Consider the following 229,675-nt stretch of genomic DNA (forward strand, 5'->3'; position numbering starts at 1 on the left):
CTCGCTCAAGCACGCCGGTGGGCCTTGGGAGTTGGGCCTCGCCGAGACCCAACAGACCTTGCTGCTCAACGGACTTCGCGACCGGATCGTCGTCCAGACCGACGGCCAGCTCAAGACCGGCCGTGACGTCGTCATCGCCGCGCTGCTCGGCGCCGAGGAGTTCGGTTTCGCGACCGCGCCGCTCGTCGTCTCCGGCTGCGTCATGATGCGCGTCTGCCACCTCGACACCTGCCCGGTCGGCATCGCCACGCAGAACCCGGTGCTGCGCGACCGGTTCGCCGGCAAGGCCGAATACGTCGTGAACTTCTTCCGGTTCATCGCCGAAGAGGTTCGCGAGATCCTCGCCGAGCTGGGCTTCCGCACCATCGAGGAAGCCGTCGGCAAGGCCGGAACGCTCGACGTCGAGCGGGCCGTGGACCACTGGAAGGCACAGGGCCTGGATCTGGCCCCCCTCTTCTACGTCCCCGAACTCCCGGACGGCGCGGCCCTCCACCAGGTCATCAAGCAGGACCACGGTCTGGAGAAGGCGCTCGACAACGAGCTGATCAAGCTCGCCGCCGACGCCCTCGCCGCGTCCAGCGCCACCGACGCCCAGCCGGTCCGCGCGCAGGTCGCGATCCGCAACATCAACCGCACGGTCGGCACGATGCTCGGCCACGAGGTGACGAAGAAGTTCGGCGGCGCGGGTCTGCCCGACGACACCATCGACATCACCTTCACCGGCTCGGCGGGCCAGTCCTTCGGCGCCTTCCTCCCGCGCGGTGTCACGCTGCGCCTGGAGGGCGACGCCAACGACTATGTGGGCAAGGGCCTTTCGGGCGGCCGGGTCATCGTCCGCCCCGACCGGGGCGCCGACCACCTCGCCGAGTTCTCCACCATCGCGGGCAACACCATCGCCTACGGCGCGACCGGCGGCGAACTGTTCCTGCGCGGCCGTACCGGTGAGCGGTTCTGTGTCCGCAACTCCGGTGCCACGGTGGTCTCCGAGGGCGTGGGCGACCACGGCTGCGAGTACATGACCGGCGGCCGGGCGGTCGTCCTGGGCGAGACCGGCCGCAACTTCGCGGCGGGCATGTCCGGCGGCATCGCCTACGTCATCGACCTGAACCCCGACAACGTCAACGTCGGAAACGCGGGCGCCGTAGGGGAGTTGGACGAGGACGACAAGCAGTGGCTGCACGACGTGGTGCGCCGGCACGCCGAGGAGACCGCTTCCACGGTCGCCGGGAAGCTGCTCGCCGAGTGGGCCGTGTCCGTGGAGCGCTTCAGCAAGATCATCCCCAGTGCCTACAAGGCAGTGCTCGCCGCCAAGGACGCCGCCGAGCGAGCGGGTCTCTCCGAGACCGAGATCACCGAGAAGATGATGGAGGCGGCGATCAATGGCTGACCCGAAGGGCTTTCTGAACCACGGGCGCGAGGTCGCCAAGTCCCGCCCGGTGGACGTCCGTCTCAAGGACTGGAACGAGGTCTACGTCCCCGGTTCGCTGCTGCCGATCATCGGCAAGCAGGCCGGCCGGTGCATGGACTGCGGCATCCCGTTCTGCCACAACGGCTGTCCGCTGGGGAACCTGATCCCCGAGTGGAACGACTACGCCTACCGCGAGGACTGGACGGCCGCGTCGGAGCGGCTGCACGCGACGAACAACTTCCCCGAGTTCACCGGGCGGTTGTGCCCCGCGCCGTGCGAGGCGGCCTGTGTGCTGGGCATCAACCAGCCGCCGGTCACCATCAAGAACGTCGAGGTCTCCATCATCGACAAGGCGTGGGAGACCGGCGACGTCGCCCCGCAGGCCCCCGAGCGCCTCTCCGGCAAGACCGTCGCGGTCGTCGGCTCGGGCCCGGCGGGCCTCGCCGCCGCCCAGCAGCTCACGCGGGCGGGCCACACCGTCGCCGTCTACGAGCGCGCGGACCGCATCGGGGGCCTTCTCCGGTACGGCATCCCCGAGTTCAAGATGGAGAAGCGGCACATCAACCGCCGTATCGAGCAGATGCGCGCGGAGGGCACCCGCTTCCGCACCGGCATCGAGATCGGCCGCGACCTCAAGGCCACCGACCTGCGCAAGCGCTACGACGCGGTCGTCATCGCCGCCGGCTCCACCACCGCCCGTGATCTCCCCGTCCCCGGACGGGAGTTGACCGGCGTCTACCAGGCGATGGAGTACCTGCCCCTCTCGAACAAGGTCCAGGAGGGCGACTACGTCACCGCCCCGATCTCGGCCGAGGGCAAGCACGTCGTCGTCATCGGCGGCGGCGACACCGGCGCGGACTGCGTCGGTACGGCGCACCGCCAAGGGGCCGCGTCCGTCACGCAGTTGGAGATCATGCCCCGACCGGGCGACGAGCGGAACGCGGTCGCGCAGCCCTGGCCGACCTTCCCGATGCTCTACAAGGTGACCTCCGCGCACGAGGAGGGCGGTGAGCGGGTCTACTCCGTCAACACCACCCACTTCGAGGGCGACGAGGACGGCAACGTCCAGTGGCTGCACCTCGTCGAGGTCGAGTTCGTCGAGGGCAAGCTGACCCAGAAGCCGGGCACGGAGCGCAAGATCCCCGCCCAACTGGTCACGCTGGCCATGGGGTTCACCGGCCCCGACCGCGAGAACGGCCTCGTCGACCAGTTCGCCCTGGGCCTCGACGAGCGCGGCAACATCGCCCGCGACGCCGACTTCCAGACCAACGTCCCCGGCGTCTTCGTCGCCGGTGACGCGGGCCGCGGCCAGTCCCTCATCGTGTGGGCGATCGCGGAGGGCCGCTCGGCCGCACGCGGAGTCGACCGCTTCCTGACCGGCGCCAGCGAACTGCCGGCACCGATCCGGCCGACGGACCGGGCGCTGATGGTCTGACGGTTCGTCAAAAGACGTCCGCACAAAGGCGTGCGGAGCACGAGACGGCGCCTGCCTTGTCCCCGACCGGACCCGGCAGGCGCCGCCGTATGTCCGGGCCCGACTCCCCCTCTTCTACGGCACCTTGTACGTCTCCCCGTACACCTTCCACACCAACGGCGTCCGCAGCTCCAGGTTCCCCTCCTCCAGGAACTTCCGCTGGGCCGTGTCGATACGGGTGGTGTCGATGCCGGGGTGCTTGGCGCGCATGGTGGCGCGGCGGACGTCGAGGAAGGCGCTGAGGTACGCCTTCTCGGAGCCGCCCTCCGCCGGGGGCTTCGCCTGCCGCATCGCGCGCTCCCGGATGCCGTAGAAGCCGTCCGTGCCCGGGCCGTGGAAGACGATCGCGTCGTAGTAGATGAACTGGCCGAGCGGGCCCAGGCCGTCGCGCTTGGCGGTGCTGACCGCCGGGTCGAAGTAGATGCGGTCGCGCTCCGCGTCCTGCGCCGCCTGGAAGGCCGGGACCTTCGCCTCGGCGCGCCAGGCGGCCTGGAAGCCGGGGTCCAGGCCCTCGTGGGAGGCCGTGCCGTCCACCTTGCGCAGGGCGGGGAGGTAGCGGGCGAGGCCGTTGTCCGGGTGGGCCGCGGTGTAGCGCTCGACCAGGACGAGCAGGTCGTGGGTGCCGGTGCAGAAGCCGATGATGCCCGCGGTGTAGCCCTGTCCGTCGCCGATGTCCTGGATGTAGGCGTACGCGCTGCGCCAGTCGAGGGTGGAGTTCTCGGCGCTGGCCACCAGCTCCTGGGCGAGGTTCTTCATGGCCGGCGCGGCCAGGCCCTCGGGTGCTCCGCGTTCGGTCGCGGCGGACGGTTGCGTGGGCCGCGGGTCGGTGTGGGTGCTGGGTGAGAGGCCGTAGGCCGTCGCGGCTATGGCGACGGGCACGGCGGCGAGCATCAGGACGCCGGCGCGTTTCATGGGCCCAGCGTAAGTGCGGTTACGTCCCTTATTCCGGGGGTTGGGGGGACATTGCGAATGCCTGACCTCCGTGGCGTAACCTCGATCCTTTCGCAGTGATCCGAAGGGAGCCCCCGTGGCCGCGATCTCGCTCAGCAAGGTCGAGGAGACCGCGCCCGCGCTGGTCAGCCTGTACAAGAGCGCCGGAGTGTCGCTGCGCGAGCACGGCCTGGACGGGCAGCGGGCCGCCGTGTATCTCGTGGTCGACTACTCGGGCTCCATGAAGCCGTACTACAAGGACGGCAGCGTGCAGGCGCTCGCCGACCGGGTGTTGGGCCTGTCGGCCCACCTCGACGACGACGGGACCGTGCCGGTCATATTCTTCTCGACCGACGTCGACGCCGTCACGGACATCGCCCTCGCCGACCATCAGGGGCGTATCGAACGGATCGTGGCCGGGCTCGGGCACATGGGCAGGACCAGCTACCACCTCGCCATGGACGCCGTCATCGACCACTACCTCGACAGCGGCGCCAAGGACCCGGCCCTCGTCGTCTTCCAGACCGACGGCGGACCCATCAACAAGCTTGCCGCGGAACGGTACTTGTGCAAGGCGGCGAAGCTCCCGATGTTCTGGCAGTTCGTCGGGTTCGGCGACGCGAAGAGCAAGCAGTTCGAATTCCTGCGCAAACTGGACGAGTTGGCGGTGCCGCAGAAGCGGGAGGTCGACAACGCGGGCTTCTTCCACGCCGGTTCGGATCCGCTGAGGATGTCCGACGCGGAGCTCTACGACCGGCTGGTGGGCGAGTTCCCGCAGTGGCTGGCGGCGGCACGGGAGCGGGGGTTCGTCCAGTGATCCGCGCCCTGCCCGCCTCGGCCCGAACCGCCGTGCCCTGGAAGAACGGTGGCGGTGTCACGCGCGAGATCGCCGCCTGGCCCGAGGGTGCGGGCATGGACGCCTTCGCGTGCCGGGTGAGCCTCGCCGAGGTCGCGGCGGACGGCCCGTTCTCGGCCTTCCCGGAGGTCGACCGCACCCTGACCGTCGTCGAGGGCGCGGGCATGGATCTGACGGTGGGTGGCGAACGGTGGCTGGTCAACACCCGTTACGAACCACGGGACTTCAGAGGCGACGTACCGACCGACTGCCGACTGCTGGACGGTCCGGTCGTCAACCTCAACGTCATGTGGCGCAGAGGCGCGGACCCCGCGGCGACTTCTACGCCGGGTTCTACGACCCCCACGGTCGCCGTCGTCCGGGGGCGGCTGCGTGTGGGCGCGGGCGCTCTGGTCGTGGCGCTCGACGGAACCGCCGAGGTGGCCGGGCTGGCCCTCGGGCCTTACGACGCCGTGCAGTTGGGCGACGAGGGGGCGGTGCTGCACGCCCGGGGTCGTACCGCCGTGATCGGGCTGTGATTGACCGCTGACGCACCGTTGGCTTAGCCGGGACCTCGTGGCACCCTGTGGGGTGATCCGACGGGGAGGGCGGCCAACGTATGGACGGCGCACGATCGGTGAACGGAGCGGTGGGTGCCGGACGGCCCGACGCGGCCGGAAAAGGGGAGAAGCTCGCCGACTGGGCCGACGGGCGGCTCGGGCTGTACGCGATCGCCAAGTCCAATATGCGCAAGGTCTTCCCGGACCACTGGTCCTTCATGCTGGGCGAGATCTGCCTCTACAGCTTCCTCATCCTGATCCTCACCGGCATCTACCTCACCCTGTTCTTCGAACCCAGCGGCGTCGAGGTCATCTACCACGGCTCGTACGCGCCGTTGAACGGCATCCCGATGACCCGGGCCTTCGAGTCCACGCTCGACATCAGCTTCGACGTGCGCGGCGGGCTGCTGATCCGGCAGATCCACCACTGGGCGGCCGTGGTGTTCATCGCCGGCATGCTCGTCCACATGATGCGGGTGTTCTTCACCGGCGCGTTCCGCAAGCCGCGTGAGATCAACTGGGTGTTCGGCTGGACCCTGTTGTTCCTCGGCATCATCACCGGGCTGACCGGCTACTCGCTCCCCGACGACCTGCTGTCCGGCACCGGCATCCGCTTCGCGGACGGCGCGATCCTGTCCGTGCCCATCGTCGGCACGTACATGTCGATGTTCCTGTTCGGCGGGGAGTTCCCGGGGCACGACATCATCTCGCGGCTCTTCCCGGTCCATGTCCTGCTGCTGCCGGGGATCATGCTGGGCCTGGTGGTCGCGCACCTGATCCTGGTCTTCTACCACAAGCACACCATGTATCCCGGGCCCGGACACAACCAGAAGTCCGTGGTCGGCATGCCGTTCCTGCCGGTCTACATGGCCAAGGCGGGCGGCTTCTTCTTCCTCGTCTTCGGTGTCCTCGCGATCATGGGCGGGATCGCCAGCATCAACCCCGTGTGGGCGTTCGGGCCGTACCGGCCGGACCTGGTGACGACCGGCGCCCAGCCCGACTGGTACCTCGGTTTCTCCGAGGGGCTGATCCGGGTGATGCCGGGATGGGAGATCGACGCCTGGGGCCACACACTGGAGTTGGGCGTCTTCATCCCCTTCACGCTCTTCCCGCTGATCCTCGCCGCCATCGGCGCCTACCCGTTCATCGAGGCCTGGATCACCGGCGACAGACGCGAACACCACATCCTGGACCGGCCGCGCAACATGCCCGTGCGCACCGGGCTCGGGGTCGCCTGGCTGAGCCTGTACGCGGTGCTGCTGATCGGCGGCGGCAACGACGTCGTGGCCACGCATCTGAATCTCTCCATCAACGCGATCACCTGGTTCGTGCGGGTCTCCTTCTTCGTCATGCCGGTGGCCGCGTTCCTGATCACCAAACGGGTCTGCCTCGGGCTCCAACGCCGGGACCGGGACAAGGTGTTGCACGGCCGTGAGTCCGGGCTCATCAAGATGCTGCCGCACGGCGAGTACGTCGAGGTCCACGAACCCCTCACCCCGGACGAGCGGTTCAGGCTCACCCAGCACGAACAGGAACCGCCGTACGCGATCGGCTCGCTCGTCGACGCGAACGGCGTCGAGCGGCAGGTCAAGGGCGGTCATCGGGTACGGGCCCGGCTCGCCAAGGCGATGTTCGGACCCGAGGCCCGCATCCCGAAGCCGACGGCGGAGGAGTACAAGGAACTCACGAGCGGCGACCATCACCACTGACGTCACCCGGAACACCGAGTACGGCGGCCCGGCACTCGCCCGGGCTGCCCCAACTCGTGCGCAGGGCACGGGCCTTGGTCAGCCACAGCGACAGGTCGTACTCGGCGGTGTAACCGATCGCGCCGTGCAGCTGAAGCGCCGTACGGGCGGTCCTGTACGCCGCCTCGCACGCCGTGACCTTGGCCGCGGCCACGTCCGACTCCGTCATGCTGAGCGCGGCGCCGAAGAGCAGCGGGCGCGCGAACTCCAACGCGATCTTCGCATCGGCCAGTTGATGCTTGACCGCCTGGAACGAGCCGATGGGGACCCCGAATTGGGTGCGCTGCCTGACGTAGGCCACGGTCCTGTCGAGCAACGCGAGCCCGACACCGAGAGCTTGGGCGGCGGTGGCGAGCCGGGCCCAGGTGAGGGCGTGGGCGACGGCGGCGGTCACGTGCGGGCCGACGGCGAGGAGTTCACCCCCGCTAGGGGTGGGGAAGAGCCGGCGGGCGGGGTCGAGAGACGCGTGCGGCCCGGCCGTCGAGGGCGCACGGCCGAGCGGAGGAGCGAGCCGCAACTCGACCGCCGGGGGTGCGTCACGGGGCGGGGGTGTGTCACCGGGCGGGGGTGCGTCACGGGGCGGGGGTGCGTCACGGGACGAGAGTGCGTCACGGGACGGGAAGGCGAGCCGCGACTCAGCCGCCGACCCGCCTGCCCCGGACGCCGATCTGCCTGCCTCAGCCGCCGGCCTGCCTGCCCCGGGCGCCGGCCTGCCTGCCCCGGGCGCCGACCCGCCTGCCTCGGACGCCGACGCACCTGCCTCAGCCGCCGACCTGCCTGCCCCGGATGCCGACCTGCCTGCCTCAGCCGCCGGCCTGCCTGCCTCGGATGCCGGCCTGCCTGCCTCAGCCGCCGGCCTGCCTGCCTCGGATGCCGGCCTGCCTGCCCCGGGCGCCGGCCTGCCTGCCTCGGATGCCGACCTGCCTGCCTCGGACGCCGACCCGCCTGCCTCAGCCGCCGACCCGCCCGCCTCGGACGCCGACGCACCTGCCCCGGATATCGACGCGCCTTCTCTGGACGCCGACCTGCCTCCTCCGGACGCCGATTGGTCCGCCGCCTCTGCTTCTACGACCGTCTCTGCCGCGGCCTGGTCCATCGGGCCCCGCGCCGCCCTCGCCGCCCGGGCTGTCAGCCGTACATCCGCGATGTCCGCGTCCAGCGCGTACCGCCCCGTCGCCAGTGTGGCCGTCGACTCGCCGGAGGCCAGCGCGGGCAACAGCCGCTTGGCCGGCGCCGAGTCGTCCAGGGCGGTCAGCAACGCCGCCGCCGCGACCGTCTCCACCAACGGTCCCGGAACCGCGTGCCGCCCCAACTCCACGAACGCCACGGCGAGTTCGACCGGCCGGGGCCCCAACCCCTCGTACGCCTCCGGCACCGCCAGCGCGAACACCCCCGCCCCGGCGATACGGCGCCACAGCGCCCGCCCGCTCGCATGCTCGCCGCGACTCCAGGACCGTACGACCGCCGGAGTGTCCGCCGCCGTCAGCATCGCGTTCAACGAGTCGGCGAACGCCCGCTGTTCGGGGTCGAGGAGGAAGCGCATCAGCGGCGGCCCTTCGGCAGGCCGAGCAGGCGCTCGGCGATGATGTCGCGCTGGATCTCGTTCGTACCGGCGTAGATGGGGCCCGCGAGGGAGAAGACATAGCCCTCGGCCCAGTCGGTGTCCGCCAACTCGCCTTCCTCGCCGAGCAGTTCGAGGGCCGTCTCGTGCAGCGCGATGTCGTACTCGGACCAGAAGACCTTGTTCAGGCTGGACTCCGGGCCGATGGACTCGCCGTCGAGGAAACGGGAGGCGTTGGCGTAGGTGAAGAGCTGGTAGGCGCGGGCGCCGATCACGGCGTCGGCCACCTGGTCAAGTGCGGCCCGTGAACTCCCTTGCGCACGCCAGAGGTTGAGGAGGCGGTCGGCGGCGGCGAGGAAACGGCCGGGGGAGCGGAGGGTGAGCCCGCGTTCGTTGCCCGCCGTCGACATGGCGACCCGCCAGCCCTGGCCCGGCTCGCCGATGACGTCCTCGTCGGGGACGAACACCTCGTCCAGGAAGAGTTCCGCGAAGGCCGGTTTCCCGTCCAGGCGGCCGATCGGGCGGACCGTGACGCCGGGCGCGCGCAGGTCGAACATCAGGTAGGTCAGGCCCTGGTGGGGTTTCGGGGTGTCCAACTCGCTGCGGAACAGGCCGAACGCGCGGTCCGCGAAGGCCGCCCGCGACGACCACGTCTTCTGGCCGCTCAGCAGCCAGCCCCCGCCCGTGCGCACCGCGCGCGAGGTGAGCGAGGCCAGGTCGGATCCCGCCTCCGGCTCCGACCACGCCTGCGCCCACACCACCTCGCCGGTCGCCATCGACGGCAGCACGCGCGCGCGTTGCTCCCGCGTGCCGTGGTCGAAGAGGGTCGGAGCGAGGAGGTTGATGCCGTTCTGGCCGACCCGGCCCGGCGCGCCCGCCGCGTAGTACTCCTCCTCGAAGACCAGCCACCGCACGATGTCCACGCCCCGGCCGCCGTACTCCTCCGGCCAGGACACCACCGACCAACGGTCCGCGGCGAGTTGGGCCTCCCAGGCGCGGTGCGCGGCGAAGCCCTCGGCCGTTTCCAGGGAGGGGAGCGGGACGGCCGGCACGTGTGCGCGCAGCCAGGCGCGGGCCTCGGTGCGGAACGCCTCCTGGTCGGGCGTGAAGTCCAGGTCCATTGACGGCCCATCCTTCCCTAACAAGTGTTTGGTAGGTTAGCGTGGCGGTATGACAGGCGTCGAGAGTCCGGCATACGTCCCCGGGCACGGGCTGCTGAAGGGGCGCACCGCCGTCGTCACCGCCGCCGCCGGCGCGGGCATCGGCGGGGCCACCGCGCGCCGCTTCCTCCAGGAGGGTGCGCGGGTGCTGATCAGCGATGCGCACACGCGGCGGCTGAAGGAGTACGAGGCCGAGCTGGCCGGGGAGTTCGGGTCGGAGTCGGTCGCCGCGCTGCCGTGCGATGTGACCGACGAGGCCCAGGTGCAAGCCCTGTTCGACGCGGCCGTCGCCGCGCACGGGCGGCTGGACGTCGTCGTCAACAACGCCGGCCTGGGCGGGACTTCGGACATCGTCGACATGACCGACGAGCAGTGGTCGAAGGTGCTGGACGTGACCTTGAACGGCACGTTCCGGTGCACCCGGGCGGCCCTGCGCGCGATGCGCGAGAGCGGCGGCGGGGTGATCGTCAACAACGCCTCCGTCGTCGGCTGGCGCGCCCAGGCCGGGCAGGCGCACTACGCGGCGGCCAAGGCGGGCGTGATGGCGCTGACCCGGTGCGCGGCGATCGAGGCCGCCGCTTACGGGGTGCGGATCAACGCGGTCTCCCCGAGCCTCGCCATGCACCCGCACCTGGTGAAGGTGACGACACCCGAGCTGCTGGCCGAACTCACCGCGCGCGAGGCCTTCGGGCGGTACGCGGAGCCCTGGGAGGTGGCCAACGTGATCGTGTTCCTGGCCTCGGACTACTCCTCGTACATGACCGGCGAGGTCGTCTCCGTGAGCAGTCAGCATGCGTAGCGGCGCGAGGGTGTGGGCGAGGGCGTGGGTGAGGGGCCGCACGGGAGGCCGGGGCGGGGGCACGACAATGGGTCCGTGCCGACCAAGAAGAAACCCCCGGTGACCGCCGCTCCGGCCCGCCGTCGCGAACTCCTCGACACGGCGGCCGAGGTCTTCGCCGAGCAGGGGTACAACGCCACCACCGTACGGAAGATCGCCGACCACGCGGGCATGCTCGCGGGCAGCCTCTACTACCACTTCGACTCCAAGGAATCGATGCTGGAGGAGATCCTGCGGACCTTCCTCGACGAGCTCTGGGGCGGCTACGACACCGTCCTGGACGCCGAGTTGAGCCCGCGCGAGACGCTGGAGGCCCTGGTCACCGAGTCGTTCCGGGAGATCGACCGGCACCGCGCCGCCGTCGCGATCTACCAGAAGGAGAGCAAGCACCTGGTCGCGCAGGAGCGGTTCGCGTTCCTCGCCGAGTCGCAGCGCAAGTTCGAGAAGGCGTGGCTGTCCACGCTGGAGCGCGGGGTCGCCGCCCAGGTCTTCCGGGCCGACCTCGACGTCCGGCTCACCTACCGGTTCGTCCGGGACACGGTGTGGGTCGCCGCGTCCTGGTACCGGCCGGGCGGCCAGCACAGCGCGGAGGAGATCGCCCGGCAGTACCTGTCGATGGTGCTGGACGGGATCGCCGTACGCACATAACTCACAGGTCTGGATGGGGAGTTGACATGGCCGAGGCCTATATCGTCGAAGCGGTCCGTACGCCGGTCGGGCGGCGCCGGGGAGGGCTGAGCGGGGTGCATCCGGCCGACCTCGGGGCGCATGTGCTCAAGGAACTGGTTCTGCGCTCGGGGATCGATCCCGCCGCCGTCGAGGACGTCGTCTTCGGATGTCTGGACGCGGTCGGGCCGCAGGCCGGGGACATCGCGCGGACCTCCTGGCTGGCGGCCGGGCTGCCCGAGGAGGTGCCGGGCGTGACGGTGGACCGGCAGTGCGGGTCCTCGCAGCAGGCCGTGCACTTCGCGGCGCAGGGCGTGCTGTCCGGCACCCAGGACCTCGTCGTCGCGGGCGGCGTCCAGAACATGTCCCTCATCCCCATCGCCTTCGCCTCCCGCCAGGCCGCCGAACCGCTCGGCCTCACCGACGGCCCCTTCGCGGGCAGCGAGGGCTGGCGCGCGCGGTACGGGACGCGGCCCGTCAACCAGTTCGCCGGGGCCGAGATGATCGCCGCGAAGTGGGGCATCAGCAGGCAGGACCAGGAGGAGTTCGCCCTCCGCTCGCACCGGCGTGCCCTGCGCGCGATCGACGAGGGCCGCTTCGAACGCGAGACGGTCGCCTACGGCGCGGTCGCGGTCGACGAGGGCCCGCGCCGGGACACCTCCCTGGAGAAGATGGCCGGCCTGAAACCCGTCGTCGACGGCGGCACCATCACCGCCGCGTGCTCCTCCCAGGTCTCCGACGGCGCGGCGGCGATGCTGCTCGCCTCGGAACGGGCGGTACGCGAACACGGGTTGACGCCCCGCGCCCGCGTCCACCACCTCTCCGTCCGGGGCGAGGACCCCATCCGCATGCTCTCGGCCCCCATCCCGGCCACCGCCCACGCCCTGAAGAAGACCGGCCTCTCCATCGGCGCCATCGACCTCGTGGAGATCAACGAGGCCTTCGCACCTGTCGTTCTCGCCTGGCTGAAGGAGACGGGCGCGGACCCGGAGAAGGTCAACGTCAACGGCGGCGCGATCGCCCTCGGCCACCCCCTCGGCGCGACCGGCGTCAAGCTCATGACCACCCTCCTGCACGAACTGGAGCGCACCGGCGGCCGGTTCGGCCTCCAGACCATGTGCGAGGGCGGCGGCCAGGCCAACGTGACGATCATCGAACGGCTGTGAGGCGCCGAGCAGTTGGGGGGCGGTTCAGGAGTCGGCCCGGACCAGCGTCCACAGCACCTCGTCGGCCTGCTTCATCACCCGTGCCACCAGCTCCGCGCACGACGGCAGATCCTCGATCACCCCGGCGACCTGCCCGGAGGCCATCACCCCGAGGTCCGTGCGCCCGTCCACCATCGACGCCTTGAGCAGCATCGGCGTGTTCGCGGCGAGCAGCACCTGGCTCCAGGTAAGGTCCTTGCCGTGTTTCATGGCGAGGCCGTCGCGGATCATGCGGCGCCAGGTCAGGCCGGACAGGCGGCGGAAGCCGGCTGCCCGGTGTATCGCCTGGAGCAGGGTTCTCGTGCGGCCGGAGTTCTCCAGGGCGTCGACCAGTTCGGTGCGGAGCATGCGGTGGGGGAGGCCGTCGACCGCTCTCGTGACCGTGACGTCCTTGACCGTCGCCGCCAGATAGGCCGCCTTCACCTCGTCCGGGACCGTCGAGTCCGAGGTGAGGAGGAAGCGGGTGCCCATGGCGACGCCCGCCGCTCCGTAGGCGAGGGCCGCGACCAGGCCCCGACCGTCGAAGAAGCCGCCGGCCGCGATGACCGGTATGTCCACCGCGTCCACGACCTGCGGCAACAACACCGTCGTCGCCACCTCCCCGGTGTGCCCGCCGCCCTCCCCGCCCTGCACGATCACCGCGTCCGCGCCCCACGCCGCGACCTTCTCCGCGTGCCGCCGTGCCCCGATCGACGGGATCACGACGACCCCCGCCTCCTTCAGCTCGGCGATCAGCTCGGCGGACGGCGCGAGCGCGAAGGACGCGACCCGTACGCCCTCCTCGATGATGATCCGCACCCGGTCCCCGGCGTCGGTCGCGTCCGCGCGCAGATTCACCCCGAACGGCTCCCGCGTACGGGACCTGACCTCGCGGACCGCGTCCCGGAGCCGGTCGGTGGTCATGGTCGCGGAGGCGAGGATGCCCAGCGCACCGGCGTTCGCCGTGGCCGACACCAGGCGCGGTCCCGCCACCCACCCCATGCCCGTCTGCACGATCGGATGCCGGACCCCGACCAGCCGGGTCAGCGCGGTCTCCATCACGAACTCACTTCTCTGAGCCGGGTGTCGGCCGGGTCGATCACTTCACGGATCAGCCGCAACTCGTCCGGGGTGGGTTCGCGGGTCGACTCCACCTCGTCCGGGACGGCGAGTTCGAAGCCCGTCGCCTCTCTGACCTGTGCCACAGTGACCCCCGGATGCAGCGAGGCCAGCCGCATCGAGTGGTCGGGGGTCGCGAAGTCGAAGACGCCGAGGTCGGAGACGACCCGGGGGACGCGGTGGAAGCGGGCCGTCCCCGGGTGCTCGGCGACCCGGTCGTACCCCACCCCGCACACCATGTCGACCTTCTCCACGAACACCCGGGGTGAGTGCCGGGGTATCCAGTAACTGGTCGGATTGTTCAGCGTGTTGATCGGCGCCCCGCGCACCCCGAGCAACTGCCGCTTCGGCCGCGCCCAGTCGCCGACGCACGAGATGTTCTGGTTGCCGTACCGGTCGATCTGGCTCGCGCCCATCATCACGTGCCGCCGCCCGCCGGACACCAGGGCCAGATGCTGCCGGTACGGCAACCAGCCCTCCGGTGTCCCGTCCGGGCGGACGAGCATCGCCTCGCCGTCGGTGAGCAGGAGATCCGGCGCGAAGGTGAGCCGGGCCAGCCGGGCCCCGACGGACGGGATGAACCCCATCGGGCTGGCCAGGATCTCCCCGGCGTCACGCCACGCCTCCGCACAGGCGATCACGCAGTACTCGGCACGCCGTACGTCCGTACGCGGTACGTCCCTACGCGATACGTCCATCACCCTTGCTCCTCCTGCCAGTTCCGCACCGCCGACTGGTAGCTCTGTTCGTCACCGGCGAGGAAGCGCTCGGCGAACTCCGCCCAGGGTGTCGTCGCGTACAGCCGCTGGAAGGCCTCGTCCCTGCCGTGATCGGGAGCGCACGAGGTGAAGTGGGCGCCGCCCGGGGCCTCGACGACTCCGGTCACGTTCAGCCGCTTGACGAGCAGGGACTGGGGCGGGGCCTCCTTCGTCAACTCGGCGGTGTCCACGATCCGTTCGCAGGAGAGGTAGGCGGAGTCCGCCGCCTCGCAGAACAGGTCGTCGAAGTACGGGTCAGGGCCCAGGTACTGCCCGTTGCCCAGCCGGTCGGCGCGGTTGACGTGCACCAGGGCCGCGTCCAGCCGCAGGGCCGGCATCGCGACGAACGTCTCCCCGTCGTCGTACGGCGAAGTGACCGTCCGCAGGCCGGGGTTGACCCGCATGACGTCCGAGCCGATGCCCGCGCGCACCGGCAGGAACGGCAGCCGGTTCGCGGCGGCGCGCAGGCCCCACATGAACATGCCCTCGTCGACCTCCATCAGCTCGAACGCCCCGCTCTCGCGTGCCGCGCGGTAGTGCGGTTCGAGGGGGATCGAGTCGAGGGTGACGAACGCGGCCACCAGCTTGCGGACGCGGCCGGCCGCCGCGAGCATGCCGACGTCCGGGCCGCCGTAGGAGACGACGGTGAGGTCGGTGATGTCCGAGCGGAGCAACGCCCGTACCAGGGCCATGGGTTTGCGGCGGGAACCCCAGCCGCCGATGCCGAGGGTCATGCCGCTCGCCAGCCGGGAGACGACCTCGTCGGCGGTCATCGTCTTGTCGGTCACTGCTCACCACCTTCTTTTCCGAACGTGTCACGCACCCGGTCGGCCACGCCGCTGACGTTGGCCTCGAAGGTGAAACCCTGTTCGAAGCGGTAGCTGCGGCGGACGTCGACGGGGTCGATGCCGTTGATCGCGGACTTGGCGAGGCGGATCAGCTCGCCGTCCTTGGTGGCTATCTCGGCCGCCAACTCCAGTGCGGCGGGCAGGAGTCCGGCGCGCGGTACGACCCGCCACACCGAGCCGTGCGCGTGCAGCTCGGCCGCCGTCGCCGTGCGCGAGGTGTAGTACAGGGCGCGCATCAGGTGCTGGGGGACCAGCCGGGCCAGATGCGTGGCGGCGCCCAGGGCACCCCGGTCCAGCTCCGGCAGGCCGAAGGTGGCGTCCTCGCTCGCCACGATCACGTCCGCGTTGCCGACCAGGCCGATGCCCCCGCCCAGACAGAACCCCTGCACCGCCGCGACGACCGGCACCTCGCACTCGTACACCGCCGCGAACGCCTCGAAGCAGCCCCGGTTCACCCCGACCAGGGCCGACCGCCCCCGCGCCTGTATCTCCTTGATGTCCACGCCCGCGTTGAAGCCCCGCCCCTCGGCCGCCAGCACCACACAGCGCACATCGGGGTCGCGCCCGGCCGCGCGCACGGCGTCGGCCAGGGCGAACCAGCCGTCCACCGGCAGGGCGTTCACCGGCGGGTAGTCGACCGTGACGACGGCGACGCCTTTTTTATCGGGCCCCTTTGTCGAGGCTGAGGTGGAGACACCCATGGACGCATCAGCTACCTTTCCACCAAACATTTGTTAGGTGCGAGACTTCGAAGCTAGCAGCCGGAGAATCCGAGCGGGAGGCCCTGTGGACAACTCGCGCGACCAGTCACTCGTCGGCAGAACCGTCCTCGTCACCGGCGGCACCCGAGGTGTCGGCGCCGGTATCGCACGGGCCTTCGTCGAGGCCGGTGCCGAGGTGCTGACCTGTGCCCGCAGACCGCCCGAAGACCCGGTCGAGGGAACGGAGTTCAGGCCCCTCGACCTGCGCGACCCGGACGCCGTACGGGAGTTCTTCGCCGCGCTGCCCCGACTCGACGTACTCGTCAACAACGCGGGCGGCGCGCCGTACCGCCCACTCGTCGACGCGGAGGCCGAACGCCACGCGCGGATCATCGAGTTGAACCTCCTAGCCCCGCTCACCGCGTCCCTCGCCGCGTACGAACACCTTCAGCGGGCCAAGGGCTCGGTCGTGATGATCGGGAGCGTCAGCGGCAGCCGGCCCTCGCCCGGTTCGGCGGCGTACGGGGCGGCCAAGGCCGGCCTTGAGAACCTGGCCCGTTCGATGGCGGTGGAGTGGGCGCCGGACATCCGCGTCAACACCCTCGTCGTCGGCATGGTCCGCACGGAGCTGTCCCATCTCCACTACGGCGGCGAGGACGCCATCGAGGCCGTCTCCCGGACTGTCCCGCTCGGCCGCCTCGCCGACCCCTCCGACGTCGGCGCGGCGGCGGTCTTCCTGGCCTCACCCTCCGCCGCCTACATCAGCGGGGCGAGCCTTCTGGTCCATGGGGGCGGGGAACGACCGGCGTTCCTGGACGCGGCAACTGCCAACAAAGGGAAGCGAGTTGAAGGGTGATCGAGATGAGCGGAATCTGTGACGGGCGGGTCGTCGTCGTCACCGGCGCGGGGCGGGGGCTCGGCCGTGCCCACGCCCTCGCCTTCGCCGCCGAGGGCGCCCGGGTCGTCGTCAACGACCTCGGCGTCGGCCTCGACGGCACCCCGGACTCCGACAGCCCGGCCGCGCAGGTCGTCGCCGAGATCCGCACGGCGGGCGGCGAGGCGGTGGCCCACGGCGGCGACATCGCCACGGCCGCCGGTGCCGCGTCCCTGGTCGCGACCGCACTGGAGACCTACGGCCGGCTCGACACCCTGGTGAACAACGCGGGTTACCTGCGCGACCGGATGCTCGTCAACCTCGACGAGGACGACTGGGACGCGGTGATGCGGGTCCATCTGAAGGGACACTTCCTGCCCCTGAAACACGCGGCGGCGCACTGGCGTACGGAGGCGAAAGCGGGCCGAACCCCGGTCGCCCGGATCATCAACACCAGTAGCGGGGCAGGCTTGTTGGGCTCGGTCGGGCAGGGCAACTACAGCGCCGCCAAGGCCGGCATCATCGGCCTGACCCTGGTCGCGGCGGCCGAACTCGCCCGCTACGGAGTCCAGGTCAACGCGATCGCCCCCGCGGCGCGGACCCGCATGACGGAACACACCTTCGCGGAGACCATGGCCGCGCCCGGCTCCGGGTTCGATGTGATGGCGCCGGAGAATGTGTCGCCGTTGGTGGTGTGGCTGGGGTCCGGGGCCAGTGCTGGGGTTACCGGGCGGGTTTTTGAGGCTGAGGGTGGACGGATCACTGTCATGGAGGGGTGGCGGGTGGGGCCGAGTGTGGACAAGGGGGAGCGGTGGGGTGTGGGGGAGGTGGGGGAGGTGATGTTGAAGCTGCTGGGGGAGGCGGAGATTCCGGGGGCGGTTTACGGGGCGTAAGCGAAGGGGGCGGTTCTTGGTCCACTGCTCAGCCGACCCGCACGGGCGGTGGGTGGGCGTAGGTCCGGGGGTCTGGGGGCGGAGCCCTCAGGACGCTCGCTCCAACACCGTTCACCTGAAAGGGACTTATGTGTCGCACTCCAACACCGTCCGGCACAGGGAGCACCTCGCCCGTACCCGCCCTCGTACCGGCACCCGGATGCGCTGATGACACGTGGGGCACGGGAAGGACACCCGAAGGCTGCCACCCCGGTCCCCGCTGAAGGCGTACGGCACGCCTGACTGAGAACCAGGCCCGGGTGCGTGCCGGCGGTCATGGGCGTACCGGCGCCGCCCCGCCCACCCCGCCGCGGTCAACGGAGGCTGCTGCTCGTCACGTCGCGCCTGGGCCATGCCCTTGACGTACGCCGTGTAGGCCTGCGGGCTGGTGAACCACACGGAGGGATCCTCGCCGAAGACCAGGGCCCGCTTCGCGAGGACGTACCCGAACTCCTCCGGCGTGAGATAGCCGAGCTTCTGCGAGGACGCCGAGTCCTCCCGGTACGCGTCCAGCAGCAGCCACCCCGCGCCCAGATACGTCGCCGCCGTGTCCGTGAGGATCTCGTTCTCACGGGTGCCGGGGAAGGACAGGTCGAGGCGGTGCAGATAGACGTGCATCACCTCGTGCGCGAGAGCCGCGCCGATGTCCCGCCGATGCGTGCGGAACCGGTCGTTCAACTCGATGAAGTACTCGGGCCCCGCGGCGAGTTCGACGTTCGCCGCATGGGTCATCTCACGGAAGCTGATGATCGGCCGGGCGTCGGGGAGCCGGTAGTGCCGGACCATCTCGCGGGCCACCCGCTGCGCGCCCAGGTGCAGGTCGTCCGTGTCGCCGAACGCCACGTCGACGGGGGCCACGCTGGTCGCGAACGTCTGGACGGTGTCGTAGGACAACCGCTTGTAGAGCGCGGTGATGGCGTCCCGCACCGTATCGAGGTGCGGGTAGCCGTGCTCGACCGGTCCGTCGTCCGCCACGTCCACAACCCCCAGAGACGCCCTGAACCCGCATCCACTCTATGCCGGTGCCCGCCGAAGCACGCCCCCGTATTTCCCTGGCAGATCGCGGACGGGGCGGTTATGCTCCCCGCGATGACCACTCACTCCGTTCACAGAACGGGGGTCCCGTCCGCTCAAGGTGAGTGCTGATGCACCTTCACCCCGCGAACGAGGATTCCCCGCGTTCCTTCTGGCCGCGCGTGCGCGAGTTCGCCGTGCCGCCCTCCATGATCGAGACGGCCACGGCCCGCCGTGCTGCCGGCGACTGGGCGGGCGCCTGCGCCGCCGCCCGTGTCGACGTCGATCTCGACCTGCGCTCCGTAGCGCGCGCCCACGGCCGGGAAGTCGCCGCCCGGGTCCGCGCCGACCTCCGCGGCCTCGCCCCCGACCTGCTCCGCTGGCACCTCCCGAGGATCGCCCCGGACGGCCTGCTGCGCCCGGGACTCACCCTCACGCTGGCCCGCTACGGCGGCGACGCCACCGGCCCGCCGCACCTCGTGGTCCGGACGCCACCGGCCTGGGCGGACGGCGGCCAGCGGATCAGCCTCGCCCTGTGGGACGGCACCCGCCGCGACGCCGACGCCCGCCGGCATCCGCATCCCCGGCCCAGCCGCTCGTTCCGCCTCGACCTGCACCGGCATCTGTGGGACGCGGGGAGAAGCGGTGAGCTGCGGGCCCGGTCCGGGGCCGAACGGCCGGAAACACCGGACCAGTCGGAGGTTCCGGAGCCGGTGCCGGAGGGTCTCCGCTGCGCCGTCGACCGGTGGGCGGCCGAGGCGGCGATCCTGCTCCGCGCGGAGGGGCGGGCGGCCGGTCCCGTCGTCGTACGGCTCGGTTCCCGGCACCGGCTGGCGCTGACCCCGGATCCGGCCGGGGACACCCTGCGGCTCGACCCCGCGCCCACGGACGGCAGTGCCGCCGCGCTACCCGTCCTGCCCGACGCGGCGACCTGGGTGCTGCCCGACCTGGAGCTGCTCCGCACCGGCGAGATCGACGCCGGTCAGTTGCATCCGCTGGTCGCCGCCGCGCTCGTACCGGGCCGTCCGCCGCCGGAGGATTCCGCGCCGGTGCCGGACCGGGCGGTTCAGCCGCACCTGGTCGAATGCCGGGGCGCCCTGCACCGGATCGGTCTGGTGGACGGCGTCCTGGCGCCCCTGGACCACGATCCGGTCGAGGTCGGGCGCGAGGAGCTGCTGGTCGCGCTGACCGGTACGCCGTTGCCCTGTCTGCAGGCCATCGACGACGCCCATCGCCGCCCTGACTGCCTCACCGGCGTCAGCGAACGGCTCGTCCACGGCGACACCGCCGGTGCGCTGGCCGTCGTAGAAGGGCTGCTCGGGCCCGAGGCCGTGCTGCGCGGTGGCGCGTTGCGGGACGAACTGCGGGCGGCGGCCGAACGGCGGCTCGCGTACGGGCTGTTCAGGGCGGGCCTGGCCGATCCCGGACCGCGAACCGGCCACTTCGGCCCGCAGTCCCCGAATGTCCGGCGCCTTTCCGCCTGGCGCCCTCGCCACACCATCGCCCGCTGACCGCACCGGGCGCGCAGCCGACCGCTGAGCTCGCCCTCACCCATGTTCCGCCTCGACCCCAAAGGTGATCCGCCATGCCCACACGCACCCTGTACGCCGCCCTCAACCCCGCCGACCCCATCCCCTCACCCGCCCAACTCGACGTCGCCGGGGACCTGTTGACCCTCCTGCGCGACACCACCACCGAACCGCGCCCCGACACCCAGCTGGAGGCCCTGACCCTGTCCGTGGCCGCCGACCTGCCCGTGCTGCTGTGGGGCGAGCCGGGGATCGGGAAGACGGCCGCGCTGACGCAGCTCGCCGACGCGCTGGATCTGCCGTTGACGACGGTGATCGCCAGCGTGCACGAGCCGTCCGACTTCTCCGGGCTGCCCGTCATCGGCGACGACCCCGCCGAGCAGGGCGTCCCGATGGCGCCGCCGGACTGGGCCGTACGGCTCGTGCGGGCGGGGCGGGGGCTGTTGTTCCTGGACGAGTTGTCGACCGCGCCGCCCGCCGTGCAGGCCGCGTTGCTGCGGCTGGTGCTGGAGCGGCGGATCGGGGCGCTGCGGCTGCCGCCCGGGGTGCGGATCGTGGCCGCCGCCAACCCGCGGTCCTCGGCGGCCGACGGCTGGGAGTTGAGCCCGCCGCTCGCGAACCGGTTCGTGCACCTTCAGTGGACCCACGACCACGAGGTCGTCGTACGCGGACTCGGCGGCACCTGGCCGCGGGCGACCCTGCCCCGGCTCGACCCGGAGAAACTGCCCGAGGCCGTGGACTTCGCGCGCCGCGCGGTGTGCGGGCTGCTCACCGGGCGGCCCAAACTGGTCCACCAACTGCCCAGCAGCGAGACGCGGCGCGGCGGCGCCTGGCCCTCGCCCCGGAGCTGGGAGATGGCGATGAGCCTGATCGCGTTCGCGACCGCGGCCGGTTCCTCGCGGGAGGTGCTGTCCCAGCTGGTCAGGGGCACGGTGGGGGACGGTCCCGGGCTGGAACTGCTGGCCTGTGTGGACCGGATGGACCTTCCCGACCCCGAGATCTTCCTCGCCGACCCGACGGCCGGTGAACTGCCCGCGCGCGGGGATCTGCGCCAGGCCGTGCTCGACGGTGTGGTGGCCGCGGTCCGCAACCGTCCCGACCGGGCCCGCTGGGACGCGGCCTGGGCGGTGCTGGTGCGGGCGTTGGAGACCGGCGCCCCGGATCTGGTCGTCGTGCCCGCGACCACCCTCGCCTCGCTGCGCCGCGACGACTGGGACGTGCCCGCGTCCATCGAGCGACTCGCCGGAGTGGTCGCCCTGTCGCAGCGGGCGGACCGCGCCGCCACGGCCGTGAAGGGCGGCCGGTGAACCCGTCCGCGGCCCATGGGGCGGGCGCTCTCGACCTCGACAAGCTCTTCGCCGCCCGCCTCTACGCGGCCCGCGTCCGCCCCTACCTCGCCACCGCCCTCTTCGCCCTCCACACGGTCGAGTCGCGGCACGTGCCGACGATGGCCGTCGACCGGCACTGGCGCTGCTACGTCTCGCCCGGTTTCGTGGACCGGATGTCCGTCGAGGACCTGGCCGGCGTCTGGGTCCACGAGGTCTCGCACCTCCTCCGCGACCACCACGGGCGCAGCGACCGTCTCGCCCGCGAGCGCGGACTGACCGGCCCGGGGGAGCGGTTGCGGATGAACATCGCCGCCGACATGGAGATCAACGACGACGCGTACGGCGACGGCCTCGTCACCCCCGAAGGCGCGGTCCGGCCGGGGACGCTGGGGCTGCCCACCGGGAACCTGATGGAGGACTACCTGCGCTGGTTCCAACTCGGCCCGCGCACAACGGAGTTGGCGTGGCTGGACTGCGGCAGCGGCGCCGACGGGCTCGACCGGGAGTGGGAACTGGGCGCGGCCGGCGCGCACGGGCTCAGCGAGCAGCAGCGCGACGCGGTCCGCTTCCGGGTGGCACAGGGCATCACCGGCCGCCCCGGCACCGCCCCCGACGGGTGGCGGCGGTGGGCGGAGGAGGCGTTCCATCCGCCGCAGCCCTGGCGGGAGTTGCTCGGGGCGGCGGTCCGCTCGGCGGTCTCCGCTCCGGGCGCGGGCGAGGACTACATCTACGGGAGACCCTCGCGCCGCTCGGCGTCGCTGCCCGGCATCGTGCTGCCGAGCCTGCGCCGCCGGCCGCCCCGGGTGTGCGTGGTCATCGACACCTCCAGGTCGGTCAGCGACGCCGAGCTGGGCAGCGCGCTCCTCGAAGTCGCCGCGATCTCACGGGCCGTGGGCGGGCGCCGCGACCTGGTCACCGTGGTGTCCTGCGACGCGGCCGCCCAGGTCGCGCAACCGCTGTGCCGCGCCGAGGGCATCGAGCTGCTGGGCGGCGGCGGTACGGATCTGCGCACCGGCTTCGCCAAGGCGCTGCGTGGCCGCCCCGACGTCGTCGTCGTCCTCACCGACGGCCAGACACCCTGGCCGGAGTCGCGACCGCCCTGCCGGACGGTGGTGGGCCTGTTCCCGCGCCGGCACGAGGGCGGGGCGTCCTACGACGAGGACGACCCCGACTACGTGCCGGACACGCCGCCCGACTGGGCGCGGGTGGTCGAGATCGGGTCCGTATCCGTCGCCCGGTGAGCCCTCGGCCCGCTACAGACCCTTCAGAGCCCGCTACGGACTCTTGAGCGCGAGGGCGAACCCCGAAGGGACCGGCGCCTCTTGAAGCTCCAACAGCCACACCTCGTTCACGCCCTCCCGCAGCACGGCACCGGGGACGTACAACTCCCGTTGCGGCCCGGCCGACCAGTACCGTCCCAGATTGAACCCGTTGATCCATACGAACCCCCTTGTCCAGCCCGGCAGTTCGAGCAGGGCGTCCCCGGCGCCGCGCACCTCGACGGTGCCCCGGTACAGCCCGGGGGAGCCGTCCGCGGGCAGCTCCCGCAGCGGCACCCCCTCGACGTCGTCCAGCGAGTCCAGCGCGTCCAACCGCAGCCCACGCGCGCGTACGTCGTGCAGATACTGCCGCTCGTGCAACAGCCCCCCGGTGATCCCCTTCGCCTCCCCGAGCCGAGGCCCGTAATTGACCCTCCCCAGGGACTCCACCCACACCTGCACACGCGCGTGCCCGGCGACGGGCTCCTTGAGCTGCTCGTCGCCCTCCACGAGGACCCCGGCCCGCTCTCCGTCGACGTACACCACCGCGAGGTCGCGCAGCCCGCGCGCGGTCAGCGGATACGGTGCGCGCGGTCCCGGAACGGTCACCTCGTAGCGGACGATCCCCCGGTCCACGTCCAGTTCCTCGAAGGTAGGCGGCACGGGTCCCTCGGTCTCCGGCCCGCCGCGTGCCTCCAGTACGTCGGTCAGGGGAGCCCAGCCGGTCAAGTCCACCTCGGCCGGACGGCCCAACGCCGCCGGGGCGGGCGGGAGTTCGGGCAGCGGGCCGTCCGCGTACGCGGCCAGCACCTCGCGGAAGCGCCAGAACTTGTCCGTGGGGCGCCCGTACTCGTCGATCGGCGCGTCATAGTCGTACGACGTCACGTCGGGCTCCAGCGGGCCCTCGTGCAGCGCGCCGCCGCCCCGGTTGGCGCCCGCCCAGCCGGCGAAGTTGGTGCCGCCGTGCGCCATGTAGAGGTTGACCGAAGCGCCGCACTCCAGGATCTCGCGCAGCGCGTCCGCCGCGTCCCCGGCATCGCGGACGACGTGCTCGCCGCCCCAGTGGTCGAACCAGCCGCACCAGAACTCCATGCACATCAACGGCCCTTCGGGCTGGTGCCGCCGCAGCGTCTCGAAGGCCACGCGCGCGTGGGACCCGAAGTTCACCGTCGCGAGGACACCGGGGACCGACCCGCCGCTCAGCATGAAGTCCTCGGGACCGTCCGAGGTGAACAGCGGAACCGTGACCCCCTGGTCCCGCAACAACTCCTCCACGCGGCGCAGATACACCGCGTCGGAGCCGTAACTCCCGTACTCGTTCTCGATCTGCACCATGATCACCGGGCCGCCGCGGTCGAGTTGGCGGGACACGACCTCGGGCAGCAACTGCCGGAACCAGCGCTCCAGGTGACCCAGGAAGCGTGCGTCACGCGTACGCGCGCGTGCCCCCAGTTCGCCGGTCAGCCAGTGCGGCAGCCCGCCGTTCTCCCACTCCGCGCAGATGTACGGCCCCGGGCGCACGATCGCCCACAGGCCCGCCTCCCGGGCCGCGTCCAGGAACCGGCCCAGCGCCTGGACGTCCCGGAAGTCGCCCGGCGCCGGCTCGTGCAGGTTCCACGGGACGTACGTCTCCACGCAGTTGAGGCCCATCGCCCGCAGCATCGCCAGCCGGTGCCCCCAGCTCGCCTCGTGCACCCGGAAGTAGTGCAGTGCCCCGGACAGCAGCCGCACCGGCCGCCCGTCCAGCAGAAAGTCCCTGTCGCCCACGGTGAACTCACTCATGCCGACGACTCTCTCCTCTTGGCGCCGATCACGTCCATGGACAAAGATCACCGCTACTTGGACCGAGCGGACCGAGCACCGTGTGAGGGGGCGCCGATGTACCACACCTGGATGCGTTTCTTCACGCCCACACCCGCCCACCACCGCCTCGGCCTCGCCTGCCTCGGCGTGGGCCTCCAGTACGGCGCCCTGCCCACCGTCGGCCCGCGCACCCTCGACCACCACGTCGCCGTCGTGATCAGCGCGGGCGGCGGCTGGTACCTGAGCCCCGACGGCCGCCGTGCGACCGTCACCGCGCCCGCGCTGCTGTGGCTCACCCCCGGAGTGCCGCACCACTACGCGCCCGACCCCGGCGGCGGCTGGGACGAGGGGTTCGTCGACTTCACCGGGCCCGCGACGACGACGTACACCGAACTCGGCTACATCGAGCCGGAACGGCCCGTGGTGCCCCTCTCGGACGCGGCCGGACCCCGTGCGGTCATCGGGCGCATGGCCCGAGCCGCACGCCGCGGCAACCCCCTCCTGGAGGTGGAGACCGGCGCCGCCGTCCACGAACTCCTGGTCGCCCTGCGCCGCGCCCGCGCCGACCTCGCCCCCGACGGCGACCCGGTCCTCCAGGCCCTCGCCCGGGACGCCTGCCTGCCGCTCACCGTCGCCGACCACGCGGCCCGGCACGGCATGAGCCCCGCCGCCCTGCGCACCGCCGTCCGCCAGGGCGCCGGATGCAGCCCCAAGGACTACCTCCTCGGCATCCGCCTGGGCCGCGCCAAGGAGCTGCTCGCCGCCACCGAACTCCCGGTCGCCGCCGTCGCCCGCCGCGTCGGCTACGACGACCCCGCCTATTTCAGCCGCCTGTTCACCCGCCGCGTCGGCATGCCCCCCGTCCGCTTCCGCGCCCAGCAGGGCCGCACCGTCCCCGGCGGCTGGAGCGACCAGGTGCCCGACCCGGCCGATCCACCGATCATCGAGTGGCCGCACGCCACATAGGCGCACACCACACAGGGGCCGATCATCGAGTGGTCGCACGCCACGTAGGGTGGTCGCCCATGACCACCAGCACCAACGGAACCGGTGACGTCGACCCCGCCGTGCGCGAGGAGCTCGCCCGGCTGCGCGACAGCATCGACAACATCGACGCGGCCGTCGTCCACATGCTCGCCGAACGCTTCAAGGCCACCCAGCAGGTCGGTGTCCTCAAGGCCACCCACCGGCTGCCGCCCGCCGACCCGGCCCGCGAGGCCCGCCAGATCGAACGCCTCCGCGCGCTGGCCGAAAGCGCCAAGCTGGACCCGGCGTTCGCCGAGAAGTTCCTGAATTTCATCATCGGCGAGGTGATCCGCCACCACGAGCGCATCGCGGAGGACGCCGTGAACGGCGGTTCACCCACGGCGAACTGACCTCGCACGTCCGGTAAGGGGCGTGACAGCGGGGCGAGTTCGGGGCCATGCTGCGCTGTGCGCTCCTTGCGCACTCCATGTCAGTCGACGGGCACACCCCGTCAACACCTGCGTCATAAGCTGGTTGTCCCACGCGGGAGGGACGTCGGGTCATGCCGTCGGATGCCGAGATCCTCATCGTCGACGACCATGAGGACACGCTGTACGCGCTGGAGAGCGCCCTGGCCCCGCTGGGCTACCGGCTCGCCCGCGCCACCAGCGGCGACGAGGCGCTCAAGCAGGTGCTCCGCGGCAGGGTCGGCCTCCTCGTGCTGGACGTGCGCATGCCCGGCGTCAGCGGCCTGGACGTCGTCCGCTACCTGCGCCGCCTGGAACAGACCCAGCACATTCCGGTCCTGCTCCTCACCGGCTTCGGCCCCGACCCCGAGACGACCGCCGCCGCCTTCACCCTCGGCGTCGCCGACCTCGTCATGAAACCCGTCGACCCCTGGACCCTGCGCACCAAGGTCCGCTACCTCTACGACACCCACCAGCGCCACCAGGCCCTCGAACGCGAGGTCCGCGAACTCCGCGCCCTCCTCAAGGACCCGCACGAACCCCGCCCCGCGCTGCCCCACCCGGACGCGCTCGTGCCCTACCGGCGCGACGCCCGGAACACCGCGCCCGCGCCCGCCGCCACGCCCGCGCCCGACCGGACATAAGCCGCGTACGGAACCACCCCTGTGCCATGTCAGTGCCATCAGGCAGCATGTCCTGCATGTCCGTACTGACGCGCGACGAAGCGCAGACCCGTGCCAGGCTCCTCGACGTCCACCGCTACACGATCGAACTCGATCTGACGACGGGCGAGGACACCTTCGACTCCCGCACCGTCATCGCGTTCACCGCTCGTGCCGACGCGGACACCTTCGTCGAACTCAAGCCCGCCGAGCTGCGCTCCGTCACCCTCGACGGCCGCCCCCTCGACCCCGAGCACCTCGTCGAGAACCGGCTCCCGCTGCCCGCCCTCACCGCGGGCGAGCACGAACTGCGCGTCGACGCGAGCATGCGCTACTCCCGCACCGGCGAGGGCATGCACCGCTTCACCGACCCCACCGACAGCGAGACCTACGTCTACACCCAGCTCTTCATGGAGGACGTCCAGCGCGTCTTCGCCGCCTTCGACCAGCCCGACCTCAAGTCCGTCTTCGACCTCTCCGTCAAGGCCCCCGAAGGCTGGACCGTCCTCGCCAACGGCATCACCGAGCACCTCGGCGAAGGCCGCTGGCAGGCCGCCCCCACCCCCCTCGTCTCCACCTACCTCGTCGCCGTCGCCGCCGGCCCCTGGCACTCGGTGCGCACCGAACACCGCGGCCTGCCCTTCGGCATCCACTGCCGCCGCTCGCTGGCCCCCCACCTCGACGCGGACGCCGACGAGATCCTCGACATCACCCGGCAGTGCTACGACCGCTACCACGAGAAGTTCGAGGAGCCCTACCCCTTCGACTCCTACGACCAGGCCTTCGTCCCCGAGTTCAACGCGGGCGCCATGGAGAACCCCGGCCTGGTCACCTTCCGCGACGAGTTCATCTACCGCTCCGCCGTCACCGACACCGAGCGGCAGACCCGCGGCATGGTCATCGCCCACGAGATGGCCCACATGTGGTTCGGCGACCTCGTCACCCTGCAGTGGTGGGACGACATCTGGCTGAACGAGTCCTTCGCCGAGTACATGGGCTACCAGACCCTCACCGAGGCCACCCGCTTCACCGACACCTGGACCGACTTCGGCGTCGTCCGCAAGGCCTGGGGCTACGACGCCGACCAGCGCCCCTCCACCCACCCCGTGGCCCCCGAGAACGTCGACGACACGGCCTCCGCCCTCCTCAACTTCGACGGCATCTCGTACGCCAAGGGCGCCTCCGCGCTACGGCAGTTGGTGGCCTGGCTCGGCGAGAAGGACTTCCTCGCCGGCATCAACACCCACTTCGCCCGCCACAAGTTCGGCAACGCCACCCTCGCCGACTTCATCGACTCCCTGGCGTCGGGCACCGAACGCGACGTCCACGCGTGGGCCGACGCATGGCTGAGCACGACGGGCGTGGACACCCTCACGCCCACCGTCACCCGGGCCGACGACGGCACGTACACCCTGACCGTCGACCGCGCGGGCAGCCGCCCGCACCACATCGCCGTCGGCCTGTACGACCAGGACCCCGGCGACACCGGCCGCCTCACCCTGCGCGAGCGCATCGACCTCGACGTGCCCCAGACCGAGCCCCAACCCCTCGGCAAACGCCCGGCGTTGCTCCTCCTCAACGACGGCGACCTCACCTACGCCAAGGTCCGCTTCGACCCCGACTCCTTCGAGACCGTCCGCACCAGCCTCTCCGGCCTCCCCGACCCCCTCACCCGCGCGGTCGTCTGGAACGCCCTGCGTGACAGCGTCCGCGACGGCCAACTCCCCGCCTCCGCCTACCTGGACGCCGCCCGCGCCCACCTCCCGCACGAGACGGACCTCGCCCTCGTCCAGGGCGTCCTCGCCTTCGCCTCCGCCCAGGTCACCGACCGCTACCTCACCCCCGAGGCCCGCCCGGTCGCCCTCGCGACCCTCACCGCCCTGTGCCGCGACCTCATCCGCCGCACCGAGGACGGCTCCAACCCCGGCCTGCGCCTCATCGCCGTACGCCACTTCATCGACGTCGCCGCCCACCCCGACACCATCGCCGCCTGGCTCACCGAAGGCACCGTCCCCGGCGGCCCCGAGCTGGACCCCGAGCTGCGCTGGCGCGTCCTGGCCCGCCTCGCCGTCCTCGGCGCCACCGACGAGCCCGCGATCGCCGCCGAGCTGGAGCGCGACCCGTCCGCCACCGGCCAGGAAGGCGCCGCCCGCTGCCGCGCCGCCCTCCCCGACCCCGAGGCCAAGCGCACGGCCTGGGAGGCGATGTTCACCACGGACGACCTCTCCAACTACCTCTTCACCGCCACCGCCCAGGGCTTCTGGCAGCCCGAACAGGCCGACCTGGTACGGGACTACGTGCCCCGCTTCTTCACGGACGCGGTGGCCCTCGCCACCCGCCGGGGTCCCGCCATCGCCGACGCCGCCGGCCGCTGGGCCTTCCCCGCCCACGCCGTCGACCCCGAAACCCTCCGCCTCGGCGAGGAATGCCTCCGCGACGCCGACCTCACCCCGTCCCTCCGCCGCAAACTGGTCGACCAACTCGACGACCTGGGGCGGGCGTCGCGGGTACGGGGGGTGCGATCCAGCCCGTCCGGCGTTTGAGGACGAGGCCCCTTCAGGGCCGAAGAGAGGTCTGGGGGCGCAACTCCCAGCAACGCCGGCACCCACACCACGCCGGGTGTTGAACAACACCCTTTCGGGTTCCGATCGTTGTTCTCCCCGGGCGCGTCGACTCATCGGGGTTCAAGCTGGAACCCCCGCCCCGCGCCCCGGAGGACAGCATGAGCAGCGCACCCCTCGCCTCAGGCCCCGAAGGACCCGACGCCCTGCGTCCGTTGCTCGACACCGTCCTCGACGCACTCGGCACCGGACGCAGGGCCCGCGGCGGCCCGTTCCCCGCGGGCGGCCCCGACGCGGTCGCCGCCCGCATGCGGGACGCCGTAGGGGACGTACTTCCCGACGACGGCGACCCCGACGCCCTGCGCACCCTCGTGCACGCGCTCGCGGAAGGCGCCGCCGACCCCGCCGACCCGCTGTGCGCGGCGCACCTGCACTGCCCGCCGCTCGCCGTCGCCACCGCGGCCGACCTCGCCGTCAGCGCGCTGAACCCCTCGCTGGACTCCTGGGACCAGGCCCCCGCCGCCTCCGCCCTCGAAGCCCTCGTCACCCGGACCCTCGCGCACGAGATCGGCCTCGCCGACGCCCTCGTCACCACCGGCGGCACCGAAGCCAACCAACTCGCCCTGCTGCTCGCCCGCGAGGCCAACGGCGGCAGCGTGCGGCTGGTCTGCGGAAGCAACGCCCACCACTCCCTGCCCCGCGCCGCCTGGCTCCTCGGCCTGCCCGACCCCGTCGTCGTCCCCACCCCCACCGGCACCCTCGACCCCGCCGCGCTCGACGAGGCCCTCACCGCAATGCCCGGCCCCCGCGGCTCCATCCTGGTCGCCGCCACCGCGGGCACCACCGACGCCGGCCTCATCGACCCGCTGCCCGAGATCGCCGGCCTGTGCGCGGCCCACGGCGCCCGCCTCCACATCGACGCCGCCTACGGCGGGGGCCTCACCTTCAGCGACCGCCACCGCGACAAACTCGCCGGCCTCGACCGCGCCCACACCGTCACCCTCGACCTGCACAAACTCGGCTGGCAGCCCGTCGCCGCCGGCCTCCTCGCCGTACGCCGGCCCCGCGACCTCGCCGCCCTCACCCAGCGCGCCGACTACCTCAACGCCGACGACGACACCGAAGCGGGCCTGCCCGACCTCCTCGGCCGCTCGATGCGCACCACCCGCAGGCCTGACGTCCTCAAGCTCGCCGTCACCCTGAAGACCCTCGGCCGCACCGGACTCGGCACCCTCGTCGACCAAGTCTGCGCCCGTGCACGGGAGTTCGCCGCCCTCATCCGCGACCACCCCGGCTTCGAGCTGTACCACCCGCCCGTCATCAGCACCGTCCTGTTCCGGCCCACCGACGCCACCGACGACGCCGTGGCCGCCGTACGCCGCCAACTCCTCACCGACGGACGGGCCGTCCTCGGCCGGGCCGCACTCGACGGCCGGCTCTGGCTCAAGGTCACCCTCCTCAACCCCCACACCCGGCCCGACGACCTGGCCGCCCTCCTGAAACTGGTGGAAGGAAACACCCCCCGATGAGCCACCCCCCGACGGGTCACCCCCAGACCCCCAACCCCCCACACCCCGAACCGGAAGCACCCCGCGACCTGGTCGGCATCGGCATCGGACCGTCCAACCTCTCGCTGGCCGCCCTCGCCCACCCCCTCACCGAACTCGACACCGTCTTCTACGAACAGCGCCCCGGCTTCGACTGGCACCCCGGCCTGCTCATCGACGGCGCCACCGTCCAAGTCCCCTTCCTGGCCGACCTGGTGACCCTCGCCGACCCCGCCAGCCCCTGGTCCTTCCTCAACTACCTCAAGGACCGCGACCGGCTCTTCCCCTTCTACTTCGCCGAGCGCTTCCACATCCAGCGCGCCGAGTACGACGCCTACTGCCGCTGGGTCGCCGAGAGCCTCCCCGGACTCCACTTCGGCCACCAGGTCGACGCCGTCCGCTTCAACCCCGAACGCGACGTGTTCGAGGTCGACTTCACCCAGCTCGACAGCGACGGGGAAGCCGAAGCCCTCGGCCGGACGTACACCAAGAACATCGTCCTCGGCGTCGGCACCGCCCCCTACGTCCCCGACCCGCTCAAGCCCCTCGTCGAAGCCCCGGGCGTTCCCGTCATCCACGCCGCCGACTACCTCGCCCACCGCGAAACGTTTCTCGCCGCCGACCACATCACCGTCATCGGCTCAGGACAGACCGGCGCCGAGGTCTTCCTCGACCTGCTCCGCCACCGCCCCGCGGGACACGAGAAGCTCCACTGGATCGGCCGCAGCGAGGCCTTCGCCCCCATGGAGTACTCCAAGCTCGGCCTGGAGCACTTCACTCCGGACTACACCCGCTACTTCCACGCCCTCGCCGAAGGAGTCCGCGACCGCCTCGTCACCTCGCAGTGGCAACTCCACAAGGGCATCGACGCCGGCACCATCGCCGCCATCCACGACGAGCTCTACCGCCGTACCCTGCACGGCGGTTGGCCCGACGCCGTCCTCACCCCCGGCGTCCGCGTCCGCACCGCGGGACGCATCGCGACCACCAAGGTCGAGCTCCACCTGGAACACCTCCAGCAGAACACCCGCTCCCGCCTCACCACCGACGCCGTCGTCCTCGCCACCGGCTACCGCGAACGCCCCCTCGACCGCATCCTCGCCGGACTCGACCCCTACCTGCGCCGCGACAGCGCCGAACGCCCGCGCGTCGACGACCAGTTCAGGCTCGTGCTCGATCCGTCCGTCACCGGCTCCGGCTGCCAGGTCTACGTCCAGAACGCCGAACGCCACACCCACGGCGTCGGCGCCCCCGACCTCGGCCTCGCCGCCTGGCGCAGCGCCACCATCCTCAACTCCCTGACGGGCAAGGAGCCTTACTCCCTCCCCGGCCGAACGGCCTTCACCACGTTCGGTCTCGACCCCCAGGTCCAGATCCCCACGGCCCGCCAGGCCGCCCGCATCCTCACCCCCCTCGTTGAAGGACGCTGAGAAGGGGCCCGGCGGCAACCAGAACCGCCGGACCCCCACCCGGGAAAACACGAGCCCCTAGAACACCGGCGTCCCGTTCCGCGTCAACTTCCAGTCCACCGAGGCGAAGTCGGCCGGATTCAGCACACCCTTCGCGGTCACCCACTCCGCGATCCGCGTCCGGATCTCCGTCGACTCCGACCACACCTCGGTCGCCGACGCCACGTGCGGGAACGCACCGCCGCCGTTCGCCCGGTAGTTGTTCACCGCCAGCACGAACTGTTGCGTGTCGTCGAGCGCCGCACCGTTGTAGGTGAGGTTCTTGATCCGTGAGCCCGCAGCCTGCGCGACGTCGATCTCGTACGAGAACCCGGACACGTAGTCGTAGTTGTAGTCCGGGCGGCCGTTCGCGTTCGTCAGCTTCTCCGTGTCGACGACCGCGTCGGCGGCCGTCTGTACGAAGTACTCCGCCGAGTACTCCAGGTACGCCCGCACCTGAGCACCCGTCAGCAACTTCGCGACCAGCGTGTTGTCGTACACGTACAGACCCGACAGATCCCGGATCGTCACCTCGCCCGCCGGGATCTCCGAGGTCCGCGAGAAGGGCGACGCCTGCGCGATCACCGGCAGCGACGCGTAGGCCGTCCCCGCCAACGCGGCCTTCACCACGTCCTCTTGGACCTTGGTGATCAGGTCGATGATCGGCGCGTCCTTGTACCGCGCGTCGACCGTCGTCAGCGTCGCCGTCGCCGTACCGACCACCTGGTTGACGTACTCCACGACCAGCGCGTGCTCGTCCTTCAGCAGCCGCGTGATCTTCGGGTCGTCCGCGACCGTCTTCGCGTCCCGCAGCGACGCCGCGACCGACTCGACGGTCCAACGCCCCTTCTCGAAGACCAACTCGACGTCGAACACGCTCAACCGCTCGGCGTAGCACAGCGGTTCGGACAGCACGACGGTCCTGCCCGTCGCCGTGTTCGTGACCTTCAACTCCGGTATCTCCACGTGCGCGTGGCCCACGAGGATCGCGTCGATCCCCGGCACCTGCTGCGCGACGAGCGCCGCCGAGTTCTCCACGTACGGCAGTTGATCACCGTACGACGACGTCCCCGACGACCCGGAGTGAGCCGACACGACGACGACATCCGCCCCCATCGACCGCAGCTTCGGCACCCACTTCGCCGCCTGCTCCTCCAGCCCCGGGAACACCAACTTCCCCTGCACATAGGCCTTGTCCCAGATCGCGATACCGGGATTGGTCAGCCCGAGCACCGCGACCCTGACCGGCGGAGCGCCCGGCACCTGGAACTTCTTGATGAAGTACGGCGGGAACGCCGGCTTCAGCGTCTTCGCGTCCAGCGCGTTCGCGCCGAGCAGCGGGAAACGGCACTGGTCCTCGAACTTCCGCAGTGTCTCGATGCCGTAGTTGAACTCGTGGTTGCCCAGCGCCGCCGCGTCGTACCCGATCGCGTTCATCGCCTGCGCCATCGGGTGCACCGGCCCGCCCTTGGCGGTGATCGGGTCCACCTTCGCGAAGTAGTACGTCAGCGGGGTGCCCTGGATCGTGTCGCCCGCGTCCAGCAGCAGGGTGTTGCGCCGCCCCTTCTCCTGGCGGATCTGGTTCACCAGGGTCGAGACCCGCGCCAGACCCATCGCGTTGCCCTTGGCGTCCGCGTACTCCGCGTCCTTGAAGTAGTCCCAGTTGAAGACATGCCCGTGCAGATCCGTCGTGCCCATGACGGTCAGCGAATACCGCTTCGCGTGCCGACCCGGCTTCTTCCTCTCCGCGGCCTGCGCCGCCGGAGCCGCCGCCGCACCGGCCAGCGCGACCCCCGCGCCCGTCACGGCGGACTTCTTCAGGAACTTCCGGCGGTTCAAGGGCATGTCTCGATCTCCTCGGGAAACGGTCAACAACGCGCGTAGATTCTGACCTGTTTCTTACCTGGCGCAACAGTCCCCGCAGGTTTCGATCTGGTGACCACCACACGCTGTGACCCACCGGTGAATGACACAGTGGGACGCATGACCACGCCCACAGACGAACCCCAACCCCCCGTCCCCTACGGCACCCCCGACGCCCCCCGCATCGCCGTCCGCGGCGAGGCCCGCCTCGAAGTCGACCCCGAGATCGCCCGCATCGGCATCACCGTCGCCGCGCGCGGGACCGACCGCCGCACCGCCCTCGACGACCTCACCCGCCGCAACGCCACCGTCCTCGACCTGGTCAAGAGCTACGGCGAAGCGGTCGAACGCCTGGAGACCGGCGGCTTCTCCATCACCCCCGAACTCACCAAACACGGCCGCGGTGAACGCGTCCACCGCTACCACGGCAGGGTCAACATCACCGCCGAACTCGTCGACTTCACCGCCCTCGGCGAACTCACCACCCGCCTCGCCGACCTCGACCTCACCCGCGTCGACGGCCCCTGGTGGGCCCTGCGCCCCGACTCGCCCGTCCACCGCCAGGCCCGCCAGCAAGCCGTCCGCGAAGCCGTCCAACGCGCCCGCGAATACGCCGAAGCGCTGGGGACGACGCTGGCCGCACTGGTGGAGCTGGCCGACATCGGCGCCGAGAACGCCCAGACCTACGGCGCTCCCCAGGGCCGTATGCGCTCCATGTCCTTCGCCGGCGGTGGAGGCGAGGACACGGCCGCCGCACCCCTCGACCTCGAACCCCAACGGCAGCACGTCTACGCCCAGGTCAACGCGCGCTTCACGATGGCACCCCCGCGCCTGTGAGCCCATCCTTTAATTCGACTATGCGAACGCTCATTGGAGCAGCCCGCCGCACATTCAAGCCTTGTCAATAACCCTTCACCCAAAGGTTGTTGAGTAGTCATGCGCGGCCAATTCCCTACCCGCCGGTAAGGCCTAGGCTCAAACCATGCGCCGAGTAAAAATCGTCTGTACATTGGGCCCCGCCACCGACTCGTACGACCAGATCAAAGCCCTGGTCGAGGCTGGAATGGACGTAGCCCGCTTCAACCTCAGTCACGGCAGCCACGCCGAACACGAGGAGCGCTACCAACGCGTGCGAAAGGCCTCCGAGGAAACCGGCCGCAGTGTCGGAATGCTCGCCGACCTTCAAGGCCCGAAGATCCGACTCGGCCGCTTCACCGAAGGACCCGTACTCCTTGAACGCGGGGACACCTTCACCATCACCGTCGAGGAAGGCGCCGAAGGCGACCGCCAGTCCTGCGGGACGACCTACGCCGGCCTCGCCACCGACGTGACGCCCGGCGAACGCGTCCTCGTCGACGACGGCAAGGTCTGCCTCGAAGTCACCTCCGTCGACGGCCCCCGCGTCCACACCAAGGTCGTCGAAGGCGGCATGGTCTCCGACCACAAGGGCCTGAACCTCCCCGGAGTCGCCGTGTCCGTCCCGGCCCTCTCCGACAAGGACGAGGCCGACCTCCGCTGGGCCCTGCGCACGGGCTTCGACGTGATCGCGTTGTCCTTCGTCCGCAGCGGCAAGGACATCGACGACGTCCACCGCATCATGGACGAGGAGGGCCACCGCCTCCCCGTCATCGCCAAGGTCGAGAAACCCCAGGCGGTCGAGGCCATCGACGACATCGTCGCCGCCTTCGACGGCATCATGGTCGCCCGTGGCGACCTCGGCGTCGAGATGCCCCTCGAACAGGTCCCGATCGTCCAGAAGCGCGCCGTCAAACTGGCCAAGCGCAACGCCAAGCCGGTCATCGTCGCCACCCAGATGCTCGACTCGATGATCGAGAACTCCCGCCCCACGCGCGCGGAGGCGAGCGATGTGGCGAACGCCGTGATCGACGGCACGGACGCGGTGATGCTGTCCGGCGAGACCAGCGTCGGCAAGTACTCCATCGCCACCGTCACCACCATGGCCCGCATCATCGAGGCCGCCGAGGAGGACATCCTCGCCAAGGGCCTGCCCCCGCTGACCGAACGCAACAAGCCCCGCACCCAGGGCGGAGCCGTCGCCCGAGCCGCCGCCGAGATGGGCGACTTCCTCGGCGCGAAGTTCCTCGTCGCCTTCACCCAGTCCGGCGACACGGTCCGCCGCCTGTCCCGCTACCGTTCGCCGATCCCGGTCATGGCCTTCACCCCGGACCCGGCCACCCGCGCCCAACTCACCCTCACCTGGGGCGTGGAGACCATCCTCGGCCCGCACGTCGACTCCACCGACGCGATGGTCGACCAGGTCGACGAACTCCTCCTCAAGCACGGCCGCTGCCAGAAGGGCGACATCGTCGTCATCACGGCGGGATCGCCTCCCGGAGTGGCCGGCTCGACGAACCTCGTCCGCGTCCACCACGTGGGCGAGGACGACAGCCCGAAGTAGCGCGAGAGCGGCGCGGTGAGCCATGTGGCGTCCCTGGGCACCTGAATCGCCCTCAATGCTTTCCCGGCCGCCGAGAAGAGCGGCGGCGAACAGGAGAACGCCCTCGCGGACGAATGCGCGGGGTCAGTGTTCGGGCGCCGGCTTGCGTGTGTCGATGGCGTACGTGTGGACACCCCGCGAGAGTGATCGTCGCGACACGCAGCGAAGAGCGGGGGCTCACGCGAACGTGAACCCCCGCCTCAAATGTTCGCCTTCGATGTGAAGGAAAAGTGCCCCGAGTCGGATTCGAACCGACGCTGGATGGGTTTTGAATCCATGGCCTCTACCGCTGGGCTACCGGGGCCCCTTTGAAACGAAGGTCAGCAGTCTCCCGCTGTGCCCCTACCTTATCGCAGCTGGGTAGGCTCTTGTCAGCACTACCCCCGTGCCCTGAACGAGGAGCCCCCGTGACCGCCCCCGAGTCGCCCCAGCCCGTAGACGCGCCCGACGACGACAAGTCGCACGTGCCTCCGCTGACGACCCGTGTCGTCATCGCCGAGGACGAGGCCCTGATCCGGCTCGATCTCAAAGAGATGCTGGAGGAGGAGGGGTACACCGTCGTAGGTGAGGCCGGTGATGGTGAGCAGGCCGTCGAGCTGGCCCGTGAGCACAAGCCCGACCTGGTGATCCTCGACGTGAAGATGCCCAAGCTGGACGGTATCTCCGCCGCCGAGAAGATCGCCGAAGAGGGCATCGCGCCCGTGCTGATGCTCACCGCTTTCTCGCAGCGCGACCTCGTCGAGCGGGCGAGGGACGCGGGTGCGATGGCGTACCTCGTGAAGCCCTTCAGCAAGAGTGACGTAGTGCCCGCGATCGAGATGGCCGTCTCGCGCTTCACGGAGTTGAAGCAGCTGGAGCAGGAGGTCGCCGACCTCACGCTGCGTCTGGAGACCCGCAAGCTGGTCGACCGTGCGAAGTCGATCCTGCAGACCGAGTACGGGCTGTCCGAGCCGGCCGCGTTCCGGTGGATCCAGAAGACGTCGATGGACCGCCGCATGTCCATGCAGCAGGTCGCCGAGGCGGTCATCCAGGACGCCGACGAGAAGAAGTCCTCGAAGGGCTGACGCCCACCCGCGGCAGTACGCACGACGAGGCCCGCGCCCCGAAACAGGGGGCGCGGGCCTCGTCGTGGAAAAGCGACCGGAAGCGACCGGCAGGCGAAGACTCAGTCCTCGCCGAGGTACGCCTTCCGTACCGACTCGTCGTGCAGGAGGTCCTGGCCCGTGCCGGAGAGGACGATGTTGCCGACCTCCATGACGTGGCCCTGGTCCGCGAGGGAGAGCGCCGCTTGGGCGTTCTGCTCGACCAGGAGGATCGTCGTGCCCGATGCCTTGAGCTCGACGATCGTCGCCAGGATCTTCTGCATCATGATGGGCGAGAGGCCCATGGACGGTTCGTCCAGCATGAGGAGCTTCGGCTGGGACATGAGGGCGCGGCCCATCGCCAGCATCTGCTGCTCGCCGCCGGACAGTGTGCCCGCCGCCTGCTTCTGACGTTCTCCGAGGATGGGGAAGAGGTCGTAGGCGCGCTGGATGTCCTTCTCGATGCCTTCTTTGTCCTTGCGGAGGAAGGCGCCGAGCTGGAGGTTCTCCGCGATGGTGAGGCGGGGGAAGATGTGCCGGCCTTCGGGGGAGTGGGCCAGGCCGAGGGCGACGATCTTGTGGGCGGGGACGCTGTTGAGCGGTTTGCCGTCGAAGGTGATCTTGCCGCCCGAGGGCTGGAGCAGGCCCGAGAGGGTGCGCAGGGTCGTGGTCTTGCCGGCGCCGTTGGTGCCGATGAGGGTGACGACCTGGCCGGCTTCGACGCTGAAGGAGATGCCCTTGACGGCTTCGATCTTGCCGTAGGAGACCCTGAGGTCCTCGACCTCTAGCAGTGCGGTCACTGGGCTTCTCCCTTGGTGCTGGTGGTGCTCTCCGCTTCTGGGTCCGCCGTTTCCGCCGCTTCCGGAGTCTCCGGGGTTTCCGCCGGGGTTTCCTCGGGGGCGCCTTCGAAGGGTTCGCCGAGGTAGGCGGCCACGACGCGTTCGTCGGCCTGGACGACGTCGGAGGTGCCTTCGACGAGTTTCTCGCCCTGGACGAGGACGGCGACGCGGTCGCAGAGGTTGAAGATGAAGCGCATGTCGTGCTCGATGACGAGGACGGCGATGCCCTTGTCGCGGATCGCGAAGACCAACTCTTCGGTGGCGCGCGTCTCTTGGGGGTTCATGCCGGCCGTCGGCTCGTCCAGCAGGAGCAGGCCCGGCTCGCTCGCCAGGGCGCGTGCGATCTCCAGCTTGCGCTGCTCGCCGTAGGGGAGGTTCCTCGCCAGGTGGTCGCGCTTGTGGGCGAGACCGATGAACTCCAGGAGTTCCATGGCGCGTTCTTCGCTCGCCTTTTCGGCCTTCTTGAAGCCGGGGCCGCGCAGGAGGGCCGACCAGAGGCCTTCCTTGGTGCGGGTGTGGCGGCCGACCAGCACGTTCTCCAGGACCGTCATGTTGGCGAACAGGCGGATGTTCTGGAAGGTGCGGGCGATGCCGGCCTTGGTGACCAGGTGGGGCTTCGGCGGGAGCACCGTGCCCTGGTAGGAGACCGTGCCCTCGGTGGGGACGTAGAGGCCGGTGAGGCAGTTGAAGAAGGTGGTCTTGCCGGCGCCGTTGGGGCCGATGAGGCCTACGATCTCGCCGGCGTTGACGGTGAAGTCGACGGAGCGGACGGCGGTGAGGCCACCGAAGCGCATGGTGACGTCACGGGCTTCGAGTACAGGTGTCGTCATGGCTCTCTACGCCCCTGCCTTGGTGATGGCCGGTTCGTCGGTCAGGGTCGTGGTGTCCGGTACGTCGAGTTGGCCGGTCTCGTGGAATTCGAGTTGGCGCCGACGGTTGGGGATGATCCCCTCGGGACGGAAGCGCATCAGGAGGATGAGCGCGATGCCGAAGGCGAGGAGCGACTTGTCCTGGAGGGCGACGAGCTTCTCCGGGAGCAGGTAGAGCAGGGCGGCGCCGAGGAAGGGTCCGGAGACGGTGCCCATGCCGCCGAGGACGACGGCGGCCAGCAGGAACGCGGAGTTGGGCGGGGCCGCTCCGGCGAACTGGTACGGGTTCGGCACCACGCTGTAGGTGACGTGGGCGCTGACCGTGCCGGCCAGGCCGGCGAGGGTGGCGCCGAGCGCGAAGGCGATGAGCTTGACGCGGAAGCCGTTGATGCCCATGGCGGTGGCGGCGGTCTCGTCCTCGCGGATGGCGATCCAGGACCGGCCGATGCGGGAGTCCGAGGCGCGGCGGTAGATCGTGACGACGAGGGCGCTGATCAGGACCATGAGCAGGTAGTAGTTGGCGAACCGGCCGATGGTGAATCCGGCGATGTCGTGGTTCTGGCCGAAGTCGAAGCCGAAGAACGACAGGTCGGGGATGGACGGGATGCCGTTGGGGCCGTTGGTGATGTCGGGGCCGGAGACGCCGTCCATGTTGTTGACGGCGATGCGGAAGATCTCTCCGAAGCCGAGGGTCACGATGGCGAGGTAGTCGCCGCGCAGGCGCAGGGTGGGGGCGCCGATGAGGACGCCGAAGACCAGGCTGGCGGCGGCGCCGGTGAGGGCGGCGGCCCAGAAGGGGAACTGGACGCCGGAGAACTTGGAGAACTCGGAGCCGGAGACCAGGGCGGCGGTGTAGGCGCCGACGCCGAGGAAGGCGACGTAGCCGAGGTCGAGGAGTCCGGCGAGGCCGACGACGATGTTGAGGCCGAGGGCGACGGTGCCGAAGATCAGGATGTTGACGCCGAGGTTGGCGTAGTGGTCGTTGGTCTGGGTGAAGGGGAAGCCGATCGCGGCGACGAAGCCCATGGCGAGGGCGAAGCTGCGGTTCTGGGCCGTGAGGTGGCTGAAGCGGTCGAAGAGACCCGCGGTCTGCAGGGCCCAGGCGGTGAAGACGACCACGATGAGGAAGCCGACGAAGAGTTCGTCCTCGGCGTCGATGCCGTAGGCGAAGACGGTGAGGGCGAGGGCGGCGACGATCGTGATGGTCAGTCGCTGGATCCAGGGAGCCGTGTCCTGGGGTGCCGGGACCTGGTCGGCCTTGGCGATGTACGCCTTGAGCGTTTCCGCGGTGCTGGCGGTGGCCTTCTGCGGGAGGGCGAGGGCGCCGATCACGGGGAGCAGGGAGGCGACGGCGGCGATGTAGGTGCCGGGTTCCCAGTTGACGATGCCGCCGAGTTCGGCGGCGATCGAGATCACCGTGTACCAGGTGACGGCGAAGCCGCCGAGGGCGACGAGGACGAGCGGCGCGTTGTTGCGGGCGGGCAGGAGCCAGCCGAGTCCGCGGACGCCGTAGGCGGCGAGGGCGAACAGCGCGGTGAGGAGACCCGCGATGAGGGTGAGGACCTGGAGGCCGCCGGGGTAGCCGTTGACGGTGAGGTCGCCGGGGAAGTCGGAGGTCCAGGTCCAGCGGAGGAACGTGGAGGCGGTGGTGAGGATGCCGCCGCCCAGGAGGAGGGCGCGGGCGGCCGCGAGGGGCAGCGGGATGAGGCCGCGCTGTTCCGCGGGGGCGGTGGCCGGCGTCTGAGGGGTCTCGGTCGTCTCGGTCATGTGATCACGCCCTGTCCGCGACGCGTTCGCCGAGCAGACCTTGTGGCCTGAACAGCAGTACGAGGATGAGGAGACAGAAGGCCCACACGTTGGCCCAGCTGGAGCCGCCGAGCTGTTCCATGCCGGGGATGTGGCTGATGTACGCGGAGGCGAGGGTCTCGGCGACGCCGAGGACGACTCCGCCGAGCATGGCGCCGTAGATGTTGCCGATGCCGCCCATGACGGCCGCGGTGAAGGCCTTGAGGCCCATCAGGAAGCCCATGCGGTAGTCGATGTTGCCGTACTTCAGGCCGTAGGAGACGGCTGCTACGGCGGCGAAGAAGCCACCGATGGCGAAGGCTATGACGATGATGCGGTTGGTGTCGATGCCCATGAGCTGGGCGGTGTCCGGGTCCTGCGCGGTGGCCTGCATGGCGCGGCCGGTGCGGCTCTTGCGGACGAACCAGGCGAGGCCGGACATGCACACGATGGCGGCGATGACCAGGAAGATGTCGGCGTCCGAGATGGTGACGGAGCCGATGTCGTGGTTGCCGTCGAGGCTGGGGAAGGAGCGGGCCTTGTCGGCGCCCGGGTAGAAGTTCCGGACGAGTTCCTGGAGTGACAGGGAGAGGCCGATGGCGGTGATCAGGGGCGCCAGCCGTGGTGCTTGCCGCAGGGGGCGGTAGGCGAATCGTTCGGCGCCCACCGCGACGAGGACGGAGACGATTCCGCCGCCGATCAGCATGAGTGGTACGGCGACCACCATGGAGGTGCCGCTGGGCAGGATGTAGGCGTAGACCGTGAGGGCGCCGAAGGCGCCGGTCATGAAGATCTCGCCGTGCGCGAAGTTGATGAGCTGGACGATGCCGTACACCATCGTGTAGCCGATGGCGATCAGCCCGTACATCGAGCCTAGGAGCAGCCCGTTGGCCAGCTGCTGCGGCAGGGTGTTCACCGCGTGGCCTCCATTGTCGCTGGTGGTCGTGTGCACAGATCGCGTGCCTGGGGGTGGGGGTGTGACAACGGGCCGCGCGGTCGGGATCCTCCTTCCGCGCGGCCCGTGGTGCGGTGGTGCTGGAGCTGTTGAGGTCAGCTGCCGTTGAAGGTGCCGGTCTTCACGGCCTTCCAGGCGCCGTTGGTGACCTGGTAGACGGTGAGCTGCTTGTTGGTGGTGTCGCCGTACTGGTCGAAGGCGACCTTGCCGGAGATGCCTTCGAAGTCGGACTTCTGTACGGCGTCGACGACCTTGGAGCGGAGGTCGTTGCCCGAGGGCAGCTTGTCGCTGTTGCCGTCCTTGACCGCCTTCACTGCCTTGATGATGGCGGTGGCGGCGTCGTAGGCGTAGGCACCGTAGGCGCCGTAGTCACCCTTGTAGCCCTTGGCCTTGTAGGTCGCGATGAACTGCTTGGCGGCGGGCAGGGTGTCGGCGGGGACACCCACGGAGGTGGCGAGGTCGCCCTCGGCCGCCTTGCCCGCGGTCTGGATGTAGGTGGTGGCGAACATGCCGTCACCGCCGAAGAGCGGGATCTTGACGCCGGCGCCCTTGAGCTGCTTGGTGATCTTCTCCGACTCGTCGTACTGGCCGCCGTAGTAGAGCAGGTCGGCGCCGGAGTTCTTGATCTTGGTGACGAGCGAGCTGAAGTCGGTGTCGCCGGTGTTGACGTGGTCGGTGCCCGCGATGGAGCCGCCGAGCTTCTTGAAGGCGCCGTTGAAGATCCCGGCCAGGCCGGCGCCGTAGGTCTGCTTGTCGTCGACGACGAAGGCCTTCTTCTTCTTGAGGCCGTTGTACGCGTAGTCGGCGGCGAAGGCACCCTGCAGGGCGTCGGTGGTGGCGGTGCGGAAGTACGTCTTGTACGGCCGCGTCTTGGTGGTCGTCCAGTCCTTGCCCTGGGTCAGGGCGGGGTTGGTGTTCGACGGGGAGATCTCGACCATGTTGGCCGAGGCGAACACCTGCTGCATCGACTGGGCCACGCCGGAGTTCAGCGGGCCGACGGCGCCGACCACGTTGCTGTCGCCGGTGAAGGCGGTGGCGTTGGACTGGCCGGTGGCGGGCTGGGCCTTGTCGTCCAGGGCCTTGACCTTGAACTTGACGCCGGGGACCCAGTTGTTCTTGTTGGCGTCGTCGACGGCGATCTGGACGCCGTACTGGATGCCGAGGCCGGTGGTGGAGTTCTCACCGGACAGCGGGGCGTCGACGCCGATGGTCAGGGTGGTGGACCCGCTGTCGCTCTTGCTGTCGCTGTCCCGGGAGCCGCAGGCGGTGAGGGTCAGAGCTCCGGTCGTGAGAACGGAGGTCAGTATCACCAAAGAACGCTGTCGCACAATCAGTCCTTTCCGCAGGCACAGTCGCTCCGGTGTGGAGCGGCAAGGTGCTGCGCTGGTACCCAACTCCCGATGGAGCGGTGACTGGCCGTGACTCTAAGCCCGGTCTGTGGGCATGGGCATCGTCGTGCGCTGGCTTGTGACTTTCTTGTTATGACGTGCAGGTTGGCGGGGATCGCGGAGGGTGGGTCTCGGCCGGTTTGGCGGAATTCAGCCGCGGTCCACATTTTGAGAACCTGCACTTCCGCTTGGCCGTGGGCCTGGCCTGGCTTTTGTCGTGCCGCAGGCCCTGTGGAGGAGCTGGGAAAGGTCCTTGGAGTAGGCGCTGCCGAAGATGAAACTGTGGTGTTGTATTGCGCGCGTGTTACGCAGCGTTACGTCCAGAAAGGCGAGGTCCGCATTCAGGGGCAGTCCGGAACAGTCGGAAACCGAGATCTCCACGGTGACGCGGCGGGTCGTGCCGGTGCGGACGGTGAAGGAGGGGGCCGGGACGGCCTGGGCGGTGAGCCCGTCGAAGGCGGCGCCGATGACGCGGATGGCGACGGGGGGTCCGCTGTCCACCGTGACGGCGAAGCGGAAGAAGCCGGTCGTGGTGGGGGTGTCGGTGGTCTGGGCGAGCCCGGTGTAGCGCCATTCGGTGATGTTCGCGGGCCACGGGACCGGCGGGGTCGGGTCGTCCTGCCGCCCGTCGTGGAAGGGCGGCAGGAGGACGGCTCCGACGGCCACTGCGGCGACCGTGCCCGCCGCGAGCACGGCCGTGCGGGAACGCCGCGGCAGGGTGTGCCAATGGTCGCTCAGGCGGGGCGAGTCACCCCCGATGACTTCGTAACTCCCGTCCCTCTCCGGTGAGTCGACGGATTCGACGGGCCCGATACCGCTCATGCCGGCAGCCTCATGGGGAAACGGTAGGGGAGCGGACGGGGGTGCGGAAGACGGGGTCAAGATCCTCCGGTCCGGGGCCGGTTCGCGGCCTGCGCGTGGACCCGGCCGCGAACGGCTCGCGCGGGGACGTCAGTTCGCGGTGGGTGCGGGGACCGGGTCGCCCGGCCTGATGTCCCGCAGCATGCAGGTCAGCCGCGCGGTGCACACCCGTCGCCCGTCCTCGTCACTGATCACGATCTCGTACGTCGCCGTCGAGCGGCCCCGGTGCACGGGGGTGGCGACGCCGGTGACGAGGCCGGAGCGGGCGCCTCGGTGGTGGGTGCAGTTCAGGTCGACGCCGACGGCGAGCTTCGTGCTGCCGCCGTGCAGCATGGACCCGAGCGAGCCGAGGGTCTCGGCCAGGACGGCGGAGGCGCCGCCGTGCAGCAGTCCGTACGGCTGGGTGTTCCCCTCGACCGGCATGGTGCCGACGACGCGCTCGGCGGACGCCTCGACGATCTCCACGCCCATCCGGGTCCCGAGGTGCCCCGCGGAGAAGAGGGCGACCAGGTCGACGCCGAGGGCCGAGTACTCGTCGATGACGTCCTGCGGGAACTTCCCGTGCTGCTGCTCGCCCATGGGGCCGACTCCGTTCGTCCTGCGTCCGGCTGGTGCACCTGACCGACGACTGAGCAAACGCTCAGTCGGTGACCGATTGTTCCAGACGTACGACGACGGACTTGCTGGCCGGGGTGTTGCTGGTGTCGGCGGTGGCGTCCAGGGGGACCAGGACGTTGGTCTCCGGGTAGTAGGCGGCCGCACAGCCCCGGGCCGTCGGATAGTGCACGACGCGGAAACCGGGCGCCCGCCGCTCGATGCCGTCCTTCCACTCGCCGACCAGATCGACGTACGACCCGTCGGCGATCCCGAGCCGGGCGGCGTCGTCGGGGTGGACCATGACGACCCGCCGGCCGTTCTTGATGCCCCGGTAGCGGTCGTCGAGGCCGTAGATCGTGGTGTTGTACTGGTCGTGCGAGCGCAGCGTCTGCAACAGCAGGCGCCCTTCGGGGAGTTCGGGGTACTCGACGGGCGCGGCGGTGAAGTTGGCCTTGCCGGTCGCGGTCGGGAAACGGCGTTCGTCGCGCGGGGCGTGCGGGAGGGCGAAGCCGCCGGGGTGCGCCACGCGCGCGTTGAAGTCGGTGAAGCCGGGGATCACGCGGGCGATGCGGTCGCGGATCGTCGCGTAGTCCTTCTCGAACTCCTCCCAGGGCGTGCGGGATTCGGCGCCGAGGACGCGACGGGCCAGGCGGCACACGATGGCCGGCTCGGACAACAGGTGCTTGCTCGCGGGCGCCAGGCGGCCGTGCGAGGCGTGCACCATGCCCATGGAGTCCTCGACGGTCACGAACTGCTCGCCGCCGCCCTGGAGATCGCGCTCGGTGCGGCCCAGGCAGGGCAGGATCAGGGCACGCGCGCCCGTGACGGCGTGCGAGCGGTTCAGCTTCGTCGACACGTGCACGGTGAGGCTGGCGCGCCGCATGGCGGCTTCGGTGACCTCGGTGTCGGGGGACGCGGACACGAAGTTGCCGCCCATGGCGAAGAAGACCTTCGCGTCGCCGTCGCGCAGGGCGCGGATCGCGGCGACGACGTCGTAGCCGTGCTCGCGCGGCGGGGCGAAGCCGAACTCCTTCTCCAGGGCGTCCAGGAAGGCGGGTGCGGGGCGCTCGAAGATGCCCATCGTGCGGTCGCCCTGCACGTTGCTGTGGCCGCGCACCGGGCACACGCCGGCGCCGGGGCGGCCGATGTCGCCGCGCAGCAGAAGGAAGTTGACGACCTCGCGGATGGTCGGGACGGCGTGCTTGTGCTGGGTGAGGCCCATCGCCCAGCACACGATGGTGCGCTCGGAGGCGAGGACCATCTCCAGGGCCTTCTCGATCTCCGGGCGGGTCAGCCCGGTGGCGAGGAGCGTCTCGTCCCAGTCGGCGTCCCGCGCGGTGGCGGCGAACTCCTCGTAGCCGTGCGTGTGTTCGTCGATGAAGGGCTGGTCGACCGCACCCTCCGTCTCGAGGATGAGCTTGTTCAGGAGGCGGAAGAGGGCCTGGTCGCCGCCGATGCGGATCTGCAGGAACAGGTCGGTGAGGGCGGCGCCCTTGAGCATGCCCTGCGGGGTCTGCGGGTTCTTGAACTTCTCCAGGCCCGCCTCGGGCAGCGGGTTGACGCTGATGATCTTCGCGCCGTTGGCCTTGGCCTTCTCCAGGGCGGAGAGCATGCGCGGGTGGTTGGTCCCCGGGTTCTGGCCGGCGACGACGATCAGGTCGGCCTGGTAGATGTCCTCCAGCAGGACGCTGCCCTTGCCGATGCCGATCGTCTCGTTCAGGGCCGAACCGCTGGACTCGTGGCACATGTTGGAGCAGTCGGGCAGGTTGTTGGTGCCCAGCTCCCGCGCGAACAACTGGTACAGGAACGCTGCCTCGTTGCTGGTCCGGCCCGAGGTGTAGAACAGCGCCTCGTCGGGGGAGCCGAGGGCGGCGATCTCCTCGGCGACGATGTCGAAGGCACGCTCCCAGGAGACCGGTTCGTAGTGCTCGGCCCCTTCGGGGAGATACATGGGATGCGTCAGACGCCCCTGCTGGCCGAGCCAATACCCGCTGCGGGTCGCGAGATCGGCCACCGGATGGGCCGCGAAGAACTCGGGGGTGACCCGGCGCAGGGTGGCCTCCTCGGCGACCGCCTTCGCGCCGTTCTCACAGAACTCCGCCGCGTGCCGGTGGTCCGGCTCCGGCCAGGCGCAGCCCGGGCAGTCGAAGCCGTCCTTCTGATTGACCCGCAGCAGCGTCAACGCGGTGCGCCTGACCCCCATCTGCTGCTGGGCGATGCGCAACGTGTGCCCGATCGCCGGAAGTCCGGCCGCGGCGTGCTTGGGCTCGGTGACCTGCGGGGCGTCCTGGACCGGATCACCCTTGGGCGGCTTCGTGGCCATCGCGGGCCCTCCTTCGCTGGCACATGTGCGCTACGTCTCCGATCCTCGCACGGGGCAGTGACAACGCCGAGGTCGGTTCGCGGGATCTATGGGTTCGGGGGTGGGACGGGGGCGGCGGGTGTGTAAGGAGGGGTGGTGGGGGGCGGCGGGTGTGTGGGGTGGGGTGGGGCGAGGGGCGGTGCGGGGCGGCGGGTGTGCAGGGTGGGGTGGGCGAGGCGTGGTGCGGGGCAGCGGGTGTGTGAGGCGGTGCGGGGCGAGGAGTGGGGCGGGCTTGTCCGGCTCCTCGCCACTGTGGGGCCGCTGGTCCGGCGGCCTTCGCCGCTGTGCGTGCCGCCGTCCGTCCGGCCTGTGCTGCGGCGGGCTGTGCCGGTCCGTCCGACCTTCACGGCGGCGGGGCGGGGTGGGACGCGTCCGCCCGGGTCCGCTGCGGCGACGGGGACCCCGCTCATGCGCGGCGACGGTGCCCTCTTCGCGCGCGCGGGGTCGATTCGGCGTCCGTCCGGCCCGGGAGCATCAGGGACGGTGCCCTCTTCACGCGCGGGGTCGATGCTGACACCCTCGCTCACCCCCAACCGCAGCTTGTGCCCTCTTCACGCGCGCGGGGTCGATCGCCTCGGTACCTCGCGGCGGAAGGACCTCGTTCACGTTTCACGCGCGCGTGGCCACGCGGTCAGCTGGAGACCGGTTCTCCTACGGCCGTTGCCGCGAGGCGACCGGGCCCACCGCCTTCGCCTTCCGTGGGGACTGCCTTCGCCCCGGCCCCCTCCGTCTCCGCATGTGCCTCCGCGTCGAGGGCCACGACGTTTTCGGCCGCCGTTCCCGCCGTTCCCGCCGTCGCGACAACCGCTTCCGCCGCCGCCGACGCGAGCCCGCCGTCGCGACCGTGACCTCCGACGCGGTGACCGTGACTCCGACTGTCAGTGGGGCGTGGCAGGATCGGGGTCGTGGCAGAGACAGCATCGAAGAAGACCGACAAGACCTCCGGGAACACCTCCGGCGGAGACCGTCCACGGCTGATGCTGATGGACGGGCACTCGCTGGCCTACCGCGCGTTCTTCGCGTTGCCCGCGGAGAACTTCACCACCGCGACGGGCCAGCCGACGAACGCGATCTACGGCTTCGCGTCGATGCTGGCCAACACCCTGCGCGACGAGGCGCCCACGCACTTCGCGGTGGCCTTCGACGTGTCCCGCAAGACCTGGCGCTCCGAGGAGTTCACCGAGTACAAGGCGAACCGCTCCAAGACCCCGGACGAGTTCAAGGGCCAGGTCGAGCTGATCGGCGAGCTGCTCGACACGATGCACGTGTCCCGGTTCGCGGTCGACGGCTTCGAGGCCGACGACGTCATCGCCACGCTCGCCACCCAGGCCGAGGCCGCGGGCTTCGACGTGCTGATCGTCACCGGCGACCGCGACTCGTTCCAGCTGGTGTCCGACCACACCACGGTCCTGTACCCGACGAAGGGCGTCTCCGAGCTGACCCGGTTCACTCCGGAGAAGGTCGTCGAGAAGTACGGGTTGACGCCGGCCCAGTACCCGGACTTCGCGGCACTGCGCGGCGACCCGTCCGACAACCTCCCGGGCATCCCCGGCGTCGGCGAGAAGACCGCCGCGAAGTGGATCAACCAGTTCGGTTCGTTCAAGGAGTTGGTGGAGCGCGTCGACGAGGTCAAGGGCAAGGCCGGGCAGAACCTCCGCGACCACCTGGACGCCGTCAAGCTCAACCGCCGCCTCACCGAGATGGTCAAGGACGTCGAACTGCCCAAGACGGTCGTCGACCTGGAGCGCGCTCCGTACGACCGCACGGCCCTCGCGATGGTTCTCGACACCCTGGAGATCCGCAACCCCTCCCTGCGCGAGCGCCTGTTGGCCGTCGACCCGGGCAATGAGGAGGCCGACGCGACCCCGCCCGCCGAGAGCGGTGTGGCGGTCGACGGCTCGGTCCTCGGCACCGGCGAACTGACCGGCTGGCTCGCCGACTACGGCACCGAGCCGCTCGGTGTCGCCACCGTCGACACCTGGGCGCTCGGCTCCGGTTCGGTGACCGAGGTCGCGCTCGCCACCGCCGGGGGAGCGGCCGCCTGGTTCGACCCCGCCGAACTGGACGAGAGCGACGAGAACGCGTTCTCGGCCTGGCTGTCCGACGCCGACCGCCCCAAGGTGTTCCACAACGCCAAGGGCGCGATGCGGGTCTTCGCCGAGCACGGCTGGACGATCGCCGGCATCTCCATGGACACCGCGCTCGCCGCCTACCTGGTCAAGCCCGGCCGTCGCTCGTTCGACCTGGACGCGCTGTCTCTGGAGTACCTCGGCCGCGAGCTGGCCCCCGCCGCCACGGCAGACGGTCAGCTGGCCTTCGGTGCGGACGACGGCGCCGAGGCGGACGCCCTGATGGTGCAGGCCCGCGCGATCCTCGACCTGGGGGGTGCCTTCGGCGAACGCCTCCAGGAGGTCGGCGCGGCGGACCTGCTCCGTGACATGGAGCTGCCCACCTCGATCCTGCTGGCCCGCCTGGAGCGGTCCGGCATCGCGGCCGACAAGGCACACCTCGAAGCGATGGAGCAGATGTTCGCCGGCGCCGTGCAGCAGGCGGTGAAGGAGGCGCACGCGGCGGCCGGGCACGAGTTCAACCTCGGCTCGCCCAAGCAGCTCCAGGAAGTCCTCTTCGGTGAACTCGGCCTGCCCAAGACGAAGAAGACGAAGACCGGCTACACGACGGACGCGGACGCCCTCGCCTGGCTGGCCAACCAGACCGAGAACGAACTGCCGGTCATCATGCTCCGCCACCGCGAACAGGCGAAGCTGCGCGTCACCGTAGAGGGCCTGATCAAGACGATCGCTACGGACGGCCGCATCCACACCACGTTCAACCAGACGGTGGCCGCGACGGGCCGCCTCTCCTCGACGGACCCGAACCTGCAGAACATCCCGGTCCGCACGGACGAGGGCAGGGCGATCCGCAGGGGCTTCGTGGTGGGCGAAGGCTACGAATCGCTCATGACCGCGGACTACAGCCAGATCGAACTCCGAGTGATGGCCCATCTCTCCGAGGACGAGGGCCTGTTGGAGGCGTTCACCTCGGGAGAGGACCTGCACACCACGGTCGCCTCGCAGGTGTTCTCGGTCGAGGGTTCCGCGGTCGACGCGGAGATGCGCCGCAAGATCAAGGCGATGTCGTACGGCCTCGCCTACGGCCTGTCCGCCTTCGGCCTCTCCCAGCAGCTGAACATCGACGCGGGCGAGGCGCGGGTCCTGATGGACACGTACTTCGAGCGCTTCGGCGGCGTACGGGACTATCTGCGCCGCGCGGTCGACGAGGCGAGGGCGACGGGCTACACGGCGACCCTCTTCGGCCGCCGCCGCTACCTCCCCGACCTCAACAGCGACAACCGCCAGCGCCGCGAGGCCGCCGAGCGCATGGCTCTCAACGCCCCGATCCAGGGCACCGCGGCGGACATCGTCAAGATGGCCATGCTCAAGGTCGACACCGCCCTGCGCGAGGCCGACCTCAAGTCCCGCATGCTCCTCCAGGTCCACGACGAAATCGTCCTGGAGATCGCCCCCGGCGAACGAACGGCCACAGAGGAACTCGTCCGCCACGCGATGGCCGGCGCGGTACACCTCCGGGCACCGCTGGACGTCTCGGTGGGCGTGGGCCCGGACTGGGAGTCGGCCGCGCACTAGCCTCCGGCGGTCGGGCGGGGGTGTGCGGGGGGTTTCCCCGGCCGGGGGTGGGTGTGTGCCGGCCGGGATGGGACGCGGCGCCGCGCGGGCGCCCTGGGAGGGACCTGTGGTGCCCACCCCCGCAACGCACCCCGCCCCGCCTGCGGAGACCCGCCTGCGCGGTCCACCCGCACGAAAATCCCGCCGTGACACCGTGAACGCTCTCCGTGGCGCGCCTGCCGGTATGGCACTGCCTCTCGGGGGTTGTTTGACCTGGCCCGCGCGAAGACTCCGCCGTGACACCGTGAACGCTCACCGCCGTGCGTCTCACCCGTGCCGAACCCCCGCTCCTGGACCCGGCCCGCAAGAGATTCCCGTCGCAACGGCGAGCACCCACCACAGCCCATCCCGGCGGTGCCGAACCCACCTCAACCTGTCTCGTGCCGCCCGCAGGGCACTCGGCACCGCTTCCCTCCCCAGCCCGCGCGCCCCCACCTCTCCCGGGCCGCCCGCAACCCACCCCGCCCGGCACAAACACCCACCCCGGCCACAGAAACCCCCCGCACAACCACCGCCCAACCCCCGGAGGGCCCGTCACCCGCGTGGCCCCGCCGGAAGCGCCCCTCGCCCCCGGCGACCGTAAGGATGCGGGCATGGGTATACGCATGCTCCATCGCCGGACAGGTCGGGTGCGGACTCAGATACAGGCAGCGGGTGCCGCCGGCGCGAAGGGTGCGCCTCGACCGCCGGCTCCGGCCTTCGCCGCCAGGGCAAGCACCGCGCGCATCCCCGCCGACCTCGCGATGGCCGTCCAGCACACGGCCGCAGGACTCCGGCAGCGCCTCACGTTCCGGGACGACACGGACGTGGACCCCCGGGAACAGGTCAGACACCCCCAGGGACCCGCCATCACCCCCACCGGCACCCCCGTCTGGCGGCTCTGGGCCGAACTGGGGCGCGGCTACCTGGACCTCGTCCTCAGCCGGCTCCCGAGGTCACCCGCCGCGCACACCATGACGGTGTTCATCGTGACCCCGCCGGACGGCTCCGCCCCGCGCTGACCCCGTCCAGGTCACCAGGCCGCACGGCCGCGGCCGGCCGCCACACCCGGACACCGATCGCGTACAGCAGCACCCCCAGCGCCAGTCCCGCCCCCGCTCCGAAGCACACGGTCGGGATCAGGTCCCAGGGGGTTGCCGTCGAGCCCCAGTAGGCCCACCAGGTCGACGCCCGTTCCGCCGCCGCGATCAGGGCGCAGGCGGCCAGGACGATCCCGGCCGCCCACCGGTCCCGTACCGACAGCACGGGTACACCCACCGGCTCGGTGGCCGGAACCCGTCGTAGCGCACGCACCACGAACGCGGTGATCAGGAGCGCGCCGAGCGCCGAACTGCCGTACTGCAGGGCCGAGAAGAGGGGCCTGCCGCCCAACTCCCGGTCCAGGACGGGGAACAGGCGTACGCCCCACCGGTCGTGGTGGGTGAACGCGTCCCACACGACGTGGGTCAGGCCGCCGATGACCGCGGAGACGTACCACCACGCGGCCAGTGACGGGGTCGCACGCGCGCGTGGAGCGCCGCAGCGCAACAGGGTCGCCGTCGGGGGCCGGCGGGCGCGCGGGAGCAAGGCCACCAGGGGTTCGCGCAGGAGCAGCCAGAGGCCGACCGTCGCCCAGGTGATCGCGACGTCGACCGTGAGGACGCCCGGGAAGGAGTGCGTGACCGTCCCGAACTCCATCGCTCCGGGGACCGCACTCGCCGCGTAGTACGTCATGTCGGGGGCGAAGGAACCCGCCACCAGCACCGCCGGTACGAGACGGCCGCGCCCCCTTCCGTCGCCGCGCACGGCGGGCAGTACGGCGGCGGCATGACTCAAAGTGAACGGCAACAGGGCTCCCCGTAGGAGACATCGGCATATGGCCAGGCGGTGAATAACGGTCACGAACGGGTGCCCGTGCAAAGCAAGTTGTCGTAGGGTCGCCTGGGTCCCCGCGCAGGGGAGCACGGGCGGGCGGAGGCACCGGAACAGAAGTACACACCATCCGAAAAGCACCACGAGGGCAACCTACGAGGCGGGTCGACCGTCACAACAGGCGCAGAGGCAACAGACAAGGACGGGCGCTCGGGCGTCCCTGGGAGGGGTTCACTCCATGACGGCGCATTTCGGCAGGCGGCTGCGCAAGGGTGCGGCGACGACGGCGGTGGCCGCGGCAGCGGTCGCGGCACTGTCCGCGTCCCAGGCTCCGGCGGTGACCGGCGGCCACAGAACGCTCGCCACCGGCCAGGCGACGCCCGACGGGACCACCGACCACAGCGCCACCGGAGACTCCCCGTACTACACGGACCTCCCGCCCCTGAGCAGCCCCATCCCGAGCCCGAGCACCAGCCAGCCGCCGTCCATAGGGACCCCGGTCTCGGTGGGCGAGGCCGAGGCCGGCATCCCGGCGACCGTCCTCGACGCCTACAAGAAGGCCGAGACCGAACTCGCCTCCTCCAAGCCCGGCTGCAACCTGCCCTGGCAACTCCTCGCCGCCATCGGCAAGGTGGAGTCCGGCCAGGCGCGCGGCGGCCAGGTCGACGCGAACGGCACCACGACCTCCAAGATCCTGGGCCCCGCGCTCGACGGCAACGGCTTCGCGCTCATCAAGGACACCGACCACGGTCTGTACGACGGCAACAGCACGTACGACCAGGCCGTCGGGCCCATGCAGTTCATCCCGTCCACCTGGGCCTGGGCGGGCCGCGACGGCAACGGCGACGGGGTCAAGGACCCCAACAACGTCTACGACGCCGCCCTCGCCGCCGGCCACTACCTGTGCCGCAACGACTGGAACCTGTCGACGGACGCGGGCCTGCGCAGCGCGATCCTCAGCTACAACAACTCGACGGACTACCTGAACACGGTCCTGTCCTGGCTGGAGTACTACCGCAAGGGCACCCACTCGGTCCCGGACGGCACGGGCACCGTGCCGTCGGGCCGCAGCGACGACAACTCCCCGTCCAGTCCTACGACTCCGCCCTCGTCGTCGACTCCGAGCACCCCGTCGAACCCCTCCACGCCGGGCACCCCGTCGAACCCTTCGACGCCGGGTACCCCGACGCAGACGCCCACCCCGACGCCCACGCCCACGCCGACCCCCACCGACACGGTGGCCAAGCTGGCGGACGCGGGTACGGCGAAGCTCACCGCGGTGGCGGGCGACCAGTTCAGCAAGAAGATCAGCACCAGCGCCAAGACCTCGGCCGGCAAGGCTGTCGGCAAGGTCAGGATCCGGTTCACGATCGTCGGGACCACCGACGCCACGTTCGTCGGCGGCGAGAAGGTCGCGACGGTCGTCACCAACGCCTCCGGTGTGGCCGTCGCCCCGGCCCTCCAAGCCGGCGAGACCACCGGTGACTTCACCGTCCGCGCGACCGTCGTCGGCCGTACGATCGCCGGTCTCGACTACACGGCCAGCGTCACGCCCCGCGTCGCCGACACCCTGGTCCGCACCAGCACCACGGCGCTGACCTGCACCTCGGGCGGCGAGTTCGCCGACCAGGTCGAGGTGAAGGCCACGGAGAACGGCGCGGTCGCCGACAAGGTCGCCGCCACCGCGACCCTGATCAAGGCCGCCGACGACGCCACCGAGAACGACAAGGGCCCCTACTTCAAGGACGCGGACGGCAAGACCGTCCGCACCCTCACGGGCCTGGCCACGGACGCCGACGGCCTCCTGAAGCTGCCGAAGCTGTACGCCGACGACACCACCGGCACCTTCCTGCTCCGGATCACCACCACGGGCGGCGCGACCCTCACGGTCGAACTGACCGTGGCGGCGGCCGACACCTCGTCGTCCAGTCCGAGCGCGAGCCCGAGCCCGTCCGTGTCACCGAGCGCGTAGTCCGGCCGCACGACCGTAGGACGAGGGCGCCCCTCCGCTTCGGCGGGCGGGCGCTTTTGTCGTGTGTGCAACGTGTTCTCATCTCGCCCGTGCGTTGCTACGGTGCCGGACCTGACGACCTATCAGTTCCTGGATCCATTCGGTTTCTGTCTGTCGGGAGGCCCGGTATGCGCGCTCTGATCGCCGCCGCGACCGGACTCGTGCTCGCGTTCGCGCTGGTCCTGACCATCACCGCGATGGGCTCACCGATGGGCAAGACCTCCCCGAAACCGCTGCTGACGACGGTTCCCGCGCACCCGTAAACGCTTGCGCAAGCGTTTACGCGAGCCCTTTACGGGTGCGCTCAACCGCCAGGGAAGGAGGCCGAGATGCGCCGCAAGGCCAGCCTGATCCTGCTCGCCCTCGCCGTGTTCTTCACGGCGCTGTCCCCGCTGCTGCGCTGGTACGCCTTCCCGCGGCTGGCCAAGATCCCGGCGAACCAGTACCAGGACATGGTCCTGGAGGCGAAGAACGCCACCCTCCTCGACTACGGCACCATGCAGGCCAAGACGGTCCCCAAGGTCACCATCGTGCAGACCCTCAAGGGCGACGTGGAGGCGGCCAAGAAGATCGACAAGACGACCGGCCGGGACGTCGTCGTCTGGGACGGCCTGTCCTACGTCCAGGGCCCCGACGGCAAGATGGTGTCGTCCATCCCCGAGCGCTACATCTTCGACGCGCACACCCAGGACCCCGTCCACGCCACCGGCGAGATGGTCGACGGCGACCCGGTGAAACGGGACGGCATCGAGTTCAAGTGGCCGTTCCTGACGCAGAAACGGGACTACGAGTACTTCGACGCGCAGACCCGCACCACCAACCCCATCCACTACAAGGACACCGAGAACTTCCGCGGCGTCAAGGTCTACTACTTCGAGCAGACCATCCCCTGGACCAAGGTCCCCTTCCCCAGGACCATGCCCGTGAAGGGCATCACCCCGGAGTCCGTCGCCAAGACGGGAACCACCCGCTGGTACACCACGGTCCGCAGGTTCTGGGTCGAACCCGTCACCGGAGCACCGGTCTACGGCGAGGAGATCCACAAGGAGGAGCTGCGCGGCGGCACCCTCCTGGGGGGCCGGGTCAAGGTGACGGCGTTCGCCGGTGACGTGAAGATGCGCGAGGACTACATCAAGCACACCGTCGCCCTGGTGAAGTCCAACCGCACCCTCGTCCTCCTGATGGTCTCCTACCTCCCCTGGGGCTTCCTGACCCTCGGCCTCCTCCTGCTGGCCCTCTCCCTCTACCTGGAGGCCCGCAGCAGGCGCCCCGGAGACCCCGCCCCCACCGAGGTCCACGAACCGGAACCGGTCACCGCCTGAGCCGCGCGTTGGTGAACCGGGTGGCCGCGGCGGCAGCCGGATCCTCCGGCCACGGATGCTTCGGATACCGCCCCCGCAACTCGGCCCGCACGCCCTTGTAGCCGTCCTTCCAGAAGGAAGCGAGGTCGGCCGTGACGGCGGCGGGCCGCCCGGCGGGGGACAGCAGATGCACGAGTACGGGCACCCCGGCGACGGTCGGCGACTCGTGAAGCCCGAACATCTCCTGCAACTTCACGGCCAGCACGGGCTGTTCGGGATTCCCGTAGTCGATCCGGATCCTGGACCCGCTCGGCACGAGGAACCGCTCCGGAGCCAACTCGTCCAACCGCCCCGCGTCCCCCGAGGCCCACGGCAACAACCGCCGCAACCCCTGCCCCGCCTCGATCCGCCCCAGATCCCCCCGCCGCCGAGCCCGCCCCAACTCCGGCTCCAACCACTCGTCCACACGCGTGTGCAGGGCATCGTCGGACACATCGGGCCAGGGCTCCCCGACAGCCGAGTACAGGAACGCCAGCCGCTGCCGCAGGACTTGAGCATCGGCGGACCACCGCAACAGCCCGAACCCCTCCTGCCGCAGCCCTTCAACAAGCGCATCCCGTACGGCAACGGGATCGGCGTTCTTCAGAGGCCGCACCGCCAACTCGACCGCCCCGAGCCGCTCGACGCGCCGGGCCACGACATCGCCGCCGGCCCAGTGGACCTCGTCCACCTCGCTGAGCAGCGCCCCGGCCGCGAACCGGGCGGCCTCCTCGTCGACCACGGCTCCGAGCTGCACGCGTGCGTGCCCCTTGCCGATCGGCCGGTCCGCCACGGCGACCGCGATCCAGGGTGCCCCGCGAAGAGCGCTGGCGTCACCGACTTCGGCACGGGTGCCGGAGACGAGGAGGTAGGAACCGCCGTCGGCTTTGGCAACGCGTTCGGGGTAGGCGAGGGCGGCGACGAGTCCGACGAGCGCGTCGTCATGTGCGGCACCCGCCGAAGCCTCGACATTCACCTTTGTCGGCGCGGGGTTTCGGGTGGGTCGGTGGGAAATCTCCGCCCCCACGGCCCGCAGTCGCCGAACCTCGGCACGCCACCGCCCGGCATAGGTGTCCCCTCCACGCCGGGCACTCCGCAAAGCCCCGGCGAGATCGTCACCGTAGGCCCGCGGCGCCTCCTCACTGAGCAGCGCGACAACCTCGGCGCCGGCCGGACCCGAGTCCAACAAGGCCCGCCCCAGCCGGGGATGGAGCCCCAGCCGAGCCAACTGCACACCCCGAGACGTGGCCCGCCCACCCGAGTCGACGGCACCCACGGCCGCCAGAACATCCCGCGCCGCAGCCATCGCCCCGGAGGGAGGCGCATCGAGCAACGCCAGCCCCGACGCCCCAGGATCCCCCCAGCACGCCGCCTGAAGCGCGAACGCCGTCAGGTCGGCCACCTTGATCTCCGGCGCCGGAAAACGCGGCAGACGGGAATCCTCGGCCTCGCCCCAGCACCGGTACACCGCTCCCGGTGCCTCACGCCCTGCTCGCCCCGCCCGCTGCCGCCCCGCCGCGTGCGACGCCCGTACCGTCGCCAACGCGCTCAGCCCGCGCGCGTGATCGACCCGCGGCTCCCGCGCCAACCCCGAGTCGACGACCACCCGTACACCAGGAATCGTCAGCGAGGACTCCGCCACGGACGTCGCGAGCACCACCCGCCGCCGCGCCCCCGGCGACAGCACCGCGTCCTGTACGGCGGCCGGTGCCCGCCCGTGCACCTGGAGCACCTCGGCCCCGCCCAGGTCGCCCAACTGCCCGGCCACGCGCGCGATCTCCCCGACCCCGGGCAGAAAACACAGCACGTCCCCGTCCCGCTCACCCAGCGCCCGCCGTACCGTCGACGCCACGTGCGTGAGTAGCGCCGGGTCCACGCGCATGCCGTGCGGCGGTCGTACGGGACGTGGTGCGGGCGTCCAGACGACCTCCACCGGGTACGCGACACCCTCCGCCTCGATCACCGGCGCATCGCCCAACAGCCGGGCCCAGCCCTGCGCGTCGGTGGTCGCGGACGCCGCGACGAGCCGCAACTCGGGCCGCAGGGCCTCCCGTACGTCGACCAGGAAGGCGGCCACCGTGTCCGCGTCGAGGTGGCGTTCGTGGCACTCGTCCAGGACCACGGCGTCGACGCCGGTCAACTCCTGGTCGCGTTGGAGCCGTTGGAGCAGCACTCCGGTCGTGACGACCTCCACGCGTGCGTGCCGTCCGACGACCCGCTCGCCGCGCACGGTGTAGCCGATGCTCTCGCCGACCTTCTCGCCCAGCAGCCACGCCATGCGCCGGGCCGCCGCCCGCGCCGCGATCCGCCGCGGCTCGGCGACGACCACCCGCCGCGCGGGGCCCTCGCCGAGCAGCCCGGCCAGCGCGAGCGGCACCAGCGTCGTCTTGCCGGTGCCGGGCGGCGCGACGAGCACGGCCGCACCGCCCGCCTCCAGGGCGGCGTCGAGTCCGGGCAGGGCACTGCGGACGGGCAGCGCGTCGAGGGCGTCGTAGCGGATCACGACCCCAGTGTCGTACGCGGTGCGAAACGACCTCTACGCGTGCGTGCCCGCTTTCAGTTCAGCCCCTCCGTTGTTCCGGCCCTTCAGGTGTTCTCGCGGTCGCGTTCGCACACGAAGATCGTCGTCCCGGGGATGAGGTTGCCGCGCAGGGGAGACCAGCCGCCCCACTCGGCCGTGTTCCAGGAGGGCCACTCCGGCTCGACCAGGTCCACCAGGCGCAGGTCCGCCGCCACGATGTCCCGGACGCGGTCACCGATCGTCCGGTGGTGCTCCACATAGACCGCGCTGCCGTCGTCGGCCTGCTCGACGTACGGCGTGCGGTCGAAGTACGAGGCGGAGACCGTCAGGCCTTCGGGGCCCGGCTCGTCGGGGAACGCCCAGCGGAACGGGTGGGTGGTCGAGAAGACGAACCGGCCACCGGGCCGCAGCACCCGGCGCACCTCGCGCAGCACCAGCACCGGGTCGGCGACGAACGGCAGCGCCCCGTACGCCGAGCAGGCCAGGTCGAAGGAGGCGTCCGCGAAGGGCAGCGCGCCGGCGTCGGCGCACACCAGGGGGAACGATCCGCCGATCCGCAGCGCGTGCTGGAGCTGGCGGTGGGAGAGGTCCAGGGCGACCGGGCGGGCACCCTGGGCGGTCAGCCAGCGCGAGCACTGGGCCGCGCCGGCGCCGATCTCCAGGACGTCCTTGCCCTTCAGCTCCTCGGGCGGGCCGAGGAGTTCGGCCTCCACCTCGTCGAGACCCTCGGGGCCCCACACGAAGCGGTCGTCGCCGAGAAACGTGCCGTGCTCGACCTGGTAGTCGTCCGCGTTCCGGTCCCACCAGCCCCGGTTGGCCCGGGAACTCTCGGTGACGTCGGCGTCACGTCGGGTGGCTTCCGGCTCGAACGCATCGGGCTCTTGGATGATCGGCTCCCTCGTCGTACTCTTCCGTCACCTCTACGGTGCGGCTGTCCCCGGTGGCGTCACTGAAGGGGTGGTTCAGGCCTGCGTGGCCTCGCGGGACACGTTTTGTGCCGGGTATGCGGCGATCCGCCCCGGGTGTGCGCCTTCGCGCATTGACCCTGCCTGGCTGCCCCCGTATGCTACAAGTTGCGCTACGGGCCTGCGCACCTCAGACGTAGCAGGTTGCGCTCGCATCTGTATGTACGACCCCTCGGTTTTCGAGGCGCCACCGGACACCTGGTGTTCCGGATCGGCGCTTCCTTGGCTGTCCGGCCGTCTGCGGAGCGAAGCGAAAACGGCTCTCGGCGTGAGCAGTACCTACGACTTCAATGTCCGTACCGGAGCCCTTTCCCACATGACGAGCAGCACCGAGACCACCGCCACCACCCCGCAGGTTGCGGTCAACGACATCGGTGACGAGGAAGCATTCCTCGCCGCTATCGATGAGACGATCAAGTACTTCAACGATGGTGACATCGTCGATGGCGTCATCGTCAAGGTTGACCGGGACGAGGTTCTCCTCGACATCGGTTACAAGACCGAAGGTGTCATCCCGAGCCGCGAGCTCTCGATCAAGCACGACGTCGACCCGAACGAGGTCGTCAAGGTCGGCGACGAGATCGAAGCCCTTGTTCTCCAGAAGGAGGACAAGGAAGGCCGCCTGATCCTCTCGAAGAAGCGCGCGCAGTACGAGCGTGCGTGGGGCACCATCGAGAAGATCAAGGAAGAGGACGGCATCGTCACCGGTACCGTCATCGAGGTCGTCAAGGGTGGTCTCATCCTCGACATCGGCCTCCGTGGCTTCCTGCCGGCTTCTCTCGTCGAGATGCGCCGTGTCCGCGACCTCCAGCCCTACGTGGGCAAGGAGCTCGAAGCCAAGATCATCGAGCTGGACAAGAACCGCAACAACGTGGTCCTGTCCCGCCGTGCCTGGCTGGAGCAGACCCAGTCCGAGGTGCGCCAGACGTTCCTCACGACCCTCCAGAAGGGTCAGGTCCGCTCCGGTGTGGTCTCCTCGATCGTCAACTTCGGTGCCTTCGTGGACCTGGGTGGCGTCGACGGTCTGGTCCACGTCTCCGAGCTGTCCTGGAAGCACATCGACCACCCCTCCGAGGTTGTCGAGGTCGGCCAGGAAGTCACCGTCGAGGTCCTCGACGTCGACATGGACCGCGAGCGCGTCTCCCTGTCGCTGAAGGCGACCCAGGAAGACCCGTGGCAGCAGTTCGCCCGCACCCACCAGATCGGCCAGGTCGTGCCCGGCAAGGTCACGAAGCTGGTTCCGTTCGGTGCGTTCGTCCGCGTGGACGAGGGCATCGAGGGTCTGGTGCACATCTCCGAGCTGGCCGAGCGCCACGTGGAGATCCCGGAGCAGGTCGTCCAGGTCAACGACGAGATCTTCGTCAAGGTCATCGACATCGACCTTGAGCGCCGTCGCATCAGCCTCTCGCTGAAGCAGGCCAACGAGGCCTTCGGTGCCGACCCGGCCACGGTCGACTTCGACCCGACGCTGTACGGCATGGCCGCGTCGTACGACGACCAGGGCAACTACATCTACCCCGAGGGCTTCGACCCCGAGACCAACGACTGGCTCGAAGGTTTCGAATCCCAGCGCGAGGTGTGGGAGACCCAGTACGCCGAGGCGCAGCAGCGCTTCGAGCAGCACCAGGCGCAGGTCATCAAGTCCCGCGAGGCCGACGCCCAGGCGGCGGCCGAGGGCGTCGACACGGCGGGTGCGGCTCCGGCCGCGGCCGGTGGTGGCGGCGGTGGCGGTTCGTACTCCTCCGAGGGTGCGGACACCTCCGGTGCGCTGGCGTCGGACGAGGCGCTCGCTGCCCTGCGTGAGAAGCTGGCCGGCGGCCAGAGCTGATCACTGAGCAGTAGCTCTTGAACTGAGGGGCCGTACCTTTCGGGGTGCGGTCCCTCAGTCGTGTGCGCGGCCGATCGTGATGCGACTGCGGGCCGGTGGGGGCTGAGCGCCCACGCGGCGGAGCCGCACATCGATACAGCCCCGCGCCCCTGCCAGGGTTTCCCTCGACTTTGTGGAAACGTGCGGGATACATCAGTAACTGCCTTGGCGTAACGGGTCGTTGGGACGCTTCCTCGGTCATTCGTGATCGGAGAGGGGAGCCGGACCTTGGCAGGGAACCAGAGCCGACGTGCTTTTCTACGGAACGTGGGTCTCACCGGCGGCGCGGGCACGATGTTCGCCACCATGGGGGCCCTCGGGCTCGCCCCCACCGCGCAGGCCGCCCAGCGGGAACAGCCCTTCCGCGCCCTGAGCGCCGGCGACTTCCATCTCACCGGACGCGGCGCGGCCAAGGTCGTCATCGTCGGCGGTGGCATCGCCGGACTGACCACGGCGTACGAACTGGGCAAGGCCGGCTACGACTGTACGATCCTGGAGGCCAGGGACCGTACCGGCGGCCGCAACTTCACCGTCCGCGGCGGCGACACCACGACCGACCTCCACGGCAACCGGCAGACCGCCCGTTTCGCCGACGGCCACTACATGAACTGCGGCCCCGCGCGGATCCCGCAGTGGATGGTCACCCTCGACTACTGCCGTGAACTCGGCGTCCCCATCGAGGTGTTCACCAACGTCAACGCGGACGCGTACATCTACAACGAGTCCACCGGCATGACCGGGCCCCAGCGCTACCGCACCGCCAAGGCCGATGTCTACGGCCATGTCTCGGAGTTGCTCGCCAAGGCCACCGACAAGGGCGCCCTGGACAGGGAGTTGACCGCCACCGACCAGGAGAAGCTCGTCGAGTTCCTCAAGGGGTGGGGAGAACTCGGGGACAAACTGACCTATGAAGGCGGTGACTTCCGCGGCTACTCGACCATTCCGGCCGCCGCGGGCACTCCTGGTGTGCTGCTCGGGGACGTGCCCTCCGCCTCCGAGGTCTTCGCCAGCGGTGTCGGCCGCTACTTCTCCTTCGAATTCGGCTTCGACCAGGCCATGTTGATGTTCCAGCCGGTCGGCGGCATGGACCGGATACCGAAGGCCCTCACCCGGGTGATCGGCGCGCATCGCATCCGTACCGGAGCGGTCGTCTCGAAAATCACCGACAAGGGGAGTGGTGTTTCGGTCACCTACACCCAGGGCGGCCGTACGAAGGTCGTCCAGGCCGACTACTGCGTCGGCGCCCTGCCGCCCAACATCCTCGCCAAGATCCCGCACAACCTCGGCACCGGCGTCCAGACCGCACTGGAGGCGATCACCCCGTCGTCCGCAGCGAAGATCGGCCTGGAGTACAAGTCCCGTTGGTGGGAACTGGATCACCGGATCTACGGCGGTATCACCGAGACCGACCAGGACGTCACCCACATCTGGCACCCTTCTTACGGCTTCCACGGTGAGCGAGGGGTTCTGATCGGGTACTACAACTACGACGACAACGCGGACTCCTACGCGAAGCTCACCCCCAAGGGGCGGGAAGAGCGTGCGGTGGCCGCGGGCGTGAAGATCTACGGGGAGAAGTACCGCAGCGAACTGGCATCGTCCTTCTCCCATCACTGGCGTCAGACGCCCCACCTGGAGGCCGCATGGCACGACACCCCGGGTGGCCCCGACGACGTCCGCTACAAGCCGCTCAACGACCCCACCGGACGCGTCTACTTCGCCGGCGACTGGCTCAGCTACACCGACGCCTGGCAGCACGGCGCGTTCTCCTCCGCCCGCAAGGCCGTGACCGCACTCCACGCGCGCGTGCTGTCCTCGTGACGTGGACAGCCTCCCGGTGACACAGGGGAGCGGCGCGTGAAAAGCCCGTAAGAGGTGCCTGATCAGGGGCATGGGCGGGAATGCCCATGCCCTGGAGGGCGTTGTGCAGTACGAACACGAGGAGGAGCGGTCACTGTGCTTGATCCGCAGGGTTTGTACGCATGGGAGCCGAAGGGCCTGGCAGTCGTCGACATGGCGCTCGCACAGGAGTCGGCCGGTCTTGTCATGCTCTACCACTTCGACGGATACATCGACGCGGGCGAGACAGGCGACCAGATCGTCGAACGTCTGCTCGATACGTTGCCCCACCAGCTCGTGGCCAGCTTCGACCACGACCGGCTCGTCGACTACCGGGCCCGCCGCCCGCTGCTCACCTTCAAGCGGGACCGCTGGACCGACTACGAAGAGCCCACCTTGGACGTACGACTCGTCCAGGACGCCACCGGAGCTCCCTTCCTGCTCCTCTCCGGGCCCGAGCCGGACGTGGAGTGGGAGCGCTTCGCCGCGGCCGTCCAGCAGATCGTGGAGCGGCTCGGCGTCCGGCTGTCCGTGAACTTCCACGGCATCCCCATGGGCGTCCCGCACACCCGCCCCGTGGGCGTCACCCCGCACGGCAACCGCAACGACCTCGTCCCCGGCCACCGCAGCCCCTTCGACGAGGCGCAGGTCCCCGGCAGCGCCGAGGCGCTCGTCGAGTACCGCCTCATGGAGTCCGGTCACGACGTCCTGGGTGTCGCCGCGCACGTCCCGCACTACATCGCACGGTCCCCGTACCCGGACGCGGCCCTGACCGTCCTGGAGGCCATCACGGCCGGCACCGGACTGGTCCTCCCGGGCATCGCGCACTCCCTGCGCACCGAGGCCCACCGCACCCAGACCGAGATCGACCGCCAGATCCAGGAGGGCGACGAGGAACTCGTGGCGCTCGTCCAGGGCCTGGAGCACCAGTACGACGCCGCCGCGGGCGCCGAGAGCCGCGGCAACATGCTCGCCGAGCCGGTCGAGATCCCGTCGGCGGACGAGATCGGGCAGGAGTTCGAGCGCTTCCTGGCGGAGCGCGAGGGCGACAACTAGGGCCTGTCTGCGGGACGGGTCCTGGGTGGTCGCCGACGATCACCGGGTGACTGCCGGTCGCCGTGTGCCCTGTCAGTGACAGGCCGTAGGCTTCGGTTCATGCTGAAGGTCGGCCTCACCGGGGGCATCGGTGCCGGTAAGAGTGAAGTGTCGCGGCTGCTCGTGGGGTACGGCGCCGTGCTGATCGACGCCGACCGCATCGCGCGCGAGGTCGTCGCGCCCGGAACTCCCGGGCTCGCGGCGGTCGTCGAGGCCTTCGGAGAGGACGTGCTCGGCGTGGACGGCGGCCTGGACCGGCCGAAGCTGGGCTCCATCGTCTTCGCCGACCCCGAGAAGCTGGCCGTCCTCAACGAGATCGTCCACCCCCTGGTCGGCAGGCGCTCCCGCGAGCTCGAAACCGCCGCGGCCGACGACTCCGTAGTGATCCACGACGTCCCCCTCCTCGCCGAGAACGCCCTCGCCGCGCTGTACGACCTGGTGATCGTCGTCGACGCGAGCCCCGAGACCCAGCTCGACCGGCTGGTCCGGCTGCGGGGGATGACCGAGGACGACGCACGCGCGCGTATGGCCGCCCAGGCGACGCGCGAGAAGCGGCTCGCCATCGCGGACATCGTCATCGACAACGACGTACCCCTGGAGGCACTGGAGCGGCGCGTACGGGACGTATGGGCCGAACTCGTACGCAGGGCGCACGCGCCCCAGCAGCCACCCCAGGAATAGCGGCCCTTTCTGCGGGCGTTGAAACGTCCGAGTGAGGGAAGGACTTCGCCGTGCCCGAGAACAGCGGAACGACCGGACGTACTCCGGAGACGCATGTCATCGACTTCCGTGCCGCCGAGCAGTTGCTCGACGCGCGGGACCCGCGGGGCGCGGTGAAGCTGCTCGACCGCGTCATCGACGCGCACCCGGAGAACACGGCCGCGCGTCTGCTGCGCGCGCGTGCCTTCTTCGCGGCCGCGCAACTGCGGCCGGCCGAGCTGGAGTTCACCATCGTCCTGGAGCGCGAGCCGGACAACGCCTTCGCGCACTTCGCGCTCGCCCGCACCTACGAGCGACAGGGCCGCGCCGACCAGGCCAAGCGCCATTTCCGGCTGGCCGCCGCGCTCGATCCGCAACCGGAGTACCTGAAGGCGGCCCGGTTCGAGGAGTAGGGGCATCGCGGTAGATCGCGCCCCGGTAGGTCACGGGTGGCGGTGTTCCGGCGGCCGGTACGGCGGGACGTCCGGGCCCGGCTGGTAGTGCGGGCCCTGGCGCATGTGTCTGAGGATCATGGCCATGTCGATCGTGACGATCAGCCACAGCGCCGCGCAGGCCGCCGCCCACCCGGGGCGGCCGGCGAGCGCGAAGGCGACCGTGCCGAAGATCGTCCAGACCAGCCCCCAGACGCTCAGCCAGAACCGCGTCCGGAGCGGACTGCGCGCTGTCGTCGGCTCACTGCCTGTACGCATCAGGATCACTACTCCTCCTAGCAACGTACTCTTCGGCTCGGACGTTCTCCACAAGGCTCCACAGGGAGGGGAAGCGCACCGTGCTGCCGGACGCCGACGAACTGCCCGAGGTCCTGCTCGACCTCGCCGTACCCCATGAGGACATCAACGAACTGGTGCGACTGCGCCGGGTGTTGACGCGGGACACCGACGCGACACGGCTCCTGGAGGAGTGCGTCGGCGAGCTGGTGAAGGACATCGGAGAGCACGGCCACTGGACCAGGCTCACTGAGCTGCTCCTGGCCCGGCTGCCCGAGGCCCCGCCCGAGATCGGCGCCTACTTCCCCGTGTACGTGTTCGTCGCCGCGCTGCCCTACACGCGCGCGTACCACCGCGAACGCGACATCCCCGCCGACGTGTCCCGGCGCACCCTCGCCGACCTGGGACGCAACATCGCGGTGCACCACAGACGGTTCGGCGGGGCAGGGCTGCCGTTCCCGCAGTGGCTCGTCCCGCACTTCCGCGGCGAGCTGTACCAGCTGGGGCGGCTGCAGTTCGAGCGGGCGCGGCTCGGCGAGCGCAGTGGGCAGGCGCTCACGGAGGCAGGCCTGGACGTGACGCCGGGGACGCCCTGCCTGAACCTGCACATCCCCGACTTCTCCGGGCCGCTCACCCCGGCCGCGTGCGAGCGCTCGCTGGAACTGGCCCGCGCGTTCTTCGCCCGGCACTACCCCGAGGAGCGTCACGAGGTCGCGACCTGCCATTCCTGGCTGCTCGACCCGCAGTTGAAGCGGTACCTCTCCGCCGACTCCAACATCGTCCGCTTCCAGGAACGGTTCCGAATGATCCGCGAGGACACGGAGCCGGCCGACACCGAGCCCGTCCAGTTCGTCTTCGGGCATCCCGATCTGGCGGTGGAGAGCCTGCCGCGGGGTACGTCCGTGGAGCGGGCCGTCGGGGACCATCTGCGGGCGGGCGGGCACTGGTACCTCGGGCACGGATGGTTTCCGCTCTGAATTCCGGTTTGGCTCCGACCCCCAACAGTTGCCTCTCTGAAGGGAATTGACTCGTACGGGTGAACCAGTGCGAGTCGGGAACGGACGTGCGGACGCGGGCCGTTGGACGGGCATGCGAATCGAAATGCGTGAGGGGTACGAGGGGACAGGACCCGGGGCGATCACCCCGGACGGCTGCGCGGTGGAGTTCTACTCACGGCTGCCGATCGGTCAGGAGCCGGACATCATCGCCGCGGCCGTGCCGGCGGGAGCGCGCATCCTGGAGCTGGGCAGCGGGGTGGGGCGGATGACCCGTCCCCTCCTGGAGCGCGGGTTCACGGTCACCGCGGTCGACGAGTCCGCCGAGATGCTGGAGCGGGTGCAGGGGGCACGCACGATATGCGCCCAGATCGAGAACCTCGATCTGGGTGAGACCTTCGACGTGGTGCTGCTCGCGTCGTTCCTCGTGCACGCCGGGGATGTCGAGGTACGGCGCGGACTGCTGCGGACCTGTGTGCGTCATGTCGCGGCGGGCGGCAGCGTGTTGATCCAGCGGGAAGGCGAGGACTTCCACACGAATGTGCCGCGTGAGCGGGTCGATCCCAGTGGCTTCACGGCCCGGGTCGTGTCGGCGGACCCGGTTGGGGACGGGGTGAACTCGGTTCATGTGGAGTACGTGTTCCCGGACCTGGTCTGGACCCAGACGATCCTCTCCCGGCCGCTGGACTCGGCCCAGTTCGAGGAGGCGCTCGCGGAGGCGGGACTGAAGGTGGACAGCTATCTGACACCGGACCGGATGTGGGTGAGGGCGGTGGCGGCGACGGGGTCGGAGGCGGAGGCGAAGTCGGTGACAGAGGCGGCGGCTGCGGATTAGCGGAGAAAATCGCGTGCGGCGGCGATGAGTTCGAGGGCGAGGGGCGGTCTACCCCTATGACAGCAACACGGACCGCTTGCCAGCGCTCCACCGCTTCCCACAGGAGAACCTCATGTCCGAGACCACCGCTTCCGTAGCCTCCGCCGCTTCCGCCAACTCCCTGGCCCCCGCGTCCTCGACGTCCTCGGAGACCTCGGCGGCTTCGACGAAGTCCCGCAGCGTCGTCGCCGAGTCCGCGACCACCCGCGGTCGCCGGGCCCGGATCGCGCTGCGCGCCCTCCAGGTGCTGCTCGCCCTGTTCTACGGCCTCGCGAGTGCGCTGCCCAAGCTGATCGCGAACTCGGCGGCCGTGGAGTCCTTCGACAAGATCGGCTGGGGGAGCGGGGCGATGTACACCATCGGCGCGCTCGAACTGGCCGGTGCGGTAGGGCTGTTGGTCCCGCTGCTGCAGTCGGTGGCGGCGACGGCGCTCAGTGCGCTGATGGTGGGCGCGTTCGTCGTGCAGATGACCGCGTTCCACGGTGAGAACGCGGCGACACCGTTGATCCTCATCATCCCGCTGGCTCTGATCGCCTGGGCACGGCGGGGGCAGAACGCGGAGTTGCTGCGAGTGGTGCGACGACGGGCGTGATCCGTGCGGTACGGCTACGGCTAACGGCCACAGCTACGGCTGTGGCCGTGGCTATTGCTGAGCACGGGTGACGGTGGCGTCCGGTGGGCCGAGGGGCCCGGGCCGGATGTCATCGTTGCGTGTCGTGGTGGGTGTCGCGGTCCCGGGGGCTATCGGGAGCGGCGGTGGGGCTGGGGCCGGTTGTCACCGCTGCGGGTCGCGTCGGGTACCGCGGCGTGCGTCGCGGCGGGTGTCCCGGTCCCGGTGGGGATCGGGAGCGGCGGCGGGGTCGAGGCCGGCGCCGGGGGTGCCGCGCAGGCGTTCCATGTCGCGGCGGTCGCGTTTGGTGGGGCGGCCGGTGCCGCGGTCGCGGATGCCGGCCGGGGCGACGGCCTCGCGGGGCGGGGGCGGCGGGGAGTTGTCCACGTAGCACTGGGCGGCGACCGGAGGGCCGACCCGCTTGCGGATGACCTGCTTCACGATGACGACACGCTCGCGGCCCTCGTGACGGAGCCGCACCTCGTCGCCGACGTGGACGGAGTGGGCGGGCTTCACCCGCTCACCGTTGACCCGGACATGGCCGCCCTTGCAGGCGGCGGCGCCCATGGAACGGGTCTTCACCAGGCGGACGGACCAGATCCAGCTGTCGACGCGGACGCCCGCACCGTTGGCGGGACCGGCGGCCTTGGCCGCGGCCACGGCGTCGCTGTGCAGCTCGGCCGCGGGGCTCTGGGGCGCGTCGGTGTTCCGGCTCACCGTGGTCGCGCCGGTTCCGTTGTCGCCGTCGGTCTCGTCCGCACCTTCGGAAGCCATGCCTCGACTTTAGTACCCCGAGAAGGACGGCTCCGGCGGGTATCGGCCGCCGACCTGAACACGGAGGCTCGTTGTTACGCCGGGCCTGCCGGCTCTGACCTCGGCCCTGGCTCCGGCGCGTGGCCACGGCAGCGGCAGCGGTAACGGCAGGGATTCCGGCGTGTGGCCACGGACAGGCTGTTCCCCACGATCAGCTCCCCCCCGACACACAGCGCCGCCAGGCTGCCGAGGCTCCCTGATCCCCACTCCCCGTCCAACCTCCCGTGAAGCCCCCCGGTCGCGCCCCCGCCCGGCACCCCCCTGGCCCACCCCGGATGCACCCCCACCCCGTACCGCAGAGGCTGTTTCCCAAGGTCGCAGAGGTCACAGAGACCGCAGTGGGCGTAGAGACGAGGGGGCGGACGTGCACGACATGGCAGCGAAGGTCGACGCGCTGATGGCCGAGGTGGAGTTGCGGAACACGGTCGTCGCGATGTGCGCGTTCGTCGAGCGATACGCGACCGACTTCCGGAGCCGGAGCCGGAGCCGGAGTCAGGGTGGGGCGGCGGCCGTATGAGTACCACCGACGACCTGCGGACCACCGAACAGCCGCCGCACAAACCGAAGTTCACCTTCCCCAGCGCGCTGACCGTCCTCGCGGTCGTCACGATCGCCGTGTGGCTGCTGGCGTTTCTCATTCCGTCCGGGCAGTACGACCGCAACGCCTCGGGCGCCCCGATCCAAGGCACTTACCACCGTGTCGACTCCGGGCAGAGCTTCGCCGACCGCCTCGACGACCTGTTCCTCGCGCCCGTCAACGGCCTCTACGGCGTCCAGGACGAGAAGACGGGTCAGGTCGGACCCGATCTGGCCGGTGAACTGTACGGCAGCGCGGGCGTGTTCCTGTTCGTGCTCGCCATCGGGGCGTTCATCACCGTGGTGTTCGCGACCGGCGCCCTCGACCGGGGTATCGGCCGGCTCGCCCACCGGCTGCGCGAGCGCGGCGCGTTGCTCATCGCCGGGATCATGGTGGTCTTCTCGATCCTCGGCACGGTCGAGGGCTTCGCCGAGGAGACCCTCGGTTTCTACGGCCTGATCGTGCCGCTGATGCTGGCACTCGGCTACGACCGGATGGTCGCCGTCGGCACGATCATCCTCGGCGCCGGGATCGGCGTGCTCTGCTCGACGGTGAACCCCTTCGCGACCGGCGTCGCTTCCTCCGCCGCGGACATCTCGCTCGGCGACGGCATCGTGCTGCGGTTCGTGATGTGGGTGGTGCTGACGGCGGTGACGGTGGCGTACGTCATCCGCTACGCGCGCCGCGTGCGGCAAAACCCTGAGCGGTCGATCACCGGGTTCCTGCCCGGCGACCGGGACAACAACCAGGAGGCCACCGCCGACTCCGGTTCCGCCTCCGCAGAGGAACCCCAACTCACAGGGCTCCACAAGGCGGTTCTGGTCACCATGGGCCTGGTCTTCGCCTTCATGATCTTCTCGGTGGTGCCCTGGGCGAGCGCGCTCACCGGCGACGCGGACGCGAAACCGTACGGCTTTGAACTCGGCTGGTCCTTCCCGCAGTTGGCGGCGCTGTTCCTGTGCGCGGCGGTGCTGATCGGGCTGGTGGCGCGGATGGGGGAGCAGAAGCTCAGCTCGATGATCATCCAGGGTGCCGCCGACTTCATCTCGCCGGCGCTGGTGATCGTGCTGGCGCGCGGGGTCACCGTGATCATGAACAACTCGAAGATCACGGACACGGTCCTGCACTCCATCGAGGGCATCGTGAAGGGCACCTCGTCCGGCGTCTTCGCGATCATCGTCTTCGTCGTGAACCTGCCGCTCGCCTTTCTGATCCCGTCCACCTCCGGCCACGCGACCCTCGCCATGCCGATCCTCGCCCCGCTAGCCGACTTCGCCGGCGTCTCCCGCGCGGTCGTCGTCACCGCCTGGCAGGCCGCCAGCGGCTGGATGAACCTGTGGGTGCCGACGACCGCCGTCACCATCGGCGGGGTGGCGCTGGCGAAGGTCGGCTACGACAAGTACTTGCGGTTCGTATGGCCGTTGCTGGCGCTGCTGTTCCTGATGATCTGCGGGTTCGTGGCGTTCGGTGCGATGCTCACCTGAGCCGTCGGGATCCTCACCGGAACTGTCGCGAGCCGCACCTGAGCCCGAACGGAGAGGGACGCATACGGTGGCGGCATGAACCTGTCCGACCTCGACCACCGGATCACCGGCTGCCGGGCCTGCCCCCGCCTGGTCGCCTGGCGCGAGGAGGTCGCCCGCACCAAACGCGCCGCCTTCGCCGACTGGACGTACTGGGGCCGCCCGGTACCCGGCTTCGGTCCCGCCGACGCGTCGCTCCTGATCATCGGCCTCGCCCCGGCCGCGCACGGCGCCAACCGCACCGGCCGCATGTTCACCGGCGACCGTTCCGGGGACGTCCTGTACGAGGCCCTGTACGACATCGGGCTCGCCTCGCAGCCGACTGCCGTGAGCGCCGACGACGGCCTGGAGCTGTCCGGCGTGCGCATCACCTCACCGGTGCGCTGCGCCCCGCCCGCCAACAAGCCCACCCCGGAAGAACGCGACACCTGCCGTTCCTGGCTCGTCGAGGAACTCACCCTGCTGCGGCCGACGTTGAGGGCCGTCGTCGTCCTCGGCGCCTTCGGCTGGCAGGCGGCGCTGCCCGCGTTCGCGGCGGCGGGGTGGCAAGTCCCGCGCCCACGGCCCGCGTTCGGGCACGGAACACAGGTCTCCCTCGACGGCCTCGACCTCTTCGGCTGCTTCCACGTCAGTCAGCGCAACACCTTCACCGGCAAACTCACCCCCGCGATGCTGCGGGACGTCCTGCGCACGGCGGCCGCGGCGGCGGGGCTGCCGACCACGCCGTAACGAGTCGGAGTCGCGGGCACCGTAACGAGGTTAGGGTCGAAGGATGGGCCTGTATCCGGAGATCGAACCGTACGACCACGGCATGCTCGACGTCGGCGACGGCAACCACGTCTACTGGGAGACCTGCGGAAACCCGGACGGCAAGCCCGCCGTCGTGCTGCACGGTGGCCCGGGGTCGGGCTGTTCCCCTTACTCCCGGCGGTACTTCGACCCCGCCGCCTATCGGATCGTGCTGCTCGACCAGCGCGGGTGCGGACGTTCCACGCCGCACGCGAGCGCGTACGACACCGACATGAGCGTGAACACGACGGCCCACCTCATCGCCGATCTGGAGCTGCTGCGGCGGGAGTTGGGGATCGAACGGTGGCTGGTGTGGGGCGCGTCGTGGGGGTCGGTGCTCGGGCTGCGGTACGCGCAGACGCATCCGGGTGTGGTGTCGGAGCTGGTGCTGACCTGCGTCGCCACCGGGTCGGATCCCGAAGTGGCCTTGCTGACCAGGGGACTTGGGAAGCTCTTCCCCGAGGCGTTCGAGGCGTTCGTCTCCGAACTCCCCGTCGCGGAACGGGAAGGGAACCTCGCCGCCGCCTACAACCGGCTCATCGAGTCGCCCGACCGGGCGGTGCGGGAGCGGGCCGCCCGCGCCTGGACGGACTGGGAGACCGCGATCGTCCCCGCCCCGCCGCGCTCCGAAAAGCGGTACGAGGACCCGGAGTTCAGGATGTGCTTCGCCCGGACCGTCACGCGCTACTTCGGCAGCGACCACTTCCTGGGAGAGGGAAACGAGGAGGGAGTCGTACTGCGGGACGCGCCCCTCCTCAAGGACATCCCAGGCACCCTCGTCCAGGGCAGCCTCGACCTCGGGAATCTCCTCGGTGTCGCCTGGCGACTCCATCACGCCTGGCCCGGCAGCGAGTTGGTGGTCGTGGAGGAGGCCGGGCACAACGCGAGCGCGCCGGGTGTCGCGGAGGCGCTGGTGGCGGCGACGGACAAGTACGCCCGCCGTCAGCGCCGTTGATCCCCTTGGCCTTGTCACTCAGCCGACTCGCGCAGCCGCCACCGGTTGTGCCGTCACGCTGTAAGTCTCTTTGCTCTGCGCGGAGTTGACGCTCCACCGGTATCGCGAGAGCTGGCCCGTGGTGTCGGAGGAGTAGAACATCACGTGGCCGATGCCGACGACCTGGAGGTTCTCGCCGGGTCGGTGAGGAGGCCCCGAGTGAGCGTCGCTGTCGAGCCCCGTCTGCCGACCGTGTTCGCTCCCTCTGCCTACGGCTGCGCGTCGTCCTCGAACAGGTGCCGGACCGTGGAACGGTAGTTGGTCCGCACGTGGGCCAGTGCGTGCGCGCGGGCGCGGTCCGGGTCGCCGGATGCGATCGCCTCGTACAACTCGCGGTGTTCCAGGAGGAGTTGGGGCCACTCCTCGTTCCGTCGGGTCATCCAGCGCAGTCGGCCGGCGACCGGCTCCAGGGCGGCGGTGAGCAGCGTGTTGCCCGCGATCGCCACGATGCTGTCGTGCAGGCGGCTGTTGATGTCCGTGATCACCTCGGCGTCCCCCGCCTCGGTCGCGGCGGCCGCACGGTCGAGGAGGTCCCGCACCTCGGCCAGTTCCTCCGGTGTAGCGCGGGACGCGGCGAGCCCGGCGGCGTAGACCTCCAGGGCCTCGCGCAGTTCGAAGAGTTCCCGCACGTCGTTCGGGGTGAGACGGCGGACGACCGTGCGACGCGGGGTCTCGAAGTGGACGAACCCCTCGGCGACCAGCGCGCGGATCGCCTCGCGGACCGGCACCCGGGAGATGCCGAAGCGCTCGGCCAGCTCGCGCTCCACCAGCCGGTCACCGGGACGGAGGCGACCGGCGATGATGTCCTGCCGCAGGGTGGCCAGGACGCGCTCGCGCACCGCTCCGAGGGGTTCGATCTTCGCTGTCGTGGAGCTCATGGGGCCATCTTCGCCGACTCCGAGGGTCTTTTACGGAGCGTTAACAACGGAGACATCGGTCGGAACTGTTGACGGGAGGACCATGACGGCAGTTTGGTATACCAAACGACACCGGAAGCCGTCCTGCCCGCCCCTCCCGTCCCCTCGCCCTGGAGGCCCCGTGTCCCTCGCCGACCGTGCCGAAGTCACCGGCACACCAGCGTTCGTCCCCGACCCACGGCTCACCAACGAAGACCTCGCTCCCGCCGACAAGCGCAACTGGAAGGTCTTCGACCTCTTCGCCATGTGGATGTCGGACGTCCACAACCTCGGCAACTACACGTTCGCCGCGGGCCTGTTGGTCCTCGGTATGAACGTCTGGCAGGTCTTCACCGCCCTGCTCGTCGGCTTCGTGCTCATCTACGTCGGCATGAACTGGATGGGGAGGATCGGGCAGGCGCACGGCGTCCCGTTCCCGGTCGTCAGCCGCATCAGCTTCGGCGTGTGGGGCGCGAACATCCCGGCGCTCATCCGGGCCGTGATCGCCATCATGTGGTACGGCATCCAGACCTACCTCGCCTCCGTCGCCGTCAACGTGATGCTGCTGGCCGCGTGGCCGGGCCTGGAGTCCTGGACTCACCACTCCTTCCTGGGACTTGACGCCCTGGGCTGGGTCTCCTTCGTGTCCCTCTGGCTGATCCAGGCGGTGATCATCAGTCAGGGCATGGAATCCGTACGGAAGTTCCAGGACTTCTGCGGCCCCGCGATCTGGCTGGTGATGATCGCGCTGGCAATCTGGGTACTGGCGAAGGCCGGTTGGTCGATCTCCCTCACCTCGACCCCGCACCCGGTCTCGTTCGGCGAGCAGTGGCGGCAGTGGTTCGGCGCGATCGGCCTGATCCTCGCCACCTACGGCACGCTGATGCTCAACTTCTGCGACTTCTCCCGCTTCGCACCGGACTACAAGACCGTCCGCCGTGGCAACTTCTGGGGCCTGCCCATCAACTCCACGGCGTTCGTGGTCGTTTCGGTGATCGTCACGGCCGGCTCGCTGGAGGTCTGGGGCCAAGCCATCACGGATCCGGCCGAGTTGGTGGCCAAGGTCGGCAACACCTGGGTGATGGTGCTGGGCGCGCTGACGTTCGCCGTCGCCACCATGGGCGTCAACATCGTCGCCAACTTCGTCTCACCGGCGTACGACCTGGCCAACGTCTGGCCGCAGAAGATCACCTTCAGGATCGGCGGCATGATCAGCACGGTCGCCGCGCTGGTCGTGACCCCGTGGAACCTCTTCTCCAACCCCACGGTCGTCAACTACTTCCTCGGCGGCCTCGGCGCCTTCCTGGGCCCGCTGTTCGGCGTGATCATGGTCGACTACTACTGGGTGAAGCGCGGCCGGGTCGATATGCGGGCGTTGTTCGACGCGACTCCCGGCTCCCGCTACTACTACCGGGGCGGCGTCAACCCCAAGGCCCTCGCGGCGTTCCTGCCCGCGGCGGCGGTCGCGGCGGTGCTCGCGCTGGTGAAGACGTTCAGCGACGTGGCCCCGTACTCGTGGTTCATCGGTACGGCGCTGGGCGCGGGCCTGTACCTACTGATCTGCCGCACCGATCGAGCCGCCGCCGAGCCCGCTCCCGAGCCCCTGGAGGTCTGACCAGCGTGCGCATCGTCGTCACCAACTGCAACACCACGCAGGCGATGACCGAGGAGATCGTACGAGGTGCCCGGGCCGCAGCAGGCCCGGGCACCACCGTGACCGGCCTGACCCCGGAGTGGGGCCCCGAGTCGGCGGAGGGCTGGCTGGACAGCTACCTCTCGGCGGCGGCCGTCATGGACCTCCTCCGGACATACGAGGGCCCTGCCTACGACGCCGTCGTCATGGCCGGCTTCGGGGAGCACGGGCGGGAAGGTGTCCGGGAGTTGGTGGACGTACCGGTCGTCGACATCACCGAGGCGGCCGCCCACCTGGCCTGTCTGCTCGGCCGACGCTACGGCGTCGTCACCACGCTCGAACGCTCCTGCGGGCAGATCGAGGACAGCCTGGAGTTGGCGGGGGTCGGCCGGAACTGCGCGGGGGTGGTGGGGACGGGGCTGAGCGTCCTCGATCTGAGCGGCGACGAGGCCCGCACGGAGGCGGCGTTTCTCGCGGCGGCGGAACGGGTGTGTGCGGCTGGGGCGGAGGTGTTGGTGCTGGGGTGTGCCGGGATGACGGGGTTGCAGCGGGTGGTGGGGGAGAAGTTGGGGTTGCCTGTGGTGGATGGGGTGGGAGCGGGGGTGAAGCTGGCCGAGTCGTTGGTGGGGTTGGGGTTGAGGACGAGTCGGGTGGGGAGTTTTGGTCGGCCGGTGGTGAAGAGGAGGGGGTGGGGGCGCTGAGGGGGCTGGGTTGAGTTCGGAGTGCGGGTGTGTGTGTGTGTGTGGGGGGGCAGGGTTTCTGAGGGCGCGGTTGGTCGGGCTGTTGGGTTGAGTTCAGAGTGCGGGTGCGTGGGGGGTGCTCGCGCAGTTCCCCGCGCCCCTTGAAAGCGCCTCGGCTGGTCCGGCCTTCAGGCGCGCGGGTCGACCGGGGGTGCGGGGCAGAGTCCCTGAAGGGCCCGCGGGTGATCGCGGGTGCGGGGGCAACGCCGTTGAAGGGGAGCGGGTTTGGTCGCGCGTGCGAGGGCAACGCCCTAAAGGGGCGCGAGGTGGTGGCTCTTAGGGGCGCGGGGCTGTATCGATACGCGGCTCCGCCGCACGGGTGCGACCAGCCGCGACGGCGCAGCACCCGCGCGACGACAGATCCCGGCACCCCCTATCGCGCCGCAATCCCCGCCCCGCCGCACCGCACCCCTCGTCGCACCGCACCCCTCGTCGCACCGCACCCCCGCCACGCTGCACTCTCGCCGCACCCCACCCCCCGTCGGGGTGATCTTCCCCCGCCCTGCCAAGTCACGCACCGGACCAACCCCGAGCGCCCCGCACACTCCGGGAGGAACAAGCCGCCGCCCAGTCACCCCGCGCGGCAGAACGGAGCCACCTTGCCCACCCCGGTACGCCGAGCCCTCCTCGCCACCCTCCTCGCAGGACTCTGCTGCGCCGGGGCGACCCGTGACGTACCGGAACCGTTCTGGACCGCCCCCGACTCCCGAGCCGCACAACAGGCGGCCACATGGCGCGCGGCCGGCCGAACAGCCGACGCCACGCTGATGGACCGCATCGCCGCCAGACCCGAAGCCGAGTGGCTCAACGGCCCCGACCCCGGCCCACTCGTCCGCGCCCGCACCACCGCCGCCGCCCAGGCCGGCCGCACCGCCGTACTCGTCGCGTACTACATCCCGAACCGGGACTGCGGCCAGTACTCCCAGGGCGGCGCCCCCACCGCAGCCGCCTACCGCACCTGGATCGACGAGTTCGCGACCGCCCTCGGCGACCGGGGCGCCTACGTGATCGTCGAACCGGACGCGGTCGCCCAGGTGGTCGCCGGCTGCACCCGGGTCACCGCGAGCGAACGCTACGCACTGCTCGCCTACGCCGTGGACCACCTCAAACGCCAATCGCACACGCACGTCTACGTCGACGCGGGCAACTCCAGCTGGATCCCGGAGGCTTGGAGACTGGTCGCCGCGCTCAAGGCGTCCGGGGTCGCTCAAGCCGACGGCGTAGCCCTGAACGTCTCCAACTACCAAACAAACCAGGCGAGTTCGACGTACGGCGACCAACTCTCCAAGGGCCTCGCCGGCAAGCACTACGTCATCGACACCAGCCGCAACGGCAACGGCCCCTACGCCGGCACCGACGCGTGGTGCAATCCCCCCGGCCGAGCCCTCGGCACCCCGCCGACCACCCGCACGGACAACCCCCTCCTCGACGCCTACCTGTGGATCAAACGCCCCGGCGAGTCCGACGGCACCTGCCGAGGCGGCCCGGCGGCAGGCCGGTGGTGGCCGTCGAACGCCCTCGAACTGGCCCGCAACGCCCGCCCCTGACCCATGACTTGGCGACTCGGTTAGGCGGTGCCCCGGCGGCTTACGGCTTGGGCTCCCACACGTACCGCACATCCGGCTCCTGCTCCTCGTTGCCGCTCCCGTCCGTGAACTCGACGGCGACGAAGCCGTGCCGCTCGTAGAACCGGTGGGCGGGTTTGTTCACCTGGAACGTCCACAGTTCCAGGCCCCCCGGACTCCGCTCCTTCGCCAGTTCGACGAACCGGTCCCCGAGCCCCCGCCCGCGCCAGTCCGGATCGAGATACAGCTGCGACAACTCATCCCCGTTGATCACCATCAGCCCCACGACCCCACCGCCGTCGTCTCCCGCATCGGCCACCCAGATCTCCCGCAACGGCACGACGACGTTCCGGAAGTGGTCCCGCACGTCGTCGGCGGACCGTGGACTGACGACAGTCGGCAGCGCGGCGGCGAACGAACGCAGCCACACATCGGCGGCGGGCCGCGCATCGGGAGCGGTGGCCCGCCGCAGCGTGACGACGACCTCGGAGTCGGGAATCACGACTGCGCCCCCTCTTCCTCTGCCGGCACTCCTTCCGGTACGACGGCTGTCGCCGTGATCTCCACGAGCTGCCCGGTGTACCCGAGACAGGCCACGCCGACGAGCGTGGACGAATGCGGCCCCGCACTGAGCCCGGACGCCTCGACCACCTCCCACACGGCGGACAACACCGAGGGCTCGCTACTCACGACGTACACGTCCGTCGCGACGACATGCCCCAAGTCGCTCCCGACCGACCGCAGTTGCTCCCCGAGATTCATCACCACCTGCTCGGCCTGCCGCACCGCGTCCCCCACCCCGACCACCTTGCCGTCGCCGTCGAGCGGCACCGCCCCGGCGAGAAAGGCGAGCTTCGTACCGGCTTCGACGACGGTCGCGTGGGAGTAGGTGGGCGGCGGGAAGAGCGTGGGGACGGTGACACGTTCGAGCACGGGGTCTCCCAGAAATCGGTCGATCGGTCACCGGCGGCCGGTAGTTGGCGGTCGGCGGTCGGCGCAGTGCGGGCGTCAGCCGATCACATGGACGAGGCGCCCGCATCCGATTTTCCGCCGGACAGTCGGCGTTCACACTCCTGCGCAAGGAGCGGGTACGCCTCGGTGATGGCCGCGTAGACCCGCCGCCAGAGCAACTCCTCCGCCGCGACCCGCCCCGCACCCCCGTACAGCCCGTTCAGCAACTTGTCGTAGCGGGCCAGCCGGTGCAGCAGATAGTCGACCTTCCACCGGTCGAGCACGACGACACCCTCTGGCGGCGGCACCAGCTGCTCGTACGCCCGCTCCCCGTCCCGTCGATCGCGGTGCTCGACCGCAAGCGCCGCCAACTTCTGCGGAGCCAACCGCGGTACGTCGATCGGCTCCGCCGCGATCCGCGCCAGCACCTCCCGCCGCCTGCGCCGAGCGGCGACCCGTGCCGCGGCCGACCTCCGCGCGGCAGCCGCCGAAACGGCCCGGAACTCCTCACTCCGCTCAGCGGTCTCGACCCGCTCGACGCAGTACAGCCGGATTCGCGGAGCTGCCCGGAAGTGCGGATTGACCCGCAACAGGTCAGGCTCACCCAGCAGTTGACGCACCATCCCGGCCGTCCATCCCCGCGTGCGCAACCCGGCGGCCGAGAGATGCGTACGAGTGGCATGCGCGACGCCTCCACCCTCCGCGTCCCGCCCCCGCCCCTGCTCCTGTCCCTGCCCACTCTCATTCGTCTCGTGCGCTGCCATCGACCGCTCCCCCGGGTGACTCTCAGTGACCACTCCAGTGAAGCGCGCACCACTGACAATCGGCCCGCCGCCGGGCGTTGGCTCGGCACCGCCGGGGGAGTGAGTGACGAACGAGAAGCGGTTTTTGGAGCGGCGTGCGGTTTCCGACGTGGGAGTGCTGTTCTCGGCGTTGCGTTCATAAAGAAAGCGGCTTTACGGCCAACCTTCACACCGCCGAAATGCGCACGGCCCGTTCCGCACAAGGTCGGGAACTACCGTGGACACCACGGCTACCGCCCCGGCCACCGTCGCCCGAAGGCACACCCCGCCCTCGTCAAGACAGGAGCCCTGTGTCCCGTCGTACCGACGCGTTCTCGCTTCCGCCCTGGCTCGCCCACACGCTCCGTGCCCAGCGCGGGCCGGTTCCCTGGAGTGCGGTCACGCGAGGGGCGCTGGCCGCCGGGCCGCTGCTGATGGTCGCCGTGCTCGTCGGGCGTACGTCCCTCGGGGTGCTGGCCGCGCTCGGGGCGATGCTCGCCGGGATCAACGACCGGCCCGGGAGCCGGCGGGCCTCCGTCAAGCGTCTCGGGGGCCCCGCGCTCGCCGGAGCCGCCGGGCTGCTGATCGGGACGTACGCCGGGGCGCATGTCGGGGCTGTCGTGCTGACGCTTCTCTTCACCGGGATCGGGCTGGTCGCCGGCGGGTTCAGCGCCATCGGGCCCGTCGCTTCCGGTGCCGGTACGCAATTGCTTGTCGCCTCCGCCATCGGCGCCGGGATGCCCCTGCCCGAACCGGGGTGGGAGCGCGCCCTCGCCTTTCTCGCCGGGGCCGCCTGGCTGGTCCTGCTGCGGCTGGCGCTGCCCACGCCCGGGGCCATCGCCGGTGACTACCGGTTCGACGGCGAGCGGCACGCCGTAGCCGCCGTGTACGACGCGATCGCCGCGCTGCTCGACGCCAGTGGTGGGGCGGAGGCGACGGGGCGGCGCGCCGCGCTGACCGCCGCGCTCGATCACGCGCAGGACGCGCTCGCCGGTCCGCGGCTGCGGCGGTACGCCAGTTCGGCGGCCGAGCGGCGGCTGCACGGGCAGTACGCCGCCGCCCTGCCGTTCGCCGAGGCCGCGACCGCGATCGCCTGGGCGGGGGAGGCGGTCTCGGCACGGGCGGGAGAAGGGCCGCGTCGGCTCGCCGCCGCCGTGCGTGACAACGCGGCCGCCGGGCCGCTGCCCGCGCCCAACCTCCCCCACGCTCGGCTTCGCTCGCGCGTGGGGACCCCCATCGCGCCCGCGTTGCGTGCCCTCGACGACGCGCTGCTGCAGGCCGCCGATGCCTTCGACCGGGCGGAGGGGAGCGAATCGAGTCTGCACACGCGTCGGCGTACGCCAACTGATCTGCTCCGTAAGGCCTTTGGGGCCGGTGGGCGGGAGTACGGCGTGCGGGTCGCGCTCTGTTTCGGGGCCAGTGTCGCCGTCGCTCAGGCGTTGCACCAGGCCCGCTGGTACGGGCAGCACGAGCACTGGTACTGGCTGCCCGCCACCGCCGTCTTCCTCGTCAAGCCCGACCTCGGGCCGCTCGCCTCGCGGGCGTTGAGCCGGGCGGCGGGGACCGTGTTGGGTGCGCTTCTCTTTGCCGGGTTCGCCGCCGTGCTGCCCCGGCCCGAAGGGCTTGTCGCGCTCGTGGCGCTCAGTGGCGCGCTCATTCCCGTCGCCACCCGGCACTTCGCCGCGCAGACCTCCGTCGTCACCGTTCTCGTGCTCTCCCTCGTGATGGTGGGCGGGGAGCCGCAGGCCTCCGCCGGCCGGATCGGGGAGACGCTGCTGGCCTGCGCGATCGTGCTGATCGTCGGGCATCTGCCGATGCCGGGGAAGCGCGGTGGGGGCGTACGCGCCCGGCTCGCCGCGGCGGGCGCCGCCGCGCACGCCTACCTCGTGCACGTCCTCAGCGAGTCCGACGACCGCGCCGAGCGCTGGACCCTCCGCCGCGAGGCCTACCGCACGCTCTCCGAGGCCCGCGGCGCCATCGCCGTCTCGGCCGCCGAACTCCCCGCCCTGGCCCGGCACACGGAGGGCACGGACGAGGTCGCGGCCGTCCTCGAACGGCTCGTGGACACGACCACCGCCTGCGCCGTCCATCTCGACGACGCGGGGCGGCTCACGCCCCACCACATCGAGCAACTCACCGAGCTGCTGGAGGAGTTCGAGCGGGGGCGGGGGCGGGTCGGGCTGCGCGCCATCGAACTGACCATCGCCGTCTAGGCACTTGGACCGGCCCCGTCAGTTCGTCCGCACCCACACCGGCGCGTGATCCGACCCCGGCGCCTCCCGCCGCTCCGCCGGATCCGGGCCCACGGACGGCAGTTGAGGCGCGCTCTCACCCGGCAGTCCCGTCCCCGCCGCCGTCACCCGGTGGACCAGGTGGTGGCTGAGCAGGATGTGGTCGATCAGCTCGCGGCGCCCGGAGTTGATCCGGGAGTAGCGCTGGTCGGCCGGGATGAGCGGGGCCACGTCCCACAGGCGGACCGCGTCGCCCTGGTCGGCCCGGTCGTAGCCCGGCGTGCCGATCTCCGAGCCCGGCGGGCCGAGCAGGATCTGGGTGGTCGCGGCCTGCACCTCGTCGTTCATGTCACCGAGCACCGCCACGTCCCGGGTACGGCCCTCACCGGCGAGCAGTTCGTCGGCCAGCGCGCGCAGGGTCGTCGCCTCGGCGGCCCGGCGGTAAAGGGCGTAGGCGCCGTAGCGGGCCCGCTCGCCCTCGTCGTGCGGGAAGAAACGGTCGCCGGGGTACGTCAGCAGCTTCGACTTGAGATGGGCGACGGCCACCGTCAGCGGGCCGGTCGCCGTCGTGACCTCCACCGCCAGGAAACCCCGGCCCGCGTTCGGTTCCTCGGCGCCCGAGTCGTCCGACTGCACCGGGCGCAGGTGGGCCGGGAACGTGTTCGTGTCGGCGACGACCCGCGGTTCCGTACGGCTGAGGAAGCCGACGCGGATGCCCCGGACGTCGGGATGCGCGGAGGTGGCGGTGTGCCACTCGCCGTCCAGCATTCCGGCGAGGTCGTCGAGCGCCGCCGGGTCGCCCACCTCCTGGACGCCGAGCAGCACCGGGTCCAGTTCCGTGATCACGGCGGCGAGGGAGGCGAGCTTCGTCTCGTAGGTGGACTTGTCCTTGGGGCCGGACGGGCCGCCGGGACGGAACAGGTTCTCCAGATTCCAGGTGCCGAGGAGCATGCGGGGCCCCTTCCGTAAGCCTTCGTCGTGAAGCCTTGGTTGTGTGCCGGAAGCCTTGGTGGTGAGGCAAGCGTGCTGGTCCGGGCCGGCGAACGACAGCGCAACACCGGGATGCGCGGTTCGGCTCATCCGGGGCGATGACCACGTCGTACGTTGAGAGAGTGAGCCACTCTCCCGCAGATCTGCTGATCACCGGCTGCACCGTCCTCGTCCACGACGACCAGGAACGCATCCGCTTCGAGCGGGACGCCGCGATCGTCGTAAGGGACGGGCGCGTCGAGTCGGTGACAAGCGCGGCGGACGTGACGGACGTGGTCGGCTTCGCCGCCGTCGAACGCATCGACGCACGCGGCCAGGTCGCCCTGCCGGGGCTGATCAACTGCCACACCCACGCGCCGATGGTCGCGTTGCGCGGGCTCGCCGAGGACCTGCCCACGGAGGAGTGGTTCAACGACGTCGTGTGGCCCGTCGAGTCCAACCTCACTGAAAAGGACGTGGAGTTGGGGGCGCGGCTCGCCTGTGCCGAGATGATCCGCGCCGGGGTCACCTGCTTCGCCGACCACTACTTCTCCATGGACACGGTGGCGGCCGTCGTCGCCGAGTGCGGGATCCGCGCGCATCTCGGCGAGGCCTGCTTCTCCTCCCAGGGTCCTCAAGGCCGGGAGAAATCAATGGAGTTCGCGCTGCGGCACCGGGACACCACCGACGGCCGCATCACCACCGCCCTCGCCCCGCACGCCCCCTGCACGGTGACCGACGCCGACCTCGCCGCCACCGCCCAACTCGCCCTGGAACACGGTCACCCCGTCCACCTCCACGCCGCCGAGAACCGCGACCGGACCGACACCAGCCTCTCCCGCCACGGCATCACCCCCATCGAAGTCCTCGACCGCGCGGGCCTGTTGGACACCGACCTGCTCATCGCCCACGGCACCGGCATCACCGACCGCGACCTCCCCGTCCTGGAGCGCGCGAGCGGCCGTACGGCAGTGGCCACCGCGCCCCGCGGCTACCTCAAGTTCGCCTGGCCGGACACCACTCCGATCCGTGCCCTGCGTGCCATCGGCGTCCCGGTCGGACTCGCCACGGACGGTGCCGCCTCCAACAACTCCCTCGACGTGTGGGAGTCGATGGCGCTCACGTCGTTGGTCCAGAAGTCCGTCGAAGGTGACCCGCGCCGGCTGACGTCCCGTCAAGCACTGCACCACGCCACGCTCCAGAGTGCGCGGGCGGTCGGACTCGGTGACTCGATCGGGTCCATCGCGCCGGGGCGGCGGGCCGACATCGTCCTCGTCGATCTCACCGGGCCGCACACCCGGCCCGTCCACGATCTCGCGGCCACCCTCGTGCACAGCGCCCGCTCCGCCGACGTGCGCACCACGATCGTCGACGGCCGGGTCCTCATGCGCGACCGCGAGCTGCTCACCCTCGATGTGCCCGCTGTCGTAAGGGAGTTGGAGGAGTAGCTGCCCGCCCTCGTGGACCGGAGCCACGGTCGGCGCATCCAGGAACACGACACCTGAGCCGAGCCTCTACGCTGGGCGCATGGATCTCGCGGACGGCCTTCTCGACCACCCGTACGACGTGTACCGGCGCCTGCGCGACAGCGCCCCCGTACACCGCGTCGCCGGCCCCGACGGCACCCCCGCCTGGCTCGTCACCCGGTACGACGACGTGCGGGCGGCGCTGGCCGATCCGCGGCTCTCGCTGGACAAGAGGCATGCCACGGCCGGGACTTACAAGGGGTTCTCGCTGCCGCCCGCGCTCGACGCGAACCTCCTCAACATGGACCCGCCGGACCACACCCGCATCCGGCGCCTGGTCGGCCGCGCGTTCACCCCGCGCCGGACGGAGCAGCTCCGCAAGCCCATTCGGCGCACCGCCGACCAACTCCTCGACGCGCTGGGGGAGGAGGGCGACACCGACCTCATCGCCTCCTACGCGGCGCCTCTTCCGATCACCGTCATCTGCGACCTGCTCGGCGTGCCCGCCGGTCACCGCCGGGACTTCCGGGTGTGGACCGACACCCTCGTCGCGCCCGCCCCGGGGACACCGCCCGAGGCCGGCAAGCACGCGGTCGTCGCGATGCTCGGCTTCTTCACCCAACTCCTCGCCGACAAACGGGAGGAGCCCGGCGACGATCTTCTCTCCGACCTGATCGCCGTACGCGACGAAGGGGACCGGCTCAGCGAGGACGAGCTGATGTCCCTCGCCTTCCTCATCCTCTTCGCCGGGTACGAGAACACCGTCCAGCTCATCGGCAACGCCGTGCTCGCCCTGCTGCAACACCCCGTGCAGTTGGCCGCGTTGCGTGCGGACCCAGGCCGACTCCCGGCCGCCGTAGAGGAGTTCCTGCGGTACGAAGGGCCCGCGCTGCTCGCCATCCGGCGTTTTCCGGTCGAGGACGTCACCATCGGCGGGGTCACCATTCCCGCCGGGGAGACGGTCTGGGTGTCCGCGTCCGCCGCTAACCGTGACCCGGACCGCTTTCCCGAGCCCGACCGGCTAGACCTCTCCCGTGACACCTCCGGGCATCTCGCGCTCGGGCACGGCATCCACTACTGCCTGGGTGCGCCGCTCGCCCGTGCCGAGACGGAGATCGCGCTGGCCGCGCTGCTGGAGCGGTTCCCGCGGCTGGAGTTGGGAGTGGGGGAGGGCGAGGTGCGGTGGCGGCCTTCGCTGCGCGCCCGGGGACTGCTCGCGCTGCCGGTGACGTACGCGACGAAGTCTCTCTGAACGTCCCCCGACCCGCTGAAGATCTCTCCGAGAAACTTTCCGACGCGGCGATGAGTTCCGGTGCTCCATCCGGTCCACCCCTCAACGGACCGTTGTCACAGGAGGGCCCCATGTCGCTTCCGGAGATCGTCTCGCGTGCGCAGTGGCGCGCGGCGCGCGAGGAACTGCTGGTCAAGGAGAAGGCGGCCACGCGTGCGCGGGACGCGCTCAACGCCGAGCGGCGCGGGCTGCCCATGGTGGAGGTCGACAAGGAGTACCTCTTCGAGGGCGGCGACGGGAAGGCCACCCTGCTCGACCTCTTCGAGGGGCGCGGCCAACTCGTCGTCTACCACTTCATGTTCGCGCCCGAGTGGGACGCGGGCTGCCGCAGCTGCTCGGCGTTCCTCGACCAGATCGGGCATCCCGCTCATCTGAAGGCGCGCGGCACGACGTTCGCCGCCGCGTCGAGGGCGCCGTACACGAAGATCCTGCCGTTCAAGGCGCGGATGGGGTGGACGCTGCCCTGGTACTCGTCCTTCGGCGGGGACTTCAACTGGGACTTCGAGGTCACGTTCGTCGGAGACGGGGAACCCGTCGAGCGGCCGGGCGTCAGCTGCTTCCTGCGGGACCGCGACCGGGTGTTCCACACCTACTCGACCTATGAGCGCGGGCTCGACGGGCTCGGCTCGACCACCACCTTCCTCGATCTGACCGCACTGGGGCGCCAGGAGGAGTGGGAGGAGCCCAACGGGCGCGCGTCGGCGCTCGGGGCGCCCGCCGGCAGCGCACGCGTGCTTTATCACGACGAGTACGAGGACTGATACGGAAAGTACGGAGAAAGTACGCGGCCGGGTGTCGACTATGTCTCAGTACCGTCACTTCCCGAGCCGTTCACCGTACTGTCGGCGTTTAACTCCATGAGGCTTCATGACGGTCTCCCCTACGAGACGTCACGAAGTTCTGCGAGTTCAGCACGACAGGGAGGTAAAAGGTGAACGGGCGAACGGTGCTTGAGAGCTTTCCCGCCGGCGGGCCGCGTGGCTCGTGGCCGGCGGAGGAGTTCGCGCAGGCGCGCCGTCTGGAGGGCCTGCACGCTGAGGTCGTCATGGACATCGCGACCGACGCGTTCCTGGTCATCGTGCGCAGCGGCGACGTCGTGGACGTCGCCGCCTGAGAGATCAGCCCGCCTTCGGGGCGGGCACCTTCACCGTGAACTGGTCCGCCTGGAGCGCGTACAGCTCCGCGTACACCCCGCCGCTCGCGAGCAGCTCGTCGGGCGTCCCCGACTCCACCAGCCGCCCCTGATCCAGGACATGGACCAGATCCGCGTGGCGTACGGACGCCAGCCGGTGCGTGATCAGCACGACCGTCTGCCCGGTGCCGGCCAGGGCGCGGATCTTCTCGAAGACCTCCAGCTCGGCCCGGGCGTCGAGGGCCGCCGTCGGCTCGTCCACGATCAGGATGCGGCCCCGGCGGTAGGCGGCCCGCGCGATCCCCAGCCGCTGCCACTGACCGCCCGACAGCTCGTGCCCGCCGCTGAAGTTCCGGGCCAGCAACGTGTCCAGACCGCGCGGCAGATCCGCGACCACGTCCTGCGCACCGGCCTCGGCGACCGCGTCCGCCACCCGCTCGTCGGTGAGCGGCGCCCCGGACCGCCCGACGGCCACGTTGACGCGGGCGGTGAACGGCCAGCGCTTGAAGTTCTGCGCCACCATCGCGATCCGGTCCGCCAGTTGCTGCCGGTCGGCGCCCGCCGCGTCGACGCCGTCCCACAGGATCCGGCCCCGGTCCGGCCGGTACAGCCCGGCCAGCAGCTTCACCAGGGTCGTCTTGCCGGAGCCGTTCTCGCCGACCAGCGCGATGATCCGGCCGAGCGGGAGGGCTAGGGAGACATCGTCGAGCGCGGGGTGGGTGGTCTCGCCCGGATAGCTGAACGTGACGTTCTCGAAGCGGATCTCCCGCGGCTCCTCGGGCAGCGCCGCCCCGCCGACCGGGATCGCCCACCCGGTCGCCTCCTCGTACAGCTTCTGCAGATCGCCCACGAACAGGGCCTCCTCGTGCAGCTGGTTCACCGCCAGCACGAGCGTGTCCAGGCTCGCGGAACCGGTGCGGATCGCGATCACCGCCGTACCCGCCACCGAGAGCGCCATCGCCCCGGACAGCAGCAGCCCGCCCAGCGTCGCGTACGTCGCCGCCGTCGCGAGGCCCGTCCAGGTCGCCGCGATCAGCCCCGTGCGGGCCGTGAGCCGGGCCAGCCGGGCCTGTTCCGCCTCCGCGCTCTCCGACATCTCGTGGAAGTGGTGCAGCAGGAACGGCCCGACGCCGTGCACGCGGATCTCCGGGGCCGCCTCCGGCTCGGTGAGCAGTGAACCGATGAGGCGGCCGGCGCGGACGTGCTGCACCCAGGTGTGGAACGACTCGTAGTGGCGCCGCGCGTTCGTCAGCGCGCCCCACGCGCTCGGCAGCGTCATCGTCGCCAGCAGCGGGAGCAGCGCCGGGTGCAGTACGGTCAGCACGCCCGCCGCCGCGATCAGCGAGATCAGCGCGTTCATGACGTTCGTCGCGTACGAGATCATGCGGCGGGCCGACATGGCGCCGTACTGCGCGGTGTCCAGCAGCTTGTGGAACGCGTGGTCCTCGATCGCGGCCAGCTCCACGGCCGCCGCCCGCTCCAGATACAGCTCGGTGGCGACGCGTTCCACCTTCGGTTCGAGCCGCCCGGTCGCGTACGTCGACGCGGCCCGCAGCAGCGCGCCCACCAGCATCACCGCGGCCATCGTCACCAGCGCGGGGACGGCACCGCGCAGCCGGTCCGCGATGGCACCGCCGGTGATCAGCCGCCCCAGCACGCTGTTGACCGCGAGCAGACTCACCGCCTGCGTGGCGCCCCGGCACGCCTCGGCGCCCAGCACGACCCGCGCGGCCCGCGGATCGGCCTGCCACGCCAGCCGGAAACTCGACCGCAGCATCGCCGGCAACCGCGTCACCATGGACCGGAAACTCAGCTCCAGGAACGCGTCGTTGTGCTGACTCCACCCCGTGTCATACCGCAAGGGCCCACCAAAGAGCAGCCGCTCCGAAGCGGACGCCTCCCCCGGCCCCGACTCCCCCTGACCCTTGCTCCCCACCGCCGACCTCCCCCGATCGTGGACGAACGGCCACTATCGCGGGGTGGGAGGGGTGCGGGGGAGAGCGCGGGGAGGCGGGGCGGGGACGCGCGGGCGTACGCCGGGAAGCCGGAGCGCCGGCGCCGTACCAATATGCGGCTCCGCCGCGCGGGTGGGTGCGGTGAGGGGCGCCGCCCGTTGAATGCGTGGCGGGGCTGTGTTGGTGTGTGGCTGCGCCGCGCGGGTGGGTGCGGTGAGGGGCGCCGCCCGTTGAATGCGTGGCGGGGCTGTGTTGGTGTGTGGCTGCGCCGCGCGGGCGGGTGCGGTGAGGGGCGCCGCCCGTTGAATGCGAGGCGGGGCTGTGTTGGTGTGTGGCTGCGCCGCGTGACTGTGCGCGAGGAGGGGTGGCGCTCGTCGAGAGCAGGGCGGACCCCTGTCGATGTGCGGCGCGGACGTGCAGGCGCACCGGGAAAACGCCCACTGGCCCGACAGCCGGGCGCAACGCGCCCAAAAGGGGCGCGAGGAACTGCGCGACCAGCCCCCACCGGACCCGCAGACAAAAACGATCCACCCCGGGGAACCACGCGACCAACCCACTGGCCCGCAGACAAAACCGCCCACCCCGGGGAACCACGCGACCAGCCCCCACCGGGCCCGCAGACAAAAACGATCCACCCCAGGGAACTACGCGACCAGCCCCACCGGGCCCGCAGACAAAAACCATCCACCCCGGGAAACTGCGCGTCGAGCCCACCGGCCCCCAGACAAAACCGCCCACCCCGAGGAACTACGCGACCAGCCCCCACCGGACCCGCAGCCTAAAACCACACACCCCGGGGAACAGCGAGATCAACCCCCACCGGACCCGCAGAAAAATCCGCTCAACCCGCGGAGCGCTACGCGCTGATGGGCCGCGACCAAGAAGGCGTAGTCCCCGTAACCCGACACACCGCCAGGTACAACGGAATCGGCGGCGTATACGGCAGCTTCCCGTCCGGCTTGTGAATGAGACCCGGCGCGCGAGGCGAGTCCGGAACCAGCGCCCCGGTCGTGTACCGCGCCGGCGCAGGCCAGTCCAGCGCGTAGTCAGAGTCGGACGGAACGATCCACCACCAGTGCGCTTCGTCGGCGTAGACACAACCGACGCGCGGCAGCCGGGGCAGAACCAGCGGTCCGAAACGCGCGGGCACCGCCACGGCGTCGCAGCCGAGCGGAGCCGTCATGCCCTCGGGAACGGCCAGTCTCCTGGGCGCACCGGGACCGTGCAGCGCACGCCCCAGACGGACCAGCGTGTCGAGACTGAGCACCTGGCCGGGACGAGACCCGCCGCTCACACCCATGCGACCCCCGTACCGAAGTCCCCGAGTCCACCGGATTCCCTGAACCCGCCGGAATCCGCGGATTCCCCGGTCTCCGCGGAGTCCGGGAGGTCGCCGGCGTCCTGGTGTCCCCGGCCCCTGAAGAGACCCGTGGTCTCCTGACCGAGGCCCCCGAAGTGGCCCGCGCCCTCCCGGCCCCGCGTACCGGAGCCGGCCCCACCACGAGCAGGGCCGCTTCCGGTTTCGTGCTCCCGGCCCCCGAAGCCGCCGAGATCCGGACTTCCGAAGTCGCCGGCACCCCCATGCCCGCTGCCGGAGGCACCCCCATGCCCCCGCCCCGGAAATACGCCCAGATCCTCGAAGGTCCCGAAGTGTGCCGTCGCCTCGTCCTCGTCGCCCGAACCGCCCGACGGACCCGGCTTGGGTCGTGCGCCCCAACCCAGGTCGTTGAGCGGTACGGAACTGTCGTGGCCGGGGACCGGGTGGTGGCCGTGCGCCGGGTCCGCCTGCCGCGGCAGGTGGGCCCAGACCAGCAGGCCGGGTCCGTGTTCCTGGGCGCCCCAGGCCCGGCAGAGCCCGTCGATGAGAAGCAGTCCCCTCCCGTGCTCCTCATCAGGCCGCCGCGGCGACGGGCGAGGCTCACCAGGAGCGCAGCCCTCGTCACGGACGGCTATCCGCACCAGGTCGTCGCCATCGTGCAGCTCGCAGACTATGTGGCTGCTCGCGGTGTGCACGATCGCGTTGGTGACCAGCTCGGAGACGACCAGTACCGCCGTGTCGCAGGTGTCCTCGCAGACGGACCAGCCGGACAGCCGGGCCCGCGTCAGGCGTCTCGCCTGGGCCGGGGAACCCGGATGTGCGGCCAGCTCGAACCGGAACCGGCGCTCAGCAGCGGTCCCACCAGGGACGGCTCCCGCGGCGGCACCGAGACCGAGGCGGCCTGCGGCGGCGTCTGTTCCTAAGGGCGCGGACGGAATCACGCTTGCCACTATCGCCCCGCCGTGAACACTTGGCAAGTGTCACTATGAAAAATGCAGAGTGCCGTATGACGGTCTGGACGGTCGTGGCACACTGCTCGCAACAGAAAGTCGCGCGGCGCCAGTTGGAATCTCCGGAGGTCTGTCCCGATCTTCGAATGAGTCTTCGAATGGCGCCGCAGGCCTGTCAGGATTCGGTTCGCCGGGATCGGTACGTCGGGCCGGGATCGGTTCGTAGGTCCGTGAGAACCCTCTCGACGGACTGTACGGACGCATGCGCTGTCAGTACTCAAGCCATTGCTCGGCACTCAAGACCCATTGCTCGGCACTGAAGTCAGTACCCGGTACCCAGCTGTCAGGACTCATCACTCATTCGTGGAGGTGGAGCGTGAGCGAGCCGCGGTCCGCACCGACGGTCGGCCAGGTCGTCCTCGGCCGGCGCCTGCTGGACCTGCGGGAACGCGCGGGACTCAAGCGCGAGGAGGCCGCCCGCGTCCTCCGCGTCGCTCCCGCCACGGTCCGCCGCATGGAGATGGCGGAGGTCTCCCTCAAGATCCCGTACCTCCAGCTCCTCCTGAAGTCCTACGGCGTCTCCGACGAGGAGGCCGAGGCCTTCGTCCAGCTCGCCGAGGAGGCCAACCGGCCCGGCTGGTGGCAGCGCTTCCACGACATCCTGCCCGGCTGGTTCTCGATGCACGTCAGCCTGGAGGGCGCAGCCGCGCTCATCAGGTCGTACGAACCGCACTTCGTGCCCGGACTGCTGCAGACCGAGGACTACGCGCGCGGGGTGCTGAAGTCCGGTGCCATCGGCCAGACCGAGCCCGACGACATCGAGCGCCACGTCGATCTGCGCATGCAGCGCCAGGGCCTGCTCACCCGTCCCGACGCGCCCCGCTTCTGGGCCGTCATGGACGAGACCGCCCTGCGCCGCCCGGTCGGCGGCCCCGAGGTGATGCGTGCCCAGATCGACAAACTGCTCGACGCCACGAAGCTGCCCAACGTGACCCTGCAGGTCGCCCCGTTCTCCTCGGGGCCGCACCCGGGCACGTACGGGCCCTTCGTGCTGTTCCGATTTGCCATGTCAGAACTGCCGGACATGGTCTACAGCGAGTACCTGACCGGCGCCGTCTATCTGGACTCGCGCGAAGAGGTGGGGACCCACCTTGAGGTCATGGACCGCATGGCGGCGCAGGCCGCTACGGCACATCGCACGAAGGAGATCCTCAAGGATCTCCGCAAGGAGCTGTGAATGGATCGCATCAAGCCGCGTATGAGCGTCTACAACGGTATGCCCGCGCGGGACTTGGGAAGCGAAGGCTGGCACAAGCCGTGGAGCGGCGGCAACGGCGGCAACTGCCTGGAGGCGATGAAGCTCGCCGACGGCCGGATCGCCGTCCGCCAGTCCACCGACCCGGACGGGCCGGCCCTGATCTACACGACCGACGAGATGACGGCCTTCATCGAGGGGGCGAAGGCGGGCGAGGCTGATTTCCTGCTCTCCTGACGGACCCGTGCTGAATGCTTTTTCCTTACCGAACCTCCTTATTTTGGTACTGACTTGATCACATATCGCCGCACCATCCTCTGTACGACCTTATGGAGCACGCCATGACCGTGCGGCCCACCGACAGGATCGACGAGACCGTCGAGATCGACACCAGCAGACCCCACCCGGCCCGCATCTACGACTGGTACCTCGGCGGCAAGGACAACTACCCCGTCGACGCGGAGATGGGCCGCCAGATGCTCGCCCTCGACCCGAGGGTGCCGGTCATGGCACGTGTCAACCGCGCGTTCGCACACCGGGCCACCCGCTGGCTCACCGAGCACGGCGTACGGCAGTTCCTGGACATCGGCACCGGCATCCCGACCGAGCCGAACCTGCACCGGGTCGCGCAGGCCGTCGCGCCCGAGGCGCGTGTCGTCTACTGCGACAACGACCCGGTCGCGCCGGCTCATGCGGCGGCCCTGCTGCACGGCACACCCCAGGGTGCGACCGAGTATCTGCGGGCCGACGTGCGCGAGCCGGACGTGATCATCGAGGGCGCTCGGCAGGTCCTCGACCTCACCCGGCCCGTCGCCCTGTCCCTCGTCGCGCTGCTGCACCTCGTCCCCGACGAGGACGGCGCGCACGAGCTGGTCGACGGCCTGCTGTCCCAACTCCCCACCGGCAGCTACCTGATGATGACCCACGCCACCGCCGACTTCACCTCGGAGGAGTCGACGGCGGCGGTCGAGCAGCTCACGGCGGCGGGCAGCACCGTGGCCCTCCGCTCCCGCACCGGCTTCGCACGCTTCTTCGCCGGCCTCGACCTGGTCGAGCCGGGGGTGGCGGTGGTCGACCGGTGGCATCCTGAACTGGGCGAACCGGTACCGGGCCAGGACGACGGCACGATTCCCGGCTACGGGGCGGTGGGCCGCAAACCCTGAGGTCCTTGGCGTGCTGTTTCAGAACCACGAGAGCATGCGTCGTGGCGCGTCCACCAGCCGGCTGACGGCGACCACCGGCAACGGCGGTTGCTCCAGCCGGCCCGGGCCCGTACCGAGGCTCAGCGCGTAGTAGATCTGCTCGATCGACGGCGGTCCGACGGCGAGATTCCGCCGGACCGCCCGCGCCGACGACGCCTCCCCGGTCCGCACGAGATACGCCGCCGCCATCGTCCCCGTCCGACCCACCCCCGCACCGCAGTGCACGAACACCGGCCCGCCCGCCGACGCTACGACATCGAGAAACCGCCCCACCTGCGCCGGAGTTGGCGTCTGCCCGTCCCGAATGGGCAGCCGTACGACGTCCAGCCCGGCCCTGCCCGGTTCGGCGAGCCGCGCCGCGCTCAGGTCCTCCGCCCGCAGATCCACGACCGTGGTGAAGCCGAGGCGGGCCAACTCCCGGTAACCGCCGGGCGAGGGAGCGGCACCCCGCCACAACTTCCCGTCGGTGTCGACGGGTTGGAAGTGGTGGATGCCCTGCACGGCACGGGTACCCGGAGGCGCCGGGGTCTCCTCGCGCGCCCAGTACGACAACGCGAGGATGCCCAGCGCGCCGGTGGCCCACAGGGCGACATAGCCGAGGGCGACGGCGAGAATCAGCCTCATCGCGCGTCTGGGCAGGCGGAGTTGGGGCGAAGGTGCGAGAACGGTTGCCATGGGCGACCCGGGGTGCTCGGGGACGGGGGCGCCTTGGCATCGTACGTCCGGATTGCGTGTGGGGTCAGTCGTCGTCCGCGTCCGTGTCGCCCATGCCCATCACCGTGAGGTGGGCGCGGTCGAGGGCCGCGTCCTCCAGACAGCCGCGCAGCCGCATACGGTCGTGTTCGGCGAGCGCGGGCCGTACGACCCCGGCGAACATGCCGTCGCCGAGGCTGCCGAGCGTGGCGTGGTTCAGCGGCACGGAGGTGGAGTCCCGGCAGCGCTCCCAGACCTGTTGGGCGGCGAGCGCCTGCCGTTCGGCGGTCATGTCCCCGCCCCGCACGTCGACTTGGACGAGCACCGAGGTCGCCTCGGAGCCGCTCGCGCTCTGCTCCCGGGTCTGGGTGAGATCGGCGAGCCCGACGACCAGCGCGGCGAGCAGCGCGGCTCCGACGACACCGACGACGGCCGTGCGGGCGACGCGGCCCCTGGAACGCCGGCCCAGCGCGGGCCGGTCCTCCAACTCGCCCACCAGCGCGCCTGGTTCGGGGGCCGCGAGGACGGCGAGGCGTCCCGCGAGGCGCCGTTCGGCCGGGCGCCCGGTCGCGGTGGCGATCCGCTGGACCACCCAGGCCAGCCCGGACAGCAGCACCCCGGTGACCATGAGGACGGGCACGAAGACGTACGTACGGTCGGCGGTGTCCTCCTCCAACCAGCGGAAGCGGGCGCCCTCGCGCTCGACGGACCCCTGTCGCAGCCGGGCCAGCACGTCTTTCTGACGTGACGTCAACTCTCGTTGCCTGGCGTCGCTTTCCTTCACCCGTTCCTCGATCCGGGTGAGCCGGGCGAGCAACACGATGCCGAGCAGCATGACTTCGACGACCAGCAGCAGGATTCCGCACAGGATGGCGCGCTGCCACTGCCAGCGGTACAGGTAGACGATGAGATAGGTCCCCGCTCCGGCGGCGGCCAGGCTCCCGAAGACGTACGCGATCCGCCTCATCGGCCGTCCCCTGTCCGTTCGTCGCCCGTCCGTACCTCTCCCGTCCGTACCTCACCGGTGGTGCCGTCGACGGCGACGCGCGAACCGGGCGGGAAGCGCTGTACGGCGTCGGTCGCGCCGACCACGGTGGGCAAACCGAACTCCCGTGCCAGCAGCGCGAGATGGGACAACGGGCTGCCGGTCTGGGCGACCAGCGCGGTGAGTTCGGGGAGGAGCGGGGCGAGCGCGGGGTCGAGGGTGCGGACGACGAGCACGGCGTCGGAGGGGCGTGGCCCGGTCCCGTCCCAGACGGTCCCGACGGCCCGCCCGCCGGACACTCCCCGGCCGTCGTCGTCGCCCTTGCCGTCGGTGCCGGTGCGTTCGGCGACCACCGTGCCCTCCGCCGTCAGTCGGAAGGCGTCCGGCAACGGCGGCGACTCGGCCTGCGGCACGCGCGCGTGGAGATCACCGGGCAGGGGTTCGCCATCGAGTACGGCGGCCAACTCCGGCCAGCGCAGCAGCCCTGCGCGGTCTGCGGTGGCCAAGCCGAGCCGGTGCGCGGCCTCTCGCACGAGCCGTACCTGTAGCTCCTGGACCCAGCGGATGCGGAGGCGGAGGGATTCTCTTGGGGGGAGGGCGGGAGTGCGGGCGGCGGTGAGGGGGGTGGGGGAGTGGTGGCTTGTGGGCGTGGGCGTGGGTGTCGGCGAAGGAGAGGGGGAGGGGGAAATTGAGGGTGAGGGTGAGGGGTCGTTGGTGTCAGGGGCCGACGTGAACGCGGAACCCGGTACCGAGTCTGCGTGGATGCCCCGCGGCCAGCGTCCGCGCCCCCGCAGGTTCGGTGCCGTGAGCGCCAGCACGGTCGGCGCTACGGTGGCTGCCTGCTCGTCCGGGATGCCCAGGGACCGCGTCTCCGCGAGGGCGGTCAGGGCCGCGCCCGCTGCCGTACGGGACCTGGGCGGCTCGTGCAACAGGGCGCCCGCGAGGGCCTCTTGAGCGTGCAGGGAGACCAAGGCGCCGCGAGTCCAGCGGAGTTGGGCGGCCAGGTCGGGGCCGGGGAGTTCGCCGGGGGCCGGGACCTGAGCGAGTCGGCGGTCGATGTCCGCCACGAGGTCCGCGGCCAACCCGGGCAGCGCCGCGGTGAGTCGGCCGACCCGCCAGGCCGCGCCGAGCCGCCGTGCTCCCGGCGCCGGGTTGAGGAGGGCGAGCCACCGGCGCCTGGGCGGGGCCGCGCCGAGCAGCCGTAGATCGGCCGCGGCCCATCCGCCGACCGTCGTGACGACCGGCACCGTCCGCAGCAGCCGACGCGGCGCGCTGCCCGCGATGTCGAGTGCGGCGGTCAGCCCACGGGCCATCGGTGTGACCCACAAGTCTTCCTCCAGCGGCTGGAGTTGGCTCGGCAGCGTCTCCGCGACCGGTCCAGGCCCGAGCAGCCGTGCCCCACGCGTCGGCCGTGCGGCCATGGCGGTGATCGGTCGGCTCTGGAACAACCACAGCCGCTCGCCCCCGACTGTGTTGTGGTGCCCGCCCCCGACCTCGGCCCTGACTTCGTCCCGGGCGAACCCGAACTCGATGTCCTGCGGCCCCCCGAACACCTGCCGTGCCCGGCGCGCGAGCCGGGCCAGCCGCCGTAGTTCGGAGGGGGTGAGCAGCGAGTCGGCGGTCGGCGGCTCGGTGCGGAGCAGTCGGCCTCGACGGCTCAACCAGTAGTTGGTGCCCGCCTGTTCACCGCTGACCAGGCTGTCCGGACCGCCGCGGACCGCACTCACCAGCATCCGGTCGGCACGCCCCTCGACGGGGTCGGCACCGAACATCACCCCGCCGACCCGCGCCGTCAGCATCGGCTGCACCAGCACCGCCATCGGCGCGCTGGACCCGTCGGGCCGGTGTGCCGAATCGAGCACGGTCCGCACGGCCGTACAGAAGTCGGACCACCCGCGCACATCGAGCACGGAAGCGAACTGCCCCGCCAGGGACGACTGTTCGGTGTCCTCCTGCGGCGAGGAGGACCGTACGACGAGGGGCCGCGCGCCGGAGTCGGAGAGGTCCCGCCAGGCGCGGCGCAGGGCGGCGGGGTCGTCGCCCGCGCCCTCGGGGATCACGAACCCGGAAAGCACGGGCAGTCCGGCCCGGGCCGCGCGGGCGAGGTTCGCCGCCTTGGAACCGGCGAACAGGGGCTGTATCGCCGTGAGTTGGTCGAGGGGGACGGCGGCGTCCGGGCGGTACGCCCCCGCCGCCTCCCGCGCGTCCTCGCCATGACGTTCGTCGAGCGTCGTCATCAACACCCTCCAGGACCGACCGCCAACAGGGGGGACGCGCGGGGGTGGCCCCGCGCCTGACGACGGAACGAAGGATGGGGGCGCCGCCGCGCCCGACCCCACTCCGGGCCGACCACGACTCGCCTCCTACGCCGATGATCCCACCGCCGTTGGCCTACAGGTCGGCCGGAAGCCACTTTCCCGCCCGCCACCGGACGATTTCGTGAGCCGGGAGGAGAACCCGCCCGGCTCCTCGTACCGGCGCAGTACGCCCCGCCTCATCCCCAGGAGCGAGGACGGACGTACGCGTGCTCATCCGGCAGCAGAGATGTCCCGACCTCTGCCTCGGCTGCCTCCGCTGTCTCACACGGTCATCGGGCGGTCGTACGGCCCGATGGGCGCCGGGAGTTGGGAACTCCCCGTCAGGTAGCGGTCGACGGCCGCCGCCACCGCCCGTCCCTCCGCGATCGCCCATACGATCAGCGACTGCCCGCGCGCCGCGTCCCCCGCGACGAACACCCCGCGCGTACTCGTCGCGAAGTCCGCGTCCCGGGTGATCGTGCCGCGCGGCGCCATCGCCAGCCTCAGTTGGTCGATGAGCCCGTCCTCCCGGTCGGGCCCGGAGAACCCGAGGGCGAGCAGCACGAGATCGGCGGGCAGGCTGCGCCCGGAACCGTCCAACGGCCGCCGCTGCGCGTCGACTTCGACCAGGTGCAGGGACCGCACGTGCCCGTCTCCGTCCCCCTCGAAGTGGAGCGTCGACGCCGCGAACAGCCGCGCGTCCGCGTCCGCCGCCGGAGCCGTTCCCAGGTCCCGAGCCTCCTCGTGCGCGGCCGAGAGCCGGTAGATCTTCGGATACGTCGGCCACGGCTCCGCGTCCTCGTCGCGCTCGGCGTCCGGCTGGGCGTAGATGTCCAACTGCGTGACGGACGCGGCCCCTTCACGCACCGCGGTGCCGAGGCAGTCCGCCCCGGTGTCGCCGCCGCCGACGATCACGACATGCTTCCCGGCGGCGGACAGGGGAGAGGCCGCCAAGTCGCCCTCGCACACCCGGTTGGCCAGCGGCAGGTACTCCATCGCCTGGTGGATGCCGGTCAACTCCCGCCCCGGTACGGCCAGTTCACGCCACGCCGTGGCTCCCGTGGCGATCACCACCGAGTCGTAGCGCGCCCGCAGTTCGGCCGCCCCGATGTCGCGCCCGACCGTCGTCGAGGTACGGAACTTGGTGCCCTCGGCCCGCATCTGCTCAAGGCGTCTTTCCAGGTGCCGTTTCTCCATCTTGAACTCGGGGATGCCGTACCGCATCAGGCCGCCGAGCCGGTCGTCCCGCTCGTACACGGCGACCGTGTGCCCGGCCCGCGTCAACTGCTGGGCCGCGGCGAGTCCGGTGGGCCCGGAGCCGATCACCGCGACGGTCCGCCCCGACAGCCGGTCCGGTGGCCGAGGTGGCGCGAAACCGTCGCTCCAGGCGCGGTCGGCGATGGCCACCTCGACGTTCTTGATGGTGACGGCGGGCTGGTTGATGGCGAGCACACACCCCGCCTCGCACGGTGCCGGGCACAACCGCCCGGTGAACTCGGGGAAGTTGTTGGTGGCGTGCAGTCGGTCGGCCGCCGCGCGCCAGTCGTCCCGGCTGACCAGATCGTTCCACTCGGGGATCAGATTGCCGAGCGGGCAGGCGTCGTGGCAGAACGGGACACCGCAGTCCATGCACCGGTCGGCCTGCTTCGTGACGATCGGCAGCAGCGCGCCCGGGACATACACCTCGTCCCAGTCCCGCACCCGCTCCGCGACGGGCCGGCGGGGCCACTCCTCGCGCCGAGTGGTCATAAAACCCTTGGGATCGGCCATGGCCGTCTTCCTCGCGTCCGCGTACGACAGGCCGTGCGTCATCGGGCGGCACTCTTTCAGCCACGATAAGGCCCATGGGCCGGGCGCGCAGAGTGGGGCGAGACGGCTTTCTCCCCCGGTCCCGCGGGCGGCCCTGCGGGCCCTCACCAGCTCGCGCTCAGGTGATCATGCGGTTTCTCTCAGGTGAGAGCCAGCATGTACACCAGCGCGGCGGCGGCCGAGGCGATCGCGCGGACGTGATTCCACATCGTCCACTCGCGTACGTACGACGGCCAGTACGCGGCGGCCTCCGGCGTCCCCGGGTCCAGCTTCAGCAGCGCCTCGTTGCGGGGCACGTTCGCGACGAGGGTCAGCCCGAACGCGCCGAACAGATACAGCGCGCTCCCCAGCAGCAACTCCACGGTCCCCTGATCCGGCCACAGCACGAACGTCACCACCGCGATCACCGCGCACACCACCGCGGAACCGGCGAACAGCAGCATGAAGGCCGGCGTCATCGCCGCCGTGTTGATCGCGTTCATCGCCGCGACCCCCTGCGCGGGCGGCAACCCGGCCAGTCCCCGCATGACCAGCACGGAGAAGGCACAGAACACCCCGGCCATCACGCCGGTCACGAGCACCCCCAGAACCGTCAGCGTCACATACGGTTCACCGATCATGCCGACATCAACTCCCGCCCGTAGACCCGAGATCCTGCCCACCACCGACCACCGGGACAAGTCAACCCCGCCCCTGACCGGGTCACCATGGCCGAGAATCGCCGGGGCATACGCGTCCGTCCACGAGGCCTCTCGGGGTCGGTGACGGTGCCCTCCGGTCCGGCGACGGCACGCGCCGGGTCGGTGATGGAGCCCCTCTGGCCGGCGGCGATGCCCTCGGGGCCGGTGAAGGCAGACTCGGGGCCGGTGAAGGCAGACTCGGGGCCGGTGAAGTCAGACTCCGGGCCGGTGACGACACCCATCGGGCGGGTGACGACACCCATCGGGCGGGTGACGACACCCATCGGGCGGGTGACGACACCCATCGGGCGGGTGACGGCGTGCTCCGGGCTGGTGATGGTGCCCTTCGGGCTGGCGACGCCCTCCTCTGAGGTGACGACCGCGTGCTGGGCAACCGGGTTCCCCGCCGACCTCCTCGCCCGGCCTCCGCGTTCGCCTGGCCTCCGCGTTCGCCCGGCCTCCGCGTTCGCCCGGACACCTGCCTCCGCCTCCACCCCCACCCCTTCCACCCCCACCTCCTCCGCCTACTCCCTCATCTCCGTTTGGACCCCGCCCTCCCGCCACCCCCGTAGAACCCCCTCCACCCCCACCGAGATCCGCCGCCGCGCCTCATGTCGCGGCACCCCACTCATCAGCAACTGGTCGTAGGGCGTGTCCACATGCCGTACGGAAGCCGCCACCGCCGAGACCACCGCGCCCTCGGACAACGCCCGCCCCGCCGCACTCCGCCCCACCCGTCCACTGCCCCGCGCCGAGGCATGCGTGGCGACGGCCCGGGCCCGCGTCTCGGGGCAACCGGGAAACAGGCGTCGTATCTCCGCCGCGAACGCCTCCGTGAACCGCACGTCCTCCGCGGCCCGCCGCACCGCGTCCCGCGCCCGGCGCCGCCGTCGCGCCTCCGCGTCCGCGAGACACCGCTCCTCGGCCCGCGCCAGCCCCGCCTCCTCTACGAGAACGCCCTGCCGCTCGTACCGGCCCCGGCGCCGGTCGAACCGCACCACCACCGCCGACAGCCCACTCTCCTCCCGCGCCCTGCGCGTCAACGCCGTGTCGCCGCGCGGCAGGAACACCAGATGCCCGAGATCCACACAGTCGAGACACCGCGGCACCCCACCCTCGACGACCAGCAACGCCAACGGCCCCCGACGACACCCGGCACAGTGCCGCTTCCTGCGCGGTTGAACAACGAGCGGTCCCTTACGGGTCGGTGGGGTCGCGAGCGATGCCGTACGACCTATGTCAGCCATGCGAGCCATAGGGGGAGCATTCCCGCCCGCTGCGCGCCTCTCTCCTGCTTCTCCCGCCGCCCGCGCCTGGAGCGAGACTCACCTCCCGCACCTCCTCGCGGCCCGTCGGTGCCGCCGGCCCGACGCATCCTGATCGACGCCTGCCGCATCATGGGCCCTGTGCGACTGGAAGCGATCACCTGGGACCGGCTCGGCGACCTCCTCGCCGAGCGTCTGCTCGACCTGAAGCCGGCCGACGGCAGCCCCTGGCCGCGTGTCGCCTTCGACGGCGCCCCGGCGGGTCACCCCGGCGACCTCGCCGAGCGCGTCTCGGAGGCGCTGCGCGTACGCGGACGCTCCTCGCTCGTCGTGGGCACCGAGGGGTTTCTGCGCCCGGCCTCGCTGCGTCTGGAGTACGGGCGCCAGGACGTCGAGGCGTACTACGACGGCTGGTTCGACACCCGTGCCCTGTGGCGCGAGGTCTTCGGCCCGCTCGAACCGGACGGCGACGGCCGCGTCCTGCCCGACCTGTGGGACCCGGTCGCCGACCGTGCCACCCGCAGCCCCTACGTCCAACTCCCGCCCGGTGCCGTCCTGTTGCTGCACGGCCCGCTCCTCCTTCGGCACTGGTTTCCTTTTGATCTGACCGTCCACGTCCTCCTCTCGACGGGCGCCCTGCGCCGCCGTACCCCCGAGCCCGAGCACTGGACCCTCCCCGCCTTCGAGCGCTACGAGGACGAGACCGACCCGGCCGGCACGGCGGACGTCCTGGTGCGGGCCGACGACCCGCGTCACCCGGCGTGGAACGGCTGAGCCACGGACTCGGTGAGTCCCGTGGGACCCGGGGTGGCGCGGATTCACCGAGTCCGGCACACCGGAAGTCGTGACCGTCCGGGTGCGTTCCCCCGGCCGCGCGGCGAGAATGTAGGGCGCCGGGACTAGCGGAACGTTCTGTGCCGCGCCGGCCGTCCGGCACCGGGAGGTACTTCATGACCACCGCCGGAGACATCATGCACCGGGGCGCCCAGTGGATCCCCGCCCATGAAACCCTGGACCGCGCCGCCCAGCTGATGCGCGAACTGGGCGTCGGAGCCCTGCCCATCAGCGACGCGAACGAACGGCTCTGCGGCATCCTCACCGACCGGGACATCGTCGTCGGCTGTGTGGCGATGGGCCACGACCCGGCCAAGATCACCGCCGGCGAGATGGCCCAGGGCACACCCCGCTGGATCGACTCCGGCGCCGATGTCGGCGAGGTGCTCCAGGAGATGCAGGGACACCAGATCCGCCGGCTCCCCGTCATCGAGAACAAACGCCTCGTCGGCATGATCAGCGAGGCCGACCTGGCCCAGCATCTGACGGAGGAACAGCTCGCCGGCTGGGTCGAGAGCGTCTACGCCCGGAGCGGCATGCGTTGAACCGCCGGGCGGTCCCGGGAGCTGAACTGCCGGACCGTTTCCGGGCGCTGGTCCGCCGGACCGTTTCCGGTTCAGCGGCTGCCGTCACAGCCAGCCGTTGCGCCGGAAGCCCCGGTACAGCACCAGACACGCCACGGTTATCACGCCGATGACCAGGGGATAGCCGAACCGCCAGTGCAGCTCCGGCATGTGGTCGAAGTTCATGCCGTACACACCGCACACCATCGTCGGTACGGCGATCACCGCGGCCCACGCCGTGATCTTCCGCATGTCCTCGTTCTGCGCGACCGTCACCTGGGCGAGGTGCGCCTGCAGAATCGAGTTGAGCAGTTCGTCGAAGGACGCGATCTGCTCCTTCGCGCGCAGCAGATGGTCGGAGACGTCCCGGAAGTAGGCCTGTATCTCCGGTCCGATCACCCGCATCGGCCGGGTGGCGAGCTCCTCCAGCGGGCGGCTGAGGGGGACGACCGCCCGCTTCAACTCCAGGAGTTCACGCTTGAGTTGGTAGATACGGCCGGGGTCGGCCCGCGCGCCGTTCTCCGCGAACACGTCCGTCTCGACCTGGTCGATGTCCGCCTGCACCGAGTCCGTGACGCTCAGGTAGTCGTCGACCACGTGGTCCGCGATCGCGTGCAGCACCGCGGCCGGTCCCTTCGCGAGCTGCCGTGGGTTCGACTCCAACTCCTCGCGCAGCGGCCCCAGTGAGCCGTGCCGCCCGTGTCGCACGGTGATCACGAAGTCGGCGCCGACGAACACCATGATCTCGCCGGTGTCCACGACCTCGCTCGTCGCGGTCAGTTTCTCGTGCTCGACGTAGCAGACCGTCTTGAACACGGCGAACAGCGTCTCGCCGTAGCGCTCCACCTTCGGGCGCTGATGCGCCTCGATCGCGTCCTCGACCGCCAGCGGGTGCAGGTCGAAGAGCTCGGCGATGCCCGCGAACTCCTCGTTCGTCGGCTCGTGCAGGCCGAGCCAGACGAAGCCGTCCTCCTTCTTGCGCACCCGCTCGACGGTGTCCACCAGATCGCCGGCGACGGGGACGCGGGCGCCGTCGTGGTACGTGACGCACTTCACCACCGAGGAGCCCAGCGGTGACCGGGCGTGGTGGCTCAGGTCGACCCGCGGGCGCCGCCGGGCCAGCCGTGCCACCTTGCGGAGGCCGCCGACCCTGCCCAGGCCCGTGACCTTCCGAAGATTCCCTGCCATGGACATCCGGATCTCCTTGCGTGGATCCCCTCGCATCGCATTTCTGCGCCTTGGCGAGCCAGTTTGCCAGGCCGACGTGAGTCGCGGGCAAGCCTGTGGGAACGGAATCCTCCGCTTTGTTCCCGGCTGTGGACGAAGCCGTGGACGCACTGTGGACGAACCGGTGCGCGGTCGCGACAAGGGTGCGATGGGCCGGGCTTCGCCCGCGCCGGAACCGGAGCTCCGCCCCTCTCGACAACCGGAGCGTCGCCCCCTTCCGACAAGCGGGGCAACTGGGATGATCGCGGCATGACGCGATCCGACGGGTATCTCCTCGACAACCGGCAGTCCGAGGCGGGACAGCGCTTCGACGCCTTCGCCACGCTCTTCGACCCCACGACGTTCCGGCACCTGGAGGGGTTCGGCGTCGGACCCGGCTGGCGCGTCTGGGAGGTCGGCGTGGGCGGCAACTCGGTGGTGTCCTGGCTGGCCAAGAAGGTCGGCCCGACGGGGAAGGTCGTGGCGACCGACATCGACACGTCCCAGGTCGCCTCGGCAGCCCGCCCACCGATCGAGGTGCGCGTCCATGATGTGGGCGCCGAGGAACCGCCCGGGGAGGGCTTCGACCTCGTGCACGCCCGGCTCGTCCTCGTCCATGTCCCGGACCGGGAACGGGCGTTGCACTCGATGATCAAGTCCCTGCGCTCCGGCGGCCGACTCCTGATCGAGGACGCCGACCCCGCCCTCCAGCCCCTGCTCTGCCCCGAAGAACACGGCCCCGAGCAACAACTCGCGAACCGCCTCCGGCACGGCTTCCGCAAGCTCCTGGCCGACCGCGGCGCCGACCTCTCCTACGGCCGCCGACTCCCGCGCCTGCTCCGCGAGGCCGGCCTGCGCCGGGTGGAGGCCGACGCGTATTTCCCGGTCACCTCACCGGCCTGCGCCGCGCTGGAGTCCGCCACGGTCCGCCAGATCCGCGACCAACTCGTCAGCGCGGGCCTGGCCACGAACGAGGACATCGACCGCCACCTGGCCAATGTCGCCTCCGGCACGATGGATCTGGCTACGGCGCCGATGATCTCGGCCTGGGGCAGGAAGGCGTAGGCGGGGGGCGGGAGTTGGCGCCGGGTGGGCGGGGGAGGCGGCGGCTGCTTCAGGTGCGGTGCCGCGCTGCCGGTGCTGGGGGGCAGTGAGCACCGGGGCAGTGAGCACCCAGGTAGTCGGTGCTGGGGTTGGCAGTGCTGGGTGTCGGCTCGGCCGTCGGTGAGTTCAACGCCGGTCGTCAGGGGTTCGACGCACGTTCATGGTCGGCCCGGCACGTGTCTCCGGTCGTTCCGGCGTGCGCGGCCGGTGACTTCAACGGCGAGGGTGACGGGGTGCCGGAGGCCGGGCCCTTACCGCTGCTCGTCCGGCTCGGGGGGCCTTCCGCTCGGCCCTGTCGTCGCCTGCGCGGCAGGGGCTGCTGTTTGTTCCGGGACCGCAGGCGTCCCCGGCCGAGGCAGCCGTTTGCCCGGCTCCACGAGCATCCGCCCGGTGCAAGCGGGCCCGCCGTCCGACACCGGCGGTCGTCAGCCCCGTACCGCCGCCCCTCCGCCCGACATCGCTGGGAGATCCCCAACTGGCCTTGCATCGAACGCCGTTGACTGGATCGCCGCTGTCCCTGCCGCCCAGCCCCTTGACCGGTCGACAGCCTCAGCTCCGCCGACCACAACCCGACGCGAGCACCCAGCGCTCATCCCCGCCCAGGCGGTCGCCCTCCCACCAGTTCCACCGCCCGAGCCCCCGCCCGGCACCCCTCCCGCGCGGCCTTCTCCGGTTCGGCGCCCGTCAGCAGCGTCGCGAGGAACGCCCCCGTAAACGCATCCCCCGCGCCCGTGGTGTCCACGGGAACAGCCGGCTCGGCCGGTACGCGTGCGTGGACTGTGCCGGAGCGGGCGACCAGGGCTCCCTCGGCGCCCTGCTTAGTGACCACCAGGGGGACATGGCGGCTCAGCTTGGCCGCCGCGTCCGCCGGGTCGGGCAACCCCGTGAGCAGGCACGCTTCGTCACGGCTCGGCAGTAGGACGTCGACCCCCTCGACGAGCGTCAGGAAGCGGTCGACGCCCAGTTCCACCAGGAACCCCGCCGACGCCGGATCCAGACTCACCGGCACCCCACGCGCGCGTGCCGACTCCACCGCCACGTCCGCCAACGCCCGGCCCGGCTCGGAGAACAGCAGATAGCCCGACAGATGCAGCCGTACGACACCGTCCAGCAACGAGTCCGACCAGTCCTCGGGACCGAGCCGTAGAGCCGCTCCACTGTCGGTGACGAGCGTCCGCTCGGCCGAAGCCCCCGTGTCGACCAGACAGATCACCGTCGCGGTCGCAGCCTCCGGATCGACCACGAGCCGGGGCCGCACCCCGGAGGCGACCAACTCCCGCTCGTGCCAGGCCGCCGAGTCCGCACCCACCCGACCGAGCAGCCGTACGTCCGTACAGCCCCAATGGGCCGCCCAGCAGGCCACGTTGGCGCCCGCACCGCCCGGCACGGTGCGGATCGCGGCGGCGGTGTCGGTGCCCGGGGCGAGCGGTCCCCGGTGTCGGGCGACGACGTCCGTGACGACGTCCCCGACGACCAGGAGGGCGCCGTTCGCCTCGGTCGTCACGACTCCTCGGCCCAGGCCGCCGCGATCCGCCCCGCCAGCCGAACGTTGCCGCGCACGGCCGCCAGGTTGGCGGTCAGGGAGGCGCCGTCGGTGTGCTCCACCAGGTAGCCGAGCAGGAACGGGGTGACCGCCTGCCCGGTGACGCCCTCCGCCTCGCACGCGTGCAGCGCGTCGGCGAGCACGCGCGCGTGCAGCCCGGGATCCAACTGCTCTTCCTCGGGGACTGGGTTGGCGACGATCAGCGTCGACTCCGGGGCGTCCAGCGCGTCCTGCGCCCGCATCACGGCCGCGACCTGCTGCGGGGTCTCCAGCGTCCAGTCCACCGGATAGCCGGAGTCGGAGAGGTAGAAGCCCGGGAAGCGGTCCGTGCCGTATCCGGCGACCGCCACGCCCAGCGTCTCCAGGCGCTGCAGGGTCGCCGGAACGTCCAGGATCGACTTCACGCCCGCGCACACCACCGTGATCCTGGTGGACGCCAGCAGCCCCAGGTCGGCGGACTCGTCCTGGGTCACCGTCCACTCCCGGTGCACCCCGCCGAGCCCCCCGGTAGCGAACACGCGGATGCCCGCCCGCGCCGCCAGCAGCGCCGTCGCCGACACCGTGGTCGCCCCGCTGGCCCCGGCCGCCACCGCGAGCGGCAGGTCACGGTGGCCCAGCTTGCGGATCCCGTCCTCGTTGGCGACCCGCTCCAACTGCTCCTTGTCCAGGCCGACATGGGGCCGCCCGTCCAGCACGGCGATCGTCGCCGGTACGGCACCTTCCTGCCGTACCGCCGTCTCCAGCTCCAGCGCGACCTGCAGATTGCGCGGGCGCGGCAGCCCGTGCGCGATGATCGTCGACTCCAGGGCCACTACGGGTCGACGCGCGTCGATCGCCTCGCGTACTTCCTCGGACACCACCAGCACCACGCGCCTCCTGTCGTTCGGTCTTCCCTCATCCCTGGCGGGTGCCGGGCCTGGTCAAACCCTCGCGGACTGTGGGGGACACCACCAGCGGTCGACGTGGAAAAAGGGGGCCACGCGTGCGTGGCCCCCACTTTCCGTGCGTCAGACCGGGCTCACGCCCGCCAGCGTCCCGTGCGGGTCGAGCACGTACTTGCGGCTGGCGCCCTGGTCGAACTCGGCGTAGCCGCGCGGCGCGTCCTCCAGCGCGATCGGGGTCGCGTTGACAGCCTTGGCGATGTGCACGCGCCCGTGCAGGATCGCCATCATCAGACTCCGGTGGTACGTCATCACCGGGCACTGACCGGTCGTGAAGGCGTGGCTCTTGGCCCAGCCGAGCCCGAGCCGCACCTTCAGGGTGCCGCTCTTCGCGTCCTCGTCGACCCCACCGGGGTCGGCGGTGACGTACAGCCCAGGAATGCCCAGGGCACCGCCCGCGCGCGTGACGCCCATCAGCGAGTTGAGGACCGTCGCGGGTGCCTCCGGGGCGTCCGGGCCGTGCGCCCGTGCCTCGAAGCCGACCGCGTCGACCGCGGCGTCCACCTCGGGCTCGCCGAGGATCTCGGCGATCTGCTCGCCGATGTCGCCGCGCGAGACGTCGACGGTCTCGCAGCCGAAACTCCTTGCCTGGCCCAGGCGTTCGGCGTTCAGGTCGCCGACGATGACGACCGCGGCGCCCAGGAGCTGTGCCGACGCTGCCGCGGCCAGCCCGACCGGACCCGCCCCGGCGACGTACACCGTGGACCCGACCCCGGCGCCCGCGCTGACCGCGCCGTGGAAACCGGTCGGGAAGATGTCCGACAGCATGGTCAGATCGAGCAGTTTCTCGCGTGCCTCGTCCCGGTCCGGGAACCTCAACAGGTTGAAGTCCGCGTACGGGACCATGGCGTACTCGGCCTGACCGCCGACCCAGCCGCCCATGTCGACATAGCCGTAAGCCGCCCCGGGGCGGGCCGGGTTGACGTTCAGGCAGATGCCGGTCTTGCGTTCCTTGCAGTTGCGGCACCGCCCGCAGGCGATGTTGAACGGTACGGAGACGATGTCGCCCACGTCGATGAACTCGACGTCCGGACCCCGTTCGACGACCTCTCCGGTGATCTCGTGTCCGAGGACCAGCCCCTCGGGCGCGGTCGTCCGACCGCGCACCATGTGCTGGTCGCTGCCACAGATGTTGCTGGCGAGCACCTTCAGGATCACCCCGTGCCGGACCTTTCGGCCGACGTTGGCGGGGGCGACTCCCGGCCCGTCCTGCAGTTCAAGCGTCGGGTAGTCGATGGTCCTGACGTCGACCGCTCCCGGCTTGAGATACGCGACTGCCCTGTTTCCGCTTCCACTCATGCGTGTTCGCCGTCCCTTCGGCTCCGATCCCCCGGATGCCAGTGGCTGTGCGCACGGCGGAGTCTGCTACCGGCTCGGCCTCCCGGCCACCCTTCGCGGGCCATCGGAAACCGGGATCTTTCGGGAGCGGGTCAACAGGGCCAGCGCGGCCAGGGGTATCAGCAGGCAGGCGGCGGTGAGGTTCAGCCAGCCGTAACTCGCTTCCGCGACCACCAGCCCGGCCACCGCTCCGCCGATGCCCGCCGAGGTGTTCATCGTGAGGTCGGACAGGCCCTGCGCGGCGGCACGCGCGGGCTGCGGCACCGAGTCCGTGAGCAGCGCCGAGCCGGAGACGAGCCCCGCCGACCAGCCCAGGCCCAGCACGAACAGCCCCAGCGCGATCCGCCCGTGACTCCCGCCCGCCGTACCGGCGAGGAACGCGGCACAGGCCAGCAGCCCCACCGCGAGCCCTATCCCGGACAGCCGCCCGACCCGGTCGGACAGCCTCCCCATCAGCGGCGAGAACGCGTACATCCCCGCGATGTGCCCGCTGATCACCAGCCCGACCAGATCGATGCTCGCCCCGTGGTGCCCCAACTCGACCGGTGTCATCGCCATCACCGACACCATCGCCGTGTGCGACACGGCCACCGTCACCAGCGCCAGCCGCGCCCGCGGCGAGGCCGCCACCGCCGCGAACCCGGCCCGCAGCGACCGCGCGGCGGCCGACCGGTCCTCGTCCGGCGCGAGCGCCCGCGCCGTCAACAACGGATCGGGCCGCAGCAGTACGGCGACCACGACCGCGGCGATGAGGAAGATCCCGCCCGCCCACAGGAAGGGGCCGGCCGCCGCGGGTATCCCGAGCCCCGAGACGCTACGGCCCGCGGGCGCGGCGATGTTGGGTCCGAGGACCGCCCCTATGGTCGTCGCCCACACGACATGGGAGATGGCCCGGGCCCGCTGCTCCGGCTCGGCCAGATCGGCGGCCGCGAACCGGGACTGCAGATTCGCCGACGAGGCCGCCCCGAACCCGGCCATGCCGCACAGCAGCAGCGGAAAGCTCCCGATGCTCGCCGCGAGCACCACGACCCCGGCTCCCAGCGCCCCGACCAGATACCCGAGGACCAGACCCGGACGCCGGCCACGCGCCGTCATCAACGCCGCGAACGGCATCGACAGCACCGCCGTCCCCGTCACGGTCGCCGTGGGCGCCAGCCCGGACAGCGACTCGGTCCCACTGACCTGCTTGGCCAGTACGGCGGCCAGCGCGATCCCGGTGGCGACGCCGAGCCCGCCCAGGATCTGGGTCGTGATCAGCACCCCGGACACCCGGCCCGCAGCGCGGGCAGTTGGTCGGCCGCGACGGGCACCGCGCCCCGCCCCACGACGCCGGTCACGGCGAACACCCGATACCGTCGTCGCCGCACGCGCGTGTGAAGCCGGTCCTCACCAGCACAGCACCCCCCGAATTCCCGGTCCGCCCGAACCCTCAGAACAACGGCTCGGGCAGCACCCCCTCCAGTGCCAGCAGCTTCCTCTTCGTCTCCAGGCCGCCCCCGAACCCGCCGATGCCGCCGTCGCTCTCGACGACCCGATGACACGGCACGACAATCGGCAGCGGATTGGACCCCATCGCCACCCCCACCGCCTGGGCCGCGAGCGGCTGCCCGACCCGCCCGGCCAGATCGCCGTACCCGACCACCGAGCCGTACCGCACGCCGGACGCCAGCTCGCGCAGCACCTGCCGGTTGAAGCCGGAGATCAGGGACCAGTCGAGCGGCAGCTCGAAGTCGCGCCGGTCACCGGCGAAGTAGGCCTCGATCTGACGTATCGCCTCGGCCAGCAAGGGGGAGTCGGGCGCCTCGACCGGCTCGGTGCCCAGCCGGGTCGCCAGTCGGTCGAGGGTCTTGTCGCGCACCGCGTCCGTGGCGTGGAAGACGACGTTGACCAGGCCGTCCCGCGTCGCGGCCAGCAGCAGGGGACCGATGCCGGTGCCGACGACGGTCCACACGATCTGCTGCTCGTTCTGCCCATGGCTGTCCATGCGCCCACCGTACGACCCGGCACTGACAACGCCCCGCGAGCGGCCTCAGAACCCGTTCAGCGCGGACCGCACCACGTCCGGCTTGTTCGTGATGAGCCCGTCCACGCCGTACCCGGCGACCTTCCACGCCGTGGGCGCGTCGTCGACCGTCCACGCGTACACCTCCATCGGACGGCCGTGCGGGCCCGTGTGCCCGTGCACGGCGGAGACGTAGCCGAGGGAGATCGAGCCGTACGACGGGTTGATCAGGTCGGTGTAGGCGGCGTAGCTCTGCAGGGCGGACACGGGGGGCGTGCCGAGGAAGGCGGTCCTGATGGCGGGCTTCAGGTCGTGCACGATGCGGATGCTGTCCGCGCTGAAGCTCTGCACGATCAGCCGGCCGTCGAGGTGCCCCTGGTCCAGCCATCCCTCGTTGCCCAGGAGCTTGAGGGTCTGCTGCTCGATCCCGGGATACAGCTCCGGGTTCTTGATCTCCAGGAGCAGGCTCTCGTGGTTGTGCTCCACCTCGCGCATGTACTGCGTGAGCGTGGGCACGCGCGTGCCTGTGAACGCGGGACCGAACCAGCTTCCCGCGTCGAGGCGTCCGATCTCGGCGGCGGTGAAGTCCTTCACCTTCCAGGGAGCTCGATCTGGGAACACCTTCTGGACATCCGTGGTGCGCTTCAGGCTGTCGTCGTGAATGACGACGAGTTCGCCGTCCTTGGTGCGCTGGACATCGTTCTCGACCCACTGGAAGCCGAGCTGGGCCGCCTTGTCGATGGAGGCCAGCGTGTTTTCGGGCGCATAGGAGGACGCGCCCCGGTGGGCCACGACCGTCGGCCACTCGGTGGCGTCGCCGGCCCGGGCGGCGGGGGAGGGGAGCAGAAGGGCGGCGGCCCCCAGGAGCGCGGTGGTCGAGGCGGCAACTGCGCGCAGGTGCATGCGTACTCCTCGCATCGAGCGATCACATACAGCTCAAGGATGACAGCGGAACGTCACTACCCGTGGGGTACAGGATGGACACAGAATGAATGGTGTTGCCCAAGTCCGCTCACCGGTGCCGCACAACTGGGTCAGGGCCGTGTTTCTTTGCCGGAAAATCGTTCGACCATTCCGGTGGGGGTCATACTCTCTGCGTCGACCCTGACCGTTCCGGCGGTCCTGGGGCTGGGCGCGTTTCAGGAATTCCGGAATGGAACAGGACGGAAGGGCAACTGCGCATGCAGGGCACGGTCGACGGATTCAGCTACGGACTCGTCACACCGCTGGTGGCCTACCTCATGGCGTGCCTCGGCGGCGCCCTCGGCCTGCGCTGCACCACCAGATCGATGCTCGCCGCCCAGTCCTGGCGCCCCGGATGGCTCGCCCTCGGATCGGCGGCGATCGGTTCCGGCATATGGACGATGCACTTCATCGCCATGATGGGGTTCTCGGTCCGCCAGACACCGGTCCACTACGACCGGCCGATGACCTTCGCGAGCCTCGCCGTCGCCATCGTCATGGTCGGCGTCGGGATCTTCATCGTCGGCTACAGAGGACCCCGCGGGACGGCGCTCTTCACCGGCGGCACCCTCACCGGCCTGGGCATCGCCTCGATGCACTACCTGGGCATGGCCGGCATGCGCCTCAACGGAAAGCTCGAATACAACACGCTCACCGTCGCCGCGTCCGTCGTCATAGCGGTCGTCGCCGCGATCACCGCCCTCTGGGCCGCCGGACAGGTCCGCGGGTTCCTCTGGAGCGTGGGCGCGAGCCTCGTCATGGGGCTCGCCGTCGCCGGCATGCACTACACCGGCATGGCCGCCCTCAGCGTCCACGTCCACGGCATAACCCCGACCACCGACGGCGTCTCGGCCGCGTCCCTGCTCGCGCCCATGATGATCGGCCCCCTCGCCTTCCTGCTCCTGGCCGGCGTCGTCGTGATGTTCGACCCGCTGATGGTCATGGGGAAGCCCGCCCATGTCCCCGTCGAGCACAAGCCCGGCGTCCCGGCCGGCGCCCTCGTCCCGCACCCCCGGCACGCCCCCGTGCGCGCCGCCCGCGAGCTCGGACACCGCCGCTCCCGCACCCCGCAGAACCGCTGATCCGACCCCGTTGTCAGTGGTGGGTCGTACGGTTGGTTCCATGCGGCCCGTTTCCCACATCGAACGCACGGTGGCGCCTTTCGAGGTCGTCAGCTCCTACCAGCCCAGCGGCGATCAGCCGGCGGCCATCGCCGAGCTGGCCCGACGCGTCGAGGCAGGTGAGAAGGATGTCGTCCTGCTGGGCGCGACCGGCACCGGCAAGTCCGCCACCACCGCGTGGATGATCGAGAAGCTCCAGCGCCCCACCCTGGTGATGGCGCCGAACAAGACCCTGGCCGCCCAGCTGGCCAACGAGTTCCGCGAGCTCCTGCCGAACAACGCCGTCGAGTACTTCGTCTCGTACTACGACTACTACCAGCCCGAGGCCTACGTCCCGCAGTCGGACACCTACATCGAGAAGGACTCCTCGGTCAACGAGGAGGTCGAGCGCCTGCGCCACTCCGCGACCAACTCGCTGCTCACCCGCCGCGACGTCATCGTGGTCGCCTCCGTCTCCTGCATCTACGGCCTCGGTACCCCGCAGGAATACGTGGACCGCATGGTCCCCCTCAAGGTCGGCGACGAGATCGACCGCGACCAGCTGCTGCGGCGCTTCGTGGACATCCAGTACACACGCAACGACGTGGCCTTCAGCCGCGGCACCTTCCGCGTCCGCGGCGACACCATCGAGATCTTCCCGGTCTACGAAGAGCTGGCCGTCCGCATCGAGATGTTCGGCGACGAGATCGAGGCCCTCTCCACCCTCCACCCGCTCACCGGCGAGATCATCAGCGAGGACGAGCACCTCTACGTCTTCCCGGCCTCCCACTACATCGCCGGCCCCGAGCGCATGGAGCGGGCCGTCAACGACATCGAGAAGGAACTCGCCGAGCGACTGGCCGAGATGGATAAGCAGGGCAAGCTCCTGGAGGCCCAGCGGCTGCGCATGCGGACCACGTACGACCTGGAGATGCTCCGCCAGATCGGCTCCTGCTCCGGCGTCGAGAACTACTCGATGCACTTCGACGGCCGCGAGCCCGGCTCCGCGCCGAACACCCTGATCGACTACTTCCCGGAAGACTTCCTGCTCGTCATCGACGAGTCGCACAACACGGTCCCGCAGATCGGCGCCATGTACGAGGGCGACGCCTCCCGCAAGCGCACCCTCGTCGACCACGGCTTCCGGCTGCCCTCCGCCCTGGACAACCGCCCCCTGAAGTGGGAGGAGTTCCAGAAGCGCATCGGACAGACGGTCTACCTGTCGGCGACCCCGGGCAAGTACGAGCTCTCGCGCGCGGACGGCGCCGTCGAGCAGATCATCCGTCCCACCGGCCTCATCGACCCCGAGGTCGTCGTCAAGCCCACCGAGGGCCAGATCGACGACCTGGTGCACGAGATCCGCAAGCGCACCGAGAAGGACGAGCGGGTCCTGGTCACCACGCTCACCAAGAAGATGGCCGAGGACCTCACGGACTACTTCCTGGAACTCGGCATCCAGGTCCGCTACCTGCACAGCGACGTCGACACCCTGCGCCGCATCGAGCTGCTGCGCGAGCTGCGCTCCGGCGAGTTCGACGTCCTGGTGGGCATCAACCTCCTTCGGGAGGGCCTCGACCTGCCCGAGGTGTCCCTGGTCGCCATCCTGGACGCCGACAAGGAGGGCTTCCTGCGCTCCGGCACCTCCCTGATCCAGACCATCGGCCGCGCGGCGCGCAACGTCTCCGGTCAGGTCCACATGTACGCCGACAGGATCACCCCGGCGATGGAGAAGGCCATCGAGGAGACCAACCGCCGTAGGGAGAAGCAGGTCGCGTACAACACGGAGCGCGGCATCGACCCCCAGCCGCTCCGCAAGAAGATCAACGACATCGTCGCGCAGATCGCCCGCGAGGACGTCGACACGGAGCAGCTGCTGGGCTCGGGCTACCGCCAGGCCAAGGACGGCAAGGGCGCCAAGACCCCCGTGCCCGCACTCGGCGGCAAGGCCGGGAAGAGCGCCAAGTCCGCCAAGGGCAAGGCCAAGGACACGGTGCCGACCGACCGCCCCGCGGCCGAACTCGCCGAGCAGATCGAGGAGATGACGGCACGCATGCGTGCCGCCGCCGCGGACCTGCAGTTCGAGGTCGCGGCCCGGCTGCGCGACGAGGTCCACGAGATGAAGAAGGAACTGCGTCAGATGAAGGAGGGCGGCCTGGCCTGACCGCCCGGGTGGACCGCCGGACCTCGGGGTATCCGCTCTGTGTTGCAAGACCGACACAAAGTCCGATGCGGGGTTCGGCACTGTCAGTGGCGCTGCGTAGGGTTCTGGACATCCGCGGATTCCGCGGCAACAGGGGACAGTTCGAGAGGGGAACAGTCGTGACGGTCAACATGACCAAGGGTCAGGCCATCAGTCTGCAGAAGAACGACGGATCCGGCCTGACCGCGGTGCGCATGGGTCTCGGCTGGCAGGCGGCTCCCCGGCGCGGCCTGTTCGGCTCGCGCACCCGGGAGATCGACCTCGACGCGTCCGCCGTGCTCTTCGCGGACAAGCAGCCCGTCGACGTCGTGTTCTTCCGCCACCTGGTCAGCGACGACGGCTCCGTGCGCCACACCGGTGACAACCTCGTCGGCGGTGTCGGCCAGGGCGGGGACGACGAGGCGATCCTCGTCGACCTCGCGCGCGTGCCGGTCCACATCGACCAGATCGTCTTCACCGTGAACTCCTTCACGGGCCAGACCTTCCAGGAGGTGCAGAACGCGTTCTGCCGCCTGGTGGACGAGACCAACGGCCAGGAGCTGGCCCGCTACACGCTGGCGGGCGGCGGCCAGTACACGGCCCAGATCATGGCGAAGGTGCACCGCACCGGCTCGGGCTGGACACTGACGGCCCTCGGCACACCGACCAACGGCCGCACCTTCCAGGACCTGATGCCGGCGATCCTGCCGCACCTGTAGGACGGCCCGGCGCACACGACAGGACACGGCTGAGCAGGGGGACGAGAGCGATGGCAGCCGAGCTGGCGCGAGGGCAGAACCACCCGCTCTCCCAACTGCGCCTGGAGATCAGGGTCGCGGCCGGCCAGTCGGTCGTGGCCGCCGCCACGCTCGGCGACGAGCGGGGCAGGATCCACGGCGTCGAGTGGGTGGCCCACCCGGGCACACCCACCCTGCCCGGCCTGGAGGTCTCCAAGCAGGCGGCCGCCGACCACCGCCTCGCGGTGGACCTGGGCGCCATGCCGGAGGCCGTGCACCGCGTCAGCGTGCTCCTCGCCCTGCCCCTCGGCGGCGACGGCCCCGCCCGCTTCGGCGCCGTCGCCGCGCCCTTCGTCGCGGTCACCGGCCTCGACGGCACCGAGGTCGCCAGCTACACGATCACCGGCCTGGACGCCGAATCCGCCGTCGTGGCCCTGGAGTTGTACCGCAGGCAGGGCGCCTGGAAGGTGCGCGCCGTCGGCCAGGGCTACGCGGGCGGCCTCGCCGAACTCCTCACCGACCAGGGCCTGCCCCAGGCCGCACACCTCGCGGGCACCATCAACGAAGCGGTGGCCCACGGCCTCGCCCGCTCCGTGGCCGCACCCCCACCGCGCACCCCGGACGGCGACCGCACCCGCCAGGCGGCCGCACCGGCCCTCGGCCCCGAGGGGAGCGGATCTACGACGCAGGGTGCCCCCGGAGCCGTAGCGCCGCAGCCGACGTCTCCGTACACGACGCAGGGCAGCCCGGGGGCCGTAGCGCCGCAGTCCGGATTTCCCGGTTCCGCCGCGCCTGCGGACCCGGCCGCCACTCAGCCTGGTGCCCCCGCCACGGATGGCCCGATCGACTACAGCCATCCGCGTCGGCACCAGACCGGGGCGCCCCCGTCGCCCGCTCCGACCGCGGCGCCGGCTCCGCCCGGGCAGGCCGCGCGACCCGTTGCCGGGGACGCGACCGGGTGGTCGATGGAGGAGCGGCTGTACAACCAGGTGTGGGGGATGTTCGAGGACCTGGCGCGCACCATGGCCGCGTACCGCAGTGCGGTCGACTTCGCGGACTCGCGCATGGAGAAGGAGCTCGACCAGGCGCTGTCCGACCCGCGGAGCCGGATCGGTGGTCAGGGGGACGCGGCCCGGGAGGCGGCGCAGACCAAGCATGCCCAACTCGTCGACCAGGCGCGCGCGGCCCTGGACCGGGACCTCGCGCAGCTGGCCGCCGAGTCCGAGGTGGTCGAACCCGCGCTCCCGCCGGCGTTCGCGGGCTGGGACAACCCCGTGTGGCACGGCTACCGCGTTCCCATGGAGATCCCGATGGCCGTGCGCCTCGGCGATCTGCACCTCCCGGAGAGCCCTGAGCTGCGTATCCCGATGCTGGTCCGGCTGCCGTTGGAGCGCGGCCTGTGGATCGACAGCGGTGGCGCGGAGTCCCTGGACGGCTCGTTCACCGACTCGCACGAACTGCGTCGCCTCGCGCTGGACACGGCCGTGGCGCACGCGGCCCGGCTGCTCGCCGTCTATCCGGTGGGCGAGTTCGCCGTGCACGTCATCGACCCGGCCGGTTCGGCGGCGCAGGCACTGGTCCCGCTGGTGCACACCGGCGTGCTCGCGGCGCCGCCCGCCGTGGGCGCCGCCGGGGTGACCGACGTGCTGACCCGGCTCACCCAACGGGTGGACCTGGTGCAGATGGCGGTGCGCGGCGGTGCCGCCGACTCGCTGCCGCCCGGCCTCGACACGGCCGAGCAACTGCTGATCGTCAACGACTTCCCGCACGGCTTCGACGACCGGGCCGTGACCCAGCTGCGCTACCTCGCCGACGAGGGCCCGAGCGTCGGCGTCCACCTGATGATGGTCGCGGACCGCGAGGACGCCGCGGGCTACGGCCCGTTGCTCGACCCCCTCTGGCGTTCGCTGATGCGACTCACCCCGCTGCCCGACGACCACCTCGCCGACCCCTGGGTCGGACACGCCTGGACGTACGAGCCCTCGTCGGTGCCGCCCGGCAGTCAGGTGCTGCGGCAGGTGCTGACAGAGGTCGCGACGGCCCGCACCAAGCTCAGGTAAAGAGCTCTGACCTGCACGTTTATCCTTCCTTTGGTAATTGCTTTACCTTTCCTTGGCTGTTGGGGTAGGCTTTTCCGTACGGAGGGGAGTACTCCCTATCTGCTGCGGCGTACCCGTCAATACGGATCAGGCCAGATCCCGGGGCGTCGGCCCTGGGCACCCGTCCAAGGTGGAAGAGACCTCCGGTAGCGACGACGCTGACCATTTGCCGTTAATACCGCCGGAGGAGCAGTAGTGGATGTTTCCGTGACCCTGTGGGTCCTGACCATCGTGGGGCTGGCGGCCCTGATCGCGGTCGATTTCTTCATCGGCCGCAAGCCGCATGACGTGTCGATCAAGGAAGCCGGAATCTGGACGATCGTCTGGATCGCCCTCGCCGGACTCTTCGGACTCGGCCTGCTCGTCTTCGGGGACGGCCAGGCCGGCGGCGAGTTCTTCGCCGGCTTCATCACCGAGAAGTCGCTGAGCGTCGACAACCTCTTCGTCTTCGTCCTGATCATGGCGAAGTTCGCCGTGCCCTCGCAGTACCAGCAGCGGGTGCTGCTCGTCGGCGTCCTCATAGCCCTGGTCCTGCGGGCCATCTTCATCGCGGCCGGCGCGGCCATCCTCGCCAGCTTCGCGTGGGTCTTCTACATCTTCGGTGCCTTCCTCATCTGGACTGCCTGGAAGCTCATCCAGGAGGCCCGCGCCGACGAGGAGGAAGAGGAGTTCGAGGAGAACAAGCTGCTCAAGGCGGCCGAGCGCCGCTTCGGCGTGGCCGACCGGTACCACGGCACCAAGCTGTGGATCCAGGAGAACGGCAAGCGGGTCATGACCCCGATGCTGGTCGTGATGCTCGCCATCGGTACGACGGACGTGCTGTTCGCGCTCGACTCCATCCCCGCGATCTTCGGCCTGACCCAGGACCCGTACATCGTGTTCACGGCCAACGCCTTCGCGCTGATGGGCCTGCGCCAGCTGTACTTCCTCATCGGCGGCCTGCTCAAGAAGCTGGTCCACCTCAGCTACGGCCTGTCGGTCATCCTCGGCTTCATCGGCGTCAAGCTCGTGCTGCACGCGCTGCACGAGTCCGGCGTCCATGTCCCGGAGATCTCCATCCCCGTCTCGCTGGGTGTGATCTGCGGTGTCCTGATCGTCACCACGATCACCAGTCTGATGGCCAACAAGAAGACGACGGCGGCCGAGGCGGCCAGGACCGAGGCCGAAGGCACCCCGAAGGACAGCATCGACGCCTGACCCGTCCGACGCAGGAAGACGCAGCACGACGCAGGAACACGAGCACCGGGAGCACCGCACCATGAACCGCCGACGACCGCTCCCGGTGCCTCGTTCGGTACCGGGCACCCGTGTCCACGCGACGGGGGAGAGGCCCCGCAGCGCCGGAATGCGGGCCCTGTACGCCTCTGCGAGGATCGCTTCATGATCACTCGGCTCAGGTCGCTCACCACCCAGTGGACGACCCTCGTACCGGTGCTCGCGGCCGTCCTCCTGGTCTTCACCTGGGGGCGCAAGGATCTGCCCGCCGTGGTCGTCGCCCTGGTGACGCTGGTCCTCGCCGGCGCCGTGCTGGCCGCGGTGCACCACGCCGAGGTGATCGCCCACCGCGTCGGAGAACCCTTCGGCTCCCTGGTCCTCGCCGTCGCCGTCACGATCATCGAGGTCGCCCTGATCGTCACCCTGATGGCCGACGGCGGCGACAAGAGCTCGACCCTCGCCAGGGACACCGTCTTCGCCGCCGTCATGATCACCTGCAACGGCATCGTCGGCCTGGTCCTCATCGTCGCCTCGCTGCGCCACGGCACGGCCGTCTTCAACCCCGAGGGCACCGGCGCCGCCCTCGCCACCGTGGCGACCCTGGCCACGCTCAGCCTGGTCCTGCCGACCTTCACCACCAGCAAGCCGGGCCCGGAGTTCTCCGGCGCCCAGCTCACCTTCGCCGCGGTCTCCTCACTCGCCCTGTACGGCCTCTTCGTGGCCACGCAGACCGTGCGGCACCGCGACTACTTTTTGCCCGTCTCCCACCAGGGCGAGACGATCACCAAGGACCTCCACGCGGACGCGCCGTCCGCCCGCACCGCCCTGATCAGCCTGGGCCTGCTGGGCCTCGCCCTGATCGGCGTGGTCGGCCTGGCCAAGGGAGTCTCGCCGACCATCGAGTCCGGCGTCGAGGCCGCCGGACTGCACCACGCCGTCGTCGGCGTGATCATCGCGCTGCTCGTGCTGCTCCCCGAGACCATCGCCGCCCTGCGGTCCGCCCGCCGCGACCGGGTGCAGACCAGCCTCAACCTCGCGCTCGGCTCGGCGATGGCCAGCATCGGCCTCACCATCCCCGCCGTCGCCCTCGCGTCCATCTGGCTCTCCGGTCCGCTCGTCCTCGGCCTCGGCTCCACGCACATGGTGCTGCTCGCCCTGACGGTCGTGGTGAGTTCCCTGACGGTGGTGCCGGGCCGGGCCACACCGCTCCAGGGCGGGGTCCATCTGGTGCTGTTCGCGGCCTACTTGGAGCTGGCGATCAATCCGTAGCGCACGGAGAGTTCCGTAGGCGACGCGTTCCGGACGGGACGTAAACGCTTGCGCAAGCCTTTACGTCCCCTGCCGCTGTACGCCCTCCACCGTGCAGGCCCTCACCCCGCGACCGGCTCCACCACAGCCACCTCCACCGGTCGAGTCTCCGGCAGCAGCGCGAAGCAGCCCAGGCTGAACAGGGCGACCCCCGTGAGATAGGCGCCTACACCCCAGGGGACGCGCCCGCTGTGCTCGGCGAGTGCCGTCGCCACGATCGGGGTGAGCGCGCCGCCGAGGACCCCGCCCAGGTTGTAGCCCACGGCGGCGCCCGTGCAGCGCACGCGGGGCTCGTACAGCTCCGGCAGATACGCGCCGAGCACGGCGAACATCGTCACGAACGCGAGCAGCGCCCCCAGGAACCCGAGGAACATCAGCAGCGGCGCACCCGTGGCGAGCAGCGCGACCATCGGGAACATCCACAGCGCGGCGGCCGTGCACCCCAGCAGACACAGCGGACGGCGCCCGTAGCGGTCGCTCAGCAGGGCCACCAGCGGGGTCAGCGAGCCCTTCACCACGACGGCGGCCATGATGCAGGCCAGCATGACGGTACGGCCGACCCCGAGCCGCTCAGTGCCGTAGGCGAGGGACCACGTCGTCACCGCGTAGAAGACGGCGTATCCCACCGACAGGGCCCCGGCGGTCAGCAGGACCAACCGCCAGTGCTCGCGCACGACTTCGGCGAGCGGCACGCGCGCGTGGTCGTCGATTTCGAGGAACCGGGGGCTCTCGGCGAGCGACGAGCGCAGCCAGAGCCCACCGAGGGCCAGCACCCCGGCCACCCAGAACGGCACCCGCCAGCCCCACTGCGCGAACTGCGCGTCCGTCAGGGTCGCCGACAGCGCCAGCATCACGCCGTTGGCCAGCAGGAAGCCCACCGCCGGTCCGATCTGCGGGAAGCTCGACCACAGCCCGCGCCGCCCGGCCGGCGCGTGCTCGGCGGTCAGGAGCACCGCCCCGCCCCACTCGCCGCCGAGTCCGAGGCCCTGCAGAAAACGCAGCACCAGAAGGAGCACGGGAGCGGCCACCCCGATCGAGCCGTACGACGGCACACAGCCGACCGCGACCGTCGAGGCACCGGTCAGCAGCAGTGAGGCGACGAGCACCGGCCGCCGTCCGCGCCGGTCCCCGAAGTGCCCGAACAGGATCGAGCCCAGCGGTCGCGCCACGAAGCCCACGCCGAACGTCCCGAAGGCGGCCAGCGTCCCCGCCACCGGCGAGAACGTCGGGAAGAACAGGGGCCCGAGAACCAGGGCCGCCGCCGTGCCGTAGACGAAGAAGTCGTAGAACTCGATCGCGGTCCCGGCGAGCGAGGCGGCCGCGAGGCGCAGCATGGAAGGGGGCCTTACGGTGCGTACATCGTGCATGCCGCGTCAACTACCCATAGTGAGCAACGGTTACGGGGGCGCGCGGTGGTGCGGAGGGGTCGTGATAGACCGGGTCCGAGCAGCGGCCGTCGACCGGCGGCCCCGCCTCGAACGACATGTCCGAACGGACCGGAGGAACCGTGCCCCGCACCCTGGCCAACGCCCCGATCATGATTCTCAACGGCCCCAACCTGAACCTCCTGGGCCAGCGCCAGCCGGAGATCTACGGCTCCGACACGCTCGCCGACGTCGAGGCACTGTGCGTCAAGGCGGCGGCCGGGCACGGCGGCACGGTGGACTTCCGGCAGTCCAACCACGAGGGCGAGTTGGTCGACTGGATCCACGAGGCGCGGTCGAACCACTGCGGCATCGTGATCAACCCGGCCGCCTACTCGCACACCTCGGTCGCGATCCTGGACGCCCTCAACACCTGCGACGGGCTGCCGGTGGTGGAGGTCCACATCTCCAACATCCACCAGCGCGAGGCCTTCCGGCACCACTCGTACGTCTCGCTGCGCGCCGACGGTGTCATCGCGGGGTGCGGTGTGCAGGGGTACGTGTTCGGCGTCGAGCGGGTCGCCGCGTTGGCGGGCGCGGGGAAAGCCGACGCGTAAGGCGTAGGGCGGTAAGCATCGCCCTCTGGGCGTACGCCCCTTACAGACCGACAGTTACAGACGCCCCGTCACGGGCGGCCGGTCACAGGCGGCCCGCCTCCACGATCCGTCGCAGGAAGCGCTGCGTGCGCTCCTGCTGCGGGTCGCCGAAGATCTCCTGGGCCGTGCCGCGTTCCAGGACCACGCCTCCGTCCAGGAAACACACCTGGTCGGCGACGTCCCGGGCGAAGCCCATCTCGTGCGTGGCCAGCACCATGGTCATGCCCTCGTCCTTCAAGTCCCGCACCACGGCGAGCACTTCACCGACCAGCTCGGGGTCGAGCGCGGCGGTGATCTCGTCGAAGAGCAGCAGTCGGGGACGTACGGCCAGGGCGCGCACGATCGCGACCCGCTGCTGCTGACCACCGCTCAGCCGGTCCGGGTAGGCGCCTGCCTTGTCCCCGAGCCCGAGGCGCTCCAGCAGCTCACGCGCGTGTGCCTCGGCCTCCGCGCGGGACACGCCGTGCACCCGGCGCGGGGCCAGGGTGATGTTCTCCAGGACCGTCATGTGCGGGAACAGGTTGTAGGCCTGGAACACCACGCCGATGCGGCGCCGTACCGCGTCCGGGTCGACGCGCGGGTCGGTGATCTCCTCGCCGTCCAGCCAGATCGCGCCGTCGTCGATGTCCTCCAGGAGGTTCGCGCACCGCAACAGCGTCGACTTGCCGGAACCGGAGGCGCCGATCAGCGCGGTCACGGTGTGCGGAGGAACCTCCAGGTCGACGTCCCGCAGGACGACCGACGTACCGAAGGTCTTGCGGACGGACTCCATGCGCAGCACGGGAGAGGTGTTGTCGGTGCTCATGTCGTGCCTCCCTGGGCGCGCTGCCGGTCCATCCGCGCGGTCACCCAGTCCGTGAAGCGGGTCATCGGGATGGTCAACGCCACGAAGACGAGCCCCGCGACGATGTACGGCGTGTAGTTCAGGGCGCGCTGCGCGATGATGTCGGACGCCCGTACGGCGTCGATCGCGCCGCCGATCGACACGAGCCCGGTGTCCTTCTGGAGGGACACCAGATCGTTCAACAAGGGCGGCACCTGCCGGCGTACGGCCTGGGGGAGCACCACGTGCCGCAGCGCCTGCCGGTTGCTCAGGCCCAGCGAGCGGGCCGCGGCGCGCTGCGAGGGGTGCACGGACTCGATGCCCGCGCGGAACACCTCGGCGACGTACGCCGAGTACGTCAGCGTCAGCGCCGCACCCCCCAGCCACACGGGGTCGACGGTCACGCCCTGGAGCCGCAGGGCGGGCACTCCGAAGACCACGATCATCAGGTTGATGATCAGCGGCAGTCCGCGGAAGAAGTCCGTGTACGCGGCGGCCAGCACCCGCAGGGGGAAGAACACCGGTCCGCGCAGGGTGCGCGCGATGGCTATCAGCATGCCCAGGACGAGCACCAGCACGCCGCAGATCAGCAGCAGCCGGATGTTCAGCCAGAGCCCTTCGAGGACCTTGGGGAACGCCTCGCGCGCGTAGTGCCCGTCGAAGAACGTCTCCTTGGTGCGCTCCCAGCCCGGCGCGCTGACCACGACCACATACAGGACGACGGCCGTGACCAGGGTCGACACCGCGGCGATCGCGGTCGCGCGACGGGCACGCGCGCGTTTGTGCCGCTCGCGGTCCACGCGCCGCTGCGAGGGGACGTACGCGTCGCCCCCGCCGGGCATGTCGCCCTTGTCGTCCGCGGCCTCCTGGCCGGAGTCGTCCTTCACCACGGTCACTTGAGGACCGGGGCGTCGACGGCGTCGGAGAGCCACTGCTTCTCCAGCGCGGCCAGCGTGCCGTCCTTGCGGAGCGCGTCCACGGCCGACGACACGCACGACGTGAGGTCGCTGCCCTTGTCGAGCACGAGCCCGAACTGCTCGGGCGTACCGCCCTGGTTCTCGAACTGGCCGACGATCTTGGCGTTGGTCACCTCGGCCGAGGTGATGTAGAAGGCGGTCGGCAGGTCGACGACGATCGCGTCCACCTGGCCGTTCTTGAGCGCGGAGACGGCCTGGTCGTTCTTGGAGAACGCCGCCTCCTGCCGCGTCGGCTTCACCACGTCGCTGATGTAGTTCAGGCTCGTGGTGCCGACCTGGGCGCCCAGCTTGAGGCCCTTCAGGCCCGCGATGCTCGTCGCCTTGGCGGCCTTGCTGCCCTTGAGCGCGATGACGGCCTGACGCACGTCGTAGTAGCCGGACGAGAAGTCGACGGCCTTCTTGCGCTCGGTGCTGATCGACACCTGGTTGATGTCGAAGTCGAAGGTCTTCACGCCGGGCGCGAAGGCCTTGTTGAAGGGGACGCTCTGCCAGACGACGGCGCTCTTGTCGTAGCCGAGCTGCTTCGCCACGGCGTACGCGACCGCCGACTCGAAGCCCTTGCCGTTGGCGGGCTTGTCGTCCTCGAACCACGGCTCGTACGCCGGCTCGTCCGTCGCGATCGTCAGCTTGCCGGAGGTCTGGGTGGCCAACTTGCCCTTGGCGCAGGTGGCCGCGGTCGAACCGGAGGCCTGGTCGGAGGCCTTGTCCTCCGGCTGCGGAGCACAGCCGACGGCGGTGGCGAGCAGGGCTACGGTTGCGGCGGATATCGCGCGGCGCAGTACGCGAGGGGCAAGGTGCATGGCGGGAGAGTGACAGCCAAACGTCCTGTTTGTCGAGGTCACAGCGCTGAATGTCCGCATATTGGGAACGGGTGTTGCGTTCTCGTAAAAAGCGCCTGTGCGATGCCGCTAGCCGGGGCCGCCGGTCGAGGGCGGGGAACGATGGACCGGCGGCCCGTCCGCGCAGGAGCCGTCGTCCTGAGCGGGGCTGCCTCCAGTCGACCGCGCGACCAGGTGTGCCGGGAGCGCGCGCGGGACACCGGCGCGTGCGAAGGGTTCACACGGGGCGCGCACGCACCGGTTCACGCCGAACGCTCACCACGCCAGTCGATCCTCACCACCCGCGCGCGTGCCACTCCGGCAGGTGCGGGCGCTCGGCGCCCAGCGTCGTGTCGTTGCCGTGTCCCGGGTAGACCCAGGTCTCGTCCGGGAGCGCGTCGAAGATCTTCGTCTCGACGTCGTGGATCAGACTCGCGAACGCCTCGGGGTCCTTACGGGTGTTGCCCACACCACCCGGGAACAGACAGTCCCCGGTGAACACATGAGGATGCCCGTGCGGGTCGTCGTAGACGAGCGCGATCGAACCCGGCGTATGACCCACGAGATGACGCGCGGTCAACTCGACCTGTCCGACCCGGATCGTGTCGCCGTCGCCGACCAGGACGTCGGTCGGCACCGGGATGCCGTCGGCGTCCTCGCGGCCCGCGTACGTACGCGCGCGCGTGGCCGTCACGACCTCGGCGAGCGCCTGCCAGTGGTCGCCGTGCTGGTGGGTGGTGACGACGGACGCGATGCCGTCGTCGCCGATCGTGCCGAGCAGGGTCTCCGCGTCGTTGGCCGCGTCGATCAGCAACTGTTCGTCGGTGGCCCGGCAGCGCAGCAGATAGGCGTTGTTGTTCATGGGCCCGACCGCGATCTTGGTGATCATCAGGTCCGTGAGCTCGTGCACATCCGCCGGTCCACCGACCGTGACCTCGCCGCTGTACGTCATGACGGTCAGCCTAATCCGTTTCCGGAGGACGTTCCGAAGGGGGCGCTGTCTCCCGGGCGTTCGCGTGCGGAACCGGGGTGCCTTGAGCGCGGTGGCGACGGAAGCCGATCATTCGGCCATGAGACCCGAAGTGTGTGCGTTCGTCGCAGACGGTCCGCTCCCCGACCACGACGCGAGCGAAGAGGAGATCGACCGACGCGTCCGGCAGCTCGACGCGATCGAGAAGCCGGTCACGGGAGAGGAAGCGCGGGCGCTCGTAGCCTGCTTCGGTCCGGACGACTGCTACGGCGTCGCCTGGACGCTCCTCCACCTCATCGAGACCGGCCCGAACCCCGCGCTCACCGTCGAACCCGCATCCGACGCCAACGAGTGGCACCGGAGGCTCTACGGCCGGGCCGGGGGTCTATAGCGGAGGCAGCGTCGGCAAGGAGTCGCCGTCGACCGTCAGACCGGACCCGTCACGGCGCCCGCAGAGCCAGCCGAGCAGATCCGACGGGCTGCCGGTGACGGTGATGTCGGGCTTCTCGGCGGACCGGCCCGTGCTCCACGCGTGCGTGCCGTCGGTGAGGTGGATCGACGGCACATCGGGGTGCCCGTCGAACCGCTCGACCAGGAAGTCGGTCTCGCGCCGGGTGAACTCCTCCGGGAGGTTCTCCAGCTCGTACCCGATGCCCAGGTCGACGTGATGCAGCTCCACCTCGGCCCAGCGCCGGAACGGGATCCGGGAGGCCGAGTCGACGATCCCGTTGCGCAGCTCCACGGTGCGTGACCAGTCCGCCGGAGCGGCGCCCGCCGCCTGGAAGCCGGCCGCGCTGTCGCGCACGTCGGCGAGCTGGACGTCGAGGGGTCGCGGGGCGTCGCGCTCGATGTCGGCGTCGCGCACGCTCGCCGTTGCGTACATGGGGCGACCCTCCAGGACGTTCACGAGGGCGTCCGCGTTGCGGGCGACATGCGCGAGGACGTGATTGCGGCTCCAGCCGGGGAGCCGTGACGGCTTTGCCGCCGAGGCGTTGTCCAGGGCGGCGGCTGCGGTGAGCAGTCGCTCGGTCGCATCACGTACAGAGGCCAGGTCATGAGCGTGATCAATCATGCTGCTGACCCTAGTCCCGCCACACCTTTGGGTGAAGGTGGTGAAGCAGTGCCGTAAATCGAATGCACGTGCTATATCGTCGGGTGCGGCGTCGGGCATGCTGGAAGGCCGGAGGTTGTTATGCCTCGGCCGGGATTCCGACCGGCGTTGTCAGTGGCTCCCCCTAGTCTGAGAACGACGGGGGCCCCGCCCCTGTCACTTCTCTCAAGAAAGGTGCGGACCGGCGTGGCCGACCGTCTCATCGTCCGTGGCGCGCGCGAGCACAATCTGAAGAATGTCTCGCTCGACCTTCCACGCGACTCGCTCATCGTTTTCACGGGCCTGTCCGGGTCGGGCAAGTCCTCCCTGGCCTTCGACACGATCTTCGCCGAGGGCCAGCGGCGCTACGTGGAATCGCTCTCCTCGTACGCCCGCCAGTTCCTCGGCCAGATGGACAAGCCGGACGTCGACTTCATCGAGGGTCTGTCCCCGGCCGTCTCCATCGACCAGAAGTCGACCTCGCGCAACCCGCGCTCGACGGTCGGCACCATCACCGAGGTCTACGACTACCTGCGCCTGCTCTTCGCGCGCATCGGCAAGCCGCACTGCCCCGAGTGCGGCCGGCCCATCTCGCGCCAGTCGCCGCAGGCCGTCGTCGACAAGGTCCTGGCGCTGCCCGAGGGGAGCCGCTTCCAGGTCCTGTCGCCGCTGGTGCGCGAGCGCAAGGGCGAGTTCGTCGACCTGTTCGCCGACCTCCAGACCAAGGGCTACAGCCGCGCGCGCGTGGACGGCGAGACCATCCAGCTCTCCGAGCCGCCCGTCCTGAAGAAGCAGGAGAAGCACACCATCGAGGTGGTCATCGACCGCCTCACGGTGAAGGACTCCGCCAAGCGCCGCCTCACCGACTCCGTGGAGACCGCCCTCGGGCTGTCCGGCGGCATGATCGTGCTCGACTTCGTCGACCTCCCCGAGGACGACCCCGAGCGTGAGCGTATGTACTCGGAGCACCTGTACTGCCCGTACGACGACCTGTCCTTCGAGGAGCTGGAGCCCCGCTCCTTCTCCTTCAACTCGCCCTTCGGCGCCTGCCCCGAGTGCTCCGGCATCGGCACGCGCATGGAGGTCGACGCCGAGCTGATCGTCCCGGACGAGGACAAGTCCCTGGACGAGGGCGCCATCCACCCCTGGTCGCACGGCCACACCAAGGACTACTTCAGCCGCCTCATCGGCGCCCTCGCGGACGCGCTGGGCTTCCGCACCGACATCCCCTTCGCCGGCCTCCCGCAGCGCGCCAAGAAGGCCCTGCTGTACGGCCACAAGACGCAGATCGAGGTGCGGTACCGGAACCGGTACGGACGCGAGCGGGTCTACACGACGCCCTTCGAAGGCGCCGTCCCCTTCGTGAAGCGGCGGCACGGCGAGGCGGAGAGCGACGCCAGCAGGGAGCGCTTCGAGGGCTACATGCGCGAGGTGCCCTGTCCCACCTGTCACGGCACGCGCCTGAAGCCCGTCGCCCTCGCGGTCACGATCATGGACAAGTCGATCGCCGAGATCTCCGGGATGTCGATCAGCGACTGCGCGGAGTTCCTGGGCGGGATGAAGCTCGACGCCCGAGACAAGAAGATCGCCGAGCGGGTGCTGAAGGAGTGCAACGAGAGGCTGCGCTTCCTGGTCGACGTCGGCCTCGACTACCTCTCGCTGAACCGCGCGGCCGGCACCCTCTCCGGCGGCGAGGCCCAGCGCATCCGCCTGGCCACCCAGATCGGCTCCGGACTCGTCGGCGTCCTGTACGTCCTCGACGAGCCGTCCATCGGCCTGCACCAGCGCGACAACCACCGGCTGATCGAGACCCTGGTCCGGCTCCGTGACATGGGCAACACGCTCATCGTCGTCGAGCACGACGAGGACACCATCAAGGTCGCCGACTGGATCGTCGACATCGGTCCCGGCGCGGGCGAGCACGGCGGCAGGGTCGTGCACAGCGGCTCCCTGAAGGAGTTGCTCGCCAACGAGGAGTCGATGACCGGGCAGTACCTGTCCGGCAAGAAGGCCATCCCGCTGCCCGACGTCCGGCGCCCGCGCGACCTCTCCCGCCAGCTCACGGTGCACGGTGCCCGGGAGAACAACCTCCAGGACATCGACGTCTCGTTCCCCCTGGGCGTGTTCACCGCGGTCACCGGCGTCTCCGGCTCCGGCAAGTCGACCTTGGTCAACGACATCCTGTACACGCACCTGGCCCGCGAGTTGAACGGCGCGAGGAGCGTGCCGGGACGGCACACGCGCGTGGACGGCGACGACCTCGTCGACAAGGTCGTGCACGTCGACCAGTCGCCCATCGGTCGCACCCCCCGGTCGAACCCGGCGACGTACACCGGAGTCTTCGACCACGTCCGCAAGCTGTTCGCGGAGACGACCGAGGCGAAGGTGCGGGGCTATCTGCCCGGCCGCTTCTCCTTCAACGTCAAGGGCGGTCGCTGCGAGAACTGCGCGGGCGACGGCACCATCAAGATCGAGATGAACTTCCTGCCGGACGTCTACGTCCCGTGCGAGGTGTGCCACGGCGCCCGCTACAACCGGGAGACGCTGGACGTCCACTACAAGGGCAAGTCCATCGCCGACGTCCTGAACATGCCGATCGAGGAGGCCACGGAGTTCTTCGAGGCGGTCCCCGGGATCGCCCGCCACCTCAACACCCTCAAGGACGTCGGCCTCGGCTACGTCCGGCTCGGCCAGTCCGCGACCACCCTGTCCGGCGGTGAGGCCCAGCGCGTCAAGCTCGCCAGCGAGCTCCAGCGCCGCTCCACCGGCCGTACGGTCTACGTCCTGGACGAGCCGACCACCGGCCTGCACTTCGAGGACATCAGCAAGCTCCTCACCGTGCTCGGTGGCCTGGTCGACAAGGGCAACACGGTCATCGTCATCGAGCACAACCTCGATGTGATCAAGGTCGCCGACTGGGTCGTCGACATGGGCCCGGAGGGTGGCGCGGGCGGCGGTCTGGTCATCGCCGAGGGCACACCGGAGCAGGTCGCCGCGGTCCCGACGAGCCACACCGGCAAGTTCCTCCGCGAGATCCTCGACGCCGACCGGATCAGCGACGGCGCCCCGGTGAAGGCCCCGCGCAAGACGGCCGCCAAGAAGACCGCGGCGGTCGCGGCGAAGAAGTCCGTGCCCGCCAAGAAGGCCACGCCCGCGAAGAAGACGACGCGAGCCCGCAAGGCCTGACCGGCACACGGCAGGAACACGCATACGGCGCCCCGCGGGAACTTCCCCGCGGGGCGCCGCACTTGGCAGCGCGCACAGCCCGCCACCGCCGAACGCCCGCTACAGATCGCCCAGTTCGGAGGCGTACGGCGGTTCCGCCCCCGCCCGTGAGCAGGTGATCGCCGCCGCCCGCGCCGCGAACCGCAGCAGTTGGGTCCAGCCGTCGCGGCCCAGGACGGCCATCCCCTCCGCGGACAGCGAGTTCCGGGCGGACAGACCGTGCAGCAGCGCCGCGTTGACGGTGTCGCCGGCGCCGATCGTGTCCACGACGTCGACCTTCTCGCCCGGAATCGGGTACACCGTGCCGTCCTGGGTGTACGCGGCGAGGCCGTCGCCGCCATGGGTGATCACGACGGCAGAGGGACCGGCGTCCAGCCACTCGCGCGGGGTGCCGCCCAGCCACAGCGCGTCCTCCTCGGACACCTTGAGGAGCGACACGTACGGCAGCCAGCTCTTGAAGCGCGCCCGGTAGGCGTCCGGGTCGGGGATCAGACCCGCCCGGATGTTCGGGTCGAGCAGGGTGAACACGCCCTGTGAGAAGGCGGTCCGCATCAGCTCCTCGTAGGCACTCGCGCCCGGCTCCAGGACGAGCGAGCAAGTGCCGAAGGACACCGCCTCGGTCTCGGCGGGCAGCGCCGAGGGCACCGCGAAGAGCCGGTCGGCGGTGCCGTCGACGTAGAAGGAGTACGTGGCCGAGCCGTGCGCGTCCAGCGTGGCGACCGCGAGGGTGGTCGGCTCCTGGCCGCGCTGTACGTCCAGGACGTCCACGTCGGCCTGTCGCAGTCCGGCGAGGAGGGCCTCGCCGAACGCGTCCTCGGAGACGCGGGAGCAGAAGGCGGTGGGGGAGCCGAGGCGGCCGAGGGCGACGGCGGTGTTGTACGGGCCGCCGCCGAGCGCCGGCTTCAGGGCGGCGAGGGGGCCCGTGCCCTGCGGCACCAGGTCGATCAGGGCCTCACCGGCTACGACGATCACGAGATGTTTCCCTTCTGGGACTGTTCGGACGGGTCGGGGCAGCCGCAGGACGTGCGGTGGACGAAGGCGCAGGGGAGCCGCAGGACGCGGGCGGGCCGGTCCGGCGAGGCGAGCCGGTCCAGCAGCAGCCGTACGGCCTGGGCGCCGATCTCCCTGCTGGGCTGGGCGATCGCGGTCAGCCGGGGCTCGAACAGGTCGGCCCAGGCGAAGTCGTCGAAGCAGCACAGCGCGAGGTCGCCGGGGACGGACAGGCCGCGCTCGCGCAGGGCGCGCAGGGCGCCGATGGTCATCGCGTTGTTGGCGGTGACCAGGGCCGTGGGCGGGGCGGCGAGGGACAGCAGCTTCTCGGTGGCCCGCTCGGCGGCGGCCGACTCGGAGTCGCCGTGCACCAACAGCCGCTCGTCGTAAGGGAGTCCGGCGGCGGCGAGGCCGTGGCGGTGTCCGGTGATCCGCTCGCGGGTGGTGCTGAGCCCGGGCAGGCCCGCGACCAGGCCGATACGGCGGTGGCCGAGTCCGGCGAGGTGGGTGACGAGGTGGGCCGTCGGTTCGACGTTCTCGGCGCACACCTGGTCGACGGGGGGCGCGTCGTCCGAGGGCGCGTCGACCACCCGGTCGAGGAACACCGTCGGTACGGAGTGCCGGCCGAGGTAGGCGACGAGGGCGTCCGGGGCCGCCGAGGGTGCGACGATCATGCCGTCCACCCGGCGCTCGTGCAGGAGTTGGACGACCGTGCGCTCGTGCTCCGGGTCGTCGTGCGGGTCGGCGATGAGCAGGCTGTAGCCCTGTTCCAGGGCGCCGGCCTCGACGCCCTGGAGGATCTCCGTGAAGTACGGGTTGCTGATCGCCGACACCGCGAGGCCGATGGAACGGGTGCGGGACGTCACCAGGGAGCGGGCGAGGGTGTTGGGGGTGTAGCCCAGTTCCTCGATCGCGGTCAGCACGGCCTGCCGGGTGGCGGGCAGCACCGGACGGGTGTCGTTCAGGACGTGCGAGACGGTCGCGACGGACACACCGGCGCTCCGAGCGACGTCGACCATGGTGGCCATCGCGGGTCCCCCTCCCCGAGGTGCGGCGGCCCCTGAAATGTGGCGGGCCTTCTGGGCGGGAACGTATCCCATCCGCCGCCAGACGTAAACGCTTGCGCAAACGTTTACGTACCGTGAGCGCCCGTCCGGTGAACCCACCTCAAAGAGGGCGGAACCACGCGGGTATCGTCGCCGTGCAGTGCCCCTTGAGCAGCCCGAACAACAGCTGGAGACCCCCATGCCCGGCCGCCCCGCCCCGAGCCGTCGTACCGTCCTGCGCGGAGCGGCCCTCACGCCCGTCGCCGGGCTCGGACTCAGCGCCTGCTCGGGTGGCGGTTCAGGGGCCGCCGCGACTCCGACCGCGCCCGTGGAGCTGGGCGCGGACAGCGAGGTCGCCAACGGGAGCGCCAAGCTGTACCGCGATCAGAACGTCGTCGTCAGCCGGGCGGCGAACGGCACCCTCAAGGCGTACAGCACGATCTGCACGCACGCGCAGTGCCCCATCAACAAGTTGGACGGCACGACCCTCATCTGCCCGTGCCACGGCAGCCAGTTCGACGCGCTGACCGGCAAGGTGGTGCAGGCGCCGGCCACCGAGCCCCTGCAGGAGCTGAAGGTGACGGCCGAGAACGGGAAGATCGTCGCGGGGCCGGCCGTCTGAGCCTCAGGGCGTCCGGACCCCGGCGGCTCACTCCCAGTCCCAGCCGATCCCCACGATCCCCGACCGCATCCGCGGCTCCACCAGGTGCACCGAGTGGTGCCCTCCGGCCAGCCGCAGCTCCTGGCGGCCGCTGCGCGGGGCCGCCGCCGAGTGCTGGGTGAAGCGGTGGCAGCGCACCGGCAGCGCGTCCTCGTCGAAGCGCACCTGGAGCGCGTACTGGCCGCCCGCGATACCGAAGTCGCGGACGTACTCGCGGGAGACGCCGGCGGTGCCGTCCTCGACGCCGTAGCGGAAGAGGAACGTATCTCCGGAGCGCAACCGGGTGCCGAAGAGGAGCTCGGCGACCAGCATGCCGGTCTCGTGGTGGCGGCGGACGCGGCCCGTGCGGCAGTTCTCCAGGGCGTGCACGGTCATACGGTCCGGGGCGCAGCCCGGGTCTCCGTAGTGCACGGCTATGAAGCGGTCGATGCCGTCCCGGTGGGCGCGGACGATGTGGTGCGACTCGCGGCCGACCAGCTCGCGGTGCGGCCCGATGCGCACGCGCTCGTGGTGCCCCAGGGTGTGCAGGCCGCTGTCGAGCGAGGCCTCCAGATCGGCCAGCAGCTGTTCCAGGACGCCGGAGGCCTCGACGAAGGAACGGTACGAGCGAGCCGCCGGGCGCTGCGCCACGGCACGTTCCTCGGCCTCGGCGAGCAGCCGGATCAGGGACTCCTCCGGCAGCTGGAGGATCTCCTCCAGTGCCCGTACGGCGCGCAGTGACTCGGGGCGCTGCGGGCGGCGGGCGCCCTGCTGCCAGTAACTCAGGCTGGTGACACCGACCTTGACCCCGTAGCGCGTCAGGTGGTGCTGGACGCGCTGCAGCGGCAGTCCGCGGGCGGCGATGGCGGCGCGCAGCGCGACATGGAAGGGGCCGCCGCGCAGGGCCGAGTCCAGTTCCGCGGTGGCGACGTCCGCCTGCTGTGTGGCGTGCGGCATGCAGGGGCCCTTTCTGTGAATGTTCACAACGGCTGGTCAGGCCGTTCACGCGAGTTGCTTCGGGGACCCCGTCGGCGCCGGAGAAGGTCTTCACATCCGTACGCCCTCGTTCACGCCCCGAGTTCCCCCGCATTGAAGCGTGTTGACCAAGTCCCGACAACACCTGTCGTCCATCAGGCATATGTGACTTGGCCGGGTCGTGGTGGGTGCGCTCACTGCGGTGCGGGCGGCCCGTCGGCGCCCAGCACGTCCCTGATCGCCCGTGCGGACACGGCCGACTTGTGCAGGAAGCCGTGTGCGGGGCTGGCGGCGATGAGTTCCTGGAAGTCCTCCCGGGAGTGGGTCGAGATGAGGATCACCGCAGGTACGTCGCCCACCAGACGGCGTGCGACGTCGAAGCCGTTCTCGCCGTCGAGGTCGAGATCGACCAGGGCGACGTCGGGGGCCCTTTCCCGGGCCTGGGAGAGGGCGTCCGCGCCCGTCGAGGCGATGCCGACGACTTCCACGCCGCCACGTTCCAGCAGGGCGCGAGCCGCCTCCAGGAACCGGGCGCTGTCATCGACGAGGAGACAGCGCAGCGACATGTCCTCAGCTTGCCAACCGGTGGCCGCTCGCGCCTTCCAGCTAGCCGGAAAGTGCTGAACTCCCGTGCCGCAAGCGCGGGTTCTCGTGCACGCAGGGCGATGGGGACGCGACGGGCGGTAGCATGACGGCGCCCTGGGGAGACCACGTCGTCCGGTCGGGTGGGGGGTGTGCCATGAACGGAACGAGTGCCACGCGCGCGTGGCCCGGTGTCCGGGGGGTCGGTGGGGTCCGCAGGGCCCTGGTCCCCTGGGTGGTGTGCGCGGCCCTGCTGCTGGCCGCGTGCGACGGCGGCGGGAGTGACGCCAAGGGGGCGAGCGCGTCCCCGAAGGACACCACCTGCGACGGGAAGATCCACGGCACCGCGCACATCACCGTCTGGTACCACGCGGGCCCGAGCGGCGAGTTCACCACGCTGCGCGACCAGGTGAAGGAGTTCAACCGGCAGCAGAAGCAGGTGCGGGTCGAGCTGGTCACCCTCCCGGAGGACCGCGCCTACACCGCCCTGGTGCTGTCGGCGGCGGCCAGCGGCGACCTCCCCGACCTCCTCGACTTCGACGGGCCCAACCTCTACAACTACGCCTGGTCGGGCAAGCTCAGGCCGATCGACTCCTGTGTGCCCGCGAGCGTCCGCGCCGACCTGTTGCCGACGATCCGTCAACAGGGCACCTACGCGGGCAGGTTGTGGGGCATCGGCACCTTCGACTCGGGCATGGGCCTGTATGTGCGCAAGTCCGTCATGAAGAAGGCCGGGATACGCATCCCGACGGGCCCCAAGGACGCCTGGACGGCCACCGAACTGACGGGCATCCTGCGCAAGTTGCGCACCCTGGGCTACCAGGCACCCCTCGACCTGCGGCTTGTCTACTCGCAGCCGGGCCAGGAGTGGAACACGTACGGCTTCGCACCCGCCGTGTGGTCGGCGGGCGGCGACCTGATCGAGCCCAAGAACTTCCGCACCGCCGACGGCTATGTGAACGGCCCCGGTTCGGTCAAGGCGCTCACCGACATGCAGAACTGGGCCAAGGCCGGGCTCATCGACATGGTCAAGGACGACAAGGCCTTCGTCAGCGGCCGCAGCGCGATCTCCTGGTGCGGGCACTGGACCTATCCGGAATTCAACAAGGCATTCCCCGGGGACGTCGCGCTCGTCCCGCTGCCCGACTTCGGCCAGGGCACCGTCACCGGCATGGGCTCCTTCCAGTGGGGCGTCCCGGCGGGCAACGCGGACGGTGACGCCGTCTGGCGCTTCCTGTCCTTCCTGCTCCAGCCCGCCCAGGTGCACCGGATGACCGTGGCCAACGGGGCGATCCCGGCCACCGAGAGCGCGATCAAGCTCTCGCCGCAGTACGCGCCCGGCGGCGCCGAGCACCTCTTCATCGAGCAACTCCGGGACGGGGTGGCCCGCCCCAGGCCGCAGACGCCCGCCTACCCGGCGATCACCGACGCCTTCTCCCGCGCCTTCGCGAAGATCATCTTCAATCGGGCGCCGGTCAAGGCCACCCTCGACGAGGCCGCCAGGAAGATCGACGAGGACCTCGCGGCGCACGACGACTATCCACCGAGCAAGTAGCGAAAGCGGACGCCACGCGCGTGTGCCCGACAGGGTTCCACGGGCGGGTGCCGGACGGGGTCTTACGCGCGCGTGCCCGACACCCGACAGGGGTTCCACGGGCGCGTGCCCGGCGGAGCCGCCTACGCGCGCGTGCCCGACCTGAGTCCTACGCGCGTGCGCCCGATTCCGAGGGACCCGTCCTCCCCAAGGCCCTGACGACCATGGCCGATTGGGGGCAGGCTGGGCACGTGACCGACCATCATCGGAACTCCTCACCCGCCGGCCGCTGAGAGCGCGCCGTGCGTCGCCCCCTGTCCCCGGGCCCGCTCCGTAGGGTGCTCGCAGGGCTCCGCCCCGAGCCCGACCTCGGCACGCCCACCGCGCTCGCGGAGCTGCGCAGCAGGCGCTCCGACCGCCCCGGCCCGCGCGGCCCCCGTCGTCCGTGCATGCGGCCCGGTGCCGCCCTCCGGATCCCCTTCCTCGCCCGGCTGCGCGTCGGGCGCAAGCTGATGCTCCTGGTGCTGCTCCCGGTGACCGGCATGCTGGCGTTCACCGTGTTCGGTGCCGTCACCCAGTGGCACGACGCACAGACGATGCGGGACTTCCGTACGGCGACCGCGCTGTCGTTCAGGACCACCGCGCTGACCGACGCCATCGCCAGGGAACGCATCGCCGCCGTGAAGGCCCGGCTGCGCCCCGGAGCGGCGACCCTGAAGGAACGCTCCGGTGCGGAACACGCCACCGACCACGCCCTGAACGCGGCTCTCCTGGGAGCGTCCCGCTGGACCGGGCCGCCCGACGTCCCGGGCCGGCTCGACGCGCGGAACCGCCAACTGCACGCCCTGCGGCTCCAGTCGGGGACCGGCTCGCTCACCGCGCCCCAACTCGCCGCCCAGTACGACACGATCGAGGACGACCTCCTGGAGCTGGCCGCCACCCTGGAGTCCGGCCGGCCGACCCGCACCTCCGGGCAGGCGGCCGACGCCCACATCGCGCTCCTGAACGCCATCGAGGCCGCCGAACGCGAACGCACCGAACTGGCCGTGCTCTTCGACACCCCCGACGCCCCGCACGCCACCGCCACGGACCGCTGGTCGGCCCTGGAGGAGGCACTCCTGGACGACTTCGACCGGACCGCGCCCGCCGCCCTCAAGGGCAGGCTCTACGTCGTCCTCCTCCAGCACCCCGGCCTCGTCGTCCGCCAGACCCGCGAGACCCTCGCCGACCCGCCTTCCCGGCTCAACTCCTGGCCCACGTACCCCAGTTGGCTGACCGTGTCGACCCAGCGCATCGAGGCACTGCGCGTCATCCAGCACCAGGCCGCCGCCGGACTGGGCCGCGGTGCCGCGCGCGACCTCGACACCGCACGCGCGCGTGAGGCACGCGACCTCGCCGTGTCGCTGGCCGTCCTGGCCGCCGTCACCGTCCTCGCGCTGACCCTGCGGCTGTCGATCACCCGCCCCCTGAGCGAGGTCTCCGCAGGCGCCCACGCGCTCGCCGAGGGCGATCTGTCGTACGACATCCGGTACGCGGGCCGGGACGAACTCGGCGCCGTCGCCGACACGTTCCGCGAGCTGCGGGTCACCACCGAACGGCTCGCCGGTGAGATCAACACCATGAACACGGCGATCGACGACAACCGGCTCGGCCACCGCGCGGACGTCGCCGCGTTCGAGGGGACCTGGGCGCAGCTGCTCGGCGGCATGAACGGCACCATGGCGGCCTTCGCCGCCGCAGACGGGCGGCGCGACAAGGCCGAGCAGGAGCTGGCGAGCATCTTCCACCTCTCCCTCGACCTGCTGTGCATCGCGGGACTCGACGGCTACTTCAAGCGTGTGAACCCCGCCTTCGAGCGGACCCTCGGCCATTCCGCCGACGCGCTCCTGAGCAGACCCTGGCTGGAGTTCGTGCACCCGGAGGACCGGGCACGCACGCGTGCCGTCCTCGACCGGCTGGCGAGCGGCGTCGAACTGGCCGAGTTCGAGAACCGCTTCGTCCGGGACGACGGCACCGAACGCTGGCTCCAGTGGAGCGCCCGCCCGGTCACCGGCGAGGGCCTGATCTACGCCGCCGCGCGCGACGTCACCGAGAGCCGCCGCGCCGCCCGCGAACAGACCGCGCTGCGCCGGGTCGCCACCCTCGTCGCACGCGGGGTGCCCCCGCACGAGATCTTCTCCGAAGTCGCCGACCAGGTGGGCAAGGTCCTGAGCAGCGGCTCCGCCGCCGTCCTGCGCTACGGCGCCGACGGAGCCGCCACCGTCCTCGGTTCCGCTCGCGGGCCCGCCACCTCAGCCGAGACGGCCGCCGCGGCGGCCGTCTCGGCTGAGGTGGCGCGCACCGCCCGCCCCGCGCGCGTGGGCCGCTCGGTGGGCGCCCCCATCGTCGTGGACGACCGGCTGTGGGGTGCCGTCGTCGCGGCCGCCGCCGGAACCGAACCGCTGCCCCCGGGTACCGAGTCCCGGCTCGCCGACTTCACCGAACTCGTCGCCACCGCGCTCGCCAACGCCGACAGCCGAGACCAGCTCACCGCGTCACGCGCGCGCGTGGTCGCCGCCGGGGACGCCTCCCGACGCCGTATCGAACGCGATCTGCACGACGGCGTCCAACAGCGCCTCGTCTCCCTCCAACTCGACCTGAGAATGGCCCAGTCGATGCTGGACGAGCAGCCGGAGGAACTCGCCGAGCAACTGGACCACATCGCCAAGGGCCTGGACGACACCTTCGCCGACCTGTTGCAGATCGCGCGCGGCATCCACCCCGCGATCCTCTCCAAGGGCGGCCTGGGCCCGGCCCTGCGCGCACTCGCCCGCCGCTCCGCCGTCCCCGTGGAACTCGACCTGCGCCTGCCCGCGGGCCGGCTCCCGGAGTGGATCGAGGTCGCCGTCTACTACGTGACCTCCGAGTGCCTCACCAACGCCGTCAAGCACGCGCGCGCGAGCTTCGTGGCGGTGTCGGCGCGGGTCGAGGACGACGTCCTGGAGGTGACGATCGCCGACGACGGAGTGGGCGGCGCCGACCTCGGGCACGGCTCCGGGCTCATCGGACTCGTCGACCGCGTCGAGGCGATCGGCGGCAAGCTGCACGTCGGCAGCCCACCCGGGGAGGGCACGACCCTCACCGTACGACTGCCGCTTCCCCGGACGGAGGGGTGACCGCCCGAGGCGTACGCGACGCGGGTCCAGGCCGGGGGAGCCGTGGACTCGGTGACGTCGCGTACGCGTCGGGCGGTCTTCTCGGACGGAGAGGCGGCCGTCCGGATCCAGGGGCGCTCCGACGGTTCGCCACGTAGGCGCTTGGAGCGGACGACGTCGGGGTCGCGCGGGTCAAGGAGGTCCTTCAAGGACCGTGTGTTGTCCTCGTACGAGCGGACACGGGCCGACCGCCGTCGTCTGTCCGCCCGTGTCCGCCGCGTCTCCCGCAGCCCTTCCGGCCTTCCGACCCGGGGCCCGTCGCTCTCGCCCGGGTGACCGGTCCGCCCGCGTCCGTACTGCTTCGAGAATCGCCCGGACGCGGCGCCATGTCTTCACGGTCACCCCCCAATTCCCTTACCGGCTAGCCGTACCCGACCCGGTCCGGCAGTCTGTGCGTGGCGCACCGCACCGGTCGGGCAGGGGGAGCCGTGACGATGGACGCATCGCAGCAGACCGCGCGGGGACGGATCGTCCTCGCCGACGACGACGTCCTGCTCAGGGAGGGCCTCGCGAGCCTGTGCGAACGCCTGGGCTACGAGGTCGCGGGCCAGGCCGGCGACGCGGTGCGGCTCCTGGAACTGGTCGACACCGAGCGGCCCGACCTCGCGATCGTCGACATCAGGATGCCGCCCGACCACTCCACCGAGGGCCTGAAGGCGGCCCGGACGATCCGTGAACGCCACCCCGACACCGGCATCCTCGTGCTGTCCGCGTTCGTCGAGGTCGAGGAGGCCCTGGAACTGCTGGCCGGCGGGCACAAGGTCGGCTATCTCCTCAAGAGCCGGATCACGGTCGTCGACGAGTTCGTCGAGGCCCTCGACCGCATCCACAAGGGCGGCTCGGTCGTCGACCCCTCCCTGGTGCACGAACTGTTCTCGGCGCAGCGCCGCGACGACCCGCTGTCCTTCCTCAGCACCCGCGAGCGCGAGGTCCTGGCGCTGATGGCGGAGGGCCGCTCCAACGCCGGCATCGGCCGCCGGCTGTGGGTCACCGAGGGCACCGTCGAGAAACACGTCCGCAGCATCCTGGGCAAACTCCACCTCCCGGAAGCCGCCGACGACCACCGCCGTGTCCTGGCCGTTCTCACGTTTCTGGAGTCCCGCTAGGAGCACCGGCCGACGATCCGACAATCGTTCCGGCAAGAGTTCCGCCGGGCGTGTCCGGCGTTGTCCACAGCCCCGCCGCGCTGTCACTCCGCGCCAGTAGGGTGTGAAACATGGCCGATCCCTCCAGCTACCGCCCCAGGCCGGGAGAGATCCCGGACTCGCCCGGGGTCTACAGATTCCGCGACGAGCACCGCCGGGTGATCTACGTCGGAAAGGCGAAGAGCCTGCGTCAGCGCCTGGCGAACTACTTCCAGGACCTGGCCGGACTCCACCCGCGCACGCGCACGATGGTCACCACGGCCGCGTCGGTGGAGTGGACGGTGGTGTCCACGGAGGTCGAGGCACTCCAGCTGGAGTACTCCTGGATCAAGGAGTACGACCCCCGGTTCAACGTCAAGTACCGCGACGACAAGAGCTACCCGTACCTCGCGGTGACGATGAACGAGGAGTACCCGCGCGTGCAGGTGATGCGCGGTCACAAGAAGAAGGGCGTCCGCTACTTCGGGCCGTACGGACACGCCTGGGCGATCCGCGACACCGTGGACCTCCTGCTGCGCGTGTTCCCCGTCCGCACCTGCTCGGCCGGCGTCTTCAAGAACGCGGCCCGCACCGGCCGCCCCTGTCTGCTCGGCTACATCGGCAAGTGCTCCGCGCCCTGCGTCGGCCGCGTCTCCGAGGAGGAGCACCGCGAACTGGCCGAGGAGTTCAGCGACTTCATGGCCGGCCGCACCGGCACGTACATCCGCCGTCTGGAGAAGCAGATGACGGACGCGGCCGAGGAGATGGAGTACGAGCGGGCCGCCCGCCTGCGCGACGACATCGAGGCCCTGAAGAAGGCCATGGAGAAGAGCGCGGTCGTCCTCGCCGACGCCACCGACGCCGACCTGATCGCCGTGGCCGAGGACGAGTTGGAGGCGGCCGTCCAGATCTTCCACGTCCGCGGCGGACGCGTGCGCGGCCAGCGCGGCTGGGTCACCGACAAGGTCGAGGACGTCACCACCGCGGCCCTCGTCGAGCACGCCCTCCAGCAGCTCTACGGCGAGGAGACCGGGGACTCCGTCCCCAAGGAGGTCCTCGTCCCCGCCCTGCCCGACCCGGTGGAGCCGGTCCAGCAGTGGCTGACCGACCGCCGCGGGGCGAACGTGTCGCTGCGCATCCCGCAGCGCGGCGACAAGAAGTCCCTCATGGAGACCGTCGCGCGCAACGCCCAGCAGTCGCTGATCCTCCACAAGACCAAGCGCGCCTCCGACCTCACCACCCGCTCGCGCGCCCTGGAGGAGATCTCCGAGGCACTCGACCTGGACAGCGCCCCCCTCAGGATCGAGTGCTACGACATCTCGCACCTCCAGGGCGACGACGTCGTGGCGTCGATGGTCGTCTTCGAGGACGGGCTGTCCCGCAAGAGCGAGTACCGCCGCTTCCAGATCAAGGGCTTCGAGGGCCAGGACGACGTCCGCTCGATGCACGAGGTGATCACCCGCCGCTTCCGGCGCTATCTCGCCGAGAAGGAGAAGACGGGGGAGTGGGCGGACGGCGACGAGCTGACGGACCTGAAGGACGACGAGGGCCGCCCCAAGCGGTTCGCCTACCCGCCGCAGCTCGTCGTGGTCGACGGCGGGCAGCCACAGGTCGCCGCCGCCAAGCGGGCTCTGGACGAGCTGGGTATCGACGACATCGCCGTGTGCGGTCTCGCCAAGCGCCTGGAGGAGGTCTGGCTCCCGGACGACGACGACCCGGTGATCCTGCCCCGCACCAGCGAGGGCCTCTACCTCCTCCAGCGCGTCCGCGACGAGGCCCACCGCTTCGCGATCACCTATCAGCGCGCCAAGCGTGCCAAGCGGTTCCGGGCGAGCCCCCTGGACGACGTGCCCGGCCTCGGCGACACCCGCAAGCAGGCGCTGATCAAGCACTTCGGTTCGGTGAAGAAGCTGCGATCCGCGACAATCGACCAGATCTGCGAGGTTCCGGGCATAGGTCGCAAGACCGCCGAGACCATCGCGGTGGCCCTCGCCCAGGCGGCCCCGGCCGCACCCGCCGTGAACACGGCGACTGGAGAGATCATGGAAGACATGGAAGACGGGACACCCGGGACCACGGCGGGTGCCCCAGGGGAGCCCGTACCCGCGGGAGCCCCGGACGAGCGACGGGGGCAGGAGACATGAGCGAACAAGAGAAGCAGCCCACAGCGGACCGAGATCGGACGCACAAGGAAACCGGCGACGATCAGGCTCCGCAGCAAGAGGTCCAGGACGACGGAGCACAGGTGAGCACGGACAGCACGACACCCGGGGTGCCCGAAGCGGCCATCCCCGAACTGGTGATCATCTCCGGCATGTCCGGAGCCGGGCGGTCCACCGCCGCCAAGTGCCTGGAGGACCTCGGCTGGTTCGTCGTCGACAACCTCCCGCCCGCCCTGATCCCCACCATGGTGGAGCTCGGCGCCCGCTCCCAGGGCAACGTGGCACGGATCGCGGTCGTCGTCGACGTCCGCGGACGGCGCTTCTTCGACAACCTCCGCGAGTCCCTCGCCGACCTGGAGTCGAAGCACGTCACCCGGCGGATCGTCTTCCTGGAGTCCTCCGACGACGCCCTGGTGCGCCGCTTCGAGTCGGTGCGCCGCCCCCACCCCCTCCAGGGCGACGGCCGCATCGTCGACGGCATCGACGCCGAACGCGAGCTGCTGCGCGAACTGCGCGGCGACGCCGACCTCGTCATCGACACCTCCAGCCTCAACGTCCACGAACTCCGCGCCAAGATGGACGCCCAGTTCGCCGGCGAGGAGGAGCCCGAACTGCGGGCCACCGTCATGTCCTTCGGCTTCAAGTACGGCCTCCCGGTCGACGCCGACCTCGTCGCCGACATGCGCTTCCTGCCCAACCCGCACTGGATCCCGGAGCTGCGCCCCTTCAACGGCCTCAACGAAGAGGTCTCGGCGTACGTCTTCAACCAGCCCGGCGCCAAGGAGTTCCTCGACCGCTACGCCGAGCTGCTGCGGCTCATCGCGGCCGGCTACCGGCGCGAGGGCAAGCGGTACGTGACGATCGCGATCGGCTGCACCGGTGGCAAGCACCGCTCGGTCGCCACGGCGGAGAAGCTCGCCGCGCGGCTCGTGGCCGAGGGCGTGGAGACGGTGGTCGTACACCGGGACATGGGACGGGAATGACAGGACGTAGCCCACGGCTGGGCAGGCTGCGCCGCGTGGTGCCCGAAGGGCGGACGACCAGGCCCGTCGAGGCCCGCGGCGGCAAGCCGCGCCGGCGCGGCACCCAGCCCAAGGTGGTCGCCCTCGGCGGCGGCATGGGCCTGTCCGCCTCGCTCACCGCACTGCGCCGCATCACCGGCGACCTCACCGCCGTCGTCACCGTGGCCGACGACGGCGGCTCCAGCGGCCGCCTGCGCGACGAACTGGGCGTGCTGCCCCCCGGTGACCTGCGCAAGGCCCTCGCCGCGCTGTGCGGCGACGACGACTGGGGCCAGACCTGGGCCCGCGTCATCCAGCACCGCTTCCAGTCCAAGGGCGACCTGCACGAACACGCGGTCGGAAATCTGCTGATCGTCGCCCTGTGGGAGCAGCTCGGAGACCACGTCCAGGCCCTCGACCTGGTCGGTAAACTGCTCGGCGCGCACGGGCGCGTGCTGCCCATGTCCGCCGTACCGCTGGAGCTGCAGGCCCTGGTCAAGGGCCACGATCCGGCGCGGCCCGACGACGTCGACACCGTGCGGGGACAGGCGACCGTGGCGCTCACGCCCGGCGAGGTGATGTCCGTGCACGTCGTGCCGCACGACCCGCCGGCCGTGCCCGAGGCCGTCGCCGCCGTGCTCGACGCGGACTGGGTGGTGCTCGGTCCCGGCTCCTGGTTCTCGTCCGTCATCCCGCACCTGCTGGTGCCGGAACTGCTCGACGCGCTCACCGAGACGAAGGCGCGCCGGGTACTCTCCCTGAATCTCGCGCCGCAGCCCGGAGAAACCGATGGCTTCTCACCGCAGCGTCATTTGGAGGTTTTGGGACGACACGCCCCTAAACTCGCCCTGGACGTGGTGCTGGCCGACGAGGCCGCCGTGCCCGATCGTGCGTCGCTCACCGAAGCCGCCAAGCGGCTCGACGCCGCGGTCGAGCTGGCGCCGGTGGCCCGGACCGACGGAACTCCAAGGCACGACCCGGAGCTGTTGGCCGCCGCGTACGACCGTATTTTTCGGATGCATGGAAGGATCGGCCCATGGCGATGACGGCAGCGGTGAAGGATGAGATCTCCCGGCTACCCGTCACCCGGACCTGCTGCAGGAAGGCGGAGGTCTCCGCCATTCTGCGGTTCGCCGGAGGCCTCCACCTGGTGAGCGGGCGCATCGTGATCGAGGCGGAGCTGGACACCGCGATGGCGGCGCGCCGGCTCAAGCGGGACATCCTGGAGATCTTCGGCCACAGCTCCGAACTGATCGTGATGGCGCCCGGCGGACTCCGCCGCGGCTCCCGTTACGTCGTCCGGGTGGTCGCGGGCGGCGATCAGCTGGCCCGGCAGACGGGCCTCGTGGACGGCCGCGGACGCCCCATCCGGGGCCTGCCGCCGCAGGTCGTCTCGGGGGCCACCTGTGACGCGGAGGCGGCCTGGAGAGGCGCGTTCCTGGCGCACGGCTCGCTGACCGAGCCCGGCCGGTCCTCCTCCCTGGAGGTGACCTGCCCGGGTCCGGAGGCCGCGCTCGCACTGGTCGGCGCGGCGCGTCGGCTGTCGATCGCGGCGAAGGCCCGCGAGGTGCGTGGCGTGGACCGGGTGGTAGTCCGTGACGGCGACGCGATCGGCGCTCTGCTCACCCGGCTCGGCGCCCACGAGTCTGTGCTGGCCTGGGAGGAGCGCCGGATGCGCCGCGAGGTGCGCGCCACGGCGAACCGGCTCGCCAACTTCGACGACGCCAACCTGCGCCGCTCGGCCCGCGCGGCCGTCGCCGCGGGAGCCCGGGTGCAGCGTGCCCTGGAGATCCTCGCCGACGAGGTCCCCGAGCACCTCGCGGCCGCCGGCCGCCTGCGCATGGACCACAAGCAGGCCTCCCTGGAGGAACTGGGCGCCCTCGCCGACCCGCCGCTCACCAAGGACGCGGTGGCCGGCCGTATCCGCCGACTGCTGGCGATGGCCGACAAGCGCGCCCAGGACCTCGGCATCCCGGGCACGGAGTCCAGCATCACCGAGGAGATGGCCGACAACATGGTCGGCTGACGATCCGTCAATACGCCGGTGCGGGCGCCCAGTCCGGGCGCCGGCACCGGCGTTCGTCTGTCGTGGGGTGCCGTGACCGGTTACCGGCGGGCCGTCAATTCGCTGGTGTGAGCCGCGTTTGGGCGTGTCCGGTGGATCGGACCGGAGGAGATCGACGACGACCCGTCCGCGCGAGGGAGTCGAGGGCCGAGGGCAAGGCTGCGAGGGCTTCCGTCGGGCGAATGTGTGCCGAACCCTGCGGTCTCGGGGAAGGCCTGCGGGCCTCCTCGGAAGTTCCTGGCGCCGGCGTTCGTCTGTCGTGGGGTGCCTTGAGCCGTCGCCGGCGGGCCGTCAATTCGCTGGTGTGCGCCCCCGTCTGGGCGTGCCTGGTGGATCGGGCCGGAGGAGATCGACGACGACCGGTCGGCTTGAGGGAGCCGAAGGCTGAGCGCAAGGCTGCGAGGGCTCCAGCCGGGTGAATGCGTGCAGGCCCTTGAGACCTTGGGGAAGACCCGCATGCCCCTCGGAAGCCCCTGGCACCGGCGCTTCTCCGCTGTGGGCGCCCTCGTTTCGATGCCGGCGAGCCGCCGATACACCGGCGCGGGCGCCCCTTTAGGCCTGCCGGCTGATCAGGCCGGGAACCATCAACGACCCCCGCCCGACCCGCACCCCTCAACGAGAAACGACCCCGCCCGACCCGCACCCCTCAAGAAGATCGGCCGGGCCTACCCGAGGACCCCGCGGCGGCGTGCATCCGCCGTGGGCGCCGCAGCACTCGATGCGGCTCGGCCCACGCGGCCCACGAGCAACGCTGCCTCAGCCCCCGCGAGGGACGCGCGTCGCCCCTCGTCTCCCCGGCACGATCCGCCGCCCGCGTCGAAGTCCCCCGCCCTCCCCGGTATTTGACCGTCCGTGAGGCCCCCTTGACTCGATCATGAAGTGTCATGAGCCTGGCAACTGTTCGCCGCTGTGGCGAACGACTGCTAGGGGGATTCATGAGACACAGAGCGAGATCGATCCTCGCTGTCGGCGCCCTCCTGATCGCCGGGGCGAGCATCGCACCCATCGCCCAGGCGCAGGGCGGGAGTTCCACGAAGTCGGACCCCGCCGAGGTCAAGGTCTTCCACGCCGACGTCACCCAGAAGCAGATACCCCTGCTCCTGAAGGCCGGGCAGGACGCCCACGAACTCGGCGACAACCAGTTCTCGGCGTCCGGCAAGACCGCCGTGGAGGTCTACCTCACCGACCAGCAGGCCCAGAAGCTGGAGAAGCAGGGCGTCGACCTCACCGAGCACACCCTGTCGGCCAAGGCCGAGACACGGGTCGAGGACGCGGCGCAGGGCGTGTTCCGCCCGTACAGCGGAAGCGGCGGTCTCGCGGAGGAGATCGTCAAGACGGGGCAGGCCAACCCCGGTCTCACCAAGGTCGAGTCCATTGGCAAGACGATCGACGGCCAGGACATCCTCGCGCTCAAGCTGACCAAGAACGCGAAGAAGACCAAGGACGGCTCCAAGCCCTCCGTGCTCTACGTGTCCAACCAGCACGCGCGCGAGTGGATCACGCCGGAAATGACCCGCCGGCTGATGCACTACTACCTGGACAACTACAAGACCGACAAGCGCGTCAAGAAGATCGTCGACTCGACCGAACTCTGGTTCGTGCTCTCCGCCAACCCGGACGGCTACGACTACACCTTCCAGAACAGCGACACGCGCCTGTGGCGCAAGAACCTGCGGGACGTCAACGGCGACGGTGTGATCTCCACCGGCGACGGCGTCGACCTCAACCGCAACTTCGCCTACAAGTGGGGCTACGACGACGAGGGTTCGTCCCCGAACCCGACCAGCGAGACCTACCGGGGCGCGGCCCCCAACTCCGAGCCGGAGACGGCCGCACTCGACGGCTTCGAGAAGCGCATCGGCTTCACCTACGGCATCAACTACCACTCCGCCGCCGAACTCCTCCTCTACGGAGTCGGCTGGCAGGTCGCGACCCCGACACCGGACGACGTGCTCTACAAGGCGCTCGCCGGCACCCCGGACAACCCGGCGATCCCCGGCTACCACTCGCAGGTCTCCTCGGAGCTGTACACGACCAACGGCGAGGCGGACGGGCACGCGTCGAACGTCAACAGCATGTCGATGTTCACCCCCGAGATGTCGACCTGCCAGACCGCGTCGAACATCGACCCGAACGACGCCTGGAACGCGGCCGACTGCCAGTCCGTCTTCAACTACCCGGACGACGAGAAGTTGATCCAGGACGAGTTCGCGAAGAACGTCCCCTTCGCGCTCTCCGTCGCCGAGACCGCCGCCCACCCCGACCAGCCGAAGTCGTCGGTCGGCCTCAGCGCCGCCGACTTCACCCCGGCCACCTTCCCGACGTCGTACTCCCGCGGCGCCGACCAGGAGGTCTCCGTCGTCGTACGGAAGTCCGTGCGCGACAAGGAGCTCAAGTACCGCGTCAACGGCGGCCGTACGAAGGACACGGCACTCAAGTCCTGGAAGGGCGGCCGGACCTACGGCGGGGACGACAACCTGTACTTCGACGAGTACCGGGCCAAGGTCAAGGACGGCGACCCGGGCGACAAGGTCGAGGTCTGGTTCACCGGTGAGACGAAGGCCGGGAAGCCCACCTCCAGCGCGCACTTCACCTACACGGTGGCCAAGCGGCCCGCGGCCGACACGCTCGTCGTCGCCGAGGAGGGCGCTGCCGCCACCCAGGCGCAGACCTACGTGGACGCTCTGAAGGCCAACGGCCGCAAGGCGGCCGTCTGGGACGTCGCCACGCAGGGCGCGCCCGACGCGCTCGGTGTGCTCGACCACTTCAAGACCGTCGTCCACTACTCGGGCACGGCGGGACCGGGCAACGACACCCAGCTCCAGCTGCGCGCCTTCCTCAACGAGGGCGGCAAGCTGATCGAGGCCGGCGAGCAGGCCGGTGGTTCCGTGAACCTCGGTGACGGCACCCCCTCGAACGACTTCAGCCAGTACTACTTGGGCGCCTATTCGCGTACGTCCACCCCCGGGGCCACCGGTTTCACCGGCTCCGGCAAGCTCGCCGGCTTCACCGGGCCGCTCAGTGGCGCCCCCGGCAACCCGCTGGACCGGGCCGGTACCTACAGCGTCACCTCCGACTCGCTGTCGCCCACCACGTACCCGCAGTTCGCGAGCGCGGGCGCGGGCCAGTTCGCCGGGACCGTCAACCCGTACGGCCCGTACGCGGGCTCCTACATGGCCGCCGCCGTCCACACCGACGACGCCTACAAGCGCCTCACCCGCACCATCGACCTCAGCGGGGTGAGCGCGGCCGACAAGCCCACGCTGCGCAGCGAGCTGCTGTGGGACACCGAGCCCGGCTACGACCACGCCGTCGTCGAGATCCACACCACCGGGGCCGACGACTGGACCACGCTCCCGGAAGTCGGCGGCGCCACCAGCACCGCCGTACCGGCGGAGTGCGAGGCGGGCTTCCTGGTCGCCGAGCACCCCTGGCTCAAGCACTACCTGACCGTCGCCACCAGCGGCTGCACCGCGACCGGCACCACCGGTTCGTGGAACAGCCTCACCGGTGCCTCCAACGGCTGGCAGCAGGTCGGCTTCGACCTGAGCGCCTACGCGGGCAAGTCGGTGGAGGTCTCGCTCAGTTACATCACCGACCCGGGCACCGGCGGCCACGGTGTCCTCGCCGACGACACCTCGCTCGTCGTCGGCGGCACGGCGACCCAGACCGAGGGCTTCGAGACCTCCCTGGGCGCCTGGACCGTGACAGGACCGCCCCCGGGCAGCCCGGCGGTCCTGAACGACTGGACCCGCACCGGAGCCCTGTTCCAGACGTACGGCGCGGTCACCACCGACCGCACCGTGCTGCTCGGCTTCGGCCTGGAACAGGTCACCTCGGCGAGCGACCGGGCGGCCCTGCTCAAGAAGGCACTGACGGCCCTCAAGAGCTGACTCGGCGTGTCGATGTCATGAACATCAAGGGCGGTCCGTACCCCTACTGGCGGGTACGGACCGCCCTGCCGTGTATGGGGCATCTCGATGTCACCACGGAGGGCTCAGGGAGGTAGGGTCGTAGGCGGTCGGGGACATCCCATACAACTCGCCGGCACTGAGCCGGCGTACCAACGAGGAGATCGGTTCGTGACGATCCGCGTAGGCATCAACGGCTTTGGCCGCATCGGTCGTAACTACTTCCGCGCGCTGCTGAAGCAGGGTGCTGACATCGAGATCGTGGCTGTCAACGACCTGGGTGACACCGCGACCACCGCTCACCTGCTCAAGTACGACACCATCCTGGGCCGCCTCCAGGCCGAGGTGTCGCACACCGCCGACACGATCACCGTCGACGGGCACACGATCAAGGTGCTGTCCGAGCGCAACCCCGCCGACATCCCGTGGGGCGAGCTGGGCGTCGACATCGTCATCGAGTCGACCGGCATCTTCACGAAGAAGGCCGACGCCGAGAAGCACATCGCCGGCGGCGCCAAGAAGGTCCTCATCTCGGCTCCGGCCAAGGACGAGGACATCACGATCGTGATGGGCGTCAACCAGGACAAGTACGACGCGGCCAACCACCACGTCATCTCGAACGCCTCCTGCACCACCAACTGTGTGGCGCCGATGGCCAAGGTTCTCGACGAGAACTTCGGCATCGTCAAGGGCCTGATGACGACGGTCCACGCGTACACGAACGACCAGCGCATCCTGGACTTCCCGCACTCGGACCTGCGCCGCGCGCGTGCCGCCGCCGAGAACATCATCCCGACCACGACCGGTGCCGCCAAGGCCACCGCCCTGGTCCTCCCGCAGCTCAAGGGCAAGCTGGACGGCATCGCGATGCGCGTCCCGGTCCCGACCGGTTCGGCCACCGACCTGGTCGTGACGCTGCAGCGCGAGGTCACCAAGGACGAGGTCAACGCCGCGTTCAAGAAGGCCTCCGAGGACGGTGACCTCAAGGGTTACCTGTCCTACACCGAGGACCCGATCGTCTCCTCGGACATCGTCGGCGACCAGGCCTCCTGCACCTTCGACTCCCTCCTGACCATGGTTCAGGAAGGCAACACGGTGAAGATCCTCGGCTGGTACGACAACGAGTGGGGCTACTCCAACCGCCTCGTCGACCTCACGGTCTTCGTCGGCGGCCAGCTCTAACTCCCAGAGCAGGCAACTCGATGTGAGTCAGGGCTCGGGCAGCGCACGCCGCGCTGCCCGAGCCCTTGCTACGTAGTGTCCGAGCCTTTGCTACGTAGTGATCGATCAGCCCTCTCGGATCTGAAGAGCCCTCCCTAGGAGTCCCTTTATGAAGACGATCGACGAACTTCTCGCCGAAGGCGTGGACGGCAAGCGGGTCTTCGTCCGCGCCGACCTCAACGTTCCGCTGGCCGACGGCCTCATCACCGACGACGGCCGCATCCGCGCCGTGCTGCCTACGGTCAAGGCCCTCGTCGAGGCGGGCGCCAAGGTGATCGTGGCCTCGCACCTGGGCCGTCCCAAGGGCGCCCCGGACCCGGCCTTCTCCCTCCTCCAGCCGGCCGAGCGCCTCGCCGAACTCCTCGGCGCGCCGGTCGCGTTCGCCCAGGACACCGTCGGCCCCGCCGCCCACGACGCGGTGCGCGGCCTCGAACCCGGCCAGGTCGCGGTCATCGAGAACCTGCGCTTCAACGCGGGCGAGACCTCCAAGGACGACGTCGAGCGCGGCGAGTTCGCCGACCAGCTCGCCGCCCTGGCGGACGTCTACGTAGGCGACGGTTTCGGCGCCGTGCACCGCAAGCACGCCTCCGTGTACGACCTCCCGGCCCGCCTGCCGCACTACGCCGGCTACCTCATCGCCACCGAGGTCGGCGTCCTGAAGAAGCTCACCGAGGACGTCAAGCGGCCCTACGTAGTGGCCCTCGGCGGCTCCAAGGTCTCCGACAAGCTCGCCGTCATCGACCAGCTGCTCGGCAAGGCCGACCGCATCCTCATCGGCGGCGGCATGGCCTTCACCTTCCTCAAGGCCAAGGGCTACGAGATCGGCGCCTCCCTGGTCCAGGACGACCAGCTGCCCGCCGTCACCGAGTACGTCGAGCGCGCCGAGAAGAACGGCGTCGAGCTGGTCGTCCCGGTCGACGTCGTGACCTCGGCCGGGTTCCCGGACCTGAAGACGAAGGCCCCGTCCAACCCCACCGTCGTCGCCGCGGACGCCATCCCGGCTGACCAGATGGGCCTCGACATCGGTCCCGAGACCGGTGCCCTGTACGCCTCGAAGCTCGCCGACGCGGCCACCATCTTCTGGAACGGTCCGATGGGCGTCTTCGAGCACCCCGACTACGCCGAGGGCACCAAGGCGGTCGCCCAGGCCCTTCTCGACTCCCCGGCCTTCACGGTCGTCGGCGGTGGCGACTCCGCCGCGGCCGTCCGCATCCTGGGCTTCGACGAGAACGCATTCGGCCACATCTCGACCGGCGGCGGCGCCTCCCTCGAATACCTAGAGGGCAAGACGCTCCCCGGCCTCGCCGCACTGGAGGACTGACCTTAATGGCTCCATCTATTTCTTCTGGGCGCACGCCGATCATGGCGGGCAACTGGAAGATGAACCTCAACCACCTTGAGGCCATCGCCCACGTCCAGAAGCTCGCCTTCGCCCTCGCGGACAAGGACTACGAGGCCGTCGAGGTCGCCGTCCTGCCGCCCTTCACCGACCTGCGCTCCGTGCAGACCCTGGTCGACGGCGACAAGCTCAAGATCAAGTACGGCGCCCAGGACATCTCGGCGCACGACTCCGGCGCCTACACCGGCGAGATCTCCGGTGCGATGCTGGCCAAGCTGAAGTGCACGTACGTGGCCATCGGCCACTCCGAGCGCCGCCAGTACCACGCGGAGACCGACGAGATCGTCAACGCCAAGGTCAAGGCCGCCTACAAGCACGGCCTGACCCCGATCCTCTGCGTCGGCGAGGAGCTGGAGGTGCGCGAGGCCGCCAACCACGTCCCGCACACCCTGGCCCAGGTCGAGGGCGGCCTCAAGGACGTCCCGGCCGAGCAGGCCGAGTCCGTCGTCATCGCCTACGAGCCCGTCTGGGCCATCGGCACCGGCAAGGTCTGCGGCGCCGGCGACGCCCAGGAGGTCTGCCAGGCCATCCGCGGCAAGCTCGCCGAGCTGTACTCGCAGGAGCTGGCCGACCAGGTCCGCATCCAGTACGGCGGCTCCGTCAAGTCCGGCAACGTCGCCGAGATCATGGCCCAGCCCGACGTCGACGGCGCCCTGGTCGGCGGTGCCTCGCTGGACGCGGACGAGTTCGTCAAGATCGCGCGCTTCCGCGACCAGTGAGTTCAGCACTGAGCCGCACCGGCTTGAGTGCCCCGGAGGCGAACCGACAAGCCGCGTGTAGGCGGTAGCCGCGATCCGTCGTACCCTTGCGGGGGCATAGCGCCAGCCGCTATGCCCCTGTCGTCCATCCGAATCCGAGGAAGTTGGTCCAGCCGTGGTTTTGGGGTTCTCGATCGCCCTGATCGTCTTCAGCCTGCTGCTGATGCTGCTGGTGCTGATGCACAAGGGGAAGGGCGGCGGTCTCTCCGACATGTTCGGTGGCGGCATGGCGTCGTCCGTCGGCGGCTCTTCGGTCGCCGAGCGCAACCTGGACCGCATCACCGTGGTGCTCGGTGTGCTCTGGTTCGCCTGCATCGTCGTGCTCGGCCTGCTGATGAAGACGAGCTGACCGCACGTTCCGTCGCACATTCCGTACGTAAGGCCCCATGTTCGGTACGCGCAGCTGAGCGCGGCCTATCATGGGGCTTGCGTCTAGGTGTAGGGGCTGTAACTCCAACCACTGGACGCGCGTTGGGCCTTACGTAGACTGAGGCGCTCGCAACGGAGCGAAAACGCCGACTCGCTTCGCGGCACCATCACGCAGGGAGTTACGACCGTGGCAAGTGGCAACGCGATCCGAGGAAGCCGGGTCGGGGCGGGGCCGATGGGTGAGGCCGAGCGCGGCGAGTCCGCGCCCCGGCTGCGCATCGTCTTCTGGTGCTCCAACGGACACGAGACGCAGCCCAGCTTCGCCAGCGACGCGCAGGTTCCCGAAACCTGGGACTGCCCCCGCTGTGGCTTCCCGGCCGGACAGGACCGGGACAATCCGCCGGCCCCGCCGCGCACCGAGCCCTACAAGACGCACCTCGCGTATGTACGGGAGCGGCGCAGCGACGCGGACGGCGAGGCGATCCTCGCCGAGGCGCTCGCCAAACTGCGGGGAGAAATCTAGGAGTTGAACCGGCCGGACGCCCACAGGGTGTCTGGCCGGAGCTGTTTCGCAGGCCGGTGGCCGACCGCCTCCGGACCGATTGTCAGTGGTGCCCTCTACGGTTTGTGAAGTGACGAATCGTGAGGGGGAGCTGTGACGACGGTCGAGGTGACGGGCAGTCATGTGCCCTCGTGGCGCGGGGGGTTCGGGCGGCTGTTGAGCGCCGCCGTGATCTCGCGGTTCGGGGACGCGCTGCGTGGTGCGGCACTGCCGCTGCTCGCCGTCTCACTGACGGACCGGCCCCTTCTCATCGCCTCCGTGACCGCCTGCGGCTATCTGCCCTGGATCGTCTTCGGACTGCTCGGCGGCGCGGTCGCGGACCGGGTTGACCAGCGCCGCGCGATGTGGATGGTGGACGCGGTCCGCGGACTGCTCGTCGCCGCCTTCGCCGTGGCCGTCGCCCTCGGCCACGCCTCGATCCTGCTGCTCATCGCGCTGGCCTTCGCGCTGACCACGCTCCAGACCCTCTTCGACAACGCCTCTACGGCCCTGCTGCCGGCCCTGGTGGACCGGGCGTCGCTCGGCAGCGCCAACACCCGGCTGATGACCGGACAGAAGATCGCGGGCGGCCTGATGGGAACGCCCGTGGTGCCTCTGCTGATCGCCGCGGGGGCGGCGGTCCCCTTCATGGCCGACGCGGGCACCTTCCTCCTCGCCGCCGCACTGGTCGCCTCGCTGCGCACCACGGCGCCCGACCGTGCGCCGGGACCGGTGGGCAGCACCCTGCGCGGGGAGATCGCGGACGGACTGCGCGCCCTGTGGCGTGATCGGCCCCTGCGCGGGCTGTGCGCCGCGACAGCCCTGTGCAACGTCGGCATGGGTGCCCTGATCGCCACCCTGGTCATCCTGGTGACCGGCTGGCTGGACGCCGGAACCGCCGGGTACGCGGCGGCGACCACCGCGTTCACCATCGGCGGTCTGGCCGGGGGACTGGTGAACGGGCGGATCACCACCCGTCTCGGCCCGATGCGGAGCGTGCTGCTCGCGGGTTCGGTGCAGACCGGCGCCCTCGTCGTCATGGGCTCCGTGCGCAGCCTGGTCGCGGTCGTGGCGGCCCTCGGTGTCTTCGGCCTCATGAGCATGTTGTGGAACGTCAACACGACCACGCTGATGCAGCAGCGTGCCCCCGCCGAGATGCTGGGCCGGGTCAGCTCCGCCTTCCGCACCCTGGCCGCCGCAGGGGCCCCGCTGGGCGCCCTCCTCGGTGGGGTCGTCGCCACCGCCTGGGGCCTGAACACGCCCGCCCTGCTCACCGCCGCCTTCTTTGTCCTGTCGGTCATCGCACTGATACCCGCGGTCAAGCCGGACGTACCTGTTGTTGCCCCGCAGTACGACGCGACGACCGCTCATGTCGCGGGCTGATCAATTAGGTTGGAACCGGCCCCCAGGTCGGTAGGAAAGAAGGCTGAAGTCGCAATGAACGCAGACGGCCGTACCAGGCTCAACCAGACGCCCGAGTGGACCGCCTTGGCCAAGCACCGTGAGGAAGTCGGCGAGGTGCGGCTGAGGGAGCTGTTCGCCGCCGATCCCGGGCGCGGCACCGGCTACACGCTCAAGGTCGGTGACCTGCACCTCGACTATTCGAAGCACCTCGTCACCGACGAAACCCTGCGGCTGCTGCACGCGCTGGCCGCCGCCACCGGGGTGTTCGGCCTCCGGGACGCGATGTTCCGCGGCGAGAAGATCAACGTCACCGAGGACCGCGCGGTACTGCACACTGCGCTGCGTGCCCCGCGTGACGCGGTGATCGAGGTCGACGGCGAGAACGTCGTGCCGCAGGTGCATGCCGTGCTCGACAAGATGGCCGGCTTCGCGGACCGCGTCCGCTCCGGCGAGTGGACCGGCCACACGGGCCGTCGTATCCGCAACGTCGTCAACATCGGCATCGGCGGCTCGGACCTGGGTCCGGCGATGGCGTACGAGGTGCTGCGCAGCTTCACCGACCGCGGTCTGACGGTCCGGTTCGTGTCGAACGTGGACGGCGCCGACCTGCACGAGGCGACCCGCGACCTGGACCCGGCCGAGACGCTGTTCATCGTCGCGTCCAAGACCTTCACCACGATCGAGACGATCACCAACGCGACCTCGGCCCGCGACTGGCTGCTCACGGAGCTGAAAGCCGGTCAGGACGCCGTCGCCAAGCACTTCGTGGCCCTGTCGACGAACGCCGGCAAGGTCAGCGAGTTCGGTATCGACACGGACAACATGTTCGAGTTCTGGGACTGGGTCGGCGGACGGTACTCCTACGACTCGGCGATCGGCCTGTCGCTGATGATCGCCATCGGCCCGGACCGTTTCCGCGAGATGCTCGACGGCTTCCACCTCGTCGACGAGCACTTCCGCACCGCGCCCGCCGAGTCCAACGTGCCTTTGCTGCTCGGCCTGTTGGGCGTCTGGTACGGCAACTTCCATGACGCCCAGTCGCACGCGGTGCTGCCGTACTCGCACTATCTCTCCAAGTTCACCGCCTACTTGCAGCAGCTGGACATGGAGTCCAACGGCAAGTCCGTGGACCGGGACGGGAATCCGGTGGAGTGGCAGACCGGGCCGGTGGTCTGGGGCACGCCCGGGACCAATGGCCAGCACGCCTACTACCAACTCATCCACCAGGGCACGAAGTTGATCCCGGCGGACTTCATCGGCTTCGCCGAGCCGGTCGCCGGGCTGAGCGACGGGCTCAAGAAGCAGCACGACCTGCTGATGGCCAACTTCTTCGCCCAGACCCAGGCGTTGGCCTTCGGCAAGACACCGGACGAGGTACGCGCGGAGGGCGTGCCCGAGGAACTGGTGCCGCACAGGACGTTCAAGGGCAACCACCCCACGACCACGATCCTGGCCCGCGAGCTGACCCCCTCGGTCCTCGGCCAGCTCATCGCCCTCTACGAGCACAAGGTGTTCGTCCAGGGCGCGGTCTGGAACATCGACTCCTTCGACCAGTGGGGCGTCGAGCTGGGCAAGGTCCTCGCCAAGCGCGTCGAACCCGCCCTGAGCGAGGGCGCGGACGTGCCCGGCCTGGACGCGTCGACGACGGCCCTGGTCGCCAAGTACCGCGAGCTGCGCGGGCGTTGAGACACGGAAGAGCCCGTACGACCGAGGTCGTACGGGCTCTTCAGCGGGATACGGTTGTCGCCGGTGTCAGGCCGAAGCCGGGGGATACAGCGCGCGTGGCAGCTGGGAGGCCGCCGCCGCGTCCAGCAGCCACAGGGTGCGGGCGCGGCCCTGCGCACCGGCCGCCGGTGCCTGGATCTCACCCGCGCCGGACAGGGCGATGGCCGCGGCCTCCGCCTTGTCCTCGCCGGCCGCGAGCAGCCACACCTCGCGGGCCGACCGGATCGCCGGGAGGGTCAACGTGACCCGGATCGGCGGCGGCTTGGGCGCGCCGTGGACGCCGACGACCGTGCGCTCGGTCTCCCGTACGGCGGGCAACTCCGGGAAGAGCGACGCCACATGGGTGTCCGGGCCGACGCCCAGCATGAGGACGTCGAAGGTGGGGACGGAACCGTGGTTCTCGGGGCCGGCGGACCGGGCGAGTTCCTCGGCGTAGCCTGCCGCCGCCGCTTCCACGTCGTTGCCGTAGGGGCCGTCGGACGCGGGCATGGCGTGCACGCGCTTCGGGTCCAGCGGCACCGCGTCGAGCAGTGCCTCACGGGCCTGGGTGACATTGCGCTCCGGGTCGCCCTCGGGCAGGAACCGCTCGTCGCCCCACCACAGGTCCAGGCGGCCCCAGTCGACGGCGTCCCGGGCGGGCTGACCCGCCAGAGCCGCCAGCAGACCGTTGCCGTTGCGACCGCCGGTGAGCACGATCGAGGCGTAGCCGCGCGAGGCCTGCGCGTCCACGATCTTCGTGATCAGGCGGGCCGCGGCGGCCTGGGCCATCAGTTCCTTGTCGCGGTGGACGACGAGTTGGGGAGTGCTCACTGCGGATCAGCCTTCTTGACCGGGGGCATCTTCGCGGGGGTGGGCCGGTCCGAGTCCCCGCTCTCCGAAGTGGCCGGCTGCACGCCGGTCGCCGCCGGCTCCGTCACCGCGCGCACCGGCAGCGCCGGTACGGGCTGAGCAGCCGCCTCCGCCCGCTCCGCCGCCGACTGGATGCCACCCAGCCGGTCCACGCCGAACCGCAGCGCGGACGCGTAGGTGTCGTCCGGGTCGAGCCGGCGCAGCTCCTCCGCGAGGAGTTCGGACGTCTCGCGGCGCTTGAGCGCCACCGCGCGGTCCGGCTGGCCGGGCAGGGCCAGGGTGGCCATCGCCCCGTCGGAGCGGTGCAGCGTGATGGGGCCGCCGGTCGTCTCCAGGCGCACCTGGGTCAGACCGGGACCCGCGGAGACCGCCCGCCGGACGTGCACGTGGAGGCGGTCGGCGAGCCACATCGCGAGGAGTTCGACGCTCGGGTTGGACTCCTCGCCCGCCACCTCGACGGAGACGATCTCGGAGTCGACCTGGTCGAGCGCGGCGGCCAGCATCGAACGCCACGGAGTGATCCGGGCCCAGGCCAGGTCGGTGTCGCCCGGCTCGTAGCTCTCGGCGCGGGACCGCAGCTCGTCGACGGGCTTCTCCGCCGCGTAGCTGTCGGTGACCCGGCGCTGGCTCAGGGCGCCCAGCGGGTCGTTGGCCGGGTCGCGCGGCGCGTCCACCGACCACCAGACCACCACCGGCGCGTCCGGCAGCAGCAGCGGCAGCACCACGGACTGGGCGTGGTCGGAGACCTCGCCGTAGAGCCGGAGCACGACCGTCTCGCCGCTGCCCGCGTCCGTGCCCACCCGGACCTCGGCGTCGAGGCGGGACTGGGTGCGGTCCCGGGGCGAGCGGGAGACGCGCTTGATGACGACGAGTGTGCGCGAGGGGTGCTCGCGCGACGCGTCGTTGGCGGCCTTCAGCGCGTCGTAGGCGTTCTCCTCGTCCGTGACGACGACGAGGGTGAGCACCATGCCGACGGCCGGGGTGCCGATGGCGCGGCGGGCTTTCACCAGCCCCTTGTTGATCTTGCTGGCAGTGGTGTCGGTGAGGTCTATTTTCATGGCCGACGCCAGCTCCGTCCCTCTCGTGCGAGCATTTCGTCCGCCTCGACCGGACCCCACGTCCCGGACTGGTACTGCGCGGGCTTGCCGTGCTTGTCCCAGTACTGCTCGATCGGGTCGAGGATCTTCCAGGACAGCTCGACCTCCTCGGTGCGCGGGAAGAGGTTCGAGTCGCCCAGCAGGACGTCGAGGATCAGGCGCTCGTACGCCTCCGGGCTGGACTCCGTGAACGACTCGCCGTAGGCGAAGTCCATGGAGACGTCCCGGATCTCCATCGAGGTGCCGGGCACCTTGGAGCCGAAGCGGACCGTGACGCCCTCGTCGGGCTGGACGCGGAAGACGATCGCGTTCTGGCCCAGTTCCTCCGTCGCCGTCTGGTCGAAGGGGGAGTGCGGGGCGCGCTGGAAGACCACCGCGATCTCGGTGACGCGGCGGCCCAGGCGCTTGCCGGTGCGCAGGTAGAAGGGGACGCCCGCCCAGCGGCGGTTGTCGACCTCGACCTTGATGGCGGCGTAGGTGTCGGTCTTCGACTTGGGGTCGATGCCGTCTTCCTGGAGGTAGCCGACGGCCTTCTCGCCGCCCTGCCAGCCCTCCGCGTACTGCCCGCGGACCGTGTTCCTGCCCAGGTCCTTCGGCAGCCGTACCGCGCCGAGCACCTTCTCCTTCTCGGCGGCCAGCGCGTCGGCGGAGAAGGAGGCGGGCTCCTCCATCGCGGTCAGCGCCATCAGCTGGAGCAGGTGGTTCTGGATGACGTCACGGGCCGCGCCGATGCCGTCGTAGTAGCCGGCCCGGCCGCCGATGCCGATGTCCTCGGCCATGGTGATCTGCACGTGGTCCACGAAGGACCGGTTCCAGATCGGCTCGAACATCGTGTTGGCGAAGCGGAGCGCCAGAATGTTCTGGACGGTCTCCTTGCCGAGGTAGTGGTCGATGCGGAAGACCTGGTCCGCGGCGAACACCTCGTGCACGACCTTGTTGAGGTCCTCGGCCGACTTGAGGTCGTGGCCGAAGGGCTTCTCGATGACCGCGCGGCGCCAGGAACCCTTCTCCTGGTCGGCGAGACCGTGCTTCTTCAGCTGCTGGATGACGACCGGGAAGGAACGCGGCGGCACCGACAGGTAGAAGGCGAAGTTGCCGCCCGTGCCCTGCGCCTTGTCCAGTTCGTCGATCGTGTCGCGCAGCCGCTCGAACGCGTCGTCGTCGTCGAAGGTGCCCTGGACGAAGCGCATCCCCTGGACGAGCTGCTGCCAGACCTCCTCACGGAACGGCGTGCGGGAGTGCTCCTTGACCGCGTCGTGGACCTCCTGTGCGAAGTCCTCGTGGGCCCACTCGCGCCGGGCGAAGCCGACGAGCGAGAAACCCGGCGGCAGCAGACCCCGGTTGGCGAGGTCGTACACGGCGGGCATCAGCTTTTTGCGTGACAAATCGCCTGTGACGCCGAAGATGACCAGGCCCGACGGCCCCGCGATACGCGGGAGCCGTCGGTCGGCGGGGTCACGAAGCGGATTCGCTCCGGAACCGGAATGAGGAGCCAAGGTCTCAGCCCTCCGAGGGGGCGAGGCGCGCGAGTTCCGCCTCGGTCGACTTGAGCAGGTCGGTCCAGGCCGCCTCGAACTTCTCGACGCCCTCGTCCTCCAGCAGCTGTACGACCTCGTCGTACGAGATGCCGAGCGCTTCCACGGCGGCGATCTCGGCGCGGGACTGCTCGTACGTGCCGGAGATGGTGTTGCCGGTGATCTGTCCGTGGTCGTCGGTGGCCTCAAGGGTGGCCTCCGGCATGGTGTTCACCGTGTTCGGTGCCACCAGGTCGTCCACGTACAGCGTGTCCTTGTAGGCCTTGTCCTTGACGCCGGTCGAGGCCCACAGCGGACGCTGCTTGTTGCCCTGCGCCTTGTCGAGAGCGGCCCAGCGGTCCGAGGAGAAGACCTCCTCGTACGCCTCGTAGGCCAGCCGCGCGTTGGCGAGACCGGCCTTGCCGCGGGCGGCCTTGGCCTCGTCGGTGCCCAGCGCGTCGATCCGCTTGTCGATCTCGGTGTCCACGCGGGACACGAAGAAGGACGCCACGGAGTGGATCTTCGAGAGGTCCAGGCCGCGCTCCTTGGCCTTCTCCAGGCCGGAGACGAACGCGTCCATGACCTCGCGGTAGCGCGCCAGCGAGAAGATCAGCGTCACATTGACGCTGATGCCGAGGCCGATGACCTCGGTGATCGCCGGCAGACCCGCCCGGGTGGCCGGGATCTTGATCAGGGTGTTCGGCCGGTCCACCAGCCAGGCCAGCTGCTTGGCCTCGGCGATGGTCGCCGCCGTGTTGTGCGCCAGGCGCGGGTCGACCTCGATGGAGACCCGGCCGTCCTGGCCGCCGCTCGTGTCGTAGACCGGACGCAGGATGTCGGCGGCGTCACGGACGTCCGCCGTCGTGATCATGCGGATGGCTTCCTCGACGGTCACCTTGCGGGCGGCGAGGTCGGTGAGCTGCTGCTCGTAACCGTCGCCCGACGAGATGGCCTTCTGGAAGATCGACGGGTTGGTGGTGACGCCCACGACGTGCTGCTGGTCGATCAGTTCGGCGAGGTTGCCGGACGTGATCCGCTTGCGCGACAGGTCGTCCAGCCAGATCGCGACGCCTTCCTCGGAGAGGCGCTTGAGTGCGTCTGTCATGGAAAATGCATCTCCTACGTGTCGTTTGTCAGCGTCAGCTCTGGGCGGCGGCGATGGATTCCCGGGCCTTCTCGGCCACGTTCTCGGCAGTGAAGCCGAACTCCTGGAAGAGCACCTTGCCGTCGGCGGAAGCCCCGAAGTGCTCCAGGGAAACGATGCGACCGGCGTCCCCGACGAACCGGTACCAGGTCAGACCGATCCCGGCCTCGACCGCGACCCGCGCCTTGACGGACGGCGGCAGCACGCTGTCCCGGTACCCCTGGTCCTGCGCGTCGAACCACTCCACGCACGGCATGGAAACGACCCGCGTCGGAACCCCGGAGGCCTCCAGCTGCTCGCGCGCCTCGACGGCCACATGCACCTCGGAACCCGTACCGATGAGGATCACCTCGGGCGTACCCGTCGACGCCTCGAACAGCACGTAACCGCCCTTGGCGGTGTCCTCGTTGGCGTCGTACGTCGGCACACCCTGACGCGTCAGCGCGAAACCGTGCGGAGCGCCCTCGCCGTAGACCTTCGTGTAGCGGCGCAGGACCTCGCGCCAGGCGATGGCCGTCTCGTTGGCGTCGGCCGGGCGGATCACGTTCAGGCCCGGGATGGCGCGCAGCGAGGCCAGGTGCTCGACCGGCTGGTGGGTCGGGCCGTCCTCGCCGAGACCGACGGAGTCGTGCGTCCACACGTACGTCACCGGCAGGTGCATCAGCGCCGACAGTCGTACGGCGTTGCGCATGTAGTCGGAGAAGACGAGGAACGTACCGCCGTAGGCACGCGTGTTGCCGTGCAGGGTGATGCCGTTCAGTTCCGCGCCCATGGAGTGCTCGCGGATACCGAAGTGGATCGTGCGGCCGTACGGGTTCGCCTCCGGCAGCGGGTTGTCCGCCGGGAGGAACGACGACGTCTTGTCGATCGTCGTGTTGTTCGAGCCCGCGAGGTCGGCCGAGCCGCCCCACAGCTCCGGGATGACCGCGCCGAGCGCCTGGAGCACCTTGCCGGACGCGGCACGGGTGGCGACGGACTTGCCCGTCTCGAAGGCGGGAAGCTGCTCTTCCCAGCCGGCCGGCAGCTCGCCCGCGCGGATGCGGTCGTACTCGGCCGCGCGCTCCGGGTTGTTGGTGCGCCATTCCTGGTACGACGGGTCCCACGCGGCCTTCGCCTCGCGGCCCCGGTCCAGCGCCTGGCGGGTGTGCTTGAGGACCTCGTCGGAGACGTCGAAGGACTTCTCCGGGTCGAAGCCGAGGACCCGCTTGGTGGCCGCGACCTCGTCGGCGCCGAGCGCCGAGCCGTGCGCGGCCTCGGTGTTCTGCGCGTTCGGCGCGGGCCAGGCGATGATCGAGCGCATCGCGATGAACGACGGCTTGTTCGTCACCTTCTTCGCGGCCTCGATGGCGTTGTAGATGGCGTTCGGGTCGAGGTCGCCGTCCGGCTTCGGGGCGACGCGCTGGACGTGCCAGCCGTAGGCCTCGTAGCGCTTGACCGTGTCCTCCGAGACCGCGGTCTCGGTGTCGCCCTCAATGGAGATGTGGTTGTCGTCCCACAGGAGGATGAGGTTGCCGAGCTCCTGGTGGCCCGCCATGGAGGACGCCTCCGCGGAGATGCCCTCCTGGAGGCAGCCGTCACCGGCGATGGCGAAGATGAAGTGGTCGAACGGGGACTCGCCCTGCGCGGCGTCCGGGTCGAACAGGCCGCGCTCGTAGCGGGCGGCCATGGCCATGCCCACCGCGTTGGCGACACCCTGGCCCAGCGGGCCGGTCGTCGTCTCCACGCCGGTGGTGTGGCCGTACTCGGGGTGCCCCGGAGTCCTGGAGCCCCACGTGCGGAACGCTTCGAGGTCGGCCAGCTCCAGGCCGAACCCGGCCAGGTAGAGCTGCGTGTAGAGGGTCAGGGACGAGTGACCGGCGGACAGTACGAACCGGTCGCGTCCCACCCAGTCGGCGTCGGCGGGGTCGTGGCGCATCACCTTCTGGAAGAGGGTGTACGCGGCCGGGGCCAGGCTCATCGCCGTACCGGGATGGCCGTTACCGACCTTCTGTACGGCATCGGCTGCCAGGACGCGCGCGGTGTCCACCGCGCGCTGGTCCAACTCGGTCCAGTCGAGGTCTGTTGTGGTCGGCTTGGTGCTCACCCTGGGTCAGGGCTCCTCTCCACATGTCACGCATGTCGAATGCCGGTGCACGCGGCGCCCACCGGCCGTTGTCGAGCCTACCCCCGTAAGAACGTGCATTTTTTCGAGTCATTCCAGACTGCCGGGACTCTCGCGGATCCGCCTCCCGACTGGGCCGTTTCGTATCCGGCAACTGAATACGGAGGTGCTCGTTCGAGTGCTCAACAGAGTGGCGATCAGCTCTTCCGGGGGTGCCGTCCAACACGACCCCACCCCCGCGAATGTCCGGGTCTGGGCAACGTCTACAGTGGCGTGGTACGCGTGAGCCTTTACGGGGAGTTCACACCCGAAGGCTTGCTGGGATGTCTCTGTCAGGGGTGTGCGTGACGGCCGTTGAATCCCGTCCAGCGGGGATTGTCGGGGCGAGCCAGAGCCCGAGCCGGCGGCCGATCGGGGCCCGGGTCATGGCGTTCGTGGCGTTGACGAAGCCGCGGATCATCGAACTGCTGCTGATCACCACCGTTCCGGTGATGTTCCTGGCCCAACAGGGTGTGCCGGACCTCAAGCTGGTCCTCCTCACCTGCGTCGGCGGCTACCTGTCCGCCGGTGGCGCCAACGCGCTCAACATGTACATCGACCGCGACATCGACGCGCTCATGGACCGCACCTCGCAGCGCCCCCTGGTCACCGGCATGGTCAGTCCCCGAGAATGCCTCGCCTTCGGCATTTCGCTCGGCGTCATCTCGACCCTGATGTTCGGTCTGACCGTCAACTGGCTGTCCGCCTGGCTCGCGCTCGGAGCGCTCCTCTTCTACGTCGTCGTCTACACGATGATCCTCAAACGCCGTACCTCGCAGAACATCGTGTGGGGTGGAATCGCCGGCTGTCTTCCGGTGCTCATCGGCTGGTCCGCGGTCAAGGACTCCATGTCCTGGGCCCCCATCATTCTTTTCCTCGTCATGTTCTTCTGGACGCCGCCGCACTACTGGCCGCTCTCCATGAAGGTCCGCGACGACTACGCGCGCGTGGGCGTTCCGATGCTCCCGGTCGTCGCCTCGAACAAGGTCGTCGCCAAGCAGATCGTCATCTACAGCTGGGTCATGGTCGCGGTCTCGCTGCTGCTCACGCCCCTCGGCTACACCGGCTGGTTCTACACCACGGTCGCGCTGCTGGCCGGCGGCTTCTGGCTGTGGGAGGCGCACGGGCTGCAGAACCGCGCCAGGGCCGAGGTGAGCGGCGGCAAGCTCAAGGAGATGCGGCTGTTCCACTGGTCGATCACCTATGTGTCGCTGCTGTTCGTGGCGATCGCGGTGGACCCCTTCCTCAGGTAGGAGTCCCGCTGAGGCGGGAGTCACTCACCCCGCCCGTCGCCGTTCGATCTACCCGTCGGTAGCATCCTGGCCATGGCAGACACGCAGCAGGTTGACGCGAAGGCCGAGCGCCAGGTGGCCCGCCTCGCCCAGCAGATCGGCACCTTCGCCAAGGCACACGGCGGGGCCGAGGCCCAGGTCGCGTACATCGGGGAGCGCGGCGCCCGCATCGTCCTCGTCGGCGAGGACGGCGGCTGGGGCGACCTGGTCGCCACGACCTACGAGATCGCCCAGCAGGCCGTCGAGAAGTCCGGGATCACCGTCCACGAGGACTTCGACGGCGAGTTCGCGGCCAAGGTGAAGACGGGCCCCTACGAGTGGAAGCGCATGGCGGGTATCCAGGTAGGCGGGTAAGCGCCCCGAAGGGGCGCGGGGAACGGCGCGACCAGCCACAACGAACCATCGATCGCTGACGAACCCGCACCCCCTCCCCATCGCGCCCCCTCACACGGGGTGTGGACGAGCAACACCTCACACCCGATTCACCCGTTAGGACCTCAGGAACACACGGTCCAGCAACGGGGAGTCCGGATGATCGAAACGACGTCCCTCGTGGACCAGTACTGCCACGGCGTCCTGAGAACGGAGTTGGGCCTCGGCACCTTCGAGGCCCAACTCGCCCGCACCGAGGGCCCACCCGCCCCCGGCACCACTCTCTTCGACACCCAGACGGGCTTCGCCGTACGACGATGGTGCCCACCCCTGCTCGGCCTGGAGCCGCACTGCCCGCCCGCCCGCTATCTCGCCCGGCGCCGTGAACTCGGCGTACTGGAAGCGGGCCGCAGGCTGCTGCGCGGCAGTGGCATCACGACGTATCTGATCGACACCGGCCTGCCCGGCGACCTCACAGGACCCGCCGAGATGGCGACCGCGGGCCAGGCGGACGCCCGCGAGATCGTCCGCCTGGAACTCCTCGCCGAACAGGTCGCCGACACCTCAGGCACCGTCGAGTCCTTCCTCGCCAACCTCGCCGAGTCGGTCCACGGCGCCGCCGCGAGCGCGGTCGCCTTCACGTCGGTGGCGGGCGTACGGCACGGCCTCGCCCTCGCGCCCGAACCGCCGGGCCCCGGCGAGGTACGGGGCGCGGCGGCCCGCTGGCTGGCCGGGCGCCGGGTGGGCGGGATGCTCAGCGACCCGGTGCTGCTACGGCATCTGCTGTGGATCGCGGTGGCATCCGGCCTGCCGCTCCAACTGCACGCCGGATTAGCCGAACCGGGCGTCCGTATCGACCGCACCGACCCCGTCCTGCTCACCGACTTCGTGCGGGCGACGGCCGGCCTCGGCACGGACCTGGTGCTGTTGCACAGCTACCCGTACCACCGGCACGCGGCCCATCTCGCGGGCGTCTTCCCACACGTCTACGCCGACTCCGGTGCCGCACTCGTCCGCACCGGCGCCCGCGCCGCGACCGTGCTCGCCGAGATCCTGGAACTGGCCCCCTTCGGCAAGATCCTCTTCTCCAGCGGGGCCCACGGACTGCCCGAACTGCACGTCGTGGGAGCGCGGCTGTTCCGCGAGGCGCTCGCGCGGGTGCTCGGCACCTGGGTCGCCGAGGGGGCCTGGTCACCGGCCGATGCGCAACGGGTCGCGGGACTGATCGCGGTCGGCAACGCAAAGAGGGTGTACGGGCTGGAGTGAGCTGTACAGACTGGGCCCATGCCGACCGACGCGTTGCTCGACCGCTTCCTGAACGAACTGGCCCCCCTGGAGCCCGTCGCCGTGTGGGCCCACGGTTCGCTCGGCGGGGGCGACTACCAGGAGGGCCGCAGCGACCTGGACCTGATAGCCATCCTCGACCATCCCCTGAAGCCGAGCACAGCCCGACAGCTCGTCGCCCTGCACCGAGGGCTGCGCACCGACCCCCTCGCCGTCCGGCTGCACTGCAGCTACCTCGCCCCGGGAACGCAGGACGCCCCGAACCAGCGCCATCTCACCTGGGCGCACGACCACGTCACCCGCCGGCCCGTCACCCCCGTCACCCGGCGTGAACTGCACGAATTCGGGCGGGTGTTGCACGGCGGCGGACCGAAGGACCTGCTGCCGGCCGTGACGGACCAGGAGCTGTCCGAGTTCGTCGTACGGGACCAGCGGGAGTTCTGGCGGCCGGCCGTCGACAAGCCGCAGATCTGGCTTGAGAACGGCTGGGTCGACGTGGGCCTGACCACCTTCGCCCGCGCGACGGTCACCCGACGGGACGGCCGCCTGATCACCAAGCGCGAGGCCCTCGACCTGCTCCCCGGGCTCGGCGCTCCCGTGGAGGTCGTGGAGGACGTCGTACGGCGGCGTTACGACGATCCGGTCCCGTCCGCCGCCTCCGTAGAGGGCGATTGGCTCCACCGCCGGGCGGACCTGACCCGGGCCTATCTGGGCCCGGCGATCGACGACTTGGTGACGCGCTACGGGTGAGCCATTTATTACGGGTGACGCTTCACGCGCGCGTGGGCAGTGACTGTTCCACCGACGGGCCCGGCAGGTCGGCCACGACCTCCGGCCGCTCGCGCAGCGACAGCAGTACCCGCAGCACCCCGATCCACACCAGGCAGGAGCCGAGCATGTGGAGGGCGACCAGGGCCTCGGGGAGGTTCGTGAAGTACTGGACGTAACCGATGACGCCCTGGGAGAGCAGGATCAGGAACAGGTCCCGGGTGCGGTCCAGGGGGCCCTTGGGGGCGTCGACCGCCTTGAGGACGAACCACAGGGCGAACGTCAGCGTGACCACGATCCAGGCGAGTACCGCGTGCAGCTTGGCGACCGTCTCCCAGTCGATCGGGATGCGGTCGACCTCCTTGGAGTCACCCGCGTGCGGACCGGCGCCGGTGACCACCGTGCCGACCGCGATCAGCAGCACGGAGGCGGTGACCAGGAACCACACCAGCTGCTGCACGGCCTTGCCGACCAGCGGCTTGGGCTCCCCGTCGCCCTCCCGGCTGCGCTGCCACATCAGCGTGGCGACCGCGATCAGCGCCGAGGAGAGCAGGAAATGGGCCGCGACCGTGTACGGGTTGAGGCCCACGAGGACCACGATCCCGCCGAGGATCGCGTTGCTCATCACGATCCAGAACTGCGCCCAGCCCAGCCGGGTGAGGGTGCGGCGGTACGGCTTCTCCGAGCGCGCGGCGATGATCGCCCAGCCGACGGCGGCGCACAGGACGTACGTCAGCATCCGGTTGCCGAACTCGATGGCTCCGTGGAAGCCCATCGCGCTGGTCGTCGTCAGCGAGTCGTCCGTGCACTTGGGCCAGGTCGGGCAGCCGAGCCCGGAACCCGTCAGCCGCACGGCACCGCCGGTGACCACGATGACCACCGACATGACGAGCGCGGCGAGAGCGGCCCGCCGGACGGTCCGGGGATCCGGGGTCCAACGTGCGGCGATGAAGGCGAGGGGGTTGCGCGCGGCGGCTACGACGTCGGCGGGGGTCACGTTTGGCACGGGGACCATCGTAGGGGGGTGCTTGTGCACGCGTTCACGAGGGTCCCCGGCGCCGGAGTACGGCGCCTACTCCCAGCGGAAGAACTTCCCGGCCGCCGCCAGCCCCACGACCGCCCACACGCCCAGAATCCCCAGGTCACCCCACGGCATCCCGGCCCCGTGCTGCAACACGTCCCGCAACCCGTCCGACAGCGCCGAGATCGGCAGCAGCCCCAGCACGTCCTGCACCCCCGACGGGTACTTGTCCATCGGCACGATGACCCCGCCGCCGACGAGCAGCAGCAGGAACACCAGGTTCGCGGCGGCGAGCGTCGCCTCAGCCTTCAACGTGCCCGCCATCAGCAGGCCGAGGCCCGAGAAGGCCGCCGTCCCCAGGACCAGGAGCAGGAACACCGCGAGGGGGTTGCCGTGCGGGGACCAGCCCAGCGCGAAGGCGATCGCCGTCAGCAGGATGATCTGCAGGATCTCCGTGACCAGCACCGCCGCCGTCTTCGCGGTCATCAGGCCCCAGCGGGGGAGTGGCGAGGACGCGAGGCGCTTCAGGACGCCGTAGCGGCGCTCGAACCCCGTGCCGATGGCCTGCCCCGTGAACGCCGTCGACATCACCGCGAGGGCGAGGACGCCGGGGGTGAGGAAGTCGACGGACTTGCCCTTGCCGGTGTCGACGATGTCCACCGAGCTGAACAGGACCAGCAGGAGGGTCGGGATGACCACCGTGAGGAGGAGCTGCTCGCCGTTCCGTAGGAGCATCCTCGTTTCGAGGGCCGCCTGTGCCGCGATCATGCGGGGGAGCGGGGCCGCCCCGGGCCGCGGGGTGTAGGTCCCCGGAACAGTCGTCGTCATGAGCGCAGCTCCTTGCCGGTCAGCTCCAGGAAAACGTCCTCCAGGGTGTGCCGCTCGACCGAGATCTTCTCCGGCATCACCCCGTGCTGCGCACACCAGGAGGTGACCGTGGCGAGCAGTTGCGGGTCCACCTTGCCGCCGACGCGGTAGGAGCCCGGGGTCAGTTCGACGGCCGTGGAGTCGGCCGGGAGCGCCTTCAGCAGGGAGCCGACGTCGAGGCCGGGACGACCGCTGAAGCGGAGCGTGTTCTCGGCCCCGCCCCGGCACAGGTCCTCGGGGGAGCCGTGCGCGATGACCCTGCCCGCGTCGATGATCGCCACGTCGTCGGCGAGCTGCTCGGCCTCGTCCATGTGGTGGGTCGTGAGGACGACCGAGACGCCGTCCGTGCGCAGGTCCCTGACCAGATCCCAGGTCGCGCGGCGGGCCTGCGGGTCGAGGCCCGCCGTCGGCTCGTCCAGGAAGACCAGTTCGGGGCGGCCCACTACGGCCATCGCGAGCGCGAGGCGCTGCTGCTGGCCGCCGGACAGCCGGCGGTATGTCGTACGGCCGCAACTGCCGAGCCCCAGGCGCTCGATGAGCGCGTCCACGTCCAGCGGGTGCGCGTGCAACTTGGCGATGTGGCGGAGCATCTCGTCGGCGCGGGCGCCCGAGTAGACGCCGCCGGACTGGAGCATCACGCCGATTCTGGGGCGCAGTGCGGCGGACTCGCGGACCGGGTCGAGGCCCAGGACGCGCACCGTGCCGGAGTCCGGCTTCCGGTACCCCTCGCAGGTCTCGACCGTGGTCGTCTTGCCCGCCCCGTTGGGACCGAGTACTGCGGTGACACCCGCATGGGCCACCAGGTCGAGGCCGTTCACCGCGGTCTTCGTGCCGTACCGCTTCACCAGGGCCTGGACCTGGAGCACGGGCTCACTTCGCATGGGCCCGAGTCTAGGTACGCGGCCCGCGCCGCAGGCGGGCGGGTGCGGGATCTCCCCCGGACGGGATCTCCTCCTCACGGGGGCGGTGCAGCGGCAGCCACCGTTCCGCGTACGCCACGGCGTCCGCCACCGGGAACAGCCGGGCGTCGGCCGCGCCCACCTTCCCCCGCAGGACCGTACGGTCCCGTTCGAAGTCCTGGCCCAGCTCGTCGAAGCGGTCGGAGGTGATCGACACCTCGGTCACCGTCTCCCAGCCGTCCGCACCGGGGCGGCCGACCTGGACCGGCGGGGACGGGACGCGGTACTCGGCGAGATGGAAGCTCGTGCAGGCGTCGTAGCCCGCGCCGAGCAGCAGCACGCGCGCGTCCAGGCCCTCCAGGCGGGCCAGTGGGCTGCGCTCGCCGAGCCGGCAGTCGGTCGCGTGGCCGGCGACGATCTCGGACGCGCGCGGGCCGAGTGCCGCGAAGGACGTCTGGGGGTGCGCCGAGCGCTCGGCGCCGGGCCAGGTGCGGACGGTCTCCGGGATCACGCCGACGCCTCGTGAGGGCGTGACGAGGGGGTCGTAGGACGGCATGGAGGTGCGGATGGTGTCCCACCACTCGCGGGGGACGGGCGGGTTTCCCCAGTGGGCCGGGTCCGAGAGGTCGCCGGTCTGGGTGGGGACCACGAGGGTGCCGTCCGGGGTGAGGGCGTCGAGGAGTGCCCGGACGAGCGACACGGCGCCTCCGCAGACCCATCCGAGGGAGCTGAGGGAGGTGTGCGCGAGGAGGGTCTCGCCGGGGCGCACGCCCAGCTCGCGCAGTTGTGCGGCGACTGTGTCCCGGGTGACGAGTGGGCCGGTGGGAGGGGGTGTGGGCATGGTCGTGGAGTGTCCTCGAAGGGGGTCGGTGGCGCCAGTGAATTGATCGATCAAAGATCGTTCCCGCAGGTCAGATTAGGTATACCTAAGTGATACAGCGCACCGTCCATCCGCCGGACACGGGTTGCCCGCCCCTGAGGAATTACGCAACAATGGCGTTGTGAAAAACGTTGGCGAGGCTCCGCAGGAGGAACTCGCGACCGGTGAGCGGTCCACCCGCAACCGTGTCGCGCGCTCCATCCTGGACCACGGCCCGTCGACCGTGACCGACCTCGCCGGCCGGCTGGGGCTGACCCAGGCCGCCGTACGCCGTCATCTCGACGCACTCGTCGCCGACGACGTCGTGGAAGCACGTGAGCAGCGGGTCTACGGAGCGCGTACGCGTGGCCGCCCCGCGAAGGTGTTCGCCCTGACCGACTGCGGTCGCGACGCCTTCGACCAGTCCTACGACAAGCTCGCCGCGGACGCGCTGCGCTGGATCGCGGCGCACGGAGGCGGGGGCGAGGCCGTCGTCGCCTTCGCTCGTGACCGCATGGCCGCCCAGGCCATCGCCTACCGCGAGGTCGTCGAGGCCGCCGCGCCCGAGCACCGCGCGGAAGCCCTGGCCAAGGCCCTGAGCGTGGACGGGTACGCTGCTACGGCGCGTAGCGCACCGGTCGGTGAGCAGCTCTGCCAGCACCACTGTCCGGTCGCCCATGTCGCCGAGCAGTTTCCGCAGCTGTGCGAGGCGGAGACCGAGCTCTTCTCCCAACTGCTCGGCACCCATGTCCAGCGGCTGGCCACCATCGCCCATGGCGACGGCGTGTGCACCACGTTTATCCCGAAGAATTCCAAGACCGTTTCCGATCCACCGAACGCATCTGCACGTACCGCCGGGAGGAACCCCGCATGACGCTCCCCATCGAGGAGACCGCCCACCCCGAGCTTGAGGGCCTGGGCACCTACGAATACGGCTGGGCCGACTCCGACGTGGCCGGTGCCTCTGCGAAGCGCGGCATCAACGAGGACGTCGTCCGGGACATCTCCGGCAAGAAGAGCGAGCCGGAGTGGATGACCAAGCTCCGGCTCAAGGGCCTGCGCCTGTTCGAGAAGAAGCCCATGCCGAACTGGGGCTCCGACCTCTCCGGCATCGACTTCGACAACATCAAGTACTTCGTGCGCTCCACGGAGAAGCAGGCGGAGTCCTGGGAGGACCTGCCCGAGGACATCAAGAACACGTACGACAAGCTCGGCATCCCCGAGGCGGAGAAGCAGCGCCTCGTCGCCGGTGTCGCCGCGCAGTACGAGTCCGAGGTCGTCTACCACCAGATCAACGAAGAGCTTGAGGCGCAGGGTGTCATCTTCATGGACACCGACACCGCGCTGAAGGAGCACCCGGAGCTCTTCAAGGAGTACTTCGGGACCGTCATCCCGGTCGGTGACAACAAGTTCGCGTCGCTGAACAGCGCCGTGTGGTCCGGCGGTTCCTTCATCTACGTGCCGAAGGGCGTGCACGTCGAGATCCCGCTCCAGGCCTACTTCCGTATCAACACGGAGAACATGGGCCAGTTCGAGCGGACGCTGATCATCGTCGACGAGGGCGCTTATGTGCACTACGTCGAGGGTTGTACGGCGCCGATCTACTCGTCGGACTCCCTGCACTCCGCGGTGGTCGAGATCATCGTGAAGAAGGGCGGCCGCTGCCGCTACACGACCATCCAGAACTGGTCGAACAACGTCTACAACCTGGTCACCAAGCGCGCCGTCGCCTACGAGGGCGCGACCATGGAGTGGATCGACGGCAACATCGGCTCCAAGGTGACGATGAAGTACCCGGCCGTCTACCTGATGGGCGAGCACGCCAAGGGCGAGACCCTGTCCATCGCCTTCGCGGGCGAGGGCCAGCACCAGGACGCCGGCTCCAAGATGGTCCACATGGCGCCGAACACGTCCTCCAACATCGTCTCCAAGTCGGTGGCGCGCGGCGGCGGCCGTACGTCCTACCGCGGTCTCGTCGAGATCGGCGAGGGCGCCCACGGCTCCAAGTCGAACGTGCTGTGCGACGCGCTGCTCGTCGACACGATCTCCCGCTCGGACACGTACCCGTACGTGGACGTCCGCGAGGACGACGTGTCCATGGGCCACGAGGCGACCGTCTCCAAGGTCAGCGACGACCAGCTCTTCTACCTGATGAGCCGGGGCATGACCGAGTTCGAGGCGATGGCGATGATCGTGCGCGGCTTCGTCGAGCCGATCGCCAAGGAGCTGCCCATGGAGTACGCCCTGGAGCTCAACCGGCTGATCGAGCTCCAGATGGAAGGCTCGGTCGGCTGACCCCGACCGTCTGCCGGCCCACTTCTTGATCACAGAAAGCGAGCACTACGACAGCCATGGCTGAGGCTCAGAACTCCACGGTGGGATCGTCCACCACCGCCGGATCGATCGCGGTGGCCGCCGAGTCGACCGTCGCCACGCGCATGAGCGCGCCCCCCTCCTTCGACGTGGCGGACTTCCCGGTCCCCCACGGCCGCGAGGAGGAGTGGCGGTTCACCCCGCTGGAGCGCCTGCGCGGGCTGCACGACGGCACCGCGGTCGCCACCGGCGACGGCGTGAAGGTCGCCATCGGGACCCCCGAGGGGGTCACCGTGGAGACCGTCGGCCGTGACGACGCGCGACTCGGCAAGGCCGGCACCCCGGTGGACCGCGTGGCCGCGCAGGCCTACTCGTCCTTCGAGAAGGCCTCGGTCGTGACCGTCCCCAAGGAGACGGTCCTGACCGAGCCGATCCGCATCGTCGTGCACGGCGAGGGCGGCGTCGCCTACGGCCACCAGGTCATCGAGCTGGGAGCCTTCGCCGAGGCCGTCGTCGTCATCGACCACACCGGTGACGCGGTCCTCGCCGCCAACGTCGACTACGTCGTCGGCGACGGCGCGAAGCTCACCGTCGTCTCCGTCCAGGACTGGGACGACAAGGCCGTGCACGTCGGCCAGCACAACGCCCTGATCGGCCGGGACGCCACGTTCAAGTCGTTCGTCGTCACCTTCGGCGGCGACCTCGTACGACTGCACCCGCGCGTGACCTACGCCGGACCCGGTGGCGAGGCCGAGCTGTTCGGCCTGTACTTCACGGACGCCGGCCAGCACCAGGAGCACCGCCTCCTGGTCGACCACAACGTCCCGCACTGCAAGTCCAACGCCATCTACAAGGGCGCGCTGCAGGGCGAGGGCGCCCACGCGGTGTGGATCGGCGACGTCCTCATCGAGGCCACCGCCGAGGGCACCGACACCTACGAGATGAACCGCAACCTCGTGCTGACCGACGGCGCCCGCGTCGACTCCGTGCCGAACCTGGAGATCGAGACCGGCGAGATCGTCGGCGCCGGACACGCCTCCGCGACCGGCCGCTTCGACGACGAGCAGCTCTTCTACCTGATGGCCCGCGGCATCCCCGCCGACGACGCCCGACGCCTGGTGGTCCGCGGCTTCTTCGCCGAGCTGGTCCAGCAGATCGGTGTCGCCGACATCCAGGAGCGCCTGCTGGAGAAGATCGACGCGGAGCTGGAGGCGTCGGTCTGATGGCCTTCGTACGCGCCTGTGGCCTCGGCGAGCTGGAGGAGGACACCCCGAAGCGGGTGGAACTCGACGGCACGCCGGTCTCGGTCGTGAAGACCGGAGGTGAGGTGTTCGCGATCAACGACATCTGCTCGCACGCGAACGTCTCGCTCTCCGAGGGCGACGTGGAGGACTGCCAGATCGAGTGCTGGCTGCACGGCTCCGCGTTCGACCTGCGCACCGGCAAGCCGTCCGGCCTTCCCGCCACGCGCCCCGTACCCGTTTACCCCGTACAGATCGAAGGGGGCAGCGTCCTCGTTGACGTACGCGCCTCCCTCACCCAGGAGTCCTGAGGAACCCATGGCAACGCTTGAAATCCACGACCTGCACGTCACCGTCGAGGCCGACAACGCCACGAAGGAGATCCTCAAGGGCGTCGACCTCACCGTGAAGCAGGGCGAGACCCACGCCATCATGGGCCCGAACGGCTCCGGCAAGTCCACCCTCGCCTACTCGCTCGCGGGCCACCCGAAGTACACGATCACCGGCGGCACCGTCACCCTCGACGGCGAGGACGTCCTGGAGATGTCCGTCGACGAGCGCGCCCGCGCCGGCCTGTTCCTCGCGATGCAGTACCCGGTCGAGGTCCCCGGTGTGTCCGTCTCCAACTTCCTCCGTACGTCCGCCACCGCCATCCGCGGTGAGGCCCCCAAGCTGCGTACGTGGGTGAAGGAGGTCAAGGAGACCATGGAGCGCCTCTCCATGGACCCGGCCTTCGCCGAGCGCAACGTCAACGAGGGCTTCTCCGGCGGTGAGAAGAAGCGCCACGAGATCCTTCAGCTGGAGCTGCTCAAGCCGAAGATCGCGATCCTCGACGAGACCGACTCCGGCCTGGACGTCGACGCCCTGCGCGTCGTCTCCGAGGGCGTCAACCGCGTCCGCGAGACCGGCGAGGTCGGCACCCTGCTGATCACGCACTACACGCGCATCCTGCGCTACATCAAGCCCGACTTCGTGCACGTCTTCTCCGGCGGCAGGATCGTCGAGTCCGGCGGGGCCGAGCTCGCCGACAAGCTGGAGAACGAGGGCTACGAGGCCTACACCACGAAGGGTGGCGTATCAGCGTGACGCAGCTGCCGGGCCTCCTCACGAGTTCATCTCAACTACTCGACGAGGCGATCCGCAAGGACTTCCCCATCCTGGACCGCACGGTCCACGACGGTAAGAAGCTCGTGTACCTGGACAACGCGGCGACCTCGCAGAAGCCGCGCCAGGTACTCGACGCCCTGAACGAGTACTACGAGCGCTACAACGCCAACGTCCACCGCGGTGTGCATGTGCTCGCCGAGGAGGCCACGGCGCTGTACGAGGGCGCGCGCGACAAGGTCGCGACGTTCATCAACGCGCCCAGCCGCGACGAGGTGATCTTCACCAAGAACGCCTCGGAGTCGCTCAACCTCGTTGCGAACATGCTCGGTTGGGCCGACGAGCCCTACCGCGTGGACCACGAGACCGAGATCGTCATCACGGAGATGGAGCACCACTCCAACATCGTGCCGTGGCAGCTGCTCTCGCAGCGCACCGGCGCGAAGCTGAAGTGGTTCGGCCTCACGGACGACGGCCGCCTCGACCTCTCGAACATCGACGAGATCATCACGGAGAAGACGAAGATCGTCTCCTTCGTCCTGGTGTCGAACATCCTCGGCACGGTCAACCCCGTCGAGAAGATCGTGCGTCGCGCGCAGGAGGTCGGGGCCCTGGTCCTGATCGACGCCTCGCAGGCCGCGCCGCACATGCCGCTGGACGTGCAGGCCCTCCAGGCCGACTTCGTGGCCTTCACCGGCCACAAGATGTGCGGCCCGACCGGCATCGGCGTCCTCTGGGGCCGCCAGGAGCTGCTCGAAGACCTCCCCCCGTTCCTCGGTGGCGGCGAGATGATCGAGACCGTGTCGATGCACTCGTCGACGTACGCTCCCGCGCCGCACAAGTTCGAGGCGGGCACCCCGCCGATCGCGCAGGCGGTCGGTCTGGGCGCGGCGATCGACTACCTGTCGGCGATCGGCATGGACAAGATCCTCGCCCATGAGCACGCGCTGACCGAGTACGCGGTGAAGCGCTTGCTGGACGTTCCCGACCTGCGGATCATCGGCCCCACCACGGCCGAGGACCGGGGCGCGGCGATCTCGTTCACGCTGGGTGACATCCATCCGCACGACGTGGGCCAGGTGCTGGACGAGGAAGGCATCGCGGTCCGGGTCGGCCACCACTGCGCCCGACCGGTCTGCCTGCGCTACGGAATTCCTGCGACCACGCGAGCGTCGTTCTATCTGTACTCCACGCCGGCCGAGATCGACGCACTGGTCGACGGCTTGGAGCACGTACGGAACTTCTTCGGCTGAGGGACGTGAACTGAGACCGTGAAGCTGGATTCGATGTACCAGGAAGTCATCCTGGACCACTACAAGCACCCGCACGGCCGGGGCTTGCGGGATGGCGACGCCGAGGTGCACCACGTCAACCCGACGTGCGGCGACGAGATCACGCTGCGCGTGAAGTACGACGGCGAGCAGATCACGGACATCTCCTACGAGGGTCAGGGCTGCTCCATCAGCCAGGCGTCGGCCTCCGTACTGAACGACCTCCTCGTCGGCAAGGAGTTGTCCGAGGCGCAGAAGATCCAGGAGACCTTCCTGGAGCTGATGCAGTCCAAGGGCAGGACCGAGCCCGACGACGCGATGGAGGAGGTGCTGGAGGACGCGATCGCGTTCGCCGGTGTCTCCAAGTACCCGGCACGGGTGAAGTGCGCCCTCCTCAGTTGGATGGCGTGGAAGGACGCGACGGCCCAGGCCCTGGGCGGAGCCGACTCCGACGCGGAAAGGAAGACGGCATGAGTGACACCGAGACCATGGAGATCAAGCCCGCCTCCGAGGAGGAGGTCCGCGAGGCCCTCCTCGACGTCGTCGACCCCGAACTGGGCATCGACGTCGTCAACCTCGGCCTGATCTACGGCGTGCACATCGACGACGCCAACATCGCCACCATCGACATGACCCTGACCTCGGCGGCCTGCCCGCTGACGGACGTCATCGAGGACCAGGCCAAGTCCGCGACGGACGGCCTCGTCAACGAACTCCGCATCAACTGGGTGTGGATGCCGCCGTGGGGCCCCGACAAGATCACGGACGACGGCCGCGATCAGCTTCGGGCGCTGGGGTTCAACGTCTGAGAACGTCTGAGCCTGCCTGAGCGGCTCCGAGCCTTCGGGCTCACCGGGAACGGCCATACCTTTGGGGTATGGCCGTTTCTTTGCATCACGTCGTCATCGACGCGTACGACCTTCCCGGGCTCGCCCGTTTCTGGGGCGGGGTGCTGGACTGGCGGGTGCTGTCCGAGAAACCGCGTGAAGTGGTCATCGGGGCAGGGGAGTTCGCGGAGACCGGTATCTGCTTCATGCCGGTGAGCGACCCGAAGACCGTCAAGAACCGACTCCACTTCGACCTCGCCCCCGACGATCAGGAGGCCGAGGTCGAGCGGATCCTCGCGCTGGGCGCGCGGCGGGTCGACGTCGGACAGGGCGAGGCCGTGGGCTGAGTGGTGCTCGCCGACCCCGAGGGGAACGAGTTCTGCGTACTACGACCCAAGGCCTCGCTCATCGCCTTTCGTGACGCGCCGCCTGATTGAGCCCCTGGTCGAGCCCACCTAGTTGAGCCCCGCCACCAACCGGAACGCCGAGTCCGACCGGTACAGGGTGCTGTCCTGGTAGCGGTCCAGCCTGAGTTGGAAGTTCTGGTGGCGGAGGAAGCGGCCCGGGTAGTTGACCGACTCCAGCATCACCGCGCCGGAGTAGGGCGACGGGCGGGGGCAGAAGGTGGCGTCCTGTTTGAAGAGGGGGGAGCCGTCGTTGCGTTCCGCGCGGAGGATGAAGTTGCGGTGGCGGAGATAGGTGCCGTCGGCCGTCGTGAAGGAGTAACAGGAGCTGTTCGCAAGGCCCTTGATCACTTTGAAGGTGGCGGCGCGGCGGGCCGCGGCGGAGGTGGCCGGGTTGAGCTTGACGAAGTCGCCGCTCACCTGCCAGTAGCGGTCCGGGTAGTTGACCGAGCGGACCGACTTCCATGAGGTGGAGGACGAGGAGCCCGACGACCCGGATGAACTCCCGTGGGACGACGTCGACTTGGACGGGGACGGCGCCTTCGCGGAGGGTTCCTTGCTCTGTTCCGCGGCGGTGGCCGACGTGGTGCTGCCGGGCGTCCCCGCCGAGCCCGAGCTCGACTTGTGCTCGTCCGGCGTCGGCGTGCCCTGGTTCGACGGGGACGCGAACGAGAGCAGGCCGGGGCCGTCCGCGCCCGCCGGTGCCGTCGAGTCCGCCTTCTTCGTGCGTGACGTGTCGTCGGTTTGCTTGTCCGTCACGACGATTGCCGTGACGCACACGACGATCGTGGTGACGGCGAGCGCCCCGGCCAGATAGAGCCGGCGGGTTCCGGGGGCCCGGGACGTGTCGGGGTTCCAGCCGTTCTCCCAGGGAGAGTTGGGGGAGGGTGGGGGTGAACTGTCTGGCATGCGCTGTTCCTCCAGCGGCGACCATGGCGACGGCCGTGACCGTGAAAGCCAGGTGTGTGAACGGTGAAACAGTAGTGGAGCGAGAGGTGTCCGAGCAGCCCTTTCAGTGAGCGGTTTCTATGAGATTCCGTTATGTACACTCGTACACATGGGATTCCTGATGCTCCTCACGGCGATCGCCGCGGAGGTGGGCGGCACCACCGCCATGAAGTTCAGCCACGGTTTCAGCCGGCTGTGGCCGTCGGTCCTCACGGTCCTCGGATACGTGCTCTCCTTCGCGCTGCTCGCGCAGACGCTGAAGTCCATGTCGGTGGGTACGGCCTACGCGATCTGGGCGGGCCTCGGCACCGCCGCCATCGTCGGGATCGGGACGGTGTTCCTCGGCGAGGGGATGACCCTCGCGAAGGCCGCCGGCATCGCGCTGATCATCGTCGGGGTCGTGGTCCTCAACCTGGGCGGCGCGCACTGATGGCCAAGGGAGGCATGCGCTGATGGTCGAGGGAGGCACGCACTGATGGCCCGGCGCTACGACCCCGAGCGGCGGCAGCGGATCATCGACGCGGCGATCCGGGTGGTCGGGGCCAAGGGCATCGCCGGCCTGAGTCACCGTTCCGTCGCCGCCGAGGCCGATGTTCCGCTCGGCTCGACGACGTACCACTTCAAGACCCTCGACGAACTGATGGTCGCCGCCCTGCGCCAGGCCAACGAGGCCTTCGCCAAGGTGATCGCCTCACGGGGTGGTCTGGAGGACCCGCGCACCGACCTGGCCGGGGAGTTGGCCGGCTGGATGGGGGAGTGGCTCGCGGGTGACCGCACGGGCGTCGAGCTGGAGTACGAGCTGTATCTCGCCGCCCTGCGCCGCCCCGCCCTGCGCCCCGTCGCTGACGAGTGGGCCCGGGACCTCGCCGACCAACTGGCCCGGCGGACCGACCCGGTGACCGCGCGGGCGCTCGTCGCGCTGATCGACGGGATCTGTCTGCAGGTGCTGTTGACGGGCGCGGCGTACGACGAGGCGTACGCACGGGAGGTGTTGGGGCGGGTGATTCCGTGAACTCTTCGATCCCCACCGGGTAACAGGAGCCGACACGAGGGCAGTTCGACGCCGTCGACGCACCGAGCTGGATCCGCTACGACGGCACCGCGGCGGCGTCCGAGGGTATCGCCTCCGAGGGGCAGCGCCCCAACTCATCGTCACCCCCATGCACTTGGAGAACGACGGGGAGGGCGACGACCGTTCGCCGCGCGAGATGTACCGGGTCCTGACGGCGCTGCCCGCCGACGAGGAGCGGACCGTGAAGTTCCTCCGGCACGAGAACGCCGTCGCCGACCGGAAGGGGCGGACCCAGGCCCAGTCGGACTGCACCGGGAACAGCGTCCTCCTGGTCGCCCATCTGATCACGGGGACGCGGATGCTCCTGTTCGGCACGGTCGTCGGCGGCAGCTCGACGGCGGCGTGGGCGGTGGTGGACAAGGCCGGCGAGCGCGGCTGAGCCGGACCCTCCCGCCGTACGTACGAGCGGACCCCTGCCGCCGTACTACGCGCGTACCCCTGCCGTCGTACTACGAGCCCGTGCGTGTCGTTCCCTGAGACGCCCCGTGGACGAGTTGGTCCCGGCCGCCCCCGCCAGGTTAGGTTTCCCTCATGACCGACACGACCGCACCCCGCACCACCGGCGCCGTTGCCGCCGGGCTCGCCACCGTCGCCGCCGACGGGACCGTACTCGACACCTGGTTCCCCGCGCCCGAACTGTCCGCCGAACCCGGGCCCGCCGGTACGGAGAGCCTGTCCGCCGAGCGTGCCGTGGAGCTGCTCGGTGCGGGTGCGGCCAAGGCGATCGGCCCTGACGTCCGCCGGGGCGTCGAGGTCATCGCGGTCCGCACGGTCATCGCCTCCCTCGACGACAAGCCGCTCGACGCGCACGACGTCTACCTGCGCCTGCACCTCCTCTCGCACCGCCTGGTCAAGCCGCACGGCCAGAGCCTGGACGGCATGTTCGGCTTCCTCGCCAACGTCGCCTGGACCTCGCTCGGCCCGGTCGCCGTGGACGACGTCGAGAAGGTGCGGCTGAACGCGCGCGCCGAGGGCCTGCACCTCCAGGTGACGTCGATCGACAAGTTCCCGCGCATGACGGACTACGTGGCCCCCAAGGGCGTCCGTATCGCCGACGCCGACCGGGTCCGCCTCGGCGCGCACCTCGCCGAGGGCACGACCGTCATGCACGAGGGCTTCGTCAACTTCAACGCCGGCACGCTCGGCACGTCGATGGTCGAGGGCCGGATCTCCGCCGGTGTCGTGGTCGGCGACGGTTCGGACATCGGCGGCGGCGCGTCCACGATGGGCACGCTGTCCGGCGGCGGCAACGTCCGCATCACCATCGGCGAGCGCTGCCTGGTCGGCGCCGAGGCGGGCGTCGGCATCGCGCTCGGCGACGAGTGCGTCGTCGAGGCCGGCCTCTACGTCACCGCCGGCACCCGCGTCACGATGCCCGACGGCCAGATCGTCAAGGCCCGCGAACTCTCCGGCGCCTCCAACATCCTCTTCCGCCGCAACTCGGTCACCGGCACGGTGGAGGCCCGCCCGAACAACGCGGTCTGGGGCGGCCTGAACGAGATCCTGCACAGCCACAACTGATCAGCGGCGTAAGTGCAGTTGAGCGCCCTCCGGAACATCGGGAGGGCGCTCGCTCATTTCTGTACGGTCGCCGCGAACTCCGCCAGTGCCGTGAAGTCGCCCTCACACAGCCCGAGTCGGGGGTTCACGTGATGCAGCAGCGCCGGGCCGGGATGGTGAGCGGTCACGAACTCACCGTCCGGCGCGCTCTGTTCGTCGTCCACCCAGGCGAACGGACGGCCCTCGGCGTACGCCACGATCGTCTCCGTCTTCCAGTGCACCCCGTCGGGCCGCTCGGCGAACAGGCCGTCGCCGAAGTCGACGTACGGCAGCTCGGGCAGGCCGACGACCGGGGCGATCCAGCGATTCGCGGCGGCCATCCACGTGGTCGCCCAGCACAGGTCGTAGCCGAGGTCGAGGAGCGCCGGGCCGTGCGCGGGGTTCAGCCAGACCCGTAGGGGGCGGGGGCGGTCGGGCACGGTGACCCGGATCGTCGTGTAGCCCTCGGGGCGGCGTTCCGGCTGTGCGGCGTACGGGTTGAGGGGGCCGTCGACGTCGAGGAACAGGAGGGGGCGGCGGCTCATGTGGCCACCGTAGGGGAACGGTTGGCTGGGGCGGTCGGAATTCTCGCGTGCCGAACTTTCTCGCGCCGACAGGCATAGCGGAAGCTGTCCACACGCGTCCCAAGGAACACAGGGGCGGGGCATCGTGTGCCGTCGGGGAAGTGAGTGAAGGTGACGATGGATGCCGAAGGGCTGGAAGGTTTCCGGGACTTCGTGGACAACAGGTCGTCGGCGCTGCTGAGGACCGCCGTGCTGCTCAGCGGGGGAGACCGGTACGCCGGTGAGGATCTGCTGCAGAACGCCCTGGCCAAGGCGGCCGGACGGTGGGAGCGGATCGACGAACCCGAGGCGTACGTACGGCAGATCCTCTACCGGCAGCAGGTCAGCCGGTGGCGGCTGAAGTGGCGAAGACGCGAACTGACCGTCGCCGAACCGCCGGAGACCCGCGCGGACGCGGACGCCTCGTCCGCCGCCGAGCTGCGCGTCGTGATGCGCGAGGCGCTGTCCCGGCTCACCGCCCGCCAGCGCACCGTGCTCGTGCTGCGCTACTTCGAGGACCTGCCGGAGGCCGAAGTGGCCCGGCTGCTGGGCTGTTCCGTCGGCACCGTACGGTCCACCACTCACCGTTCCCTGGCCCGACTGCGCGTCCTCGCACCGGAGTTGGCCGCCCTGGGCCCGGCCGACACCGAGCTCGGGCCGTCCCGTGACCACTCGCCCGTGGAGGTGCGCCCGTGAACGTCGACGATCTCCTGCGCGACACGTTGCGCGAGCAGGCCGCCGAACAGCCCCCGGCGGGACCGGGGTTCGCCGACTGGGTACTCGCCGTCCGAAGGCGCCGCCGGACCCGAAGGCTCGTGACCGTCGTCGCCGCCACGGTCGCCGTGGTCGCCGTCGCAATCGGGGTGCCGATGCTCGACTCGGGGAAGAACGACGTCCGTCCGTCGGGTGTCGTGGACCCGGACAGGACGAGCGCGCACCCGGACCAGTCGCCGCCGCGCGAGCTGATCGCCGCCGGGAACACGGCACTTGCCGCCTACTACATCCCGACCACGGTCAAGAAGTCGGCCACGGAAAAGGTCACCGAGCGCACCTACTGGCTGTTCGACCGCAAGAGCGGCACCTACGTGAAGGCCCCCAAGTGGTCGTTCGTCGCCGTCGCACCCGGCATGCAGACCGCCGCCGTCCTGGAACGGACCCTGCCCGCCTCCCGGATCGGCCTGCTCGACCTGCCCACCGGCGAGGTGAAGCGGTGGATCCAGGTCAGTCACAAGGTCGGTGGTCTGTCGTTCTCGGCCGACGGCCGGAAACTGGTCGCGACGACCTACACCTACAACCCCGACGCGAACTTCCAACCGGCGGACCCCAACGTCGGGGAGCCCGAAAGGCCGTCGAGCCGCACCGGTTTCTACATCTTCGACGTGGCCTCCGGCAAGAGCACCTGGGGCGGAGTCGCGGTCGGCGGCGAGCGGGCGGACGGCCTGAACACCCTCGTCAACAACCGCGAGGACTTCGCCTTCACCTCCGACGACAGACACGTCTGGGCCGGCGTCCCCTCCACCGAAGTCAACAAGCTGTTCTACGACTCCACCGGCGCCGAAGTCCCCGCGCCGGAGAACGGCAGCAAGTACCTGGTCTCGTACATCGACGCGGGACTCTCCCCCGACGGCAGGCACGTCGCCGGTGACTTCGCGGGGGAGTCGTGGACCACCTCGTCGTACGTCATCGACTCGGCCACCGGCGAGAAGACCGAGATCCGCGGGCAGGAACTGCTCGCCTGGGCCGACGACAGGTCGCTCATCGCCTGGGACATCGGGAAGGGGGATTCGGGGGCGGGGAAGAGCGAGTTCCATGCACGGCTCGTGCTGGTCACCATCGGCAGCGACAAGGAGGTACCGCTGAGCGGCTTCCTGGGGGGCGGCACGGACGTCAGCGCCGGACGGTGGAAGCCCGTCTTCGCCACCCGCTGACCGACCGGCACCGACGTGCCGCCGGTCCGGTCATACGGCGACGAACTCCTCGTACGCCGCCCGCAGCCCGTCGACCGCCTCCCGGCCGGCGGGCCGCAGCGGGGCCCGGACCGAACCCCCGGGCAGGCCGAGCGAGTTGAGCAGCGCCTTGACCGTCACCGTGCCGGGCAGCCCAGCCGCCATCATCAACTCGATGAGCGGTGTGGCGCGTTGCTGGAGGCGGGCGGACACGGGGGTGTCGCCCGCCTCGAACGCGTCGAGGATCGCCCGGAGTTGAGTCGGGACGACGTTCGCGACGGTGCTCACGTAACCCGCCCCGCCCACCGCGTACAGCGCGAGAATGTGCTCGTCGCAGCCCGCGTAGTACGCCAACTCCGTCCGGTTCAGCACCTTTTGGGCGCCGAGGAAGTCGTAGGAACAGTCCTTGACCGCGACGATCCTGGGGTGCTCGGCGAGCCGGATGACGGTCTCCGGTTCGATACGGGTGCCGGTGCGGCCCGGGATGTCGTAGAGGACGAGAGGGAGGCCGGACGCGTCGGCGACCTCGCGGAAGTGTGCTTCCAGGGCGTCCTGCGGGGGCCTGCTGTAGTACGGCGAGACCACCAACACCCCGTCCGCGCCCGCCTTTTCGGCCTGGAGGGCGAGTTCCACGGTGTGCCGGGTGTCGAAGGTGCCGACGCCCGAGACGAGGGGAACCCGGTCGCCGACGGCCTCGCGGACGGCGGTGATGAGCGCCGACTTCTCCGCGTCCGTCGTGGTCGGCGACTCCCCGGTCGTCCCGGACAGCACGAGCCCGTCACAGCCCGCCGACACCAGCCGCTCGGCGAGGAGTTGAGCACCGGGGAGGTCGAGTTCCCCGGCCTCGGTGAAGGGGGTGATCATCGCGCACAGGGCGCGGCCGAAGGGGGGTGGGGTGGAGCGGGGTGCGGTCGTCATGGGAGTAGTCTCGGCAGAGCGATAGTGAAGAACCACTTAATTTTTCTACCGGATATTGATAAGAAATGCTGCGCAATGGGGGTGTGTGGCAAAGGGAGGCGCGGATATGAGGGCGGCCCTTGCCACCCCCCCCGGCCCATCAAGGCCCTATGTCCAATTGACCCCCTCATGGGTCACCATGGCCAGGAAGGTCACCGGCGTGAGAAGTTGATCCACCCCTGGTCACGGGAGGCGTCATGAAGCTCGGCAAGGCACTGGCCACCGGAGTCGCCGTGGAGCGGCCGCAGATCCACGAGGAAGAGCTCGAACTCCCCGAGGGAATCGCGGAGTTCGCGGAGGAGAAGGCGCCCGAAGAGGTCCCGGCCGCCCGATGAGGCTGCGGCTCCCCGAGGAACGCCCGACGGAGCCGCCGACCGGATTCAAGATCGCCCACCCGGTGCTGTCCCAGGACGGCACCCGGGCCGGGTTCACCGGTGTGTCGCTGGGCGGCGCGCTGCCGTACGGAGTCGTTGCCGACGCGTCCTGCGTGTACGGCCGCCGGCACCGTTCGCCCGCGCGACGCTGCGACTGCGGCTTCCACTGCGTGCACGAACGGGCGGCTGCGGAAGCCCTGTTGTGCACCGCCGAGCACCGCGCGGCGGTCCTCCTCGACATCACCGTCCTCGGCACCTACATCCGCTTCGAACTCGGCTTCCGCTACGCCCGCCAACGCGTCCGCACCGCCACCGTCGGCCCCTGCGCCTGCGGCGCCCGAGCCGTCGCCCTCGCCGACGCCGGTTGGGGCAGGCCCGGTTGGCGCGCCCTGGCCGCCGCCTGCGCGGGCTGCGTCCGCAGCCGTACGTCCGTCTCGCTCGCGGAGTTCGCCCGGCTGGCCGGGGACGGGCTGCGGGTGGCGGCGGGGAGCGGCGACTCAGGAAACCCGGGCGGCTCAGGCGACCCGGGAGGTCCGGCGGCGGCCGTCGACCCCGGCCTTCCCGAAGGGCTCGGTGTGCCCGAACTCGTCGCGGAGGCAGCCCTGTTGCAGGCCCGTCTCGACTGGTTCCAGAGCCGGTTGGCGCGTCTGGAGGGGCGCGGCGGGCAGCAACAAGGCAGGCCTTGACCTCAAGTTCGGTCGAGGTTGAAGGCTGATCGGTACACACACCCGTACCGATCATCGGAGGCCCGCATGACCGCCACCCACCGCACCGACTCCCACCCCGACCTCGCCGACCCCCGCGTCGGCGCCCCCTTCTTCAGCACCTGGCGCGTCGGCACACCCCTGCGTCAACGGCAGTCCGTCGAGGCGATCGCGGGTGCCTGGGAACGCCGACCCTGGCCCGCCGACGACCTCCTCGGCTACCACGTCCACACCGGCCACGACGCCTCCACCCTGCTGCACTACTCGCAGTGGACGAGCGAGTCGGCGTACGAGACCTTCGTCAAGTCCCACCGACAGGAGCGCGTCGACGAGATCGACACCGCCGTACCGGGCATCGAGCGCCTCGGCCTCGGCCGCTACCGCCACTACCGCAGCGGCGGCACCCCGGCGGACCGGAACGGGCCCGTCCCCAGGCGCGTCCCCGGGTGCGTCGTGATCGTCGACGTCGAGTTCGAGGGCCCCGACCCCGACCGTCAACGCGCCTGGGTGGACGCCGTGTTCGAGGCCCTGGAGAACGAACCCGCGCCGCACCCCGGCGGCATCTCCGCCCACTTCCACCTCTCCACCGACGGCACCCGCGTCCTCAACTACGCCGAGTGGGACAGCGCCCGGTCCCACCTGGAGGCCCTCGCCGCCTCCGGCGACGGCATCGGCTCCGCCACCGCACTCTGGGAACGCGTCCAGACCTGGCCGGGACTGAAGAGCTCCACGGTCGGCCGTTACGACCACGCGCTCGGCCTCGTCCCCGCATAGCCACCGCCTCCGATAGCCACCGCCTCCGCGCCGCAGGCCCTGCCCACCGACAATCTCACCCCCCTGGACAAAAAAAGTGTTCGGTGGGACGGTGGACGCATGCTGGACGTCACCGTGATCGAGGACCCCGAGGCCGCAGCCGTCTCGCTGGACCCCATAAGGGCCCGGCTGCTCGCCGAACTGGCGGCCGGACCCGCGTCGGCCACCATGCTGGCCGGCAAGGTCGGACTGCCCCGGCAGAAGGTGAACTACCACCTCAAGGCGCTGGAGCGGCACGGCCTGGTCGAGCTGGACGGCGAGCGGCGCAAGGGCAATGTCACCGAGCGGGTGATGCGGGCGACCGCCGCGTCGTACGTCATCTCGCCGCTCGCGCTCGCCGCCGTGCAGCCGGACCCGGACCGGTTCCGCGACCAGCTCTCCGCGCGCTGGCTGCTGGCGCTCGGCGCCCGGCTGGTGCGGGACGTCGGTTCGCTGATCACCGGGGCGACCAAGGCCCACCAGCGGCTGGCGACCTACGCGCTGGACGGCGAGGTGCGTTTCGCCTCCGCCGCCGACCGGGCCGCGTTCATCCAGGAGTTGACCGCAGGGGTGAGTGCCCTCATCCGCAAGTACGACGCGGGTGACGCCGAGGAGGGCCGCGACCACCGGATCGTCGTCGCCGTCCACCCCACGCTCAAGACACCACCCACCCCGGAACTGGACCAATAGAGCCAGTAGAACCACTAGAACCAGTAGTACTCAGGAGCCAGCCATGTCCAAGGAATTCGAGATCGTCTACGAGTTCGAGGTCGACGCCACGCCGTGGGAGGTGTGGGACGCCATCACGTCCGGTACGGGCGGGTGGCTGTGGCCGATGGAGTTCGACGCGGAGAAGCGGGTCGGGCCCTTCGGGTCCACGCTCACGAACTTCGATCCGCCGCACCGGCTCACCGCCCGTACCGAGGACGTCGGTTTCCCGATCCAGAGCCTCAACCAGATCGACGAGACCATCGAGCCCCGTGACGACGGCCGGCGGGCGTGGGTGCGGTATGTGCACAGCGGGATCTTCACCGACGACTGGGACAACCAGTACGACGGCGCGAGCAAGCACAACGCGTTCTACATGCACACCCTGCGCGAGTACGTGACCCATTTCGCCGGTCGGCCGGTCGCCTTCGCGACACTCAACGGGCCCGATGCCTCAACCGCCCCCGACGCACTGGAAGTTGCGGCCCGGGCGCTCGGCCTCGCGGACGACGCCGCCCAGGGGGCGCGGGTGCGGGCGCGCGGGCCCGAGGGGCAACTCCTGGACGCCGTACTCGACTTCCGCAGTCCGTACTTCATCGGGCTGCGCACGGAAGGTGCGTTGATCCGCTTCTTCGGGCGCAACCACTGGGGTGCGCCGGTCGGCGTCGGCGTCCACGACTTCGCCGCGGACGCCGACGCCAAGACGAACGAACTCGCCTGGCAGAACTGGCTGGACGGGGCCTTCGCCTGACCTGGTGCAAGTCGGCGAGACCCCGTCCACCCCCCCCGTGAGCCCCCCGTGGCTCCCCGTAGGTGCTACGGCTGGAAGCGCAGCACCTGCGGGTCGTGGTCGCTGATCTGGTCGTTGAACTCCGAGTTGACGTGGACGCTGTCGTACTCGAAGCAGTCCTTGCGGATCGACGGGCTGATCAGGATCTGGTCCAGGACCTGCTGGTTGCCCTGGTAGTCGTACGTGTAACGCTCGTTCTTCGGCAGGGACTTGATCGCCGAGTACAGCTCGCCCCCGCCTTCGAGGATCTTCGCGGTGTCGGAGAACTCGAAGTCGTTCATGTCGCCGAGCGTGATGACGTTCGCGTCCTTCTGCGCGGCGAGGATCTCCTTGACGAAGGCGTTGACCGCCGTCGCCTGCGCGTGGCGCTGGGTCTCCGAGCTGCGGGTGACCGGCTGGTACTGCGCGGTCAGGGGCTGGTCGCCGCCCTTGGAGATCAGGTGGTTGGCGATCACGAAGACCGTCCTGCCCTTGAAGACGAACTCGCCCGCGAGCGGCTTGCGGCTCGCGCTCCAGGCCGCGTTGGCCGGGTCGATCCGGCCCGGGGACGCGGTGAGTTGGGCCTTGCCGTGCACCTTGGTGACACCGACGGCGGTCGTGGAGTCGCCGCCCGCGCGGTCGGTGAAGGAGACCCGCTGCGGGTTGAACAGGAACACCTGGCGGATGTTGCCGCCGGGCTCGCCGCCGTCCTGGTCGTTGACCGGGTTGATCGAGCGCCAGTCGTACTTCGGGCCGCCCGCCGCGACGATCGCGTCGATCAGCTTGTTCACCGTGACGCTCGCGTCGACCGTGCCGTCGTCCGTCGCACCGTTGTTGTCCTGGATCTCCTCCAGGGACACGATGTCGGGGGACTGCAGGTTGTTCACGATCGCGGCGGCGTGCGCGTCGAAGGTGCCGTCCGACGGGTCGAGGTTCTCGACGTTGTACGTCGCCACCGCGAGTTGGCTCTTCGACTGCTTCTTCGTCGTCTCGCGCTTGAGGCCCGCGCTCTTCACGGCGCCGATCTCGTTCGCGACGAGGGTGTAGCCGCCGTACTGGTTGAAGTCCAGCGGGCCGGCCGTGGTGCCCGTCAGCTTGTCGCCGACGTTGACGACCGGGAAGTCCGCCGTCGCGCCGAGCGACTGGATCTGCAGGCGCCCGCCGTTCTGGGCGTCGTAGGAGCCGTAGATCGTGCCGCCGCGCTTGGTGGCGTTCTCGTGCGGCTTCACCGTGACCCACAGCTCCGCGTACGGGTCGGTCGCGGTGACCACGCGGGCGTTCGAGACCTGGACGTTCATGCCCTCAAGGGACTCGTAGTAGTCCAGGGCGTACTTCTTGGGCTGCAGCGTCAGCGCGTTGACCGAATTGCTCGCGGCGGTGTCGCCGGCCGGCGTGTACCTGCTCGGCACGGACCGGTCGCTGATCACCGTGGCGGCCGGTACGGCGTTGCCGCTGGAGACGACGGTGACCGTCGGCTTGGTGATCTCGGTCAGCGACTGGTTGCCCGTGGAGGCACCGCCCGGCACGTACTCGGAGACCGTGCCGGAGACGGTGACCGAGTCGCCGACGGCGACCTTCGGCGTGGAGCTGGTGAAGACGAAGACGCCCTCGCTGGTGGCCGGGTTGTCGTCCGGGGTCGCGTCCTGGAACCAGAACCCCTTCGACGAGCCGTACGTGCGGACGCCCGTGACGATGCCCGGTACGTCCGCGACCTTCTGGCCGGCGTACGGGGACACCCGGGTCGTGCCCTGGATGTCATGGATGCGCACGCTGTCGGCGTGCGCGGGCGAGGTGAGGACGATCGTGGACGCCACGGAACAGACGGCGGCGACGGTCAGCGCGGCGAGGCGCGCGGAGGACTTGCTCGGCAACGGGATCCCTCCGGGGACATGCATGAGTGCCGGGACGAGGGTGATGGAACAGGTGATACGGCGGTGGGAGCCGCGAACCGGTGGGGCGGTGGCGACGCGCGTAGAAGATACCTGGATTGGGTGTCCATGACATTTCTACGCGCGTCAATCTCATTGCGGGGACGCCCAGTTGTCAAGGTTTCGGCCATGTACTCCTCGTGGCCGGAACATGAACCGGGCGGCATGGGTCGAAATCCGTCTAGGCTGAGCGGCTGAGTCGTGTGTCGTGTAAGGCGGTCGTACAACCGTCGTACGGCCTTCGAGGCGCCCTAGGAGAACCCACCGATGTCAGACAGCTCCCCCTTGCCGCCGGTGCGGCTGCACTCCGAAGCGGAGCTGGCGCGCGACGCGCTGTCCACCCCCCTGCTCGCCCGGGCCGCACGGCTCGCCCGCTGGGCGGGACCCGACACCCGGATCGACGCCGGTGGCAGCCTTGTCGACGAGCAACTGCCCGCCGCGGCCGAGCTGCTCGGGCTCACCGGCGAGGACGCCGCGGCCGACGCGAGCGAGGCCTGGCGGATCGCCGTGGACACCGGGCTCGTCGAGGTCGTCGACGAGGAGGAGGGCACCGTGGCGACCGGCGAGGAGCTGGCGCTGCTCACCTCCGGCTCGCCCGGCGACGTCCTCGCGGTGTGGCTCGGCGCCCTCGACACCCTCCTCGCGGACGCGAGCGTGCCCGATCTGGACGGTCTTGTCGACGCCATGGACGAGGGCGGCGAGGTCGATTTCTCGTCACTCGACTGGGACCCCGAGGCGGAGGCCGAGTTCCTCGACGGCGTCCTCGGCAACCTCTACCTCCTCACCGTCAACGAGGACGGCCCCGGCGACGGCCCCGTCCCGCTGCCCGCGCTGGCCGCGTCGATGATCGTGCCCAGCGACATGGGTGAGCCCACCAACGACGTCCTGGAACAGGTCTCCGACGCGATGATGCGTCTCGACGACCAGTTCCGGCTCCTCGAACCGGTCGGCATCGTCGAGTACCAGCCCGTCGACGAGGCGCTCATGGCCGACCCCGACGAACTGACGGACGGACCCTCCGCGCCCGTCGACGAGACCGACGTCACCCGCTACGGCATGGTCCGCCTCACCCCCCTCGGCCTCTACGGCCTGCGCGCCCGCCTCCTCGAAGCCGGCTTCGCCGCCCCCGCCGTGGGAGATCTCGCGGACAAGGGCGCGGACGCGCTGCTCGACGGGACGTCGACGTTCCCGCAGGCGGCGGCGCGGGCCGAGACCGAGCAGTGGCTGGCCGGCCGTGAACCCCTCGCCGCGGCACGGGAGTTGCTCGCCGCCGCCCGCGGCGCCGACACCGGCGCGCCGCTACGACGGCTGCTCTGCCAGCAGGCGCTCTCCCTCGTCGGCGACGAGGCCGAGCCCGCGCTCCGCGAGGTGCTCGACGACCCCGAACTCGGCGGCCTCGCCCGGGTCTGGCTGAGCGAGCACGGCGCGAGCGACGTCCCCGCGCCCTCCGAGGACCTGGTCTTCTGGCTGACCGTGGACACGGTCGCCGCCCAACTCGCCGCCGAGGGCAACTCCGAGGAGCTGCAATCTCTGGTGGAGGGCCTGGCCCAGCGGCACAACGGGTTCTTCGCGGCGGCCTGGCGGGTCGACCACCCGGCGACCGCGGACGTCCTGGAGGCGATGGGACGCCTGCACCCGGACAAGCGGATCGCGAAGGAAGCGCGGAAGGCCGCCTTCAAGGCACGCTCCCAGCAAGGAAGTTGACCTGAACCACCCTGCGGGACTTTTGGGTTCCATGGTTGAGTGCATACGGCTTCGTGGGTGAGCGCTTACGGATTCATGGAAGAGGGCCCGGCGAAGTCGGCCGGTGTTCAACTCGTGTTCAGACATGGGCGGAAGCGTGGCGCCGACCGAGGTCCGCCACCCTCCACGGCACACCCACCGTCACAGGAGACACACCATGTCGCTCACCCGCAGGGATTTCACCGCCAAGTCCGCGATGACCGGTGCCGGGGTCGCGCTGGCGGGCAGCGTCGGCGCCCTCGCCACCGCGCCCAACGCCCTCGCGTCCACCGACACCGACACCGACAGTGAGAAGTCCGCGGCCGAACACGGCCACGGGCACCCCGGTGTCGGCTACGGTCCGCTGATCGCCGACCCGGACGGCCTCCTCGCCCTCCCCGCCGGCTTCAAATACCGCGTCATCACCTACAGCGGCAGGACCAAGCTGGAATCGGGCGAGTTCACCCCCTCCAACCACGACGGCACGTCCACCTTCGACGGCCCGCGCGGCGCCACCCTCCTCGTCAACAACCACGAGTTGGCCGGCCCCCGCGCCAACTGGCCCCACCCGGTCCCGCTCACCGAGGGCCTCGTCTACGACCCCGCCGCGGCCGGCGGCTGCACGGTCGTCGAGGTCCGCCGCGACCACGTCGCCGAGTGGGTCGGCATCGCCGGCACCGCCACCAACTGCGCGGGCGGCAACACTCCTTGGGACACCTGGCTCACCTGCGAGGAGACCGAGGACAAGGCCGGCACCAACGGCTTCACCAAGGACCACGGTTACGTCTTCGAGGTCGACCCCGTCGACCGCCGCGCCAACCGGAACCCCAAGCCGATCAAGGCACTTGGCCGCTACGCCCACGAGGCCGTCGTCGTCGACCCCAAGCGCGGCCACCTCTACCTCACCGAGGACGCGTCGAACCCGAACGGCCTCCTCTACCGCTGGACCCCGCCGCAGCACTTCCACCACGGCCGCGGCAAGCTCCGTACCCTCGCCGACGACGCGGGCGTCCTCCAGGCCTTCAAGTGCTTCGACTCCGGTGGCAAGTTCGTCGACGACCTCTCCCGCGCCACGAAGATCGGCACGGTCTACGGCGTCGACTGGGTGACCGTCCCCGACCGCGACGCGAAGTCGGTGTCGGTCCGCAAGCAGTTCGCCATCGGCGAGGTCACCCGCGCCCGCAAGCTGGAGGGCATGTGGTGGGGTGACGGCGGCACGTACATCGTCTCCTCGTTCGCCCGCACGGAGAGCCCCGTCCAGCACGACGGCGCCGTCTGGTTCTACGACCCCAAGCGCCGCACCCTCACCCTCAAGGTCCTGATCGGCGTCAACCCCGACCCGTCCGTGGACGGCGCGTTCGACGGCCCCGACAACATCACGGTCTCGCCCTACGGCGGCCTCGTCATCGCCGAGGACGGCGAGGGCGTCCAGCACCTGTTCGGCGCGACCGACAGCGGGCGCACGTACCCGATCGCCCGCAACGAACTCAACATCGGCACCGAAGAGAAGCCGGAGTACAGCGAGTTCACGGGCGTGACGTTCTCGCCCGACGGCAAGACCCTGTTCGCAAACATCCAGACGCCGGGGATCATGCTGGCGATCACGGGGCCGTGGAAGCGGCAGAAGCGCGGCTGAACTCCCGCACGTATTTAATTAGTTGGCCCCTCCAGAGCTGTGCCTCCTACTCTGAGATCACAACAGCACGCACCTCCCGGTGCGAAGGCGGCGGTTACTTCGCTGAAACCGAACAAAACACCGCAGCCGTTCTTGATCTCGGGAGGCGCAGCTCATGGTGGGTGCCCGGTGCGCAGGCAACGGTTACTTCATTGGGCCAGACGGTTGCGGGTTCGAGTCCCGTCATCGACTTCGGGTCGGTGTAGCTCAATTGGGTAGAGCATCTGATAAGTCCGTCGCCACTTTCTGATCTCGGGCATCCACCTTTCGCTGCGTCTTCCTCCGAAGCACCAAGGAATTCGGGGGAATTCACCATGACGCGTTTCAACACCAAGGCGGCGAAGGCCCAGCCCACTTCGCGGGTCACCTCCACGGGCCGAGTGCTCCGTACCTACCAGGGCGGCCGTGGCCGTGAGCGGGACGCGCGCTCCGAGCTGTTCCTGCTCGCGATCGCCAACTTCGTCTCCCAGCAGACCTTCTACGAGTCCGGCGCCGACCGCGACGACCGCTTCGCGACCCTCGTGGGCGAGCTCGCCGTCACCGACCCGGCCTGGACGGCCGGCCTCCTCGGCTGGCTGCGCGGCGAGGGCAACCTCCGTACGGCCGCCGTCGTGGGCGCCGCCGAGTACGTGAAGGCCCGCCTCGACGCCGGAGCCACCGACGGCCCCTCGAACCGGCAGGTCGTCGACTCCGTGCTCCGGCGCCCGGACGAGCCCGGCGAGCTGCTCGCGTACTGGACCGCGCGCCACGGCCGTGCCATCCCGAAGCCCGTCAAGCGCGGTGTCGCCGACGCCGTACGACGTCTCTACGGCGGCAAGTCGCTGCTCAAGTACGACACCGCGGCCAAGGGTTACCGCTTCGGCGACATCCTCAACCTGGTGCACGCGGCGCCGGACCGGGACAAGGCGTGGCAGGGCGAGCTGTTCCGGTACGCGCTGGACCGCCGGCATCACCCGGACACCGCCGTACCGCCCGTGTCGAACCAAGTCCTCACCGCGCACCGCGAGTTGATGGCGCTGCCGGTCGAGCGGCGGCGCGCTGTCGTCACGGCGGCCGACGGTGCCGAGCGGCTCGCGGCGGCCGGGATGACGTGGGAGGCGCTGGCCGGCTGGCTCCAGGGCCCGATGGACAGGGCGGCCTGGGAGGCGGTCATCCCGTCCATGGGCTCGATGGCGTTGGTCCGCAACCTCCGGAACTTCGACGAGGCCGGGGTCTCCGACGAGGTCGCGGCGCGGGTCGCGGCGAAGATCAGCGACCCGGCGGAGGTCGCGCGCTCGCGGCAGTTCCCGTTCCGGTACCTCGCCGCGTACCGGCACGCGCCCTCGCTGCGCTGGTCGTACCCGCTGGAGCGGGCACTCGGTCACTCGCTGGCCAACGTGCCCGCGCTGCCGGGCCGCACGCTGGTGCTCGTGGACCGCTCGGGCTCGATGTTCTACTCGCGGCTGTCCGACCGTTCGGAGCTCAACCGGGCCGACGCGGCGGCGATCTTCGGCACGGCGCTCGCGCTGCGGGCGGCGGACGCGGACCTCGTCGAGTTCGGCACCACGAGCAAGCGCCTCGACTTCGGCGCGGGCGAGTCGGTGCTCAAGATCCTGGGCCGCTTCGGCGACCTGGGCGGCACCGACACCACCTCGGCGGTCCGCTCGCACTACCGGGGCCAGGACCGGGTGCTGATCATCACCGACGAGCAGACCTCGTACAGCCGCTACGGCGACCCGACCGAGCAGGTCCCGGCCCACGTGCCGGTCTACACCTGGAACCTCGCCGGGTACCGGGCGGGCCACGGCCCGTCCGGCACGGCGAACCGGCACACCTTCGGCGGCCTCTCGGACGCGGCCTTCCGGATGGTGCCGCTGCTGGAGTCGGCCCGGGACGCGGACTGGCCCTGGGCTGCCTGAGAAGCGAGGCGTGGCCCGCACTTCCACGGGGGGTGCGGGCCACACCCGTGTCCGAGCGGGCGCACCCTTGTCCGACGCGCGATTGACATCTAACATTTCAGTTCATGAGCGCCCTGCACCCCGTCCCGCGCACCCTCCTCCGCGACCGCGCCTACGAAGCCATCCGCGACGCCATCGTCGCCGGTGACATCGAGCCCGGCGCGGTGGTGCGGGACGCCGATCTCGCCGAGCGGCTCGGGTTGTCGCGCGCGCCGGTACGCGAGGCGTTCTCGCGGCTGGTGGAGGAGGGGCTGCTGGAGAGCAAGCCGCAGAGCTACACCCGGGTGACGCCGGTCGTGGCCGCCGAGGTGCGGGACGCCGCCGCCGTGGTCGGGGCCATGCACGAGTTGGTGACGCGGGTCGCCGTACCCCTCCTGCGGGACACGGACGTCGACGTGATGCGCGCGGCCAACGACCGGTTCGCCGCCGCCGTGGCCGCCGGTGACGTGGACGCGGCCCTGCGCGCCGACGACGAACTCCACGACGTACCGGTGCGGGTGAGCGGCAATCGCGCCGCCGCCGCCACCATCGCCCGTTACACCCCGCTCATCCGCCGGCTGGAGCGACGACGCTTCGGCGAGGGCGGCTCATGCCGCTCGGCCGGACTGCACGAGCGGCTGATCGAGGCCTGCGCCGAAGGTGACACGGACGGTGCGGTCCGCGTCACGGCCGACATCTGGCACACCCTCGCGGACCTGGCCGACGCCGACTGACCCTGGAGAACTCATGTCCCTTTCCTCGTACGACCGTTACCCCCTCCTCTTCGGCCCCTCGCCCGTCCACCCGCTGGAGCGCCTCACCGCGCACCTCGGCGGCGCCGCCCTGTGGGCCAAGCGCGAGGACTGCAACTCCGGTGTCGCGTACGGCGGCAACAAGACCCGCAAGCTGGAGTACCTCGTCGCCGACGCCCTCGCGAAGGGCTGCGACACCCTCGTCTCGATCGGCGGCGTGCAGTCCAACCACACCCGCCAGGTCGCGGCCTGTGCCGCCCGCGCCGGGCTCAAGTGCGTGCTGATCCAGGAGAGTTGGGTGGAGTGGCCCGACTCCGTCTACGACAAGGTCGGCAACATCCTGATCAGCCGCCTCGCCGGAGCGGACGTACGGCTGGTGAAGGCCGGGTTCGGCATCGGCTTCAAGGAGAGCTGGGAGCAGGCGCTGCGGGAGGTCGAGGAGAGCGGCGGCAAGCCGTACGCCATTCCGGCCGGCGCCTCCGACCACCCGCTCGGCGGCCTCGGCTTCGCCAACTGGGCCCACGAAGTCGCCCAGCAGGAACAGGAGTTGGGCGTCTTCTTCGACACCGTGGTGGTGTGCTCGGTGACCGGCTCCACGCAGGCCGGCATGGTCGCCGGGTTCCGGTCGATCGAGGAGGCGGGCGGCCGCGAGCGCCGGGTGCTCGGCATCGACGCCTCGGCGAAGCCCGCCGAGACCCGCGAGCAGGTGGCCCGCATCGCCCAGGGCACCGCCCGACTGATCGGCGTCAAGCGTGAGTTGACCCTCGACGACGTCGAACTCGACGACCGTTACCACGCGGGCATCTACGGCATCCCGGACGAGGCCACCCTGGAGGCGATGCGCCTCGCGGCCCGCACCGAGGGGATGGTCACCGACCCCGTGTACGAGGGCAAGTCCATGGCCGGGATGATCGACCTGGTCGCCCGCGGCGAGATCACCGCCGACTCCACGGTGCTCTACGCCCACCTCGGCGGGCAGCCCGCGCTGAACGCGTACAGCGCGCTGTTCTAGGGAGCCTTCGCGACAGCCCTCCCGGCCCCCTCGGCCTTCCTGCCGGTGATCACGAACGCCGACACCAGCAGCGCGGTCAGGGCGATCAGCGCGCCGACGCCGAACGCGCGGGCCGAGCCGTGGACGAGGATCTCGGACGGTGACCCGGTCGCATGCCGGGTCGCCGTGCCGAACACCGTGACCAGGATGGACAGTCCGAGGGTGCCGCCGAGCCACTGGAGGGTCTGGAGGAGACCGGACGCGGCGCCCGCCTCGCGGGGCTGGATGCCCGCGAGGATCGTCGCGTTGAGCGGCATGAAGCTGAGGCCGACGCCCACGCCCAGCAGGAGCAGTGGGCCCAGTAGACCGGTCAAGTAGCCTTCGTCCGGGCGGAGTTGCGACAGCCACGCCGCCGATACGACGAGCAGGGCCATGCCGGTGAGCAGGACCGGCTTGGCGCCGAAGCGGGCCAGCAGGCGCGGTACGAACCGGACGACGGTGAACATCACCAGGGTCAGTGGCAGGAACGCGAAGCCCGCGCGCAACGGGCTGTAGTCCAGGACCCGTTGGCTGATCAGGGTGAGGAAGTAGAACGCGCCGAACATGCCCGCCGGCAACAGCAGGACGCCCGCGTAGCCGCCCGCGCGGTTGCGGCTCGCGAACAGGCGCAGCGGCATGATGGGTTGGGCGGCGCGGGACTCCACCAGGGTGAAGCCCGCCAGCAGGGCCGCCGCGCAACTGAACCCCAACTGCGCCTGCGCGTCGCCCCATCCGTCCGACGAGACCCGGATGAACGCGTACACCAGCGAGGTCATCCCGGCGGTACCGGTGAGCGCGCCCGCCGCGTCGAACTGCCCTGCGTGGCGCGGGGTTTCGCCGACGAAGCGGGGGAGCGCCAGGGCCACGGCGACACCGATCGGCACGTTGATCAGCAGGGACCAGCGCCAGGACGCCCAGGAGGTCAGCATGCCGCCGATGACCAGGCCTATCGAGGCGCCGATGCCGGCCATGGAGGTGTAGATGCCGAGCGCGTGGTGACGGCGCGGGCCCTCCGGGAAGTTGGTGGTGATCAGGGCGAGCGTGTTGGGCGCGATGAGCGCGGCGCCCACACCCTGCAGCGCGCGGGCCGCGAGCAGCCAGGCGCTGTCGGTGGCGAGTCCGCCGAGCAGGGAGGACGTGGCGAAGAGCAGGACGCCGATCGTGAGCGTACGGCGGCGGCCGGCGATGTCTCCGACCCGGCCGCCCAGCAGAAGCAGCCCGCCGAAGGCGAGCGTGTAGGCGTTGAGGACCCAGGACAGCCCGGTGGGGCTGAAGTCGAGATCCTTCTGGATGTCGGGCAGCGCGACGTTGACGACGGTGGAGTCGACGCCGACCATCAAGTAGGCGGTCACGACGACGAAGAGGACGGTGCCGAGCCTGGCGGGTCGGGGTGGTGCGGAGAGAGCATCGGCGGTGGTGGACGGTGCGGACGGGGTGGACATGGAGTTCTCCCGGTCTGGCGTCCCCGTGTGAAAGGCGTGCGGGCAGCACGGACTGCCCGCACAGATAAGCGGGGACTGTCTCCGTTTAGTACTCGGTAAGATACGGAGACAGTCCCCGGTTCGCAAGGAGTATCTGGATGGCGCAGGTCAGACCCATGCGCGCGGACGCCCGGCGCAACTACGAGCGGCTGCTGAAGGTGGCGGCGGAGGCTTTCGCCGAGCACGGGGAGAACGCGTCCCTCGACGACATCGCCAAGCGCGCGGGCGTCGGGTCAGGGACGCTGTACCGGCATTTCCCCACCCGGCAGGCGCTGTTGGAGGCGGCCTACGTCGACCGGATCGAGGCCCTCGGGACCCGCGCCGACGAACTCGCGAAGGAGCTCCCGCCGGGCGAGGCGCTGGCCGAGTGGCTGTACGAGGTGTGCGTCGGCACGATCCAGGTGCGCGGTATGAAGGCCCTGCTGGGCTCGGCCGTGACGGACGGCGCCAATCTCGCGCTCACGGCCTGCGGCACGCATATGAAGGGCGCGGCGCAGCGGCTGGTGGAGGCGGCGCAGCGGGAGGGGACCCTGCGTCAGGACATCGAGCCGATCGAGGTCCTGCGGCTGGCCCACGGGGTGTCCACGGCGTCCGAACTGGCGAATGGTCAGGGGAAGTTCATCCGCCGCTATCTGTCCCTGCTGACGGACGGGCTACGGCCCGCCGCTCAGTCGGAGTGAACGCCGGGCGCCCCTCGGAAGGGGCGCCCGCAGCGGTCGTAGGACTGTGTGTGGTGGTTACAGCGCCTGGGCCGCCGGCTTCACCATCCCCCTCACCGTGCGGGACTTCACGAAGTCGCCCATCGCGGTCATGTCCCACTCACCGGTGAACTGCTTGACCAGCTTGGCCATCATGACGCCGGTCTGGGACTCGGCGTTGGTGAGGTCGAAGCGGACCAGTTCCTCGCCGGTCGCGGCGTCCAGGAGGCGGCAGTAGGCCTTGGCGACCTCGGTGAACTTCTGGCCGGAGAAGGAGTTGACCGTGAAGACCAGGCCGGTGACCTCCTGGGGGATGCGGCCGAGGTCGACCACGATCACCTCGTCGTCACCGCCGCCCTCGCCCGTGAGGTTGTCACCGGAGTGCTTGATCGCGCCGTTCAGGATCGAGAGCTTGCCGAAGTAGCAGCTGTCGACGTGGTTGCGCTGCGGGCCGTAGGCGATGACCGAGGCGTCCAGGTCGATGTCCTTGCCGCGGTACGCGGGCTCCCAGCCGAGGCCCATCTTGACCTGCGAGAGGAGCGGGCGGCCACCCTTGACCAGGGACACCGTCTGGTTCTTCTGGAGGCTGACGCGGCCCTTGTCGAGGTTGATCTTTCCGGCGCCGAGCGGGGGAGCGGCGGGCGGGGCCGGGGGAGCGGCGGGCGCCGGAGGCGCCACCGAGGTCTGCGCCGTGGGGGTGGGCGGGGCCACCGGAGGTGCCGGAGCCGGTTCCTCCACCGATACGCCGAAGTCCGTGGCGATGCCCGCCAGGCCGTTCGCGTAGCCCTGGCCCACCGCGCGGGCCTTCCAGACGCCGTTGCGCAGATAGATCTCCACGACCACGAGTGCCGTCTCGGCGCCGAGCTGCGGGGGCGTGAAGGTGCCCAGGACGCTGTTGTCGTCCGCGTTGCGAATCGTGGCCGTGGGCTCGACGCCCTGGAAGCTCTGGCCGGCCGCGTCCGGGCTGGCGGTGACGACGATCTTCTCGATGCCCGGCGGGACGGCGCCGGTGTCGACGGTGATCGCGTCGGGTGCCGTCCCGCCGCCGGAGCGGTAGGTCACGCCGGGGCCCGTCGGCTGGTTGTAGAAGATGAAGTCGTCGTCGGAGCGCACCTTGCCGTCGCCCGTGAGCAGCAGGCCCGATACGTCGAGCCGCACCGGGGCGGCGACGTCCACCGTCACGCGCGCGGCGGAGAGAGGGATGTTCGAGCCGGGGGTCATAGCTGTCATGACTCGTGAACGACCGAGACCATTTTGCCGTTCCCTTACCAAGCGACCAATTGGCCAACACTTGGAACCACCGGCTCGAAACCGCCCCTGATCCCTCCTGTGGACTAGGGAATCACCACGATCTTCCGCCCCACCCCCGCCGCGAACTGCTCCAGCGCCTCCGGATACCGCTCCAGCTCTATCCGGTCGCTGATGAAGATCTCCGGGTCGAGGACCCCGTTCGCGAACAGCTCCGCCGCCCGCTCGAAGCTGTGCAGCACCGCCATGGAGCCGGTGATGGTGATCTCCTGGTTGTAGATGCGGTACGGGTCGATCGACACCCGGGTCGCGTAGTCGGCCACCCCGAACTGCAGGAACGTGCCCGCCTTCGCCACCCGGTCCAGGCCGTCCTGGATCGCCGTCGCGTTGCCGGTCGCGTCGACCACGAGGTCCCAGCCCTGCGGCCGGTCCAGCTCGTCCGCGTTCGCCGCCGACCCGGAGACACCGAGCGTGCGGGCCGTCTCCAGGCGGGCCGGGTTCAGGTCCAGGATGTCCACGCTCGCCGCGCCGGTGCGCTTGGCCAGCTCCAGCATCATCAGGCCCATGGTCCCGGAGCCGTAGATCAGGACGTGCGCGCCGAGGCGGGACTTGAGGACGTCGTAGCCGCGCACCGCGCACGACAGCGGCTCCACGAGGGCCGCGTCCTGAGTGCGTACGTGCTCGGGGAGCTTCACGCAGTTCGCCACCGGGGCGAGTGCGTACTGGGCCGCGCCGCCCGCCGTGGTGACGCCGATCGCGGCCCAGCGTTCGCAGAGGTTGTTGTGTCCGTTGCGGCACTGCCGGCACTCGTAGCAGTACAGCGACGGGTCCACGGCCACCTGGTCGCCGACCGAGACCTCGGTGACCTGGGTGCCGACCGCGACGATCTCGCCGGCGAACTCGTGGCCCGGCACGATCGGCAGCTTGGGCGCGAACTCGCCCTGGAGGATGTGCAGATCGGTGCCGCACAGCCCGCAGGCGGCGACCTCGACGACGACCTCGCGGGGACCCGGCGTCGGGTCCGGGACCTCGGTGACGACGGCGCGGCCCACGGACTCGATGACGGCGGCCTTCATTTGACGGCTCCCAAGGAGAGGCCCTGGACCAGCTTGTCCTGGGCGGCGAACCCCGCGGCCAGCACCGGCAGGGAGATGACGAGCGACGCGGCGCACACCTTCGCCAGGAACAGGCCCTGGCTGGTGATGAAGCCGGTCAGGAACACCGGGGCGGTCTCCGCGACCACACCCGTGAGGACCCGGGCGAACAGCAGCTCGTTCCAGCTGAAGATGAAGCAGATGAGAGCTGTCGCGGCAATACCGGGGAGGGAGATCGGGGCCACCACGCGCGCGAGGATGGTCGGCAGCCGGGCGCCGTCGATCTGTGCCGCCTCGATGACGGCGACCGGGACCTCGGCGAGGAAGGACTGCATCATCCACACCGCGATCGGCAGGTTCATCGAGGTGTAGAGGATGACCAGGAGCCAGATGTTGTCCAGCATCCCCGCGTTCTTCGCGAACAGGTAGATCGGCAGCAGGCCGGCCACCACGGGGAGCATCTTCGTGGACAGGAAGAAGAACAGGACGTTGGTCCACTTCCTCACCGGGCGGATCGACAGCGCGTAGGCCGCGGGGAACGCCAGCAGCAGCACGAAGACCGTCGAAGCCACGGACGCGACCAGCGAGTTGACGAGTGCGGGCCAGGGACTCGCACCGCCTCCGGTGCCGAAGAAGTCCCGGTAGCCGTCCAGGGTGAGGGCGGCCCCGAAGGACGGCGGGTTGGTCGCGGCGTCCGTCTCCGAGTGGAAGGACGTCAGCGCCATCCAGGCGATGGGCAGGAAGAACACGATGCCGAGCAGCCAGGCCACCAGGCCGAGGCCCGCTCCTTTGCGGCGGGCACGCACGCGTACGGCGACACTGCTCATGCGTGGGACGCCTCCTCACGGAACAGGGACGACACGACGCGCAGGGCGAAGGTCGCGATGACGATGGAGCCGATGACGACCAGGACGCCGGCCGCCGAGGCGAGGCCGTTCTCGTGGGCCTGGTAGAAGCTCTGGTAGACGGTGTAGGGCAGGTTGGCGGTGCCCAGGCCGCCCGACGTGATGGTGAAGACCGCGTCGAAGTTCTGGACGATGTAGATCGAGCCCAGCAGACCGCCGAGTTCGAGGTAGCGGCGCAGGTGCGGGAGGGTCAGATAGCGGAAGACCTGCCAGTCGTTCGCGCCGTCCACCTTCGCGGCCTCGATCTGCTGCTGGTCGCGGCTCTGCAGCCCGGCCAGCAGGATCAGCATCATGAAGGGCGTCCACTGCCACACCAGCGATGCCTCGACCGCGAGCAGCGGAGTGTTGGAGATCCAGTCCGGCTGTGGGCCGCCCACATAGTGCAACAGCCCATTGAGCAGGCCGTATTCAGGGTTGTAGAGCACATGCTTCCAGAGCAGGGCCGCGGCCACCGGCACCACCAGGAACGGGGCGATCAGCAGCGTGCGGACGAAGCCCCGGCCGCGGAACTTCCGGTCCAGGAGCAGCGCGAGCAGCAGTCCCAGGACCAGGCTGGCCAGCACCACCGCCACGGTCAGCAGGATGGTCGTCCACACCGAGTGGCGCAGGTCGGCGTCGGTCAGGACCTGGTGGTAGTTGTCGAGACCGGTGAAGTGCCGGGCCTTCGGGTAGAGGGCGTTCCAGTCGAAGAACGAGATCACCAGCGTGGCCACGAACGGGAGTTGGGTCACGACGATCATGAAGATCAGGGCGGGGAGCAGCGGGGCGCGGGTGGCCCAGGCGCGCAGCTTGTCCGATGGCTGCCGCGCGGTGCGGGTCGGAGTGGCGGCCGGCGGGGCCGTTGTCGTGGCGGTCATCGTCCCTCGTACTCCTTGGAGATCTGCTCGGCGAGTTTCTGGGACTTCTTCAGGGCCGACTCGACGGACTGCCGTCCGGCGATGGCCGAACTGATCTCCTGCGAGACCTTCGTACCGAGGTCGGTGAACTCGGGGATGTCGACGAACTGGATGCCGGGCGCGGGCCGCGGCTGCACGCCGGGGTCGTTGGGCTTGGCGCCCTCGATGGCCGCCTTCGTCATCTCCTGGAAGGCGGCGGCCTCCTTGACGTAGTCCGGGTTCGTGTACGTCGAGGCGCGCTTGCCGGCCGGCACGTTGGACCAGCCGTCCGTGTCGCCGACCAACTGCTCGTACTGCTTGCTGGACGCCCAGGACACGAACTTCCAGGCCTTGTCGGAGTTGTGGGACGCCTTCTGGATGCCCCAGGCCCACGTGTACAGCCAGCCGGAGGACTTGGTCTTCTCCACCGGCGCGGGGACGTAACCGATCTTGCCCTTCACCGGGGAGCCCTTGGCCTCCAGAGAGCCCGCCGCCGACGTGGCGTCGTACCACATGGCGACCTTGCTCTGGGTGAGGTTGTTGAGGCACTCGGCGAAGCCGGACTGGGCCGCGCCGGACTCGCCGTGCTTGCGGACCAGGTCGACGTAGAACTTCGTCGCCTGCTCGAAGCCGGGGGAGTCGAGCTGCGCCTTCCAGTCCTTGTCGAACCAGGTCCCCCCGAAGGTGTTCACCACGGTGGTCAGCGGCGCCATCAGCTCGCCCCAACCGGGCAGCCCGCGCAGGCAGATGCCCTTCATGCCCGGCTTCGCGCCGTCGACCTTGGCGGCTATGTCGGCCACCTGGGTCCAGGTCGGGTGCGCGGGCATTGTGAGGTTCTTCTCGGCGAGCACGTCCTTGCGGTACATCAGGAAGGACGACTCGCCGTAGAACGGCTGCCCGTAGAGCTTGCCGTCGTCCGCGGTCAGGGACTCCCGCATCGGCTTGAGGATGTCCTGCTCGTCGTAGGCCGGGTCCTTCGCGACGTACGAGTCCATCTCGTGCAGCCAGCCGTTGCGGGCGTAGATCGGGATCTCGTAGTTGGAGAGCGTCGCCACGTCGTACTGGCCGGCCTGGTTGGCGAAGTCCTGGCTGATCTTGTCGCGGACGTCGTTCTCAGGCAGCACCGTGAAGTTGACCTTGATGCCGGTCTCCTTCGTGAAGTGCGGCGCCAGCTTCTGGAGTTCGGTCATCTGGGGGTTGTTGACCATGAGGACGTTGATCGAGTTGCCGCCGGATCCGGCGCCGCCCGCTCCGACCCAGCAGCCGGAGAGCAGCGGGGCGAGCAGCGTCCCTACGGCGGCCAGGGCGAGCGTGGCTCGCGGCGGCCGTCGTCGGCTCTGGGTTCGCATGGATCGCTCCTGCAGTAAGGGGAGTTGGACTTATGGGGTGACAAAGGCGTCGCCGGGCATGGCTGCGCCCTACGTAGTGCCTCAGTTGGAATTCCAAACGGTGTTCTGGCGCTCGTGACCCTCTAGACGCGCATGACCTGTGGCCCCAGCAACGAGTAGCGGTGGGCTTCGGCCGACGGGAGGAGCGTGCTCGTGACGATCGTCTCCAGGGCGCCGATCTCGGCGAACCTGCAGAAGCTGACCGCACCGAACTTGGTGTGCACGCCCGCGAACACGGTGCGCCGGGCGGCGCGGATGGCCTGGGCCTTGACCTCGCTGACGGCGGGATCGGGTGTGGTCAGGCCGTGTTCGCGGGAGATGCCGTTGGCGCCGATGAAGGCGAGGTCGAGGACGAAGCCGGCGAGCATCTTCGTCGTCCAGTGGTCCACGGTCGCGAGGGTGCCGTGCCGGACCCGGCCGCCGAGCAGCAGCACCGAGGTGTTCTCCGACTCGGCGAGCACGCCCGCCACGGGCAGGGACGCGGTGACCACGGTCAGCGGCCGGTCCCTGGGCAGTGCCTCGGCGATGAGCTGTGGGGTGAAGCCCTCGTCGACGAAGACGGTCTCGGCGTCCCCGAGCAGCTCGGCCGCGGCGACCGCGATCCGGCGCTTCTCCGGGACATGGCTGGTGGCGCGGAAGGCGAGCGTCGTCTCGAAACCGGCGCTCTCCACGGGGTAGGCGCCGCCATGGGTCCTGCGGACCAGCCCGTGGTCCTCCAGGGCGCGCAGATCGCGCCGTACGGTCTCCTTGGCCACGCCCAGTTCGGCGGCGAGCGCGGTGACGTCGACCGAGCCGGTGCGGCGCGCGGCCCGCACGATCTCCCGCTGACGCTCCTCCGCCGAACTCGTGCCCATGGCCGACACCGCCTTCCCGCTCATCTGGAGTACTGCCCGTTCGGGCCCGGTGTGACCCTTGGGGGAAGTTCTACAGCGGGTGCGCGGCACTGACCAGGCCTGTTGCACGCCCGATGCTGCCCGTGTGTGACCGTTTACCGGGCGCTGTGCCCGTCGCGGACCAGCGCGGCTGTGCGCCGGGGCGTGGGATCGGGCAGCGTCCGTGCCCGAACATGCCTGCGGGCGGGCCCGTTCGGTGCCCGCCCACAGTCCTGGAGTGCCATTTCCCGTCGGCACGGCCGGATGTACGGCCCGTGTCGGTGCCGCCCGGGTCAGTACGGCCAGATCGGCGGGTCGTTCACGAAGTGGCCGCCGAGATAGGCGTGCGCCTCGACGTCCGGCCGGAGCTCGCCCTGTTCGGCGACGATCTTCTCGGCGTACGGCTCGGAGTCGTCCTGCGGCTCGTAACCGAGCGCCCGCGCGGTCGACAGGTCCCACCACAGGCGGGTGTTGGCGGAGGAGCCGTAGACGACCGTGTGCTGGACGTTCTCGGCGGTCAGGGCCGCGTGGAAGAGGCGGGCGCCGTCGGCCGGGCTCATCCAGACGGACAGCATGCGCACGCTGCTGGGCTCGGCGAAGCAGGAGCCGATGCGTACGGAGACGGTCTCCAGGCCGTGCTTGTCCCAGTAGAGCTGCGCCAGGTCCTCGCCGAAGGACTTCGACAGGCCGTAGAAGGTGTCGGGGCGGTGCGGGGTGTCGATCGGGATGAGCGGGTCCCCGGCCTGAGGCCTCGGCGTGTAGCCCACCGCGTGGTTGGAGGAGGCGAAGACGACGCGGGGGACGCCCTCCTCGCGGGCGGCCTCGTAGAGGTTGTACGTGCCCTCGATGTTCGACTTGAGGATCTTGTCGAAGGAGGCTTCCAGGGAGATGCCCGCGAGATGGATGATCGCGTCGACGCCCCGCACGGCCTCGCGGAGCGCCGCCCGGTCGGAGAGGTCGGCGGTGATCGCGTCCGGCTCGCCCTCGATGGGGCGGAGGTCGAGCAGCCGCAGCTCGTAGCCGTAGGAGGGGAGCAGGTCCCGCATCAGGGTGCCGAGCCCGCCTGCGGCGCCGGTGAGCAGAACGGTGCGGGGAGCGGGCATCCTCGGTCTCCTTGGGATCGACAGTGGATGGCTGACCTCATCCATGAATGATATTCACATGCATGGACAAGCTAAGGATCGTCCGCCATGCCCGTCAAGTGTGGCGTGGACCTGGGAAATCCGCTTCCTTCTTGCTCATTTGCCTGCTTGACCCACCCTGAGGCAGATCCTTAGGGTGGGGCTGTTCAGAAATGTAGACGTTGATCAGAAGAACGTACGCGTCTGTTTCAAGGGAGAGCCCGTGACGCCAGCCCCTCTCGCCGACCGGCTCAGTATCCCCAGCGGGCCGCTCTTCTTCCCCGTCGCCGCGTACGGCCCCGACGGCGCCGTCGATCTCGACGTCTACCGCGCGCATGTCCGCCGGGGTGTCGAGGCCGGGGCCGCCGCCGTGTTCGCGTGCTGCGGCACCGGGGAGTTCCACGCACTGCTGCCCGAGGAGTTCGAGGCGTGCGTGCGGGCCGCCGTGGAGGCGACCGAGGGCCGGGTGCCGGTGATCGCGGGCGCGGGCTACGGCACCGCGCTCGCCGTACGGTACGCACGGCTCGCGGAGGCCGCCGGGGCGGACGGGCTGCTCGCCATGCCGCCGTACCTCGTCGTCGCCGGGCAGGAGGGACTGCTGCGGCACTACCGCGAGGTGGCCGCGGCGACCACGCTGCCCGTCATCGTCTACCAGCGCGACAACGCCGTCTTCACCCCCGCCACGGTGGTCGAACTCGCCCGCACCGAGGGCATCATCGGCTTCAAGGACGGCCTCGGCGACCTCGACCTGATGCAGCGGATCGTGAGCACGGTGCGCGCCGAAGTCCCGGGCGACTTCCTGTACTTCAACGGACTCCCGACCGCCGAACAGACCCAGCTCGCCTACCGTGGCATCGGCATCACCCTCTACTCCTCCGCCGTGTTCTGCTTCGTCCCCGAGATCGCGCTCGCCTTCCACCGCGCGCTGGCCACCGGCGACGACACCACGGCCAACCGCATCCTGGACGGCTTCTACCTGCCGTTCGTCGAACTGCGCGCCCAGGGCCGCGGATACGCCGTCTCGCTCGTCAAGGCGGGCGTACGGATGCGGGGGCTGGACGTCGGCGAGGTCCGCCCGCCGCTGACGGAACCGACCGAGGACCACGTCAAGCAGCTGGCCCAACTCATCGAACGCGGCTACACGTTGATCGAGTCAGAGGCCACGTCGCGGATCGAGGAGGACGCGTGAAGGCGTCGGCATTCGTCTACCCCTGGGACGTCAACGGCGACCCGGAGGCAGGCGCCAGGATCGCCCAACTAGGCGTCCGGCAGGCGACCTTGGCCTCCGCGTACCACTCCACGCGCGCGTTGACCCCCCGCCACCCGCGCCACCGCATTGTCACCGCCGAGCACGCGGCCGTCCTGTATCCCCCGGACGACCGTTGGCAGGGACGGGAGTTGAGGCCGTACGCGGCCGGCGACTGGGCGCCGGGCGACGCCTACGGCGAGGCAGCCACCGCCCTCGCGAACGCGGGCCTGGAGGTACACACCTGGGTCGTCCTCGCCCACAACTCCCGCCTGGGCGCGGACCATCCGAGCACCTCCGTGGTCAACGCCTACGGCGACCGCTATCCCTGGGCCCCCTGCATCGCCCAGCCCGCCACGCGCACGTACCTCGTCGACCTCGCCGCCGAGGCCGCCGTACGCCCCGGCGCGCACGGCACCGAACTGGAGTCCCTCGGCTGGTACGGCCTCACCCACCTGCACGCCCACGACAAGACGGCGGGAATCCCCCTCGGGGACGCCGGCCAGTACCTCATGTCCCTGTGCTTCTGCCCGGCCTGCCAGGAGGGCTACGGCGAACAGGGCCTCGACGCAGCGGAGTTGGCGGCGACGGTACGCACCGCACTGGAACCGGTGTGGCAGGGCGCGCCCTCCGACGGCGGCTGGGCGGGCGTCGAGAAACTCCTCGGCGACACGACCGCGACCGCCACCCGCGCATGGCGCGACGACCGCGCCCGCACCCTCCAGGAGACGGCGGTCGCGGCGGTCCGCGCGGCCGCACCCGCCGACTTCCAGGTACTCCTCCACGCGGACCCGGTGTCCTACCACTGCGGCGCCAACGCGGGCGTGGACCCCGGCCACATCCTCTCGGTGGCCGACGGCGTGGTCGTCCCCTGCACGGGCGGCACGGGCCTCCTGACCCCGTTCGCCGAACAGGGCGTGGACGGTGCCGTGTTGGCCGCCAACTTCACGGTGGTCTCCGGGATGGGGGGCCGACCGGGGGCGCTCGCGGCGGACGCCGAGCGGGCACGCGGGCTCGGGGCGACTGAACTGCGGCTCTATCACGCGGGGTTGGCTTCGGAGGGGGACTTGGCGGCGGTTCGGGGGGCGTTGGGCTGGGGCTGAGACGGGGGTGGGGGTGGGGCCGGAGTGAGCGACGGCGGGGACGCGTCCTGTGCCGGCAGTGCCCGAGGATCCCCCGTCCCAAGCGCCGCCAAGAGCAGGCCCGTTGCGAGCAACGCCACCCCGCTCAGCACCAACAGCAGCCGGAAGTCGGCCAGTTCGACCAGTGCCGCCCCCGCCCCCAGCCCGATCACGTTCGGCGTGAAGATCAGGGTGTTCGCGGTGGCGGTGGCCCGGCCGAGCAACGGGCCCGGCAACTCCCGCTGCACGGCGGTGAACGCGGCGATCAGCACGCACGGGAGACCCAGTCCGATGGCCGCGCCGCTCGCCAGGATCACCGGGTCGGACGGCACCGCACGCGCGGCCACCCCGGCTGCCGTGAGGACGATGCCGGCCGCCCCGAAGCGCCGCTCGCCGAGTCGTCGTAGAGCGGGTCCGGAGACGAGACCGACCGCTACCGAACCGGTGCCCTGGGCCGCGTACAGCACGCCCGTGTAGGCCGGGTCGTGGCCCAGGGCGGCGACGATCGCGTAGGTCGTGGAGCTGCTCAGGGAGGCGAGGAACATCGTGGCCCCGCCTGCCAGGACCAGTGGGCGCAGCAGGGGATGCCCCCACAACTCCCGTACGCCCTCGACGGTTTGGGTCCGCCAGGTGCCGGTGGGGCGCTGCGGCCGTTCCTCCGGCGCGCGGATGAACAGCCACAGGGCCGCCGCCAGCGCGAACGTGACCGCGTCCAGACCGGCCACCGCAGGCCCGCCGAACGCCGTGTACAGGCCCGCGCCCGTCAGGGGCGCGACCAGTTTCATGCCCTCTACGGCCGTCATCCGCAGCCCGTTGAAGTCGCCGAGGAGATCGCGGTCGACGACGGTGGCGAGGAGGGCCGACTCGGCGGGGTCCTGGACGACGACGGTGGTGCCGTAGACGAACAGGACGGCGAAGAGGAGCCACAGATCGGCGCGGGAGTGGACGGCGAAGAGGGTGAGGAGGAGGGCGGCCAGGCCGAGGTTCGTCCGGATCAGCAGGGGCTTGCGGCGGACGCGGTCGGCGATCGTGCCGAGGGCCGGGCCGAACAGGGTCGGCGCCCACACGCTGAAGGTGCACAGTGCGGCGAGACCGTTCGAACCGGTGAGGTCCTTCACCCACACGCCTGCCGCGAGCCCGAGCGCGGACGTGCCGAAGGCGGACACGATCAGGCCCACGAGATACAGCCCCGCGTTGCGGTCCCGGAGGATGCGCGTCACGGTCCAGTTTGTCGTCATGCCTGGTCATCGTGGGTCTAAGGCGGGGGCGACGGCATCGGGCAGGTGCCGTAGAAACGCGGGGTGGTGGGGTCGTGGCGGAGGTGTGCGATGAGTTTCGGCCCTGCCGCCGGTCTACCTCATGAGCGGAGTTCGCCTCCCTTGCCGATCCCCTTCAGTCCTCTCAGCCCCTTCAGTCCCCTCCGATCAGCCTCCGTCCCCTTCGATCTCCTGAGGAGATTCGCATGACCGACGACACGATCCTCGACCTCGGCCCGCAGACCCGGGTCATCGCGCGGCTCGCCGAGGGGGTGACCGACGAGCAGCTGGCGGACGGGACGCCGTGTCCCGAACTCGCCGTACGCAACATGCTGGGGCACGTGCTCGGCCTGTCCGTCGCCTTCCGCGACGCCGCGCGCAAGGACCTGGGCGTCACGACCGACACCGACCCGGGTGCTACGGCCCCCGACATCGGCCCCGACTGGCGCGAGCAACTCCCCAAGGTCCTCGACGACTTGGCCGAGGCCTGGCGCGACCCGGCCGCCTGGACCGGCATGACCCGCGCGGGCGGTGTGGACCTCCCCGGCGCGGTCGCCGCGGCCGTAGTCGCCGACGAACTGGTCATCCACGGCTGGGACTTGGCGGTGGCCACCGGCCGCCCCTACGACCCCGACCCGGCCGCACTCCAGACGTCGTACGGCTTCCTCCTCGCGGCCACACAGGACCCGACCCGCGGGGGCGGCATCTTCGGCCCGGTGGTCCCGGTATCGGACGAAGCACCGCTGCTGGACCGGGCGTTGGGGCTCAGCGGACGCGACCCGGGCTGGAAGGCTTAGCGGGAGCCGGGGGAGGCCGCCGGGCGAAGCGGGCCGGGGTGGTGGGCTTCGGCGGTGAGAGCAGCGCCGTTGAACTGCCGGCGATGTGGCGCGGGTTGCCACTGCCGGCCCGCACCCGGAGCCCGACGCCGACACACCCACGACCGGAAACGCCACAGGCCATTCGGCGCCTCGCGCCGGGCCCCCTGCCGCAGCCAGCTTTCACCCGGAGCCCGGAGCCCGGAGCCCGGAGCCCGGAGCCGGAGCCGGAGCCGGAGCTCGGAGCCGGAGCTCGGAGCTCGGACGCCCGTGAACCGAGGCGCCGTAGGTCACTCAGGCCCCCGCGTCCGTGACTTTCGTGCCGCTGCCGGCCTGCACCCGCAGCTCGACGCCGGCATACCCGCGAGCCGACTGGAGGTAGGTCGCTCAGGCCTCGGGCCCGGGACTCCCGTGCCACAGCCAGCCTGCATCCGGGGCCCGGACGCCCGTGAACCGAGGCGCCGTAGGTCACTCAGGCCCCCGCGTCCGGGACTCCCGTGCCGCTGCCGGCCTGCACCCGCAGCTCGACGCCGGCATACCCGCGAGCCGACTGGAGGTAGGTCGCTCAGGCCTCGGGCCCGGGACCCCGGTGCCGCAGCCAGCCTGCATCCGGGGCCCGGAGTTCGTGCGCCCTTGAGCCGTAGGTGACTCAGGCCCCCGCCGCAGCCTGTCGGCCCGCACCCGCAGCTCGACGCCGACACACCCACGACGGGAAACGCCGCAGGCCATTCGGCGCCTCGCGCCCCGGAACCCACGGCGACGGTGAGGTGCAACTCGAAGTGGCTGAACCGGTCCCGCGCCCGCAGCCGGCCCGGAGCTCGGACGCTCGCGAGCCGAGACGTCGTAGGTCACTCAGGCCTTGTCTCCGGGACCCCGCCGCAGCCAGCCAGCCAGCCAGCCAGCACCCGCACCCCGCCGCCAGCCCACCCGCGAGCCGAATCGCCGTAGATCGCTCACACCCCGTGCCCAGGCCCCCCGCCGCACCCCCACGCCGCCCCCGGACCGAAACCCCATAGCCCCCAGCCACCCCGAGCCAAGCCCCCCGAAGCCGAACCCCGTCGAACGTCGAACTTCCCGAATCCAACCCCCATAGCCCACCTCACCCCCAGCCCCCACACACCACCCCGAAACATGAGCGCCGAGGGCCCCGGAACCGTACTCTTCCCCACCATGCCTCTCAGTCTGACCGTCCTCGGCACAGCCTCCCCGCATCCGCGCCCCGGCCGCCCCTGCTCCGGGTACCTGCTGCGCGGTGGCGGGGCCGAGGTGTGGCTGGACGCGGGGACAGGGACGTTCGCGGAGTTGCAGCGGCACACGGATCCGGCGCGGCTCACCGCGATCTGGATCTCGCATCTGCACGCCGACCACTGCGCCGATCTCCTCGCCGCCGCCTACGCGTTCGCCTACGGCGGGATGACCCCGACCTCCCCGATCCCGCTCTACGCGCCGCAGGACTGCGCCCGCCGGCTCGCCGGGTTCTTCGGACAGCCGGACGTCCGGTTCCTGAGCGGCGTCTTCGACTTCCGGCCGCTCTACGACGGCCACGCCGTCCGGCACTGGAACCTCCGGCTCACAGCACGCGCCGTCGTCCACGACACCGAGGCGTACGGGCTGCGTGCCGAGTGCCAGGGGAGTGTGCTCGGGTACTCCGGGGACAGCGGACCCTGCGAGGCGCTGTCCGAACTCGCGGGCGGCGCAGACGTGTTCCTCTGCGAGGCCGACATCGACCGGCATCGCGAAGGCGAACGCCAGGTCCATCTCACGCCCGAGGATGCGGGCGCCTGCGCCAAGGGTGCGCGCGAACTCCTCATCACCCACGTGGGACCCACCCTCACCCGCGAAGCCGCCCTGGAGCGCGCCGCCGCGATCTTCCCCGGCCGGACCTCCGCCGCGCTGGAAGGCGTCACCAAGACCATGTGACGCCCCGCCGGGGCCAGTTACCGGTTCTTCTGTCAGAAGCATTGACGAAACAAAAGCGCGCTCCTACCTTCAACCCGTCGTACTTCGTACGTCATATATGAGACGCGATACGCGAGATCAGATACACGAGAGCCGGACGAGCGAGCCGGACGTGTGCCATCTGCTCCGCACCCCGCAGCCACGTCGCATCCGAGAGGCGCGCATGACCTCTGTGCCCACGCCGATCCCGTCCCGCACGCAGTACGTGCAGGAGGAGATCAAACGCCGCATCCTCACCGGTCAGCTGACGCCGGGTCAGCCCCTGGTCGAGACCGACCTCGCCGCACAGTTCGGGGTGTCCAAGACCCCCGTGCGCGAGGCGCTCAAGACCCTGGCCGGTACCGGGCTCGTCGTGATGAACCAGTACAAGGGCGTCACGGTGCGCATGGTGGACGCGGACATGGCGCGCGAGGTGTACGACGTACGCCTGCTCCTCGAACCCGAGGCGCTACGGCGGGCCGTGCATCGCCGCGCCTCCCTGGACGCCGCGCGCGACGCCCTCACCCGCGCCGACGAGGCCACCGACACCGCCGAACGCTCCCTCGCCAACCGGGAGTTCCACCGCGCCCTGTACCTGCCGTGCGGCAACCCGCTGCTCGGCCGGATGCTCGACGAGGTCCGCGACCAGGCCGCCCTCGTCTCCGCCGTCGCCTGGGCCGCCTCACCCTCCTGGGAACGGGAGGCCGGCGAACACCGGGAGATCCTGCGGCTCGCCCTCGATGGCGACGCGGACGGCGCGGCCACCGCGCTGCACGCCCACATCGCGTCCTTCGTCCAACGGGCCTTCCCTGGAACCGAGTTGGATACCCAAGGACGGAGTGCCCACGGACAGGACTCCCACGCGCAGGACTCCCACGGACAGGACTCCCACGGACAGGACTCTCACGCACAGGACTCCCACGGAGAGGACAGTCGGGCATGACGGCGACGTTCGAGGCCCAACGCACCGCCCTGGCCGACGTGGTGGCGATCCCCGTGACCCCGTTCGCCGAGGACGGCAGCGTCGACCAGGACACCCACCGGGCCCTGCTCCGCCGCCTGCTCGACGGCGGCGTCGGCATCCTCACGCCGAACGGCAACACCGGCGAGTTCTACGCCCTCACCCCTCAAGAGCGGCAGCTCGTGACGGAGTTGACCATCGACGAGGCGGGCGGACGTGCCGCGATCCTCGTCGGCGTCGGGCACGACGTCCCCACCGCCGTCGCCTCAGCCCGGCACGCCCGCGACCTCGGCGCCCAGATGGTGATGGTCCATCAGCCCGTCCACCCGTACGTCTCGCAGGACGGCTGGGTCGACTACCACCGCGCCATCGCCGAGGCCGTGCCCGACCTGGGCGTCGTCCCGTACATCCGCAACGCCCAGCTCCTCGGCGCCCGCCTCGCCGAACTCGCCGACGACTGCCCGAACGTGATCGGCGTCAAGTACGCCGTCCCGGACGCGGCCCGCTTCGCCGCCTTCGCCCGGGACGCGGGGCTCGAACGCTTCGTGTGGGTGGCAGGGCTGGCCGAACCGTACGCGCCCTCCTACTTCTCGGCGGGCGCCACCGGCTTCACCTCAGGGCTCGTGAACGTCGCCCCGTCCGTCTCGCTGAACATGATCGAAGCGCTTCGATCAGGGGACTATCCGGGGGCGATGAAGGTGTGGGAGCAGATCCGCCGCTTTGAGGAACTAAGGGCCGCGAACGGCTCCGCCAACAACGTCACGATCGTCAAGGAAGCGCTTGCGTCCCTCGGCCTGTGCCGTCGTGACGTACGTCCGCCCAGCAGGCCCCTGCCCGAGAGCGAGCGCGCCGAGGTCGCCGCAATAGCCGCCGGATGGTCCGTATGAAGGCACCGGAAGAGCTCAGAAGCCACCAGTGGTACGGCACCGACGGGCTCCGCTCCTTCAGCCACCGGGCCCGCACCCGCCAGCTCGGCTACCTCCCCGAGGAGCACCTCGGCAAGCCCGTCATCGCGATCCTCAACACCTGGTCGGACATCAATCCCTGCCATGTGCACCTCCGCGAGCGCGCCCAGGCCGTGAAGCGCGGGGTGTGGCAGGCCGGTGGCTTCCCGCTCGAATTCCCGGTCGCCACGCTCAGCGAGACCTTTCAGAAGCCGACCCCGATGCTCTACCGCAACCTCCTCGCGATGGAGACCGAGGAGCTGCTGCGGTCGTACCCCGTGGACGGCGCCGTGCTGATGGGCGGCTGCGACAAGTCCACGCCCGCGCTGCTGATGGGCGCCGCCTCCGTCGACCTGCCGACCGTCTTCGTGCCCGCCGGGCCGATGCTGCCGGGCCACTGGCGCAACGAGATCCTCGGCTCCGGTACCGACATGTGGAAGTACTGGGACGACAAGCGCGCCGGCCTCATCGGCGAGTGCGAGATGACCGAGTTGGAGAGCGGCCTCGCGCGTTCGCCCGGGCACTGCATGACCATGGGGACGGCGTCCACGCTGACGGCCGCCGCCGAGGCGCTGGGCGTGACCGTGCCGGGTGCGTCGAGCATCCCCGCCGTGGACTCGGGGCACGATCGGATGGCCGCGCAATCCGGCATGAGGATCGTCGAACAAGTCCACAAGGGGCGTGTTCTCTCGTCGATCCTCACCCCGGAAGCCTTCGAGGACGCGGTCACCACCGTCCTCGGCCTCGGCGGCTCCACCAACGCCGTGATCCACCTGATCGCCATGGCCGGCCGCGCGGGCGTCCGCCTCACGCTCGACGACTTCGACCGCATCGCCCGCACTGTCCCGGTCCTCGCGAACGTACGGCCCGGCGGACAGACGTACCTCATGGAGGACTTCCACTTCGCCGGCGGCCTCCCCGGCTTCCTCTCCCGGATCACCGACCTGCTCCACCTGGACCGGCCGACGGTCTCGTACGACACCCTGCGCGAGCAGCTCGACGGCGCGCGCGTGCACAACGACGACGTCATACGCCCCCGCGACAACCCGGTCGCGAACGAGGGCGGAGTGGCGGTCCTGCGCGGCAACCTCTGCCCGGACGGCGCCGTCATCAAGCACATCGCCGCCGAACCGCACCTGCTCAGGCACACCGGCCCCGCGGTCGTCTTCGACGACTACCGGACCATGCAACGCACCATCAACGAACCGGAGTTGGGCATCGCCGCCGACAGCGTGCTGGTGCTGCGCAACGCGGGCCCCAAGGGCGGCCCCGGCATGCCCGAGTACGGCATGCTCCCGCTGCCCGACCACCTCCTCAAGCAGGGCGTCCGGGACATGGTCCGGATCTCCGACGCCCGGATGAGCGGAACGAGTTACGGCACGTGCGTGCTGCACATCGCGCCCGAGTCGTACGTCGGCGGACCACTGGCGCTCGTCCGGACCGGGGACACCATCACCCTGGACGTCGAGGCGCGCACCCTCCAACTCAACGTGGACGACGAGGAGTTGGAGCGACGCCGAGCGGAGTGGACCCCGCCGCCCGCACGGTACGAGCGCGGCTACGGCGCGCTCTACAACGACCAGATCACCCAGGCGGACACCGGCTGCGACTTCGAGTTCCTGGCCCGTCCGGGCAAGGTGCCCGACCCGTACGCCGGTTGAGCACCTCCCCATGCCTGTCGAGCAAGCGCTTCCTATGCTGAACGGAGAACAGTCATGGCCCAAGCCGCAGCCGTGGCGAAACCGCCCGCGCCACCCCGGCGGCGCCGTGCCTCCGCGACCCCGCGCAGGCTCCCGTACCTGCTGATCGCCCCGGCCGCCCTGCTCATGCTGGGCTTCATCGCCTACCCGGTCATCAGCGTCTTCTACTACAGCCTGCAGAACTACAACCCCACCAAACCGTGGCGCAACGGCTTCGCGGGTCTCGACAACTTCACCCACGCCTTCACCAACGACCCCCAGTTCTGGGACACGTTGACCTTCAGCGCCAAGTGGGTCGTCGTAGAGGTGGGCCTCCAACTCCTCTTCGGACTGGCCCTCGCGTTGATCGTCAACCAGACCTTCGTGGGCCGGTCCATCGGCCGCGCGCTGGTGTTCTCCCCGTGGGCCGTGTCGGGCGTCCTGACCTCCGCGATCTGGGTGCTGCTCTACAACTCCCAGACAGGCGTGACCCGTTACCTCGCCGACATGGGAATCGGCCAGTACGGCACGAGTTGGCTCTCCGACCCCTCAACCGTCTTCTCCGCGGCGGTAGTCGCGGACCTCTGGCGGGGTGTCCCCTTCTTCGCGATCCTCATCCTCGCCGACCTCCAGTCCGTGTCGAAGGACCTGTACGAGGCCGCCGAGGTCGACGGCGCCAGCCGCTTCAAGCAGTTCCTGCACATCACCCTGCCGCACCTCAAGGACGCGATCGTGCTGTCCACACTGCTGCGCGCGGTCTGGGAGTTCAACAACGTCGACCTCCTCTACACCCTGACCGGCGGCGGTCCGGCCGGCGAGACGACCACGCTCCCGCTCTACGTCGCCAACACCAGCGTCGAGGCACACAACTTCGGCTACGCGTCCGCCCTCACCACGGTCGCCTTCGTGATCCTTCTCTTCTTCTCGATCATCTACCTGCGCCTGAGCAAGTTCGGAGGCGGCGACAAGTGATCACCGAGATCGCTCCGGCCCGCGAGCGGGAGTCCGCCGCACCGCAGCAGCCGCGCAAGGTCCGCCGTGCCTGGGACGAGGTCCCGCGCTGGCAGATCTACCTCCCTCTGGGGATCTACCTCGTCTTCACCCTGATCCCCTTCTACTGGATCCTGCTCTTCGCGTTCCGCCCGGCCGGCTCGACCTCCCTGGTCCCCTGGCCGATGACCCTCGACCACTTCCAGAAGGTGTGGACCGAACGCAGCTTCGGCGTCTACTTCCAGAACAGCGTCTACGTCGGCGTCGCCACCCTGATCCTCACCACCGTGGTCGCGCTGGCCGGCGGCTACGCGCTCGCTCGCTTCGAGTTCAAGGTCAAGCGCGCCTTCATGCTCGCCCTGCTCTGCTCCCAATTCGTGCCGGGCGCCCTGCTGTTGGTCCCGCTGTTCCAGATCTTCGCCAAGCTCCAGATGATCAACTCGCTCGGCAGTGTCATCCTCGCGGAGACCGTCTTCCAGCTGCCGCTGTCGATGATCCTCATCAGCGGCTTCATCCGGAACGTCCCGCAGTCCCTCGAAGAGGCCGCCTGGGTCGACGGCTGCAACCGCTTCGCCGCGTTCCGCATCGTCGTCCTCCCGCTGCTGCGGCCCGGGCTGATCGCCGTCGGCTCCTTCGCCTTCGTGCACGCCTGGAACCACTTCCTGTTCGCCCTGATGTTCCTCTCCGACCAGAGCAAGCAGACGATCCCGGTCGGCCTCAACACCCTGATGAGCGCGGACAGCGTCGACCTCGGCGCACTCGCCGCCGGCGGCATCGTCGCGGCCGTACCGGTGGTCATCGTGTTCGCCTTCATTCAGAAGTGGCTGATCACCGGCTTCAGCGCGGGGGCGGTGAAGGGATGAGGCAACCGCTTACCCTGCTGGCGAAGATCGTCGAAGCAGGGAGAATCCCATGACATCCACCACCGGTCCTACGACCGTCACCGCACCCGGCTCCACACCCCTCGCCCCGCCCGTCTCCATCGTCCTCGCGGGCGCCCGGGGCCACGGCCGCTGGCACGTCGAGAACATCCGCCGGCTCCAGGACAAGGGGCTCGTACGGCTCGCCGGAATCTGCGAGCTGACCCCGTTGACCGAGGAGGAGTTCGGGGGCGAACTCCCCGCGCAGTCACCGGACTTCGGTGCCCTCCTCGACTCCACCGGTGCCCAGGTCGCCGTGATCTGCACCCCGATCCCGACCCACACGGACCTCGCCCTGGCCGCCGCGCAGCGGGGCGTGCACCTGCTGCTGGAGAAGCCGCCCGCGCCCTCGTACGCCGAGTTCCGCCGGATGGCCGACGGGGTCGCCGCGGCCGGGGTGGTCTGCCAGATCGGGTTCCAGTCGCTCGGCTCGCACGCCGTGCCCGCGGTCCGCGAGCTGATCGAGAAGGGTGTGATCGGCACGCTGACCGGGGTCGGCGGGGCCGGTGCCTGGGCGCGCGACGAGGCGTACTACCGGCGTGCCCCCTGGGCCGGCAAGCGGCGTCTGAACGGCGTCGACGTGATCGACGGCGCGCTCACCAACCCCCTCGCGCACGCCGTCGCCACCGCCCTCGCCCTCAACGACACGACCCGCGCCGAGGACGTCGTCCGCATCGAGACGGAACTCGTGCGCGCCAACGACATCGAGTCCGACGACACCTCCTGCGTCCGCGTCACCACCGTCCAGGGCCGGCCGGTCACCGTCGCCGTGACCCTGTGCGCCGAACACCCCGGCGAGCCCTACGTGTTGGTGCACGGCAGCGAGGGCCGGATCACCTACTGGTACAAGCAGGACCGCGTCCTGCTCCAGCGCGCGGGCCACGGCCCGGAGGAGTTCGTGTACGGCAGCACGGACCTGCTGGAGAACTTGGTCGCCCATCTCACCGACGGCGCCGAGCTGTTGGTCGAACCGGACGCGACAGGCGCCTTCATGAAGGTCGTCGAGGCCATCCGCGAGGCCGCCGACCCGGCCCCGCTGCCCACCGATGCCTGGCACCTGATCCCCACCGAGAACCGCCGGGTCGTCCCCGGCATCGACGCACTGGTCACGGCGGCGGCCGACACCCTCGCCCTCTACTCCGAGCTGGGCGCCTCCTGGGCCCCACCGAAAGAGGTGAGCACCTGATGATCACCCATGACACGCCGGTGCTGCGCGTCGCGGGCCGCCCGGTCGCCCGGTACGTCACCCGGCCCGAGCTGCCCGACCGGCTCTCCCCGCGCCCCTATCTGCACCCGGTGACCACCCTGGCGGGCACGGCGGTCACCGAGTTGAGCCCCGTCGACCACACCCACCACCTCGGCGTCGGTGTCGCCGTTCCCGACGTCGAGGGGCACAACTTCTGGGGCGGGCGCACCTACGTCCGTGACCAGGGCCCCACGGAACTGGACAACCACGGCGCCCAACGCCACTCCGCCTTCCAACTCCTCGACCCCGACGGCTTCGTGGAGGAACTGCGCTGGGTGGCCTCCGGTGCCGAACTGCTCCGCGAACGCCGTACGGTCGCCGCCACCGAACTCACCGACACCGCCTGGGCGTTGGACTTCACCTTCTCCCTCACCAACGTGACGCCGGACGCCCTCTCGATCGGCAGTCCCGCCACCAATGGCCGCCCCGGGGCCGCGTACGGCGGCTTCTTCTGGCGGGCCCGCAAGGAGGCCGAGACCCCGCACGTCTTCACCGCCGACCACGAGGGCGAACCGGAGATCCACGGCACCCGCGCCGACTGGCTCGCCCTCACCGGCACCGGCTGGACCCTGGTCCTCGCCGGCGCCACGGACCGCTCCCGGCAGGACCCGTGGTTCGTCCGCACCGCCGAATACCCGGGCGTGGGGGCGTCGTTGGCCTCGGAGGAGCGGCTGCCGATACCGCCCGGCGACACGGTCGTACGACGGATCGTCACCGTCGTCGCGGACGGCCGCCTGAACCGGACCGAGGCCGCGGCACTCGTGCGGAAGGCGGTCAGCCAGTGACGCACGAGACGTACACGAACCCCGTCCTGAACGCCGACTGGTCCGACCCGGACGTCATCCGCGTCGGCGACGACTTCTACCTCACCGCGTCCAGCTTCGGCCGCGTCCCGGGCCTGCCCCTGCTGCACTCCCGCGACCTGGTCAACTGGACCCTGATCGGCCACGCCCTCCAACGCCTCGAACCGGTGAGGGAGTTCAGGACCCCGCGGCACGACCGCGGCGTCTGGGCACCGGCGTTGAGGTACCACGACGAACGCTTCTGGATCTTCTGGGGCGACCCCGACCAGGGCATCTTCCAGGTCAACGCCCCCGAGATACGCGGCCCTTGGACCCGCCCGCACCTCCTCAAGGAGGGCAAGGGCCTCATCGACCCGTGCCCCCTGTGGGACGACGACACCGACGAGGCCTACCTCGTCCACGCCTGGGCCAAGTCCCGCGCGGGCATCAAGAACCGCCTCACCGGCCACCGCATGCACCCCGACGCCACGACCCTCCTCGACGACGGCAAGGTGATCGTCGACGCGGAACGCATCCCCGGCTGGTTCACCCTGGAGGGCCCCAAACTCCACCAGCACGACGGCTGGTTCTGGATCCTCGCCCCCGCGGGGGGAGTCGAGACCGGCTGGCAGGGCGCGCTCCGCTCGCGCGGCTTCTTCGGCCCGTACGAGGAGAAGGTCGTCCTGGAACAAGGGGACACCGACATCAACGGCCCCCACCAGGGCGCGTGGGTGAACACCCCGTCCGGCGAGGACTGGTTCGTGCACTTCCAACAGCGGGGCGCCTACGGCCGGTTGGTCCACCTCCAGCCGATGCGCTGGGACGACGAGGGCTGGCCGGTCATCGGCGACGCCGGCGCCCCCGTGGCCGTACACCGGAAACCGGACCTCCCGCCGCAGCCGCCCGCCGCGCCCGCCACCGACGACGACTTCCCCGGCGGACGGTACGGCCGCCAGTGGCAGTGGACCGCGAACCCGCAAGACGGCTGGGCCACCCACCACTCGGGCGACGGCCTACGACTGACCTGCGCCCGTACGGCCGACGCGCACGACCTGCGCAAGCTGCCGAACCTCCTCACCCAGCGTCTGCCCGGCGCCCCCGTCGTCGTCGAGGTGGAACTACGCCTGCTCGGCGCGGAGTTGGGCGCACGGGCCGGACTCGCCGTGCTCGGCGACGCGTACAGCTGGATCGGGCTGGAGCGAGACACGGACGGCAGCGCGATGTTCGTCCACCGCTTCGCCGAGCCTGTCGCCGAGCGCGAACGCGACGCGGGGGAGTCGTACCCCGCCCCCGAGGGCCGGGTCCACCTCCGCATCGAGATCGGCACCGGCGCGCGTTGCCGTTTCTTCTACGACGTCGGGGACGGGCCGCGGCCGAGCGGCCAGGTCTTCGCCGCCACGCCCTGGCGCTGGGTCGGCGCCCTGCTCGGGCTCTTCGCGCTCGCGCCCGTAGGCCCGGGACATGCCGGCACGGCCGGTTTCACGCGGTTCCGGATCAGTTCTCTCTGACTCACCCTGCCCGTCCGCCTGTTGGGAGTCGCAATGACGCACCTCCGTGGCAAGCGCTTGCCCACCGCCCGCGAGGCCACCACACCGTCGCATCCACAAGAAGAGAGCCGCTCTATGAAGACCAGCATCCGCAGAAGCAGGCGTGCCGCCGTGGCCGTCGCCCTGGGCTCCGTGCTCGCGCTGACCGCCACCGCGTGCGGCGACGACGGCAGCGGCGCCGCGGGGGACAAGGGCGACGAGGGGTCCGGCAAGGGCTCGATCACCTTCTGGGACAACAACGGCGGTGTCCGCACCGACATCTGGAAGCAGATCATCGCGGACTTCGAGAAGAAGAACCCCGACATCAAGGTCAAGTACGTCGGGATACCGGCCGCGAGTGCCCAGTCCAAGTACGACACCGCGATCCAGGGCGGGGGGCTGCCCGACGTCGGCGGTGTGGGGACCGCGGTGCTCGCGGAGGTCGCGGTGCAGGGGGCGTTGGAGCCGTTGGACAGCCGGCTCAAGTCGAGTTCCCTGAACGGGAAGTTGAGCCAGAACCTGCTTGATGTCAGCAAGTCCGCGGGCGGCGGGGACACGCTGTACCAAATTCCCACCTCCGCCAACAACGGGACCCTGTGGTACCGCACCGATCTGTTCAAGGCGGCGGGCCTGGACGCGCCGACGACCTGGTCGAAGTTCTACGCCGCCGCAGACAAGCTCACCGACAAGGCGAAGAACAAGTTCGGGTTCACCATTCGGGGTGGCGAGGGGTCCATCGCGCCGGCGCTTGACGCGGTGTACGGACAGACCGGGATCACGTCCTTCTGGAACGGGGACAAGACGACGGTCAACGACCCGAAGAACGTTGCCGCGTTGGCGAAGTACGTCGGGCTGTTCAAGAAGGACACTCCGTCCGCCGACCTCAACAACGACTTCACGAAGATGGTCGCTCAGTGGGACAGCGGGACGATCGGGATGCTGAGTCACAACCTCGGGTCGTACCAGGACCATCTGAAGGCTCTGGGCGCGGACAAGTTCAAGGGCATTCCCAATCCGACGCTGGACGACGGTACGCGCGTGCAGATATCCAACCCCGTTGACGGGCTGAGTCTGTTCAAGTCCAGCAAGAACAAGGAAGCGGCCTGGAAGTTCATCGAGTTCGCGGTGTCCGCGGCGGAGAACTCCAAGTACAACGAGTCCGCCGGGCAGGTGCCGGCCAACACGGATGCGGCCAGTGCGGCCTGGATTCAGAAGTCCGAGCCCACGGAGTTGGCCGCGGCGGCGTTGAACGGGGCGTCCACGAAGATTGTGCAGCTGCCGTATTACCTGCCGGACTGGAACACGATCTCCAAGGCGGACAATGAGCCGAACTTCCAGAAGTTGTTGCTGGGGAAGGTGACGGCCAAGGAGTTCCTGGACACGTTGGCCGACCAGTTGAACACGGCGCAGGCGGACTGGAAGAAGAACCACTGATTTGGGTGGTCGCGGATTGTGGGGGACTGCCGGCCCGTTGTGGCTGGTCGCGCAGTTCCCCGCGCCCCTAAAAGACATGTACCTCAGCTGCGTTGAAAGGCACCCCTGTGTCCTTAAGCCGTAGACAGGTCACTCTCGCGGCGCTGGCCGCTGTTCCTCTTCGCCCTGGTGGGCGAAAGGACCGTACTCTCTACATCGCCGGTGATTCCACCGCCGCCCAGAAGTACTCCACCGAAGCTCCGGAGACCGGGTGGGGAATGGCGCTCCCCTTCTTCCTGCGCAAGGAGGTGAAGGTTTCCAACCAGGCCATAAATGGCCGGAGTTCGAAGAGTTTCGTCGACGAGGGGCGGCTGGATGTCATTCTCGCCGCCATCAGGCCCGGCGATTTCCTCCTCGTCCAGTTCGCGCACAACGACGAGAAGACCGCCGACCCCACCCGCTACACCGAGCCCTGGACGACCTACCAGGACTATCTGCGGATGTACATCGACGGGGCCCGCAGCCGTGGCGCCCGGCCGTTGCTCGCCACCCCCGTCGAGCGCCGCCGGTTCGACGTCGACGGCAACGCGCTGCCGACGCACGGGGATTACCCCGCGGCGATGCGGGCGCTCGCGCAGGAGGAGCGGGTCGCGCTGCTCGACATCGAGGCGTTGTCGCTCGCGTTGTGGCAGCGGCTCGGGGTGGAGGAGACGAAGGCCTACTTCAACTGGACCGACACCGAGCAGGACAACACGCACTTCAATCCGCCCGGTGCGATCGCCGTGGCGCGGCTCGTGGCGCGGGAGTTGCCGCGCACCCGGGTGCTCGCGCCGCGTGATGTCGTCCGGCTGCACGAGGACATTCCGACGTCCTGGATCACCTGGCCCGAGGCGAGCGACGCCTCGGACGTGTAGGCAAGGAGACCCGCACGATGCGCACACAGAAATGTCATGGACGTGTCATAGCAATGCTGGTGGGCTGCACCGCCCTGGCCCTCGCCGTCACCACGACCACGGCCCAGGCCCATCCGCGCACCCTCGACCGGCAGACCCTCGGCGCCGGTGACGGCTGGGCCTCCTACGGCACCGGCACCAGCGGTGGCGCGACCGCCACCCCGGATCACGTCTACACCGTCTCCAACTGGGCTGACTTCAAAGCCGCGCTGGCCGCCGGCGGAACCGCGCCGAAGGTCATCAGAGTGCAGGGTGTGATCGACGCCAACGCCGAGGGGTGCGACTCCTTCGCCGCGCCCGGCTACGACTTCGCCCAGTACCTCGCCACCTACGACCCCGCCGTCTGGGGCTACGACCAGAACCTCGACAACGAACCCGCCGACAGCCCCGAGGGCCTGCGCCGTGTCTCCGCCGCCAACCAGGACGCCGCCATCAAGGCCTTCATCCCCGCGAACACCACCATCGTCGGTATCGGTCGGAACGCCGGCTTCAAGGGCGCCAGCCTCCAGATCAAGGCCGTCGACAACGTCATCGTCCGGAACCTCGCCTTCGAGAGCCCGTTGGACTGTTTCCCGCAGTGGGACCCGACCGACGGCGACACCGGCAACTGGAACTCCGAGTACGACAGCACCGTCATCTACGGCTCCACGCATGTGTGGTTGGACCACAACACGTTCACCGACGGTGCCCACCCGGACAGTTCGCTGCCCACCTACTACGGGCGGATCTTCGAGCAGCACGACGGCGAACTCGACGTCGTCAAGGGCGCCGACTACGTCACCGCCTCCTGGAACGTCTTCACCGACCACGACAAGACGATCCTCATCGGCAACAGCGACAGCGCCTCCACGGCCGCCGTCGACCGGGGGCATCTGAAGGTGACGCTCCATCACAACCTGTTCTCCAACCTCGTCGAGCGCGCACCCCGCGTCCGCTTCGGCCAAGTCGACTCGTACAACAACCACTTCGTCGCCGAGCCGGGTTACGGCTACAGCTACGGCATCGGCCTGGAGTCCCAACTCGTCGCGGAACACAACGCGTTCACGGTCCCGGCCGGCATCTCCGAGGCCACCATCCTCAAGAAGTGGTCCGAGGCGCCGCTCACCGCCGACGACAACTACGTCAACGGCAGGCCCACCGACCTGATCGCCGTCCACAACGCGGGAGTGCCGACCGAGATCCTGCAGTCCGGCGCGGGCTGGACCCCGACCCTGCGCACGAAGATCGACCCCGCGCGGGCCGTGCCGTTCATCGTCGACCGGGGCGCGGGCGCGGGCCGCCTGCGCTGACCAACCCCCGTACACACCGGGCCGGTTCCGTCCGACCGGCCCGGCACCGGGGCCCACCTCACGAGCCACACCGCGAAGGAGCACCCGCATGCCCTCGCACCACCACTCCCTCCGACTTCCCCTGTCCAGACGGGGATTCCTCATGGCCGGCGCCGGCGCGGGCGCCGCGATCGGCCTCACCGCCGTCCCCGTCCCCGCCCTCGCCGTCGGCAGACCGCGCCCGTTCGGCCGCTACGGCTCTCCCGCCGCGCGTCCCACCCCGCTCACCCTGTACGTCGACCCGCGCGGCCGGGGCGACTTCACCACCGTCCAGGCCGCCGTCGCCACCGCGACCGGCGCCGGATACACCCTGGTCATCGCACCCGGCGTCTACCGCGAGACGGTCACCGCCGGAGTCACCGACCCGGCGACCGGCCAACTCACCACCGCCGCCTCCGAGATGACCTGGATCGGCGCGAGCGAGAACCCGCGCGACGTCGTCATCGTCTACGACAACGCCAACGGGACGCGGAAACCCGATGGTTCGGGCACCTACGGCACCTCCGGCTCGGCCACCACGACCATCCGCACCGACGGTTTCACCGCCCGCCGGATCACCTTCGCCAACGACTGGCTGCGCGCCGACCACCCCGACATCACCGGCACACAGGCGGTCGCCATCAAGGTGCAGGGCGACCGTTCGGCGTTCTTCGACTGCCGCTTCCTGGGTCATCAAGACACCCTGTACGCCGACTCGTTGGCGCTCGGCGTCTTCGCCCGCCAGTACTACGCCCGCTGCTACGTCGAAGGAGACGTCGACTTCGTCTTCGGGCGGGCGACGGCCGTCTACGACCACTGCCACTTCCGGACGCTCAACCGCACCGACCTGGCGACGGCACCGTACGGCTTCGTCTTCGCGCCCTCCACGGCGGTCGCGAACCCGCGCGGATACCTGGTGACGCGCAGCCGCGTGAGCAGTGAAGCCCCCGACGGCTACTACAAGTTGGCCCGTCCCTGGGTGCCCGGCTCCGACACCACCGCCCACCCGATGCTCACCGTGCGGAACACGGTGCTCGGTGCGGGGATCGACGCGGTGGCGCCCTACACCAACATGTCGGACACCTATCCCTGGCAGAGCCAGCGGTTCGCGGAGTACCGGAACACGGGCCCGGGTGCCGTGATCAGCGTTCCGGAGAACCGGCCCCAACTCACCGCCGCGCAGGCCGGGTCGGCGACCCGCGAGGCGTATCTGGGCGACTGGACACCGGGGCGGAGGCACTGAGATGGCTCTGCGCAGACGCACCCTTCTGACCGGGCTCACCGGTGGTCTGGTGACCGCCGGTGCCGGGTCCGCCGTAGCGCTCGACCGTCGTCGTGTCCTGCACGTCCGGCCGGGTGAGTCGGTGCAGGCGGCCGTGGACGCGGTGGAGGGCGGCGGCTGGACGATCGTCGTGCACCCGGGGACGTACCGCGAGGTCGTCAACGTGCCTGTGGGGGCGGGTGAGTTGACGTTGCGCGGTGCCACGCGCGATCCGCGGGACGTCGTCATCGTCTACGACAACGCCAACGGGACGCAGCGGCCGGACGGTTCGGGGACGTACGGGACGGCTGGCTCCGCGACCTTCACGTCGGCGGCGCCCGGGCTGACCGTACGGGACCTGACCCTCGCCAACGACTGGCTGCGCGCGGACCATCCGGAGATCACGGGGACGCAGGCGGTGGCGGCGTATGTGACGGGGGACCGCTCGTACTTCACGAACGTGCGGCTACTGGCCCACCAGGACACCCTGTTCGCGGACACCAGCGCGCTGGAGGTCTTCGACCGGCACTGCTACTCCCGCTGCTACATCGAGGGAGATGTCGACTTCGTCTTCGGACGGGCCACCGCCGTCTTCGCGGACTGTCACTTCAACACCCTTGAGCGGGATGTGGAGTTCACTCCCAAGGGCATGGTCTTCGCGCCGTCCACCGCCCGCGCCAACCCGCACGGCATCCTCGCGGTCCGTTCGCGGATCACCTCCGGCGCCGAGGACGCCGCGTACAAGCTGGCCCGGCCGTGGGTCCCGTCGTACGAGACGACGGCCTGGCCGTCCCTCGTCGTGCGGGACACCCGGATCGGGCCCGGCATCGACCCGGTCGCGCCCTACACGAACATGCGCGACGCCTATCCCTGGCAGTCGATGCGTTTCCACGAGTACCGCAACACGGGACCGGGCTCCGTGATCACCGTCCCGGAGAACCGGCCCCAACTCACGCCCGCCGAGGCCGACCTGCACACCCCTGCCGCCTACCTCGGTGACTGGCGACCCGTCCGCCCACTCTGATCGACGAAAGGACCCGCACGTCATGCGTCGTATCAGCACCTTCACCGCGCTCGCCGCGACCACGGCCTCGCTCGGACTCGCCGTGATCGCCACCCCGGCACACGCGGCCACCGTCGTGGTCAGCAACTCCACCGATCTGACCAGCGCCATCAAGAACGCCACCGCCGGTACGGTCATCCAGGTTCGCGCCGGCACCTACTACCCGACGGCCACCCTCCAGTCCACGACCAACGGCACCTCCTCCGCACCGATCACCCTCACCGCGTACGGCTCGGAGACGGTCAAGATCGACGGCTCGTCGCTCCCGTCCGGGTCCTGGATCTTCAAGCTGACCGCCGACTACTGGAACGTCTCCAACCTCACCTTCCAGAACTCCCCGGACAGCGCGGTCGTCTGCCAGTCCTGCACCGGCACCAACTGGAGCAACGTCAAGACCATCGACGGCGGCGACTCCGGCTTCACACTCACCGGCGACGGCACCGTCAACAACACGGTCAAGAACCTTGACTCGTACGGCAATTACGATGCCGCGACGCACGGCCAGAACGCGGACGGGGTCGCCATCAAGTTCGGCTCCGGCACCGGCAACCTCGTCACCGGCGCCCGGCTGTACAACAACTCGGACGACGGCATCGACCTCTGGTCCTTCTCCTCGCCGGTCACCATCGAGCACAGCTGGTCCTTCGGCAACGGGATCAACCGCTGGGGCGACTCCGCCTTCGAGGGCAACGGCAACGGCTACAAGCTGGGCGGCAACGGCGTCACCGTCGCCCACGTCGTCAACAACTCGGCAGCCTGGGGCAACGCCGGCAACGGGTTCACCGAGAACTCCAACACCGGCGCCATCGTCATCAACCGCACCACCGCCTACGCCAACGGCGGCTCGGGCTACTACTTCGCCACCAGCTCCGCCAAACTCGGCAAGAACCTCGCGGTGAGCAACGGCGGCGGTTCGGTGAGCAAGGGTTCCGCGGTGACCTCGTCCGGCAACAACTGGGACTCCGGCATCTCCACCCCGTCCTTCATCTCCACGGACGCGTCGACGACGTACAACGCCCGCTCGTCCAGCGGCACGCTTCCGTCCACGACGTTCCTGACGACGGGGAGCACGACCATCGGCGCGACGATGAACTGACCTGTACGGTGGGCCCGGTTCGGACGTTCCCGGGCCGGGCC

The 229,675-nt window shown here is 70.3% G+C and carries 199 protein-coding genes, 1 tRNA gene and 5 pseudogenes (1 of these 205 cut by a window edge); 126 read left to right on the forward strand and 79 right to left on the reverse strand.

Annotation, left to right across the window (positions count from 1 at the left end; all coding sequences use genetic code 11):
- Together gltB and OG226_RS35835 are read left to right on the forward strand one after the other, a co-directional pair.
- Nucleotides 1-1,387 carry the 3' portion of a glutamate synthase large subunit gene (gltB, locus tag OG226_RS35830; RefSeq protein WP_329351161.1) on the forward strand. 3,209 nt of this gene lie to the left of the window's left edge, so the window shows 1,387 of its 4,596 coding nt (coding positions 3,210-4,596); its start codon lies beyond the left edge, outside the window; the stop codon is at nucleotides 1,385-1,387.
- On the forward strand, nucleotides 1,380-2,843 hold the full coding sequence (locus OG226_RS35835; RefSeq protein WP_329351162.1) for a glutamate synthase subunit beta: 1,464 nt from the start codon (nucleotides 1,380-1,382) through the stop codon (nucleotides 2,841-2,843). The genes gltB and OG226_RS35835 overlap by 8 nt, the downstream gene beginning before the upstream one ends.
- A gap of 114 nt (nucleotides 2,844-2,957) precedes the next feature.
- On the opposite strand, the gene OG226_RS35840 is transcribed toward OG226_RS35835, so the two are convergent.
- Complete coding sequence (locus tag OG226_RS35840; RefSeq protein WP_328683942.1) at nucleotides 2,958-3,794, reverse strand: chitosanase; 837 nt, start codon at nucleotides 3,792-3,794, stop codon at nucleotides 2,958-2,960.
- A gap of 115 nt (nucleotides 3,795-3,909) precedes the next feature.
- Here OG226_RS35840 and OG226_RS35845 point away from each other — a divergent pair, with 115 nt between their 5' ends.
- The 3 genes from OG226_RS35845 to qcrB all read left to right on the forward strand — a co-directional run bounded on the left by OG226_RS35845 (nucleotide 3,910) and on the right by qcrB (nucleotide 6,916).
- Nucleotides 3,910-4,629, forward strand: coding sequence for a vWA domain-containing protein (locus tag OG226_RS35845; protein ID WP_328683943.1), 720 nt, complete (start codon nucleotides 3,910-3,912; stop codon nucleotides 4,627-4,629).
- Nucleotides 4,626-5,186 (forward strand): HutD/Ves family protein, encoded by a 561-nt coding sequence (locus OG226_RS35850; RefSeq protein ID WP_329351163.1) that lies wholly within the window; start codon nucleotides 4,626-4,628, stop codon nucleotides 5,184-5,186. Before OG226_RS35845 ends, OG226_RS35850 begins: the two co-directional genes overlap by 4 nt.
- 80 nt (nucleotides 5,187-5,266) lie before the next feature.
- Nucleotides 5,267-6,916, forward strand: a complete 1,650-nt coding sequence (qcrB, locus tag OG226_RS35855; RefSeq protein ID WP_328683945.1) for a cytochrome bc1 complex cytochrome b subunit — start codon at nucleotides 5,267-5,269, stop codon at nucleotides 6,914-6,916.
- Here the strand turns inward: qcrB and OG226_RS35860 are convergent.
- From OG226_RS35860 to OG226_RS35870, 3 genes and pseudogenes are all read right to left on the reverse strand, one after another.
- Nucleotides 6,891-7,421, reverse strand: a pseudogene (locus OG226_RS35860) (acyl-CoA dehydrogenase family protein); the annotation flags it as partial. The gene qcrB and the pseudogene OG226_RS35860 sit on opposite strands and share 26 nt — an antisense overlap.
- Nucleotides 7,422-8,081: 660 nt before the next feature.
- A pseudogene (locus OG226_RS35865) lies at nucleotides 8,082-8,498 on the reverse strand (acyl-CoA dehydrogenase family protein); the annotation flags it as partial.
- Nucleotides 8,498-9,637 (reverse strand): acyl-CoA dehydrogenase family protein, encoded by a 1,140-nt coding sequence (locus OG226_RS35870; RefSeq protein ID WP_329351164.1) that lies wholly within the window; start codon nucleotides 9,635-9,637, stop codon nucleotides 8,498-8,500. The pseudogene OG226_RS35865 and the gene OG226_RS35870, both read right to left, overlap by 1 nt.
- A 49-nt stretch (nucleotides 9,638-9,686) precedes the next feature.
- Between OG226_RS35870 and OG226_RS35875 the strand changes: the two genes are divergently transcribed.
- The 3 genes from OG226_RS35875 (at nucleotide 9,687) to OG226_RS35885 (ending at nucleotide 12,346) form a co-directional block, all read left to right on the forward strand.
- On the forward strand, nucleotides 9,687-10,475 hold the full coding sequence (locus tag OG226_RS35875) for an SDR family oxidoreductase (RefSeq protein WP_329351165.1): 789 nt from the start codon (nucleotides 9,687-9,689) through the stop codon (nucleotides 10,473-10,475).
- Between the two features lie 75 nt (nucleotides 10,476-10,550).
- Entirely contained in the window at nucleotides 10,551-11,162 is a 612-nt protein-coding gene (locus tag OG226_RS35880) for a TetR/AcrR family transcriptional regulator (RefSeq protein WP_019062253.1), read from the forward strand.
- A gap of 26 nt (nucleotides 11,163-11,188) precedes the next feature.
- Entirely contained in the window at nucleotides 11,189-12,346 is a 1,158-nt protein-coding gene (locus OG226_RS35885) for an acetyl-CoA C-acetyltransferase (RefSeq protein WP_329351166.1), read from the forward strand.
- 24 nt (nucleotides 12,347-12,370) lie between these two features.
- Here OG226_RS35885 and OG226_RS35890 read toward each other — a convergent pair whose 3' ends face one another.
- The 4 genes from OG226_RS35890 to OG226_RS35905 are packed head-to-tail and all read right to left on the reverse strand — an operon-like array spanning nucleotide 12,371 to nucleotide 15,790.
- A complete protein-coding gene (locus OG226_RS35890; protein WP_328686533.1) occupies nucleotides 12,371-13,423 on the reverse strand; it encodes an NAD(P)H-dependent flavin oxidoreductase in 1,053 nt (350 codons plus the stop codon).
- Nucleotides 13,423-14,181, reverse strand: coding sequence for a CoA-transferase subunit beta (locus OG226_RS35895; RefSeq protein WP_328683949.1), 759 nt, complete (start codon nucleotides 14,179-14,181; stop codon nucleotides 13,423-13,425). Before OG226_RS35895 ends, OG226_RS35890 begins: the two co-directional genes overlap by 1 nt.
- The gene (locus OG226_RS35900) at nucleotides 14,181-15,029 is read right to left on the reverse strand and encodes a CoA transferase subunit A (RefSeq protein WP_328683950.1); all 849 of its coding nucleotides are present in this window, start codon (nucleotides 15,027-15,029) and stop codon (nucleotides 14,181-14,183) included. The genes OG226_RS35895 and OG226_RS35900 overlap by 1 nt, the downstream gene beginning before the upstream one ends.
- On the reverse strand, nucleotides 15,026-15,790 hold the full coding sequence (locus tag OG226_RS35905; protein ID WP_329351167.1) for an enoyl-CoA hydratase family protein: 765 nt from the start codon (nucleotides 15,788-15,790) through the stop codon (nucleotides 15,026-15,028). Before OG226_RS35905 ends, OG226_RS35900 begins: the two co-directional genes overlap by 4 nt.
- A gap of 85 nt (nucleotides 15,791-15,875) precedes the next feature.
- Between OG226_RS35905 and OG226_RS35910 the strand changes: the two genes are divergently transcribed.
- Entirely contained in the window at nucleotides 15,876-16,646 is a 771-nt protein-coding gene (locus tag OG226_RS35910) for an SDR family oxidoreductase (RefSeq protein ID WP_329351168.1), read from the forward strand.
- A gap of 5 nt (nucleotides 16,647-16,651) precedes the next feature.
- A complete protein-coding gene (locus OG226_RS35915; protein ID WP_329351169.1) occupies nucleotides 16,652-17,557 on the forward strand; it encodes an SDR family oxidoreductase in 906 nt (301 codons plus the stop codon).
- 126 nt (nucleotides 17,558-17,683) lie between these two features.
- On the opposite strand, the gene OG226_RS35920 is transcribed toward OG226_RS35915, so the two are convergent.
- Complete coding sequence (locus tag OG226_RS35920; RefSeq protein ID WP_328683954.1) at nucleotides 17,684-18,571, reverse strand: hypothetical protein; 888 nt, start codon at nucleotides 18,569-18,571, stop codon at nucleotides 17,684-17,686.
- Nucleotides 18,572-18,741: 170 nt separating this feature from the next.
- On the opposite strand from OG226_RS35920, the gene OG226_RS35925 reads away from it, so the two are divergent.
- From OG226_RS35925 to OG226_RS35935, 3 genes are all read left to right on the forward strand, one after another.
- Nucleotides 18,742-20,121: a hypothetical protein gene (locus OG226_RS35925; RefSeq protein ID WP_329351170.1), complete on the forward strand. Its 1,380-nt coding sequence runs from the start codon at nucleotides 18,742-18,744 to the stop codon at nucleotides 20,119-20,121.
- Nucleotides 20,122-20,195: 74 nt separating this feature from the next.
- Nucleotides 20,196-21,446 carry an AAA family ATPase gene (locus OG226_RS35930; RefSeq protein ID WP_328683956.1) on the forward strand — a complete coding sequence of 417 codons (1,251 nt, stop codon included), beginning with the start codon at nucleotides 20,196-20,198 and terminating at the stop codon, nucleotides 21,444-21,446.
- A complete protein-coding gene (locus OG226_RS35935; protein WP_329351171.1) occupies nucleotides 21,443-22,708 on the forward strand; it encodes a vWA domain-containing protein in 1,266 nt (421 codons plus the stop codon). Before OG226_RS35930 ends, OG226_RS35935 begins: the two co-directional genes overlap by 4 nt.
- A gap of 33 nt (nucleotides 22,709-22,741) precedes the next feature.
- Here the strand turns inward: OG226_RS35935 and OG226_RS35940 are convergent, their stop codons facing one another.
- The gene (locus OG226_RS35940; protein ID WP_329351172.1) at nucleotides 22,742-24,508 is read right to left on the reverse strand and encodes a glycoside hydrolase family 35 protein; all 1,767 of its coding nucleotides are present in this window, start codon (nucleotides 24,506-24,508) and stop codon (nucleotides 22,742-22,744) included.
- A 96-nt stretch (nucleotides 24,509-24,604) separates the two neighbouring features.
- On the opposite strand from OG226_RS35940, the gene OG226_RS35945 reads away from it, so the two are divergent.
- The 6 genes from OG226_RS35945 (at nucleotide 24,605) to OG226_RS35970 (ending at nucleotide 32,162) form a co-directional block, all read left to right on the forward strand.
- On the forward strand, nucleotides 24,605-25,495 hold the full coding sequence (locus tag OG226_RS35945; RefSeq protein WP_329351173.1) for a helix-turn-helix domain-containing protein: 891 nt from the start codon (nucleotides 24,605-24,607) through the stop codon (nucleotides 25,493-25,495).
- Between the two features lie 59 nt (nucleotides 25,496-25,554).
- Nucleotides 25,555-25,905 carry a chorismate mutase gene (locus OG226_RS35950; RefSeq protein WP_033286773.1) on the forward strand — a complete coding sequence of 117 codons (351 nt, stop codon included), beginning with the start codon at nucleotides 25,555-25,557 and terminating at the stop codon, nucleotides 25,903-25,905.
- A gap of 152 nt (nucleotides 25,906-26,057) precedes the next feature.
- The gene (locus OG226_RS35955; RefSeq protein ID WP_328683960.1) at nucleotides 26,058-26,606 is read left to right on the forward strand and encodes a response regulator; all 549 of its coding nucleotides are present in this window, start codon (nucleotides 26,058-26,060) and stop codon (nucleotides 26,604-26,606) included.
- Nucleotides 26,607-26,662: 56 nt separating this feature from the next.
- Nucleotides 26,663-29,167 carry an aminopeptidase N gene (pepN, locus tag OG226_RS35960; RefSeq protein WP_329351174.1) on the forward strand — a complete coding sequence of 835 codons (2,505 nt, stop codon included), beginning with the start codon at nucleotides 26,663-26,665 and terminating at the stop codon, nucleotides 29,165-29,167.
- Nucleotides 29,168-29,346: 179 nt separating this feature from the next.
- On the forward strand, nucleotides 29,347-30,714 hold the full coding sequence (locus tag OG226_RS35965; RefSeq protein ID WP_329351175.1) for a pyridoxal phosphate-dependent decarboxylase family protein: 1,368 nt from the start codon (nucleotides 29,347-29,349) through the stop codon (nucleotides 30,712-30,714).
- On the forward strand, nucleotides 30,711-32,162 hold the full coding sequence (locus tag OG226_RS35970) for a lysine N(6)-hydroxylase/L-ornithine N(5)-oxygenase family protein (protein WP_329351176.1): 1,452 nt from the start codon (nucleotides 30,711-30,713) through the stop codon (nucleotides 32,160-32,162). The genes OG226_RS35965 and OG226_RS35970 overlap by 4 nt, the downstream gene beginning before the upstream one ends.
- Nucleotides 32,163-32,219: 57 nt before the next feature.
- Here the strand turns inward: OG226_RS35970 and OG226_RS35975 are convergent, their stop codons facing one another.
- Nucleotides 32,220-34,025 (reverse strand): bifunctional metallophosphatase/5'-nucleotidase, encoded by a 1,806-nt coding sequence (locus OG226_RS35975; RefSeq protein ID WP_329351177.1) that lies wholly within the window; start codon nucleotides 34,023-34,025, stop codon nucleotides 32,220-32,222.
- Nucleotides 34,026-34,163: 138 nt separating this feature from the next.
- Here OG226_RS35975 and OG226_RS35980 point away from each other — a divergent pair, with 138 nt between their 5' ends.
- Nucleotides 34,164-34,880 (forward strand): SIMPL domain-containing protein, encoded by a 717-nt coding sequence (locus OG226_RS35980; protein WP_328683965.1) that lies wholly within the window; start codon nucleotides 34,164-34,166, stop codon nucleotides 34,878-34,880.
- Between the two features lie 145 nt (nucleotides 34,881-35,025).
- Complete coding sequence (gene pyk, locus OG226_RS35985; protein WP_328683966.1) at nucleotides 35,026-36,462, forward strand: pyruvate kinase; 1,437 nt, start codon at nucleotides 35,026-35,028, stop codon at nucleotides 36,460-36,462.
- 270 nt (nucleotides 36,463-36,732) lie between these two features.
- Here the strand turns inward: pyk and OG226_RS35990 are convergent.
- Nucleotides 36,733-36,805, reverse strand: a tRNA-Leu gene (locus OG226_RS35990).
- Between the two features lie 103 nt (nucleotides 36,806-36,908).
- Between OG226_RS35990 and OG226_RS35995 the strand changes: the two genes are divergently transcribed.
- Nucleotides 36,909-37,565 carry an ANTAR domain-containing response regulator gene (locus tag OG226_RS35995; protein WP_019062225.1) on the forward strand — a complete coding sequence of 219 codons (657 nt, stop codon included), beginning with the start codon at nucleotides 36,909-36,911 and terminating at the stop codon, nucleotides 37,563-37,565.
- 101 nt (nucleotides 37,566-37,666) lie between these two features.
- On the opposite strand, the gene OG226_RS36000 is transcribed toward OG226_RS35995, so the two are convergent.
- From OG226_RS36000 to OG226_RS36035, 8 genes are all read right to left on the reverse strand, one after another.
- On the reverse strand, nucleotides 37,667-38,383 hold the full coding sequence (locus tag OG226_RS36000; protein WP_328683967.1) for an ABC transporter ATP-binding protein: 717 nt from the start codon (nucleotides 38,381-38,383) through the stop codon (nucleotides 37,667-37,669).
- Nucleotides 38,380-39,252, reverse strand: a complete 873-nt coding sequence (locus OG226_RS36005; RefSeq protein ID WP_329351178.1) for an ABC transporter ATP-binding protein — start codon at nucleotides 39,250-39,252, stop codon at nucleotides 38,380-38,382. The genes OG226_RS36000 and OG226_RS36005 overlap by 4 nt, the downstream gene beginning before the upstream one ends.
- A 6-nt stretch (nucleotides 39,253-39,258) precedes the next feature.
- Nucleotides 39,259-41,058, reverse strand: coding sequence for a branched-chain amino acid ABC transporter permease (locus OG226_RS36010; protein WP_329351179.1), 1,800 nt, complete (start codon nucleotides 41,056-41,058; stop codon nucleotides 39,259-39,261).
- 4 nt (nucleotides 41,059-41,062) lie between these two features.
- A complete protein-coding gene (locus tag OG226_RS36015) occupies nucleotides 41,063-41,992 on the reverse strand; it encodes a branched-chain amino acid ABC transporter permease (RefSeq protein ID WP_328683970.1) in 930 nt (309 codons plus the stop codon).
- Between the two features lie 134 nt (nucleotides 41,993-42,126).
- On the reverse strand, nucleotides 42,127-43,344 hold the full coding sequence (locus OG226_RS36020; RefSeq protein WP_328686534.1) for a branched-chain amino acid ABC transporter substrate-binding protein: 1,218 nt from the start codon (nucleotides 43,342-43,344) through the stop codon (nucleotides 42,127-42,129).
- 225 nt (nucleotides 43,345-43,569) lie between these two features.
- The gene (locus OG226_RS36025) at nucleotides 43,570-44,241 is read right to left on the reverse strand and encodes a hypothetical protein (protein ID WP_328683971.1); all 672 of its coding nucleotides are present in this window, start codon (nucleotides 44,239-44,241) and stop codon (nucleotides 43,570-43,572) included.
- A 129-nt stretch (nucleotides 44,242-44,370) separates the two neighbouring features.
- The gene (locus OG226_RS36030) at nucleotides 44,371-44,859 is read right to left on the reverse strand and encodes a PaaI family thioesterase (protein WP_328683972.1); all 489 of its coding nucleotides are present in this window, start codon (nucleotides 44,857-44,859) and stop codon (nucleotides 44,371-44,373) included.
- A 61-nt stretch (nucleotides 44,860-44,920) separates the two neighbouring features.
- A complete protein-coding gene (locus OG226_RS36035) occupies nucleotides 44,921-47,200 on the reverse strand; it encodes an FdhF/YdeP family oxidoreductase (protein WP_329351180.1) in 2,280 nt (759 codons plus the stop codon).
- Nucleotides 47,201-48,144: 944 nt separating this feature from the next.
- Here OG226_RS36035 and polA point away from each other — a divergent pair.
- Entirely contained in the window at nucleotides 48,145-50,883 is a 2,739-nt protein-coding gene (gene polA, locus OG226_RS36040) for a DNA polymerase I (protein ID WP_329351181.1), read from the forward strand.
- 632 nt (nucleotides 50,884-51,515) lie between these two features.
- Nucleotides 51,516-51,923, forward strand: coding sequence for a hypothetical protein (locus OG226_RS36045; RefSeq protein ID WP_329351182.1), 408 nt, complete (start codon nucleotides 51,516-51,518; stop codon nucleotides 51,921-51,923).
- On the opposite strand, the gene OG226_RS36050 is transcribed toward OG226_RS36045, so the two are convergent.
- Nucleotides 51,886-52,749 carry a DUF4184 family protein gene (locus OG226_RS36050; RefSeq protein WP_329351183.1) on the reverse strand — a complete coding sequence of 288 codons (864 nt, stop codon included), beginning with the start codon at nucleotides 52,747-52,749 and terminating at the stop codon, nucleotides 51,886-51,888. The two genes, OG226_RS36045 and OG226_RS36050, sit on opposite strands and share 38 nt — an antisense overlap.
- A 262-nt stretch (nucleotides 52,750-53,011) precedes the next feature.
- Here OG226_RS36050 and OG226_RS36055 point away from each other — a divergent pair, with 262 nt between their 5' ends.
- The 3 genes from OG226_RS36055 (at nucleotide 53,012) to OG226_RS36065 (ending at nucleotide 56,106) form a co-directional block, all read left to right on the forward strand.
- Nucleotides 53,012-54,745, forward strand: a complete 1,734-nt coding sequence (locus OG226_RS36055) for a lytic transglycosylase domain-containing protein (RefSeq protein ID WP_329351184.1) — start codon at nucleotides 53,012-53,014, stop codon at nucleotides 54,743-54,745.
- Nucleotides 54,746-54,912: 167 nt separating this feature from the next.
- Nucleotides 54,913-55,047 carry an SPW_0924 family protein gene (locus OG226_RS36060; RefSeq protein ID WP_106437209.1) on the forward strand — a complete coding sequence of 45 codons (135 nt, stop codon included), beginning with the start codon at nucleotides 54,913-54,915 and terminating at the stop codon, nucleotides 55,045-55,047.
- A 66-nt stretch (nucleotides 55,048-55,113) separates the two neighbouring features.
- Nucleotides 55,114-56,106, forward strand: coding sequence for a DUF3068 domain-containing protein (locus OG226_RS36065; RefSeq protein ID WP_328683978.1), 993 nt, complete (start codon nucleotides 55,114-55,116; stop codon nucleotides 56,104-56,106).
- Here the strand turns inward: OG226_RS36065 and hrpB are convergent.
- The gene (hrpB, locus tag OG226_RS36070) at nucleotides 56,096-58,627 is read right to left on the reverse strand and encodes an ATP-dependent helicase HrpB (RefSeq protein ID WP_328683979.1); all 2,532 of its coding nucleotides are present in this window, start codon (nucleotides 58,625-58,627) and stop codon (nucleotides 56,096-56,098) included. The genes OG226_RS36065 and hrpB overlap by 11 nt on opposite strands.
- Before the next feature lie 83 nt (nucleotides 58,628-58,710).
- Nucleotides 58,711-59,535 carry a class I SAM-dependent methyltransferase gene (locus OG226_RS36075; protein ID WP_328686535.1) on the reverse strand — a complete coding sequence of 275 codons (825 nt, stop codon included), beginning with the start codon at nucleotides 59,533-59,535 and terminating at the stop codon, nucleotides 58,711-58,713.
- Nucleotides 59,536-59,926: 391 nt separating this feature from the next.
- On the opposite strand from OG226_RS36075, the gene rpsA reads away from it, so the two are divergent.
- The 5 genes from rpsA (at nucleotide 59,927) to OG226_RS36100 (ending at nucleotide 65,523) form a co-directional block, all read left to right on the forward strand.
- A complete protein-coding gene (gene rpsA, locus OG226_RS36080; protein ID WP_328683980.1) occupies nucleotides 59,927-61,438 on the forward strand; it encodes a 30S ribosomal protein S1 in 1,512 nt (503 codons plus the stop codon).
- A gap of 333 nt (nucleotides 61,439-61,771) precedes the next feature.
- Nucleotides 61,772-63,298 carry a flavin monoamine oxidase family protein gene (locus tag OG226_RS36085; RefSeq protein WP_329353615.1) on the forward strand — a complete coding sequence of 509 codons (1,527 nt, stop codon included), beginning with the start codon at nucleotides 61,772-61,774 and terminating at the stop codon, nucleotides 63,296-63,298.
- 135 nt (nucleotides 63,299-63,433) lie between these two features.
- Entirely contained in the window at nucleotides 63,434-64,372 is a 939-nt protein-coding gene (locus OG226_RS36090; protein ID WP_328683981.1) for a PAC2 family protein, read from the forward strand.
- 99 nt (nucleotides 64,373-64,471) lie between these two features.
- A complete protein-coding gene (coaE, locus tag OG226_RS36095) occupies nucleotides 64,472-65,092 on the forward strand; it encodes a dephospho-CoA kinase (protein WP_329351185.1) in 621 nt (206 codons plus the stop codon).
- 50 nt (nucleotides 65,093-65,142) lie between these two features.
- Entirely contained in the window at nucleotides 65,143-65,523 is a 381-nt protein-coding gene (locus tag OG226_RS36100; RefSeq protein ID WP_328683983.1) for a tetratricopeptide repeat protein, read from the forward strand.
- A gap of 30 nt (nucleotides 65,524-65,553) precedes the next feature.
- On the opposite strand, the gene OG226_RS36105 is transcribed toward OG226_RS36100, so the two are convergent.
- Complete coding sequence (locus OG226_RS36105) at nucleotides 65,554-65,820, reverse strand: DUF6343 family protein (RefSeq protein ID WP_328683984.1); 267 nt, start codon at nucleotides 65,818-65,820, stop codon at nucleotides 65,554-65,556.
- 80 nt (nucleotides 65,821-65,900) lie between these two features.
- Between OG226_RS36105 and OG226_RS36110 the strand changes: the two genes are divergently transcribed.
- The 3 genes from OG226_RS36110 (at nucleotide 65,901) to OG226_RS36120 (ending at nucleotide 68,299) form a co-directional block, all read left to right on the forward strand.
- On the forward strand, nucleotides 65,901-66,815 hold the full coding sequence (locus tag OG226_RS36110) for an acyltransferase domain-containing protein (RefSeq protein WP_328683985.1): 915 nt from the start codon (nucleotides 65,901-65,903) through the stop codon (nucleotides 66,813-66,815).
- 112 nt (nucleotides 66,816-66,927) lie between these two features.
- Entirely contained in the window at nucleotides 66,928-67,668 is a 741-nt protein-coding gene (locus OG226_RS36115; protein ID WP_329351186.1) for a class I SAM-dependent methyltransferase, read from the forward strand.
- 112 nt (nucleotides 67,669-67,780) lie between these two features.
- Complete coding sequence (locus tag OG226_RS36120; protein WP_329351187.1) at nucleotides 67,781-68,299, forward strand: DoxX family protein; 519 nt, start codon at nucleotides 67,781-67,783, stop codon at nucleotides 68,297-68,299.
- Between the two features lie 183 nt (nucleotides 68,300-68,482).
- Here the strand turns inward: OG226_RS36120 and OG226_RS36125 are convergent, their stop codons facing one another.
- The gene (locus OG226_RS36125) at nucleotides 68,483-69,091 is read right to left on the reverse strand and encodes an RNA-binding S4 domain-containing protein (protein ID WP_329351188.1); all 609 of its coding nucleotides are present in this window, start codon (nucleotides 69,089-69,091) and stop codon (nucleotides 68,483-68,485) included.
- A 403-nt stretch (nucleotides 69,092-69,494) separates the two neighbouring features.
- Between OG226_RS36125 and OG226_RS36130 the strand changes: the two genes are divergently transcribed.
- From OG226_RS36130 to pip, 4 genes are all read left to right on the forward strand, one after another.
- Complete coding sequence (locus OG226_RS36130; RefSeq protein ID WP_329351189.1) at nucleotides 69,495-69,647, forward strand: hypothetical protein; 153 nt, start codon at nucleotides 69,495-69,497, stop codon at nucleotides 69,645-69,647.
- Entirely contained in the window at nucleotides 69,644-71,191 is a 1,548-nt protein-coding gene (locus OG226_RS36135; RefSeq protein ID WP_328683990.1) for a YfcC family protein, read from the forward strand. Before OG226_RS36130 ends, OG226_RS36135 begins: the two co-directional genes overlap by 4 nt.
- Before the next feature lie 75 nt (nucleotides 71,192-71,266).
- The gene (locus tag OG226_RS36140) at nucleotides 71,267-71,959 is read left to right on the forward strand and encodes a uracil-DNA glycosylase (RefSeq protein WP_329351190.1); all 693 of its coding nucleotides are present in this window, start codon (nucleotides 71,267-71,269) and stop codon (nucleotides 71,957-71,959) included.
- A 43-nt stretch (nucleotides 71,960-72,002) separates the two neighbouring features.
- Nucleotides 72,003-72,974: a prolyl aminopeptidase gene (gene pip / locus OG226_RS36145; RefSeq protein ID WP_328683992.1), complete on the forward strand. Its 972-nt coding sequence runs from the start codon at nucleotides 72,003-72,005 to the stop codon at nucleotides 72,972-72,974.
- A 248-nt stretch (nucleotides 72,975-73,222) separates the two neighbouring features.
- Here pip and OG226_RS36150 read toward each other — a convergent pair whose 3' ends face one another.
- Nucleotides 73,223-73,891: a GntR family transcriptional regulator gene (locus OG226_RS36150; RefSeq protein WP_328683993.1), complete on the reverse strand. Its 669-nt coding sequence runs from the start codon at nucleotides 73,889-73,891 to the stop codon at nucleotides 73,223-73,225.
- A 160-nt stretch (nucleotides 73,892-74,051) separates the two neighbouring features.
- On the opposite strand from OG226_RS36150, the gene OG226_RS36155 reads away from it, so the two are divergent.
- From OG226_RS36155 to OG226_RS36165, 3 genes are all read left to right on the forward strand, one after another.
- A complete protein-coding gene (locus OG226_RS36155; protein WP_328683994.1) occupies nucleotides 74,052-75,524 on the forward strand; it encodes an NCS1 family nucleobase:cation symporter-1 in 1,473 nt (490 codons plus the stop codon).
- Between the two features lie 5 nt (nucleotides 75,525-75,529).
- Complete coding sequence (locus OG226_RS36160; RefSeq protein WP_329351191.1) at nucleotides 75,530-76,243, forward strand: aspartate/glutamate racemase family protein; 714 nt, start codon at nucleotides 75,530-75,532, stop codon at nucleotides 76,241-76,243.
- 638 nt (nucleotides 76,244-76,881) lie between these two features.
- Nucleotides 76,882-77,829: a glycoside hydrolase family 6 protein gene (locus OG226_RS36165; protein WP_328683996.1), complete on the forward strand. Its 948-nt coding sequence runs from the start codon at nucleotides 76,882-76,884 to the stop codon at nucleotides 77,827-77,829.
- A 40-nt stretch (nucleotides 77,830-77,869) separates the two neighbouring features.
- On the opposite strand, the gene OG226_RS36170 is transcribed toward OG226_RS36165, so the two are convergent.
- The 3 genes from OG226_RS36170 to OG226_RS36180 all read right to left on the reverse strand — a co-directional run bounded on the left by OG226_RS36170 (nucleotide 77,870) and on the right by OG226_RS36180 (nucleotide 79,562).
- Nucleotides 77,870-78,349, reverse strand: a complete 480-nt coding sequence (locus tag OG226_RS36170; RefSeq protein ID WP_328683997.1) for a GNAT family N-acetyltransferase — start codon at nucleotides 78,347-78,349, stop codon at nucleotides 77,870-77,872.
- The gene (locus OG226_RS36175) at nucleotides 78,346-78,780 is read right to left on the reverse strand and encodes a RidA family protein (RefSeq protein WP_329351192.1); all 435 of its coding nucleotides are present in this window, start codon (nucleotides 78,778-78,780) and stop codon (nucleotides 78,346-78,348) included. Before OG226_RS36175 ends, OG226_RS36170 begins: the two co-directional genes overlap by 4 nt.
- A gap of 83 nt (nucleotides 78,781-78,863) precedes the next feature.
- Nucleotides 78,864-79,562, reverse strand: coding sequence for a hypothetical protein (locus OG226_RS36180; protein WP_329351193.1), 699 nt, complete (start codon nucleotides 79,560-79,562; stop codon nucleotides 78,864-78,866).
- Between the two features lie 329 nt (nucleotides 79,563-79,891).
- On the opposite strand from OG226_RS36180, the gene OG226_RS36185 reads away from it, so the two are divergent.
- Complete coding sequence (locus OG226_RS36185) at nucleotides 79,892-81,793, forward strand: FUSC family protein (protein WP_329351194.1); 1,902 nt, start codon at nucleotides 79,892-79,894, stop codon at nucleotides 81,791-81,793.
- An 18-nt stretch (nucleotides 81,794-81,811) separates the two neighbouring features.
- Here OG226_RS36185 and OG226_RS36190 read toward each other — a convergent pair whose 3' ends face one another.
- On the reverse strand, nucleotides 81,812-82,762 hold the full coding sequence (locus OG226_RS36190; protein ID WP_328684001.1) for an endonuclease/exonuclease/phosphatase family protein: 951 nt from the start codon (nucleotides 82,760-82,762) through the stop codon (nucleotides 81,812-81,814).
- A gap of 137 nt (nucleotides 82,763-82,899) precedes the next feature.
- Here OG226_RS36190 and OG226_RS36195 point away from each other — a divergent pair, with 137 nt between their 5' ends.
- The 4 genes from OG226_RS36195 to OG226_RS36210 all read left to right on the forward strand — a co-directional run bounded on the left by OG226_RS36195 (nucleotide 82,900) and on the right by OG226_RS36210 (nucleotide 86,651).
- On the forward strand, nucleotides 82,900-84,228 hold the full coding sequence (locus OG226_RS36195) for an amidohydrolase (RefSeq protein WP_443066937.1): 1,329 nt from the start codon (nucleotides 82,900-82,902) through the stop codon (nucleotides 84,226-84,228).
- Nucleotides 84,229-84,307: 79 nt separating this feature from the next.
- Nucleotides 84,308-85,498 carry a cytochrome P450 family protein gene (locus OG226_RS36200; protein ID WP_328684003.1) on the forward strand — a complete coding sequence of 397 codons (1,191 nt, stop codon included), beginning with the start codon at nucleotides 84,308-84,310 and terminating at the stop codon, nucleotides 85,496-85,498.
- Between the two features lie 110 nt (nucleotides 85,499-85,608).
- Nucleotides 85,609-86,298, forward strand: a complete 690-nt coding sequence (locus OG226_RS36205; RefSeq protein ID WP_329351196.1) for a DUF899 domain-containing protein — start codon at nucleotides 85,609-85,611, stop codon at nucleotides 86,296-86,298.
- A gap of 170 nt (nucleotides 86,299-86,468) precedes the next feature.
- The gene (locus OG226_RS36210) at nucleotides 86,469-86,651 is read left to right on the forward strand and encodes a hypothetical protein (protein ID WP_328684005.1); all 183 of its coding nucleotides are present in this window, start codon (nucleotides 86,469-86,471) and stop codon (nucleotides 86,649-86,651) included.
- A gap of 4 nt (nucleotides 86,652-86,655) precedes the next feature.
- Here OG226_RS36210 and OG226_RS36215 read toward each other — a convergent pair whose 3' ends face one another.
- From OG226_RS36215 to OG226_RS36225, 3 genes and pseudogenes are all read right to left on the reverse strand, one after another.
- A complete protein-coding gene (locus tag OG226_RS36215) occupies nucleotides 86,656-88,467 on the reverse strand; it encodes an ABC transporter ATP-binding protein (RefSeq protein WP_329353616.1) in 1,812 nt (603 codons plus the stop codon).
- 1,013 nt (nucleotides 88,468-89,480) lie between these two features.
- Nucleotides 89,481-89,924, reverse strand: a complete 444-nt coding sequence (locus tag OG226_RS36220; protein ID WP_327404868.1) for a hypothetical protein — start codon at nucleotides 89,922-89,924, stop codon at nucleotides 89,481-89,483.
- A 359-nt stretch (nucleotides 89,925-90,283) separates the two neighbouring features.
- A pseudogene (locus tag OG226_RS36225) lies at nucleotides 90,284-90,892 on the reverse strand (ATP-binding protein); the annotation flags it as partial.
- A gap of 376 nt (nucleotides 90,893-91,268) precedes the next feature.
- Between OG226_RS36225 and OG226_RS36230 the strand changes: the two are divergent.
- From OG226_RS36230 to OG226_RS36240, 3 genes are all read left to right on the forward strand, one after another.
- Complete coding sequence (locus tag OG226_RS36230) at nucleotides 91,269-92,129, forward strand: helix-turn-helix domain-containing protein (RefSeq protein WP_328684006.1); 861 nt, start codon at nucleotides 91,269-91,271, stop codon at nucleotides 92,127-92,129.
- Nucleotides 92,130-92,384 carry a DUF397 domain-containing protein gene (locus tag OG226_RS36235; RefSeq protein WP_019060458.1) on the forward strand — a complete coding sequence of 85 codons (255 nt, stop codon included), beginning with the start codon at nucleotides 92,130-92,132 and terminating at the stop codon, nucleotides 92,382-92,384.
- A 104-nt stretch (nucleotides 92,385-92,488) separates the two neighbouring features.
- Nucleotides 92,489-93,310, forward strand: a complete 822-nt coding sequence (locus tag OG226_RS36240) for an SAM-dependent methyltransferase (protein ID WP_328684007.1) — start codon at nucleotides 92,489-92,491, stop codon at nucleotides 93,308-93,310.
- An 18-nt stretch (nucleotides 93,311-93,328) separates the two neighbouring features.
- On the opposite strand, the gene OG226_RS36245 is transcribed toward OG226_RS36240, so the two are convergent.
- From OG226_RS36245 to OG226_RS36275, 7 genes are all read right to left on the reverse strand, one after another.
- Complete coding sequence (locus OG226_RS36245) at nucleotides 93,329-93,973, reverse strand: protein-tyrosine phosphatase family protein (protein ID WP_329351197.1); 645 nt, start codon at nucleotides 93,971-93,973, stop codon at nucleotides 93,329-93,331.
- A gap of 115 nt (nucleotides 93,974-94,088) precedes the next feature.
- The gene (locus OG226_RS36250; protein ID WP_329351198.1) at nucleotides 94,089-95,009 is read right to left on the reverse strand and encodes a hypothetical protein; all 921 of its coding nucleotides are present in this window, start codon (nucleotides 95,007-95,009) and stop codon (nucleotides 94,089-94,091) included.
- Nucleotides 95,006-97,264 carry a PEP/pyruvate-binding domain-containing protein gene (locus tag OG226_RS36255; RefSeq protein WP_329351199.1) on the reverse strand — a complete coding sequence of 753 codons (2,259 nt, stop codon included), beginning with the start codon at nucleotides 97,262-97,264 and terminating at the stop codon, nucleotides 95,006-95,008. Before OG226_RS36255 ends, OG226_RS36250 begins: the two co-directional genes overlap by 4 nt.
- A gap of 342 nt (nucleotides 97,265-97,606) precedes the next feature.
- The gene (locus OG226_RS36260) at nucleotides 97,607-99,094 is read right to left on the reverse strand and encodes a glutamate synthase subunit beta (protein ID WP_328686538.1); all 1,488 of its coding nucleotides are present in this window, start codon (nucleotides 99,092-99,094) and stop codon (nucleotides 97,607-97,609) included.
- Nucleotides 99,095-99,273: 179 nt separating this feature from the next.
- A complete protein-coding gene (locus OG226_RS36265) occupies nucleotides 99,274-99,753 on the reverse strand; it encodes an anthrone oxygenase family protein (protein WP_328684011.1) in 480 nt (159 codons plus the stop codon).
- A complete protein-coding gene (locus OG226_RS36270; protein WP_329351200.1) occupies nucleotides 99,750-100,322 on the reverse strand; it encodes a hypothetical protein in 573 nt (190 codons plus the stop codon). Before OG226_RS36270 ends, OG226_RS36265 begins: the two co-directional genes overlap by 4 nt.
- A gap of 15 nt (nucleotides 100,323-100,337) precedes the next feature.
- Nucleotides 100,338-101,060 (reverse strand): DUF2293 domain-containing protein, encoded by a 723-nt coding sequence (locus OG226_RS36275; RefSeq protein WP_328684013.1) that lies wholly within the window; start codon nucleotides 101,058-101,060, stop codon nucleotides 100,338-100,340.
- 150 nt (nucleotides 101,061-101,210) lie between these two features.
- Here OG226_RS36275 and OG226_RS36280 point away from each other — a divergent pair, with 150 nt between their 5' ends.
- Both OG226_RS36280 and OG226_RS36285 read left to right on the forward strand, forming a co-directional pair.
- On the forward strand, nucleotides 101,211-101,852 hold the full coding sequence (locus OG226_RS36280; RefSeq protein WP_328684014.1) for a uridine kinase: 642 nt from the start codon (nucleotides 101,211-101,213) through the stop codon (nucleotides 101,850-101,852).
- 176 nt (nucleotides 101,853-102,028) lie between these two features.
- Entirely contained in the window at nucleotides 102,029-102,457 is a 429-nt protein-coding gene (locus OG226_RS36285; RefSeq protein ID WP_328684015.1) for a CBS domain-containing protein, read from the forward strand.
- An 84-nt stretch (nucleotides 102,458-102,541) separates the two neighbouring features.
- Here OG226_RS36285 and corA read toward each other — a convergent pair whose 3' ends face one another.
- A complete protein-coding gene (corA, locus tag OG226_RS36290; protein WP_328684016.1) occupies nucleotides 102,542-103,669 on the reverse strand; it encodes a magnesium/cobalt transporter CorA in 1,128 nt (375 codons plus the stop codon).
- A 282-nt stretch (nucleotides 103,670-103,951) separates the two neighbouring features.
- On the opposite strand from corA, the gene OG226_RS36295 reads away from it, so the two are divergent.
- Entirely contained in the window at nucleotides 103,952-104,746 is a 795-nt protein-coding gene (locus OG226_RS36295; RefSeq protein WP_328684017.1) for a methyltransferase domain-containing protein, read from the forward strand.
- Between the two features lie 628 nt (nucleotides 104,747-105,374).
- Here OG226_RS36295 and OG226_RS36300 read toward each other — a convergent pair.
- The 6 genes and pseudogenes from OG226_RS36300 to OG226_RS36325 form a co-directional block, all read right to left on the reverse strand.
- Nucleotides 105,375-106,289, reverse strand: coding sequence for a carbohydrate kinase family protein (locus tag OG226_RS36300; RefSeq protein WP_328684018.1), 915 nt, complete (start codon nucleotides 106,287-106,289; stop codon nucleotides 105,375-105,377).
- A complete protein-coding gene (locus OG226_RS36305) occupies nucleotides 106,286-107,197 on the reverse strand; it encodes a pseudouridine-5'-phosphate glycosidase (RefSeq protein ID WP_329351201.1) in 912 nt (303 codons plus the stop codon). The genes OG226_RS36300 and OG226_RS36305 overlap by 4 nt, the downstream gene beginning before the upstream one ends.
- Before the next feature lie 138 nt (nucleotides 107,198-107,335).
- Complete coding sequence (gene fdhA / locus OG226_RS36310) at nucleotides 107,336-108,568, reverse strand: formaldehyde dehydrogenase, glutathione-independent (protein ID WP_328684020.1); 1,233 nt, start codon at nucleotides 108,566-108,568, stop codon at nucleotides 107,336-107,338.
- A 66-nt stretch (nucleotides 108,569-108,634) separates the two neighbouring features.
- A pseudogene (locus tag OG226_RS36315) lies at nucleotides 108,635-109,953 on the reverse strand (MFS transporter).
- 83 nt (nucleotides 109,954-110,036) lie between these two features.
- Nucleotides 110,037-110,591 (reverse strand): methylated-DNA--[protein]-cysteine S-methyltransferase, encoded by a 555-nt coding sequence (locus OG226_RS36320; protein ID WP_329351202.1) that lies wholly within the window; start codon nucleotides 110,589-110,591, stop codon nucleotides 110,037-110,039.
- Between the two features lie 45 nt (nucleotides 110,592-110,636).
- A complete protein-coding gene (locus OG226_RS36325; protein WP_328684022.1) occupies nucleotides 110,637-111,512 on the reverse strand; it encodes a glycerophosphodiester phosphodiesterase in 876 nt (291 codons plus the stop codon).
- A 278-nt stretch (nucleotides 111,513-111,790) separates the two neighbouring features.
- Here OG226_RS36325 and OG226_RS36330 point away from each other — a divergent pair, with 278 nt between their 5' ends.
- The 6 genes from OG226_RS36330 to OG226_RS36355 all read left to right on the forward strand — a co-directional run bounded on the left by OG226_RS36330 (nucleotide 111,791) and on the right by OG226_RS36355 (nucleotide 120,171).
- Nucleotides 111,791-112,654, forward strand: coding sequence for an MHYT domain-containing protein (locus tag OG226_RS36330; RefSeq protein WP_329351203.1), 864 nt, complete (start codon nucleotides 111,791-111,793; stop codon nucleotides 112,652-112,654).
- A 40-nt stretch (nucleotides 112,655-112,694) separates the two neighbouring features.
- A complete protein-coding gene (gene uvrB / locus OG226_RS36335; RefSeq protein ID WP_328684024.1) occupies nucleotides 112,695-114,833 on the forward strand; it encodes an excinuclease ABC subunit UvrB in 2,139 nt (712 codons plus the stop codon).
- 158 nt (nucleotides 114,834-114,991) lie between these two features.
- Nucleotides 114,992-115,570, forward strand: a complete 579-nt coding sequence (locus tag OG226_RS36340; protein ID WP_033283094.1) for a TerD family protein — start codon at nucleotides 114,992-114,994, stop codon at nucleotides 115,568-115,570.
- Nucleotides 115,571-115,620: 50 nt separating this feature from the next.
- Nucleotides 115,621-117,648, forward strand: coding sequence for a TerD family protein (locus tag OG226_RS36345; RefSeq protein WP_329351204.1), 2,028 nt, complete (start codon nucleotides 115,621-115,623; stop codon nucleotides 117,646-117,648).
- Between the two features lie 234 nt (nucleotides 117,649-117,882).
- On the forward strand, nucleotides 117,883-118,884 hold the full coding sequence (locus tag OG226_RS36350) for a TerC/Alx family metal homeostasis membrane protein (protein ID WP_329351205.1): 1,002 nt from the start codon (nucleotides 117,883-117,885) through the stop codon (nucleotides 118,882-118,884).
- Nucleotides 118,885-119,067: 183 nt separating this feature from the next.
- On the forward strand, nucleotides 119,068-120,171 hold the full coding sequence (locus OG226_RS36355; RefSeq protein WP_328684027.1) for a calcium:proton antiporter: 1,104 nt from the start codon (nucleotides 119,068-119,070) through the stop codon (nucleotides 120,169-120,171).
- A 101-nt stretch (nucleotides 120,172-120,272) separates the two neighbouring features.
- On the opposite strand, the gene OG226_RS36360 is transcribed toward OG226_RS36355, so the two are convergent.
- Complete coding sequence (locus tag OG226_RS36360) at nucleotides 120,273-121,544, reverse strand: MFS transporter (protein WP_328684028.1); 1,272 nt, start codon at nucleotides 121,542-121,544, stop codon at nucleotides 120,273-120,275.
- A gap of 173 nt (nucleotides 121,545-121,717) precedes the next feature.
- On the opposite strand from OG226_RS36360, the gene aroQ reads away from it, so the two are divergent.
- Nucleotides 121,718-122,191 carry a type II 3-dehydroquinate dehydratase gene (gene aroQ, locus OG226_RS36365; RefSeq protein WP_328684029.1) on the forward strand — a complete coding sequence of 158 codons (474 nt, stop codon included), beginning with the start codon at nucleotides 121,718-121,720 and terminating at the stop codon, nucleotides 122,189-122,191.
- 82 nt (nucleotides 122,192-122,273) lie between these two features.
- On the opposite strand, the gene OG226_RS36370 is transcribed toward aroQ, so the two are convergent.
- The 4 genes from OG226_RS36370 to OG226_RS36385 all read right to left on the reverse strand — a co-directional run bounded on the left by OG226_RS36370 (nucleotide 122,274) and on the right by OG226_RS36385 (nucleotide 125,800).
- Nucleotides 122,274-123,035 carry an amino acid ABC transporter ATP-binding protein gene (locus OG226_RS36370; RefSeq protein ID WP_328684030.1) on the reverse strand — a complete coding sequence of 254 codons (762 nt, stop codon included), beginning with the start codon at nucleotides 123,033-123,035 and terminating at the stop codon, nucleotides 122,274-122,276.
- Nucleotides 123,032-123,949, reverse strand: coding sequence for an amino acid ABC transporter permease (locus tag OG226_RS36375; RefSeq protein ID WP_329351206.1), 918 nt, complete (start codon nucleotides 123,947-123,949; stop codon nucleotides 123,032-123,034). The genes OG226_RS36370 and OG226_RS36375 overlap by 4 nt, the downstream gene beginning before the upstream one ends.
- A complete protein-coding gene (locus OG226_RS36380; protein WP_328684032.1) occupies nucleotides 123,946-124,830 on the reverse strand; it encodes an ABC transporter substrate-binding protein in 885 nt (294 codons plus the stop codon). Before OG226_RS36380 ends, OG226_RS36375 begins: the two co-directional genes overlap by 4 nt.
- Nucleotides 124,831-125,143: 313 nt before the next feature.
- Nucleotides 125,144-125,800, reverse strand: a complete 657-nt coding sequence (locus tag OG226_RS36385) for an MBL fold metallo-hydrolase (RefSeq protein WP_328684033.1) — start codon at nucleotides 125,798-125,800, stop codon at nucleotides 125,144-125,146.
- 118 nt (nucleotides 125,801-125,918) lie between these two features.
- Here OG226_RS36385 and OG226_RS36390 point away from each other — a divergent pair, with 118 nt between their 5' ends.
- Nucleotides 125,919-126,209 (forward strand): hypothetical protein, encoded by a 291-nt coding sequence (locus OG226_RS36390; protein WP_328684034.1) that lies wholly within the window; start codon nucleotides 125,919-125,921, stop codon nucleotides 126,207-126,209.
- Here the strand turns inward: OG226_RS36390 and OG226_RS36395 are convergent.
- Nucleotides 126,204-126,890: a maleylpyruvate isomerase family mycothiol-dependent enzyme gene (locus tag OG226_RS36395; protein ID WP_329351207.1), complete on the reverse strand. Its 687-nt coding sequence runs from the start codon at nucleotides 126,888-126,890 to the stop codon at nucleotides 126,204-126,206. The genes OG226_RS36390 and OG226_RS36395 overlap by 6 nt on opposite strands.
- A 225-nt stretch (nucleotides 126,891-127,115) precedes the next feature.
- Between OG226_RS36395 and uvrA the strand changes: the two genes are divergently transcribed.
- Entirely contained in the window at nucleotides 127,116-130,094 is a 2,979-nt protein-coding gene (uvrA, locus tag OG226_RS36400) for an excinuclease ABC subunit UvrA (protein ID WP_329351208.1), read from the forward strand.
- Between the two features lie 99 nt (nucleotides 130,095-130,193).
- Here uvrA and OG226_RS36405 read toward each other — a convergent pair whose 3' ends face one another.
- Together OG226_RS36405 and OG226_RS36410 are read right to left on the reverse strand one after the other, a co-directional pair.
- Nucleotides 130,194-131,105: a carbohydrate kinase family protein gene (locus tag OG226_RS36405; protein ID WP_328684037.1), complete on the reverse strand. Its 912-nt coding sequence runs from the start codon at nucleotides 131,103-131,105 to the stop codon at nucleotides 130,194-130,196.
- Nucleotides 131,102-132,151 (reverse strand): LacI family DNA-binding transcriptional regulator, encoded by a 1,050-nt coding sequence (locus OG226_RS36410; RefSeq protein ID WP_328684038.1) that lies wholly within the window; start codon nucleotides 132,149-132,151, stop codon nucleotides 131,102-131,104. Before OG226_RS36410 ends, OG226_RS36405 begins: the two co-directional genes overlap by 4 nt.
- A gap of 217 nt (nucleotides 132,152-132,368) precedes the next feature.
- Here OG226_RS36410 and OG226_RS36415 point away from each other — a divergent pair, with 217 nt between their 5' ends.
- On the forward strand, nucleotides 132,369-132,791 hold the full coding sequence (locus tag OG226_RS36415) for a Rieske (2Fe-2S) protein (RefSeq protein WP_329353619.1): 423 nt from the start codon (nucleotides 132,369-132,371) through the stop codon (nucleotides 132,789-132,791).
- A gap of 27 nt (nucleotides 132,792-132,818) precedes the next feature.
- Here OG226_RS36415 and OG226_RS36420 read toward each other — a convergent pair whose 3' ends face one another.
- Complete coding sequence (locus OG226_RS36420) at nucleotides 132,819-133,766, reverse strand: hypothetical protein (RefSeq protein ID WP_328684039.1); 948 nt, start codon at nucleotides 133,764-133,766, stop codon at nucleotides 132,819-132,821.
- 212 nt (nucleotides 133,767-133,978) lie between these two features.
- Nucleotides 133,979-134,350, reverse strand: coding sequence for a response regulator (locus OG226_RS36425; RefSeq protein ID WP_328684040.1), 372 nt, complete (start codon nucleotides 134,348-134,350; stop codon nucleotides 133,979-133,981).
- A gap of 173 nt (nucleotides 134,351-134,523) precedes the next feature.
- Between OG226_RS36425 and OG226_RS36430 the strand changes: the two genes are divergently transcribed.
- From OG226_RS36430 to pgi, 15 genes are all read left to right on the forward strand, one after another.
- Nucleotides 134,524-135,921 (forward strand): ABC transporter substrate-binding protein, encoded by a 1,398-nt coding sequence (locus tag OG226_RS36430; protein WP_329351209.1) that lies wholly within the window; start codon nucleotides 134,524-134,526, stop codon nucleotides 135,919-135,921.
- Nucleotides 135,922-136,349: 428 nt separating this feature from the next.
- A complete protein-coding gene (locus OG226_RS36435) occupies nucleotides 136,350-139,055 on the forward strand; it encodes a PAS domain S-box protein (RefSeq protein WP_329353621.1) in 2,706 nt (901 codons plus the stop codon).
- A gap of 473 nt (nucleotides 139,056-139,528) precedes the next feature.
- Entirely contained in the window at nucleotides 139,529-140,200 is a 672-nt protein-coding gene (locus OG226_RS36440; protein ID WP_329351210.1) for a response regulator transcription factor, read from the forward strand.
- Between the two features lie 110 nt (nucleotides 140,201-140,310).
- Nucleotides 140,311-142,362, forward strand: coding sequence for an excinuclease ABC subunit UvrC (gene uvrC, locus OG226_RS36445; RefSeq protein WP_329351211.1), 2,052 nt, complete (start codon nucleotides 140,311-140,313; stop codon nucleotides 142,360-142,362).
- Nucleotides 142,359-143,363: an RNase adapter RapZ gene (gene rapZ / locus OG226_RS36450; RefSeq protein ID WP_328684044.1), complete on the forward strand. Its 1,005-nt coding sequence runs from the start codon at nucleotides 142,359-142,361 to the stop codon at nucleotides 143,361-143,363. The genes uvrC and rapZ overlap by 4 nt, the downstream gene beginning before the upstream one ends.
- Nucleotides 143,360-144,427, forward strand: a complete 1,068-nt coding sequence (locus tag OG226_RS36455) for a gluconeogenesis factor YvcK family protein (protein WP_026150944.1) — start codon at nucleotides 143,360-143,362, stop codon at nucleotides 144,425-144,427. Before rapZ ends, OG226_RS36455 begins: the two co-directional genes overlap by 4 nt.
- Nucleotides 144,418-145,407: a DNA-binding protein WhiA gene (gene whiA / locus OG226_RS36460; protein ID WP_019067568.1), complete on the forward strand. Its 990-nt coding sequence runs from the start codon at nucleotides 144,418-144,420 to the stop codon at nucleotides 145,405-145,407. The genes OG226_RS36455 and whiA overlap by 10 nt, the downstream gene beginning before the upstream one ends.
- Before the next feature lie 974 nt (nucleotides 145,408-146,381).
- Nucleotides 146,382-149,339: a M14 family metallopeptidase gene (locus OG226_RS36465; protein ID WP_329351212.1), complete on the forward strand. Its 2,958-nt coding sequence runs from the start codon at nucleotides 146,382-146,384 to the stop codon at nucleotides 149,337-149,339.
- 189 nt (nucleotides 149,340-149,528) lie between these two features.
- Nucleotides 149,529-150,539 carry a type I glyceraldehyde-3-phosphate dehydrogenase gene (gap, locus tag OG226_RS36470; protein ID WP_328684046.1) on the forward strand — a complete coding sequence of 337 codons (1,011 nt, stop codon included), beginning with the start codon at nucleotides 149,529-149,531 and terminating at the stop codon, nucleotides 150,537-150,539.
- A 148-nt stretch (nucleotides 150,540-150,687) separates the two neighbouring features.
- Nucleotides 150,688-151,899 (forward strand): phosphoglycerate kinase, encoded by a 1,212-nt coding sequence (locus OG226_RS36475; protein ID WP_328684047.1) that lies wholly within the window; start codon nucleotides 150,688-150,690, stop codon nucleotides 151,897-151,899.
- A gap of 41 nt (nucleotides 151,900-151,940) precedes the next feature.
- Nucleotides 151,941-152,696 carry a triose-phosphate isomerase gene (gene tpiA / locus OG226_RS36480; protein ID WP_328686541.1) on the forward strand — a complete coding sequence of 252 codons (756 nt, stop codon included), beginning with the start codon at nucleotides 151,941-151,943 and terminating at the stop codon, nucleotides 152,694-152,696.
- A gap of 154 nt (nucleotides 152,697-152,850) precedes the next feature.
- On the forward strand, nucleotides 152,851-153,084 hold the full coding sequence (secG, locus tag OG226_RS36485) for a preprotein translocase subunit SecG (RefSeq protein ID WP_078652560.1): 234 nt from the start codon (nucleotides 152,851-152,853) through the stop codon (nucleotides 153,082-153,084).
- 207 nt (nucleotides 153,085-153,291) lie between these two features.
- Nucleotides 153,292-153,627: an RNA polymerase-binding protein RbpA gene (locus OG226_RS36490; protein ID WP_078623027.1), complete on the forward strand. Its 336-nt coding sequence runs from the start codon at nucleotides 153,292-153,294 to the stop codon at nucleotides 153,625-153,627.
- Nucleotides 153,628-153,759: 132 nt separating this feature from the next.
- Nucleotides 153,760-155,028, forward strand: coding sequence for an MFS transporter (locus OG226_RS36495; protein ID WP_329351213.1), 1,269 nt, complete (start codon nucleotides 153,760-153,762; stop codon nucleotides 155,026-155,028).
- A 54-nt stretch (nucleotides 155,029-155,082) separates the two neighbouring features.
- Nucleotides 155,083-156,735, forward strand: a complete 1,653-nt coding sequence (pgi, locus tag OG226_RS36500; protein ID WP_329351214.1) for a glucose-6-phosphate isomerase — start codon at nucleotides 155,083-155,085, stop codon at nucleotides 156,733-156,735.
- A 66-nt stretch (nucleotides 156,736-156,801) separates the two neighbouring features.
- On the opposite strand, the gene pgl is transcribed toward pgi, so the two are convergent.
- From pgl to tkt, 5 genes are read right to left on the reverse strand one after another with little or no spacing between them, the layout of a single operon-like run.
- The gene (gene pgl / locus OG226_RS36505) at nucleotides 156,802-157,584 is read right to left on the reverse strand and encodes a 6-phosphogluconolactonase (RefSeq protein WP_329351215.1); all 783 of its coding nucleotides are present in this window, start codon (nucleotides 157,582-157,584) and stop codon (nucleotides 156,802-156,804) included.
- Nucleotides 157,581-158,681 carry a glucose-6-phosphate dehydrogenase assembly protein OpcA gene (opcA, locus tag OG226_RS36510; protein WP_328684050.1) on the reverse strand — a complete coding sequence of 367 codons (1,101 nt, stop codon included), beginning with the start codon at nucleotides 158,679-158,681 and terminating at the stop codon, nucleotides 157,581-157,583. Before opcA ends, pgl begins: the two co-directional genes overlap by 4 nt.
- Entirely contained in the window at nucleotides 158,678-160,216 is a 1,539-nt protein-coding gene (gene zwf / locus OG226_RS36515) for a glucose-6-phosphate dehydrogenase (RefSeq protein WP_328684051.1), read from the reverse strand. Before zwf ends, opcA begins: the two co-directional genes overlap by 4 nt.
- Before the next feature lie 4 nt (nucleotides 160,217-160,220).
- On the reverse strand, nucleotides 160,221-161,339 hold the full coding sequence (gene tal / locus OG226_RS36520) for a transaldolase (RefSeq protein WP_328684052.1): 1,119 nt from the start codon (nucleotides 161,337-161,339) through the stop codon (nucleotides 160,221-160,223).
- 34 nt (nucleotides 161,340-161,373) lie between these two features.
- Complete coding sequence (gene tkt, locus OG226_RS36525; protein WP_329351216.1) at nucleotides 161,374-163,461, reverse strand: transketolase; 2,088 nt, start codon at nucleotides 163,459-163,461, stop codon at nucleotides 161,374-161,376.
- Between the two features lie 356 nt (nucleotides 163,462-163,817).
- Between tkt and OG226_RS36530 the strand changes: the two genes are divergently transcribed.
- The 4 genes from OG226_RS36530 (at nucleotide 163,818) to OG226_RS36545 (ending at nucleotide 167,216) form a co-directional block, all read left to right on the forward strand.
- Nucleotides 163,818-164,771, forward strand: a complete 954-nt coding sequence (locus tag OG226_RS36530; RefSeq protein ID WP_328686542.1) for a heme o synthase — start codon at nucleotides 163,818-163,820, stop codon at nucleotides 164,769-164,771.
- A gap of 72 nt (nucleotides 164,772-164,843) precedes the next feature.
- Nucleotides 164,844-165,164 (forward strand): hypothetical protein, encoded by a 321-nt coding sequence (locus tag OG226_RS36535; protein WP_328684054.1) that lies wholly within the window; start codon nucleotides 164,844-164,846, stop codon nucleotides 165,162-165,164.
- Nucleotides 165,165-165,341: 177 nt separating this feature from the next.
- Nucleotides 165,342-166,448 carry an amidohydrolase family protein gene (locus tag OG226_RS36540; RefSeq protein WP_328684055.1) on the forward strand — a complete coding sequence of 369 codons (1,107 nt, stop codon included), beginning with the start codon at nucleotides 165,342-165,344 and terminating at the stop codon, nucleotides 166,446-166,448.
- A gap of 18 nt (nucleotides 166,449-166,466) precedes the next feature.
- The gene (locus tag OG226_RS36545; protein ID WP_329351217.1) at nucleotides 166,467-167,216 is read left to right on the forward strand and encodes a nucleotidyltransferase domain-containing protein; all 750 of its coding nucleotides are present in this window, start codon (nucleotides 166,467-166,469) and stop codon (nucleotides 167,214-167,216) included.
- A gap of 22 nt (nucleotides 167,217-167,238) precedes the next feature.
- On the opposite strand, the gene OG226_RS36550 is transcribed toward OG226_RS36545, so the two are convergent.
- Genes OG226_RS36550 through OG226_RS36565 form a run of 4 tightly spaced genes read right to left on the reverse strand, consistent with a single transcriptional unit; the run spans nucleotide 167,239 to nucleotide 170,862 of the window.
- Nucleotides 167,239-168,249, reverse strand: coding sequence for a COX15/CtaA family protein (locus tag OG226_RS36550; RefSeq protein WP_329351218.1), 1,011 nt, complete (start codon nucleotides 168,247-168,249; stop codon nucleotides 167,239-167,241).
- A gap of 57 nt (nucleotides 168,250-168,306) precedes the next feature.
- On the reverse strand, nucleotides 168,307-169,083 hold the full coding sequence (locus OG226_RS36555) for an ABC transporter permease (RefSeq protein ID WP_329351219.1): 777 nt from the start codon (nucleotides 169,081-169,083) through the stop codon (nucleotides 168,307-168,309).
- Nucleotides 169,080-170,003 carry an ABC transporter ATP-binding protein gene (locus OG226_RS36560; RefSeq protein WP_328684059.1) on the reverse strand — a complete coding sequence of 308 codons (924 nt, stop codon included), beginning with the start codon at nucleotides 170,001-170,003 and terminating at the stop codon, nucleotides 169,080-169,082. Before OG226_RS36560 ends, OG226_RS36555 begins: the two co-directional genes overlap by 4 nt.
- Before the next feature lie 10 nt (nucleotides 170,004-170,013).
- Nucleotides 170,014-170,862, reverse strand: a complete 849-nt coding sequence (locus OG226_RS36565) for an aminoglycoside N(3)-acetyltransferase (protein WP_329351220.1) — start codon at nucleotides 170,860-170,862, stop codon at nucleotides 170,014-170,016.
- A gap of 160 nt (nucleotides 170,863-171,022) precedes the next feature.
- Between OG226_RS36565 and OG226_RS36570 the strand changes: the two genes are divergently transcribed.
- The 9 genes and pseudogenes from OG226_RS36570 to OG226_RS36610 all read left to right on the forward strand — a co-directional run bounded on the left by OG226_RS36570 (nucleotide 171,023) and on the right by OG226_RS36610 (nucleotide 178,073).
- Nucleotides 171,023-171,754, forward strand: a complete 732-nt coding sequence (locus OG226_RS36570; protein WP_328684061.1) for a helix-turn-helix transcriptional regulator — start codon at nucleotides 171,023-171,025, stop codon at nucleotides 171,752-171,754.
- The gene (sufB, locus tag OG226_RS36575; RefSeq protein ID WP_328684062.1) at nucleotides 171,751-173,175 is read left to right on the forward strand and encodes a Fe-S cluster assembly protein SufB; all 1,425 of its coding nucleotides are present in this window, start codon (nucleotides 171,751-171,753) and stop codon (nucleotides 173,173-173,175) included. Before OG226_RS36570 ends, sufB begins: the two co-directional genes overlap by 4 nt.
- A 56-nt stretch (nucleotides 173,176-173,231) precedes the next feature.
- Nucleotides 173,232-174,416: a Fe-S cluster assembly protein SufD gene (sufD, locus tag OG226_RS36580; protein ID WP_329351221.1), complete on the forward strand. Its 1,185-nt coding sequence runs from the start codon at nucleotides 173,232-173,234 to the stop codon at nucleotides 174,414-174,416.
- Nucleotides 174,416-174,745 (forward strand): non-heme iron oxygenase ferredoxin subunit, encoded by a 330-nt coding sequence (locus OG226_RS36585; RefSeq protein ID WP_328684064.1) that lies wholly within the window; start codon nucleotides 174,416-174,418, stop codon nucleotides 174,743-174,745. Before sufD ends, OG226_RS36585 begins: the two co-directional genes overlap by 1 nt.
- Before the next feature lie 7 nt (nucleotides 174,746-174,752).
- Nucleotides 174,753-175,520, forward strand: coding sequence for a Fe-S cluster assembly ATPase SufC (gene sufC, locus OG226_RS36590; protein ID WP_019060532.1), 768 nt, complete (start codon nucleotides 174,753-174,755; stop codon nucleotides 175,518-175,520).
- On the forward strand, nucleotides 175,517-176,791 hold the full coding sequence (locus tag OG226_RS36595; protein WP_328684065.1) for a cysteine desulfurase: 1,275 nt from the start codon (nucleotides 175,517-175,519) through the stop codon (nucleotides 176,789-176,791). Before sufC ends, OG226_RS36595 begins: the two co-directional genes overlap by 4 nt.
- 18 nt (nucleotides 176,792-176,809) lie before the next feature.
- Nucleotides 176,810-177,283: a Fe-S cluster assembly sulfur transfer protein SufU gene (gene sufU / locus OG226_RS36600; protein ID WP_328684066.1), complete on the forward strand. Its 474-nt coding sequence runs from the start codon at nucleotides 176,810-176,812 to the stop codon at nucleotides 177,281-177,283.
- Nucleotides 177,280-177,618, forward strand: coding sequence for a metal-sulfur cluster assembly factor (locus tag OG226_RS36605; protein WP_019060535.1), 339 nt, complete (start codon nucleotides 177,280-177,282; stop codon nucleotides 177,616-177,618). Before sufU ends, OG226_RS36605 begins: the two co-directional genes overlap by 4 nt.
- A gap of 68 nt (nucleotides 177,619-177,686) precedes the next feature.
- Nucleotides 177,687-178,073 (forward strand): annotated as a pseudogene (locus tag OG226_RS36610) (VOC family protein).
- A gap of 18 nt (nucleotides 178,074-178,091) precedes the next feature.
- Here the strand turns inward: OG226_RS36610 and OG226_RS36615 are convergent.
- Nucleotides 178,092-178,949 (reverse strand): AbfB domain-containing protein, encoded by an 858-nt coding sequence (locus OG226_RS36615; protein ID WP_329351222.1) that lies wholly within the window; start codon nucleotides 178,947-178,949, stop codon nucleotides 178,092-178,094.
- Between the two features lie 148 nt (nucleotides 178,950-179,097).
- Here OG226_RS36615 and OG226_RS36620 point away from each other — a divergent pair, with 148 nt between their 5' ends.
- The 4 genes from OG226_RS36620 to dapD all read left to right on the forward strand — a co-directional run bounded on the left by OG226_RS36620 (nucleotide 179,098) and on the right by dapD (nucleotide 181,581).
- Nucleotides 179,098-179,418 (forward strand): DMT family transporter, encoded by a 321-nt coding sequence (locus OG226_RS36620; RefSeq protein WP_318015597.1) that lies wholly within the window; start codon nucleotides 179,098-179,100, stop codon nucleotides 179,416-179,418.
- Nucleotides 179,419-179,463: 45 nt separating this feature from the next.
- Nucleotides 179,464-180,000, forward strand: coding sequence for a TetR/AcrR family transcriptional regulator (locus tag OG226_RS36625; RefSeq protein WP_329351223.1), 537 nt, complete (start codon nucleotides 179,464-179,466; stop codon nucleotides 179,998-180,000).
- 148 nt (nucleotides 180,001-180,148) lie between these two features.
- On the forward strand, nucleotides 180,149-180,439 hold the full coding sequence (locus tag OG226_RS36630; RefSeq protein ID WP_329351224.1) for a hypothetical protein: 291 nt from the start codon (nucleotides 180,149-180,151) through the stop codon (nucleotides 180,437-180,439).
- Between the two features lie 152 nt (nucleotides 180,440-180,591).
- Nucleotides 180,592-181,581, forward strand: coding sequence for a 2,3,4,5-tetrahydropyridine-2,6-dicarboxylate N-succinyltransferase (gene dapD / locus OG226_RS36635; protein WP_329351225.1), 990 nt, complete (start codon nucleotides 180,592-180,594; stop codon nucleotides 181,579-181,581).
- A 53-nt stretch (nucleotides 181,582-181,634) separates the two neighbouring features.
- On the opposite strand, the gene OG226_RS36640 is transcribed toward dapD, so the two are convergent.
- On the reverse strand, nucleotides 181,635-182,144 hold the full coding sequence (locus tag OG226_RS36640) for a hypothetical protein (protein WP_329351226.1): 510 nt from the start codon (nucleotides 182,142-182,144) through the stop codon (nucleotides 181,635-181,637).
- A gap of 156 nt (nucleotides 182,145-182,300) precedes the next feature.
- Here OG226_RS36640 and OG226_RS36645 point away from each other — a divergent pair, with 156 nt between their 5' ends.
- Both OG226_RS36645 and OG226_RS36650 read left to right on the forward strand, forming a co-directional pair.
- Nucleotides 182,301-182,858, forward strand: a complete 558-nt coding sequence (locus OG226_RS36645) for a SigE family RNA polymerase sigma factor (RefSeq protein ID WP_329351227.1) — start codon at nucleotides 182,301-182,303, stop codon at nucleotides 182,856-182,858.
- Nucleotides 182,855-184,090, forward strand: coding sequence for a WD40 repeat domain-containing protein (locus OG226_RS36650; RefSeq protein WP_329351228.1), 1,236 nt, complete (start codon nucleotides 182,855-182,857; stop codon nucleotides 184,088-184,090). Before OG226_RS36645 ends, OG226_RS36650 begins: the two co-directional genes overlap by 4 nt.
- Nucleotides 184,091-184,120: 30 nt before the next feature.
- On the opposite strand, the gene dapA is transcribed toward OG226_RS36650, so the two are convergent.
- Nucleotides 184,121-185,026 (reverse strand): 4-hydroxy-tetrahydrodipicolinate synthase, encoded by a 906-nt coding sequence (dapA, locus tag OG226_RS36655; RefSeq protein ID WP_329351229.1) that lies wholly within the window; start codon nucleotides 185,024-185,026, stop codon nucleotides 184,121-184,123.
- Between the two features lie 236 nt (nucleotides 185,027-185,262).
- Between dapA and OG226_RS36660 the strand changes: the two genes are divergently transcribed.
- From OG226_RS36660 to OG226_RS36680, 5 genes are all read left to right on the forward strand, one after another.
- The gene (locus OG226_RS36660; protein WP_328684076.1) at nucleotides 185,263-185,400 is read left to right on the forward strand and encodes a hypothetical protein; all 138 of its coding nucleotides are present in this window, start codon (nucleotides 185,263-185,265) and stop codon (nucleotides 185,398-185,400) included.
- Nucleotides 185,397-186,125 (forward strand): hypothetical protein, encoded by a 729-nt coding sequence (locus OG226_RS36665; RefSeq protein ID WP_328684077.1) that lies wholly within the window; start codon nucleotides 185,397-185,399, stop codon nucleotides 186,123-186,125. Before OG226_RS36660 ends, OG226_RS36665 begins: the two co-directional genes overlap by 4 nt.
- A gap of 66 nt (nucleotides 186,126-186,191) precedes the next feature.
- A complete protein-coding gene (locus OG226_RS36670) occupies nucleotides 186,192-186,917 on the forward strand; it encodes an antibiotic biosynthesis monooxygenase (protein WP_329351230.1) in 726 nt (241 codons plus the stop codon).
- A gap of 99 nt (nucleotides 186,918-187,016) precedes the next feature.
- Nucleotides 187,017-187,625: an ArsR/SmtB family transcription factor gene (locus tag OG226_RS36675; RefSeq protein WP_328684079.1), complete on the forward strand. Its 609-nt coding sequence runs from the start codon at nucleotides 187,017-187,019 to the stop codon at nucleotides 187,623-187,625.
- A 43-nt stretch (nucleotides 187,626-187,668) separates the two neighbouring features.
- Nucleotides 187,669-188,394, forward strand: coding sequence for an SRPBCC family protein (locus OG226_RS36680; RefSeq protein ID WP_328684080.1), 726 nt, complete (start codon nucleotides 187,669-187,671; stop codon nucleotides 188,392-188,394).
- 65 nt (nucleotides 188,395-188,459) lie between these two features.
- On the opposite strand, the gene OG226_RS36685 is transcribed toward OG226_RS36680, so the two are convergent.
- Nucleotides 188,460-190,283, reverse strand: coding sequence for an endonuclease/exonuclease/phosphatase family protein (locus tag OG226_RS36685; RefSeq protein ID WP_328686543.1), 1,824 nt, complete (start codon nucleotides 190,281-190,283; stop codon nucleotides 188,460-188,462).
- A 324-nt stretch (nucleotides 190,284-190,607) separates the two neighbouring features.
- On the opposite strand from OG226_RS36685, the gene OG226_RS36690 reads away from it, so the two are divergent.
- The 5 genes from OG226_RS36690 to OG226_RS36710 all read left to right on the forward strand — a co-directional run bounded on the left by OG226_RS36690 (nucleotide 190,608) and on the right by OG226_RS36710 (nucleotide 197,417).
- Nucleotides 190,608-192,044 (forward strand): hypothetical protein, encoded by a 1,437-nt coding sequence (locus tag OG226_RS36690; RefSeq protein WP_328684081.1) that lies wholly within the window; start codon nucleotides 190,608-190,610, stop codon nucleotides 192,042-192,044.
- Nucleotides 192,045-192,240: 196 nt separating this feature from the next.
- Nucleotides 192,241-193,698, forward strand: a complete 1,458-nt coding sequence (locus tag OG226_RS36695) for an alkaline phosphatase PhoX (RefSeq protein WP_329351231.1) — start codon at nucleotides 192,241-192,243, stop codon at nucleotides 193,696-193,698.
- Nucleotides 193,699-194,051: 353 nt separating this feature from the next.
- Nucleotides 194,052-195,635: a TROVE domain-containing protein gene (locus OG226_RS36700; RefSeq protein WP_328684083.1), complete on the forward strand. Its 1,584-nt coding sequence runs from the start codon at nucleotides 194,052-194,054 to the stop codon at nucleotides 195,633-195,635.
- Between the two features lie 104 nt (nucleotides 195,636-195,739).
- The gene (locus OG226_RS36705; RefSeq protein WP_329351232.1) at nucleotides 195,740-196,387 is read left to right on the forward strand and encodes a GntR family transcriptional regulator; all 648 of its coding nucleotides are present in this window, start codon (nucleotides 195,740-195,742) and stop codon (nucleotides 196,385-196,387) included.
- 13 nt (nucleotides 196,388-196,400) lie between these two features.
- Entirely contained in the window at nucleotides 196,401-197,417 is a 1,017-nt protein-coding gene (locus OG226_RS36710; RefSeq protein ID WP_328684085.1) for a 1-aminocyclopropane-1-carboxylate deaminase, read from the forward strand.
- Here OG226_RS36710 and OG226_RS36715 read toward each other — a convergent pair.
- Nucleotides 197,414-198,877, reverse strand: coding sequence for an MFS transporter (locus OG226_RS36715; protein WP_328684086.1), 1,464 nt, complete (start codon nucleotides 198,875-198,877; stop codon nucleotides 197,414-197,416). The two genes, OG226_RS36710 and OG226_RS36715, sit on opposite strands and share 4 nt — an antisense overlap.
- A gap of 137 nt (nucleotides 198,878-199,014) precedes the next feature.
- Here OG226_RS36715 and OG226_RS36720 point away from each other — a divergent pair, with 137 nt between their 5' ends.
- Nucleotides 199,015-199,596 (forward strand): TetR/AcrR family transcriptional regulator, encoded by a 582-nt coding sequence (locus OG226_RS36720; protein ID WP_328684087.1) that lies wholly within the window; start codon nucleotides 199,015-199,017, stop codon nucleotides 199,594-199,596.
- Between the two features lie 57 nt (nucleotides 199,597-199,653).
- On the opposite strand, the gene OG226_RS36725 is transcribed toward OG226_RS36720, so the two are convergent.
- The 7 genes from OG226_RS36725 to OG226_RS36755 all read right to left on the reverse strand — a co-directional run bounded on the left by OG226_RS36725 (nucleotide 199,654) and on the right by OG226_RS36755 (nucleotide 207,099).
- Nucleotides 199,654-200,835: a TerD family protein gene (locus OG226_RS36725; protein WP_329353623.1), complete on the reverse strand. Its 1,182-nt coding sequence runs from the start codon at nucleotides 200,833-200,835 to the stop codon at nucleotides 199,654-199,656.
- A gap of 113 nt (nucleotides 200,836-200,948) precedes the next feature.
- Nucleotides 200,949-201,938, reverse strand: coding sequence for a zinc-dependent alcohol dehydrogenase family protein (locus OG226_RS36730; RefSeq protein WP_329351233.1), 990 nt, complete (start codon nucleotides 201,936-201,938; stop codon nucleotides 200,949-200,951).
- Nucleotides 201,935-202,783 carry a carbohydrate ABC transporter permease gene (locus OG226_RS36735; protein ID WP_328684089.1) on the reverse strand — a complete coding sequence of 283 codons (849 nt, stop codon included), beginning with the start codon at nucleotides 202,781-202,783 and terminating at the stop codon, nucleotides 201,935-201,937. Before OG226_RS36735 ends, OG226_RS36730 begins: the two co-directional genes overlap by 4 nt.
- Complete coding sequence (locus OG226_RS36740) at nucleotides 202,780-203,718, reverse strand: carbohydrate ABC transporter permease (protein ID WP_328684090.1); 939 nt, start codon at nucleotides 203,716-203,718, stop codon at nucleotides 202,780-202,782. Before OG226_RS36740 ends, OG226_RS36735 begins: the two co-directional genes overlap by 4 nt.
- The gene (locus OG226_RS36745; protein ID WP_328684091.1) at nucleotides 203,715-205,085 is read right to left on the reverse strand and encodes an ABC transporter substrate-binding protein; all 1,371 of its coding nucleotides are present in this window, start codon (nucleotides 205,083-205,085) and stop codon (nucleotides 203,715-203,717) included. Before OG226_RS36745 ends, OG226_RS36740 begins: the two co-directional genes overlap by 4 nt.
- 122 nt (nucleotides 205,086-205,207) lie before the next feature.
- Complete coding sequence (locus OG226_RS36750; RefSeq protein WP_329353625.1) at nucleotides 205,208-205,978, reverse strand: DeoR/GlpR family DNA-binding transcription regulator; 771 nt, start codon at nucleotides 205,976-205,978, stop codon at nucleotides 205,208-205,210.
- Between the two features lie 311 nt (nucleotides 205,979-206,289).
- The gene (locus OG226_RS36755) at nucleotides 206,290-207,099 is read right to left on the reverse strand and encodes an NAD-dependent epimerase/dehydratase family protein (RefSeq protein ID WP_329351234.1); all 810 of its coding nucleotides are present in this window, start codon (nucleotides 207,097-207,099) and stop codon (nucleotides 206,290-206,292) included.
- Between the two features lie 241 nt (nucleotides 207,100-207,340).
- Between OG226_RS36755 and OG226_RS36760 the strand changes: the two genes are divergently transcribed.
- Complete coding sequence (locus OG226_RS36760; protein ID WP_329351235.1) at nucleotides 207,341-208,306, forward strand: 5-dehydro-4-deoxyglucarate dehydratase; 966 nt, start codon at nucleotides 207,341-207,343, stop codon at nucleotides 208,304-208,306.
- A complete protein-coding gene (locus OG226_RS36765) occupies nucleotides 208,303-209,466 on the forward strand; it encodes a hypothetical protein (RefSeq protein ID WP_329351236.1) in 1,164 nt (387 codons plus the stop codon). The genes OG226_RS36760 and OG226_RS36765 overlap by 4 nt, the downstream gene beginning before the upstream one ends.
- Here OG226_RS36765 and OG226_RS36770 read toward each other — a convergent pair.
- The gene (locus OG226_RS36770) at nucleotides 209,403-210,722 is read right to left on the reverse strand and encodes an MFS transporter (protein WP_329351237.1); all 1,320 of its coding nucleotides are present in this window, start codon (nucleotides 210,720-210,722) and stop codon (nucleotides 209,403-209,405) included. The two genes, OG226_RS36765 and OG226_RS36770, sit on opposite strands and share 64 nt — an antisense overlap.
- 224 nt (nucleotides 210,723-210,946) lie before the next feature.
- Between OG226_RS36770 and OG226_RS36775 the strand changes: the two genes are divergently transcribed.
- From OG226_RS36775 to OG226_RS36850, 16 genes are all read left to right on the forward strand, one after another.
- Nucleotides 210,947-211,537 (forward strand): TIGR03086 family metal-binding protein, encoded by a 591-nt coding sequence (locus OG226_RS36775; RefSeq protein ID WP_329351238.1) that lies wholly within the window; start codon nucleotides 210,947-210,949, stop codon nucleotides 211,535-211,537.
- A gap of 1,188 nt (nucleotides 211,538-212,725) precedes the next feature.
- Nucleotides 212,726-213,475, forward strand: coding sequence for an MBL fold metallo-hydrolase (locus OG226_RS36780; RefSeq protein ID WP_329351239.1), 750 nt, complete (start codon nucleotides 212,726-212,728; stop codon nucleotides 213,473-213,475).
- Nucleotides 213,476-213,677: 202 nt separating this feature from the next.
- Nucleotides 213,678-214,436, forward strand: coding sequence for a GntR family transcriptional regulator (locus OG226_RS36785; RefSeq protein WP_329351240.1), 759 nt, complete (start codon nucleotides 213,678-213,680; stop codon nucleotides 214,434-214,436).
- Nucleotides 214,433-215,341 (forward strand): dihydrodipicolinate synthase family protein, encoded by a 909-nt coding sequence (locus OG226_RS36790; protein ID WP_329351241.1) that lies wholly within the window; start codon nucleotides 214,433-214,435, stop codon nucleotides 215,339-215,341. The genes OG226_RS36785 and OG226_RS36790 overlap by 4 nt, the downstream gene beginning before the upstream one ends.
- The gene (araD, locus tag OG226_RS36795; RefSeq protein WP_328684100.1) at nucleotides 215,329-217,059 is read left to right on the forward strand and encodes an L-arabinonate dehydratase; all 1,731 of its coding nucleotides are present in this window, start codon (nucleotides 215,329-215,331) and stop codon (nucleotides 217,057-217,059) included. The genes OG226_RS36790 and araD overlap by 13 nt, the downstream gene beginning before the upstream one ends.
- A 54-nt stretch (nucleotides 217,060-217,113) precedes the next feature.
- The gene (locus OG226_RS36800) at nucleotides 217,114-218,049 is read left to right on the forward strand and encodes a carbohydrate ABC transporter permease (RefSeq protein ID WP_200713566.1); all 936 of its coding nucleotides are present in this window, start codon (nucleotides 217,114-217,116) and stop codon (nucleotides 218,047-218,049) included.
- A complete protein-coding gene (locus OG226_RS36805) occupies nucleotides 218,046-218,930 on the forward strand; it encodes a carbohydrate ABC transporter permease (RefSeq protein WP_328684101.1) in 885 nt (294 codons plus the stop codon). The genes OG226_RS36800 and OG226_RS36805 overlap by 4 nt, the downstream gene beginning before the upstream one ends.
- 49 nt (nucleotides 218,931-218,979) lie before the next feature.
- Nucleotides 218,980-220,173: a Gfo/Idh/MocA family protein gene (locus OG226_RS36810; protein WP_329351242.1), complete on the forward strand. Its 1,194-nt coding sequence runs from the start codon at nucleotides 218,980-218,982 to the stop codon at nucleotides 220,171-220,173.
- Nucleotides 220,173-221,018, forward strand: coding sequence for a PmoA family protein (locus OG226_RS36815; protein WP_329351243.1), 846 nt, complete (start codon nucleotides 220,173-220,175; stop codon nucleotides 221,016-221,018). The genes OG226_RS36810 and OG226_RS36815 overlap by 1 nt, the downstream gene beginning before the upstream one ends.
- A complete protein-coding gene (locus OG226_RS36820; RefSeq protein ID WP_328684104.1) occupies nucleotides 221,015-222,523 on the forward strand; it encodes a glycoside hydrolase family 43 protein in 1,509 nt (502 codons plus the stop codon). Before OG226_RS36815 ends, OG226_RS36820 begins: the two co-directional genes overlap by 4 nt.
- A gap of 114 nt (nucleotides 222,524-222,637) precedes the next feature.
- Nucleotides 222,638-223,975 carry an ABC transporter substrate-binding protein gene (locus tag OG226_RS36825; RefSeq protein WP_329351244.1) on the forward strand — a complete coding sequence of 446 codons (1,338 nt, stop codon included), beginning with the start codon at nucleotides 222,638-222,640 and terminating at the stop codon, nucleotides 223,973-223,975.
- A gap of 107 nt (nucleotides 223,976-224,082) precedes the next feature.
- Nucleotides 224,083-224,868 carry a rhamnogalacturonan acetylesterase gene (locus tag OG226_RS36830; protein WP_329351245.1) on the forward strand — a complete coding sequence of 262 codons (786 nt, stop codon included), beginning with the start codon at nucleotides 224,083-224,085 and terminating at the stop codon, nucleotides 224,866-224,868.
- A 17-nt stretch (nucleotides 224,869-224,885) separates the two neighbouring features.
- Nucleotides 224,886-226,196: a pectate lyase family protein gene (locus OG226_RS36835; RefSeq protein WP_329351246.1), complete on the forward strand. Its 1,311-nt coding sequence runs from the start codon at nucleotides 224,886-224,888 to the stop codon at nucleotides 226,194-226,196.
- 88 nt (nucleotides 226,197-226,284) lie between these two features.
- On the forward strand, nucleotides 226,285-227,457 hold the full coding sequence (locus OG226_RS36840) for a pectinesterase family protein (protein ID WP_329351247.1): 1,173 nt from the start codon (nucleotides 226,285-226,287) through the stop codon (nucleotides 227,455-227,457).
- Between the two features lie 7 nt (nucleotides 227,458-227,464).
- Nucleotides 227,465-228,499: a pectinesterase family protein gene (locus tag OG226_RS36845; protein WP_329353627.1), complete on the forward strand. Its 1,035-nt coding sequence runs from the start codon at nucleotides 227,465-227,467 to the stop codon at nucleotides 228,497-228,499.
- Between the two features lie 22 nt (nucleotides 228,500-228,521).
- Entirely contained in the window at nucleotides 228,522-229,634 is a 1,113-nt protein-coding gene (locus OG226_RS36850; protein ID WP_329351248.1) for a right-handed parallel beta-helix repeat-containing protein, read from the forward strand.
- Nucleotides 229,635-229,675: the final 41 nt, after the last annotated feature.

This window comes from Streptomyces sp. NBC_01261 (assembly GCF_036226385.1).
Taxonomy (GTDB): Bacteria; Actinomycetota; Actinomycetes; order Streptomycetales; family Streptomycetaceae; genus Streptomyces.

Excerpts from the sequence above, each read along its gene's own strand:
- OG226_RS35940 (WP_329351172.1), bottom strand. The coding sequence starts at position 24,508 with ATGAGTGAGTTCACCGTGGGCGACAGGGACTTTCTGCTGGACGGGCGG.
- OG226_RS36190 (WP_328684001.1), bottom strand. The coding sequence starts at position 82,762 with ATGCTCCTCGGCACCTGGAATCTGGAGAACCTGTTCCGTCCCGGCGGC.
- OG226_RS36120 (WP_329351187.1), top strand. The coding sequence starts at position 67,781 with ATGTCCGAGACCACCGCTTCCGTAGCCTCCGCCGCTTCCGCCAACTCC.
- OG226_RS35875 (WP_329351165.1), top strand. The coding sequence starts at position 9,687 with ATGACAGGCGTCGAGAGTCCGGCATACGTCCCCGGGCACGGGCTGCTG.
- OG226_RS35925 (WP_329351170.1), top strand. The coding sequence starts at position 18,742 with ATGCACCTTCACCCCGCGAACGAGGATTCCCCGCGTTCCTTCTGGCCG.
- OG226_RS36690 (WP_328684081.1), top strand. The coding sequence starts at position 190,608 with ATGTCAGACAGCTCCCCCTTGCCGCCGGTGCGGCTGCACTCCGAAGCG.
- OG226_RS36630 (WP_329351224.1), top strand. The coding sequence starts at position 180,149 with ATGCACTTGGAGAACGACGGGGAGGGCGACGACCGTTCGCCGCGCGAG.
- OG226_RS36045 (WP_329351182.1), top strand. The coding sequence starts at position 51,516 with ATGGGTATACGCATGCTCCATCGCCGGACAGGTCGGGTGCGGACTCAG.
- OG226_RS36475 (WP_328684047.1), top strand. The coding sequence starts at position 150,688 with ATGAAGACGATCGACGAACTTCTCGCCGAAGGCGTGGACGGCAAGCGG.
- OG226_RS36735 (WP_328684089.1), bottom strand. The coding sequence starts at position 202,783 with ATGAGCAGTGTCGCCGTACGCGTGCGTGCCCGCCGCAAAGGAGCGGGC.
- OG226_RS36670 (WP_329351230.1), top strand. The coding sequence starts at position 186,192 with ATGACCGCCACCCACCGCACCGACTCCCACCCCGACCTCGCCGACCCC.
- OG226_RS36385 (WP_328684033.1), bottom strand. The coding sequence starts at position 125,800 with ATGACGTACAGCGGCGAGGTCACGGTCGGTGGACCGGCGGATGTGCAC.
- OG226_RS35895 (WP_328683949.1), bottom strand. The coding sequence starts at position 14,181 with ATGGACGTATCGCGTAGGGACGTACCGCGTACGGACGTACGGCGTGCC.
- OG226_RS36660 (WP_328684076.1), top strand. The coding sequence starts at position 185,263 with ATGAAGCTCGGCAAGGCACTGGCCACCGGAGTCGCCGTGGAGCGGCCG.
- qcrB (WP_328683945.1), top strand. The coding sequence starts at position 5,267 with ATGGACGGCGCACGATCGGTGAACGGAGCGGTGGGTGCCGGACGGCCC.
- OG226_RS36330 (WP_329351203.1), top strand. The coding sequence starts at position 111,791 with ATGCAGGGCACGGTCGACGGATTCAGCTACGGACTCGTCACACCGCTG.
- OG226_RS36435 (WP_329353621.1), top strand. The coding sequence starts at position 136,350 with ATGCGGCCCGGTGCCGCCCTCCGGATCCCCTTCCTCGCCCGGCTGCGC.
- OG226_RS36560 (WP_328684059.1), bottom strand. The coding sequence starts at position 170,003 with ATGCGAAGTGAGCCCGTGCTCCAGGTCCAGGCCCTGGTGAAGCGGTAC.
- OG226_RS36410 (WP_328684038.1), bottom strand. The coding sequence starts at position 132,151 with ATGGCCACCATGGTCGACGTCGCTCGGAGCGCCGGTGTGTCCGTCGCG.
- OG226_RS36360 (WP_328684028.1), bottom strand. The coding sequence starts at position 121,544 with ATGCTGCGCCTCGCGGCCGCCTCGCTCGCCGGGACCGCGATCGAGTTC.
- OG226_RS36810 (WP_329351242.1), top strand. The coding sequence starts at position 218,980 with ATGACATCCACCACCGGTCCTACGACCGTCACCGCACCCGGCTCCACA.
- sufD (WP_329351221.1), top strand. The coding sequence starts at position 173,232 with ATGGCTGAGGCTCAGAACTCCACGGTGGGATCGTCCACCACCGCCGGA.
- OG226_RS36420 (WP_328684039.1), bottom strand. The coding sequence starts at position 133,766 with ATGCCGCACGCCACACAGCAGGCGGACGTCGCCACCGCGGAACTGGAC.
- OG226_RS35965 (WP_329351175.1), top strand. The coding sequence starts at position 29,347 with ATGAGCAGCGCACCCCTCGCCTCAGGCCCCGAAGGACCCGACGCCCTG.
- OG226_RS36025 (WP_328683971.1), bottom strand. The coding sequence starts at position 44,241 with ATGAGCGGTATCGGGCCCGTCGAATCCGTCGACTCACCGGAGAGGGAC.
- OG226_RS36065 (WP_328683978.1), top strand. The coding sequence starts at position 55,114 with ATGCGCCGCAAGGCCAGCCTGATCCTGCTCGCCCTCGCCGTGTTCTTC.
- OG226_RS36585 (WP_328684064.1), top strand. The coding sequence starts at position 174,416 with ATGGCCTTCGTACGCGCCTGTGGCCTCGGCGAGCTGGAGGAGGACACC.
- OG226_RS36220 (WP_327404868.1), bottom strand. The coding sequence starts at position 89,924 with ATGGGTGTGAGCGGCGGGTCTCGTCCCGGCCAGGTGCTCAGTCTCGAC.
- OG226_RS35975 (WP_329351177.1), bottom strand. The coding sequence starts at position 34,025 with ATGCCCTTGAACCGCCGGAAGTTCCTGAAGAAGTCCGCCGTGACGGGC.
- OG226_RS36680 (WP_328684080.1), top strand. The coding sequence starts at position 187,669 with ATGTCCAAGGAATTCGAGATCGTCTACGAGTTCGAGGTCGACGCCACG.
- OG226_RS35980 (WP_328683965.1), top strand. The coding sequence starts at position 34,164 with ATGACCACGCCCACAGACGAACCCCAACCCCCCGTCCCCTACGGCACC.
- OG226_RS35970 (WP_329351176.1), top strand. The coding sequence starts at position 30,711 with ATGAGCCACCCCCCGACGGGTCACCCCCAGACCCCCAACCCCCCACAC.
- tal (WP_328684052.1), bottom strand. The coding sequence starts at position 161,339 with ATGACAGACGCACTCAAGCGCCTCTCCGAGGAAGGCGTCGCGATCTGG.
- OG226_RS36790 (WP_329351241.1), top strand. The coding sequence starts at position 214,433 with ATGACGGCGACGTTCGAGGCCCAACGCACCGCCCTGGCCGACGTGGTG.
- rapZ (WP_328684044.1), top strand. The coding sequence starts at position 142,359 with ATGAGCGAACAAGAGAAGCAGCCCACAGCGGACCGAGATCGGACGCAC.
- OG226_RS36720 (WP_328684087.1), top strand. The coding sequence starts at position 199,015 with ATGGCGCAGGTCAGACCCATGCGCGCGGACGCCCGGCGCAACTACGAG.
- OG226_RS36200 (WP_328684003.1), top strand. The coding sequence starts at position 84,308 with ATGGATCTCGCGGACGGCCTTCTCGACCACCCGTACGACGTGTACCGG.
- OG226_RS36745 (WP_328684091.1), bottom strand. The coding sequence starts at position 205,085 with ATGCGAACCCAGAGCCGACGACGGCCGCCGCGAGCCACGCTCGCCCTG.
- fdhA (WP_328684020.1), bottom strand. The coding sequence starts at position 108,568 with ATGAGTGGAAGCGGAAACAGGGCAGTCGCGTATCTCAAGCCGGGAGCG.
- OG226_RS36320 (WP_329351202.1), bottom strand. The coding sequence starts at position 110,591 with ATGGACAGCCATGGGCAGAACGAGCAGCAGATCGTGTGGACCGTCGTC.
- OG226_RS36550 (WP_329351218.1), bottom strand. The coding sequence starts at position 168,249 with ATGGTCCCCGTGCCAAACGTGACCCCCGCCGACGTCGTAGCCGCCGCG.
- OG226_RS35885 (WP_329351166.1), top strand. The coding sequence starts at position 11,189 with ATGGCCGAGGCCTATATCGTCGAAGCGGTCCGTACGCCGGTCGGGCGG.
- OG226_RS36380 (WP_328684032.1), bottom strand. The coding sequence starts at position 124,830 with ATGCACCTTGCCCCTCGCGTACTGCGCCGCGCGATATCCGCCGCAACC.
- dapA (WP_329351229.1), bottom strand. The coding sequence starts at position 185,026 with ATGACGACCGCACCCCGCTCCACCCCACCCCCCTTCGGCCGCGCCCTG.
- OG226_RS36135 (WP_328683990.1), top strand. The coding sequence starts at position 69,644 with ATGAGTACCACCGACGACCTGCGGACCACCGAACAGCCGCCGCACAAA.
- corA (WP_328684016.1), bottom strand. The coding sequence starts at position 103,669 with ATGTCCATGGCAGGGAATCTTCGGAAGGTCACGGGCCTGGGCAGGGTC.
- OG226_RS36390 (WP_328684034.1), top strand. The coding sequence starts at position 125,919 with ATGAGACCCGAAGTGTGTGCGTTCGTCGCAGACGGTCCGCTCCCCGAC.
- OG226_RS36540 (WP_328684055.1), top strand. The coding sequence starts at position 165,342 with ATGATCGAAACGACGTCCCTCGTGGACCAGTACTGCCACGGCGTCCTG.
- OG226_RS36285 (WP_328684015.1), top strand. The coding sequence starts at position 102,029 with ATGACCACCGCCGGAGACATCATGCACCGGGGCGCCCAGTGGATCCCC.
- OG226_RS35835 (WP_329351162.1), top strand. The coding sequence starts at position 1,380 with ATGGCTGACCCGAAGGGCTTTCTGAACCACGGGCGCGAGGTCGCCAAG.
- OG226_RS36710 (WP_328684085.1), top strand. The coding sequence starts at position 196,401 with ATGTCCCTTTCCTCGTACGACCGTTACCCCCTCCTCTTCGGCCCCTCG.
- OG226_RS35840 (WP_328683942.1), bottom strand. The coding sequence starts at position 3,794 with ATGAAACGCGCCGGCGTCCTGATGCTCGCCGCCGTGCCCGTCGCCATA.
- OG226_RS36215 (WP_329353616.1), bottom strand. The coding sequence starts at position 88,467 with ATGGTGACGCGGTTGCCGGCGATGCTGCGGTCGAGTTTCCGGCTGGCG.
- tpiA (WP_328686541.1), top strand. The coding sequence starts at position 151,941 with ATGGCGGGCAACTGGAAGATGAACCTCAACCACCTTGAGGCCATCGCC.
- OG226_RS36725 (WP_329353623.1), bottom strand. The coding sequence starts at position 200,835 with ATGACCCCCGGCTCGAACATCCCTCTCTCCGCCGCGCGCGTGACGGTG.
- OG226_RS35955 (WP_328683960.1), top strand. The coding sequence starts at position 26,058 with ATGCCGTCGGATGCCGAGATCCTCATCGTCGACGACCATGAGGACACG.
- OG226_RS36055 (WP_329351184.1), top strand. The coding sequence starts at position 53,012 with ATGACGGCGCATTTCGGCAGGCGGCTGCGCAAGGGTGCGGCGACGACG.
- uvrC (WP_329351211.1), top strand. The coding sequence starts at position 140,311 with ATGGCCGATCCCTCCAGCTACCGCCCCAGGCCGGGAGAGATCCCGGAC.
- OG226_RS36555 (WP_329351219.1), bottom strand. The coding sequence starts at position 169,083 with ATGACGACGACTGTTCCGGGGACCTACACCCCGCGGCCCGGGGCGGCC.
- OG226_RS35950 (WP_033286773.1), top strand. The coding sequence starts at position 25,555 with ATGACCACCAGCACCAACGGAACCGGTGACGTCGACCCCGCCGTGCGC.
- OG226_RS36800 (WP_200713566.1), top strand. The coding sequence starts at position 217,114 with ATGGCCCAAGCCGCAGCCGTGGCGAAACCGCCCGCGCCACCCCGGCGG.
- OG226_RS36465 (WP_329351212.1), top strand. The coding sequence starts at position 146,382 with ATGAGACACAGAGCGAGATCGATCCTCGCTGTCGGCGCCCTCCTGATC.
- OG226_RS36835 (WP_329351246.1), top strand. The coding sequence starts at position 224,886 with ATGCGCACACAGAAATGTCATGGACGTGTCATAGCAATGCTGGTGGGC.
- OG226_RS36785 (WP_329351240.1), top strand. The coding sequence starts at position 213,678 with ATGACCTCTGTGCCCACGCCGATCCCGTCCCGCACGCAGTACGTGCAG.
- OG226_RS36640 (WP_329351226.1), bottom strand. The coding sequence starts at position 182,144 with ATGAGCCGCCGCCCCCTCCTGTTCCTCGACGTCGACGGCCCCCTCAAC.
- OG226_RS36700 (WP_328684083.1), top strand. The coding sequence starts at position 194,052 with ATGACGCGTTTCAACACCAAGGCGGCGAAGGCCCAGCCCACTTCGCGG.
- OG226_RS36665 (WP_328684077.1), top strand. The coding sequence starts at position 185,397 with ATGAGGCTGCGGCTCCCCGAGGAACGCCCGACGGAGCCGCCGACCGGA.
- OG226_RS36105 (WP_328683984.1), bottom strand. The coding sequence starts at position 65,820 with ATGCGTACAGGCAGTGAGCCGACGACAGCGCGCAGTCCGCTCCGGACG.
- OG226_RS35915 (WP_329351169.1), top strand. The coding sequence starts at position 16,652 with ATGAGCGGAATCTGTGACGGGCGGGTCGTCGTCGTCACCGGCGCGGGG.
- OG226_RS36240 (WP_328684007.1), top strand. The coding sequence starts at position 92,489 with ATGACCGTGCGGCCCACCGACAGGATCGACGAGACCGTCGAGATCGAC.
- OG226_RS36775 (WP_329351238.1), top strand. The coding sequence starts at position 210,947 with ATGACCGACGACACGATCCTCGACCTCGGCCCGCAGACCCGGGTCATC.
- OG226_RS36140 (WP_329351190.1), top strand. The coding sequence starts at position 71,267 with ATGAACCTGTCCGACCTCGACCACCGGATCACCGGCTGCCGGGCCTGC.
- rpsA (WP_328683980.1), top strand. The coding sequence starts at position 59,927 with ATGACGAGCAGCACCGAGACCACCGCCACCACCCCGCAGGTTGCGGTC.
- OG226_RS36085 (WP_329353615.1), top strand. The coding sequence starts at position 61,772 with ATGTTCGCCACCATGGGGGCCCTCGGGCTCGCCCCCACCGCGCAGGCC.
- OG226_RS36030 (WP_328683972.1), bottom strand. The coding sequence starts at position 44,859 with ATGGGCGAGCAGCAGCACGGGAAGTTCCCGCAGGACGTCATCGACGAG.
- OG226_RS36260 (WP_328686538.1), bottom strand. The coding sequence starts at position 99,094 with ATGGCCGATCCCAAGGGTTTTATGACCACTCGGCGCGAGGAGTGGCCC.
- OG226_RS36250 (WP_329351198.1), bottom strand. The coding sequence starts at position 95,009 with ATGAGGCGGATCGCGTACGTCTTCGGGAGCCTGGCCGCCGCCGGAGCG.
- OG226_RS36115 (WP_329351186.1), top strand. The coding sequence starts at position 66,928 with ATGCGAATCGAAATGCGTGAGGGGTACGAGGGGACAGGACCCGGGGCG.
- OG226_RS36840 (WP_329351247.1), top strand. The coding sequence starts at position 226,285 with ATGCCCTCGCACCACCACTCCCTCCGACTTCCCCTGTCCAGACGGGGA.
- OG226_RS36325 (WP_328684022.1), bottom strand. The coding sequence starts at position 111,512 with ATGCACCTGCGCGCAGTTGCCGCCTCGACCACCGCGCTCCTGGGGGCC.
- OG226_RS36715 (WP_328684086.1), bottom strand. The coding sequence starts at position 198,877 with ATGTCCACCCCGTCCGCACCGTCCACCACCGCCGATGCTCTCTCCGCA.
- OG226_RS36255 (WP_329351199.1), bottom strand. The coding sequence starts at position 97,264 with ATGACGACGCTCGACGAACGTCATGGCGAGGACGCGCGGGAGGCGGCG.
- OG226_RS36395 (WP_329351207.1), bottom strand. The coding sequence starts at position 126,890 with ATGATTGATCACGCTCATGACCTGGCCTCTGTACGTGATGCGACCGAG.
- coaE (WP_329351185.1), top strand. The coding sequence starts at position 64,472 with ATGCTGAAGGTCGGCCTCACCGGGGGCATCGGTGCCGGTAAGAGTGAA.
- OG226_RS36275 (WP_328684013.1), bottom strand. The coding sequence starts at position 101,060 with ATGGCTGACATAGGTCGTACGGCATCGCTCGCGACCCCACCGACCCGT.
- OG226_RS36125 (WP_329351188.1), bottom strand. The coding sequence starts at position 69,091 with ATGGCTTCCGAAGGTGCGGACGAGACCGACGGCGACAACGGAACCGGC.
- OG226_RS36430 (WP_329351209.1), top strand. The coding sequence starts at position 134,524 with ATGAACGGAACGAGTGCCACGCGCGCGTGGCCCGGTGTCCGGGGGGTC.
- OG226_RS36825 (WP_329351244.1), top strand. The coding sequence starts at position 222,638 with ATGAAGACCAGCATCCGCAGAAGCAGGCGTGCCGCCGTGGCCGTCGCC.
- OG226_RS36625 (WP_329351223.1), top strand. The coding sequence starts at position 179,464 with ATGGCCCGGCGCTACGACCCCGAGCGGCGGCAGCGGATCATCGACGCG.
- pip (WP_328683992.1), top strand. The coding sequence starts at position 72,003 with ATGGGCCTGTATCCGGAGATCGAACCGTACGACCACGGCATGCTCGAC.
- OG226_RS36740 (WP_328684090.1), bottom strand. The coding sequence starts at position 203,718 with ATGACCGCCACGACAACGGCCCCGCCGGCCGCCACTCCGACCCGCACC.
- OG226_RS36005 (WP_329351178.1), bottom strand. The coding sequence starts at position 39,252 with ATGACGACACCTGTACTCGAAGCCCGTGACGTCACCATGCGCTTCGGT.
- OG226_RS36730 (WP_329351233.1), bottom strand. The coding sequence starts at position 201,938 with ATGAAGGCCGCCGTCATCGAGTCCGTGGGCCGCGCCGTCGTCACCGAG.
- OG226_RS35890 (WP_328686533.1), bottom strand. The coding sequence starts at position 13,423 with ATGGAGACCGCGCTGACCCGGCTGGTCGGGGTCCGGCATCCGATCGTG.
- OG226_RS36675 (WP_328684079.1), top strand. The coding sequence starts at position 187,017 with ATGCTGGACGTCACCGTGATCGAGGACCCCGAGGCCGCAGCCGTCTCG.
- uvrB (WP_328684024.1), top strand. The coding sequence starts at position 112,695 with ATGCGGCCCGTTTCCCACATCGAACGCACGGTGGCGCCTTTCGAGGTC.
- OG226_RS36645 (WP_329351227.1), top strand. The coding sequence starts at position 182,301 with ATGGATGCCGAAGGGCTGGAAGGTTTCCGGGACTTCGTGGACAACAGG.
- OG226_RS36750 (WP_329353625.1), bottom strand. The coding sequence starts at position 205,978 with ATGGGCACGAGTTCGGCGGAGGAGCGTCAGCGGGAGATCGTGCGGGCC.
- OG226_RS36780 (WP_329351239.1), top strand. The coding sequence starts at position 212,726 with ATGCCTCTCAGTCTGACCGTCCTCGGCACAGCCTCCCCGCATCCGCGC.
- OG226_RS36010 (WP_329351179.1), bottom strand. The coding sequence starts at position 41,058 with ATGACCGAGACGACCGAGACCCCTCAGACGCCGGCCACCGCCCCCGCG.
- OG226_RS36535 (WP_328684054.1), top strand. The coding sequence starts at position 164,844 with ATGGCAGACACGCAGCAGGTTGACGCGAAGGCCGAGCGCCAGGTGGCC.
- OG226_RS36755 (WP_329351234.1), bottom strand. The coding sequence starts at position 207,099 with ATGCCCGCTCCCCGCACCGTTCTGCTCACCGGCGCCGCAGGCGGGCTC.
- pepN (WP_329351174.1), top strand. The coding sequence starts at position 26,663 with ATGTCCGTACTGACGCGCGACGAAGCGCAGACCCGTGCCAGGCTCCTC.
- pyk (WP_328683966.1), top strand. The coding sequence starts at position 35,026 with ATGCGCCGAGTAAAAATCGTCTGTACATTGGGCCCCGCCACCGACTCG.
- sufB (WP_328684062.1), top strand. The coding sequence starts at position 171,751 with ATGACGCTCCCCATCGAGGAGACCGCCCACCCCGAGCTTGAGGGCCTG.
- OG226_RS36620 (WP_318015597.1), top strand. The coding sequence starts at position 179,098 with ATGGGATTCCTGATGCTCCTCACGGCGATCGCCGCGGAGGTGGGCGGC.
- OG226_RS35905 (WP_329351167.1), bottom strand. The coding sequence starts at position 15,790 with ATGGGTGTCTCCACCTCAGCCTCGACAAAGGGGCCCGATAAAAAAGGC.
- OG226_RS36545 (WP_329351217.1), top strand. The coding sequence starts at position 166,467 with ATGCCGACCGACGCGTTGCTCGACCGCTTCCTGAACGAACTGGCCCCC.
- OG226_RS36195 (WP_443066937.1), top strand. The coding sequence starts at position 82,900 with ATGACCACGTCGTACGTTGAGAGAGTGAGCCACTCTCCCGCAGATCTG.
- OG226_RS36850 (WP_329351248.1), top strand. The coding sequence starts at position 228,522 with ATGCGTCGTATCAGCACCTTCACCGCGCTCGCCGCGACCACGGCCTCG.
- OG226_RS36035 (WP_329351180.1), bottom strand. The coding sequence starts at position 47,200 with ATGGCCACGAAGCCGCCCAAGGGTGATCCGGTCCAGGACGCCCCGCAG.
- OG226_RS36425 (WP_328684040.1), bottom strand. The coding sequence starts at position 134,350 with ATGTCGCTGCGCTGTCTCCTCGTCGATGACAGCGCCCGGTTCCTGGAG.
- OG226_RS36455 (WP_026150944.1), top strand. The coding sequence starts at position 143,360 with ATGACAGGACGTAGCCCACGGCTGGGCAGGCTGCGCCGCGTGGTGCCC.
- sufC (WP_019060532.1), top strand. The coding sequence starts at position 174,753 with ATGGCAACGCTTGAAATCCACGACCTGCACGTCACCGTCGAGGCCGAC.
- OG226_RS35870 (WP_329351164.1), bottom strand. The coding sequence starts at position 9,637 with ATGGACCTGGACTTCACGCCCGACCAGGAGGCGTTCCGCACCGAGGCC.
- OG226_RS36245 (WP_329351197.1), bottom strand. The coding sequence starts at position 93,973 with ATGAGGCTGATTCTCGCCGTCGCCCTCGGCTATGTCGCCCTGTGGGCC.
- OG226_RS36370 (WP_328684030.1), bottom strand. The coding sequence starts at position 123,035 with ATGAGCACCGACAACACCTCTCCCGTGCTGCGCATGGAGTCCGTCCGC.
- OG226_RS36415 (WP_329353619.1), top strand. The coding sequence starts at position 132,369 with ATGCCCGGCCGCCCCGCCCCGAGCCGTCGTACCGTCCTGCGCGGAGCG.
- pgi (WP_329351214.1), top strand. The coding sequence starts at position 155,083 with ATGAACGCAGACGGCCGTACCAGGCTCAACCAGACGCCCGAGTGGACC.
- OG226_RS36150 (WP_328683993.1), bottom strand. The coding sequence starts at position 73,891 with ATGAGCTCCACGACAGCGAAGATCGAACCCCTCGGAGCGGTGCGCGAG.
- OG226_RS36205 (WP_329351196.1), top strand. The coding sequence starts at position 85,609 with ATGTCGCTTCCGGAGATCGTCTCGCGTGCGCAGTGGCGCGCGGCGCGC.
- OG226_RS36345 (WP_329351204.1), top strand. The coding sequence starts at position 115,621 with ATGGCAGCCGAGCTGGCGCGAGGGCAGAACCACCCGCTCTCCCAACTG.
- OG226_RS36060 (WP_106437209.1), top strand. The coding sequence starts at position 54,913 with ATGCGCGCTCTGATCGCCGCCGCGACCGGACTCGTGCTCGCGTTCGCG.
- OG226_RS36815 (WP_329351243.1), top strand. The coding sequence starts at position 220,173 with ATGATCACCCATGACACGCCGGTGCTGCGCGTCGCGGGCCGCCCGGTC.
- OG226_RS35930 (WP_328683956.1), top strand. The coding sequence starts at position 20,196 with ATGCCCACACGCACCCTGTACGCCGCCCTCAACCCCGCCGACCCCATC.
- OG226_RS36615 (WP_329351222.1), bottom strand. The coding sequence starts at position 178,949 with ATGCCAGACAGTTCACCCCCACCCTCCCCCAACTCTCCCTGGGAGAAC.
- OG226_RS36295 (WP_328684017.1), top strand. The coding sequence starts at position 103,952 with ATGACGCGATCCGACGGGTATCTCCTCGACAACCGGCAGTCCGAGGCG.
- OG226_RS36265 (WP_328684011.1), bottom strand. The coding sequence starts at position 99,753 with ATGATCGGTGAACCGTATGTGACGCTGACGGTTCTGGGGGTGCTCGTG.
- OG226_RS36565 (WP_329351220.1), bottom strand. The coding sequence starts at position 170,862 with ATGCCCACACCCCCTCCCACCGGCCCACTCGTCACCCGGGACACAGTC.
- OG226_RS36355 (WP_328684027.1), top strand. The coding sequence starts at position 119,068 with ATGATCACTCGGCTCAGGTCGCTCACCACCCAGTGGACGACCCTCGTA.
- OG226_RS36705 (WP_329351232.1), top strand. The coding sequence starts at position 195,740 with ATGAGCGCCCTGCACCCCGTCCCGCGCACCCTCCTCCGCGACCGCGCC.
- OG226_RS36180 (WP_329351193.1), bottom strand. The coding sequence starts at position 79,562 with ATGGCAGCGCACGAGACGAATGAGAGTGGGCAGGGACAGGAGCAGGGG.
- OG226_RS36440 (WP_329351210.1), top strand. The coding sequence starts at position 139,529 with ATGGACGCATCGCAGCAGACCGCGCGGGGACGGATCGTCCTCGCCGAC.
- OG226_RS36235 (WP_019060458.1), top strand. The coding sequence starts at position 92,130 with ATGGATCGCATCAAGCCGCGTATGAGCGTCTACAACGGTATGCCCGCG.
- OG226_RS35945 (WP_329351173.1), top strand. The coding sequence starts at position 24,605 with ATGTACCACACCTGGATGCGTTTCTTCACGCCCACACCCGCCCACCAC.
- opcA (WP_328684050.1), bottom strand. The coding sequence starts at position 158,681 with ATGAAAATAGACCTCACCGACACCACTGCCAGCAAGATCAACAAGGGG.
- OG226_RS36605 (WP_019060535.1), top strand. The coding sequence starts at position 177,280 with ATGAGTGACACCGAGACCATGGAGATCAAGCCCGCCTCCGAGGAGGAG.
- whiA (WP_019067568.1), top strand. The coding sequence starts at position 144,418 with ATGGCGATGACGGCAGCGGTGAAGGATGAGATCTCCCGGCTACCCGTC.
- OG226_RS36770 (WP_329351237.1), bottom strand. The coding sequence starts at position 210,722 with ATGACGACAAACTGGACCGTGACGCGCATCCTCCGGGACCGCAACGCG.
- OG226_RS36280 (WP_328684014.1), top strand. The coding sequence starts at position 101,211 with ATGGGCCCTGTGCGACTGGAAGCGATCACCTGGGACCGGCTCGGCGAC.
- dapD (WP_329351225.1), top strand. The coding sequence starts at position 180,592 with ATGACCGACACGACCGCACCCCGCACCACCGGCGCCGTTGCCGCCGGG.
- OG226_RS36695 (WP_329351231.1), top strand. The coding sequence starts at position 192,241 with ATGTCGCTCACCCGCAGGGATTTCACCGCCAAGTCCGCGATGACCGGT.
- araD (WP_328684100.1), top strand. The coding sequence starts at position 215,329 with ATGGTCCGTATGAAGGCACCGGAAGAGCTCAGAAGCCACCAGTGGTAC.